204 protein-coding genes, 1 tRNA gene and 3 pseudogenes (2 of these 208 only partly in view) are annotated in these 230,686 nt (G+C 68.8%); 111 read left to right on the top strand and 97 right to left on the bottom strand.

Annotated elements, in window-relative coordinates; genetic code table 11:
* A protein-coding gene (locus tag ACFVMC_RS10175; RefSeq protein WP_379208734.1) for an SOS response-associated peptidase crosses the window boundary here: on the bottom strand, positions 1-503 show its 5' portion. It extends 259 nt beyond the left edge of the window; only the first 503 of its 762 coding nucleotides appear in the window; it begins with the start codon at positions 501-503; its stop codon lies off the left edge, out of view.
* A gap of 170 nt (positions 504-673) precedes the next feature.
* Here ACFVMC_RS10175 and ACFVMC_RS10170 point away from each other — a divergent pair, with 170 nt between their 5' ends.
* From ACFVMC_RS10170 to ACFVMC_RS10155, 4 genes are all read left to right on the top strand, one after another.
* Entirely contained in the window at positions 674-2,173 is a 1,500-nt protein-coding gene (locus tag ACFVMC_RS10170) for an aldehyde dehydrogenase family protein (RefSeq protein ID WP_379208733.1), read from the top strand.
* Positions 2,174-2,227: 54 nt separating this feature from the next.
* A complete protein-coding gene (aroA, locus tag ACFVMC_RS10165) occupies positions 2,228-3,523 on the top strand; it encodes a 3-phosphoshikimate 1-carboxyvinyltransferase (protein ID WP_379208731.1) in 1,296 nt (431 codons plus the stop codon).
* On the top strand, positions 3,487-4,518 hold the full coding sequence (gene rsgA / locus ACFVMC_RS10160) for a ribosome small subunit-dependent GTPase A (protein WP_379208729.1): 1,032 nt from the start codon (positions 3,487-3,489) through the stop codon (positions 4,516-4,518). The genes aroA and rsgA overlap by 37 nt, the downstream gene beginning before the upstream one ends.
* Positions 4,519-4,651: 133 nt before the next feature.
* Positions 4,652-5,401, top strand: a complete 750-nt coding sequence (locus ACFVMC_RS10155) for a helix-turn-helix transcriptional regulator (RefSeq protein ID WP_379208728.1) — start codon at positions 4,652-4,654, stop codon at positions 5,399-5,401.
* A gap of 283 nt (positions 5,402-5,684) precedes the next feature.
* On the opposite strand, the gene ACFVMC_RS10150 is transcribed toward ACFVMC_RS10155, so the two are convergent.
* The 7 genes from ACFVMC_RS10150 to ACFVMC_RS10120 form a co-directional block, all read right to left on the bottom strand.
* Complete coding sequence (locus ACFVMC_RS10150) at positions 5,685-5,951, bottom strand: DUF2283 domain-containing protein (protein ID WP_379208726.1); 267 nt, start codon at positions 5,949-5,951, stop codon at positions 5,685-5,687.
* A 187-nt stretch (positions 5,952-6,138) separates the two neighbouring features.
* Positions 6,139-6,768 (bottom strand): 5,6-dimethylbenzimidazole synthase, encoded by a 630-nt coding sequence (gene bluB, locus ACFVMC_RS10145; protein WP_379208724.1) that lies wholly within the window; start codon positions 6,766-6,768, stop codon positions 6,139-6,141.
* 100 nt (positions 6,769-6,868) lie between these two features.
* Positions 6,869-8,116: a fatty acid desaturase family protein gene (locus tag ACFVMC_RS10140; protein ID WP_379208722.1), complete on the bottom strand. Its 1,248-nt coding sequence runs from the start codon at positions 8,114-8,116 to the stop codon at positions 6,869-6,871.
* A gap of 94 nt (positions 8,117-8,210) precedes the next feature.
* Complete coding sequence (locus ACFVMC_RS10135; protein WP_379208721.1) at positions 8,211-9,593, bottom strand: fatty acid desaturase family protein; 1,383 nt, start codon at positions 9,591-9,593, stop codon at positions 8,211-8,213.
* Positions 9,594-9,699: 106 nt separating this feature from the next.
* A complete protein-coding gene (locus ACFVMC_RS10130; protein WP_379208719.1) occupies positions 9,700-10,836 on the bottom strand; it encodes a ferredoxin reductase in 1,137 nt (378 codons plus the stop codon).
* 91 nt (positions 10,837-10,927) lie between these two features.
* Positions 10,928-11,464 (bottom strand): DUF6912 family protein, encoded by a 537-nt coding sequence (locus ACFVMC_RS10125; protein ID WP_379209503.1) that lies wholly within the window; start codon positions 11,462-11,464, stop codon positions 10,928-10,930.
* Positions 11,465-11,471: 7 nt separating this feature from the next.
* Positions 11,472-11,708: a WS/DGAT domain-containing protein gene (locus ACFVMC_RS10120; RefSeq protein ID WP_379209551.1), complete on the bottom strand. Its 237-nt coding sequence runs from the start codon at positions 11,706-11,708 to the stop codon at positions 11,472-11,474.
* On the opposite strand from ACFVMC_RS10120, the gene ACFVMC_RS10115 reads away from it, so the two are divergent.
* A tRNA-Met gene (locus ACFVMC_RS10115) sits at positions 11,678-11,797 on the top strand. The two genes, ACFVMC_RS10120 and ACFVMC_RS10115, sit on opposite strands and share 31 nt — an antisense overlap.
* Before the next feature lie 322 nt (positions 11,798-12,119).
* Here ACFVMC_RS10115 and ACFVMC_RS10110 read toward each other — a convergent pair.
* Positions 12,120-12,986 (bottom strand): annotated as a pseudogene (locus tag ACFVMC_RS10110) (wax ester/triacylglycerol synthase domain-containing protein); the annotation flags it as partial.
* A 208-nt stretch (positions 12,987-13,194) separates the two neighbouring features.
* Here ACFVMC_RS10110 and secA point away from each other — a divergent pair.
* On the top strand, positions 13,195-16,035 hold the full coding sequence (secA, locus tag ACFVMC_RS10105) for a preprotein translocase subunit SecA (RefSeq protein WP_379208717.1): 2,841 nt from the start codon (positions 13,195-13,197) through the stop codon (positions 16,033-16,035).
* A gap of 112 nt (positions 16,036-16,147) precedes the next feature.
* Here secA and ACFVMC_RS10100 read toward each other — a convergent pair whose 3' ends face one another.
* Complete coding sequence (locus ACFVMC_RS10100; protein ID WP_379208716.1) at positions 16,148-17,482, bottom strand: acetyl-CoA C-acyltransferase; 1,335 nt, start codon at positions 17,480-17,482, stop codon at positions 16,148-16,150.
* Between the two features lie 362 nt (positions 17,483-17,844).
* Between ACFVMC_RS10100 and ACFVMC_RS10095 the strand changes: the two genes are divergently transcribed.
* Genes ACFVMC_RS10095 through ACFVMC_RS10085 form a run of 3 tightly spaced genes read left to right on the top strand, consistent with a single transcriptional unit; the run spans position 17,845 to position 19,531 of the window.
* Positions 17,845-18,528 carry a helix-turn-helix domain-containing protein gene (locus ACFVMC_RS10095; protein ID WP_379208714.1) on the top strand — a complete coding sequence of 228 codons (684 nt, stop codon included), beginning with the start codon at positions 17,845-17,847 and terminating at the stop codon, positions 18,526-18,528.
* Between the two features lie 6 nt (positions 18,529-18,534).
* Entirely contained in the window at positions 18,535-18,963 is a 429-nt protein-coding gene (locus ACFVMC_RS10090) for a hypothetical protein (protein ID WP_379208712.1), read from the top strand.
* Positions 18,964-19,018: 55 nt separating this feature from the next.
* A complete protein-coding gene (locus ACFVMC_RS10085; protein WP_379208710.1) occupies positions 19,019-19,531 on the top strand; it encodes a hypothetical protein in 513 nt (170 codons plus the stop codon).
* 60 nt (positions 19,532-19,591) lie between these two features.
* Here the strand turns inward: ACFVMC_RS10085 and hpf are convergent, their stop codons facing one another.
* From hpf to ACFVMC_RS10055, 6 genes are all read right to left on the bottom strand, one after another.
* On the bottom strand, positions 19,592-20,278 hold the full coding sequence (gene hpf / locus ACFVMC_RS10080; protein WP_379209501.1) for a ribosome hibernation-promoting factor, HPF/YfiA family: 687 nt from the start codon (positions 20,276-20,278) through the stop codon (positions 19,592-19,594).
* Between the two features lie 281 nt (positions 20,279-20,559).
* A complete protein-coding gene (locus ACFVMC_RS10075) occupies positions 20,560-21,201 on the bottom strand; it encodes a ComF family protein (RefSeq protein ID WP_379208708.1) in 642 nt (213 codons plus the stop codon).
* A 73-nt stretch (positions 21,202-21,274) separates the two neighbouring features.
* A complete protein-coding gene (gene lpqB, locus ACFVMC_RS10070) occupies positions 21,275-23,083 on the bottom strand; it encodes an MtrAB system accessory lipoprotein LpqB (RefSeq protein WP_379208706.1) in 1,809 nt (602 codons plus the stop codon).
* Positions 23,080-24,822 carry an MtrAB system histidine kinase MtrB gene (gene mtrB, locus ACFVMC_RS10065; RefSeq protein WP_379209499.1) on the bottom strand — a complete coding sequence of 581 codons (1,743 nt, stop codon included), beginning with the start codon at positions 24,820-24,822 and terminating at the stop codon, positions 23,080-23,082. Before mtrB ends, lpqB begins: the two co-directional genes overlap by 4 nt.
* 86 nt (positions 24,823-24,908) lie before the next feature.
* Positions 24,909-25,586 carry an MtrAB system response regulator MtrA gene (mtrA, locus tag ACFVMC_RS10060; RefSeq protein WP_379208704.1) on the bottom strand — a complete coding sequence of 226 codons (678 nt, stop codon included), beginning with the start codon at positions 25,584-25,586 and terminating at the stop codon, positions 24,909-24,911.
* Between the two features lie 78 nt (positions 25,587-25,664).
* Positions 25,665-26,312, bottom strand: coding sequence for a dTMP kinase (locus tag ACFVMC_RS10055; protein ID WP_379208702.1), 648 nt, complete (start codon positions 26,310-26,312; stop codon positions 25,665-25,667).
* A gap of 69 nt (positions 26,313-26,381) precedes the next feature.
* On the opposite strand from ACFVMC_RS10055, the gene ACFVMC_RS10050 reads away from it, so the two are divergent.
* Positions 26,382-26,627 (top strand): hypothetical protein, encoded by a 246-nt coding sequence (locus ACFVMC_RS10050; RefSeq protein WP_379208700.1) that lies wholly within the window; start codon positions 26,382-26,384, stop codon positions 26,625-26,627.
* Between the two features lie 386 nt (positions 26,628-27,013).
* Here the strand turns inward: ACFVMC_RS10050 and ahcY are convergent, their stop codons facing one another.
* The 5 genes from ahcY to cofD form a co-directional block, all read right to left on the bottom strand.
* Positions 27,014-28,480, bottom strand: a complete 1,467-nt coding sequence (gene ahcY, locus ACFVMC_RS10045; RefSeq protein WP_379208699.1) for an adenosylhomocysteinase — start codon at positions 28,478-28,480, stop codon at positions 27,014-27,016.
* Positions 28,481-28,538: 58 nt separating this feature from the next.
* Complete coding sequence (locus ACFVMC_RS10040; RefSeq protein WP_379208697.1) at positions 28,539-29,594, bottom strand: alkane 1-monooxygenase; 1,056 nt, start codon at positions 29,592-29,594, stop codon at positions 28,539-28,541.
* Positions 29,595-30,126: 532 nt separating this feature from the next.
* Positions 30,127-30,645, bottom strand: coding sequence for an NUDIX hydrolase (locus ACFVMC_RS10035; RefSeq protein WP_379208695.1), 519 nt, complete (start codon positions 30,643-30,645; stop codon positions 30,127-30,129).
* A gap of 286 nt (positions 30,646-30,931) precedes the next feature.
* Positions 30,932-32,278 carry a coenzyme F420-0:L-glutamate ligase gene (locus tag ACFVMC_RS10030; protein ID WP_379208694.1) on the bottom strand — a complete coding sequence of 449 codons (1,347 nt, stop codon included), beginning with the start codon at positions 32,276-32,278 and terminating at the stop codon, positions 30,932-30,934.
* The gene (gene cofD, locus ACFVMC_RS10025; protein WP_379208692.1) at positions 32,275-33,414 is read right to left on the bottom strand and encodes a 2-phospho-L-lactate transferase; all 1,140 of its coding nucleotides are present in this window, start codon (positions 33,412-33,414) and stop codon (positions 32,275-32,277) included. The genes ACFVMC_RS10030 and cofD overlap by 4 nt, the downstream gene beginning before the upstream one ends.
* A 381-nt stretch (positions 33,415-33,795) precedes the next feature.
* Here cofD and ACFVMC_RS10020 point away from each other — a divergent pair, with 381 nt between their 5' ends.
* The 8 genes from ACFVMC_RS10020 (at position 33,796) to ACFVMC_RS09985 (ending at position 40,992) form a co-directional block, all read left to right on the top strand.
* A complete protein-coding gene (locus tag ACFVMC_RS10020) occupies positions 33,796-34,029 on the top strand; it encodes a WhiB family transcriptional regulator (protein WP_357320309.1) in 234 nt (77 codons plus the stop codon).
* Between the two features lie 94 nt (positions 34,030-34,123).
* Entirely contained in the window at positions 34,124-34,597 is a 474-nt protein-coding gene (locus ACFVMC_RS10015) for a metallopeptidase family protein (protein WP_379208691.1), read from the top strand.
* Between the two features lie 74 nt (positions 34,598-34,671).
* Complete coding sequence (locus ACFVMC_RS10010) at positions 34,672-35,058, top strand: DUF3499 domain-containing protein (RefSeq protein WP_379209497.1); 387 nt, start codon at positions 34,672-34,674, stop codon at positions 35,056-35,058.
* A gap of 69 nt (positions 35,059-35,127) precedes the next feature.
* The gene (locus tag ACFVMC_RS10005; RefSeq protein WP_379208689.1) at positions 35,128-36,504 is read left to right on the top strand and encodes a phosphomannomutase/phosphoglucomutase; all 1,377 of its coding nucleotides are present in this window, start codon (positions 35,128-35,130) and stop codon (positions 36,502-36,504) included.
* 80 nt (positions 36,505-36,584) lie between these two features.
* Positions 36,585-37,802: a tobH protein gene (locus ACFVMC_RS10000; RefSeq protein ID WP_379208687.1), complete on the top strand. Its 1,218-nt coding sequence runs from the start codon at positions 36,585-36,587 to the stop codon at positions 37,800-37,802.
* Positions 37,802-39,028 (top strand): mannose-6-phosphate isomerase, class I, encoded by a 1,227-nt coding sequence (gene manA, locus ACFVMC_RS09995; protein WP_379208685.1) that lies wholly within the window; start codon positions 37,802-37,804, stop codon positions 39,026-39,028. Before ACFVMC_RS10000 ends, manA begins: the two co-directional genes overlap by 1 nt.
* 74 nt (positions 39,029-39,102) lie before the next feature.
* Positions 39,103-40,023: a cation diffusion facilitator family transporter gene (locus tag ACFVMC_RS09990; protein WP_379208684.1), complete on the top strand. Its 921-nt coding sequence runs from the start codon at positions 39,103-39,105 to the stop codon at positions 40,021-40,023.
* 51 nt (positions 40,024-40,074) lie between these two features.
* Positions 40,075-40,992, top strand: coding sequence for a cation diffusion facilitator family transporter (locus tag ACFVMC_RS09985; protein WP_379208683.1), 918 nt, complete (start codon positions 40,075-40,077; stop codon positions 40,990-40,992).
* On the opposite strand, the gene ACFVMC_RS09980 is transcribed toward ACFVMC_RS09985, so the two are convergent.
* Positions 40,971-42,443, bottom strand: a complete 1,473-nt coding sequence (locus ACFVMC_RS09980; protein WP_379208681.1) for a phytoene desaturase family protein — start codon at positions 42,441-42,443, stop codon at positions 40,971-40,973. The genes ACFVMC_RS09985 and ACFVMC_RS09980 overlap by 22 nt on opposite strands.
* Before the next feature lie 141 nt (positions 42,444-42,584).
* The gene (locus ACFVMC_RS09975) at positions 42,585-43,172 is read right to left on the bottom strand and encodes a TetR/AcrR family transcriptional regulator (RefSeq protein ID WP_379208680.1); all 588 of its coding nucleotides are present in this window, start codon (positions 43,170-43,172) and stop codon (positions 42,585-42,587) included.
* Between the two features lie 118 nt (positions 43,173-43,290).
* Between ACFVMC_RS09975 and ACFVMC_RS09970 the strand changes: the two genes are divergently transcribed.
* Together ACFVMC_RS09970 and ACFVMC_RS09965 are read left to right on the top strand one after the other, a co-directional pair.
* Positions 43,291-43,698 carry a DUF4267 domain-containing protein gene (locus ACFVMC_RS09970; protein WP_379208679.1) on the top strand — a complete coding sequence of 136 codons (408 nt, stop codon included), beginning with the start codon at positions 43,291-43,293 and terminating at the stop codon, positions 43,696-43,698.
* 139 nt (positions 43,699-43,837) lie between these two features.
* Entirely contained in the window at positions 43,838-44,056 is a 219-nt protein-coding gene (locus tag ACFVMC_RS09965; protein WP_379208678.1) for a DUF4287 domain-containing protein, read from the top strand.
* 145 nt (positions 44,057-44,201) lie between these two features.
* Here ACFVMC_RS09965 and ACFVMC_RS09960 read toward each other — a convergent pair whose 3' ends face one another.
* Complete coding sequence (locus ACFVMC_RS09960) at positions 44,202-45,578, bottom strand: cation:dicarboxylate symporter family transporter (protein WP_379208676.1); 1,377 nt, start codon at positions 45,576-45,578, stop codon at positions 44,202-44,204.
* Positions 45,579-45,710: 132 nt separating this feature from the next.
* Between ACFVMC_RS09960 and ACFVMC_RS09955 the strand changes: the two genes are divergently transcribed.
* Positions 45,711-47,306 carry an ATP-binding protein gene (locus ACFVMC_RS09955; protein ID WP_379208674.1) on the top strand — a complete coding sequence of 532 codons (1,596 nt, stop codon included), beginning with the start codon at positions 45,711-45,713 and terminating at the stop codon, positions 47,304-47,306.
* Entirely contained in the window at positions 47,303-47,995 is a 693-nt protein-coding gene (locus ACFVMC_RS09950; protein WP_379208673.1) for a response regulator, read from the top strand. Before ACFVMC_RS09955 ends, ACFVMC_RS09950 begins: the two co-directional genes overlap by 4 nt.
* A gap of 14 nt (positions 47,996-48,009) precedes the next feature.
* Here ACFVMC_RS09950 and ACFVMC_RS09945 read toward each other — a convergent pair whose 3' ends face one another.
* The 3 genes from ACFVMC_RS09945 to rfbD form a co-directional block, all read right to left on the bottom strand.
* A complete protein-coding gene (locus ACFVMC_RS09945; RefSeq protein WP_379208671.1) occupies positions 48,010-49,089 on the bottom strand; it encodes a sugar phosphate nucleotidyltransferase in 1,080 nt (359 codons plus the stop codon).
* 17 nt (positions 49,090-49,106) lie between these two features.
* Positions 49,107-50,006 (bottom strand): glycosyltransferase family 2 protein, encoded by a 900-nt coding sequence (locus tag ACFVMC_RS09940; RefSeq protein WP_379208670.1) that lies wholly within the window; start codon positions 50,004-50,006, stop codon positions 49,107-49,109.
* A gap of 98 nt (positions 50,007-50,104) precedes the next feature.
* Positions 50,105-50,941 (bottom strand): dTDP-4-dehydrorhamnose reductase, encoded by an 837-nt coding sequence (gene rfbD, locus ACFVMC_RS09935; protein WP_379208668.1) that lies wholly within the window; start codon positions 50,939-50,941, stop codon positions 50,105-50,107.
* Between the two features lie 155 nt (positions 50,942-51,096).
* Between rfbD and ACFVMC_RS09930 the strand changes: the two genes are divergently transcribed.
* Positions 51,097-52,548: an LCP family protein gene (locus ACFVMC_RS09930; RefSeq protein ID WP_379208666.1), complete on the top strand. Its 1,452-nt coding sequence runs from the start codon at positions 51,097-51,099 to the stop codon at positions 52,546-52,548.
* Positions 52,549-52,561: 13 nt separating this feature from the next.
* Here the strand turns inward: ACFVMC_RS09930 and ACFVMC_RS09925 are convergent, their stop codons facing one another.
* Complete coding sequence (locus ACFVMC_RS09925) at positions 52,562-52,945, bottom strand: winged helix-turn-helix transcriptional regulator (RefSeq protein ID WP_379208665.1); 384 nt, start codon at positions 52,943-52,945, stop codon at positions 52,562-52,564.
* 70 nt (positions 52,946-53,015) lie between these two features.
* On the opposite strand from ACFVMC_RS09925, the gene ACFVMC_RS09920 reads away from it, so the two are divergent.
* The 4 genes from ACFVMC_RS09920 (at position 53,016) to ACFVMC_RS09905 (ending at position 55,963) form a co-directional block, all read left to right on the top strand.
* Positions 53,016-53,420 carry a hypothetical protein gene (locus ACFVMC_RS09920; protein WP_379208663.1) on the top strand — a complete coding sequence of 135 codons (405 nt, stop codon included), beginning with the start codon at positions 53,016-53,018 and terminating at the stop codon, positions 53,418-53,420.
* A gap of 136 nt (positions 53,421-53,556) precedes the next feature.
* Positions 53,557-54,267, top strand: a complete 711-nt coding sequence (locus ACFVMC_RS09915) for a TIGR03089 family protein (RefSeq protein ID WP_379208662.1) — start codon at positions 53,557-53,559, stop codon at positions 54,265-54,267.
* Between the two features lie 104 nt (positions 54,268-54,371).
* Entirely contained in the window at positions 54,372-55,673 is a 1,302-nt protein-coding gene (locus ACFVMC_RS09910; RefSeq protein WP_379208660.1) for a cytochrome P450, read from the top strand.
* Positions 55,674-55,687: 14 nt separating this feature from the next.
* A complete protein-coding gene (locus ACFVMC_RS09905) occupies positions 55,688-55,963 on the top strand; it encodes a SelT/SelW/SelH family protein (RefSeq protein ID WP_379208658.1) in 276 nt (91 codons plus the stop codon).
* Here ACFVMC_RS09905 and ACFVMC_RS09900 read toward each other — a convergent pair.
* On the bottom strand, positions 55,960-56,361 hold the full coding sequence (locus ACFVMC_RS09900; protein ID WP_379208657.1) for a MerR family transcriptional regulator: 402 nt from the start codon (positions 56,359-56,361) through the stop codon (positions 55,960-55,962). The two genes, ACFVMC_RS09905 and ACFVMC_RS09900, sit on opposite strands and share 4 nt — an antisense overlap.
* Positions 56,362-56,411: 50 nt before the next feature.
* On the opposite strand from ACFVMC_RS09900, the gene ACFVMC_RS09895 reads away from it, so the two are divergent.
* On the top strand, positions 56,412-57,284 hold the full coding sequence (locus ACFVMC_RS09895) for an NAD(P)-dependent oxidoreductase (protein ID WP_379208655.1): 873 nt from the start codon (positions 56,412-56,414) through the stop codon (positions 57,282-57,284).
* On the opposite strand, the gene ACFVMC_RS09890 is transcribed toward ACFVMC_RS09895, so the two are convergent.
* Entirely contained in the window at positions 57,281-57,499 is a 219-nt protein-coding gene (locus tag ACFVMC_RS09890; RefSeq protein ID WP_379208654.1) for an FmdB family zinc ribbon protein, read from the bottom strand. The two genes, ACFVMC_RS09895 and ACFVMC_RS09890, sit on opposite strands and share 4 nt — an antisense overlap.
* Positions 57,500-57,672: 173 nt before the next feature.
* On the opposite strand from ACFVMC_RS09890, the gene ACFVMC_RS09885 reads away from it, so the two are divergent.
* On the top strand, positions 57,673-59,253 hold the full coding sequence (locus ACFVMC_RS09885) for a carboxylesterase/lipase family protein (RefSeq protein WP_379208652.1): 1,581 nt from the start codon (positions 57,673-57,675) through the stop codon (positions 59,251-59,253).
* Between the two features lie 335 nt (positions 59,254-59,588).
* On the opposite strand, the gene ACFVMC_RS09880 is transcribed toward ACFVMC_RS09885, so the two are convergent.
* From ACFVMC_RS09880 to ACFVMC_RS09870, 3 genes are read right to left on the bottom strand one after another with little or no spacing between them, the layout of a single operon-like run.
* Positions 59,589-59,975, bottom strand: a complete 387-nt coding sequence (locus tag ACFVMC_RS09880) for a YchJ family protein (protein ID WP_379208651.1) — start codon at positions 59,973-59,975, stop codon at positions 59,589-59,591.
* Positions 59,976-60,009: 34 nt separating this feature from the next.
* Entirely contained in the window at positions 60,010-60,453 is a 444-nt protein-coding gene (locus ACFVMC_RS09875; protein ID WP_379208649.1) for a hypothetical protein, read from the bottom strand.
* Positions 60,438-62,846 (bottom strand): AAA family ATPase, encoded by a 2,409-nt coding sequence (locus ACFVMC_RS09870; RefSeq protein WP_379208647.1) that lies wholly within the window; start codon positions 62,844-62,846, stop codon positions 60,438-60,440. Before ACFVMC_RS09870 ends, ACFVMC_RS09875 begins: the two co-directional genes overlap by 16 nt.
* Before the next feature lie 395 nt (positions 62,847-63,241).
* Between ACFVMC_RS09870 and ACFVMC_RS09865 the strand changes: the two genes are divergently transcribed.
* From ACFVMC_RS09865 to ACFVMC_RS09845, 5 genes are all read left to right on the top strand, one after another.
* Positions 63,242-65,797, top strand: a complete 2,556-nt coding sequence (locus ACFVMC_RS09865; protein ID WP_379208646.1) for a DUF5691 domain-containing protein — start codon at positions 63,242-63,244, stop codon at positions 65,795-65,797.
* Complete coding sequence (locus ACFVMC_RS09860; RefSeq protein ID WP_379208645.1) at positions 65,794-66,891, top strand: AAA family ATPase; 1,098 nt, start codon at positions 65,794-65,796, stop codon at positions 66,889-66,891. Before ACFVMC_RS09865 ends, ACFVMC_RS09860 begins: the two co-directional genes overlap by 4 nt.
* Positions 66,892-66,950: 59 nt before the next feature.
* Entirely contained in the window at positions 66,951-69,290 is a 2,340-nt protein-coding gene (locus ACFVMC_RS09855; protein ID WP_379209495.1) for a DUF5682 family protein, read from the top strand.
* 190 nt (positions 69,291-69,480) lie between these two features.
* Positions 69,481-70,623 (top strand): VWA domain-containing protein, encoded by a 1,143-nt coding sequence (locus ACFVMC_RS09850; protein ID WP_379208643.1) that lies wholly within the window; start codon positions 69,481-69,483, stop codon positions 70,621-70,623.
* 266 nt (positions 70,624-70,889) lie between these two features.
* Positions 70,890-72,920: an ADP-ribosylglycohydrolase family protein gene (locus ACFVMC_RS09845; RefSeq protein WP_379208641.1), complete on the top strand. Its 2,031-nt coding sequence runs from the start codon at positions 70,890-70,892 to the stop codon at positions 72,918-72,920.
* 40 nt (positions 72,921-72,960) lie between these two features.
* On the opposite strand, the gene ACFVMC_RS09840 is transcribed toward ACFVMC_RS09845, so the two are convergent.
* Together ACFVMC_RS09840 and ACFVMC_RS09835 are read right to left on the bottom strand one after the other, a co-directional pair.
* Positions 72,961-75,519 carry an ABC transporter permease gene (locus ACFVMC_RS09840; RefSeq protein ID WP_379209493.1) on the bottom strand — a complete coding sequence of 853 codons (2,559 nt, stop codon included), beginning with the start codon at positions 75,517-75,519 and terminating at the stop codon, positions 72,961-72,963.
* A gap of 65 nt (positions 75,520-75,584) precedes the next feature.
* Positions 75,585-76,361, bottom strand: coding sequence for an ABC transporter ATP-binding protein (locus ACFVMC_RS09835; protein ID WP_379208639.1), 777 nt, complete (start codon positions 76,359-76,361; stop codon positions 75,585-75,587).
* 126 nt (positions 76,362-76,487) lie between these two features.
* Here ACFVMC_RS09835 and ACFVMC_RS09830 point away from each other — a divergent pair, with 126 nt between their 5' ends.
* Positions 76,488-76,973 (top strand): glutathione peroxidase, encoded by a 486-nt coding sequence (locus tag ACFVMC_RS09830; RefSeq protein ID WP_379208637.1) that lies wholly within the window; start codon positions 76,488-76,490, stop codon positions 76,971-76,973.
* 3 nt (positions 76,974-76,976) lie between these two features.
* Here ACFVMC_RS09830 and ACFVMC_RS09825 read toward each other — a convergent pair whose 3' ends face one another.
* Both ACFVMC_RS09825 and ACFVMC_RS09820 read right to left on the bottom strand, forming a co-directional pair.
* Positions 76,977-78,746: a protein kinase gene (locus ACFVMC_RS09825; RefSeq protein WP_379208636.1), complete on the bottom strand. Its 1,770-nt coding sequence runs from the start codon at positions 78,744-78,746 to the stop codon at positions 76,977-76,979.
* A 195-nt stretch (positions 78,747-78,941) separates the two neighbouring features.
* Positions 78,942-80,432, bottom strand: coding sequence for a protein kinase (locus ACFVMC_RS09820; RefSeq protein WP_379208634.1), 1,491 nt, complete (start codon positions 80,430-80,432; stop codon positions 78,942-78,944).
* 133 nt (positions 80,433-80,565) lie between these two features.
* Between ACFVMC_RS09820 and ACFVMC_RS09815 the strand changes: the two genes are divergently transcribed.
* The 4 genes from ACFVMC_RS09815 (at position 80,566) to ACFVMC_RS09800 (ending at position 84,860) form a co-directional block, all read left to right on the top strand.
* Positions 80,566-81,336, top strand: a complete 771-nt coding sequence (locus tag ACFVMC_RS09815) for a deoxyribonuclease IV (protein ID WP_379208632.1) — start codon at positions 80,566-80,568, stop codon at positions 81,334-81,336.
* Positions 81,337-81,430: 94 nt separating this feature from the next.
* Positions 81,431-82,354, top strand: a complete 924-nt coding sequence (locus ACFVMC_RS09810) for a TauD/TfdA dioxygenase family protein (protein WP_379208630.1) — start codon at positions 81,431-81,433, stop codon at positions 82,352-82,354.
* Positions 82,355-82,517: 163 nt separating this feature from the next.
* Entirely contained in the window at positions 82,518-83,738 is a 1,221-nt protein-coding gene (locus ACFVMC_RS09805) for a CaiB/BaiF CoA transferase family protein (RefSeq protein ID WP_379208628.1), read from the top strand.
* A gap of 210 nt (positions 83,739-83,948) precedes the next feature.
* Positions 83,949-84,860, top strand: a complete 912-nt coding sequence (locus ACFVMC_RS09800) for a hydroxymethylglutaryl-CoA lyase (protein WP_379208627.1) — start codon at positions 83,949-83,951, stop codon at positions 84,858-84,860.
* Here ACFVMC_RS09800 and ACFVMC_RS09795 read toward each other — a convergent pair.
* Positions 84,857-85,708 (bottom strand): GNAT family N-acetyltransferase, encoded by an 852-nt coding sequence (locus ACFVMC_RS09795; protein ID WP_379208625.1) that lies wholly within the window; start codon positions 85,706-85,708, stop codon positions 84,857-84,859. The two genes, ACFVMC_RS09800 and ACFVMC_RS09795, sit on opposite strands and share 4 nt — an antisense overlap.
* Positions 85,709-85,766: 58 nt before the next feature.
* Positions 85,767-86,057: a hypothetical protein gene (locus tag ACFVMC_RS09790; RefSeq protein ID WP_379208624.1), complete on the bottom strand. Its 291-nt coding sequence runs from the start codon at positions 86,055-86,057 to the stop codon at positions 85,767-85,769.
* Positions 86,058-86,357: 300 nt separating this feature from the next.
* On the opposite strand from ACFVMC_RS09790, the gene ACFVMC_RS09785 reads away from it, so the two are divergent.
* Complete coding sequence (locus ACFVMC_RS09785) at positions 86,358-87,017, top strand: hypothetical protein (RefSeq protein ID WP_379208622.1); 660 nt, start codon at positions 86,358-86,360, stop codon at positions 87,015-87,017.
* Between the two features lie 49 nt (positions 87,018-87,066).
* On the opposite strand, the gene ACFVMC_RS09780 is transcribed toward ACFVMC_RS09785, so the two are convergent.
* The gene (locus ACFVMC_RS09780; protein ID WP_379208621.1) at positions 87,067-88,185 is read right to left on the bottom strand and encodes an acyl-CoA dehydrogenase family protein; all 1,119 of its coding nucleotides are present in this window, start codon (positions 88,183-88,185) and stop codon (positions 87,067-87,069) included.
* Between the two features lie 9 nt (positions 88,186-88,194).
* Positions 88,195-89,367 carry an acyl-CoA dehydrogenase family protein gene (locus ACFVMC_RS09775; protein ID WP_379208619.1) on the bottom strand — a complete coding sequence of 391 codons (1,173 nt, stop codon included), beginning with the start codon at positions 89,365-89,367 and terminating at the stop codon, positions 88,195-88,197.
* A 164-nt stretch (positions 89,368-89,531) separates the two neighbouring features.
* On the opposite strand from ACFVMC_RS09775, the gene ACFVMC_RS09770 reads away from it, so the two are divergent.
* A complete protein-coding gene (locus ACFVMC_RS09770) occupies positions 89,532-90,224 on the top strand; it encodes a hypothetical protein (protein ID WP_379208618.1) in 693 nt (230 codons plus the stop codon).
* Here ACFVMC_RS09770 and ACFVMC_RS09765 read toward each other — a convergent pair.
* Entirely contained in the window at positions 90,221-91,345 is a 1,125-nt protein-coding gene (locus ACFVMC_RS09765) for an epoxide hydrolase family protein (protein WP_379208616.1), read from the bottom strand. The genes ACFVMC_RS09770 and ACFVMC_RS09765 overlap by 4 nt on opposite strands.
* Before the next feature lie 63 nt (positions 91,346-91,408).
* On the opposite strand from ACFVMC_RS09765, the gene ACFVMC_RS09760 reads away from it, so the two are divergent.
* A complete protein-coding gene (locus ACFVMC_RS09760) occupies positions 91,409-92,365 on the top strand; it encodes a helix-turn-helix transcriptional regulator (RefSeq protein ID WP_379208615.1) in 957 nt (318 codons plus the stop codon).
* Here the strand turns inward: ACFVMC_RS09760 and ACFVMC_RS09755 are convergent.
* From ACFVMC_RS09755 to ACFVMC_RS09745, 3 genes are all read right to left on the bottom strand, one after another.
* Positions 92,356-93,336 (bottom strand): Rpn family recombination-promoting nuclease/putative transposase, encoded by a 981-nt coding sequence (locus ACFVMC_RS09755; RefSeq protein ID WP_379208613.1) that lies wholly within the window; start codon positions 93,334-93,336, stop codon positions 92,356-92,358. The genes ACFVMC_RS09760 and ACFVMC_RS09755 overlap by 10 nt on opposite strands.
* A gap of 62 nt (positions 93,337-93,398) precedes the next feature.
* A complete protein-coding gene (locus tag ACFVMC_RS09750) occupies positions 93,399-93,962 on the bottom strand; it encodes a transglycosylase SLT domain-containing protein (protein WP_379208612.1) in 564 nt (187 codons plus the stop codon).
* Positions 93,963-94,138: 176 nt separating this feature from the next.
* Positions 94,139-95,029: an SMP-30/gluconolactonase/LRE family protein gene (locus ACFVMC_RS09745; protein ID WP_379208610.1), complete on the bottom strand. Its 891-nt coding sequence runs from the start codon at positions 95,027-95,029 to the stop codon at positions 94,139-94,141.
* A 98-nt stretch (positions 95,030-95,127) separates the two neighbouring features.
* On the opposite strand from ACFVMC_RS09745, the gene ACFVMC_RS09740 reads away from it, so the two are divergent.
* The 5 genes from ACFVMC_RS09740 (at position 95,128) to ACFVMC_RS09720 (ending at position 99,481) form a co-directional block, all read left to right on the top strand.
* Positions 95,128-95,829, top strand: a complete 702-nt coding sequence (locus tag ACFVMC_RS09740; protein ID WP_379208608.1) for an alpha/beta hydrolase — start codon at positions 95,128-95,130, stop codon at positions 95,827-95,829.
* Positions 95,830-95,962: 133 nt separating this feature from the next.
* Positions 95,963-96,340, top strand: a complete 378-nt coding sequence (locus ACFVMC_RS09735; protein WP_379208606.1) for a hypothetical protein — start codon at positions 95,963-95,965, stop codon at positions 96,338-96,340.
* On the top strand, positions 96,333-97,604 hold the full coding sequence (locus ACFVMC_RS09730; protein WP_379208604.1) for a hypothetical protein: 1,272 nt from the start codon (positions 96,333-96,335) through the stop codon (positions 97,602-97,604). The genes ACFVMC_RS09735 and ACFVMC_RS09730 overlap by 8 nt, the downstream gene beginning before the upstream one ends.
* A 29-nt stretch (positions 97,605-97,633) precedes the next feature.
* Complete coding sequence (locus ACFVMC_RS09725) at positions 97,634-98,488, top strand: ESX secretion-associated protein EspG (protein ID WP_379208603.1); 855 nt, start codon at positions 97,634-97,636, stop codon at positions 98,486-98,488.
* A 96-nt stretch (positions 98,489-98,584) separates the two neighbouring features.
* On the top strand, positions 98,585-99,481 hold the full coding sequence (locus tag ACFVMC_RS09720; RefSeq protein WP_379208601.1) for an RNA polymerase sigma-70 factor: 897 nt from the start codon (positions 98,585-98,587) through the stop codon (positions 99,479-99,481).
* An 11-nt stretch (positions 99,482-99,492) separates the two neighbouring features.
* Here the strand turns inward: ACFVMC_RS09720 and ACFVMC_RS09715 are convergent, their stop codons facing one another.
* Both ACFVMC_RS09715 and ACFVMC_RS09710 read right to left on the bottom strand, forming a co-directional pair.
* Positions 99,493-102,831 (bottom strand): AAA domain-containing protein, encoded by a 3,339-nt coding sequence (locus ACFVMC_RS09715; protein ID WP_379208599.1) that lies wholly within the window; start codon positions 102,829-102,831, stop codon positions 99,493-99,495.
* Positions 102,832-102,961: 130 nt separating this feature from the next.
* The gene (locus ACFVMC_RS09710) at positions 102,962-104,758 is read right to left on the bottom strand and encodes a DEAD/DEAH box helicase (protein ID WP_379208598.1); all 1,797 of its coding nucleotides are present in this window, start codon (positions 104,756-104,758) and stop codon (positions 102,962-102,964) included.
* 62 nt (positions 104,759-104,820) lie between these two features.
* Here ACFVMC_RS09710 and ACFVMC_RS09705 point away from each other — a divergent pair, with 62 nt between their 5' ends.
* Positions 104,821-105,672: a carbon-nitrogen hydrolase family protein gene (locus tag ACFVMC_RS09705; RefSeq protein WP_379208596.1), complete on the top strand. Its 852-nt coding sequence runs from the start codon at positions 104,821-104,823 to the stop codon at positions 105,670-105,672.
* Positions 105,673-105,727: 55 nt separating this feature from the next.
* Complete coding sequence (locus tag ACFVMC_RS09700) at positions 105,728-106,351, top strand: phosphoribosyltransferase (protein ID WP_379208594.1); 624 nt, start codon at positions 105,728-105,730, stop codon at positions 106,349-106,351.
* Positions 106,352-106,453: 102 nt separating this feature from the next.
* On the opposite strand, the gene ACFVMC_RS09695 is transcribed toward ACFVMC_RS09700, so the two are convergent.
* A complete protein-coding gene (locus ACFVMC_RS09695) occupies positions 106,454-108,028 on the bottom strand; it encodes an ABC transporter permease (protein ID WP_379208592.1) in 1,575 nt (524 codons plus the stop codon).
* Between the two features lie 71 nt (positions 108,029-108,099).
* Positions 108,100-108,750 (bottom strand): annotated as a pseudogene (locus tag ACFVMC_RS09690) (ABC transporter ATP-binding protein); the annotation flags it as partial.
* A gap of 90 nt (positions 108,751-108,840) precedes the next feature.
* Between ACFVMC_RS09690 and ACFVMC_RS09685 the strand changes: the two are divergent.
* Positions 108,841-109,563 (top strand): annotated as a pseudogene (locus ACFVMC_RS09685) (helix-turn-helix domain-containing protein); the annotation flags it as partial.
* A 57-nt stretch (positions 109,564-109,620) separates the two neighbouring features.
* On the opposite strand, the gene ACFVMC_RS09680 reads toward ACFVMC_RS09685, so the two are convergent.
* Positions 109,621-110,799 carry an amino acid deaminase/aldolase gene (locus ACFVMC_RS09680; RefSeq protein ID WP_379208590.1) on the bottom strand — a complete coding sequence of 393 codons (1,179 nt, stop codon included), beginning with the start codon at positions 110,797-110,799 and terminating at the stop codon, positions 109,621-109,623.
* A gap of 39 nt (positions 110,800-110,838) precedes the next feature.
* Entirely contained in the window at positions 110,839-111,318 is a 480-nt protein-coding gene (locus tag ACFVMC_RS09675) for a TetR family transcriptional regulator (RefSeq protein WP_379208589.1), read from the bottom strand.
* A 370-nt stretch (positions 111,319-111,688) separates the two neighbouring features.
* Here ACFVMC_RS09675 and ACFVMC_RS09670 point away from each other — a divergent pair, with 370 nt between their 5' ends.
* Positions 111,689-112,432, top strand: coding sequence for a tyrosine-protein phosphatase (locus ACFVMC_RS09670; RefSeq protein WP_379208587.1), 744 nt, complete (start codon positions 111,689-111,691; stop codon positions 112,430-112,432).
* A 46-nt stretch (positions 112,433-112,478) separates the two neighbouring features.
* On the opposite strand, the gene ACFVMC_RS09665 is transcribed toward ACFVMC_RS09670, so the two are convergent.
* On the bottom strand, positions 112,479-113,681 hold the full coding sequence (locus tag ACFVMC_RS09665) for a class I adenylate-forming enzyme family protein (RefSeq protein ID WP_379208585.1): 1,203 nt from the start codon (positions 113,679-113,681) through the stop codon (positions 112,479-112,481).
* 75 nt (positions 113,682-113,756) lie between these two features.
* On the bottom strand, positions 113,757-114,551 hold the full coding sequence (locus ACFVMC_RS09660; protein ID WP_379208583.1) for an enoyl-CoA hydratase/isomerase family protein: 795 nt from the start codon (positions 114,549-114,551) through the stop codon (positions 113,757-113,759).
* 38 nt (positions 114,552-114,589) lie between these two features.
* Here ACFVMC_RS09660 and ACFVMC_RS09655 point away from each other — a divergent pair, with 38 nt between their 5' ends.
* The 14 genes from ACFVMC_RS09655 to ACFVMC_RS09590 all read left to right on the top strand — a co-directional run bounded on the left by ACFVMC_RS09655 (position 114,590) and on the right by ACFVMC_RS09590 (position 143,371).
* Positions 114,590-115,612, top strand: coding sequence for a glutathione S-transferase family protein (locus tag ACFVMC_RS09655; RefSeq protein WP_379208582.1), 1,023 nt, complete (start codon positions 114,590-114,592; stop codon positions 115,610-115,612).
* A gap of 109 nt (positions 115,613-115,721) precedes the next feature.
* The gene (locus ACFVMC_RS09650; protein WP_379208581.1) at positions 115,722-116,447 is read left to right on the top strand and encodes a hypothetical protein; all 726 of its coding nucleotides are present in this window, start codon (positions 115,722-115,724) and stop codon (positions 116,445-116,447) included.
* Positions 116,444-117,451, top strand: coding sequence for an ATP-binding cassette domain-containing protein (locus ACFVMC_RS09645; protein WP_379208579.1), 1,008 nt, complete (start codon positions 116,444-116,446; stop codon positions 117,449-117,451). Before ACFVMC_RS09650 ends, ACFVMC_RS09645 begins: the two co-directional genes overlap by 4 nt.
* Positions 117,448-118,230 (top strand): ABC transporter permease, encoded by a 783-nt coding sequence (locus ACFVMC_RS09640; protein ID WP_379208578.1) that lies wholly within the window; start codon positions 117,448-117,450, stop codon positions 118,228-118,230. The genes ACFVMC_RS09645 and ACFVMC_RS09640 overlap by 4 nt, the downstream gene beginning before the upstream one ends.
* A 301-nt stretch (positions 118,231-118,531) precedes the next feature.
* Positions 118,532-122,284: a multifunctional oxoglutarate decarboxylase/oxoglutarate dehydrogenase thiamine pyrophosphate-binding subunit/dihydrolipoyllysine-residue succinyltransferase subunit gene (locus ACFVMC_RS09635; RefSeq protein WP_379208576.1), complete on the top strand. Its 3,753-nt coding sequence runs from the start codon at positions 118,532-118,534 to the stop codon at positions 122,282-122,284.
* A 180-nt stretch (positions 122,285-122,464) separates the two neighbouring features.
* Positions 122,465-123,004 (top strand): TerD family protein, encoded by a 540-nt coding sequence (locus ACFVMC_RS09630; RefSeq protein ID WP_379208574.1) that lies wholly within the window; start codon positions 122,465-122,467, stop codon positions 123,002-123,004.
* A 104-nt stretch (positions 123,005-123,108) separates the two neighbouring features.
* A complete protein-coding gene (locus tag ACFVMC_RS09625) occupies positions 123,109-123,408 on the top strand; it encodes an acyl carrier protein (RefSeq protein ID WP_379208572.1) in 300 nt (99 codons plus the stop codon).
* A complete protein-coding gene (locus tag ACFVMC_RS09620) occupies positions 123,405-124,487 on the top strand; it encodes an acyl-CoA dehydrogenase family protein (protein ID WP_379208570.1) in 1,083 nt (360 codons plus the stop codon). Before ACFVMC_RS09625 ends, ACFVMC_RS09620 begins: the two co-directional genes overlap by 4 nt.
* 5 nt (positions 124,488-124,492) lie before the next feature.
* Positions 124,493-125,494 (top strand): 3-oxoacyl-ACP synthase, encoded by a 1,002-nt coding sequence (locus ACFVMC_RS09615; protein ID WP_379208569.1) that lies wholly within the window; start codon positions 124,493-124,495, stop codon positions 125,492-125,494.
* Positions 125,491-128,535 (top strand): HAD-IIIC family phosphatase, encoded by a 3,045-nt coding sequence (locus tag ACFVMC_RS09610; protein ID WP_379208567.1) that lies wholly within the window; start codon positions 125,491-125,493, stop codon positions 128,533-128,535. Before ACFVMC_RS09615 ends, ACFVMC_RS09610 begins: the two co-directional genes overlap by 4 nt.
* 35 nt (positions 128,536-128,570) lie before the next feature.
* The gene (locus ACFVMC_RS09605; RefSeq protein ID WP_379208565.1) at positions 128,571-133,112 is read left to right on the top strand and encodes a condensation domain-containing protein; all 4,542 of its coding nucleotides are present in this window, start codon (positions 128,571-128,573) and stop codon (positions 133,110-133,112) included.
* A complete protein-coding gene (locus ACFVMC_RS09600) occupies positions 133,109-133,963 on the top strand; it encodes a 3-hydroxyacyl-CoA dehydrogenase family protein (RefSeq protein ID WP_379208564.1) in 855 nt (284 codons plus the stop codon). The genes ACFVMC_RS09605 and ACFVMC_RS09600 overlap by 4 nt, the downstream gene beginning before the upstream one ends.
* The gene (locus ACFVMC_RS09595) at positions 133,950-139,019 is read left to right on the top strand and encodes an amino acid adenylation domain-containing protein (RefSeq protein ID WP_379208562.1); all 5,070 of its coding nucleotides are present in this window, start codon (positions 133,950-133,952) and stop codon (positions 139,017-139,019) included. The genes ACFVMC_RS09600 and ACFVMC_RS09595 overlap by 14 nt, the downstream gene beginning before the upstream one ends.
* Positions 139,019-143,371, top strand: coding sequence for an amino acid adenylation domain-containing protein (locus ACFVMC_RS09590; RefSeq protein ID WP_379209491.1), 4,353 nt, complete (start codon positions 139,019-139,021; stop codon positions 143,369-143,371). The genes ACFVMC_RS09595 and ACFVMC_RS09590 overlap by 1 nt, the downstream gene beginning before the upstream one ends.
* Here the strand turns inward: ACFVMC_RS09590 and ACFVMC_RS09585 are convergent.
* The gene (locus ACFVMC_RS09585) at positions 143,330-143,959 is read right to left on the bottom strand and encodes a TetR/AcrR family transcriptional regulator (protein ID WP_379208560.1); all 630 of its coding nucleotides are present in this window, start codon (positions 143,957-143,959) and stop codon (positions 143,330-143,332) included. The genes ACFVMC_RS09590 and ACFVMC_RS09585 overlap by 42 nt on opposite strands.
* 71 nt (positions 143,960-144,030) lie before the next feature.
* Between ACFVMC_RS09585 and ACFVMC_RS09580 the strand changes: the two genes are divergently transcribed.
* From ACFVMC_RS09580 to ACFVMC_RS09555, 6 genes are all read left to right on the top strand, one after another.
* A complete protein-coding gene (locus ACFVMC_RS09580; RefSeq protein WP_379208558.1) occupies positions 144,031-145,557 on the top strand; it encodes a flavin-containing monooxygenase in 1,527 nt (508 codons plus the stop codon).
* Positions 145,558-145,560: 3 nt separating this feature from the next.
* Positions 145,561-146,391 (top strand): SDR family NAD(P)-dependent oxidoreductase, encoded by an 831-nt coding sequence (locus ACFVMC_RS09575; protein ID WP_379208556.1) that lies wholly within the window; start codon positions 145,561-145,563, stop codon positions 146,389-146,391.
* Positions 146,392-146,399: 8 nt separating this feature from the next.
* Positions 146,400-147,317 carry an alpha/beta hydrolase gene (locus ACFVMC_RS09570; RefSeq protein ID WP_379208555.1) on the top strand — a complete coding sequence of 306 codons (918 nt, stop codon included), beginning with the start codon at positions 146,400-146,402 and terminating at the stop codon, positions 147,315-147,317.
* 121 nt (positions 147,318-147,438) lie between these two features.
* Positions 147,439-149,238: an AMP-dependent synthetase/ligase gene (locus tag ACFVMC_RS09565; RefSeq protein WP_379208553.1), complete on the top strand. Its 1,800-nt coding sequence runs from the start codon at positions 147,439-147,441 to the stop codon at positions 149,236-149,238.
* 111 nt (positions 149,239-149,349) lie between these two features.
* Positions 149,350-151,002 carry a molybdopterin-dependent oxidoreductase gene (locus tag ACFVMC_RS09560; protein ID WP_379208551.1) on the top strand — a complete coding sequence of 551 codons (1,653 nt, stop codon included), beginning with the start codon at positions 149,350-149,352 and terminating at the stop codon, positions 151,000-151,002.
* A gap of 70 nt (positions 151,003-151,072) precedes the next feature.
* Positions 151,073-151,699 (top strand): Uma2 family endonuclease, encoded by a 627-nt coding sequence (locus ACFVMC_RS09555; protein WP_379208549.1) that lies wholly within the window; start codon positions 151,073-151,075, stop codon positions 151,697-151,699.
* 35 nt (positions 151,700-151,734) lie between these two features.
* Here the strand turns inward: ACFVMC_RS09555 and ACFVMC_RS09550 are convergent, their stop codons facing one another.
* The 3 genes from ACFVMC_RS09550 to ACFVMC_RS09540 form a co-directional block, all read right to left on the bottom strand.
* Positions 151,735-153,210 (bottom strand): DHA2 family efflux MFS transporter permease subunit, encoded by a 1,476-nt coding sequence (locus ACFVMC_RS09550; protein WP_379208547.1) that lies wholly within the window; start codon positions 153,208-153,210, stop codon positions 151,735-151,737.
* A 14-nt stretch (positions 153,211-153,224) separates the two neighbouring features.
* Entirely contained in the window at positions 153,225-153,923 is a 699-nt protein-coding gene (locus ACFVMC_RS09545) for a PadR family transcriptional regulator (RefSeq protein ID WP_379208546.1), read from the bottom strand.
* Positions 153,924-154,047: 124 nt separating this feature from the next.
* A complete protein-coding gene (locus ACFVMC_RS09540; protein WP_379208544.1) occupies positions 154,048-154,971 on the bottom strand; it encodes a glycine betaine ABC transporter substrate-binding protein in 924 nt (307 codons plus the stop codon).
* Between the two features lie 174 nt (positions 154,972-155,145).
* Here ACFVMC_RS09540 and ACFVMC_RS09535 point away from each other — a divergent pair, with 174 nt between their 5' ends.
* From ACFVMC_RS09535 to ACFVMC_RS09520, 4 genes are read left to right on the top strand one after another with little or no spacing between them, the layout of a single operon-like run.
* Entirely contained in the window at positions 155,146-156,048 is a 903-nt protein-coding gene (locus tag ACFVMC_RS09535) for an ABC transporter substrate-binding protein (protein ID WP_379209489.1), read from the top strand.
* 8 nt (positions 156,049-156,056) lie between these two features.
* Positions 156,057-157,217, top strand: a complete 1,161-nt coding sequence (locus tag ACFVMC_RS09530; RefSeq protein ID WP_379208542.1) for an ABC transporter ATP-binding protein — start codon at positions 156,057-156,059, stop codon at positions 157,215-157,217.
* The gene (locus ACFVMC_RS09525) at positions 157,214-157,921 is read left to right on the top strand and encodes an ABC transporter permease (RefSeq protein ID WP_379208540.1); all 708 of its coding nucleotides are present in this window, start codon (positions 157,214-157,216) and stop codon (positions 157,919-157,921) included. Before ACFVMC_RS09530 ends, ACFVMC_RS09525 begins: the two co-directional genes overlap by 4 nt.
* Positions 157,918-158,625, top strand: a complete 708-nt coding sequence (locus ACFVMC_RS09520; protein ID WP_379208538.1) for an ABC transporter permease — start codon at positions 157,918-157,920, stop codon at positions 158,623-158,625. The genes ACFVMC_RS09525 and ACFVMC_RS09520 overlap by 4 nt, the downstream gene beginning before the upstream one ends.
* A gap of 66 nt (positions 158,626-158,691) precedes the next feature.
* Here the strand turns inward: ACFVMC_RS09520 and ACFVMC_RS09515 are convergent, their stop codons facing one another.
* The 4 genes from ACFVMC_RS09515 to ACFVMC_RS09500 form a co-directional block, all read right to left on the bottom strand.
* The gene (locus tag ACFVMC_RS09515) at positions 158,692-159,888 is read right to left on the bottom strand and encodes an NADP-dependent malic enzyme (protein WP_379208536.1); all 1,197 of its coding nucleotides are present in this window, start codon (positions 159,886-159,888) and stop codon (positions 158,692-158,694) included.
* Between the two features lie 542 nt (positions 159,889-160,430).
* On the bottom strand, positions 160,431-162,221 hold the full coding sequence (locus ACFVMC_RS09510) for an FAD-binding protein (protein ID WP_379208534.1): 1,791 nt from the start codon (positions 162,219-162,221) through the stop codon (positions 160,431-160,433).
* A gap of 63 nt (positions 162,222-162,284) precedes the next feature.
* The gene (locus tag ACFVMC_RS09505) at positions 162,285-162,551 is read right to left on the bottom strand and encodes a hypothetical protein (RefSeq protein ID WP_379208533.1); all 267 of its coding nucleotides are present in this window, start codon (positions 162,549-162,551) and stop codon (positions 162,285-162,287) included.
* Positions 162,548-163,402 carry a PHP domain-containing protein gene (locus ACFVMC_RS09500; protein WP_379208531.1) on the bottom strand — a complete coding sequence of 285 codons (855 nt, stop codon included), beginning with the start codon at positions 163,400-163,402 and terminating at the stop codon, positions 162,548-162,550. Before ACFVMC_RS09500 ends, ACFVMC_RS09505 begins: the two co-directional genes overlap by 4 nt.
* Before the next feature lie 74 nt (positions 163,403-163,476).
* Here ACFVMC_RS09500 and ACFVMC_RS09495 point away from each other — a divergent pair, with 74 nt between their 5' ends.
* A complete protein-coding gene (locus tag ACFVMC_RS09495; RefSeq protein WP_379208530.1) occupies positions 163,477-164,553 on the top strand; it encodes a magnesium and cobalt transport protein CorA in 1,077 nt (358 codons plus the stop codon).
* A 3-nt stretch (positions 164,554-164,556) separates the two neighbouring features.
* Here the strand turns inward: ACFVMC_RS09495 and ACFVMC_RS09490 are convergent, their stop codons facing one another.
* The 3 genes from ACFVMC_RS09490 to ACFVMC_RS09480 are packed head-to-tail and all read right to left on the bottom strand — an operon-like array spanning position 164,557 to position 166,594.
* Positions 164,557-165,138: a suppressor of fused domain protein gene (locus tag ACFVMC_RS09490; RefSeq protein ID WP_379208528.1), complete on the bottom strand. Its 582-nt coding sequence runs from the start codon at positions 165,136-165,138 to the stop codon at positions 164,557-164,559.
* A gap of 2 nt (positions 165,139-165,140) precedes the next feature.
* Positions 165,141-165,638: a general stress protein gene (locus ACFVMC_RS09485; RefSeq protein WP_379208526.1), complete on the bottom strand. Its 498-nt coding sequence runs from the start codon at positions 165,636-165,638 to the stop codon at positions 165,141-165,143.
* 29 nt (positions 165,639-165,667) lie between these two features.
* Positions 165,668-166,594, bottom strand: coding sequence for an HpcH/HpaI aldolase/citrate lyase family protein (locus ACFVMC_RS09480; RefSeq protein ID WP_379208524.1), 927 nt, complete (start codon positions 166,592-166,594; stop codon positions 165,668-165,670).
* A gap of 65 nt (positions 166,595-166,659) precedes the next feature.
* Here ACFVMC_RS09480 and ACFVMC_RS09475 point away from each other — a divergent pair, with 65 nt between their 5' ends.
* From ACFVMC_RS09475 to ACFVMC_RS09435, 9 genes are all read left to right on the top strand, one after another.
* On the top strand, positions 166,660-167,946 hold the full coding sequence (locus ACFVMC_RS09475) for a magnesium transporter MgtE N-terminal domain-containing protein (RefSeq protein WP_379208522.1): 1,287 nt from the start codon (positions 166,660-166,662) through the stop codon (positions 167,944-167,946).
* Positions 167,939-168,535 carry a DUF1003 domain-containing protein gene (locus ACFVMC_RS09470; protein WP_379208520.1) on the top strand — a complete coding sequence of 199 codons (597 nt, stop codon included), beginning with the start codon at positions 167,939-167,941 and terminating at the stop codon, positions 168,533-168,535. The genes ACFVMC_RS09475 and ACFVMC_RS09470 overlap by 8 nt, the downstream gene beginning before the upstream one ends.
* Positions 168,536-168,656: 121 nt before the next feature.
* A complete protein-coding gene (locus ACFVMC_RS09465; protein ID WP_379208518.1) occupies positions 168,657-170,027 on the top strand; it encodes a lytic transglycosylase domain-containing protein in 1,371 nt (456 codons plus the stop codon).
* Between the two features lie 104 nt (positions 170,028-170,131).
* Positions 170,132-170,974: a lytic transglycosylase domain-containing protein gene (locus ACFVMC_RS09460; protein WP_379208516.1), complete on the top strand. Its 843-nt coding sequence runs from the start codon at positions 170,132-170,134 to the stop codon at positions 170,972-170,974.
* A gap of 20 nt (positions 170,975-170,994) precedes the next feature.
* Entirely contained in the window at positions 170,995-172,131 is a 1,137-nt protein-coding gene (locus ACFVMC_RS09455; protein WP_379208514.1) for an Mrp/NBP35 family ATP-binding protein, read from the top strand.
* 128 nt (positions 172,132-172,259) lie between these two features.
* A complete protein-coding gene (locus ACFVMC_RS09450) occupies positions 172,260-172,670 on the top strand; it encodes a DivIVA domain-containing protein (RefSeq protein WP_379208512.1) in 411 nt (136 codons plus the stop codon).
* A complete protein-coding gene (locus ACFVMC_RS09445; RefSeq protein ID WP_379208510.1) occupies positions 172,667-173,293 on the top strand; it encodes a DNA-3-methyladenine glycosylase I in 627 nt (208 codons plus the stop codon). The genes ACFVMC_RS09450 and ACFVMC_RS09445 overlap by 4 nt, the downstream gene beginning before the upstream one ends.
* 103 nt (positions 173,294-173,396) lie before the next feature.
* Positions 173,397-173,564: a DUF3117 domain-containing protein gene (locus tag ACFVMC_RS09440; protein ID WP_011211259.1), complete on the top strand. Its 168-nt coding sequence runs from the start codon at positions 173,397-173,399 to the stop codon at positions 173,562-173,564.
* Positions 173,551-174,378, top strand: coding sequence for a putative RNA methyltransferase (locus ACFVMC_RS09435; protein WP_379208508.1), 828 nt, complete (start codon positions 173,551-173,553; stop codon positions 174,376-174,378). The genes ACFVMC_RS09440 and ACFVMC_RS09435 overlap by 14 nt, the downstream gene beginning before the upstream one ends.
* Here the strand turns inward: ACFVMC_RS09435 and glgA are convergent, their stop codons facing one another.
* Positions 174,379-175,536, bottom strand: a complete 1,158-nt coding sequence (gene glgA / locus ACFVMC_RS09430; protein WP_379209487.1) for a glycogen synthase — start codon at positions 175,534-175,536, stop codon at positions 174,379-174,381.
* A 141-nt stretch (positions 175,537-175,677) separates the two neighbouring features.
* Between glgA and glgC the strand changes: the two genes are divergently transcribed.
* Positions 175,678-176,892: a glucose-1-phosphate adenylyltransferase gene (glgC, locus tag ACFVMC_RS09425; RefSeq protein WP_379208506.1), complete on the top strand. Its 1,215-nt coding sequence runs from the start codon at positions 175,678-175,680 to the stop codon at positions 176,890-176,892.
* On the opposite strand, the gene ACFVMC_RS09420 is transcribed toward glgC, so the two are convergent.
* From ACFVMC_RS09420 to ACFVMC_RS09410, 3 genes are read right to left on the bottom strand one after another with little or no spacing between them, the layout of a single operon-like run.
* Complete coding sequence (locus ACFVMC_RS09420) at positions 176,889-177,149, bottom strand: hypothetical protein (protein ID WP_379208504.1); 261 nt, start codon at positions 177,147-177,149, stop codon at positions 176,889-176,891. The two genes, glgC and ACFVMC_RS09420, sit on opposite strands and share 4 nt — an antisense overlap.
* 35 nt (positions 177,150-177,184) lie before the next feature.
* Positions 177,185-177,433 (bottom strand): hypothetical protein, encoded by a 249-nt coding sequence (locus ACFVMC_RS09415; protein ID WP_379208502.1) that lies wholly within the window; start codon positions 177,431-177,433, stop codon positions 177,185-177,187.
* A gap of 59 nt (positions 177,434-177,492) precedes the next feature.
* Positions 177,493-178,125 carry an O-methyltransferase gene (locus ACFVMC_RS09410; RefSeq protein WP_379208500.1) on the bottom strand — a complete coding sequence of 211 codons (633 nt, stop codon included), beginning with the start codon at positions 178,123-178,125 and terminating at the stop codon, positions 177,493-177,495.
* 267 nt (positions 178,126-178,392) lie between these two features.
* On the opposite strand from ACFVMC_RS09410, the gene sigE reads away from it, so the two are divergent.
* From sigE to ACFVMC_RS09385, 5 genes are all read left to right on the top strand, one after another.
* Entirely contained in the window at positions 178,393-179,055 is a 663-nt protein-coding gene (gene sigE / locus ACFVMC_RS09405; RefSeq protein ID WP_379209485.1) for an RNA polymerase sigma factor SigE, read from the top strand.
* Positions 179,056-179,140: 85 nt separating this feature from the next.
* Complete coding sequence (locus ACFVMC_RS09400; RefSeq protein WP_379208498.1) at positions 179,141-179,521, top strand: zf-HC2 domain-containing protein; 381 nt, start codon at positions 179,141-179,143, stop codon at positions 179,519-179,521.
* A gap of 10 nt (positions 179,522-179,531) precedes the next feature.
* Positions 179,532-181,112, top strand: a complete 1,581-nt coding sequence (locus tag ACFVMC_RS09395) for a trypsin-like peptidase domain-containing protein (protein ID WP_379208496.1) — start codon at positions 179,532-179,534, stop codon at positions 181,110-181,112.
* A 93-nt stretch (positions 181,113-181,205) separates the two neighbouring features.
* Complete coding sequence (gene tatB, locus ACFVMC_RS09390; protein ID WP_379208494.1) at positions 181,206-181,610, top strand: Sec-independent protein translocase protein TatB; 405 nt, start codon at positions 181,206-181,208, stop codon at positions 181,608-181,610.
* 68 nt (positions 181,611-181,678) lie between these two features.
* Positions 181,679-182,539 carry a hypothetical protein gene (locus tag ACFVMC_RS09385; protein WP_379208492.1) on the top strand — a complete coding sequence of 287 codons (861 nt, stop codon included), beginning with the start codon at positions 181,679-181,681 and terminating at the stop codon, positions 182,537-182,539.
* Between the two features lie 62 nt (positions 182,540-182,601).
* Here the strand turns inward: ACFVMC_RS09385 and ACFVMC_RS09380 are convergent, their stop codons facing one another.
* The 7 genes from ACFVMC_RS09380 to ACFVMC_RS09350 form a co-directional block, all read right to left on the bottom strand.
* Positions 182,602-183,510 carry a glucosyl-3-phosphoglycerate synthase gene (locus ACFVMC_RS09380; RefSeq protein WP_379208491.1) on the bottom strand — a complete coding sequence of 303 codons (909 nt, stop codon included), beginning with the start codon at positions 183,508-183,510 and terminating at the stop codon, positions 182,602-182,604.
* Positions 183,507-184,391 carry a dihydropteroate synthase gene (gene folP / locus ACFVMC_RS09375; protein ID WP_379208489.1) on the bottom strand — a complete coding sequence of 295 codons (885 nt, stop codon included), beginning with the start codon at positions 184,389-184,391 and terminating at the stop codon, positions 183,507-183,509. The genes ACFVMC_RS09380 and folP overlap by 4 nt, the downstream gene beginning before the upstream one ends.
* 55 nt (positions 184,392-184,446) lie before the next feature.
* Positions 184,447-184,992 carry a TIGR00730 family Rossman fold protein gene (locus tag ACFVMC_RS09370; RefSeq protein ID WP_379208487.1) on the bottom strand — a complete coding sequence of 182 codons (546 nt, stop codon included), beginning with the start codon at positions 184,990-184,992 and terminating at the stop codon, positions 184,447-184,449.
* Positions 184,986-185,738, bottom strand: a complete 753-nt coding sequence (locus tag ACFVMC_RS09365) for a TIGR00730 family Rossman fold protein (protein WP_379209483.1) — start codon at positions 185,736-185,738, stop codon at positions 184,986-184,988. Before ACFVMC_RS09365 ends, ACFVMC_RS09370 begins: the two co-directional genes overlap by 7 nt.
* Before the next feature lie 211 nt (positions 185,739-185,949).
* Complete coding sequence (gene dapE / locus ACFVMC_RS09360) at positions 185,950-187,047, bottom strand: succinyl-diaminopimelate desuccinylase (protein ID WP_379208485.1); 1,098 nt, start codon at positions 187,045-187,047, stop codon at positions 185,950-185,952.
* Positions 187,048-187,091: 44 nt separating this feature from the next.
* Positions 187,092-187,652 (bottom strand): PadR family transcriptional regulator, encoded by a 561-nt coding sequence (locus tag ACFVMC_RS09355; protein ID WP_379208483.1) that lies wholly within the window; start codon positions 187,650-187,652, stop codon positions 187,092-187,094.
* A gap of 21 nt (positions 187,653-187,673) precedes the next feature.
* Positions 187,674-188,060, bottom strand: coding sequence for a VOC family protein (locus ACFVMC_RS09350; RefSeq protein WP_379208481.1), 387 nt, complete (start codon positions 188,058-188,060; stop codon positions 187,674-187,676).
* Between the two features lie 123 nt (positions 188,061-188,183).
* Here ACFVMC_RS09350 and dapD point away from each other — a divergent pair, with 123 nt between their 5' ends.
* On the top strand, positions 188,184-189,131 hold the full coding sequence (gene dapD, locus ACFVMC_RS09345; protein ID WP_379208479.1) for a 2,3,4,5-tetrahydropyridine-2,6-dicarboxylate N-succinyltransferase: 948 nt from the start codon (positions 188,184-188,186) through the stop codon (positions 189,129-189,131).
* 43 nt (positions 189,132-189,174) lie between these two features.
* Here the strand turns inward: dapD and ACFVMC_RS09340 are convergent, their stop codons facing one another.
* Together ACFVMC_RS09340 and ACFVMC_RS09335 are read right to left on the bottom strand one after the other, a co-directional pair.
* Entirely contained in the window at positions 189,175-189,546 is a 372-nt protein-coding gene (locus ACFVMC_RS09340; RefSeq protein ID WP_379208477.1) for a PPOX class F420-dependent oxidoreductase, read from the bottom strand.
* Between the two features lie 44 nt (positions 189,547-189,590).
* On the bottom strand, positions 189,591-191,000 hold the full coding sequence (locus tag ACFVMC_RS09335) for an acyl-CoA synthetase (RefSeq protein ID WP_379209481.1): 1,410 nt from the start codon (positions 190,998-191,000) through the stop codon (positions 189,591-189,593).
* Between the two features lie 119 nt (positions 191,001-191,119).
* Between ACFVMC_RS09335 and ACFVMC_RS09330 the strand changes: the two genes are divergently transcribed.
* A complete protein-coding gene (locus ACFVMC_RS09330) occupies positions 191,120-191,971 on the top strand; it encodes an oxygenase MpaB family protein (protein WP_379208475.1) in 852 nt (283 codons plus the stop codon).
* Here ACFVMC_RS09330 and ACFVMC_RS09325 read toward each other — a convergent pair.
* Positions 191,968-192,603, bottom strand: a complete 636-nt coding sequence (locus tag ACFVMC_RS09325; protein WP_379208473.1) for a TetR/AcrR family transcriptional regulator — start codon at positions 192,601-192,603, stop codon at positions 191,968-191,970. The genes ACFVMC_RS09330 and ACFVMC_RS09325 overlap by 4 nt on opposite strands.
* A 94-nt stretch (positions 192,604-192,697) precedes the next feature.
* Between ACFVMC_RS09325 and ACFVMC_RS09320 the strand changes: the two genes are divergently transcribed.
* Positions 192,698-193,561, top strand: a complete 864-nt coding sequence (locus ACFVMC_RS09320) for an oxygenase MpaB family protein (protein WP_379208471.1) — start codon at positions 192,698-192,700, stop codon at positions 193,559-193,561.
* On the opposite strand, the gene ACFVMC_RS09315 is transcribed toward ACFVMC_RS09320, so the two are convergent.
* Together ACFVMC_RS09315 and pruA are read right to left on the bottom strand one after the other, a co-directional pair.
* A complete protein-coding gene (locus ACFVMC_RS09315) occupies positions 193,562-194,512 on the bottom strand; it encodes a proline dehydrogenase family protein (protein WP_379209479.1) in 951 nt (316 codons plus the stop codon).
* A 22-nt stretch (positions 194,513-194,534) separates the two neighbouring features.
* Complete coding sequence (pruA, locus tag ACFVMC_RS09310) at positions 194,535-196,175, bottom strand: L-glutamate gamma-semialdehyde dehydrogenase (RefSeq protein WP_379208469.1); 1,641 nt, start codon at positions 196,173-196,175, stop codon at positions 194,535-194,537.
* A 99-nt stretch (positions 196,176-196,274) separates the two neighbouring features.
* Between pruA and ACFVMC_RS09305 the strand changes: the two genes are divergently transcribed.
* Together ACFVMC_RS09305 and ACFVMC_RS09300 are read left to right on the top strand one after the other, a co-directional pair.
* Positions 196,275-196,679: a hypothetical protein gene (locus ACFVMC_RS09305; RefSeq protein WP_379208467.1), complete on the top strand. Its 405-nt coding sequence runs from the start codon at positions 196,275-196,277 to the stop codon at positions 196,677-196,679.
* A 19-nt stretch (positions 196,680-196,698) separates the two neighbouring features.
* Entirely contained in the window at positions 196,699-196,854 is a 156-nt protein-coding gene (locus ACFVMC_RS09300; protein ID WP_379208465.1) for a hypothetical protein, read from the top strand.
* A 1-nt stretch (position 196,855) separates the two neighbouring features.
* Here ACFVMC_RS09300 and dapC read toward each other — a convergent pair whose 3' ends face one another.
* The 3 genes from dapC to ACFVMC_RS09285 all read right to left on the bottom strand — a co-directional run bounded on the left by dapC (position 196,856) and on the right by ACFVMC_RS09285 (position 201,077).
* Positions 196,856-197,965, bottom strand: coding sequence for a succinyldiaminopimelate transaminase (gene dapC, locus ACFVMC_RS09295; RefSeq protein WP_379208463.1), 1,110 nt, complete (start codon positions 197,963-197,965; stop codon positions 196,856-196,858).
* Between the two features lie 7 nt (positions 197,966-197,972).
* Positions 197,973-198,293 carry a ferredoxin gene (gene fdxA / locus ACFVMC_RS09290; RefSeq protein ID WP_194815326.1) on the bottom strand — a complete coding sequence of 107 codons (321 nt, stop codon included), beginning with the start codon at positions 198,291-198,293 and terminating at the stop codon, positions 197,973-197,975.
* Between the two features lie 204 nt (positions 198,294-198,497).
* Positions 198,498-201,077 carry a bifunctional FO biosynthesis protein CofGH gene (locus ACFVMC_RS09285; protein ID WP_379208461.1) on the bottom strand — a complete coding sequence of 860 codons (2,580 nt, stop codon included), beginning with the start codon at positions 201,075-201,077 and terminating at the stop codon, positions 198,498-198,500.
* Between the two features lie 275 nt (positions 201,078-201,352).
* Here ACFVMC_RS09285 and ACFVMC_RS09280 point away from each other — a divergent pair, with 275 nt between their 5' ends.
* The 3 genes from ACFVMC_RS09280 to ACFVMC_RS09270 all read left to right on the top strand — a co-directional run bounded on the left by ACFVMC_RS09280 (position 201,353) and on the right by ACFVMC_RS09270 (position 206,385).
* Positions 201,353-201,850: a PH domain-containing protein gene (locus ACFVMC_RS09280; RefSeq protein WP_379208459.1), complete on the top strand. Its 498-nt coding sequence runs from the start codon at positions 201,353-201,355 to the stop codon at positions 201,848-201,850.
* Between the two features lie 22 nt (positions 201,851-201,872).
* Positions 201,873-203,936, top strand: coding sequence for a PH domain-containing protein (locus ACFVMC_RS09275; protein WP_379208457.1), 2,064 nt, complete (start codon positions 201,873-201,875; stop codon positions 203,934-203,936).
* A 613-nt stretch (positions 203,937-204,549) separates the two neighbouring features.
* Positions 204,550-206,385: an APC family permease gene (locus ACFVMC_RS09270; protein ID WP_379209477.1), complete on the top strand. Its 1,836-nt coding sequence runs from the start codon at positions 204,550-204,552 to the stop codon at positions 206,383-206,385.
* 73 nt (positions 206,386-206,458) lie between these two features.
* On the opposite strand, the gene ACFVMC_RS09265 is transcribed toward ACFVMC_RS09270, so the two are convergent.
* From ACFVMC_RS09265 to mshB, 4 genes are all read right to left on the bottom strand, one after another.
* The gene (locus ACFVMC_RS09265) at positions 206,459-206,932 is read right to left on the bottom strand and encodes a hypothetical protein (protein ID WP_379208455.1); all 474 of its coding nucleotides are present in this window, start codon (positions 206,930-206,932) and stop codon (positions 206,459-206,461) included.
* Positions 206,929-207,087: a hypothetical protein gene (locus tag ACFVMC_RS09260; RefSeq protein WP_379208454.1), complete on the bottom strand. Its 159-nt coding sequence runs from the start codon at positions 207,085-207,087 to the stop codon at positions 206,929-206,931. The genes ACFVMC_RS09265 and ACFVMC_RS09260 overlap by 4 nt, the downstream gene beginning before the upstream one ends.
* 17 nt (positions 207,088-207,104) lie before the next feature.
* Positions 207,105-208,583 (bottom strand): amino acid permease, encoded by a 1,479-nt coding sequence (locus tag ACFVMC_RS09255; protein WP_379208452.1) that lies wholly within the window; start codon positions 208,581-208,583, stop codon positions 207,105-207,107.
* Between the two features lie 92 nt (positions 208,584-208,675).
* Complete coding sequence (gene mshB / locus ACFVMC_RS09250; RefSeq protein WP_379208450.1) at positions 208,676-209,599, bottom strand: N-acetyl-1-D-myo-inositol-2-amino-2-deoxy-alpha-D-glucopyranoside deacetylase; 924 nt, start codon at positions 209,597-209,599, stop codon at positions 208,676-208,678.
* A gap of 184 nt (positions 209,600-209,783) precedes the next feature.
* Here mshB and ACFVMC_RS09245 point away from each other — a divergent pair, with 184 nt between their 5' ends.
* Positions 209,784-209,999 (top strand): hypothetical protein, encoded by a 216-nt coding sequence (locus ACFVMC_RS09245; protein WP_379208448.1) that lies wholly within the window; start codon positions 209,784-209,786, stop codon positions 209,997-209,999.
* A 95-nt stretch (positions 210,000-210,094) separates the two neighbouring features.
* On the opposite strand, the gene ACFVMC_RS09240 is transcribed toward ACFVMC_RS09245, so the two are convergent.
* Both ACFVMC_RS09240 and typA read right to left on the bottom strand, forming a co-directional pair.
* Entirely contained in the window at positions 210,095-211,840 is a 1,746-nt protein-coding gene (locus ACFVMC_RS09240; RefSeq protein ID WP_379209476.1) for an ABC transporter family substrate-binding protein, read from the bottom strand.
* A gap of 70 nt (positions 211,841-211,910) precedes the next feature.
* Complete coding sequence (gene typA, locus ACFVMC_RS09235) at positions 211,911-213,812, bottom strand: translational GTPase TypA (protein ID WP_379208446.1); 1,902 nt, start codon at positions 213,810-213,812, stop codon at positions 211,911-211,913.
* A gap of 149 nt (positions 213,813-213,961) precedes the next feature.
* Here typA and ACFVMC_RS09230 point away from each other — a divergent pair, with 149 nt between their 5' ends.
* Both ACFVMC_RS09230 and ACFVMC_RS09225 read left to right on the top strand, forming a co-directional pair.
* Entirely contained in the window at positions 213,962-214,138 is a 177-nt protein-coding gene (locus ACFVMC_RS09230) for a hypothetical protein (protein ID WP_194815335.1), read from the top strand.
* A gap of 21 nt (positions 214,139-214,159) precedes the next feature.
* The gene (locus tag ACFVMC_RS09225; RefSeq protein WP_379208444.1) at positions 214,160-214,465 is read left to right on the top strand and encodes a 4a-hydroxytetrahydrobiopterin dehydratase; all 306 of its coding nucleotides are present in this window, start codon (positions 214,160-214,162) and stop codon (positions 214,463-214,465) included.
* Here the strand turns inward: ACFVMC_RS09225 and ACFVMC_RS09220 are convergent.
* Positions 214,395-215,654: a mannosyltransferase gene (locus ACFVMC_RS09220; RefSeq protein ID WP_379208442.1), complete on the bottom strand. Its 1,260-nt coding sequence runs from the start codon at positions 215,652-215,654 to the stop codon at positions 214,395-214,397. The genes ACFVMC_RS09225 and ACFVMC_RS09220 overlap by 71 nt on opposite strands.
* 387 nt (positions 215,655-216,041) lie before the next feature.
* Here ACFVMC_RS09220 and ACFVMC_RS09215 point away from each other — a divergent pair, with 387 nt between their 5' ends.
* Both ACFVMC_RS09215 and ACFVMC_RS09210 read left to right on the top strand, forming a co-directional pair.
* A complete protein-coding gene (locus ACFVMC_RS09215; protein ID WP_379208441.1) occupies positions 216,042-216,830 on the top strand; it encodes a hypothetical protein in 789 nt (262 codons plus the stop codon).
* 117 nt (positions 216,831-216,947) lie between these two features.
* Positions 216,948-217,304 carry a hypothetical protein gene (locus tag ACFVMC_RS09210; protein ID WP_379208439.1) on the top strand — a complete coding sequence of 119 codons (357 nt, stop codon included), beginning with the start codon at positions 216,948-216,950 and terminating at the stop codon, positions 217,302-217,304.
* Between the two features lie 61 nt (positions 217,305-217,365).
* Here the strand turns inward: ACFVMC_RS09210 and ACFVMC_RS09205 are convergent, their stop codons facing one another.
* The 3 genes from ACFVMC_RS09205 to ACFVMC_RS09195 form a co-directional block, all read right to left on the bottom strand.
* Positions 217,366-217,605 (bottom strand): hypothetical protein, encoded by a 240-nt coding sequence (locus ACFVMC_RS09205; RefSeq protein WP_379208438.1) that lies wholly within the window; start codon positions 217,603-217,605, stop codon positions 217,366-217,368.
* A gap of 107 nt (positions 217,606-217,712) precedes the next feature.
* Positions 217,713-218,039 (bottom strand): hypothetical protein, encoded by a 327-nt coding sequence (locus ACFVMC_RS09200; RefSeq protein ID WP_379208436.1) that lies wholly within the window; start codon positions 218,037-218,039, stop codon positions 217,713-217,715.
* A 71-nt stretch (positions 218,040-218,110) separates the two neighbouring features.
* On the bottom strand, positions 218,111-218,566 hold the full coding sequence (locus tag ACFVMC_RS09195; RefSeq protein WP_379209475.1) for a MarR family winged helix-turn-helix transcriptional regulator: 456 nt from the start codon (positions 218,564-218,566) through the stop codon (positions 218,111-218,113).
* A 74-nt stretch (positions 218,567-218,640) separates the two neighbouring features.
* Between ACFVMC_RS09195 and ACFVMC_RS09190 the strand changes: the two genes are divergently transcribed.
* The 4 genes from ACFVMC_RS09190 (at position 218,641) to ACFVMC_RS09175 (ending at position 222,945) form a co-directional block, all read left to right on the top strand.
* Positions 218,641-220,071, top strand: coding sequence for an MFS transporter (locus ACFVMC_RS09190; RefSeq protein ID WP_379208434.1), 1,431 nt, complete (start codon positions 218,641-218,643; stop codon positions 220,069-220,071).
* Positions 220,072-220,119: 48 nt separating this feature from the next.
* Positions 220,120-220,716, top strand: a complete 597-nt coding sequence (locus ACFVMC_RS09185; protein WP_379208432.1) for a CHAP domain-containing protein — start codon at positions 220,120-220,122, stop codon at positions 220,714-220,716.
* Positions 220,717-220,907: 191 nt separating this feature from the next.
* Complete coding sequence (locus ACFVMC_RS09180) at positions 220,908-222,047, top strand: hypothetical protein (protein WP_379208430.1); 1,140 nt, start codon at positions 220,908-220,910, stop codon at positions 222,045-222,047.
* A gap of 202 nt (positions 222,048-222,249) precedes the next feature.
* On the top strand, positions 222,250-222,945 hold the full coding sequence (locus ACFVMC_RS09175; protein ID WP_379208428.1) for a DUF1906 domain-containing protein: 696 nt from the start codon (positions 222,250-222,252) through the stop codon (positions 222,943-222,945).
* 1 nt (position 222,946) lies between these two features.
* On the opposite strand, the gene kstD is transcribed toward ACFVMC_RS09175, so the two are convergent.
* Complete coding sequence (gene kstD / locus ACFVMC_RS09170) at positions 222,947-224,629, bottom strand: 3-oxosteroid 1-dehydrogenase (RefSeq protein ID WP_379208426.1); 1,683 nt, start codon at positions 224,627-224,629, stop codon at positions 222,947-222,949.
* Between the two features lie 23 nt (positions 224,630-224,652).
* The gene (locus tag ACFVMC_RS09165; protein ID WP_379208424.1) at positions 224,653-225,252 is read right to left on the bottom strand and encodes a TetR/AcrR family transcriptional regulator; all 600 of its coding nucleotides are present in this window, start codon (positions 225,250-225,252) and stop codon (positions 224,653-224,655) included.
* A 100-nt stretch (positions 225,253-225,352) separates the two neighbouring features.
* Here ACFVMC_RS09165 and ACFVMC_RS09160 point away from each other — a divergent pair, with 100 nt between their 5' ends.
* Both ACFVMC_RS09160 and ACFVMC_RS09155 read left to right on the top strand, forming a co-directional pair.
* Positions 225,353-227,218, top strand: coding sequence for a protein kinase (locus ACFVMC_RS09160; RefSeq protein WP_379208422.1), 1,866 nt, complete (start codon positions 225,353-225,355; stop codon positions 227,216-227,218).
* Positions 227,219-227,265: 47 nt separating this feature from the next.
* Complete coding sequence (locus ACFVMC_RS09155) at positions 227,266-227,688, top strand: hypothetical protein (protein ID WP_379208420.1); 423 nt, start codon at positions 227,266-227,268, stop codon at positions 227,686-227,688.
* A 2-nt stretch (positions 227,689-227,690) separates the two neighbouring features.
* Here the strand turns inward: ACFVMC_RS09155 and ACFVMC_RS09150 are convergent, their stop codons facing one another.
* Positions 227,691-228,695: an alpha/beta hydrolase gene (locus tag ACFVMC_RS09150; protein ID WP_379208418.1), complete on the bottom strand. Its 1,005-nt coding sequence runs from the start codon at positions 228,693-228,695 to the stop codon at positions 227,691-227,693.
* Positions 228,696-228,766: 71 nt separating this feature from the next.
* On the bottom strand, positions 228,767-230,227 hold the full coding sequence (locus ACFVMC_RS09145; RefSeq protein ID WP_379208417.1) for a flavin-containing monooxygenase: 1,461 nt from the start codon (positions 230,225-230,227) through the stop codon (positions 228,767-228,769).
* A gap of 199 nt (positions 230,228-230,426) precedes the next feature.
* Between ACFVMC_RS09145 and ACFVMC_RS09140 the strand changes: the two genes are divergently transcribed.
* A protein-coding gene (locus ACFVMC_RS09140; protein ID WP_379208415.1) for a lipase family protein crosses the window boundary here: on the top strand, positions 230,427-230,686 show its start. Its footprint extends 1,072 nt past the window's final position; the window shows 260 of its 1,332 coding nt (coding positions 1-260); the start codon lies at positions 230,427-230,429; its stop codon lies off the right edge, out of view.

Raw genomic sequence — 230,686 nt, 5'->3', positions numbered from 1 at the left:
TTTTCCAGGGATTTGTCCCGCCACACCGACCACAGCCCGGCCATGTAGAGCCGGGAACCATCGGCATTGGCCATGAAATAGGGCTGCTTGGCCACTTTGCCCTTCTTGGTGGCATCCGGCTCGACCAGCCACTCGTACCAGCCGTCCATCGGGACCAGGCAGCGCCGGTACTTCACCGCGTCGCGGAAGGACGGTGCGGTGGCGGCCCGGTCGGCGCGGGCGTTGAACAGTGGTTTGCCCTTTTCCGGGATGCCCGGCTCGGCCGCCTTCGTCCAGACGGGGATCAGGCCCCAGCGCATGCGGCGCAGGCGCAGCTTCGGATCGTCGTCGGGGTGGCCATGCTCGTGCCGCTCCACGACCGTCAGCACGCGGTTGGTCGGGGCGACGTTGTAATTCGCGAAACCGGTATCGCTGGAATCGTTTTCGCTGCCCGTCTCGTCGACGGCGTCCAGCTCGACCGCCAGCTTGCCGGGGTTCGTCGTGGTCGCATATCGTCCGCACATATCTCGATCGTGCCACTGCTGGCCGACAAGTTCGGGGAAAATGGGGGTCAGCGGGGTGACCTGGTGAGAGTTTTGCCTTAACATTCTCTCACCGGATGGGGTGGATCACACTTCGTCCGCTCCGGTGCGCGCACCGACCGGGCCACCGCAGAGGTAGAGGAGAGTTCCACGTGACCACCACCGAGACCACCCCCGAAACGGCATTGCAGTCGGTCGATCCAGCCACCGGGGAGGTCATCGCCACCTACACCATCGACGACGAGGACGCGGTGCGCGCGGCCGTCGCCAAGGCACGCACCGCCGCCGCCACCTGGGGCGCGCTCGGCTACGGCGAACGCCGAAAGTACTTGCAGCGCTGGGAATCCCAGCTGGTCGCGGACTCCGAGGAATTCTGCGCGCTGATCCACCGGGAGAACGGCAAACCGCTCGACGACGCCTTCCTCGAACTCATGCTGGCGCTCGAGCACATCGCCTGGGCGGCCAAGAACGCCAAGAAGATCCTCGGACCCAAGAAGGTCTTCCCCGGCCCGCTCATGTCCAACTTCTCCGCGCGCCTGGAACACCGCCCGCTCGGCGTGGTCGGCGTCATCGGGCCCTGGAACTACCCGGTCTACACCCCGAACGGCTCCATCGGCTACGCGCTCGCGGCCGGTAACACCGTGGTGTTCAAGCCCAGCGAATTCTCCACGGGCATCGGCAATTTCCTGGCCGCCGCGTTCAAGAAGGCCAACCCGGACCTGCCCGCGGGCATCTTCGAAACCATCAACGGTTACGGCGCGACCGGCGCCGCGCTGGTCCGCTCCGGCGTCGACAAGATCGCCTTCACCGGCTCCACCGCGACCGGCAAGCGGATCATGGCGGCCGCGGCCGACACGCTCACCCCCGTGCTGCTCGAATGCGGCGGCAAGGACGCGGTCATCGTCGCCGGCGATGCCGATGTGAAGGCCGCCGCCGACGCCGTGGCCTGGGGCGCCACCGCCAACAGCGGCCAGACCTGCGCGGGCGTGGAACGGGTGTACGTCGACCGGTCGGTGCGCGAGGAATTCGTCGCCGAGGTCAAGCGGATCCTGAGTGAGATCAAGCCCGGCTCCGGCGACACGGCACACTACGGCCCGATGACCATGCCGAGTCAGATCGAGATCGTGCGCCGCCACATCGACGACGCGCTGAAGAACGGCGGCACCGCGGTGCTCGGCGGCCCCGAATCCGTCAAGGGCCCCTTCATCGAACCGGTCGTCCTGGTCGACGTGGACGAGGATTCCGAGGCGGTCGCCGAGGAGACCTTCGGCCCCACCGTCACCATCAAGACCGTCGACGGCGTCGACGAAGCCGTCGACCTGGCCAACAAATCCAAGTACGGCCTCTCCTCGGCGGTGTACTCCAAGCGCAACGGCCTGGCCATCGCCCGTCGGCTGCGAGTCGGCGCCACCTCGGTCAACTCGGTGCTGGCCTTCGCCGCCATCCCCGGCCTGCCCTTCGGTGGCGTCGGCGACTCCGGCATCGGCCGTATCCACGGCGAACCCGGCCTCCGGGAATTCGCGCGCCCCCACTCGATCGCGGTTCAGCGCTTCACCATCCCCGGCATGGCGCTACTGTCCTATTCGCGCACCGACTCCACGATGAACCTGCTCCGCAAGCTGGTGCCGTTCCTGCACGGCCGTCACCGGTAGCCCATCCGGCCGGGACCAGCCGCGATCGAGTGCGACTGGTCCCGACTCGATGTGATGGGCGAAGATGGACCTGTGACTTATTGGCCAGCGCCCCACGTCGATGTTCCTGTCCGAGCCACCGTTACCCTCCCCGGATCCAAATCGATCACCAATCGTGCCTTGATTCTGGCGGCGTTGGCGGACGGGCCCTCGACGATCACCGGGGCGCTTCGCAGTCGCGACACCAATCTGATGATCGGGGCACTGCGCGCGCTCGGTGCGCACATCGAGGGTGACGGGGACACCCTCACCGTCACCCCCGGACCGCTCGGCGGCGGCACCGTCGACTGCGGGCTCGCGGGGACCGTCATGCGGTTCCTGCCGCCCGCCGCCACCCTGGCCTCCGGGGCGGTCGCCTTCGACGGCGACGCGCAGGCCCGGGTGCGGCCGCTGCGCACCATTCTCGACGCGCTGCGCGGGCTCGGCGCCCGGATCGACGGCGACGCCCTGCCCTTCACCGTGCACGGCGCCGGCACGCTGCGCGGCGGCACGGTCACCATCGACGCGTCCGGGTCCTCCCAGTTCGTGTCCGGGCTACTGCTCTCCGGTGCGCGCTTCGAGCAGGGGCTGACCGTGCACCACGACGGCAAGGCGCTGCCGTCGATGCCGCACATCGAGATGACCGTGGAGATGCTGCGGCGCGCCGACGTCACGGTGGAGGAGCCCGCCGACAGCCGCAAGGCGCAGACTTGGACCGTGCACCCGGGCCCGATCCGCGCGGTCGACTGGGACGTCGAACCCGACCTGTCCAACGCGACGCCGTTCCTGGCGGCCGCGGCCATCACCGGCGGCGAGGTCAGCATTCCGCACTGGCCGCGGCTCACTACGCAGCCGGGCGATGTCATCCGGGAGATCCTCGTGCGCATGGGCGCGGAAGCGCGGCGCTTCGACGGCGTGCTGACCGTGAAGGGGCCGGACCGGCTCGCGGGTATCGATATCGACCTGCACGATGTCGGCGAACTCACCCCGACCGTGGCCGCGCTCGCCGCGCTCGCGGATTCGCCGTCGATCCTGCGCGGCATCGCGCATCTGCGCGGGCACGAGACCGACCGGCTGGCGGCGCTGTCCACCGAGATCAACCGGCTCGGCGGCAAGGTCACCGAGACCGAGGACGGGCTCGAGATCGTTCCCACCGAATTGCACGGTGGCCGTTGGCATTCCTACGCCGATCACCGGATGGCGACCGCGGGTGCGATCCTCGGGCTCGCGGTGCCCGGCATCGAGATCGAGGACATCGGCACCACCGCCAAGACGCTGCCCGACTTCGTCGACCTGTGGGCTGCGATGCTGAATCCGGCGGCGGCACACTGAGCCGGGGGCGCAAGTCTTCCAGCTACGACGAATCCGATGTGCGGGTTCGGCCGGGGAAGAGTTCGCGTCCGCGGACGAAGACCCGGCCGCAGCACAGTGACGCGGTATCGGCGATGGTGGTGTCGGTGGATCGCGGGCGCTGGGGCTGTGTACTGGACGGGGATCCGGAGCGGCCGATCGTGGCGATGCGGGCCCGGGAGCTGGGCCGCACGCCGATCGTGGTCGGCGATCAGGTCGATGTGGTCGGCGATCTGTCCGGGAAGCCGGACACGCTGGCTCGGATCGTGCGCGTTGCCGAACGGCGAACGGTGTTGCGGCGCACCGCCGATGACACCGATCCGTTCGAACGTGTCGTAGTCGGCAACGCCGAGCAGTTGTTCATCGTGGTGGCGCTGGCCGATCCGCCGCCGCGCACCGGGTTCGTAGAACGGGCCATGGTCGCCGCGTATGCCGGTGGGCTGCAACCGATTCTGTGCCTGACCAAGCACGATCTGGCCGCCGATTCCGATTTCGCCGCCGCCTTCGACGATCTCGATCTCACCATCGTCTACGGCGGTGTGGACGACCCGCTCGCACCGGTCAACACCCTGCTCGACGACAAGCTCACCGCGCTGATCGGGCATTCCGGTGTCGGCAAGTCCACGTTGGTGAATCGTCTTGTGCCCGAAGCGGATCGGGCGGTCGGCATCGTCTCCGGTGTCGGCAAGGGCCGGCACACCTCCACCCAGTCCGTCGCCCTGCCCCTACCTGCGGGCGGCTGGGTCATCGACACCCCGGGGGTCCGCTCCTTCGGCCTGGCCCACATCACCCCCGACGACGTCATCGCCGCCTTCACCGACCTCGCCGCCGCCATCGAGGACTGTCCCCGCGGCTGCACCCATCTCGGCCCGCCCGCCGACCCCGAATGCGCCCTCGACCTGCTCCCCGGAAAGGAGCGCCGGGTCGCCGCCATCCGCATGCTGCTCAACGCCCTCAACGCCAACGACGCCTGGTAGCGCCCGGCGATCCGAAATCTCTTGCCGGACCATGGAACCGATCGCGTGGCTGTTGCGTCAATGCAAGTAGCAAGGATGTTCAGTCTCGAGCGCCGGTACCCGGCGGTCAGGGCGAAAGGACGGGGAGTTGACCGTGATCGACATACGCAAGGGGAGCACTGCGACGGCGGTACGGCCACTCGGCCCGGATACCCGGCCGATCATTTTCGCGCACAAGAGCTTTCACGACTGTATGGGCAGCGCCGACGGCGCCTGGCTGACGCGGTTCGCGCGTTCGTTCCAGCTCGAGTTCGCCGACACCGACGAGCTCGCCGCCCACACCGACCTGGGCGGCGCGCCCATCCTGCTGCCGGTCAACGCCGAGTACCAGGCCGAGGAGCTGCGCGCGATCCGCGCCCGCCACGCGGTCGGCCTGCTCGTCGCGGTCACCAACGACGTGACCGGGCACTGCACCTATTTCGCGATCCGATCCGGCGCCAACTTCGTGATCAACGTCGCCATCCCCGGCGAACGGCAAGCCGAGATGATCTGCGCCCAGCTGCGTCAGCACGCCCACCCTGCCTCCGTTCGCTCCAGGCCGACCACGCTCACCTCGGCCCCCACCGTGCGCTCCCGCGAACCTGCCCACGCACCGAAACCCGTACATCACCGAAAGCCACTGAACGACAACGACATTCGCCTCCTGGAATTGCTGCGCAGCTCCCGGACCATCGCCGAGATCGCCCGCCAGAACTACATGTCGGAACGCTCCATGTACCGCCGTGTCCGCGAACTGTACGACGCCCTGGGCGTAGTCAGCCGCTCCCAACTGATGCGCTCCGGGCTCGGCGAGTTCCCGCACCAGCCATCCGCTCCGGTCCATCTGGCCGGAGTGCCCAGGTAATGCCGAATCCGGGCACCCGATCGGGCGGCGGAACTTCCTACGCCTGGCCGGAACCCTGGCCCCGGCGGCAGTTCCGGCCGCCGGAACGCCGGCCACACGCCACGGCGCGGGGCTCGACCGCACCGGAATCGACCAGCCGGTATCCAGTGCGATCCCGCAACAACGGCCGCTGGCAGCCCGACCACCAGACCTGGGAGGTCTGCTGGAACAAGATCTGCGTCGCGATCGACGACAACGCCTACATCGTCACGGTGTACTGAACGCGGTAGATATTTCGCGGCCGCTATTCGGCGGTAGCGCCGGTGATATCCGTTGCGGCCGATTTCATTTCAGCCGTCAGCTGGGTATCGGCATCGAGCAATTCCACCCCGAGCAGCGTGCCGTCCGCCCCGAAGTCGAGGGCGGCTACGACGGCTCCGTCCTCCGCCCGGGCCACCAGCGTCCGCGCCGCACGCCGCGGTTCCGATCGCTCGCCGCGCATCGCGAGATAGGCGGCATTGGCCTGCCGATCCCAGGTGAGCTTCTCGATGTAAGTATTCGATGTCGCCATCAGCACGTCCCCACTCGTCGCCGCGTTCCCACGGTCCCGTTCCGAGGACGACACTACTTGCCGATCGCACGCACCACATCGGGCCACGCTGTGGCGATCGGCCGGCCCGGCGCGGATCGGCTCGATTCGCCCGAGACCAGGCGGTACGAGACGCGATCCGGGGCAATGCGGCGGAGTTGAACGAGGCTCAGGCACCGAAGGTTTCGTGATGGATGGCGTCCGTGAGCGGGCGGCCGGTGCGCCAGCCGAAACGTTCCAGATCGGGAGTGTCTTGGAAGGCGTGGACCGGGCCGACGCAGAGCCAGGCGACGAGCTGGACGTCGGCGGGGAGGGCGACGAGGTCGGCCAGGAAGTCGGGGTCGTAGAAGGAGACCCAGCCGACGCCGATGTGCTCGGCGGTGGCGGCGAGCCAGAGATTCTGGATGGCGAGCACGGCGGAGTAGACCCCGGTTTCGGGGACGGTGGCGCGGCCGAGGACGTGCGGGCCGCCGCGGTCGTGGCGGTAGGTGACGACGATGCCGGTGCCGCTCTCGGTAATGCCCTCGATCTTGATCGGATCGAAGGTGGCGGCGCGGTCCGGCGGCAGCGCGGCATGGAAGTCGCCGCGCCGCTGCGCGACATGGTCAGCGAAAGCGCGCAGCGTGGCCGGATCCCGGACCACGATGAAATCCCAGGGCTGGGAATTGCCGACACTCGGCGCGCGATGCGCCGCATCCAGGATCCGCAGCAGCGTCGCGTCGTCGACCGGGTCGCCGGTGAACTCCGCGCGCACGTCTCGCCGCCGCCGGATCACCTCGTACAACTGCTCAGCACTCACCGGCCCAGTCAACCAGTGCCGAGCCGGTAGCCCGCGCCGGGTCCGCGCACAACGAAACCGGGAGCCCAGCTCGGCTGGACTCCCGGTCGATGGTTTCGGATCAGACCGATACCGGCTCGCGACGCCCGAGGCGCTTGCGGCCCTGCTGCAGCTTGGTCCGCAGGCCGGTGCGCTTGCCGGTGGCCGCGTCGATCAGCGCGGCCCCGCCGAACGCCTTCTCCGACTTGGTTTCCGGCGCGTCGTCGGTGCCACGGCGCAGGTACTTGTTGGGCAGCGACAGCTTCATGATGGTGCGCCACGACTTGAAGTACTGCACCGGCAGCGAGCCGGTGGTGTAGGGCAGGTCGTACTTGTCGCACATCGCCCGCACCCGGACCGCGATCGAGGCCAGGTGGTTGGACGGCAGATCGGGGAACAGGTGGTGCTCGATCTGGTGGCTCAGGTTGCCGGTCATGAAGTGCATGACCTTGCCGCCGGAGATGTTGGCGCTGCCCAGCATCTGGCGCAGGTACCACTCGCCCTGGGTCTCCGTGGCGACATCACCCTTGGTGAATTTCTCGGCGCCGTCGGGGAAGTGACCGCAGAAGATGACCGCGTTGGTCCACACATTGCGGATCACGTTGGCCGCGAAGTTGGCGCTGAGCGTGCCGAGGAAGGAGGGACCGGTGAGCAGCGGGAAGATCAGGTAGTCCTTGGCGGCCTGCTTGCCGATCTTCTTGAGCACCAGCTTGCGGTCTTCCTCGAACTGGATGCGCTCGGGGCTGCCCGCGGGCCACTTCTTCTTGGCGACCTTGCCGAGCTCGAGATGCTGGATGGCGACACCATATTCGAAGAACATCTGTAGCAGCAGGTTGTACACCGGCTGCCCCAGGTAGAACGGCGACCATCGCTGGTCGCGGGTGACGCGCAGCAGGCCGTAGCCGATGTCGTCGTCCATGCCGAGCACATTGGTGTACTTGTGGTGCAGGAAGTTGTGGGTGATCTTCCAGTGTTCGGAGGGCCCGGCGTTGTCCCATTCCCAGTTGGTGGAGTGGATTTCCGGATCGTTCATCCAATCCCACTGGCCGTGCATGACATTGTGGCCGATCTCCATGTTCTCGATGATTTTCGCCGTGCCCAGCAGCGCGGTACCCGCGAGCCAGGCCGGGGGGAAGAGACTGAAGAACAGGACCCCGCGGCCGCTGATTTCCAACGCGCGCTGCAGCCGGATCACATTGCGGATGTAGCGGGCATCGCTCTCACCTCGCGCGGACTCGACTTCACGGCGAATGGCATCGAGTTCGGCCCCGATAGCTTCGACATCCTCCGGGGTGAGGTGTGCGTATTCCTTGACATCCGAGATCGCCATGCGGGTTACAGTACCGTAAGTTACGACACCGTAGGTTGTGAGTTCTCCTAGGAAAGTGTGGCAAATCCCGTATTGCCAACGCAGTTAGGAGATGCTAAGCCCGCGCTTTGGTCTTCAAGGCTCGCTTGGCCTCGCGCAGCACTTCTTTCTCGTGCCTGGCCTTCTCCTTGAGCACTACTTTCGCCTCCCGCAACGCCGACCGCAACCCGTAGCGCCGACCGGTCGCCGGATCGATCGGAATGATGTGGGTTTCGGCCCAGGTTTCGTGTAGGTGCGCGGCAGTCGGCAAGGAGGGCATTCGCGGGTGGAAGCCGGCGGAGCCGGCGGGGCGGGCAAATCCGGTAATCCCGGCGAACTTGCGTTCGGAGGACGTCTCCGGGGCGTCATCGGCGGTGCGCTTTAGCCACCGGTCCGGCAGCGCCAGCTTGTGGATGGTGCGGAACGCGAGCAGGTACTGCTTGCCCAGCGAGCCGGTGGTGTAGGGCAGGTCGTACTTGTCGCACAGCTCGCGCACCTTCACCGCGACCTCGGCATAGCGATTGCTCGGCAGATCCGGGAACAGGTGGTGTTCGATCTGGTAGCAGAGATTGCCGCTCATGAACGCCATCGCCGGACCAGCCTTGAAATTGGCGCTGCCCAGCATCTGACGCAGATACCACTCACCGCTGGTCTCGCCGTCGAGCTGCTCGATGGTGAACTTCTCCGCACCATCGGGGAAGTGACCGCAGAAGATGACCGCGTAGGCCCACAGATTGCGCATCAGGTTGGCGGTGGCGTTGGCCTTGAGCGTGGACTTCCAGGCCCGACCGGTCAACGCCGGGAAGAACACGAAATCCTTACCGACCTGGCGGGCGATCTTGCGGCCGAACTCCTTGTTGGGCTCGGAATTCCACTGGGTGCGCGGGACACCGGACAGTTCCTTCTCGATGCTCCAGTCGTGCAGGGCGATACCCCACTCGAAGGTCGCGGCCAGGATCAGATTGGCCACCGGCTGCACCAGGTGCAGCGGACGCCAGGCCTCGTCCCGGGTCATCCGCAGAATGCCGAAACCGAGGTCCTCGTCCTTGCCGAGCACATTGGTGTAGGTGTGATGGGAGTAGTTGTGCGCACGCCGCCACTGCGACGACGGGCCGGTCTGGTCCCACTCCCAGGTGCTGGAGTGGATCTCGGGATCGTTCATCCAGTCCCACTGACCGTGGCTGATGTTGTGCCCGAGCTCCATGTTCTCGACGATCTTGGCGACCGAGAGCAGCGCGGTGCCGGTGAACCAGGCCCACCGGTTGCGGCTGCCGAAAAGGATTGCGCGCGCGGCCAGCTCCAGGCCACGCTGAGCGGCGATGGTCCGCCGGATATAGCGGGCATCGCGCTCGCCGCGCGACAGCTCCACCGAGCGCCGGATGGCATCGAGTTCCTGGCCGAGCATATCGATGTCTGCTTCGGTCAGGTGCGCGAACGCCTTGATGTCGGTGATGGCCACCCGGGTCCCTTCGTCGGCTCGAATTCTCTTCGAGCGTACCTGTCGCCCCACCCCGTCATGGCGTCACCGCCGGTCCCCCGTGCCGCTCCTACCAGCGAAGATCAACTCAGATGTCGAGTGTGCAGTCTCCGGCGGCGGCGGAGATGCAAGTTTGCACTTTGTCACCCTCGCGCTTCTCGTCACCGTTGCGCAGATCCCGCGCGTGCCCGGAACTCAATGTCAGCACACAGGTCTGGCAGATGCCCATCCGGCAGCCGAACGGCATCTGAACCCCGGCCGACTCGCCCGCCTCGAGCAGACTGGTCGCCCCGTCGACTTCGATCGTGCGATCCGATTTGGCGAAGCTGACGGTGCCGCCCTCGCCGATCGCCGACCGCTCCACCTCGAACCGTTCGACATGCAATCTGTCCGACAGACCCGCCTCACGCCAGTGCTGCTCGATCTCGTCGAGCATGGCCGCCGGGCCACAGGCCCAGGTCTCCCGATCGCGCCAGTCCGGGAAGCGTTCATCCAGATCGGTCAGCTTGAACTTGCCGTTCTCGCCGGTCAGATGCAGATGCGTGCTGAAACTCGGGTGCCGGTCGTGCAGCGCCCGCAGTTCGCTGCCGAACATCACATCGGCCGCGGTCCGGGCGGAATGCAGGTGCACCACGTCGGTGACGCGCTCACGCCGGTCCATCGCCCGCAGCATCGACATCACCGGGGTGATTCCGCTGCCCGCGGTGAGGAACAGCACCCGCTCCGGCGGCGGGAACGACATGACGAAACCGCCCTGCGGTGCCTGCAAGCGGATGACGGCACCCGCTTTGACGCCGTTGACCAGGTGGCTGGACAGGAAGCCCTCCGGCATCGCCTTCACCGCGATCGAGATGACGCGCTTGCCGCCGTGCCCCGGCTCGGACCAGTTCGGCGGGCAGGTCAGCGAGTAGGAGCGCCAGTGCCAGCGCCCGTCCACCAGAATGCCGATACCGATGTACTGGCCCGGCTGGTACTTGAAGTCGAAGCCCCAGCCCGGCTTGATCACCAGGGTGGCCGAATCCGCGGTCTCCTGGCGCACCTCGACGATCCGGCCGCGCAGTTCCCGGGCCGACCACAGCGGATTGGCCAGATGCAGGTAGTCGTCGGGCAGCAGCGGCGTGGTCACCCGGGCGACAGCACCCCGCAACACATTCAGCCGTCCACCGCGCTCGGCAACACTCGCGGCCGGGGCCTCCAGCCACTCCCGCACATTCTTGAAGACCATCGCTGCCGTACTTCTCCCATGTCTGTGGCGGTCGTTGGAACCACCTCGCCCGCCAGGTTACGGCATCGTAAGTTAGCACGCCCTACTCGGCCTAGAGCAGATCGAGCAAGAAGGGCAGTTCCTGCGCGGCGTACCAGGCGAGCTGGTGATCCTCGGCGTCGCCGAGCACGAATTCGGCATCGGCGTCGCCCAGGTCGGCGGCATCGATCACATCCACGGCCTTGGCCACCTCGGCCTCGGCGTCGGCCAGATCGACATGCACCGACGCGATCTGGTTGTAGGTCACCGGGCCGGCCAGTTTCACCACGGCGTCATCCAGATCCGGCCGCTGCTTGGCCCCCGCCACATCGGCGGCGATCACCGCGCGGCGATAGATCGGGCGACTCGGCGGCTCCCCCTCCGCGCCGGAGGCAGCAGCCGCGTCCTCGCTCGCGGCCGCCAACAGCCGCAGCGAAGCGCGCGCGGCCTCCAGCATCGCGACCTCGGCCAGCTCCTCGTCGTCACCGGAGGCATAGGCCTCGCGCAGCGCCGGGGTGACCGCGAACGCGGTCGCGCCGACCGGGAAGATCTCGCGGTCGGTGACCAGCGCGCGCAGCATCGGCACCGTGGCGGGAATGTAGACGCGCATCTTTTCGTCAGACACAGGCACCGAGCATCTCCTCCATGGATTCGTGTACCGCCGCGGCCAGCACCCCGATATCGGCCATCGCGTCGCGATCGGCGTTGAGTCCGTAGTAGACCCGCCCGTCGTAGGACGTGATCCCGATACTCGAGGCCTGATTGCGCAGCAGCGGCGACACCGGAAACATCTCCAGCATCCGCGCGCCGCCGATGTACATCGGCGTCTGCGGACCCGGCGCGTTGGTGATCACCAAATTGAACGTGTGCTCTGCGAACGTACTCGCCGCGCGCACGCTCATGGCGTGCAGGCTCGCCGGTGCGAATCCGGCCAGATGCACCAGGGTGCGCGCCCGGACGCCACGCCGGTGCCTGCCATTGGCCTCGGTGGCGTGCGCGATATGCGACAGCCGCATCACCGGATTCGGTTCTCCCACCGGAAGATCGATGAGGAACGACGAAACCTCACTGGTAGGGCGCACCTCGTCACCCCCCTCCACGTACACCGACATCGGCACCACCGCGCGCACCGTCGAGGACTCGGTCAGCGCCTCACCACGCGACAGCAGCCAATTGCGCAAAGCCCCCGTGACAACCGCGAGGATGGCGTCGTTGATCGAACAGTCGAAACGCTTTCGGATGGTGCGGTAGTCGGCCAGATCGCTGCGCACCACATCGAAGCGGCGATTGCGGGAGGTTTTGACGTTCAGCGGACTCTGCGGCGCGCCGACGGTCACCGACCGCACCGCCGAGACCACCGAGTCCACCGCGCGGCCCGCCGCCGCGACCAGCGCGAAGGCCTCCGCGCTGGCATCGCGGGCCACCTGCAGCGCCTCCCGCGGCTGCGCGGCCAGCCGGGCCAGCGCACCCAGCAGCAATTCGCTGTCGGTGGGTTCGCGCGGCGCGACCCAGGCGTCGTGGGCCAGCTCGCGCGGCGCGGGGCCGGCGTCCAGGATGACGTGCCCGATCTCCAGCGCACCGTCCCCGTCGACCAGGGCGGAATGGGTCTTGGTGAAGATCGCGCAGCGGCCGTCGGCCAGCCCCTCGATCAGATACATCTCCCACAGCGGACGGTTCTGATCCAGCGGGCGCGAGGCCAGGCGCGCCACCAGCTCGTGCAACTGCGCGTCGGTACCCGGATGCGGCAGCGCCGAGCGCCGGATGTGGAAGGTGATGTCGAAACCGCTGTCCTGCACCCAGACCGGCCGGCCCAGCGCGAACGGGATCTCGCGCACCCTGCGGCGATAGCGCGGCACCAGCGACAGCCGGCTCTCGACGAGATCGACCAGGCGCTCGTAGTCCATCGCGGGCCGTTCATCGGTGTCGCGGAGAACGGCGAGCGAGCCGATGTGGATCGGATTGCTACTGGATTCCAGGCGGAAGAAGGACGCGTCCTGCGGCGTCAACCTCGTGATCACGCTGCCCGCTGCTCCTTGGATCGGACCTGGTCGAACGAGGGGCGTCTCCGCTACGGAGACAGGCCCGCGAGCTGCGCTGCCCCGGCCGCCGTCGACACGGCGGACGGGTTCCATCGTAAGCGACGCCGGTCCTCCGGCTCGGCTACGGTGAGAGAGGAAAGCCGCCGCATTCGCGACAGACCCGGGGCGAGGCGTTCGCCGCTGGTCACCGGCGCCTACCATGGCGTCGGCAATTACCATGGAGCGTGCTGCGGACCCGCCAGGTAACCGGCGGGTGTGGGGGCCGACATTTGACACACCGACCAGAGGACTGACGAGACTCGTGCCTGCGCTGACACTGACGAGGTTGCTACGGATTGGTGAGGGCCGCACGGTCAAGCGACTGGCCCATCTGGCCGACGAGGTGATCGCACTCGGGGAGGACATCGAGACGCTCACCGACGCCGAGCTGCGCGCCAAGACCGACGAGTTCAAGGAACGCTACGCCGACGGCGAATCCCTGGACGAGCTACTGCTCGAGGCCTTCGCGGTGGCCCGCGAGGCATCCTGGCGCGTACTGAACCAGAAGCACTACAAGGTGCAGATCATGGGCGGCGCCGCGCTGCACCTCGGCAATATCGCCGAGATGAAGACCGGTGAGGGCAAGACCCTGACCTGTGTGCTCCCGGCCTATCTCAACGCGCTGTCCGGCGAGGGCGTGCACGTGGTCACGGTCAACGACTACCTGGCCAAGCGCGACGCCGAGTGGATGGGCCGCGTGCACCGCTTCCTCGGGCTCGAGGTCGGCGTCATCCTCGGCGGCATGAACCCGGCTCAGCGCCGCACCGCGTACCACGCCGACATCACCTACGGCACGAACAACGAGTTCGGCTTCGATTACCTGCGCGACAACATGACCCACTCGCTGGATGATCTGGTGCAGCGCGGGCACAACTTCGCCGTGGTCGACGAGGTGGACTCCATCCTCATCGACGAGGCGCGCACCCCGCTGATCATCTCGGGCCCGGCCGACGCCTCGTCCAAGTGGTACGCCGAATTCGCGCGCATCGCACCGCTGTTGAAGAAGGACCTGCACTACGAGGTCGACATCAAGAAGCGCACGATCGGCGTGCACGAGGCCGGCGTGGAGTTCGTCGAGGACCAGCTCGGCATCGACAACCTCTACGAGGCCGCGAACTCGCCGCTGGTCAGCTACCTGAACAACTCCATCAAGGCCAAGGAGCTGTACCAGAAGGACAAGGACTACATCGTCCGCGACGGCGAGGTCATCATCGTCGACGAGTTCACCGGGCGCATCCTGGTCGGCCGCCGCTACAACGAGGGCATGCACCAGGCGATCGAGGCCAAGGAGAAGGTCGAGATCCAGCCGGAGAACCAGACGCTGGCCACCATCACGCTGCAGAACTACTTCCGTCTCTACGACAAGCTCTCCGGCATGACCGGTACCGCCGAGACCGAAGCCGCCGAGCTGCACCAGATCTACAGTCTCGGTGTCGTCCCGATCCCCACCAACAAGCCGATGGTCCGCCAGGACCAGTCCGACCTGATCTACAAGACCGAAGAGTCGAAGTTCAACGCCGTCGTCGACGATGTCACCGAACGGCACGAGAACGGCCAGCCGGTGCTGATCGGTACCACCAGCGTGGAGCGCTCGGAGTATCTGTCCAAGCAGTTCACCAAGCGCGGTATCCCGCACAACGTGCTGAACGCGAAGTTCCACGAGAACGAGGCGGCGATCATCGCCGAGGCAGGGCGGCCCGGCGCGGTCACCGTCGCCACCAATATGGCCGGTCGCGGTACCGACATCGTGCTCGGCGGCAACCCCGACATCATCGCCGACATCCTGCTGCGCAAGCAGGGCCTGGACCCGGTGGACACCCCGGACGAGTACGAGGCCGCCTGGCATTCGGCACTCGAGCAGGTCAAGCAGCAGACCGAGGAGGACGCCGAGGCGGTGCGCGACGCGGGCGGTCTCTACGTGCTCGGCACCGAGCGGCACGAGTCCCGCCGTATCGACAACCAGCTGCGCGGCCGCTCCGGCCGACAGGGCGATCCCGGCGAGTCCCGGTTCTACCTGTCGCTGGGTGACGAACTGATGCGGCGCTTCAACGGCGCGGCGCTGGAGTCGATCATGACCCGGCTCAACCTGCCCGACGACGTGCCGATCGAGGCGAAGATGGTGTCCAAGGCGATCAAGAGCGCCCAGACCCAGGTCGAGCAGCAGAACTTCGAGATCCGCAAGAACGTGCTCAAGTACGACGAGGTGATGAACCAGCAGCGCACCGTCATCTACGGCGAGCGCAATCGGATCCTGCGCGGCGAGGACATGGAGGGCCAGGTCCAGGAGATGATCACCGACGTGATCACCGCCTACGTGGACGGCGCCACCGCCGAAGGCTACGTCGAGGACTGGGATCTGGAGAAGCTGTGGACGGCGCTCAAGACGCTGTACCCGGTCGGCCACGACTACAAGGAGCTCACCGGTGAGTCGGGCGTCGGCGAAGCCGGCGACCTGACCCGCGAGGAGCTCACCGACACGCTGCTCGACGACGCGCACACCGCCTACGAGAAGCGCGAGCAGGAGATCGACGGCCTGGCCGGCGAGGGTTCGATGCGCAATCTCGAACGCCAGGTGCTGCTTTCGGTGCTGGACCGCAAGTGGCGCGAGCACCTCTACGAGATGGACTACCTCAAGGAGGGCATCGGCCTGCGCGCCATGGCGCAGCGCGATCCGCTGGTCGAGTACCAGCGCGAGGGCTTCGACATGTTCTCGGCGATGCTCGACGGTTTGAAGGAGGAGTCGGTCGGCTTCCTGTTCAACCTTCAGGTCGAGGTGCAGCAGCCGCAGCCCGAGGGCGTCTCCGTCGATCCGGGCCTGCGTTCCCCGGTCGGTGCGTCCGCGCCGCGCCCGCTGCCCACCGACCAGACCCCGCCCCCGGCGGGCACCGCGGCCCCGGCGGCGTTGCGCGCCAAGGGGATCGATGAGCGCAGCCAGCAGGGCCTGAGCTACTACGGCCCCGCCGAGGACGGTAATGCCACCGTCCACAGCGATGCCGAGGAGTACGGCAGCGAGGGCGATCACTCCACCCGTCGCGAGCGTCGTGAGGCGGCGCGCAACGAGAGCCGGGGCAAGCGAGCCCCGAAGTCCCGCCGCAAGCACTAGGCAGCAGACGACGAAGGCGCCCATGGAAACCCCTGGGCGCCTTTATCGTCGTCGACCGCGCCCCACGGCGACCCGAGCAGCCGCGCCTCGGCGGCAGCCCATCATCGGTCGCTCAAACTCGTTCCAGCACAGCCGATGCGCCGATGCCGCCCGCGGCGCAGATTCCGAGCAGCGCGGTGCTCTTACCCGTCCGGGCGAGCTCGTTGGCCATGGTCGTGACCATCCGCGCTCCCGTGGCGCCGAACGGGTGACCGAGCGCGACGGATCCGCCGTGCACGTTCAGCTTGTCGATATCGATTTCGCCGACCGCGGTGTCGCGATCCAGGCGAGTCTTGGCCCATTCGGTGCTGCCGAGTGCGCGCACCACCGACAGGGTCTGGGCGGCGAATGCTTCGTGGATGTCGACGAGATCGACGTCGGCCAGCGACATTCCGGCTTTGTCCAGGGCGCGCGGCATGGAGATGGCCGGGCCGATCAGGACCTGGTCGGCGGGGTCGACGCTGACATAACTCCAGGATTTGAACGCGGCCAGCGGGTGGTAGCCGAGTTCGCGGGCTTTCTCCTCGCTCATCAGCAGTACCGCCGACGCGCCGTCGGTGAGCGGGCTGGCGTTGCCTGCGGTGACCGTGCCCTGCGCGGCGAACACCGGCTTCAGTTCGGCCAGTTTCGCCGCGCTGGTGTCGGCGCGGACCAGGCCGTCGCGATCGATCTCGAGGCCCTCAGGGGTGCGCACGCGCAGCACCTCGTCGGCGAAGCGGCCGGAATCGATGGCGTCGGCGGCGCGACGATGCGAGCGGGCGGCGAATTCGTCCTGTTCGACGCGGGTGACGCCGTGGATCCGGGCCATCTTCTCCGCCGATTCGCCCATGACCTCGCCGGTGGTGCGTTCGGCGATCTTGGGCCGGGTCGGCAGCAGGTCGGTGAACGGCGCCAATTGCGCGGCGGCCGAGAGGTAGTCCTTGACCTTCGGCTTGCCCAGGGCCAGCGGCGCCCCGGCGTGCACCAGCTTCTGCGGGAGTTTGACCTCGGCATTGCTGGTGGAGTCGCTGCCGCCCGCGATCATGATGTCGTATTCGCCGCGTTCGATGGCGGCCGCGGCGGAGGTGATCGCCTGGAGACCCGATGCGCAGGCCCGGGTGACGGTGTACCCCTCGCAGCCCGCGTCGAGCTTCAGATCCAAGGCGATCTCGCGTGCGATATTCGGTGCGGCGCTGGGCAAGACGACGCCACCCCAGACGATGGCCTGCACCTGCGCGCCGGACAGTGCTGTAATTACCCGCCCCTGCGGCTCCGCCGCCGACCATCCCCCAGTGCGCTCGAGCAACCCGCGCACGGCGGCACCGGCGAGGGCGATGGAGTCCATGCGGGTGTAGTCGGTGAACGCGCGCAGGAACGGCGTGCGCGCACCGGAGACGATCACCGCACGGCGAGCAGCGTTGGTTGCCATTCGGAATTCCCTTCGAGAGACCTACCCCGACCAACTTACTCCGAAGTAAGTTGCAGGTCTACGTCATGGGAGCGGGCCTCCCCACACCCCACCGGGCAGGGAGGCCGTCCGCGCGACAAAGGGCTCAGCGATCCCCTCCAGAATCCGCTGAGCCCCGAGTCCGCCCGTGCGCCGTTGCACGAGCAGACCTGGACACCGATCCGGCAACGCCCCTGCTCGCCCCGGATCGACTCCTGGAGAACCACTTAGGCCGACGTCGCGCACTCGGCGCGTACAGACAGTAGCAATGTTTCTACAATCTTTTCAAACACTTTCTATAAACTTGTCTTGAAATGATGGGGGACCCTACGATGAAGACCACTATGCAAAGCACTTCGGAGCTGTCGCGGCAGAAGCGCTTCGGCCGGATCATCAGGGAACGCCGAGACGAACTCGGCCTCACCCAGATGCAGATCGGCGACCTGGGGGGCCCATCCGCACCGACCATTCGCAAGATCGAGGAGGGCACCGACTCGATCAGCGTCCACACCCTCAACAAGCTGGACGTGCCGCTGCGCTGGCTGCCCGGCAGCGCGGCCCGCACCTACGCGGGCGGCACACCGACCGCCCGCGAGGACACCTCGGAGGGCGGGGACGAATCGGTCGTCGCCGGACCCGACTCCATCCGCTTCGACATCGCCGACCTGACCGGTTTACTGGCCTCGACCGGCCGGCTCAACGATGCGGTCGAGGACACCGGAGTGACCGAATCCGCCGTGCTGTCGGCCGTCGCCGAAATGAACAGGGTGGTATCCCGGCTGTCCGCGCGCTATGCGACGGTCATGCTGGAACGCAACGGCGGGCCCGGACGTGACCTGCATCCCCTTGTCGCCATGGCGTTCTCGCACCTGCTGGAGATACCCGCAGAGGTCAACGACCCCGACGAAGTGCGCGAACGGCGCTATCGGCGCTGGCTGGCCGGACGCTCCGCCGACGTGGACGCGGCGACCGAAGCACGTTTCCACGCCCGCTGGGTAGCGGCGAACGCCCGCGGGATGGAAAGGTAGGCGGCGATGACCGAAGACCGCGCGCGACTACCGCTGAGCCGCAAGATCAACCGCCTGTTCGAGACCATGCATCCGCGTTCGGCGCCCGAACGCAGCACCACCTCGGTGGCCGAGCAGATCAGCGGTTCGCTACTGCGCACCATCCCCGCCGAGCACCTGGATCGACTGCGCCACGGCATGTTCGACGACTACGACGCCGAAGCGGTCGGCACCGATGTGCTCACCGCGCTCGCGCACTGCTTCGGCGTCAAACCCGACTATCTGACCACCACCGGCGCCATCGCCGGTGCGATCGACCGCGAACTCGAACTACTCGCCACCATGCGCGACGCCCACGTCGCCAGCATCGCCCTGCGCGGCTCGGATGTGGATCCGGCCCGGGTCAGCGCCGTAATCCAGCACACCGAACGGGTGTCCGGGTCGAAAACTCGGTAGCATCTGTTCCTGTCACGGGGCGGGATCGCAGAACTGCTGTAGGAGAACGCATCGCATGGCGGGTTTGGACGACCGGTTCCGGGAGGTCTCCCGAGACGTACCGATACCCCACCCCTGGAGCTTGCACACCTATCTCGACGCCGTCGCCGACTATCGCGGACGAGAGATCACCCTGCATCCGGTCGACACCGCCGTTCTGGCGGGCAGCGGCTGCGGTACGGGCAGCGGACTGTGGATCGCCAAGCGCGACAGCGACGTCATCGTCTACGGCGCGGACACCACGCAGTGGCACGCCGAGCACATCATCGCCCACGAACTCGGGCACATGCTGCTGGGCCATGGCCCGGAAGGCAACGGCCCCGAGACACCCCAGCATTCCCTGGCCGCGCTCACCGAACTGCTGCCGTCGATCTCGGCGGAATCCATCACCCATGTGCTGGGCCGCACCGACTACGGCACGGCGCGCGAACGCGACGCCGAATCGTTCGCGGACCTGGTGATGCTGGAGGCCATGCGGCCGCCGCGGCGCGAATCACTGCTGCACCGTACGTTCTTTCGCGGCCGCTGAGACCTGGAAATCCAGAAGCACCCGGCCGGATCCGATCCGGCCGGGTGAGCGGAAGGGCGACTACGCGAGCCGGATGAGGCCGTAGTCGAAGGCGTGACGACGGTAGACCACCGACGGCCGGTCGGTCTCCCGGTCTTGGAACAGGAAGAAATCGTGTCCGACGAGTTCCATCTGGTAGAGGGCATCGTCGACGGTCATCGGAGTCGCGCTGTGCACCTTGGTGCGCACTACCTGGCCGGGGCCGGTGGGCTCGTAGTCCGGTAACTGCGGCGACTGCTCGGTGCGGTCGGCCGGATGGTCGTGGGCGGTGGACCCGTTGGACCGAGCGAACAGCGACTCGTCGATCAGGTCGGCCGTGGCCTCGGCGACGGACAGCGGTGTCTTCTCGCCGTAGTGCACCTTGCGCCGGTCCTTGGTGCGGCGCAGACGACTCTCCAGTTTGTCGGTGACCGACTCCAGCGCGGCGTAGAAGCTGTCGGCGCAGGCCTCGGCTCGCACGATGGGGCCCTTGCCGCGCGCGGTGATCTCGACACGCTGGCATGCCTTGCGCTGCCGCCGGTTTCGTTCGTGGAACAACTCGACGTCGAAGATGAAGATCGACGGATCGAAGCGTTCGAGTCGGGAGAGTTTATCCGCGACATAGATTCGGAAATGGTCTGGCACCTCGACGTTGCGGCCCTTGACCACGACGTCCGCGCGGGGAGCCCGTGCGTCCTCCGCGTCGGGGCCGCCTTCCGCGGTGTCCAATACGGCGCCGTTACGCACCGAAAGTTCAGCATCTCGCACTGAAGGTCGTGAAGAAGTCGTCACGCGTACCTCCCGGATCTGGCCGCACCTGTTGAATCAGGTACGGCGGGTTTGAGCCGTGCCGAGCAGTCTCTGATTCCGAGTTCGCGGGGCGATCGCGCGGAATCGCGCGGCACGAGGATTGTCCGAGGCGTCACCTCCAAACTCCCGGATCGGGTGTGTGTCCGCGACGCTAGTACGACATCTGCGAGTGCGCCACTGTTCACGCAAATTTCCGGGCGTCAAGCAGTACATGTCACCAAAACCGCCCGCACCGGCACTCCCGCCGCGGCCAGCGCACGCACCGACTCGCGCGCCGTCGCGCCGGTGGTCAGCACATCGTCGACCAGGATGACCTGGACTTTTGTCCGGAATGCCACAGCATCGACGCGCCCCGGCGGCACTGTGATCCGGCCGCGCAGATTGTGCTCACGCTCATAGCGTGTCAACCCCACCGAATCCCGTACCCCGCACCACACCCGCAACAGGGGCGCCACCCGGCAATCCGGCAGCCACCGCGCGGCCGCCCGCGCGGTCCGCGTGACCGGGTCGCCACCGCGTTGCCGGGCGGCCCGCGCCCGAGTCGGCGCGGGCACCAGCAGTAGCCCGGCGCCGGGCGCGCGCAGCCGCGCCAGCGCGGTCGCCATGGCGTATCCGAGCGGCTCGGCAAGCTCACGCCGACCCCGTTCCTTCGCGGCCAGCACGGCGCGCCGAGCCGGGCCGGAATACGGGCTCAGCGCCCAGCACGGCACCCCGGGATCGGCTCGCGGGCGGACGCGCAGCGGCGGGCCCAGGGTGGCGGCGCAGGCCGCGCACCAACTCGTGCCCGGCCGATCGCAACCGGCGCAGGCACCGGGCAGAACCAGATCCAGCAGCGTCCCCATCCCGCGAGTCTGCGCCCGGGCACCGACACTCAACCGCTCCGCGTCGCCCGAGAGTCAGCCGGGTTCGGCACCGCTAGCCGGGCAGGACCGGCACCGCGCTCGATCCCAGGCCGGGTACCTCGCGCCAGTACGGCTCGCCGCCGTCGGGATTGCTGGTCAGCTCCAGCACCGCGCGGGAATCGGCCACGTACTGGTACTGCGGCGAGGCGCTCACCGAACGCACCGGCGGCGTCAAGTTCTGGCTGATCTGCGAGGTCAGCTGCGAACCGTCGATCGAGACGGTGCTCACCGGATCGATATTGCCCTCGCGGGCGATCATGATCGTGTCCGCGGTCAGCCAGCTCAGTGACACCGCGCGGGTACTGAGCCCGACCGCGATCGCCAGCGGCGACGTCAGCGCGTAGGTGCCGTTCGGACGCCGCTCGACCACCGCCACATAGACCTTGCCGTCAGCGATCAGCGCCGCCCGCACACCCGTCCGCGACACCCGCAACTCGGTGATCGGGCCGCGCAGCATCGGATCGGCCTGTGCCGCGAGCAATGCCGAGATGTCGACCTCCTGGGGCGACACGGTGCCGGTGGCACGGTCGTTGACCGCCCGGATCACCTTCTCCCCGTCGACCACCACCCAGGCGGCGCTGCCGTCGGCATTCCAGGACGGACGACTGATGCTGGCGCCCTCGGCGATCGGGAAGGCGCTGCCGCCGTAACTGCCGACCATCAGCGTGCGCTGTGGCTCCGGGGCGGGACGGCCGGAATCGGCTACCGCCGCGACGAATTGGCCGTCCGGCGAGATCGCGGCCGCTTGCAGGTTGTTCACCGTCCCGAAATAGCCGGGGGCGTTGAGCACACCGGTCTCGGTGACCTGCGCCAGCGCACCGCCCCGCAGCGCGTGCAGGCCGATTCGATTCTGGCTCTGCACCGCCGGACTGAGCTGCTGCACATCCGCGACCGACCAGCCGGTGGCGGCGAAACGTTCATCGAGCGGTTTACCGTCGGCCAGCAGCATGTACGGGCCCAGCACCTCCGCGCCCGCCAGCGTCAGCACCACCTGCCCCGCCAGCAGCTCGCGATCGCGTGGCGTCATCCCGCCGATGCCCGCGAAATCTATTCGGACACCGCCCAATCCGACCCCGACCTCGTCCGGATCGCCGTTGGCCTTGGTGATCGGGCCGCGCAGCGTCACCGGCGCGGTGAGCTCGTTGCGGACCACCGACGCCAGTGCGGGCTGCGCGCCCGCGCCGATCAACGACAGCAGCCGCGCCGCCAGCTCGTGCTTGGGCGTGGCGATCCAGCGCAGATCCGGGACCAGCGAACTACCGGACGGATCCACGAAATACAGCGCGTAACGCCGATAGGACTTGGCGAATGCCGCCTTGTCCATCACCACACCGTCGGGCAGCTCGTCGATGCGCCACTGGCCGTCGACCTTGCTCATCTCGATCTTGTTCTCGAGCATCTGGCCCTCGATGGCCCGGTAGGAGCCGTCGGCCGAGAGCTCGGCCACCTTGCGCGCGCGAATCACGTAGGTGGCCTTGTCCCCCGAGCGCGACTCGCGCAGCGTGTCCGGACGCTCCACCACGGTGATGCTGGTCGCGTCGTCCCAGGCGGTCGAGGCCGCCGGAGTCATGTACTGACGCGCAGCCGCGTGCCGGTCGGCCGGAAGCGCGGTGGCGGTGAGGAAATCGCGGAGCAGCAGATCGGGGTCACGGTTGTCCATGGGCGGCGGCGGCCCGTCCGGAGTCGGCTCGCGGTTGATCGTGCCCAGGGCCTGCGGCGAGGAATTCTCCGGCAGGCTGGCACAGCCGGAGACGCCGAGCGCCGCCGCCAACGCGAGCACGATCAGGGCCGAGCGCCGAGACTTCCTCCGTGACACCGTCATGACTGTTTGTCTCCCGGTTCGGTCAGCACCCCGGGGTCCGGCGGTTGCGCGCCGTCCGGCGGTTCGGGCTCGGTGGCTGTGCCGTTCTCCGACGGTTCCAGCAGCGGCAACGGCGACGACGGCGCGTCGGTGTCCTCCGCACCGTCCAGCTCCACCGGCACCGGAGGCTTGCGCTGCATCGGCTCCAGTGCCAGCGGGCTCGGACCCATCTTGCGGCCGCGCACCAGCGGCAAGGTCAGCCGGAAGCTCGCGCCGACACCGGCCTCACCCCAGGCCTCCAGCCGCCCCTCGTGCAGGTTGGCGTCCTCGACGCTGATCGACAAACCCAGACCGGTGCCGCCGGAACGCCGCATCCGCGACGGATCCGAACGCCAGAACCGATTGAAGACCAGCTTCTCCTCGCCGGGCCGCAGCCCCACACCCTGATCGCGCACCACCACCGCGACCGCGTTCGCGTCGGCGTCACCGCGCATCCGGATCAGCACCGGTTTGCCCTCGCTGTGATCGATGGCGTTGGCGAGCAGATTGCGCAGCACCCGCTCCACCCGGCGCGGGTCGACCTCGGCGACCAGCGGCTCCTCCGGCAGATCGATGACGACCTCCACGCCGGCGTCCTTGGCCAGATGCCGGACGGTGGAGATGGCGGCCCGCGCGCACATGCGCAGATCCAGCGACTCCACCTGGAGTTCGGCCACACCCGCGTCGTGCCGGCTGATCTCGAGCAGGTCGTTGAGCAGGCCCTCGAACCGGTCCAGCTCGGTGACCAGGAGCTCGGCACTGCGCGCCAGCGCGGGATCGAGTTCGTCGCTGCTGCCGTGGATCAGGTCGGCGGCCATGCGCACCGTGGTCAGCGGGGTGCGCAACTCGTGGCTGACATCGGAGGTGAAGCGGCGCTGCAGATTGCCGAACTCCTCGAGCTGGGTGATCTGGTTGGACAGGCTCTCGGCCATCTCGTTGAACGCCTGGGCCAGCCGGGCCATATCGTCCTCGCCGCGCACCAGCATGCGTTCTTTGAGCCGCCCGTCGGCGAACCGGCTGGCGATCCGCGCCGCGGACCGGATCGGCAGCACCACCTGACGGGTGACCAGCGCGGTGATCGCGGCCAGCAGCACCAGCAGTACCAGGCCGCCGATCATCATGGTGCCGCGCATCAGCGACAGGCTGCGTTCCTCGTTGGACAGCGTGAAGATCAGATAGATCTCCAGCGTCGGCACCTCGCCGCTCGGGCTGCCGATGATCAGGGCGCGACCGTGATAGCCGTCCGGATCCGACACCATCGCGAACTGGTAGCTGACCTGGTTGCGCTGCACGAACCGGCGCAGTTCCTCGGGGACCTCCTCGATCGGCCCCTTGAACATCTGCTGCTGCGGCGTGCCGCCGACCATGGTCAGCGCGGAGTCGAAACTGCCTGCCGCGCCGGAGGATCCGGAGCCACCCGCCCGGTTGGACAGTGCGTTGCGGGCGTCGGCGAGCCGTTGATCCGCGGTACCGGCATCGTGCACACCGACCAGCTGCGCCTCGACGGTATTGCGCGCGCGATCCATCTCCTCGACGGCCGCGTTGATCTTCGCGTCCAGCAGGCGGTCGGTGATCTGACTGGTCAGCACCACGCCCAGAATGGTGATGACGATCAGCGACAGCGTCAGCGTGGACACGATGACGCGCAGCTGCAGCGAACGTCGCCAGACATGACCGAGTCCGGTGCCGACCTCTTTGAGCCAGGCGAGGGCGGGTTCCAGCGCGGCTTCGGCGCGCGCGACAAATCCCGGCGCCTCAGGCGACCGTTCCTCTCCCCCCTGGTCGCCCGGGCGCTCCGGGTCATCTATCACGGAGGTCCGGCCTTGTAGCCCACACCCCGGACGGTGAGCACGATCTCCGGGTTCTCGGGATCCTTCTCGACCTTCGCGCGCAACCGCTGCACGTGCACATTCACCAGACGGGTATCGGCGGCGTGCCGGTAGCCCCAGACCTGCTCCAGCAGGACCTCACGGGTGAATACCTGGCGCGGTTTGCGGGCCAGCGCGACCAGCAGGTCGAATTCCAGTGGCGTGAGCGAGATCTGCGCGCCGGCGCGGGTCACCTTGTGCGCGGGCACGTCGATGACGATGTCGGCGATCGAGAGCAGCTCGGCGGGCTCCTCCTCGGTGCGCCGCAACCGGGCACGCACGCGGGCGACGAGCTCCTTGGGCTTGAACGGTTTGACGATGTAGTCGTCGGCACCGGACTCCAGGCCGAGCACCACGTCGACCGTGTCGGTCTTGGCGGTGAGCATCACGATCGGAACGCCGGAATCGGCCCGCAGCACCCGGCATACATCGATGCCGTTCATGCCGGGCAGCATCAGGTCCAGCAACACGAGATCGGGGCGGATCTCACGAACCGCCGCCAGGGCCTGTGTGCCGTCGCCGACCACGTGCGGGTCGAACCCTTCCCCGCGCAGGACGATCGTCAGCATCTCGGCGAGTGCCATATCGTCGTCGACGACCAGAATCTTGGGCTTCATAATTACTATGTTGTCATCTCCCAGGCCAGGAACGGGGCGGCACGCCAACACTGGTGCGAACCCGCCGCACATCCAACCTTATCCGGCAACCAATTCCGCCAACCGCACGGCCAGCGATGCCGGATCGTCATCGGATCGTATTCTCCACCAGGGACTGTGCCAATTGCTTTCGGCCAGCTCACGATAGACCGCGAGCGTGCGCTGCTGGAGCCCGCCGTCCCGCTCGTAGGCGTCCAGGGCGCGGTTCGCGTCGAGTTCGCCGCGCGCGCGGGCGCGTTCGGCGGCGAGTTCGGTATCGACGTTCAGCAACAGCTGCAGATCCGGGACAGGCAGCTCGAACCGGCCGAACTCCAGATCGGCGACCCAGCGGGTGACCGGGCCGTCGGCGGGCTGTTCCAGCCGAGCCGCGTTGTAGGCGGCGTTGGAGGCGACGTAGCGGTCCAGGATGACGATGTCGTTGTCCAGCAACAGCTTCGTCAGTTCGGGGCCCGCGTCGGCTCGATCGAGCGCGAACAGCAACGCCATCGCATTGACCGAATCGGCGAGATCGCCGTGTCGGCCGCGCAGTGCCTCGGCCGCCAGATCCGCGTGCACCGACCGCTCGTAGCGCGGGAACGCCAGTGTCGCGACCCGCAATCCGCTCGCCCGCAAGTGTGTGGCCACGGCCTCGATCAGCGTGCGTTTACCCGCACCGTCGAGCCCTTCCACCGCGATGAGGACACCCATACCCGGCAGGTTACAGGCGCACTCGCCCCCGCAATTCGGGGCCTCACCACGCGCCGCCACCCTGATTCAATGCTGAAGGTGAACGCTCCCGAAGCCCGAGCCGCCCTGACCATCACCGCCCTCGCCGCGGCACTCACCGCCCTCGCCCCCACCGCGACCGCCGACCCCGCCCCCATCGGCTGGCTCACCGGCTCCGCCTACCCCGGCTCCGGCCCCGCCACCAGCTTCCACCTCTGCAACCTCGCCCGCTTCTTCACCCAGGGCACCCCCTGCCTCCCGCCGCAGCCCTTCCGGCCGCTCCCCACCGAGAAGTAGTCCGAAGCGGTTGACCCGCAAAGAGATTCATGCGGAATTCCTATTTTCCGAGTTCAATCGGGGCGGAGCCGCATAAGGTGAGTGCACCTCCTACCGAGGGGCGGTGGACCTAGTCCAGACACTGCGCCCAGGTAGGAGGTGACGGAGATGGCGAAACATCGCCGGAGGAAAAGCAATGCCCCGGTCGATTACGGCATCATCTTGACAACCGCTGCCGTAATCGCCGGGGCGCTGGTGCTAGTCCGCCGAGTGTGGTGGATTAGGTAGCTCCATCAGGAGGGGATCGCCTGTGACGAGGCGGTCCCTTCCGCACTTGGCATCACTTGCGTGACGTACTCGATGTTAGTTGACACAGAGATTCCTCGGTAGAGAACCGACGAACCGTGTCAGTACCGGTAGTGCTCCGGCTTGTACGGCCCCTCCACGTCCACGCCGATGTATTCGGCCTGGTCCTTGGTGAGCTTGGTCAAGGTGCCGCCGAGGGCTTCGACGTGGATCTTGGCGACCTTCTCGTCGAGGGCCTTGGGCAGGCGGTAGACCTCGTTGTCGTACTGCTCCGGCTTGGTCCACAGCTCGATCTGGGCAATGACCTGGTTGGAGAAGCTGTTGGACATGACGAACGACGGGTGGCCGGTGGCGTTGCCCAGGTTCAGCAGGCGGCCCTCGGACAGGACGATGATCGCCTTGCCGGACTCGGGGAAGGTCCACTCGTCGACCTGCGGCTTGATCACGATCCGGGACGCGCCGGAACGCTCCAGGGCCGCCATATCGATCTCGTTGTCGAAGTGGCCGATATTGCCCAGGATCGCGTGATCCTTCATCGCCTTCATGTGATCGAGGGTGATGATGTCCTTGTTGCCGGTCGAGGTGATGACGATGTCGGCGTCGCCGATCGCCTGCTCGACGGTGACCACGTCGAAGCCGTCCATCAGCGCCTGCAGCGCGTTGATCGGGTCGATCTCGGTGACCTGCACCCGCGCGCCCTGCCCGGCAAGCGATTCCGCGCAGCCCTTGCCGACATCGCCGTAACCGCAGATCAGCACCTTCTTGCCGCCGATGAGCACATCGGTGCCGCGGTTGATGCCGTCGATCAGCGAGTGGCGGGTGCCGTACTTGTTGTCGAACTTGGACTTGGTGACCGAGTCGTTGACGTTGATGGCCGGGAACACCAGCTCACCCGCGGCGGCGAACTGGTAGAGCCGCAGCACGCCGGTGGTGGTCTCCTCGGTGACGCCCTTGACGCTCTCGGCGATCTTGGTCCATTTGGACTTGTCGGCTTCGAGGCTGGCGCGCAACAGGTTCAGGAAGACCTTGTACTCGGTGGAGTGGTCCTCGTCTTCCGGGGGCACCACGCCGGCCTGCTCGAACTGCGCGCCGCGCAGCACCAGCATGGTGGCGTCGCCGCCGTCGTCCAGGATCATGTTGGCCGGCTCCTCCGGCCAGGTGAGCATCTGCTCGGCCGCCCACCAGTACTCCTCCAGGGTCTCGCCCTTCCAGGCGAAGACCGGGGTGCCCTTGGGCTCGTCGACGGTGCCGTGCGGACCGACGACGATGGCCGCGGCGGCGTGGTCCTGGGTGGAGAAGATGTTGCAGGAGGCCCACCGCACCTGCGCGCCGAGCGCGACCAGGGTTTCGATCAGCACCGCGGTCTGCACCGTCATGTGCAGCGAACCGGAGATGCGCGCGCCCTTGAGCGGCTGGACGTCGTGGTATTCGCGACGCAGCGCCATCAGTCCGGGCATCTCGTGTTCGGCGAGCCGGATCTCCTTGCGGCCGAACTCGGCCAAGGACAGATCGGCCACTTTGTAATCGATGCCATTGCGGACATCGGCGGTAAGTTCTGAGGTCGTCATCAGCCTCTCCTGGTCGACAGTTCCGCGACCAAGGCTAGTCGGCGACGGCGTGCGTGGCTTACGCGGTCGCCTCGTTCGCCGACAGGATCCGGCGGCGCTTGCGCGGCTGGATGTTCGCGCGGCTCAGGTCGCCGTCGTAGTGCGCGAGGACCCGCTGGTCCATGATCGCGCGCCACAGCGGCGGGATGGCCGCGATCACGATCATCGAGGCGTATCCGGCGGGCAGCTGCGGCGCCTGCATGGAGCTGCGCAGGGTCTGGTAGCGGCGGCCGGGGTTGGCGTGGTGGTCGCTGTGCCGCTGCAGGTGGAACAGGAAGATGTTGGTGACGAGCCGGTCGCTGTTCCAGCTGTCGCGCGGTGAGCAGCGCGCGTAGAGACCGTTGGGGCGGCGCTCCCGGAGCAGGCCGTAATGCTCGATGTAGTTGACGGTTTCGAGCAGTGCCGCGCCGATCACCGCCTGTAACAGCAGGAACGGCAGCGCACCGAGGCCGAATACCGCGAGCAGGCCCGCGAACAGCACCAGCGACATCGACCAGGCTTGCAGAATGTGGTTGTGCGGGCTCAGCCAGCGCATGCGCCGTCGGGCGAGACGCTCGCGTTCGAGCGTGATGGCCGACCGGAAACCGCCGATCACGCTGCGCGGCAGGAATTCCCAGAGCGATTCGCCGAGCCGGCCGCTGGCCGGGTCCTCGGGCGTGGCGACCCGGACGTGGTGGCCGCGATTGTGTTCGACGAAGAAGTGCCCGTAGCAGGACTGCGCGAGCGCGATCTTGGCGAGCCACCGTTCCAGGTGCTCGACCCGGTGCCCGAGTTCGTGTGCGGCGTTGATGCCGATTCCACTGACGAAGCCGAGGGTGGTCGCGAGTCCGAGCTTGTCGAGGAGGGTGAGGTCATTGCCAGCCCACATGAAACAGGCGATGCCGAGGCCGGTCAGTTGGATGGGTAGGAAAAGGTAAGTGCACCAACGGTAGTAGCGGTCGTTGGTGAGTCTCTCGTAGTCCTCGTCGCGCGGGTTGCTGCCGTCGTCGCCGACGATGATGTCCAGGATCGGGATCACGACCAGCACGATGATCGGGCCGATCCACCAGAACACCGGCTGCCCGGTGTGAAGCACCAGCTGAGAGGGCAGGAGTGCGCATGCCGGGGCGATCAGGCCGAGAACCCATAGGAGGCGCTTGGGGTCCGCGGACCCCCCAAGTTTGCCAGCCGATTGCACGTTTGCCCCGCTAAATAAGAACCCTAACTCCGACGCATGAGAATACTTACAGACTTTACGTCTGTTACAAGGGCCCTGGACGAGGAACAGTGGCCACGATTACAAGAACGCTGGTCGGTTTTTCCGGGAACTCACATGTGACAGGAGTCACGGCACACGATCGGCAAATTAAGGGTGCCCTGACTTCGAATCCGTTGCGGCAACGGCGAGGACCTGCGCAGATCGGCCCGCCGAGCGGTTGCCACAGATCAGCCGCAGGCCGCGACACCCCCGCCGCGACGATGCCCGCCGCGTCCGCCGCCTAGCACTTCTCGGGTGCGCGCCCGACCCGCGGGGCGGCGCGAAACCCCGAGCAACAGACCGGCATCGGGGCAAATACGGTCTGCAACGATTTGGTATCAACCGCTCTGGGGAGCACCGCTCCCCATGCTCAACGCAGCAGTACCTCGGCATTCGCGGGCAGCGCGTCGACCGGCCACCAGCGCAGATCGGTCGACTCGTGACTGCGCACGGGAATCGCGCCCGCCGGGGCCGTCACCCGGAACAGCAGATCCAGATGCCGGGTCGGCACACCCAGTGAGCAGGTGATCGGATGGGCCTGCGCGCCATACAGTTCCGGATCCAGCACCAGACCATCGATGCCGGACTCCTCGGTCGCCTCGCGCAGCGCCGCGTCGGTGACGGTCTCGTCGCCGGGCTCGCAGTGCCCGCCGAGCTGGATCCAGCGACCGACCCGCGGATGCAGGGTGAGCAGCACCTCGCGGCCGTCGTGCGAGAACACCACCGCGGAAGCGGTGATGTGACCCGGCGCGTGCTCGCGCAGGCAGCCGCGCGGCGCCGAGCCGAGGAACGCCAGCATGGCCTCGCGCAGGGACGCCTCCGGCGCGGTCGCCGGACTCCAGGTCTCGAGCAGCTTCGTCGCGGAAGCGTGCAGCGACTCGGCGGTCATCGCGCCCCTCCGGTTCGTGTGCGCGACCGGGACCCCAGCGGTTCATGCGCTCGGCCCGGGCGCGCAGCCCGACCGACCGTCAGCGGGCTGTGCGGCCCAGTCGGACGCACAGCCCGACCGGCTGTCATCGGACCCCGCGGCTGGCCCGGCAGCACAGCCCGACCGGCTGTCATCGGACCTCGCGGCCGACTCGACCGCACAGCCCGACCGGCTGTCATCGGACCTCGCGGCCGACTCGACCGCACGGCTCGACCGTGCCTCCGCGCGTCCTGCGCTCGATGCGGCTTCACAGCTCGACCAGACCCGGGCCGGGTGTGCGGGCCGGGCGCGGGGTGAGCTCCTCGAGCGGGTGACCGATGGCGATGGCGCCCAGGGGGTTCCAGTCGGCTTCCAGGCCCAGCACCTCGCGGGTGACCTCGGGCGCGAAGATGGTCGATCCGATCCAGCAGCTGCCGATGCCCTCGACGGCCAGCGCGACCAGCAGGCCCTGCACGGCCGCGCCGACCGCCACGGTGAACATGGTCCGCTCCGCGGCCCGGCGGCGCTCGTCGGGATAGTCGTGCGCGCCGTCGGGCACGCAGAACGGGATGATCACCTCGGGTGCGTCGAAAAGGATGCGGCCGCGGGCGATCCGGCGTTCCACACTTTCGGGCGTGCGACCGTCACCGCTGAGATCGGCCCGCCAGCGGTCGGCCATCGCCTCCAGCAGCGCGGTGCGCCGGGCCCGATCGCGCAGCCAGACGAAACGCACCGGGCGGGTGTGATGCGGTGCGGGCGCGGTCAGCGCCGCTCCCACCGCCGCGCGGATCCGCTCGGGATCGACCGCGGTATCGGCGAACCGACGGACCGAGCGACGCAGCAGTAGCGCCTCGCCCCGGCCCTGCTCGATCGCCTCGGCGGTGCCCAGCCAGAACAGATCGTCGGTGCCGCCGCGCAACAGATCGCGCGCGCTGGAGCCGTCGTCGCTGATCGGCAGGCCGCGCACCACCGCGACCGGCAGCCCCCCGAGCTTGCCCTTCACCAGGTCGGCGGCGGCGGCCAGCTCGTCGGCCAGCGCGATCTGGGTGACATGGAGTTCGTTGCCCTGCGCGTCCACCGCGCCGGCGTAGTCGTGCAGCACCCGCAGCCCCGACGCGCCGATGGCCGCGTCGGTCTGGCCGTTGCGCCAGGCTCGCCCCATGGTGTCGGTGATGACGACGGCGACGCGCACCCCGAGCCGTTCGGCGAGCGCGGTGCGTAAGGCTTTGGCGCTGGCGTCGGGATCGGCGGGCAGCAGCACCAATTCGCCCTGCTCGACATTGGATCCGTCGACTCCGGACGCGGCCTGCACGATGCCGAGCTTGTTCTCGGTGATCAGCGTGCGGCCCTTGCGGGCGAGCACGCGCACCGCCTCCTGATCGACCAGGGCACGACGCGCGGTGTCACGTTCCTCGGGATCGGTGGGCGCGGCGACGATTCGGCCTTCGACCTTGGCGACGATCTTGCTGGTGACCACGAGGATGTCGCCGTCGGCCAGCCACGGCGCGCGGGCCGCGAGTTCCTCGGCCAGATCGTCTCCGGGCCGGAATTCGGGCAGTCCGGTGATCGGCAGGATGGTCAGCTCGGCGGCGGCGTGATCGGTGATCGGGCTCAACACTTCACCTCCGCGAGATCCAAAGCCTCCCGGACGATTTCGGCGGTGGTCGGCGGGTCGGTCATGAGCAGCGGTACGCTGCGGACCGCGACGCCGGGCACGTCGGCGGTATCGGTGGTGTGGATCAGCCAGCCGTCCAGGATGCCGGTGGCCGAGCGGGCGCCGTAGTGGCGGCCGATCGCCTCGGCGGTCGTCTCCACGCCGATCACGGACAGGCATTCGTCGGCCATTCCGCGCAGCGGCTTACCGTCGATCACTCCCGACACGCCGATCACCCTCGCCTCGGTGGTGCGCAACGCGCCTCGGATGCCGGGTACCGCGAGGATGGAACCGATGCTGACGACCGGGTTCGACGGTGCCAGCAGGACCACGTCTGCCTCGGATATGATTTCCGTCACATTTGGTGCCGGTTTGGCTTCCTCTGCCCCGATTGTGGCAAATCCGTGTGTCTCGAGGCTCGCGCGATAGCGCACCCACCACTCTTGGAAATGGATCGCGCGGCGTTCGCCAGCGTTCTCCGGATCGCTCACAACGACATGCGTTTCACAACGGTCGTCGGTTGCCGGGATGAGTTTGACGCCCGGCTGCCAGCGATTGCAGAGCGCTTCGGTGACCGCCGAAAGCGGGTATCCGGCACGCAGCATTTCGGTGCGAATCAAGTGCGTGGCGATATCGCGATCACCGAGGCCGAACCAATCCGGCTGCGCGTTGTATTTCGCCAGCTCCTCCTTGGCATGCCAGGTTTCGCCGACCCGGCCCCAGCCGCGCTCGGTATCGATACCGCCCCCCAGGGTGTACATGCAGGTATCGAGGTCGGGGCAGATGCGGAGCCCGTGCATCCAGACGTCGTCGCCGACATTCACGATCGCGGAAACATCGGCCTCGGGCAGCAGTTCCCGGACGCCCTGGAGGAAGCGCGCGCCGCCTACCCCGCCGACCAGGACGGCGATCTTGGGCGCGCGCGCCGAGGCGCTGTCCGCTTGTTGTGCAGTCACATCCGCACAGCCTAGGCGTAACCGACGCGCCCGACCGCAACAACCTATTTGCTGCCCATTTGCTATGGCAGACACCAAGATCGGCGAGGAAAACGGCGGCGGATAGTAACGGAATAGCGTCGGCGGCTTGACCATCGACACGTCCGGCGTGTCTAATCACAGTCATGTCATTCCGGGTTCGCGCGAGACCTCAAGGCGCGGACAGCTTTTCGAACGCATGTTCGCACTGGGGTGACGAGCTCGGGGATGTCCGCGGGACAACGTCGCGGGGTACGGCCGTCGGTAGGCGTGTTGGTCCGACGGAAAGAATCATTCTGCGCTAACACACAGTGAGGAGGCGGAGCGATGGCCGACGATATGGTCACGCCAACCGATTCCACAGCAGGCGCAGCACGTGGCGTCTGCGCAGACATCGGCCGGATCGACGGTCACATCGAACAGCGCGAGGCGGGTGAGGAGCGCTCGCAATCCGAGACCGCGCCGGCACCCCGGTTGAGCCTGATCGTCACAGGCTTCGACGAGATGTTCGAGACGATCGAAGAACAGTGGCAGGAGCGTGCCCTGTGCGCGCAGACCGATCCGGAGGCGTTCTTCCCCGAGAAGGGCGGCTCGACCCGAGAGGCGAAACGGATCTGCATGGGCTGCGAGGTTCGTGACGAGTGCTTGGAATACGCACTCGCGCACGACGAACGCTTCGGTATCTGGGGCGGCCTCTCCGAACGGGAGCGCCGCCGGTTGAAACGCGGCATCAGCTAGTCCCGCGGTACCGGTTTCATCGACAGCGACGACTCGCGCCGATCTCATCGAGGTCGGCGCGAGTTCGCGTCCGGGCCCCAGTAAGTTTCTCTGTATGGCACGTTCCCGCAACCGACGCCCCCCGACCGCCCGGTCGGTGATCCGCCGCGGCCGTGGCGTGCGCGGGCCCATGCTGCCCCCGACCGTGCCGGCCTGGCGCACCCGCGGCCAGCAATTCGACCGGCTGGTGCTCGAGGCGTTCGCGCCGCTGGACAGCCGCTGGCACGACCGGCTCACCAAACTCGACATCGCCGTCGACGATGTGCCGAAAATCCGTCCGCTGCACCCGGATTCGGTGACCTGGCCGGACGAGGTGGTGGCAGACGGCCCGGTGCCGCTGTCCCGGCTGATCCCCGCGGGGCTGGACCGGCACGGCGCCGCGACCCGCGCCCGGGTGGTGCTGTTCCGCAAGCCGCTGGAACTGCGCGCGGGCGATCCGGACGATCTGGTCGATCTGCTCCGCGAGGTGCTGGTGCAGCAGATCGCCACCTATCTCGGCGTCGACCCGGAGATCATCGATCCGGAATAGCCCCGTCGGGTGATCTAGAGCGTGTCTGAGCCCGCGAAAGCGGCAGGGGGGTTACTCTTCTGGGCGTGATCCCCATGCGTCGTTGTTGCCGACCAGGCTGCAAGAATCCGGCCGTCGCGACGCTCACCTATGTGTACTCCGACTCCACGGCCGTCGTCGGGCCGCTGGCCACCGTCGCCGAGCCGCACTCCTGGGACCTGTGTGAAACCCATGGGTCTCGAATTACCGCGCCCAAGGGGTGGGAGCTGGTCCGGCACGAAGGCGGATTCTCCTCCAGCACACCGGATGACGACGATCTGACCGCGCTGGCCGAGGCCGTGCGCGAAGCGGGATTACGCCGCCGCCCGGCCGAACCCGCCGCCGAGCGCGGCTACCGGGATTACGCGCCGCCCGCCGCGCCGCGGACCACCCGCACCGGCCGCCGCGGGCACCTACGTGTGCTGCCCGACCCGCCCAGCTGACCACACGACGCCGGGTCCAACTCCGCCCAGCTGAGTTCCGGTGCGGCTGTGCACACTAGGGTGGTGCGCATGACAGTCGCCCGCTCTGCCGAGTTCGTGAACGCGGTCATCAAGGCCTATGACGTCCGCGGTGTTGTCGGTGAACAGATCGACGCGCAATTCGTCGGCGACGTCGGCGCGTCGTTCGCGCGCCTGATGCGCGCCGAGGGCTCGAGCCGGGTGGTGATCGGCCACGATATGCGCGATTCCTCCCCCGGCCTGGCCGCCGCGTTCGCCGACGGCGTCCTCGGTCAGGGCCTGGATGTGGTGCACATCGGCCTGGCCTCCACCGATCAGCTGTACTTCGCCTCCGGCCATCTCGGCTGCCCCGGCGCCATGTTCACCGCCAGCCACAACCCGGCCAAGTACAACGGCATCAAACTGTGCCGCGCCAACGCGCTGCCGGTCGGCCAGGACACCGGACTGGCCACCATCGCGGCCGAGGTGACCACCGGGGTCCCCGGCCACGACGGCCCCCGCGGCACCGCCACCGAGGTGGACCTGCTCGCCGACTACGCGGGCTATCTGCGCGGCCTGGTCGAACTCGACGGCATCCGCCCGCTCACCATCGCGGTCGACGCGGGTAACGGCATGGGCGGGCACACCGTGCCCGCGGTGCTGGGCACGCTCGAACAGCTGAAGATCGTGCCGCTGTACTTCGAGCTCGACGGCTCGTTCCCCAATCACGAGGCCAATCCGCTCGATCCGAAGAACCTGGTCGACCTGCAAGCCCTGGTGCGGGAGTCCGGCGCCGACATCGGGCTGGCCTTCGACGGTGACGCCGACCGCTGCTTCGTCGTCGACGAGAAGGGCGAGCCGGTATCGCCCTCGGCGATCACGGCCCTGGTGGCCGAGCGGGAGCTGGCCAAGGAGCCCGGCGCGGTCATCATCCACAACCTGATCACCTCGCACGCGGTGCCCGAACTGGTCACCAGCCTGGGCGGCACCCCGGTGCGCACCCGGGTCGGCCATTCGTTCATCAAGCAGGAAATGGCCGCTACCGGAGCGGTTTTCGGTGGCGAGCACTCCGCGCACTACTACTTCCGCGACTTCTGGGGCGCCGACTCCGGCATGCTCGCCGCGCTGCATGTGCTGGCGGCGCTCGGCGAGTCCGACCGGCCCATCTCCGAGGTCATGGCCGCCTACGAGACCTACGCTGCCTCCGGCGAGATCAACTCGACGGTCGCCGACGCCAAGGACCGGACCATGGCGGTCCTGGAGGCCTTCGGCGACCGGGCCAAGTCGGTGGACCGCCTCGACGGGGTGACCGTACAGCTCGCCGACGACGCCTGGTTCAATCTGCGCGCGTCGAACACCGAACCGTTGCTCCGGCTCAATGTCGAGGCCCGGTCACCGGAGGAAGTAGACGCACTTGTGACTGAGATCCTGAGCATCGTCCGACGCTGACTGGAATAGTGGAATGACACAGGAGTGATGCCTGGAATAGTGGAATCACAGCAGCGCGATGAGGGGAGGTGGGACGCCCGATGATCGCTGGAACACCGGTGCTCGACCTCGACGATGCCGCTTCGCTCCAGGCTGCCGATACCGGCGGCGCCCTGCGTTCGGCCGCCTCCGGCGGCGCGCAGGTTCGTGCGACCGCGGCGGCCGTCGATGAGGATGTGCTCGCTCGCCTCACCGGCTTGCGCCCCCGCAGTGTGGTGCTGGTCTGTGGTTCCGGCCGCGCCACCCGCGCGGCCGGCCTGCTGATCGCCGCGCTCGGCGAGCGGGCCAGCCTGCCCATCGTGTCCGCGTCCATGTTGCCGCCCTGGGTCGGGCCGCTCGATGTGGTGCTGGTCGCCGGTGACGATGCCGGTGATCCGCGACTGATCGATTCGGTGGACCGGGCGGTGCGCCGGGGCGCCGAGGTGGTGGTCGCCGCTCCGCTGGAGGGGCCGCTGCGCGCGGCCGCCGCGGGCCGGGCCGCCAGCCTGGAGCCCCGGGTTCCGGTGCTCGCCTACAACCGCCTGCTGCGTTTCCTGGCGGCCGGCATCGCCGTGCTGCGCGCGGTCGATCCGATTCGCACCGCCGAGGCCGTCCCCGATCTGACCGCGCTCGCCGACCTGCTCGATGCCGAGGCGCTGCGCGACGGGCCGCAGAGCGATGTCTTCCACAATCCGGCCAAGACCCTCGCCGCCCGCATGCACCAGCGCGGGATCGTGCTGGTCGGCGATTCCCCCGCCGCGACCGTACTGGCCGCGCACGCCGCCGAGGTGCTGGTGCAGTCGGCGGGCCGGGTGTCCACCGCCGCGGGCCTGGCCGAGATCGTCGCCGCGCTGCCCCGCATCACCGAGACCGCCGGGCGGGCCACGCCCGATTTCGATCCGCTGTTCCACGACGAGGAACTCGACGGTCCCGCGCCGGTGGAGCGGATCGGGGTGTTCGTGCTCAGCGCCGATCCCGACACCTCCGCGGCGCGGCGCAGAATCGCGGTGTTCGGCAGCGGTTCCGGCCTGGTCGACGCCGATCTGGTCGGCGCCGATGTCGATCTGCTACAGACTGCCCTGGCCGATCCGAGCGTGCCCGCCGCCGCCAAGATCGACGATCCGGCGGCGCCGCGGCCCAGTTCGGGGCACGGTACCGAACTCGAACAACTCGCCGTGCTCGCCGTGCGCCTGGAGATGGCCGCGGCCTATCTGCGGCTGCTCGGCAGTGGCACCTCCGCGAGCACCGGTGGCGACCACTTCGACGGGGGACGCTACTAGTGCACGAACTCGTTGGTGCACTTCGTCCCTACGCCTGGGGCTCACGCACCGCACTGGCCCAACTGTGCGGCCGGCCGGTCCCGTCGGCGCACCCGGAGGCCGAGCTGTGGTTCGGCGCGCACCCCGCCGATCCCGCGCATCTGCGACTGCCGCACGCCACCCGCTCCCTGCTGGAGCATCTGTCCGCCGATCCGGATCGTGAACTCGGTTCCGCCGCGACGGAATTCGGCGGCAAACTGCCCTTTCTGCTGAAGATCCTGGCCGCCGAGGAACCGCTGTCGCTCCAGGCGCATCCGAGCCTGGAACAGGCCCGGGCGGGCTGGGAGCGCGAGAACCGCGCGCGGGTCCCGCTGGATTCGCCGATGCGCAACTACCGCGACGACAACCACAAACCGGAACTGGTGGTGGCGCTGGATCGGTTCGAGGCACTGGCCGGGTTCCGCGATCCGCGCCGCACTGTCGCGCTGCTGCGCGCCCTCGATGTGCCCGCGCTCGTCCCCTATGCCGACCTGCTTGCCGCGCAACCGGATTCGGCTGGGCTGCGGACCCTGTTCACCACCTGGATCACGCTGCCGCAGCACGTGCTGGAATCGCTGCTGCCCGCGGTGCTCGACGGCTGCGTGCGCTACCTGCACGGTCGCGGCGACCGGCCCTTCCTGCCCGAGGTGCGCACCGCGCTGGAACTCGCCGAGGCCTACCCCGGCGACGCCGGCGTGCTCGCCGCGCTGCTGCTGAACCGGCTCACCCTGGAACCGGGGCAGGGCCTGTTCCTCGCCGCGGGCAACCTGCACGCCTACCTGCGCGGGCTCGGCGTGGAGATCATGGCCAACTCCGACAACGTGCTGCGCGGCGGACTCACCCCGAAGCACGTCGACGTGCCGGAACTGTTGCGGGTCCTGGATTTCGAGCCGATCGACCTGCCGGTCGTGCTGCCCGAATACGCCGCGGACGGCTCCCTGCGCTACCACACCCCCGCCCCCGAATTCGCGCTGCGCCGGGTCGATCTGCGCGCGGGCGACGAGCTGCCGCTCACGGCGGCCGGGCCGGGCATCGTGCTGTGCACGGCCGGCACCGTGCTGCTGTGCCAGGACGACGACGAACTGCTGCTCGAACGCGGCGCGGCGGCCTGGATCTCCGCCTCGGACACCGAGATTCGAGCCCGGGCGATCGACGGCGCGGCCCAGGTGTTCTGTGCCTGCGTCGGCGCCGACCCGGCGACGAGCTGACTCGCCTCGGACCCGCACGCGCCGGACACGCTAAGTTAAGCGAGATCGGGTGAGACGAGAGGGGCATTCCAGACATGTCTGCTGGCGGTGGTAAGAAGGCGATCCTCGCCGCGTTGACGGCGAACGCGGGTATCGCGGTCGCGAAATTCGTGGGTGCGGCGATCACCGGTTCGGCGTCGATGCTGGCCGAGGCGGTGCACTCGGTGGCCGACACCTCCAACCAGGGCCTGCTGCTGCTCGGTCAGCGCAAAGCCGAGCAGGAAGCCGACGAACTGCACCAGTTCGGTTACGGCCGCAGCCGGTACTTCTACTCGTTCGTGGTCGCCCTGGTGCTGTTCACCATCGGCTCGATCTACGCCATCTACGAGGGCATCCACAAGATCCAGCATCCGCAGTCGCTGGAATCGCCGATCGTCGCCATCGTGATCCTGGCGATCGCCATCGGTCTGGAGACCTACAGCTTCACCACCGCCATCAAGGAGTCGCGGCCGCTCAAGGGCGGCGCGAGCTGGTGGCGGTTCATTCGCAACTCCCGCAGCCCCGAACTGCCGGTCGTGCTGCTCGAGGACACCGGCGCGCTGGTGGGTCTGATCTTCGCCTTCGCCGGCGTCGGTCTGACCATGGTCACCGACGACCCGATCTGGGACGGTATCGGCACGCTGGCCATCGGCCTGCTGCTCGGCGTCATCGCGGTTATCCTGATCGTCGAGATGCACAGCCTGCTCATCGGTGAGGGTGCGACCGCCGACGAGGATCGGCTGATCAAGGCCAACCTGGTCGACGGGGAGCGGATCACCCGGCTCATCCACGTGAAGACCCAGTACATCGGCCCGGAGGAGATCCTGGTCGCGGCCAAGGTGGCGATCGCGCCCGGACTGGGAATCGACGAGATCGCGGCGGCCATCGATGCCGCCGAGGTGCGGGTGCGCGAGGCCGTGCCGGCCGCGCGGATGATCTACCTGGAACCGGACCTGTACCGCTCGGAAAAGGTCTGACGCAGGTGTGTCGGCGGCCGGTGCGCATCCGGCCGCCGGTAGTTTGACGGCATGTCAGCCAGCGGCAGCAAGGCAGCGATCTTCGCGGCGCTGGGTGCGAACGCCGGGATCACCGTCGCGAAATTCGTGGGCGCCGTCATCACCGGTTCGTCGTCGATGATGGCCGAAGCCATCCATTCGGTCGCCGACACCGGCAATCAGGGACTGCTGCTGATCGGCCAGAAACGATCCGAGCACGAGCCGGACGCGAAGCATCCGTTCGGGTACGGGCGCAATCGCTATTTCTACGCGTTCGTGGTGGCGCTGGTGCTGTTCACGCTCGGCTCGCTGGTGGCGATTCACGACGGCATCAACAAGATTCGCGATCCCGAACATCTGGAGCAGCCGTTCGTGGCGATCGCGATTCTGCTCGTCGCGCTGTGCCTGGAGAGCTACAGCCTGCGGACCGGTATGCGGGAATCGCGGGCACTCAAGGGGCGCGGCAGCTGGTGGGCGTTCATTCGTGACTCCCGCAATCCGGAGCTGCCGGTCGTGCTGCTGGAGGACAGCGGCGCGCTGATCGGCCTGAGTTTCGCCTTCGCCGGAGTCGGATTGACCGCCCTGACCGGCAATCCGGTCTGGGACGGGGTCGGCACGCTGGCCATCGGCGTTCTGCTGGGCTGCATCGCGGTCGTGCTGATCGTGGAGATGAAGAGCCTGCTCATCGGGGAGGGCGCGACACCCGACGAGGAAGCGGCGATCCTGGCGAATCTGCGCGGCGGCGGAATCGATCAGGTGCTGGGGCTGCGCACCGAATACCTCGCACCCGACCAGCTCATGGTGGCCGCCAAGATCATCGTGGCGCCGCCGATGACCGCCGGCGAGATCGGGGACGCGATCAACCAGGCCGAGGCGCGCGTGCGGGCGGTTGTTCCGGCGGTGGATGTGGTGTACCTCGAACCGGATATCTACCGGCCCGAGCGCCGCTGACCGGATTCGAGCAACTCGAGCGGGTCCCTGCGAATCCCGAACTCCCGGCGCAGGACATGACGCGCGGCGTGCAAGCCGTTCATCCCGTGTACGCCCGGCCCGGGGGGCGTCGATGACGAGCACAGGTACACCCCGGAAACCGGTGTCGCGTACGGATTCCACCGCGCGACCGGTCGTAATGCCGTCTGGCGCAGGTTCATCGCGCCGCCGGAGATATCGCCGCCGAAGTAGTTGGCATTGTGTGCGGGCAGCTCGGCGGCGGTCCAGACGTGTTTCGCGACGATGAGGTCGCAGAAGCCGGGTGCGAACCGTTGCACCTGGGCAACAACCTGATCGGAGATATCGCGGGTGGATCCGTTGGGCACGTGCGCGTAGGTGTAGAAGGTGTGCCCGCCCGCCGGCGCGCGGGAGTCGTCCACCACCCCCGGTTGGATCGCCAGCACATACGGCCGGTCGGCGTGCCGTCCCGCGGCTACGGTGCGTTCGGCGGCAACGGCTTCCGCGCGCGTGCCGACCAGGTGCAGGGTGCCCGCCCGCGCACAGTCCCGGACTCGCCACGGCACCGGGCCGGACAATGCGAAATCCACCTTGCAGACTGCACCGCCGTAGTGGACCCGCCCGAGTTGACGCGCGTAGCGGTGCGGCAGCCGATCGCCGCCGATTCGCAACAACTCGGCGGGCGAGGTGTCCAGGACAACCGCACGGGCGGAAGCGAATTCGGCGAGCGAGTCGACGCGGTGCCCGGTGTAGACCTTGCCGCCGAGCCGTTCGAGCTCGGCGATCAGCGCGTTCGGGATGGCCTGGCTACCACCGCGCGGCAGCACCCAGCCGCCCGCGTGCGCGAGTGTGCCGAGCAGCAGACCAGCGCCCATCGCGGGCAGTGCGCGGGGCGGGGTGATCGCGTGCGCGGCCACTCCGGTCAGCAGCGCCGGCGCCACCTCGTCTTCGAAGCGCTTGTCCCACAGTGGCGATCCCTGCTCGAGCAGGCGCAGGCCGAAGCGGACCGCGGTGGCGAGGTCGGCGGGCGGGCGGCGCAGATCCGACATGGCCAGATCGACGACCGCCGGCCAATTCCGCACCAGCGGTTCGAACAACCCCCGCCACGCGGCCCCGTCACGGCCCAGCCCCGCCACCGTCCGGTCCAGATCGCGCCAGGCCAGACCGGCCCGTCCGCCGTCGAGCGGATGGGCGTAGGACACCTCGGGGGTCAGCACTTCGACGCCGTGCGCCGCGAGATCGAACGCGCGAAAGAACGGCGACGCCAATGCCATCGGATGCGCGCCGGCACAGAGGTCGTGCCGATACCCGGGCAGCGTCAGCTCACCGGTGCGGCATCCGCCGCCCGCCGTCGGCTGGGCCTCGTAGACCTCTACCGCGAGCCCCGCCCGCGCCAGGATCACAGCCGCCGCGAGCCCGTTGGGCCCCGACCCGACCACCGCGACATCAGCCATCCCCCCACGCTACCGGTGGCCCATCGCCGACCATGTCGACGAGTTCACAGAGCCTGAAGCGACAGCACACCCCATCCCCACTGCGGTGTCACCAACCAGCGTGTGATGTGGCACCCGGTGCTGGTGGAGCGCTGGTCGATGTCAGCTGGGCTGGCCTATGGCGGTGCGCCATTCGTCGATCAAGACGGCGAGGCGCTGGTCGCGCAGGGCGGGGACGAGCCGACCGGCGCGATCGAGGGTGGCGATGCCGTGCACGCAGCACCAGGCCAGTTCGGTGCGGGCGGCGAGTTCGGCGCCGGTGAAAGCGTCGCGGAACAGCGCCTCGAATTCGCCGAAGGCGTCCCGGAGCGCCTGGGGGGCGTCGGGGCCGAAGGCCAGGTCGGTCTTCATGACGAACATGGCGTCGTAGCGGGCCGGATTGTCCACCGCGAAGGCCAGATACGCGCGGGCGAGGTTGCCGCAGGCCGCCGCCGGTGTCGCGGCCGACTCGCGTGCCGCGCGCAGTGTCTCCGCGAGCACCGCGCATCCCTGTTCCGCGACCGCCGAGACGATCGCCTGCTTTCCGGCGAAGTGGCTGTAGAGCACCGGCTGGCTGTATTCGATGCGCTCGGCGAGCTTGCGCACGGTCACCGCTTCCCAACCGGAGCATTCGGCGAGTTCTCGAGCGGTATCGATGATGCGCTGATGCCGTTCGGCCCGTTCGCGTTCCTTACGCGCTTGCGTGCTCATGCCATCATCCTAGCAGCGCTAGACAATCTAACGAAGCTCGTTTACGGTGGTATCGAATCTAGCGCCGCTAGAAAACAGAGCACCGGGGCAATTGCGGTGCGACACACCAGGAGTCACCATGAACCTCGCACGCATCGCCACCATCTGCACCCTGATCTGGGCGGCCTTCATCATCTACGTCGGAGTCGGCTTCCTCATCGCGCCGGAGTCCGTCGCGCCGGGCTTCGGCCTGCCCGCCTGGCCCGAGGGCGAGGCGGTCGCATTCTCGAACCTCAAGGGCGCGCGCGACATCACCTTCGGACTGGCGGGCCTGGCGCTGCTCGCCGCCGGTCAGCGCTACGCGCTCGGCATCGCCACCCTGGTGTTCGCCGTGGCCCCGATCGGCGACATGATCACCGTCCTGCGCTGGGACGGTTCCACCGTGACGGCGCTGAGCGTGCACGGCCTCGCCGCCGCCTTCGTAGCACTCAGCGGCGCATTGTTGATCCGGGAGCACCGGACGACGGCAGCGCCGATCTCCGCCTGACCGCCCGCTCCTCGCGCGACGCCGATCCCCGGATCGCGCCGAGCAGTGTGCTCCGCGTCACAAATCCATCGGACGCGATGAGTTCGCACCGATCACCCCGTCGAGATCGGTAACACCACATGAGCTGAGGAGAACCGCCATGGCCGCCACCAAGCCGCACGGACCCGCGTCCTACTTCCCGTCCATCGAGGCGAAGTACGGCCGCACCATCGACGAATGGAAGTCCGCCCTGGGCGAATCCGGCCTGACCTCCTTCAAGGAACTCGTCACCTGGCTCAAATCCGAACACGGCTTCGGTCACGGTCACGCGACCGCTCTCGTCCAGGTCCACCTCAATCCCGAGAAGTGGGCTGCCTGAACACCTTCCGCCCAGCCCGCGAAAACGACGAAGGGCCCGCGTGATTCGCGGGCCCTTCGTGGTTGGTGCGCCGAACGGTGGTAGAGCGGCCGACCGTCGGCACTGCCGCCGCGGCCCCGCTTATGGCGGGGACGCCGCGGCCGAATCAAGCCGGTTGCAGCGACTTCTCGGGTTCGTCCGGCTTGGCGTCCTCGACCGAACCGTGGTCGTCGACCATGGTCTGTTCGTCGAACGGCAGCTCCTTGTTCAGGACCGCGCGCACCCGTTCGGGATCGATGGTCTTGGTCCAGGTGCCGACCAGCACCGTGGCGACCGCGTTGCCGGAGAAGTTGGTGAGGGCGCGGGCCTCGGACATGAACCGGTCGATGCCGACGATCAGGCCGACACCGTCGAGCAGTTCCGGACGGTGACTCTGCAAGCCGCCCGCCAGGGTCGCCAGGCCGGCACCGGTGACGCCCGCCGCGCCCTTGGACGCCACGATCATGAATACCAGCAGGCCCACCTGCTCGCCGATGCTCAAGGGCTTGCCCATCGCGTCGGCGATGAAGATCGAGGCCATGGTCAGGTAGATCGCGGTGCCGTCGAGGTTGAACGAATACCCGGTCGGCACGACGACACCCACCGTGGTCTTCTCCACGCCGAGATGCTCCATCTTCGCGATCAGGCGCGGCAGCGCCGACTCCGAGGAGGAGGTGCCGACGATCAGCATGTACTCGCGCGCCAGGTAGCGCACCAGCTTGAAGATCGAGACCTTGGAGACCACCCGGATCAGCACGCCGAGCACACCGAAAACGAAGACCACACAGGTGAGATAGAACGCGATCATCAGGGTGGCCAGCTGGACGACCGCCGACCAGCCGGTCTTGCCGACCACGGTCGCGATCGCGCCGAATGCGCCGATCGGCGCCAGCCACAGGATCATCACCAGGACCCGGAAGACCAGCTTCTGGATCGACGCGATGCCGCGCAGGATCGGATCCCCCGCCTTGCCCATGGCTTGCAGCGCAAAGCCGACAAGCAGGGCGACGAACAGCGCTTGGAGCACGCTACCGTCGGTCAACGAGGACACCAGCGTTTTCGGGACGATGTTCTGGATGAATTCCCAGGTGCCGCCCGCTGCGTGGGCCTGATCGGCGTATTTGGCACCCTGACTCGCCGCGCTCTTGGAGATGTCCATACCGTCACCGGGCTGGAGCAGATTGCCGACCACCAGGCCGATTCCGAGCGCGGCGGTGGACATGACCAGGAAATAGCCGAAGGCCAGGCCACCGACCTTGCCGACCGTGGCGGCGGCGCGCACCGAGCCGATGCCGAGCACGATGGTGCAGAAAATGACCGGTGCGATCATCATCTTTATCAAGGCAACGAAAATTTTTCCGAGCGGTTCCAGCGAGACCGCGAAGTCCGGCGAGACCAGACCGACGATCACGCCGGCGACGACAGCCGCCAAAACGCCCAGATAGAGCCAGTGTGTGCGGTCGCGCTTGGGCGCGCGCGTCTCCTGTTGAGTTGTATCGCTCATGGCGAAGAATGCCTTCCGAAACGAACCGGCGTGAACGGGCCTGTGGACCGCTGTGCAAAATAATGGGGGCTCACGTGATGTGGGTCACGGTTTATTGCATTACGTTCAGCTCGTGCGTTCGGAGGTCGGCTGATGAAAAAAGGCCGATTGACTCTGGCCGGGCAAGCATTCGTGCTGCAACTGTTCGTCGTCGTGCTGGTCATCGCCATCGGCGCGGTCCTGGCGGTGTTCGACGCCCGACGCACCAGCGATCGGACCACCGAGCAGGAGGTCATCGATGTCGCGGCGACCATGGCTCTGGTGCCCTCCACCCTGGAGGCGGTGCGATCCGCGGACCCCACCGCTCGGTTGCAAGCGGTGACCGAGGCCATCCGCGCCCAGACCGGCATGGACTTCATCGTGGTGATGGCGCCGGACCGCACCCGCTACACCCACACCAATCCCCACCAGATCGGCCTGCATTTCAGCGGCACCATCGATCGCGCGCTGGCGGGCGAGACCTTCACCGAGACGTTCACCGGCACCCTCGGACCGTCCATTCGCGCGGTGACGCCCGTGCGCGACGAGTCCGGGCGGATCGTCGCGCTGGTATCGGCGGGAGTGACCCGGGCCCGGATCAGCGACGAACTCGGCAATCAGCTGCCGAAGATCGTCGGCGCGGCGCTGGCCGGGCTGCTCTTCGCGGCCGCCGGATCGTTCCTGCTGAGCCGTCGGCTACGCCGCCAGACCCACGGACTGGCACCCGACGAACTCCGGGTGATGTACGAGCAGCACGACGCCGTGCTGCACTCGATTCACGAGGGCCTGGTCGTATTCGGCGCGAACGAGGCCGCCGAGGTGGTCAACGATCAGGCCCGCCGCCTGCTCGACCTGTCCGACGGTCCGGTGTGCCGGGGCGATCTGCCGGTGTCCATGCAGCGGCTCGGCGGCGCGGTGGTGCGCGACGAAATGCATGTCACCGGGGACCGCATCCTGCTGGTCAACCAGGACATCGTCCGGTCCGGCCGACACCTGCTCGGCACCGTGATGACCATCCGCGACCACACCGAATTGCGCACGGTCATGGGCGAACTCGACTCGGTGCGCGGCCTGGCCGACTCGCTGCGCGCCCAGGCGCACGAGTCGGCGAACCGGCTGCACACCGTGATCACCATGGTCGAGCTCGGCAAGCCCGAGGCGGCGGTGCAGTTCGCCACCGCCGAGCTGGAGCTCTCCCAGAATCTGATCGACCGGCTGCTGGCCGCCGTCGGCGATCCGGCGCTGGCCGCCCTGCTGCTCGGCAAGGTCAACCAGGCGGCCGAGCGCGGCGTCGAACTCTCCATCTCCGAGGACACCGCGCTGGATTCGACCGCGCCGCTGTCCGCGCACGAGGCGGTCACCCTGGTCGGCAATCTCATCGACAACGCCATCGACGCCGCCGCCGATCGGGGCGGCGGCTGGGTGGAAGTGATGGTGCGACACCAGGATCCGATGCCGCCGCGGCGCTCCACCCTGCTGGTGCGGGTCGCCGACAGCGGGCCGGGCATGTCCGCGGAGGTCTTCGCCCGCGCCGCCGAACGCGGCTACACCACTAAATCCGACCATCACGGGCTCGGCCTGGCGCTGGTGCACCGGCTGGTCGCCCGGCACGACGGTGTCATCGGCACCGAACGGGCCCCGGAAAGCGCGGTGACCGTGGAGATTCCCCGGGACACCGCGAATATCGAAGTGAGACAGGAACAGTCGTGATCCGAGTGCTGATCGTCGAGGACGAACCCCTGATCGCCGAGGCGCACCGCGCCTATGTCGCCCGGATCGAAGGTTTCACCGCCGTCGCCGTCGCGCACACCGGCCGCGACGCCATGCGCGCGGCCGCGGAGGCCGCGGCCGAGGGCGCGCCGATCGATCTGGTGCTCATGGATATCGGCCTGCCCGACACCAGCGGACTCGAGGTCGCGGCCGCGCTGTCCGGGCTCGCGCCGCGCCCGGACGTCATCGCCATCACCTCCGCGCGCGATCTGACCATGGTGCGTACCGCGGTCTCGCACGGCGTGGTGCTGTATCTGCTCAAGCCGTTCACCTTCGCCGCGTTCCGGGAGAAACTGGAGCGCTATCGCGAATTCCGGTCCGCGCTCCCGGCCGGAGAATCGGCCATCACCCAGCAGGACATCGACCGCGCGCTCGCCGCGCTGCGCACCACCGATCAGCGGGCCACCGCGCCGAAAGGGGTGGCGCCGCAGACGCTGGAAGAGATCTCACGCGTGGTGCGGGCGGCCACCGAGGGGATGACCGCGGCCGATACCGCCTCCTCGATCGGGGTCTCGCGGATCACCGCGTGGCGCTATCTGGAGAAGCTGGCCGACGACGGACTCGTGCAGCGCCGCAGCGATTACGGGCGGGCGGGGAGACCGAAGACGCGCTACCTGTGGAAGGCGTGAGACACCGCGCCGGGTCAGACGTCGGTGGAGAAGCGAATGCCGCCGTCCGGGATCTCCACGCCGGGCCAGACCCGCGCACCCCGCAGCAGTTCGCAGCGGGCGCCGACATTGGCGCCATCGCCGATGACACCGTCGCGCACCAGAGCCCGCGGGCCGATCCGGGCGCCGAAACCGATGATCGAGCGTTCGACGGTGGCTCCGGCCTCGATGACCGCGCCGTCGAAGACGACCGCGCCGTCCAGCCGCGCACCCGCGCCGACCTCCGCGCCGCGCCCGACGACGGTGCCGCCGATCAGCAGCGCGCCCGGCGCGACACCCGCGCCCGCGTGGACCAGCGATTCACCGCGCTGCCCCGGCAGCGCCGGCGAGGGCGCGATACCGCGCACCAGATCGGCGGACCCGCGCACGAAATCCTCGGGCGTACCCATATCGCGCCAGTACGAGGTATCGACGTGGCCCTGCACCCGCGCGCCCTCGGCGAGCAGCGCCGGGAAGACCTCTCGCTCCACCGAGACCGGACGCCCGGGCGGGATCTTCTCGATGTACTCGCGGCGGAAGACGTAGCAGCCCGCGTTGATCTGATCGGTCGGCGGATCCTGGGTCTTCTCCAGGAACGCGGTGACCCGGCCGTTCTCGTCGGTCGGCACGCAGCCGAAGGCGCGCGGATCGCTGACCCGGACCAGATGCAGGGTGACGTCGGCGTTGGTCTTCTCGTGGGTGTCGAGCACCGCGCCGAGGTCGGTGCCGCCGAGCACGTCACCGTTGAAGACCATCACATTGTCGGCGCGCAGCTTGGGCAGCACATTGCGGATGCCGCCGCCGGTGCCGAGCGGTTCGGTCTCGGTGACGTATTCGAGTTCGAGGCCGAGTTCGGAGCCGTCACCGAAATGTTCCTCGAAGACCTCGGCCTTGAACGAGGTACCGAGCACGACGTGGGTGATCCCGGCCGCCGCGATGCGGGCCAGCAGATGGGTGAGGAACGGCAGGCCGGCGGTCGGCAACATCGGCTTGGGCGCCGAGAGGGTGAGCGGACGCAGCCGGGTGCCCTGGCCTCCGACCAGGACCACCGCGTCGGTGCTGCCTGCGTTTCCCATTGACTTCCCCTGTTCGGCTACTGAGCTGCTTCGCGCGCCTGCTGGCGCAGCGCCGATCGAACCGCAATCCGCTCGCGAATCGCAAGTCCGGCGCGCAGCGCCAGCCGCAGCGGGGCCTGCCACCAGTGCGGATGCCGGTCGGCCTGGAAACGGTAGGCGCTGGCGTGATGCGCCGGCAGCATGAGTTCGGGGTGCTTGCCGGCGGCGTGGCCCTTGGCGTGGGTGACCTCGGCGGTGGGCACGAAGACGTTGTGCCAGCCCGCTTTGCCCATGCGGTCGCCGAAGTCGACGTCTTCCATGTACATGAAGTAGCGGGAGTCGAAGCCGTCGATCGAGTCGAAGGCCGCGCGGCGCACCAGCAGACAGGAGCCGGACAGCCAGCCCACGGTCCGCTCGGCGATCTGCTCGTTGTCGCGGCGGTAGCGCTGGGTCCACGGGTTGCCCGGCCAGACCGAGCCGAGAATGGCGTGCCCGGCGCCGTCGAGCAGGCCCGGCACCGAGCGAGCGGACGGGTAGACGCTGCCGTCGGGTTCGCGGACCAGCGGGCCCAGGGCGCCCGCGCGCGGCCAGCGCTTGGCGGCGGTCAGCAGCTGGTCGATCGAGTCGGTGCTCCAGCGGATGTCCGGGTTGGCGATGACCACGAATTCGATGTTCGGGTCGATCTCGGCGACCGCGCGGTTGATCGCGCCGCCGTAGCCGATATTGCCGCCGGTGCGCAGCAGGCGCACATGGGCGTTGGCCTCGGCGGCCAGTTCGGGTGTCCCGTCGGTCGAGCCGTTGTCGGCCAGGATCACCTGCGGTTTCTCGCTGGTGGCGGTGGCCAGGGTGGCGATGAAGTGCTCGAGGTGCTCGCCCGGTGAGTAGGTCACCGTGACGACGGCCAGGCCACCGGGGGCCAACTGATCGGAATCACTCACGGCACCGAAGCCTAGTCGGCGGGCGACGACCGCGCGTCCCCGAGTCCAGGGGGATGATCGGGTGCGCGGCGAAAAGCGTTCGTGCCCTGCGGATCAGGTCAGCTCAGGGCCGCGTGCAGCGCCGCCCGCCAGGGACGCAGCGGGGTCAATCCGGCCTGGTTCCAGGCCCGGTCGGACAGCACCGAATAGGCCGGGCGCGGTGCGGGTCTCGGGAAGGCGGACGAGTCGCACGGGTGCACCCGGTGCGGGTCGGCGCCGAGCTCGTCGAATACCGCGCGCGCGAGGTCGAACCAGGTACAGGCGCCGGCATTGGTGGCGTGCAGGACCCGCGGGGCGTCCGGGCGGCGCACCAGTTCCAGCAGGCCCGCGGCCAGGTCGGGGGCGTAGGTGGGCGAGCCGAGCTGGTCGTCGACCACGTCGACGGTGTCGCGTTCGCGTTCCAGCCGCCGCATGGTGCCGACGAAATCGCCTGTGCCGCCGGTGTATACCCATGCGGTGCGCACGATGTGGGCGTGGGCGCCGGATTCCAGGACGGCCTGCTCCCCCGCCAGTTTGCTGCGCCCGTAGACGGTCGCGGGCCCGGTCGCGTCGTGCGTGTCGTAGGGCCGATTGTGGGTACCCGCGAAGACATAGTCGGTGGATACGTGAATGAGGCGGGCACCGGTCCGGGCGCAGGCGGCGGCGAGGACGGCCGGCCCGGTGGCATTGACGGCGAAGGCGCTTTCCGGATCGGATTCGGCGTGATCGACCGCGGTGTAGGCCGCGCAGTTGAGCACGACGGTGGCCGGGGCCAGCGCCGCGGCGACGGCGGCCGGGTCGGTGATGTCGAGGTCGGCGCGTCCGTAGCCGTGCGCGCCGGGCGCCAGGCGCAGCAGCGCACGCCCGAGTTGGCCGTGCGCGCCGGTCACGGCGAGATGGGCGGTGGGTTCGGACACGCTGTGCAGTCTGGCACGCCGGGACACCCGCGGATGCGCTCCGGTGTGGTAACCGCCGGTTAGCCTGGAGCCTCGCGAGTTCTGGGGAACAGGCGTCGGATGGGTTGCGGGGCAGCGGAAGGCGGGGGCATCGGTTCGTCGGAAGGACGCTGAGAGTGACTGGAGAAAGATCGGTGAGCCGGGGTCGCGTCTTCCTCGCGGCCGGGGCGGTGCTGGTGCTCGTGCTCACCGGATTCGCCTGGCGCAGTATCGATTCGCTGGTCTCGGGGATCGAGCGGATCAGCGACCTGGGCCTGGGCGGGGAGCGCGACGGCGCCACCGACATTCTGCTGGTCGGCGTGGACAGCCGCACCGACGCGCACGGCAATCCACTCAGTGACCGGGAGCGCGCCCTGCTGCACGCCGGTGACGAGGTGGGCATGAATACCGACACCATCATGCTGGTGCGGGTACCCAACGACGGCCGGTCCGCGACCGCGATCTCCATTCCCCGCGACAGCTACGTGCAGGTGCCCGGCATCGGGCAGAGCAAGATCAACTCGGCCTACGGCGCCACCAAGGTCGCCACCAAGGAAAAACTGCTGGCCCAGGGCGAATCGGAAACCCAGGCCGAGGCACAGTCCGTGCAGGCCGGGCGGCAGGCCCTGATCAAATCCGTCGGCTCGCTCACCGGCCTCACCGTCGACCACTACGCGGAAGTCAGCTTCCTGGGATTCGTGCTGCTCACCGATGCGGTCGGCGGCGTAGAGGTATGCCTGAACGAGGCGGTCGACGAGTGGATGTCCGGCGCCGACTTCCCCGCCGGGCGCCAGCGCCTCAACGGCCCGGAGGCCCTGAGCTTCGTGCGCCAGCGCCACAACCTGCCCCGCGGCGACATCGACCGCATCGTGCGTCAGCAGGTCTTCCTGGCCCAGCTCACCAACCAGATGCTCAGCGCGAAAACGCTCAGCAACCCGATCCGGTTGCAGCAGCTCAGCGACGCGGTCGGCCGCACGGTGGTGCTGGACGGCAGCTGGGATGTCCTCTCGTTCCTCAAACAGCTCAAAGATCTGTCCAGCGGGCAGGTCTCCTTCGAGACCATCCCCGTGGCCGATCTCAACGGCATGACCAACGACGGTGAATCCGTCGTGCGGGTGGAACCACGCCTGGTGCAGGCGTTCGTGTCCTCGCTGGTGGACGAGCAGGGCGCGGAGATCGAGGACATCGGCTTCGATCCGGCCACGGTGACGGTGAACGTGCTCAACGCGGGCGGCGTCGGCGGGCTGGCCGCCAAGGTGTCACAGGCACTGGCCGCCAAGGGTTTCCAGCCCGGCCAGATCGGGAACTACAACGGCGGCACGGTGTCGGGCACACGAGTGCTGGCGGCGAGTTCGGACAACCCGAAGGCCGAGGCGATCGCCACGGCCCTGGGCGGGCTCACCGTGGTCGCCGACCCCATGATGTCGCCGGACGCGATCAGCGTCGTGCTGGCCGGCGACTACTCCGGTCCGGGCTCGAGCGCCAACTCCATGTTCGACTTCACGGGTTCGTCGTCCGGTTCGGCGACCCCGGTGCCGCCCGCGCCGCCGATCTCGGCCGGGGGTAGCGGGCCGAAATGCGTGAACTAGCGTCCTGAGTAGTTCATCCGCTCGCCGTAGCAGCAGGCGTCTCGGAGTGATCCGGATCCACGACGCCTGCCAGGACGCCGAAGTCGCGACCCCAGACGGCCAATGCGGCGATGACAGGTTCGAGTGTGCGGCCGGAGTCGGTGAGGGTGTATTCGACCCGGGGAGGCACCTCGGCGAAGGTCTCCCGTGTGACGAACCCGCGGGTCTCCAGCGCGCGAAGCCGATCCGTCAGCGTCTTCGGACTGATCCCGGTCAACGATCGGCGCAGCTCGGCAAAGCGTTTGGTTCCCGCGAGCAGGTCACGGACGATCAGAATCGTCCACTTTCCCTCCAGTACGTCCAGGGTCGCCTCCACCGGACAGAGTGCTTCGCCGCAGTAGACATCCGAGCTGCTCACAGCCAATAGTTTAGTTCGGGAACTTGATTCGGATTGACAACCGATCCAGCTCGCGACCTACCGTCCGGACATGAGATCGCTGCGGGTAATCCTGATGGTCATCGCTGTGTCCCAACTTGTTCTGGGTGTCCTGTTCCTGGCCGCTCCCACACTGGTGCGCAACATCTTTCAGTTCGAAACCGCCGAACCGGGATGGACCGACTGGCTGATGGTCATGATGGGCGGCCGATTCCTCGGTTTCGCCTACGGTATGTACCTCGCGGCGCGGGATCCATCTCGTCACGTCGCGTGGATCAACGCGATGATCGTTGTACAGGCCGTCGACTGGATCGCTACCGTGATCCATCTGGCTACCGGCGACGTTCGCCTGACGCAGGTACCGACAACCGTCGTCATGCCGGTCGTAGCCGTCGTCGTTTTGATGTGGCTGCATCCCGGACGGACCACTGCCGACACCTTCGCGCGGGACAGATGAACGGCGCGCGAACACTGTTGGCGCGATCGGCGGAAGTGGACAGTGGCGAATCGCGAGCGACTATCCTGGTCCGGGCTCGAGCGCGACCGCCCACCACCTCCGCAGCCAGAACGGACCGAAATGCGTGAATCAAGCAATGCGTGAGCAGACGACACTGACCGAGTTGGTGCTCGATCCGATCCTCGCGCGCGAACCCGCCGCCCCCCGGGTGACCTACTACGACGACGCTACCGGCGCACGTATCGAACTGTCCGGGCTGACGCTGGCGAACTGGGCGGCCAAGACCGCCAACCTGATTCGCGACGAGTTCGGTCTGACGCCCGGCGCCCGGGTCGCCGTGCTGCTGCCCGCGCACTGGCAGACGGCGGCGGTGCTGCTCGGGTGCTGGTGGGCGGGGGCCGAGGTGGTGCTGCATCCGGATCCGGACGCCGAACTCGCGCTGGTCACCGCGGCCCGGCTGGCCGAGACCGACGATATCGCCGAGGTCGCCGCGCTGTCGCTGGATCCGCTGGGGGCGCCGGTGCGCGATCTGCCGCTCGGCGTCACCGATTTCGCGACCCACGTGCGGGTGCACGGCGACCAGTTCCTGCCGCGCGGTGCGGGCGTGGCCTTGGACGGTCAGCCGGTGGCCGAGGTGTTCGCCGAGGCCAAGCGGTCGGCCATGCGTCAGGGTTTCGGTGAGGGGGATCGGGTGCTGTCCAGCACGCCGTGGGACACACCGGCCGAACTCGTCGACGGATTCGTGGCCGTCCTGACCGCCGGCGCGTCGCTGGTTCAGGTGGTGAATCCGGACCCGGCCGCGCAGGACCGCCGGATCGAAGCGGAGCGAGTCACCGCGCGACGTTAAGGCTCCTACTCAGGTATCGGTCAACCGTCCGACCGGAGAACGTTCTCAGCCGCCCCGACGATCCGTACGGTGGAGATATCCACAACGACGAGGTTGGTGAGCGGATGAAGCCGCAGTATTGGTTCCGGTGGTTTTCGGTACAGGGCCTGCCTCGGATGGTCCTGCGCGCCCAGGCCCGGCGCGGACACCCGTTCGCCCAGTTGATGGGCGGTCCACAGGGTTTCACCGACCCCTACCCGCTGATCGAGCAGGTGCGCGCTCAGGGACGTCTGGTCAAGACGCCGATCGCGTGGGCCAGCGCCGATCACGAACTGGTCCGGATGATCCTGCGGGACAACCGGTTCGGCGTGCGCGCGAACAAGAGCCTGGACCTGCCGGCGCCGCTGCTGCGGATCGCCGAGCGCTACCCGTTGCCACCCAACCCGGTCGAGCCGCCGTCCATGCTGGTCATCGACCCGCCCGAGCACACGACCATGCGACGTGCGGTCGCGGCGGCGTTCACGCCCCGCGCCATTCGGCGGCTGCGCGACCGCGTGGAATCGGTGACCGAGGAACTACTGGCCGATCTGCCCTCCGGCGGATCCGCCGACCTGATCGCCTCGTTCGCCGCCCAGGTGCCGATCGCGATCATCTCCGAGATGCTCGGTTTCCCGCGCGAGGACCGGGACATGTTCCTGGCCTGGGGCGATGCCGCGACCCCGCTGTTGGACATCGGCATCTCCCGCCGTGCGCACCGCACCGCGCTCGACGCCATGGAGGTGATGAACGACTACTTCGAGACACATATCGAGCGCCTGCGCCGCGAGCCCGGCGAGGACATCCTCTCCAGTCTCGTCACCGCCGGAGAACTCGACACCTACGCGTTGAAGGCCACCGCCAGCCTGCTCATGGGCGCCGGATTCGAGACCACCGTCAATCTGATCGGCAACGGTGTCGTGCAATTGCTCTCGCATCCCGATCAGCTCGAGCGGCTGCGCGCCGAACCGGAGCTGTGGCCCAACGCCGTGGAGGAGGTGCTGCGAATCGACGCCCCCGTGCAGACCACCGCCCGCTCCGCCCTGGAGGACGTGGAGATCGCGGGCGTCCCACTGCGCAAAGGCAATACGGTGGTGGTCTCGCTGGCGGGCGCCAACCGCGACCCCGCGGTCTTCGAGGATCCGACCCGCTTCGACGTGGCCCGCGCCAATGCCAAGGACCACCTGACCTTCAGCAGCGGCGTGCACGTCTGCCTGGGCGCCAGCCTGGCCCGGATGGAGGCCACCTACGCGTTGCAGGCGCTGTTCGAGCGGTTCCCGGACCTGGCGCCGGCGGGCCCGCCGCGCCGCCGCGAACTGTTCACCCTGCATGGCTACGAACGGCTCCCGGTCACCCTCGGCACCGCCGCCCACGCCACCACGATGCGGTGAACTAGCGTGGCCGCATGGCACGCGTCGCGATCGAGTACTGCACCCAATGCCGCTGGCTGCTGCGCGCGAGCTGGATGGCCCAGGAACTGCTGAGTACCTTCGGCACCGAGCTCGGTGAGGTCGCGCTGATCCCCGGCGAGGGGGGCGTCTTCCGGATCACCGTGGACGACGAGCAGGTGTGGGAGCGCAAGGCCGACGGCGGCTTTCCCGAGATCGCCGTGCTCAAGCAGCGGGTGCGCGACCGGGTGTCACCGGAACGCGACCTCGGCCACACCGACCGGAAAGGCTAGGCGGGCACGGACTCCCGGCCCTCCAGCGGCGGGTAGCTGTCCTCGCCGCTGCGTTCGGCGGCCTCGATGTATCCGACCAGCGCGTCCCTGGAACGGGTGAGCTTGTCCATCTGCTCCTCCAGCCGGGCCAGCCGGGACCGCATCGCGGTCAGCAGTTCGTGACAGCCCGGCAGATCCGGTGTGACGCCCACCGCGCACGGCAGCAGATAGGCGATGTCCTCGGAGGACAGGCCGGCGCCGAGCAGGTGCCGGATCTGGCGCACCCGCAGCACCGCGGTCTCGTCGTAGTCGCGGTAGCCGTTGGCGCCGCGCTCGGCGACGAGCAGCCCCTGGGATTCGTAGTACCGCAGCTGGTGCGCGTTGACGCCGGTCCGGCGACTCAGTTCCCCGATCAGCATCGAACTTCTCCCTTGACCTTCACACCGGTATCAACGTTGACGATGGTGCCATGACCAACGAAACAGCGTCCGCCGTCACCGTCGTGGGCCTCGGACTGATGGGCCGAGCCCTGGCCGCGGCCTTCTTGCGCGCCGGGCATCGCATCACCGTCTTCAACCGTACTGCGGCCAGGGCCGACGACCTGATCGCCCAGGGCGCGCACCTGGCCGACACCGTCGACGACGCGGTGCGGGCCAGCCGCCTGACCGTCGTCTGTCTCACCGACTACGCCGCCGTCTACGACCTGCTCGACGGCGCCGATCTCGCGGGCGGCACGCTGCTCAACCTCACCTCGGGTTCCTCCGCGCAGGCGCGGGCCGCCGCGGAGTGGGCCGCGCGGCGCGGCGGCACATACCTGGACGGCGCGATCATGGCCATTCCCAGCGGGATCGGCACCCCGGAGGCGGTGATTCTGCACAGCGGCGCCGAAGCCGATTTCACCGCGCACGAGCCTGTGCTGGCCGCGCTCGGCACCGTCAGCTATCTGGGCGCGGACCACGGCCTGGCATCGCTCTACGACGTGGCCGGGCTGGCCATGATGTGGAGCGTGCTCAACGCCTGGTTGCAGGGCACCGCCATGCTGCGCACGGCCGGCGTGGACGCGCGCACCTACGCGCCGTTCGCCCAGCAGATCGCGGTCGGGGTGGCCGAATGGCTACCCGGCTACGCCGAGCAGATCGACCAGGGCGCGTACCCGGCCGAGGTGTCGGCGCTGGCGACCGACGCCCGCGCGATGACCCATCTCGTCGAGGAGGCCGAGGCCGTCGGCGTCGACGCGGAGTTGCCGAAGCTGATCCGCGCGATGGCGCAGCGGGCGATCGCGGCCGGGCACGGCGGCGAGCAATACCCGGTACTGATCGAGGAATTCAGTACGCCGCGCTAGCAGCAACCGCCGCCACCGCAGCATCCGCCACCGGCCGGGCGGGGCGCCGGGGCCGGGGCGACCGCACCGCGGCTCACCGTGCCGAAGGTGGTCAGCAGTTTGACGGTGTCGGCATGCCCGCTCGGGCAGCTCGCGGGATTCGACGATTCCGCCATCGGCCGGGTGACCTCGAAGGTGTCCTCGCAGGTCCGGCACCGGAAGTTGTAGCTCGGCATCGCGTCAGCGTATCTCTCCGTGCGGCTCCCGCCTGCCGTCACGGTCTGGAAGTACCCTCGACACAGGGATCACGTGGTGTCGACCCGGCTTTTCGCAAACTTTCAGCGCATTCGCGGGGTCGCGGGCAGGAGGTGCGGACCATGAGCAGGCACTGGTCGAACGGGGTACGGCGATGACGACGGAATTCGAGACCGAATTCGACGCCGCCGTCGACGGGCCCGTCGTCCCCACCACCTACGGCCGGGTCCGCGGGCACTGGGACGGGCCGGTCGCGGTCTGGCGGTCCATCCCGTACGCGGCGCCGGTCACCGGCGCCAAACGCTTCCGTCCGCCGACCCCACCCGAACGCTGGGACGAGATCCGCGACTGCGCGCGGTTCGGCGAGATCGCGCCGCAGACCATGGGCAATATGGTGCCGGTCGACTCGGTGCTCACGATGGGTGAGGACTGTCTGTGGCTCAATGTGTGGGCGCCGCCGAACAGCGTGGGCGAGACGGCCTCCGGTGAGCCGCGTCCGGTCATGGTGTGGTTGCACGGCGGCGCGTACTGCCTCGGCACCGCCGCCCAGGCCATCTACGACGGGCGCAAACTCGCCGAGACCGGTGATGTGGTGGTGGTCGGTGTCAACTACCGGATCGGCGCGCTCGGTTTCCTCGACCTGTCCTCGCTGTTCCACGGATTCACCCCGAACCTGGGGCTGCACGACCAGATCGCCGCACTGGAATGGGTGCGCGACAATATCGCCGCGTTCGGGGGCGATCCCGGCAATGTGACGCTGTTCGGGGAATCCTCCGGCGGCGGCTGTGTGACGGCCCTGCTGACCTCGCCTCGCACCAGCGGCCTGTTCCACAAGGCCATCGCGCAGAGCCCGCCGGCCACCACGGTGCTCAGCCAGGAACGGGCCGCGGGGATCGCACAGCGCTATCTGGAATTGCTCGAGCTCACGCCCGGCCAGGCGATGGATCTGATCGATCTGCCGGTCGACCGGCTGGTGCAGGCCGCCGGCGTGCTCATGGACGAAGTACCGCTCAAAGAGCCGGGCCGGTTGGCGGCGGCGCCGGTAGTGGACGGAGATCTGTTGCCGGAGTACCCGATTCACCGTTTCCAGCTCGGGCGCTCGCACCGGATGCCGCTGATGATCGGGACCAATCGAGACGAGGCGTCGCTGTTCCGATTATTCCGGTCACCGATCATGCCGGTGACCCCGGACGCGGTGAACATCATGCTGCGCGATGTGGCGGCCAACCATCCGAACATGTCGGCCGAGCGGATCGCCGAGATCACCTCCGCCTACCCGGATCTCACGAAAACCCGTGGCGCTCTGGCCATGTCGACCGATGCGGCGTTCCGGATGCCCGCGCACTGGGTGGCCGACGCGCACGCACAGCACTCACCCACTTGGACCTACCGTTTCGACTACGCCACCCCGATGCTGCGGGCGGCGCGGGTCGGTGCCGGGCACGCCACCGAATTACCGTTCGTCTTCGGCAATTTCGGCACGCTCAACCACGATCCCACCTTCTGGCTGGGCGGGCGCAAGGTCGCCGGCGAAGTCTCCGGCCGGATGATGCGACGCTGGCTGGCCTTCGCCGCGCACAGCGTGCCCGCGGCCCTGGACGGCTCCAAACACTGGCCGCCCTACAAACCGGCGTCACGCACCACCCTCCTGATCGACACCGTCGATCGCGTGGTGGACAACCCCGACCGGGAACTGCACGCGGCGTGGGGCGATCAGGCCGTCGGCTTCAGCTAGTTCACGCATTTCGATCCACAATCCTCCAGGTGCCGACCCCGGCGGAAACCTTGCGAATCAAGGCATTTCTCGTGGTTCGGCGCAATCAGACACGAGACTATTTGGATGTGGCGGCACTCTCCGAGCGGATGGGAGTTCCAGCCGCAGCCGCGGTCCTCGACGACATCGACCACTACTACGCCGACCAGCGGATCGACGGTGGCACCATTGGCGTCGCGTGCCCGAGCAGTGCCGGAACCTCGCGGTCGCCATGGCAGGAGATGATGGCGATGCCATCAAGCACCGCGCGGATCAAAGATCGAGGTGCCGGACGACTGCGGATCGAACAAGCGGCTTCAGTCGACCTCGCCGTCCACGTACACCCAGGCACCGTTCTCGCGAGTGAAGCGGCTGACCTCGTGTAACTGGGCGCGGTGGCCCGAGGCGCGGTAGTGGGCGATGAATTCGACCAGGCCGGTGTCGTCGAAGGGGCCGCCGCGTTCGGTGCGCACGATCTCCAGGAACAGCCAGCGCTGGTCGGGGTCGAGGTCGAGATCGCGGGGGCGGTGGGCGGAGTGCCAGGAGCGCAGCAGGTAGTCGGTGTCGCCGACGACGAAAGCCGTGTAGCGCGAACGCATCAGCGCCTCGGCGGTGGGCGCGGGGCGCTGTCCGGCGAGGACTGGGCCGCAGCAGTCCGCGAACGTTTCGCCCCGACGGCACGGGCAGATCTGCGAGTCGGCCATGACGGCGATTGTTCCAGCGCGCCCCCGGGACGATCTAGCCGACCCGGGCCAATACCGCCGCCACCGCTTCGGTCTGCTCGCGCCAGCGCCGCAGCTCGGTGACGCTCGGGGCGAGTTCGTAATCGTGGTGGTGGGCTGCCCGGGAGAGCGCGGCCCACACCGTCGCCACCTGCGCGGCCGTCTCCGGACCGGCGTACGCGCGCAGCGCCAGCAGCTGGGCGCGCATCGGACAGCGCGCCAATTCCGGTGCGGTGCGCAGCCACAACTGATCCACGGACTGTTCGAGGGCCAGCCGCAGAATCCACGCGGTCGCACGCGACCAGACGCCGCCCGCGTCGGTCACCTCACCGTCCAGCAGCCGATCCACGGCCTCGAAACGCTCGGCGACCGATGGTCGCGGCGGACGACGGCGGCGCGGCCGGCGACGCGACCCGTTCGCACCGCCGCGGCGGCGCGGCCCGTTCACTTGCTCAGCCACGCGATCAGCCGTTCGGTGCTCGCGATCAACTCGCGCATGGTGCGATCGATCGGCACGTGCGCGGCGGCCGTGACATCCCGCAGCGCCGGGACCAGCCATTTCGCCTCCGCCGCCAAGTGCTGGTTCAGGTCGTCGACGTTGTAGTCCACACCCATCACCGCGAGCGCCACCATGGCCCGGGTGGTGAAGGCGGACTCCAGATGTCGCTCCACTTCTCGGTGATGCATGCCCGCCGCGAGCAGGGTGCGCCGCGCCCGCGCCTGGCTGGCCGCCTCCACCGCCGACCGGCAGCAGGTCGCGACCAGTTCGTCGGCGATGGCGGGCGGCAGTTGCGGGGTGCGCACCAGCGATCGGGCGTCGTCGAGATAGCGGCGCACCGGATCGCTGGAGACCCGCACCTCCACCACCGATCGTTCGCGCCGCTGCACCTCCACCACCCGGGCCGCCAGCTGCATCCGCCGCACCGCCTCGGCCAGGCGCTCGTCGTGGGTGAACACGATCACCTGCCGGGTGGCGGCGACCGCGGCCAGCACCCGGGCCAGGCCGTCCACCTTCGCCGGATCCATGGCCTGCACCGGGTCGTCGATCATGACGAACCGGAACGGGCTGTGCTCGACGGTGGCGCGCGGCAGGAACAGTGCGAGACCGAGTGCGTGCAGTTCCCCCTGGCTCATCACCCCCAGGGCGGCGCTCTCCACCTCGTCCACGGTGACATCCAGCAGTACCCGGCGCGCGGTTCCGGCATTACCCTGTAGGCGAATTCCGCCGAGTTCGATATTGCTCTGCTGGCGCAGGGTGCGCCACACCCAGCGGGCGGTGGTCTCCAACGGCGACATGCGTTCGTCGCGCAGACCGGAGGTGGCCGCCTTCAACCAGTCCTCGGCGCGTTTGACCGTGCGCAGTTCCCCGGCACGGACCGCCACTTGGCGCGCGCTGTCGAGCCAGCTCGCGATGCGCGGTACCAGCGGGGCCCACACTTCGTCCAGCCGGTCCAGTTCCTTGCGGGTGCCCTGCTGGAGCAGCGTCAGTTCGTCGACCAGCCGGGAATGCGCGCCGCGCAAGCGTTCTGGAAGATCAGGGGTGTAGTCGGCCGCGGACAGGGCCGCCCACTCCGACCACGCCCGCTGCACGGCTGCGGTGTCGACGGTCGGCGGGTGGCGCGGGTCGAAATCGAGTTCCGGCGGCACCTGGTCGGGCAGGGCGCGAGCTGCGCGAGTCGCCTCGCGTAGTCGGTCGCGGGCAGTGGTGAGCGCGTCCACCCGCGCCGCCAGCTGGGCGATCTCGGCGTCGGCGGCGCGCGCCCACTCCGCGTCCAGGGTGCCGCGTCCGCACACCGGGCACGGGCATTCGCCGCTCGCCTCGGCGTGAATTCGGGCGCGGCGCAACAACTCCAGCACCCGCAGATCGGCTTCGGCGTCGGCGGTGGCGTCACGGGCCAGGGCGGCGCCGCAGGCGGCCAGCCGGTCGGCGGTCTCCGCCACCTGATCGGCGGTGGGCAGTGCCAGCCGGACGATGGCACGCAACCCGTCCGGGCCGTCGGCGCGACCGGTCATGTGCCGGCTCACCGCGGTCAGGTCGGGCTGGGCGGGGCGCAGCAGTTTCGCCATACGGGTGGCGCGGTCGTCGGCGAGCGCGTCCAGCGCGTCGACCAGCGCCACCCGCTCCGCCCGGGAGTCGCGCGCCGCGCGCTCCAGGGCCAAACGGCGCGAACGGATTCGCTCCTGCGCGACGGTCAGCTCGTCCAGGCCGAGCAGCTGGTGCAGTGCGTCGAACAGGTCACTGGGTTTGCCGTCGACCAGTGCGCCGAGTTCGCTGTAGGACAGGAACGGGCGATACAGCTCGAGCACCGGCGACCAGCGAGCCGGGTCGAAGCGCGTATGCGCCCGCGCGGCACGGCTTTCGGTCCACTGCGCCTCGGACAGCTGAGCCTCGGGATGCCATTCCTTGAGAATGGTGATCTCGGGATCGCTTCCGGCGGTGAGCAATTCCACCTCGATGCGGGTGGTGTCGTCCGCGTGCAGATTGCGCCAGCCCTCCCGCCAGGCCGCGGATCGCCCGTCCCAGCGGCGATTTCCGCCCGTGAGCGCCAATTCGGCGGCTTCGGCGAAACTCGATTTGCCGCTGCCGTTGCGTCCCACCACCAGCGTGAGTCCCGGGCCCGGCGGCAGTTCCAAGCTGGTCTCCGGGCCGATGCCGCGGAAACCACGCACCCGGATCGCCTTGAGGAAGATGCCGGTGTCCGCGAAACCGGTAGTGCGATCCTCGGTTTCGGCGTTGCCCAGCGCACGCAACACGGCGTGCGCGACATCGGGGGTGACGGTGGGATCCTCGGCCAGGCGGCGCGCCACCACCTCGGTCAGCCGTGGTACTGCCTCGGTGGCCGCGTCGGCCATACGCAAAACCTCCACCACGATCGGCAAATTCGAGCGAAACGCTACCCGACAGCGGGAATTTCGCCCACCGCCGCCGGGGACCGTCGTAGAGATTCCGAATCTGCCCGCGAGGATGGCATGGCCATCGAGTGAGCCCCCCACACTCGATGTCCACCCCTCGCCCACCCACGCGGGCAGCTCGAAGTGCGGCACCCGAATTGGGTGGCTCGGACAGAGCCGAACAGAACAGCATGCCAGATATCGGACATTCCGCGCAAGGGTGCCGATCTGGCCGAATCCGGCAGGTGCGCAGGGTGGTTGGCGCGGGGGTGCTGTCGCTTGTCGGTGGGCTGGGGTAGGAATTCGGGCAGTAGACGAGATGGGGGCCGGATGAACCACAATCGAAACGAGGCCGGATGACCACCGGCGCGGCAGCGCAGCGCGAGGTCCGCGTCACCGCCGGGCTCGGCGAACTCGACCGCTGGCTCGGCGATCAGGTGCGCACCGGGCTCGCCCATTCCGACCGCTCCGACGGGGCCTTCGCGGCGATGGCGGCCCGCATGGTGGACGCGCAGGCGCCCGGCGTGGCGCGGGTGCTGCGCCGGCTACCGGACCTGGTCGCGGCCCGGGCGGACTGGCCCGACGCGCTGCTGCGCGAGTACGCCCGCCTGCATCTGCTCGTCACCGCCCACCAGCGTCTCGACGAACTTCCGCCCGCGTTGCGCGCGAGCGTCCGCACCCACATCGGCTATCCGACGCGCACCGCGAGCGTCCGCGCGGAACCCGCCGTCCGTGACCAGTGGATGGCCCTCGGCGTCCGCACCACCGAAGACGACCGCCTCCACACCCGCCGCATCTGGTTACGCGGCCGGCGCACCGGTCGCTTCGCCGTCCTGGTCGACCACAGTTTCGGCGCCGCCGACTTCCCGAAAGACGTGCCCGCCCCGGGCCGGATGGCCGAAGCCGACCTGCACTACTACCCCGCCGCCGCGCCACTGCGCGCGGTGTGGGGCGAGCGTTATTCACCCGACGAACCTTTCACCACGATCCCCCGCGTATCCGCAGACCGGCACCCCGGTGGTGAAACCGCTGACACCGCGCCACATACCGCAGGATCGGTAACCGGCTGCCTCACCGAGCAAGCGGAGGCGCTGGCCGCCGATCCCTGGTTGCGGGCATGGCCGGTGTTGCTCTCGGAGGTCGTGCCGGTCGTCGGCGACGACGGCTGGCTCATCGCCGAATCCAGCGGCGCCGCACTCCCATTCGCGGCGGATCAAGGTCCGTGGCATCTGCTCGGTATCTCCGGCGGTCACCCGGTGACGGTGTTCGGCGAGTGGACATCCGCTGGGCTCGTGCCCATTTCGGTATTCACCGCGGGCGAGGTGATCGATCTCGAGACCGAATCGGCGCAGCAGGCAGACGCTGCCACGACCGTCGGCGAATACCTGGCCTCGGTCGCGCTGCTCGGCACGGCCCGCCGCACGGTCGATATCGCCCGGTTGGACCCTGCTGTCGGCGCGGTCGTCGCTCGCTCGACGAGCGACCCGGCCGTGCTCCTGCTCGAATCCGCCGCCCTGCACAGCGCGTTCACGCGCGCGGGCGCGCGGTCCACCAGCGCTGTGCTTCCGATATCCGCCCCGGACGACCCCCGCCGGCCCCTGCCCGCCGCGGCGGCCCGGCGCCTGGCCGCCATGCTGCGCGATCGTTCACCCTTTCTGCCGGAATGGTTCGAGGCCGCCGCACCGTACGATTTCCGTGCGCCCGATGCGCTGTGCGCCCTGCTGCTCGAACAAGCCGCCGCCCACGCGGGTTTGCGCGCACTCCTGCTCCGGCTGGCCGGAGCGCGCGGCCGCTGGCTGGCCGCGCAGCGCGCGCAGTGGCGAGAGCTGGAGTGGCCCAGCGCTTCCGGAGTCGCCGGGACCGCCTGGCAATCCGGCAAGCCCGCCGAGCGGGTCGCCTGGCTTGCCGGACTGCGCGACCGGGATCCCGCGCTGGCACGCTACACCCTCGCACGCGCCTGGCCGGACGAATCCGGAGCAGTGAAAGCCGAACTGCTGGCGACCTGCTCGACCGGCCTGTCCCTCGAAGACGAGCCGCTGCTCGAATCCGCGCTGGACGATCGCCGTTCCGATGTCCGCCGCACCGCCGCCGCCCTGCTCGCCCGACTCCCGAATTCGGCCTTCGCCCAGCGCATGACGGCTCGCGCCGATGACTGGCTCACGATCCATCCCGGCCCGGCCCTGCACGTAACTCTGCCCGATCCCCTGGACCCGGCTGCCCGGCGCGACGGAATCTTCGACCGCCCGGTCGAATTCACCTACCGCTGGAACGGAACCCCCGACCCCACCGCGGGCCGCCTGCGCCAGCTCGTCGCCGCCACTCCCCTGTCCTACTGGCGCACCCGGCTCACCCGATCGAACGGGCAGTCCGGCGAAACCGCTGGGCCGGCGGAGGTGCTGCGGGCCGGCGTCGAGGAGCGGTTTCGGCAGCCGATCTTCGACGGATGGGTGGATGCGGCGCTGGCGCAGCGGGATTCGGCGTGGGCGAAGGCGTTGTTCGAGGCCGGTGTTCCCTCCGATGTGGCGCTGCTGCGTCGGCGCGAGTTGTTCGCGCTGCTGCCCGAGGCGGATCGGGTGCGGCAGCTGTTGCGGCTGGACGGGTCGTGGTTCTCCGAGATCGAGGCACTGCTGCCGGCGATGGGGCATCCGTGGCCGGAACCCGTCGCGCACCATCTGCTGCTGTTGCTGTTCGAACGATCGCGGGTCGCGGCGCAGCGGGCCGGGGCGCACGGCGCCGGGCCCGCCGCGCACCGGTCGCTGCTGGTGGCGGCCGCCGCGCATCTGCCGGTCGAGTCGGCGGGTACGGCCGCCGTGCTGGCCCGGCGCTGCGAGGACCCCGGCTGGCAGCATGCTTTCGATCGACTCGCCCGCGACCTCACCCACCGCTCGATGATGCTCGAGGAGTTGCATTGATCCCCACCGATACCGCGCCGGAACTGCTGCGGCCACACGCCGAACAGGCCTACGCCGACGAACTCGCCGCCCTCGCGGCGGCCGACGAACGACCGCGGCCACCGGGCTGGCGGTTGTCGCCGTGGGCGGTGGTCACCTATCTGCTGGGCGGCGTCCTCGCGGACGGCACTGTGATCAGCCCGAAGTACGTGGGGCCGCGCCGGCTCATGGAGGTCGCGGTCGCGACCTTGGCCACCGACCGCGCGCTGCTGCTGCTCGGGGTGCCCGGCACCGCCAAAACCTGGGTCGCGGAGCATCTCTCGGCCGCGATCAGCGGTGCGTCCACCCTGCTGGTGCAGGGCACCTCCGGCACCGCGGAGGAGTCCATCCGCTACGGCTGGAACTACGCGCGGCTGCTCGCCGAGGGGCCGAGCGAGGGCGCGCTGGTCGCCTCGCCGGTGCTGACCGCCATGCGCACCGGGGCGATCGCCCGCATCGAGGAGCTCACCCGCATGCCCTCCGATGTGCAGGATGCCCTGATCACGGTGCTCTCGGAGAAGACACTGCCGGTACCCGAACTCGGCATCCAGGTGCAGGCGGCGAAGGGCTTCAACCTGATCGCCACCGCCAACGACCGTGACCGTGGCGTCAACGAACTCTCCTCGGCGCTGCGCCGCCGCTTCAACACGGTCGTCCTGCCGCTGCCCGCCAGCGAGGACGACGAGGTCGCGATCGTCACCCGCCGGGTCGAACAGCTCGGCGCCGCACTGGAATTGCCGCCGGTCACGGCCGCGGAGGAGATCCGCCGGGTGGTGCGGATCTTCCGCGAACTGCGCTCCGGCAGCACCGCCGACGGCCGCACCGCCCTCAAATCCCCCTCCGGGACCTTGTCCACCGCCGAGGCCATCTCCGTCATCACCAACGGCATCGCCCTGTCCGCCCACTTCGGCGACGGCACCCTCCGCTCCGCCGACATCGCAGGCTCCGTCCTCGGCGCGATCGTCAAGGACCCGGTCTCCGACACCGTCATCTGGACCGAATACCTGGAGGCGGTGGTCCGCGACCGCCCCGATTGGTCCGATTTCTACCGCGCCTGCCGCGAAATCACCACCTGATGCCCGCTTCGCCGCACGCCACCGCCGCGCCCGGTCGCCACCCCGCGGCACGGGTCGACATGCCGGTCACCCGGGTGTTCGGCATCCGGCACCACGGTCCCGGCTCCGCGCGGTCCCTGCTGAGGGCCCTCGACGACTTCCGCCCCGACACGATCCTCATCGAAGGTCCCGCGGACGCGGATCCACTGGTCGGTTTCGTCACCGCGGCGGGGATGGCGCCGCCGGTCGCGCTGCTCGCCTACGTCCCGGATCAGCCGTCCCGCGCCGCCTTCTGGCCGTTCGCCGCCTTCTCCCCCGAATGGCAGGCCATGCGCTACGCGGCGGAACACGCTGTCCCCGTCCGCTTCTGCGATCTCCCCGCCACCGCGGTGCTCGCCACCCGCGAGACTCCCGGCGACGCCTTCGACCCCGTGGCCGAACTCGCCGCCGCCGCGGGCCACGACGACACCGAACGCTGGTGGGACACCGTCCTCGAATCCACCCCCGACCACAATGCCTTCGACGCCATCACCGAAGCCATGTCCGCCCTCCGCCGACCGTCCCAGCGCCCGGGTTCGACAGGCGGGATGACGACTCCGGTGCCGAATCCTGTGGCACCCCCGGCAGCGGCCGACCACGCACCTACCCGGCCGCGTGGGCTGCAAACAGACGAACCGCGGTCGGCAGGCGCGCAAGCAGAGGATTCGCCAGGAGAAGCCGCGCGAGCGGATGACGCGCGGGTCGATCGGCACACGCTGGTGCGTGAGGCGTATATGCGGCAGGTATTGCGGAAAGCGCTCAAGGGTGGGGCGCGGCGGGTGGCGGTGGTGTGCGGGGCGTGGCATGCGCCGGCGCTGGCCGGGGAGTTGGGGCCGGCTGCGGCGGATCAGCGGCTGTTGAAAGGGTTGTCGAAGGTCAAGGCGACGGTGACGTGGGTGCCGTGGACACATTCGCGACTGGCGACAGCATCGGGTTACGGGGCCGGGATCGATGCGCCGGGGTGGTATCACCATCTGTTCCACGAGACCGAGCAGCCGGTGGCGCGGTGGTTGACGAAAGTGGCGGGCGTGCTGCGGGCGCATGATCTGCCGGTATCGAGTGCGCATGTGATCGAATCGGTACGGCTGGCCGAGACTTTGGCGGTACTGCGTGGACGTCCACTGGCGGGCTTGGCGGAGGTGACCGAAGCGGTGCGGGCCGTTATGTGCGGCGGTGAGGAAGCCCTGGTGCGGGCGGTGGGAGCCGAACTGGTTGTCGGCGAGGCCCTCGGTTCGGTGCCCGTGGGCGCGCCGACCGTACCGCTGGACGCGGATCTGCGGGCCCGCATCCGCACCCTGCGAATGAAACCGGAGCCCCAGGCCAAGGTACTCGACCTGGATCTGCGCAAAGACCGTGACCGGCAGCGCTCACAGCTGCTGCATCGGCTGGACCTGCTCGAAATCCCCTGGGGCGTGGTCGTTCCCAGCGATATCCAGGGTACGGGCACGTTTCGCGAGAGCTGGTCGCTGCGCTGGCGTCCGGAATTCGCCGTGGCGGTCGTGGAGGCCTCCCGCTGGGGCACCACCCTGGCCGACGCGGCCACCGCCAAGGTGCTCGACGCCGCCGAACACGCCGGTGTCGGCCTCGCGGAGCTCACCGCTGCCCTGGAGTCGGCGCTGCTCGCCGATCTCGCTCCCGCCCTCGTGGGCCTGGTCGCGCGCGTGGAAACCGCTGCGGCACTGGATCATGACGTCACCCACCTGCTGGCCGCGCTGCCCGGCCTGGTCGACACCCTCCGCTACGGCGATGTCCGCGGCACCGATACCGCGGCTCTCGCCCAGGTCGCGGACAGTCTGCTGGTCCGCATCTGCGCGGGTTTGCCGGGCGCGGTCACCGGTCTGGACTACACCGCGGCCGAACACCTGCGCACTCAGCTGGACGCGGCCCACACCGCCATCCACACCCGCGACAACCCGTGGGCCACTACCGAATGGCTGGCCGCCCTGCGCCGCCTGGCCGACCGCGAGGATGTCCATGGCACCCTCGTCGGCCGCGCCGTCCGCCTACTCGCGGATGCGGGCCAGCTCGACGAATCCGAGTCCGCCCGCAGGCTTTCCGCAGCCCTTTCGATCGGCCACACCCCATCCGCCAAGGCTGCCTGGATCGATGGATTCCTGGGCGGGCGCGGTCTGTTGCTCGTTCACGACCGCGCCCTGCTGCACCTGGTCGACACGTGGCTGCACACCCTGTCCGATCCGCAGTTCACCGACACCCTGCCCCTGCTTCGCCGCACCTTCGCCACCTTCGAACCCGGTGAACGCCGCGCCATCGCCCAGGCGTTGAGCAGCTCCGAAACCTCCGCGTCGATGCCGACCACGGACCCGGAGCGGGGCACCATCGCCATGACCACAGTCGCCGAGATCCTCGGAGTAGCACCATGATTCAGCCCGAGCCGATACCGGCCGCCGCGCTCGTCCGCGACCGGCCTGCGCTGATCGCGACAACGTCGGCGCACCGATTCGAGAAGCCCGCAGGCTACCGATCACCACCTGATCCACCCGCGAGCGGCGGGCCCGAGGTCGCACCCCGCGGCAGGAGTGGGCCCGTGCGGCGCGGGCGTGGTGATCGGCGATGACGCTGGACGACCGGCGGGCGCGACGCTGGCGGCTGGTGCTGGGCGCGGCCGCGGAGGCGGAGACCGGCGCTCTGGCGGCCGAGGACGCGGGAATCGATCAGGCGCTGGGCAGTCTGTACGACAGCGGTAAGAGCGAGTCCGGGAAACGGACCGGCGGCCTGGGGGCATCGGCACCGAAGGTGGCGCGCTGGCTGGGCGATATCCGCCGGTATTTCCCGTCGTCGGTGGTGGAGGTGCTGCAACGCGACGCGGTGGAGCGACTGGATCTGACGCAGTTGCTGCTCGAGCCCGAACTGCTCGAAGCAGTGCAGCCGGATGTCCATCTGGTCGGGACCCTGCTCGGCCTGAACTCGGTGCTACCCGAAACCACCCGGGCGACGGCGCGCATGGTGGTGACGCGGGTGGTGCGCGAGATCGAGGAGCGGATCGCGGCGCACACCCGCTCGGCGGTGACGGGCGCGCTCAACCGCGCGGCCCGTACCACCCGTCCGAAACCCCGGGATATCGACTGGGACCGCACGATTCGCCGCAATCTCGCACATTATCTGCCCGAGCACCGCACGGTGGTGCCGCAACGTCTGGTCGGGTACGGCCGCACCGCCCAGGCGGTCCGCCGGGACGTGGTGCTGGCCATCGATCAGTCGGGCTCGATGGCCGCCAGCGTGGTGTACGCGTCGGTGTTCGGCGCGGTGCTGGCTTCGATGCGCACGCTGCGCACGTCCCTGGTCGTGTTCGACACCGAGGTCGCCGATCTGACCGACCGGCTCGCCGACCCGGTGGACGTCCTGTTCGGCACGCAACTGGGTGGCGGCACCGATATCAATCAGGCGCTGGCCTACTGCCAGTCGCTGATCACCCGCCCGGCCGAGACGCTGTTCGTGCTGATCTCGGACCTGTACGAGGGCGGTATCCGCGCGGAGATGCTGCGGCGGATCAACGCGTTACGCGAGTCCGGGGTGCAGGTGCTGGTGCTGCTGGCCCTCTCCGATGACGGCGCCCCGGCCTTCGACCGCGACAATGCCGCGGCGCTCGCCGCACTCGGCGTCCCGGCTTTCGCCTGTACTCCCGACGCGTTTCCCGAGCTGCTCGCCGTCGCTATCGATCGAGGCGATGTCCACGCCTGGGCGGCGCGGCGTTAGCGACGGCGAGCGCGCGGTCAGGATCCGAAGCTGGTCAGCTGGCCCGCGAGGTCGAGGACGGAGGTGACGAGGGTTAGGACGGTCTCCAGAATTTGCATGCGTGGCGCTCCTTATCGAGGAATGGCTAACACTCAGCTAACAGATGGTAGGGCCGGGAACCGCGCTGACGTGGGATTTTGGTACTCGATTCGATACTGCGCCCCGTCGCCCACACCGGAGTTGGCTAGGCTGCCATCCATTGGGCTCGCTGAAATGGGGGGGCACGGATGCTGCGCCGTGGTGATGTCTTCGCCGACTTCGTGATCGAACGCGAGCTGGGCCGGGGCGGTATGGGCGCGGTCTACGCAGCGCGCCACCCCCGGTTGCCGAAGCTGCTCGCGCTCAAACTCCTGCATCGAGAACTGTTCGGCGACAACGAAACCCGCACCCGCTTCGAGCGCGAGGCCGACCTGGTCGCCCAGCTGGACCATCCGAACATCATCACCGTCTTCGATCGCGGTGTGCAGGACCGGCACCTGTGGATCTCGATGCAGTACGTCGACGGCGTCGACTCGGCGGCCGTCCCGGTCAACGCCATGCCGGTCGCGCGCGCGATGCAGATCCTGCACCAGACGGCGGGCGCGCTGGACTACGCGCACAGCCAGGGCGTGCTGCATCGGGACGTGAAACCGGCCAATATCCTGCTGTCCCGTTCGGCCGGCGTCGGCCCGGGTTTCACCGAGCGGGTGCTGCTCACCGATTTCGGGATCGCCAAGCTGCTCGGCGACACCGGCGGTCTGACCCGCACCGGCACCCTGGTCGCGACCCTGGCCTACGCCTCGCCGGAGCAGTTGATCTCGGCGCCGGTGGATCACCGCGCCGACCAGTACTCGCTGGCCTGCACCATGTTCCGCATCCTGACCGGCACCGGCCCGTTCGACGCGCCGAATATCGCGGCGGTGGTGTGGGGGCACGTGCAGACGCCGCCGCCGTCGCTGCGGGCGATCCGCCCCGATCTGCCCGCCGCCCTGGATCCGGTGCTCGCCAAGGCCATGGCCAAGGACCCGGACCAGCGCTTCCAGACCTGCTGTGAGTTCGCCGAGGCCGCGCTGGAGGCGTGGCGCAAGCCGCGGCCGCCGGAACGATCGGCACCGAAACCGCCTGCCCCGGAACCGGTTCGGTCGACCTCGTTACGCGCCGTCACGGATCGGGTACACGGCTGTCTGCTCGGCGGCGCGGTGGGCGACGCGCTCGGCGCTCCGGTGGAGAACATGCTGCTGGCCGATATCCGGCAGCGACACGGTCCGAACGGGGTGACCGGTGATCCGTTCGACGGGGCCATCTCCGAGGAGACCCAGCTCGCGCTGTTCACGGTGGAGGCGCTGATCAAAGGCTCGGTGCGAGCCCGGGCCAAGGGCATCGGCGGCGCGACTCTGGGCATGATGCAGCAGGGATTCCTGGTGTGGCTGCGCGGCCAGGGCATCGAGATCCCCGAGCAGCCGCTGCACAGCCGGCTCGCTGCGCATCCGGAGCTGATCGCCCCGCGCGGCACCGGGCACGCGGCCCTGTCGGCGCTCCAGCGGGCGGCGGCGCGCGGAAAACCGTACTCCCCGATGGGTACTCGCACCGAGCCGATCAACGATTCCAAGGGCTGCGCCGCGGTGGCCCGCGCCGCGCCCTGCGGTTTCGGCTATCTACTCGACCGCACCGGCCTGGCCGTGGAGTTCGTCTTCGAGCTGGGCTGCGACGCGGCGGCCCTCACCCACGGTCACCCGAGCGGCTGGCTGCCCGCCGGCGCGCTCGCGGTCATCGTCTACGAGCTGGTGCGCGGCGCCGACCTGCGCACCGCCGTCCAGCGGGCCCGCACCGAGCTCCGCAAGTACGCGCGGCACGAGGAGACCGTGGCTGCCCTGGACTCCGCGATGCGCTTGGCCGATCGCGCGGGCGGGCGTCCGCCCCGCGCGGAGGACATCGAAACCTTGGGCCCGGGCTGGATCGGCCCGGAGGCGCTGGCCATCGGCGTCTACGTGGCGCTGGCCGCCCAGGCGGCGGGCGGCAGCGCCGAACAGATCGTCCGCACCGGAATCCTGCTCGCGGTCAACCACTCCGGCGACAGCGACGCCACCGGCGCGATCTGCGGTGCCATCCTGGGCGCCCGCTACGGCGCGGCCGGGATTCCGCGCCCGTGGCACGCGGTCGACGTGCGCCCGATCATCGAGGAGCTGGCCGCCGACTACTGCAGCGAGTTCGGCCCGAACCCGCCGAGCACCGAATACGGCGGGCCGAGCGAGAAGTGGCTGCATCGCCACCTGGCCTGACGTGACGAGCGCCGGAACCGGCGCTCGTCACGCCGTTGCGCTACAGGTCGGCGATGGCCGCCAGCGGCGGCGTCCGCGCCGCCCGGATGCCCGGCCACAGCGCGGCGAGCACTCCGACCACCGCCGAGGAGATCAGCACCAGCACCAGCTGCGTCCACGGGATGGCAATCTGGTCCAGCCCCAGTTCGCTGAGCGTGCGCAGGAACCCGTAGCCCAGGCCGATCCCCAGGATCACGCCGACGATCGCACCGAAGACAGCGATCAGCGCCGACTCCAGGTAGATGGTGCGCCGCACCTGCGCCCGCTCGGTACCGACCGCGCGGAGCATGCCGATCTCGCGCCGCCGCTCCACCACCGACAAGGCCAGCGTGTTCATGATGCCCAGGATCGCGATCACCACGGCCAGCGCCAGCAGCCCGTACAGGATGGCGAGCATCGTATTGATCTGCTGCCCTTGCGAACCCTTGAACTGTTCCCGGTCCTGCACCTGTACCAGGGCGAAGTCGTCGGTGGCCCGCTCCAGGTCGGTCCGCAGCTTCGCCTGATCTGCGCCGGGGTCGCCGGTGACCAGCACGAAAAAATTGTTCTTGAACTGCGGCGGGGTCACCTGGTCGAACAGCTTGGGCGACAGGACGAAATCGCTGAACAGCGGCGTGTCCTCGAAGACACCGGTGACCGTGGCGGGCACCTTCAGCACCTTGGACGGATCGGCCGGATCATTGCCGTAGGTAGTGAGCTCGATCCGCTGCCCGGCCCGCCACCCGTGCTCGTCCGCCTCGTCCTTGGCCACCATGATGCCGTCGTCGCCGAGTTCGTCGTCGCCCGCGAGCATGGTGTAGTTCAGGACGCCGCGCATCGGCGCGTCCGGCGAGACACCGCTGGAGTCGTCGTCACCGAAACGCACCGCGGTGCCCCGGAATCCGACCACGTCCGCGGCCTCCGGCACGGCAGTCCGGACCTTGTCCGGGACGCCGAGCGGCAGCCCGATCAACTGGCTCTGCGAGGGGCCGGTCAGCACATAGTCGGCCTTGACCCCCTTGTCGACCAGTACCCCGATGCTGGCTTTGGCCGAAGCGCCGAGCATGCCGATCGCCGAGACCAGCATGAGCCCGAGGGTCAGCGCGAACGCCGTCGCCGCCGTCCGGCGCGGGTTGCGGACGGCGTTGTTGCGGGCCATCCGCCCGATCGGACCGAACGGGCGGACCAGCACGCCGAGCGCGCCGACCACCGGCCGCGACAGCGCGGGCGCGGCCAGCAGGACCGCGAGAATCAGGGCCAGCGCACCGATTCCGACCACCAGCGCGGCATTGCCGCCGGTGCCCTGCGCACCGAGCGCGACGAGCACGATTCCGGCTACCGCCAGCACCGCGCCGACGAGGGTACGCACGCGCAGCGATTCGCCGATCGACTTGAACTCCTCCCGCATCGCCTCCACCGGCGGGATCTGCGCGGCGCGGCGGGCCGGCGCGTAGGCGCTGACCACCGTCACCAGCAGGCCCACCGCGAGACCGACCAGGATGGTGCGCGGCAGGATCGCCATCGAACCGGTCGGCAGCCCGAGGTCGAAGGCATTGAGCAGCGAGGACAATCCGAACGCCAAGCCGACGCCCGCCGCCAAACCGACAGCGCTGCCGATCAATCCGATGACCAGCGCTTCCAGCACCACGGTGCGCCCCACCTGCTGGCGGCTCGCGCCGACCGCGCGCAACAGGGCCAATTCGCGCAGCCGCTGGGCCACGATCATCGAGAAGGTGTTGTAGATGATGAAGGTGCCGACGATCAACGCGATCGCGCCGAAGGCGAGAAGGAAGTAGTTGATGAAGTTCAGCGCCTCGGAGACCTGCGCTTTGATGTCGGCGCGCACCTGTTCGCCGTTCTGCACCTTGAAACCGGGCAGCTCCTTGGCGATCCGGTCCCGCAGCGCGTCCGCGTCGACGCCGGGCGCGGCCGCGATATCGACGTAGCCGACGTGCGTTCCGGTGGTGAACAGGTCCCGCGCCTGGCTCTTCTCGAACAGCACGCCGATGAATCCACCGGTCGCACTGGGGATCTCGTACAGGCCGGTCACCGTGACCTCGATGGAGGGCACCTTGTCGGTGCTGCGCGCGGGGATCAGCACCCGGGTTCGGTCGCCCAGTTTCAACCCCGCGCGTTCGGCGCCGCCGGTATTGAGCGCGATCTCACCGGGTTTACTCGGCGGAGTGCCCGCGACGAACGTATTCGGTTCGGCGACAGCCTGATCCGGCGGCGTGTACGACTCGCCGATGCTGGGCGCGCCACCCGTCTGCACCGGTTTGCCCTTGGCGTCGAGCACCACCAGCGGTCCGGACACGCTCGGCTCCACCGCGCGCACGCCCTCGGTCTTGCTGATCTTGTCCACCACGCCGAGCGGAACGCCGAAGGAGCGCATCTCCTCCGGGCTGACCCGCACGTCAACGCCCTTGGCCTCGTTGGCGAAGATGCCGTCGAAGGTGCGCTGCAAGGTATCGGTGAACACGAACGATCCGGCGATGAAGGCGGTGCCGAGCACCACCGACAGCAGCGTCAGCGCCAGGCGCACCTTGTGCGCGGCCAAATTGCGCAGAGCCACCGTGCGCATCGGATTCGCCAGCCCACCCGTCACCCGACCGCCACCCCTCACGGAATCGCGACGCGATGCTGAATTCATTTGGTCTCCAGAGCCTTCATCCGATCGAGCACGGAATCGGCGGTGGGACCCCGCAATTCGTCCACGATCCGGCCATCGGCCAGGAACACCACCCGATCGGCATAGGCGGCGGCATGCGGCTCGTGGGTGACGATGACGACCGTCTGCCCGAATTCGTCCACGGCGGCGCGCAGGATCGACAGCACCTCACCGGAGGAGCGGGAATCCAGATTGCCGGTCGGCTCGTCGCCGAAGATGATCTCGGGCTTACCCGCCAGCGCCCGCGCACAGGCCACGCGCTGCTGCTGCCCGCCGGAGAGCTCGCTGGGCCGATGGGCCAGCCGATCGGTCAGGCCGAGCCGCTTGAGGACGGTGTCGAGCCATTCCTGATCCGCCTTGCGCCCCGCGATATCCAGCGGCAGCGTGATGTTCTCCAGCGCGGTGAGCGTCGGCACCAGGTTGAACGCCTGGAATACGAAGCCGATTCGATCGCGGCGCAGGGCCGTCATCTGCTTGTCGGACAGGTTGGTCAGGTCGGTGTCGCCGATCCGGACCACCCCCGAGGTGGCACTGTCCAATCCGGCCAGGCAGTGCATCAGGGTCGACTTGCCGGACCCCGACGGACCCATGATCGCGGTGAATTCGCCCTTGGCGAATTCGGCCGAAACCCCATCTAGGGCCTTGACCTGCGTATCTCCGGAACCGTAAAGCTTGGACACGTCGATGGCGCGGGCCGCGACATCGGTCGGAACCGCCGTGTCGGCGGTGTCGGAACCCACTGCGTGCGAAGTCATGCCCTCCAGTCTGTCCGGCCCGCGCCGCGCGCGCCATCCGGGTTTCCCCTGACTCCCCAGGTAGCAGCTCCGGCCGGTACCGTGGCGACCGGATCACCCGAATCCGGAATGGGTAGGTAGACACAAGTGGCTGTTCGGAACATCGCACTGCGCACCCTGGCGGGCGAGCCCACCACGCTGGCCGAACTGGCGGGCGACAAGGCGGTGCTGCTGGTCAATGTGGCATCGAAATGCGGTCTGACACCGCAGTATTCGGGCCTGGTGGAATTGCAGCAGACCTACGGGCCGAAGGGCTTCACCGTCATCGGCGTCCCCTGCAACCAGTTCATGGGCCAGGAGCCCGGCAGCGCGGAGGAGATCGCGCAGTTCTGCGCCACCACCTACGGTGTCGATTTCCCGCTGCTGGAGAAGACCGACGTCAACGGCGAGAACCGGCACCCGCTCTACGCCGAGCTGGTGGGCACGCCCGACGCCGAGGGCGCCGCGGGCGATATCCAGTGGAACTTCGAGAAGTTCCTGATCGACCGCGACGGTACCGTGGCCGGACGTTTCCGTCCGACCGTCACCCCCGAGGATGCCGCGCTGCGCGGTGCCGTGGAATCTGTGCTGTAGCGCTCACAGCGGCGCCGAGCGCCACCAGCGCACCACCTCGTCGATGGTGCCCGAGATCCCGTCGGTGTACATCAGGAACTGACCGCGGTCACCGGTGAACTCGGTGACCATCTTCGGGCCGCTGTTGCTGAATTTGTAGTTGGTGTAGGACTTTCCGCCGTTGGTCTCGGTGCCCTTGGTGGCGTCCCCGGGCAGGTTGCCCAGGGCCGCCTGGGCATCGGCGGCCGAGTTGTACATGTAGATGGTGAAGAACGGGTCGTCGTTGTCGCCGCCGCCGAAGCAGTCCCAGGCGAAGGCCCACTTGCCGAAATCCGGTGAGCCGTCGGTGGGATTCGGCGGATTGCTGGTGGCGTGCGAACTACAGGTGGCGCCGTTGTATCCGGAGTCGCCCTCGGCTCCGGCCGGGACCATGCTGGTGAACTCGCGACTGATCGCCTCCACGCTGGCGGGTGTGTTGCTGCCCGTATTGCTCACCGCCGCGGACGTGCTGGTGCGGGTGGTGGTCGTCTCGGAGTCGTCACCGACGATCGCGCCGACGACCATCAACAACACCAGCACGACCACCACCGCGCCGACCACCACGCCGACGATCAGACCGGCATTGGAGCGGCGCGGCGGACCGATCGGCCGCTGCGGCGGCGCGCTGTAGCCGCCCTGCGGCCCGAAGGTGTTCTGCTGCTGGTAGTTGTGCTGCTGCGGAGCCGACGGGGCGGACCGCGGACCGGTCGCCATGGTGTGCTGCATCATTCGCGGCGCCGGCGTCACCGCCGTCGGCCCGCCGGTCAGCGGATTCGGGCCGCTGGCCTGCCCCACCGGATAGGCCGGTGTCGACAGCGGACCCGCGGTGGGCAACTGCGGCGCCGAGGTGTGCGCGGTCGGGAACTGCGGACCGGTGACCGGGCGCGGAACCCCGCCGGCCACGGGCACGGCGGGCTGCGAGCGATCGGTGAGCGCCTGCCGCGCCGCCGCGGCGAATTCCGTACACGTGGCGAACCGGTCGTCGGGACGCTTCGCCATCGCCTTGGCCAGCACACCGTCCAGCGCGTACGGCAGACCTCCGCGCACGGTGCTCAGCGCGGGCGGCGGGCTCTGCAGATGCCCCTGGATGACCTGTGCCGGGTTGGTCGCGGCGAACGGGCCGGTGCCGGTGAACAGCCAGAACAACGTGCAGGCCAGCGAATACTGATCGGAGCGGTGGTCCAGTGCCGAGCCGGTCAGCTGTTCCGGCGAGGCGTAGGCCAGGGTCGCGGTGAAGGTGCCCGTCTGGGTGAGATGGCCGGTGTCGTCGCGCAGGCGGGCGATGCCGAAGTCGGTCAGGTAGACCCGTTCGCCGCGTCCGCTACCGGAGCGGGCCAACAGGATGTTCGCCGGTTTCACGTCGCGATGCAGCACGCCCATGCCGTGCGCGTAGTCCAGCGCCTCGGCGGTTGCCGTGATGATCTGCACCGCACGCGCCGGGGGCAGCGACTGCGGTTCCGCCGACGCGGCATCGATGCCGTCGATGTACTGCATGGAGATCCACAGCTGCTCGTCCTCGAGGCCGCGGTCGTAGACGGTGACGATATTGGGGTGGTCGAGCCGGGCGACCAGATCCGCCTCCCGTTCGAACCGCGCCCGCACCTCCTCGTCGTGGAACATCTCCCGGTTCAACAACTTCAGCGCGGTCAGCCGCGGCAGGCGCGGATGTTTCGCCAGATAGACCGAGCCCATACCACCGCGACCCAGTTGCCGTTCGATGACATATCCGGCGAACACATCACCGCTGGCCAGCATGACTTGCTCCACTTCTCGCCGTCACCGGGACCCACCGGTGACAGGCGTACAGCACAGATACGCGATCAGGGCGTGCCCCGACCACGGAATACGGAAACCCTAGCAGTTGTCCCCCGCCTCAAATGCCCGACGAAGAGGTATCGCATGGGGAGCCCGCGACGTTCCAGCACGCTCCACCATAGCGAATCACTATGGTTATCGGTCCGATTCGCCGATCGGCGGACGCGGCCGGCGGATCGGAGCGTCCGGCAGCGCGATCGTGATCGGCCGGGCGGTGCGGCGTGTGCCGGACGGCGGACGTTGCGGCGCAGCGCTTCCCGGCGCCGCGCCGGGTGCCGCCGAGCCCGGTGGCTGGGCACCCGCCGGTCGGGCCTGATCCACCGGTCGCGGTGAATCCGACTGCCGCTCTCGGCCGGGCGGCCGGGCCGGATCGCCATGGCGGGCCAGATCGACCGGACGGGCAGGACCGACCGGACGGGCGGGCTCGACCGGGTGCGGTGAATCGCCCGGGCGAGCCGCGTCAGTTCCTCTGGGCGGCAACGAGTTCGGTCCCGAGGCCGGCCGCTGCCCGGGGCCGCCGGGGGCACCGCCACGCGGCGGCACGGCCCCGGGTGGGATCCCGGCCGTGCGCGGAATGCCCGAGGTGTAGCCGGTGGCCGGTGGATATCCCTGGGGCGCAGGCTGATTCGGATAAGCCGGCGGCCGGTAGCCCGGACGTGGCCCGTGCCGGCGCGGTGGGTACGCACCCGGCTGCGGCGTCGCCTGGGTCGGGTGCGGAACATATCCGGTGTAGGACCGGGTGCCCTGCGGCGGATACCCGGCCGGGCCGACCGGCGGCGGAGGTTGTTGCGGCGCAGCGGAAGTCAAGGCCCGGCGGGCAGCGGCGGCGAACTCGGCACAGCTGGCGAACCGGTCCTCCGGGCGCTTGGCCAGCGCGCGGGCCAGCACCGCGTCCAAGACGGGCGGCAGGCCGGGGCGCGCGTCGCGCAGCGACGGCACCGGCCCGAACAGATGCCCGTTGAGTATCACGGCCGGGGTGCCGCTGAACGGCGGTGTGCCGGTGAGCATCCAGTACAGCGTGCAGGCCAGCGAATACTGATCGGCCCGATGATCCAGCGACGTGCCGCTGAGCTGTTCGGGCGCCGCGTAGGCGAGCGTGGCGGTGATCTGCCCCGCCGAGGACAGAGTGGTGTCGGCATTGCGTGGTGCCGCGATCCCGAAATCGGTGAGCAGCACCCGTTCCGGCTGCCCGATCGGGGCCTTGGCCAGCAGGATGTTGGCCGGTTTCACATCCCGGTGCAGCACACCGTTGGCGTGCGCGAAGTCCAGCGCCGCCGCCGTGTCGGCGATGATGTGCACCGCCCGCGCCGGGATCATCGTGTTCACGTCGGCGCCGGCCGCGTCCGAGCCCGCCACGAACTGCATGGAGATCCAGAGCTGGTCGCCCTCGGCGCCGCGGTCGTAGACGGTGACGATATTCGGGTGGTCGAGCCGGGCGACCAGATCGGCCTCGCGTTCGAACCGCCCGCGGATCTCGTCGTCGGCGTAGAGCTCGCGATCGAGCAGCTTGAGCGCGGTCAGGCGCGGCAGGCGCGGATGCTGGGCCAGGTAGACGGTGCCCATTCCGCCCTGTCCGAGCACACGTTTGACGACATAACCGGCAAAGACCTCGCCAGCTTGCAACACAGTGGGTACACCCCCTCCTCGGGCCGAGCACGCGGGATCCTACCGGGATATCTCACCCGTCCGTGATCCCGCAACATCTCGATTATCGCCTGCCCGCGCAGGTTTGTCGGTGCCCCGGCCTAAGCTCGGATCCATGAAACTCGGCGCACACGTACGTCAGGACAGCGACCCGATCGGCCTGGGCGAGAAGCTCGGCGCCGAGGTCGTCCAGTTCTTCGTCGTAGATCCGCAGAGCTGGGACAAACCGCAGCCGCACCCACTGGCGGAGCAGATCCGGGCCAGCGAGATCGACGTGGTGATCCACTCCACGTATCAGATCAATGTGGCGAGCACGAACAATCGGTTGCGCATGCCCTCACGCCAGGCCGTCGCGCTACAGGCCGCCGCGGCGGCCGAGCTGGGCGCGTTCGGGCTGGTGGTGCACGGCGGGCATGTCCGCTCCGACGCCGAACTCGAGGCAGGGGTGGTCAATTGGCGCAAGCTGTTCGAACGCCAGCAGGACAAGGGCGGTTTCGCCGTCCCGATCCTGATCGAGAACACCGCGGGCGGCAATCACGCCATGGCCCGCCATTTCGATTCGATCGCCCGGCTGTGGGACGCGGTCGGTGAGTTCGGGGCCGGTTTCTGCCTGGACACCTGCCATGCGTGGGCGGGCGGCGAGGAACTGGTCGGCGTGGTGGACCGGATCAAGGCCATTACCGGCCGGATCGATCTGGTGCATCTGAACTCCTCGCGCGACGAGTTCGATTCCGGCGCCGACCGGCACGCCAACCTGTCCGAGGGCACCATCGATCCGGAACTGCTGGCCGAGGTGTGCCGCACCGCGGGCGCACCGGTGATCTTGGAGACGCCGGCCGAGGGCGTCGCGGAGGATCTCGCGTATCTGCGTGAGCAGGTCGGGTAAACGCCTTTCGATCCCGCTGAAGCTAACCCTGGCCGGTCGGCGGCCCCGCTGGTGTGCTCGAACGCAGCAACGATGTTCGAGCGAAAGGCACAGCATGTCCGTCGATTACGCAACCGCCACCGTAGTAAAGCTGGGTAGCCGAATCGGCGCACGCATCGATGGTGTCCGCTTGAGCGGCGACCTCGACGCCGCGACCGTCGAGCTGATCCAGGGTGCGCTGCATGAGCACAAGGTGATCTTCTTCCGCGGGCAGGAGCATCTGACCGAAGACGGCCAGCACGAGTTCGCGCAGCTGCTGGGCACACCCACCACACCACATCCCACGGTCACCTCCAAGGGCGTCAAGTCGCTGCCCATCGATTCCGAGTACGGCCGGGCCAACAGCTGGCACACCGATGTCACCTTCGTGGACCGGATTCCGAAATCCTCGATCCTGCGCGCGGTACACCTGCCCGAATACGGCGGATCCACCACCTGGGCATCCACGGTCGCGGCCTACGAGTCGCTGCCCGATCCGCTGAAGGCGCTGGTGGAGAACCTGCGGGCCCGGCACACCAATGCCTACGACTACGCCGCCGACCGCACCGACCGCGAGATCGGTGCGCAGGGCAGGGCCTACCGCGAGGAGTTCGAGTCGACCTACTACGAGACCGAGCATCCCGTGGTGCGCGTCCATCCGGTCACCGGTGAGCGCGCGCTGCTGCTCGGACATTTCGTGAAGAACTTCGTCGGTCTCAACGCCGCGGAATCGCAGGCGCTGTTCCAGCTGCTACAGAATCGGGTGATCAAGCTGGAGCACACGACGCGCTGGAACTGGCAGCTCGGCGATGTCGCGATCTGGGACAACCGCGCCACCCAGCACTACGCCGTCGACGACTACGACGGCCAGGGCCGCCGTCTGACCCGGATCACACTCGCGGGCGATATCCCGGTCGGCGTGGATGGTCGGGCCAGCACCATCATTCAGGGCAACGCCGAGCACTACTCGATCGTCGAGCAGGTCGCGCGGGCAGCCTGACCCGACCCCGGGTGCGGTCTCGTCACTGCCGCACCCGATCCCCGGAGCCGGCGGTGCGCCGTCCGCCGCCTCCGGTCCAGTGGGCCGCTCGCCCGGACGCCTCTCCCGGGCGTGCGGCCCACTACGCTCCGCACCGGGTAGGCCGCCACCTATCGTGGGGGCTGTGACGACGGATATTCGCCCGCTGGACGGGGTGCGGGTTCTGGAACTGGGCAACTACGTGGCCGCTCCGACGGCCGGGCGCATCCTCGGCGACTTCGGCGCCGAGGTGATCAAGGTGGAACGCCCCAAAACCGGCGACGAACTGCGTAATTGGCGGCTCTACGGCGGCGACACCTCGATGCTGTACCGCACCATCAACCGCAACAAGAAGTCCATCACCCTGGACCTGCGCACCGAGGCCGGGCGGCGGATCGTGCTGGATCTGATCCGGCAGTGCGATGTGCTGCTGGAGAACTTCCGGCCCGGCATCCTGGAGAAGTGGGGCCTGGGTCCGGAGGTGCTGTCGGAGGCCAACCCGAAGCTGGTGATCACCCGCATCTCCGCCTACGGCCAGACCGGGCCGCTGGCCCAGCGCCCCGGTTTCGCGGCGGTCGCCGAGGCGGTCGGCGGCCTGCGCGAACTGGTCGGCGATCCGGATCGCCCGCCGGTGCGCGTCGGCGTGTCCATCGGCGATTCCATCGCGGGCATCTACGCGGCATTCGGCACCGTGATGGCGCTGTTCCAGCGCGAGCGGGTCGAGCAGGTTCCGTTGGCGCAGCGCGTCATCGATGTCGCGCTGAACGAGTCCATCCTGTCGGTAATGGAATCGCTGGTCCCCGACTATCTGGCCTACGGCATCGAACGTCAGCGGGTCGGCGGCCGGATGGAGGGCATCGCCCCGAGCAACGCCTACCCGTGTTCGGACGGTTTCAGCATCATCATCGGCGGCAACGGCGATGCCATCTTCCAGCGCTACATGCAGGTCATAGACCGGCCCGACCTGGCCGCCGACCCGGAACTCCAGGACAATTGGGGCCGCTGGACCAATCGGGAACGCCTGGATGCCGCGATCGGTGAGTGGACGATCCAGCGCACCCGAGCCGAGGCCCTGAAGATCCTGGAGGAGGCCGCCATCCCCTGCGGCCCGATCTACACCGCCGCCGATCTCGTCGCGGACGAGCAGTTGAAGGCGCGCAATATGATTCAGTCCTTCCCGGTCGAGGTGGGTGAACCGGAACCGAAATCGGTCGGATTCACCGGCATCGTCCCGGTCATCGGCGGCGCGTCGCTGCCGATCCGCTCGGTGGGTCCGGATCTGGGCGAGCACACCCGCGAAGTGCTCGCCGGCCTGCTCGGACTCGGCGACGCCGAGATCGACGCACTGCACCAGGACGGAGCGTGACGGGCCCCGGGGGTCGCGCCACGGCCCGCCCGCCGATAGGGTGCCCCGCATGAGTAGGCGGCGTGGACGCAGACGCCCGGCGGGTCGCAGCAGGGGTGAGCTCCGTGCGCCGATGCCGAGCAGACCGACGGTGCACCCCAACCCGGCGGGCACGAATCGGAGGTCCTGGGCGGGCGTGATGTGTGTGCCCGCGCGGTCCCGGGACGACAAGTGACCGCGGCCCTGCGCGATGTGACCCTGCGGGACGGCTTGCAGCTCACCGGCAAGGTGCTTCCGACCGAACGCAAGGCCGAGATCGTGCGGGCCCTGCTGGCGCTCGGCGTGCCGGAGCTCGAGATCGGCTCGCTGGCCCGTCCTGATCTGGTGCCGCCGATGGCCAACACGATGGAGCTCGTCGCCGCGCTGACGCCGCAGGAGCTGCGGCACTGCTGGCTCTGGGTAGCGACGCCGCGGCACGTCGAGAAGGCCGCGGCCGCGGGTGTGCGCAATTTCCAGTACTGCCTGTCGGTGTCCGATGCCCACAATCGGGCCAATATCGGCCGCACCGCCGAGGACAGCGTGGCGGCGATGCCGGATGCGGTGCGCATCGCCGCTGAGGTCGGCGGGTCCATCCAGCTCTGCCTGGCCACGAGTTTCACCTGCCCGTTCGATGGGCCGGTGGACCCGGAGCGGGTGCTGGCCATCGCGAACGATCCGCGTACCGACGGCGCGGCCGATATCGTGCTCGCCGATACGCTCGGGCAGGCGCACCCGGCCCAGGTCGGCGCGCTCGTCTCGGCTGTCCGTGCGCGAAGCCCGCGGCGGCGCATCGTCTTCCACGGACACGACACCTGGGGAATGGGCGTGGCCAATACCTTGGCGGCGATCGCGGCCGGCGCGGAACTGGTCGACGGTTCGCTCGGTGGACTCGGCGGCTGCCCGTTCGCGCCGGGCGCCAGCGGCAATACCGCCAGCGAGGACATCCTGTTCGCCACGCGCCCCGGCTGGTTCACGCCCGCCACTCTGGCCGCACTGGTCGGGCTGACCGAGGATCTGCTGGCCGAACTCGGCGAACCCAATCGCTCCCGCACCGCCGAGGGCGCCCGTTCGAAAGCGGACGCCTTCGAATGGGTGCTCGGCTAACCGAACTGGTAGTGCACGTATTCGCGGACGGGTTCGAATCCGATTCCGCGGTAGATCTTGTTCGAGGTGGGATTGTCGGTATCGGCGAACAGGCAGATGTCGAGGCCCTGGGCGCGTAGCTCCCGGGCGACGTGCGCGGAGAGCGCGGCGGCGTAGCCACGGCCCCGGTCTTCCGGTGGTGTGTAGACCGGCCCGATCCGGGACCAGCCGTAGGCGGGTATCTGATGCGCGGCCAGGCAGACCGGGCGGGTGTCGCGCTCCCACAGCCACCACCAGCCTGCTTCGATCCGGCGCCGCAGCGTCTCGACCGGCAGCCCCGGGCCGGTCGATCCGATCTCGGTCTGCATCGCTTCGCTCCAGGCCAGGCAGGTGGCGAGATCGGCCTCGGTGGCCCGCCGGGGCGTCCCCGGCACCGCCGGAATGTGCAGCGCGGCGAGCCGGTACAGCCGTACCGCGTAGTCCTGCTTGTAGCCGATCCGCCGCAGCGCGCACCAGCGTTCGGCGAAGGGCCACACCACTTCCGAGGGGCCTTCCACGCCGCCGGCGTGGGTGATCGCTCCGGCGAAGGCGTCGGCGACCTCGCGGGCGCGTTCGACCGGGATGTCGCCGAGGTAGATGTCGTTGCGGCCGGAGCGCGCGGCCACGCCGACGACCTCGCCCGCGTCGTCCAATACCGAGACGAACCAGGACGGCTCGCCGGGTGTCGTCTTCGCACCGAGCAGATTGCCGACGGCGGTCGCGATCACCGTATTGCGTAGTGCGTGCTGCCGTAGGTAGGGCTCGGCACGCCGCAGGAATTCGGTGACATCACTGGTGATCGCCGTCTGCCTACGATCACATCCAGCCATCTGCCAATCCTGCACGGCGGCAGCGCCTTCGGCAACCAGGTCCGGGTTCGCCCGTGGCTCAGTCGGTTTCGGCCCGCGCTTCGCGATCGTGCCGCAGCTTGAGCAGGACCAGACCGGCGGTGCAGGCCAGAATCAGCCCGGCCACGGTGATTTCGACGTGTAGGCCGGCGATGCCGAGTACCGCGCCGACGATGCCGCCGACGAAGAACAGCCAGGCGAAGGCCCGCGACAGTGTCGTGGTCAGGCTCCGCGCTGGTTTCGACACCCGGGGCTGCGATGGCGCGGTAGCCGCCGAATCGGCGGCCGCGGACTCGGCTCGCAGCGGAGTTGTCGAGTAAGCTCCCATCATTCACTCCCTCGCCCCGACTTCGATCAGAGCTGTGGTCGCAACAGGGTTTCTCGAGCCCTCGGCGGATCTCTCATCTGGGTACAGGCGTCGCACACGTAACTTCGCTCACACGCTACGACCACACCGGTCGGTTCGAGCGCGACACGTGCCCACGACACGCACTTAGTGACCATTTCGATATCTGAATTACGAGATTTTTAAATCCGAGTGTGCAAGGTCGAAACACTCGTGCCGAGCTAGCCGCCGTGCCTGGCCTCGATTAAGGTGAGGCCCACTCGATTACACAGCAGGAGTGTCCCGATGGTGAGCAACAGGACCAGGATCACCGGTCCGGCGATCGCAGCGGGAGCGGTTTCCGTCGGGCTCGTCCTCATCGGCGCCTGCGGAGTAGGTAAGAAAGACACCTACGTCCCGCCCCCACCGCTGAAATCCGGGCCTTCCGCCGCGATGGCCGTACAGAACGGCACCACGGTGACGGCTCAGAAGGTCGTCATCCCGCCGTCACCCAGCTGGCAGGTGGCGCCCGCCGGCCCGCCGCGCCGCCCCGCCGGCTACACCCCGATGACCACCCCACCGGACAGCGAGATCGATCTGCCGTCCGAGGGCGAGACGACCCGGCCCACCCGGCCGCGCACCACCGAATCCGAGGAACCGATCACCACCCGGCCGCGGCCGACCCGGCCCACCAACACCGAGGACGGAGAACCGACCACCACCCGGCGCCCGACCGTCCCGACCACCACGGCCGCCGCGGAGCCGCCGCCGGTCGAGCAGACCACGCCGCCCGTCGAACCGGCTCCGACGGCGCAACAGTCCCCGCTCGTCGAACCGACCTCGCCGGTCGAGCAAACCCCGCTTCTCGAACCGACCTCGCCGCTGCCCGAACCCACCGCGATCAGCAGCCCGGTGGAAATCGTCACCCCCACGGCGACCAGCACGCCCGCACCACCGACCGAATGACACAGAAAGGCCGCCCTGTACGAACAAGGCGGCCTTCTGGTTTCGGGGCCTACAGCTCCGGCTGGTCGTACGCGCCGACCTGCGCGCTCAGCACCTGAAGGTGCTCGAGCGACCCGCCGAGCGTGCGCTCGATCGCGGTCAACCGCGCGACATAGTGACTCACCGGGTACTCGGCGGTGACGCCGATACCGCCGTGCATCTGGATCGCCTCCTGCCCGACGTGCCGTGCCGCCCGGCCGACCTGCAACCGCGCCCGCGAGGCGATGATCGGATCGGCGTCGCCGTCGACCAGTGCCGCATTGGCGTACAGGCTCATGCTGCGCGCCAATTCCAGCGAGACGTACATGTTGGCGGCCCGCTGAGTCAGCGTCTGGAACTTCGACAGCGTGACGCCGAACTGCTTGCGTGTCTTCAGGTAGTCGGTGGTCAGCCGCAGCGCCTCGTCCATCGCGCCGATCGACTCGGCGCACAGCAGCGCCTGCGCGCGCACGATCGCCTGCGCTACCGCCTCGGTACCCGAACCCAGCAGTTCGGCGGGCGCTGCCGCGAATTCCACCTGCGCGCCGCGCTGCCCGTCCACCGTGCGGTACGGCGTCCGGCTGACGCCCGACGCGTCGGCGGCGACCAGGAACAGCCCGAGACCGCCGTCCGGCAGGGTCGCGCTGACCACGAACTCGTCGGCGCAGTCGCCGTGGCCGACCGGGTTCTTGGTTCCGGTCACCGCATACGAATCCCCCTGCGCCACGGCAGTGGTGGACACCTCGGCCGACGGCCAGCGCACGCCCGGCTCGCCGTGCGCGAACGCCAGCAGCCGGCCACCGCCCGCGACCTCGGGCAGGATCCGCTGCCGCTGTTCGGCGCTGCCGAGTGCGGCCACCAGACCACCGGGCACCAGCACGGCGTCCAGCAGCGGTTCCGGCGCGAGGCGGCGGCCGATCTCCTCCAGCACGACCATGGTCTCCACCGGCCCGGCGCCCATACCGCCGTCGTCCTCGCTGAAGCTCAGGCCGAGCACACCGAGTTCGGCGAGCTGACGCCAGACCTCGCGGCTCCAGCCGAGTTCGGTATCGGTGACCTCGAGCCGGGTCTCCGGGGTGTATGCCTTGGCCAGCAGGTCACGGACGGTGTCCCGCAGCATGACCTGTTCGTCGGTGAGTTCGAAATCCATGGTGTCGCCTCACAATCCCAGGATCGTGGAGGAAATGATGGAGCGCTGCACTTCGCTCGAACCTCCGTAGATGGTCGTCTTGCGGTAGTTCAGGTAGCCGGGGCCGGTGTGCTGGGCCCATTCCGGGGACGCGATGTCCGCGGCGTCGACCGGCAGGGCATCCGGGCCGGCGATGTCGAGCAGCAGTTCGGTCGCGGCCTGCTGCAATTCCGAGCCGCGCAGCTTCAGCACCGAGGAGGCCGGATTGGGCTTGCCTTCTTCGGAATTGGAGACCACGCGAAGCTGCGTGAGCTCCAGGGCCAGCAGTTCGTTCTCGAGTTCGGCGACCCGGGCCGCGAACAGCGGGTCCTCGAGCAGCGTGCCCGCGCCCGCCTTGGTCGTGCGGGCGTACTCCTTGGCGACGCCGATCTTGACCTTGGTGCGGCCGACGCCGGTGATGCCGGTGCGCTCGTTGCCGAGCAGGAACTTGGCGTAGGTCCAGCCCATGTTCTCCTGGCCGACCAGCTGATCGGCGGGGACTCGGACGTTCTCGAAGAAGACCTCGTTGACCTCGAAACCGCCGTCGATCAGCTTGATCGGGCGCATGGTGACGCCCGGGCTCTTGACGTCGAAGAGCAGGAACGAGATGCCGGCCTGCTTCTTCGGGGCGTTCGGGTCGGTGCGCACCAGGCAGAAGATCCAGTCGGCGTACTGCCCCAGGGTGGTCCAGATCTTCTGGCCGTTGACGATGTAGGAGTCGCCGTCGCGTACCGCGGTGGTGCGCAGCGAGGCCAGGTCCGATCCGGCGTCCGGTTCGGAGAAGCCCTGGCACCACCAGATGTCCAGCGCCGCGGTGGGCGGCAGGAAGCGTTCCTTGATCTCCTGCGAGCCGAAGTGCGCGATCACCGGGCCGACCATCTGGGCGTTGAACGTCAGCGGCTCGGGCACCGAGGCCAGCTGCATCTCGTCCTGCCAGATGTGGCGCTGCATCGGGGTCCAGTCCTTGCCGCCCCACTCCACCGGCCAGTTCGGCACGGCGAGTCCGTGGTCGTTGAGGATCTTGTGCGCGGTGACGATGTGTTCTTTGGACAATTCGCGGCCGTAGCGGACGCGTTCGCGGATCTCAGCGGGGATCTCGGTCCGATAGAACTGTCGCAGTTCGTCGCGGAAGGCGATCTCGTCGGGGGACAGGGATATTTTCATACAGGACTCCGTCCATGTCTCGTACGTCCGAGCCGAACTTACCCTTTGGTAATCGTGCGCTGTCAGGGGGATCACATCCGGGCAACACGCTGACGGGCCGGAACTGGTACGTTGCTGGACGGACGGGGTATGGGGACCCGGGTTTTCTTTCGAGGAGCGATTGAGTGAACGGCAGAACCCTCGCGCGAGTCGCGGCGGCAGTGACAACTCTCGGCATCGGCGCGGCGATGACCCTGTCCGGCCCGGCCTCCGCCGAACCGGCCGCTCCCGACCTCGAGGGCGCGCTCACCCAGCTCACCGCCCAGGCCGGGACGGACCTGGCCGCACAGGCCGGCGTCGGCGCGCTGGCCCAGTACACCAAGGTCGTCGACGTCGCGCAGCTGCGCGCGATCAACGGCAACTGGGCGCCGTTCGCCTACGCCGCGCCCACCTTCGGCTGCGGCAGCCACGGGCCGATCACCACGATCGTGGCCGCGGCCAACGCCGAAGCGGTCGCCCTCCCTGACGCTCCGGCCCCCAACCCCGGTTCGCTGCGGTTCAGCGCCACCCCCGCGCACACCGGCATTCCATTGAACTCCGGCCTGGTCGTCTCCTGGCTCAATGTCAACAATGGCCGCAGCGGGCTCGACCTGCTCGACGACCGCACCAGCACCGGACTGCCCTCGCTGTCCAGGACCGTGGACACCGGCCCCGGCGCTGTCATCGCCTCCATGTGGGGCGCCATCAACTACCCGTATGCGAACTGCGTGATGACGCCGACCGTCGGCCTGTTCTTCGTGCCGGACGTTCCGCCGCCGCCCGCGGCGCCGCAGGCCCCGGCCTCGATCGACCAGGACCTGCAAAAGCCCAGCCGCTAGCGCATTTTCGCGAAACAGGCGCCGATATCGGCGGCATGGGCGCGCGGTACCTCCATGGCCAGGAAATGGTTGCCGGTATTGCCCTGCGGCCAGTGCACGATGTCGTTGTCGCGCTCGGCGAGCCGGCGCATCAGCGCGGATCCGCCGCCGTAGGTGCCGGTCGGCACCAGCTTCTGACCCGTCGGCCACGCGAAACCACCGGACTTGCCCAGCCCCTCGTACATCGGCCACGACGACGAGGCCGCCGTATTGGTGAACCAGTACAGGCTGACGTTGGTCAGCAGGTGATCGCGATCCATGACATCCTCCGCGCGGTCGGCCAGCGGGGTGAACTCGTCGAACTTCTGGGTGAGCCAAGCCAACAGGCCGACCGGGGAATCGGTCCAGGCGTGGGCGAAGGTCTGCGGCGCCGCGCGCAACAGGGTGTGATGGTCGACGCCGCCGGTCATCCACTGCTGCATCATGTCCCACTCCGCGCGTTCGTCCGGCGTCATGGACGGAACATCGGCGGCGGTCGGCATGCCGATGCCGCCGTCGAGGTGGACGCCGACCACCCGATCCGGTGCGGCGAGCGCCATCTCCGGGGCGACGTAGGCGCCGAGATCACCGCCCTGGACGCCGTAGCGGTCGTAACCGAGCCGGGCCATCAGCTCGACCCACATGCCAGCCACCCGCTGTACCGTCATCTCCGGCGCCCCCGCGGAGAACGTGAATCCGGGCACCGAGGGGATCACCACATGGAAGGCGTGTGCCGGATCCAGTCCGTGCTCGCGTGGATTCGTCAGCGGCCCGATCGTTTTCGTGAACTCCACGAACGAATTCGGCCAGCCGTGAGTCAGCAGCAGCGGCAGCGCGCCCGGTTCCGGGGACCGAACGTGCACGAAATGCACGTCCAGGCCGTCGATTCCGGTGATGAACTGCGGTAGCCGGTTGAGCTCCGCCTCCTGTGCGCGCCAATCGAATTCGGTGCGCCAGTACTCGGCAAGTTCCTTCAGGTAGCCGACCGGGACGCCGCGGTCCGCGCCCGGCAGCTGCGCCGCCCAGCGGGTTCGGGCGAGACGGTCGTGCAGGTCGTCGAGATCGGCCTGCGGGATGGCGATGGCGAAGGGGCGAAATGTCATGTTTCTCAAGGTAGGAGGCAACTAGGACTGGTTATGTCCTAGTTCTCTGGAACTCTGGAAGACATGACCGACACCCCGGCCCGGCTGCTGCGGCTGCTCTCTCTGCTCCAAACGCCCCGTGAATGGCCGGGCAGCGAACTGGCCGACCGTCTCGGCGTCACCGACCGCACCGTGCGCCGTGATATCGACCGGCTGCGCGACCTCGGCTATCCGGTGACCGCCACGTTGGGCGCGACGGGCGGCTACCGGCTGGTCGCCGGAAAAGCCTTGCCGCCGTTACTACTCGACGACGACGAGGCGGTCGCCATCGCGGTCGGCCTGCGCACCGCGGCCGCCACCGCCATCACCGGCATCGAGGAAGCCGCGGTCCGAGCCCTGACCAAGCTCGACCAGGTGCTGCCCGCTCGCCTCCGCCGCCGAGTCCAGGTGCTCGGCACCGCCGTCACCGCACCGGCCGTCGACGGGCCGACCGTCGACCCCGAAGTCCTGACCGCTTTGGCCGCGGCCGTAACCAACTCCGAGCGTGTGCGTTTCAGTTACAGCGGCGGTACGGACCCGCGCCGGCACGTCGAGCCGGCGGGAGTGGTCAGCCACCGCCGCCGCTGGTATCTCGTCGCCTACGACGTGGACCGTGCCGCGTGGCGCACCTTCCGCGTCGACCGGATCACCGGCCCGCACCCCACCGCCGCCCGCTTCACCCCGCACCAACTCCCCGCCGCCGACCCGGCCGCCTACGTCGCCGGACAGCGAACCGATTGGGCCACACCGGAATTCCGAGTCCAAGTCACCATCCAAGCCCCCGCCACCCAAGTCTCCGGTCGGCTCGGCGACAACCCCGGCGACCTCATCCCCCTCTCCCCCACCACCTGCCGCCTCGACGCCACCCGCGACGACTCCCCCGAATGGCTGGCCCACCGCCTCCTGGCCCTCGACGTCGAATTCGAAGTCCACCAGCCCCCGGCACTGATCACGCACCTACAAGCCATCGCCAGCCGAATAGCCACCGCCACTCAGTCGTAGAACACCTCATCCAAACGGTTAGCAGTCAGCACCCGCTCAATCCACTGCGCCACTTGCTCGAAGTCGGCACCACGAACTCGGCCGTCGACCTCAGCCGACACCGGCCCGAACTTCACAGCCAACTGCCGAAGCAGCATCTCAGCACGGCCACGCGCTTCACCACGCGCTTCACCACGCGCTTCGAGGCGTTCAGCGGTAGTCATGAGGACCTCCTTGGCGGTGGGGCCGATCCGGTCGGCGAGGGGGTTGAGGGCGGCGGGGTCGGTTTCGCTTGTCTTGAAAATGTACGTCACGAAGCACTCCCAGTCAGCCATGCCGCCGGGAGCGGAGATGATGGCGCGGATGTCGTCGATTAGCGGAGCCAGGACGGCTTCGAGGTGACGGTTGCCGGGCGCTGTTTTCAGCAGGATCAGCAGCAGGCGGGCGACAGGGCTGACATCGCGCGCGCTGATCTCTGCAACCCGCTGCGCGGTGAGGTCGTCGAGGTGGAAACGAAAAGTGGGCAGGTATTCGGCGAGGGCAGCGCGAGTGCCGGGCTCGAGGTCGAAAAGGTCGGCCATCTGCGTAGGGGTGACCCACCGGTTGCCACGGGGGCCGGCGTAGATGACGAACGGGATGATCGCGGGCAAGACCTTCGTATTACGGTGCTTATCCGCGTAATCCCGCCAGATGGCGGACATGTACTCCAGCAGGCGCAACGGCATGAGCGCGTCAGGGCTGCTCTGATGCTCGGTCAGGACATAGATGAGCGTCTCGGTGCCGTCGAGGCGGGCGCTGAAGAGGAGGTCGGACTGGCGAGATCTCAGGTGGCGGGTCACGAAGCTGCACGGCAACTGCTTCAGCGAACTCCAGTCCACGCGCGCGGATATATCCTTCGGTAATTGCGAGCGCAACTCTCCAGCCATGTCGGCTGGACGGGCAAGGAAGTGCCGAAAGGTGGCGTCGTGCGGGTTCGTCGGAGTTTCAGGCACGGTTGAGCAAACTACGCCCGACGCTGGTGCGACACACCGAGTTTCAGCGGTCGAACCGCGGGTCAGTAGGCGCCGTAGACGTTGTCGATGGAGCCGTAGCGGGCGGCGGCGTAGTTGCAGGCGGCGGCGATGTTGGCGACCGGGTCGTAGATGTCCCAGGAGGTGCCTTCGACGTGGTATCGCTCGAAGGTGGGGTCGATGACCTGGAGCAGGCCCTTGGAGGGGATGCCGGCGGCCGCGTTGGAGTCCCAGAGGTTGATGGCGTCCGGGTTGCCGCCCGATTCACGGATGATGTTGCGGTGGATGCCCTCGTAGCTGCCGGGGATTCTGAATTTGGCCAGCACGAAGCGGGCTTCGTTGATCCAGCCGTCCAGGTCGTCGGTGAAGTTCGGCGTAGGCGGAGGCACGATGCCCGCGAACGGAGCCGGTAGCTGCCCGACCAGCCCTTGGATCTGATTCTGCTGATCGACGGGCAGCCCCTGCTGGGCTTGCTGCGCCTGCTGCTGCAATTGCTGGGCGGGCTGCTGCAACTGCTCGGGCACGCCCGGGATATCGGCGGCCGCGTAGGCGGGGGCCGCCGCCAGGGTGGCGATCGCGGCGAGGGGGATCAGTTTGCGAAGCGACATGGGACGCGGATTCCTGACTGGTCTATCCGCGGCCATAACCGAACGCGCGGTCTGATTTGGAAGGTCACAGACTGATCGCGGTAGGTTAACTCCACCTGAACAGAAAATGAACAAATAAACCGCTGGATATAGACGCCCGCTCAGAGCGGGATTCTCCATTCGAAATGAGACCCGCATCACAATCGGATGCGCAGCACGCTCCCGCGTTCGGTACTCGCCAGCAACTCGTCGGATCGGCCGAGCACCGGTACCACCGCGGTCAACGGCTCGGTACTCAGCACCGAGCACGCCCCACCGGACCGGGTATCGATCCGCACCAGCGACCCGGACAACGTGGTGACATAAACCACGCCCTCCGCGTCCACGTGCAGGTCATCGGCGAAATCCGGGACACCCGAACCGGTGGAGAGATCGGCCAGCACCGTGCGCGACTCCGGCGCCTCGATGGGGAAACTCAGCACCCGGCCCAGCGGATTCGCGTTCGTCGTCAGATAGGCCGTGTCACCACGCACCGCGATGCCATTCGCTCCGGCGCCGACGGCCCGGTCCGTCCAGCCGCGATCCACCGCACCGTCGCGCCCGATCCGGATGACACCCGAACCGGTCGCGGCCACATAGAGATTGCCCGCGTCGTCGAAGGCCGCGCCGTTGGGCATGGTGAATCCAGCGGCGAACACCTCCGGGTGCGGGTGCACGGCATCCGGGTCGAATCGCACCACACCGCCGGGGATGATCGCGCTGCTCGGCGCGTCACCGTATACGACATAGAGCAAACCGTCCGGCCCGAGCCGGACCGCGCCGGGGAACGCCACGGGGACGGTAGCGGTGAGCTTGCCGGTGTTGTCGTAGCGCTGCACCTCGTTGCGGTACAGCCGTGACACCCACAGGTTTCCGCGCCGGTCGTAGCCCACGTTCTCCGACCAATCCAGCATCGGGGTCGCGGCGGGCAGCGCGGTCGTCACCCGGGCGGCGGCGCACGCGGCCACCGGCTCGGCGCTCGCCGGAGCCATCCCGGCCACCGCCGCACACCCGAACGCGACTACCGCAGCGAGCCTGCGCACTACCATCGGAATCCTCCTCGTGCCGCGATCACGCCGGAGTCTAGACCGGTCGGTAGTCCCCAGTGAACTCGTCTGACCCGCAGCCGGTTTGACACTATCGGGGCATGCCTTTCTTCGACGGACCGCGTGGCCGGATGCACTATCGGCGCTGGCCCGCGGAGAACCACCGCGCCGCACTGGTGCTGCTGCCCGGCATCGGACAGCACACCGGTCACTACCACCGTTTCGCCACCGCCGTGCGCTCCGCCGGCATCGAGCCGTGGGCATTGGACACCGCCGGTCACGGCCTCAGCGAAGGCGATCCCGCCCACCCCGGCACCCTCGCCGAACTCGTCGCCGACGCGCTGTGCCTGATCGAGCTGGTGCGCACCGCACTTCCCGATGCGCCACTGCTGCTCATGGGCCATTCGCTGGGCGCGGTCACCACGCTCGGCCTGCTCGGCGCCGCGATCCCCGATACCCGTTCCGCCGCCGATCTGTCCGCCGTGGAAGCGAACTGCCCGCTGACTCCCAGCCTCGAACCCACCGCACTGGCCGGGCTCGTTCTCTCGGGTGTCCCTCGCCGTGCCCTCGGCGCCGGCACACCCGACGCCCCGGGCACCCCTCTCCCCCATACCCTCCCGATCCTCGCCGTACACGGTCGCGAAGATCGCCGCGCACCGATCGACGCGGTCCGCGACTGGACCACCCGCCACAACTGGGTGAGTTTGATCGAGTACGACGACAGCGGCCACGACCTGCTCCATGAACCGCACTACCGGACCGTGACGACCGACATCTGCGAGTGGATGCTCAAAGTCCTTTAGGCACCGCGGTGCCCGGGCTCTGATCACAAAAGGCCATGCCAGAGCAGGTTTCACGCGCCGAATCCGGCATCGGGGGGAGCTAGCGGGGACCTTTCTGCTTAGACTTGGTCGGGAACGACGTAAGGGGGAAGTGGTGCAGCCGAATACGACAACCTTGAACCGGGCCGTTCACGATGGGCAGCTCTGGATCGACGGTGTGCTGGTCACCGAGGGGGCGCACGAAAAGTGCGCACAGCGCTACGAACTGCTCGCCGAACAGGTCGAAGGCCAGATCGAGGTGTTGCGCGCGGCGACCACGCTGCCCGGCTTCGGCGGCTTCGATTCCGGTGCCGCCCTGCGCACGGGGTTCGAGAACAAGGCCACCGAGGCACTGACCCGGCTGACGGAGTACGCGACGGCCGCACGCGAACTCGCACAGACCTTCCGCGCGGCGGCCGCCGCCTACCGGCGCGGTGACGACGACCTCGCGGTCGCGGTCGGCCGCATGAACCTCGGAGCCGGCGATGCGTGAAATCAAGGTGACCGCCGAACGCTGGCCGCACACCCGCACCGACCCCGACTACGCGCCCAGCGTCGAGATCTTCGACAGCATCACGCACAAGGAAATCCACGATCGGGTCCAGCTGATGGATCCGACCGTGCTCAATACCGGCCAGGTCGCCTGGCAGCAGACCGCCACCGGTCTCGCCGACGCGGTGACCGCGGCGCACACCGAGATTCGCGCCAGCATCGCCGACGGCTGGCGGGGCAGCGCCGCACAGACCGCCGCGGACGCGGTGCTGGCGTTCGAGCAGCAGGGCAGTCAGCTCGCCGATGTGATGTCCACGGTGGCGCAGCGGCTCGGCCAGGCCGGTGACGCCGCCGAGGCGCTGCGTTCGGCGATCGGCATCCCCTCCGACGAGCAGCCGGATCTGGCGGCGGCTCTGCTGGACCCGAACCAGGCCACCGGCAATACCGCCACCCAGAAGGCCACCGAGAACGACCGCCAGGATGTGGTGGCCGCGATGGAGAGCATCTACACCAACGCGTTCATCCAGAGCGGCGCCGGTGTGCCCGCTTTCCCCGATGCCGCCACGGCCGACATTCCGGTGGCCGCCGCAAATCCGAGCGCACCGGGCGTCTCGCTCCAGCTGCCCGTATCCAGCCCGGAAAGCCCGGCGGCGCAACCGGTTTCGACTGTCCCCGCCGCCGCTCAGCCGGAGTCCGCCGCACCGGCGCCGACCCCCGAGTCCGAACCCGCCGCGACCACGCCGGCCTCGGCGCTGCCGGTCGCGAGCCTGCCGAATGCCGCCGTGCCGGGCGAGACCGTCCCCGCGGCGGCCACGGCCCCGGCCGGTGCGACCGTATCGGCCGCTCCGGTGGCGGCGCCGGTCCCGGATCGGCCGGTCCCCGCGTCCGCGGGCGCGCCGGTCAGCCCGGCCGCGGCCACCACGCCCGCGTCCTTCGTGACCACCTCCCCCGCCACCGACGATGAGCGCAAACGGGAGGAACGCCGCCGCGAGAGCAACTCGGAGGCCGTCTCCGGCGCGGGCGCTGGTGCGGTGGGTGGTCTGATGGGCGGCGCGTTCGCCGCCGGAGCCGGCGACTCGCCACGCGGCGGTTCCGGCCTGTCCCGCCCGGCTCCGGCCGCGCTGGAGGACGACGAGGACGACGAATTGCATTGGAGTGACGACGAACTCACCTTCCTCGAACCCGCCGATGAACCCCGGGAACTGATCGGCTCGATGGATCCGACCACGCCCCCGGTGGTCGGCGAATGGACCGAGCTGGAGTGAACGCGCCCGTCCCCTCCGGGAGTTCGCCGATGAATTGGACATTGACTCCCGACCAGTTCGCTATGGCCTGGTCGCGCACCGACGGCGATCGGATCCCCTATCCGCTCGCCGTTCGGCTCTCCGCCCGCGATACCGCCGAGCGGGCGGCTCAGCTGCCCGCCCTGGAAACCTGGTGTGAGCGGGTGCTCGATGCCGAACTGGCGGCGGCGATGCGCGCGCTGGCCGATCCGTCGGTCCGGGTGGAGGTCTTCGGTGAACGGCAGTTCGGCGAGCCGGCCCCGCGCACCCGACCGGCCCCGGCGGAGCCACTACCCGGGACGGTCGGCGCCGCGCTGCCGCTGGACGGACCGGCCCTCGCGGACGAATCCGCGCGACCCGTCCGGATTCTCGGTGCCATCTCCGGCAATATCGCGGTGGTCGCGGCGCAGCGCCCAGGTGCGACCCCGGATCGCGGCGGCGAACTGCGACTGTTCGTCACCACGCCGAAAAACCTGCCGTCGCGGCTGGTCTCGATGCTTCCGAAGAATTCCCCGGGCGGTCTGGCCCGATTGACCGCGCCGGTCTCGAAGGTCACCGAGGACAGCCGTGACCTGGTCACCATGCCGGTCTCGGGGCCGAGCACGCCGACCCGAATCCGCAAGCTGCTCAACCATCCCCGCGACGGCATCGGCCAGATCGTGGTCTCGGTTCGCCGCCCGGACGGTGACCTGCGCCCGTTCGGGGTGCTGTGCTGGATCGACGTGCGCGGCGACGGCCGCTACACGGTCCGCACCGGCACCGATGTCGATATCACCCCGGTGGACGCGGAGGGTTTCCGTGATGCCCTGCGCCCGATGCTCACCGCCGCGGAGAAGAAGACCACCGCCTACGCCCAGACCTGGTAACCCATCGGTGACCTGAGTCACTGGATGTCACAACACCGTGTGGCGCGGTGTCATGATGTCGACCCCCGGAATACGCGACGGAGAAGGATCGACACCATGGGCGAGCACGCCACCGATCGGGCGACCGAGAGCTTCGTCGCACACCGCAATCTGCTCTTCACCGTCGCCTACGAGATGCTGGGCTCGGCCGCCGACGCAGAGGACGTGCTCCAGGAGACCTGGCTGCGCTGGGCGGAGGTCGATCTGGCGCAGGTGCTCGACGAACGCGCCTACCTGGTCCGCATCACGTCCCGGCAGGCGCTGAACCGGCTGCGAACCATGAGCCGCCGCAAGGAATCCTATGTCGGCCCGTGGCTGCCGGAGCCGTTGCTCACCACGCCGGACGTGGCCGAGAACGTCGAGCTCGCCGAGAATCTGTCCACCGCGCTGATGCTGGTGCTGGAGACGCTGTCGCCGACCGAGCGCGCGGTGTTCGTGCTGCGTGAGGTGTTCGATGTGAGCTACGACGAGATCGCCGCCGCGGTCGAGAAGACGCCCGCCGCGGTTCGCCAGATCGCCCATCGCGCTCGCGGGCATGTCGATGCCCGGCGGCCGAGGTCGGTGGTCACCCCGAGCCAGACCCGCGCGGCCCTGGACTCGTTCCAGCGAGCCCTGGAAACCGGCGATCCGCAGGTCCTGCTCGACATCCTCGCGCCGGAAGTGGTGCTGCTGGCCGACGGCGGCGGCGTCAAACAGGCTGTGCGCCGCCCGATCCTGGGCGCGGACAAGGTGGCCCGCTTCGTCATGGGCGGCCTCGGCAAGCTCCAGCAGGTGTTCAGCACCCGCCCCGCCACCGTCAACGGCCACCCGGCCCTCGCGTGGTATCTGGACGGCGAGTTCGACGGCATGATGACGCTGCGCATCGAAGACGACCGCATCACCGGCCTCTACTTCGTCCGCAACCCCGAGAAACTCACCCGCGTCGACTCCGAGCACGTCCTGACTTTCCGCTGACCGGATCCGCCTCAGCTCAGGCGGAGGAAACCGGCGAGGTCCGGAAGGTCTTCGGCAGTGGTGGGAAGGTATTCGGTCAGCAGCGGAGAGCGGATGATCACGGCTTTCCACATGGCGCGGCCGAGCGCGGCGTGGATCAGGCTGCGGGACAGCAGGAACCGCATGCCGAAGGGGGCGTCGGCCGGATTGGAGGTCGTCATCGACAGCAGGACGACGGCGGCTTCGCGGCCGCGGAAGCGGTCGGGGGTGCCGACGAGGACATCGTCGATCTTGGCGCGCGCCAGCAGGGTTCGGATCCGCCCGACCTGGGCGCTGTAGGGGGCGACGACGAAGATGTCGTGCGGGTGCAGGCGGCGGGTGACCGCGCCGACGGTCCAGGAGGTGCCGAGCAGCGCGCGGATCCGGCGCACCACCTCCTTCGCCTCGGCCACCGATTCGGTGGTGTTGCCGTAGTGCTCGACCAGCACGGTTTCCATCCCGGGCGGTACCCCGTCGAGTTGCCGTGCCAGCGTGACGGTCTCGTTGGATCGCAGCCGGTTGTCGTAGCAGACCCGCGAGATCGGCTCGCAGACCCGCGGATGCAGCCGCCAGGTCCGGTCCAGGAAATAGCCGCGTTCGGCGGGCAGCACCGCCCGTCCTTCAGCCAGCCAGCCGAGCACGGACTCCCCGACCGGCTCCGGATGCGCGCCCTGGCTGGCGGTGGGCCCGGGATCGCCGAGCAGCAACAGATTGCGCGCGCTCAACCCGACGGCGACGGTATCGGCGAGCGCGAAATCGCCCGCGTCGGCGATCACCAGCAGATCGAGGCCGTCGTGCGGAATCAGCTGCTCGTCGGCGAAATCGGCCGGCGTGCCCCCGATCACACAGCCGTTGACCGCATTGTCGAGGAACCGGCGATACTTGGCCGCGTCGATCACGGCCCATTCCGGCTTGACCGCCTCGACATCCTTCTTGGCCACCAGTTCCGGCAGCACCCCGATCTCCACCACCGCGTCGAGCATGTTCTCCACGGTCGAATGCGCGTGCGCGACAACACCGATCCGCCACTTCTGCCGGGTCACCAGGCTTTCGATGACGCGGGCGGCGGTGGAGGTCTTGCCCGTACCGGACGGCCCCTGCACGGCGAGGTAGGAGTGGTCCAGATAGCGCATGGCCGTGGTGATGGCGGCCGCGTGATCGCCGTGCACCTCCGGCAGCGGGCCACCGCCGCGCAGCCGCGGCGCGCGCCGGGCCAGGATGTCGAACACCGCCTCACACGGGATCTCGGGCAGGGTGACCAGCATTTGCTGGGCGGCGAGTTCGACGGTGCGCTCGATGTTCTCGTCCCAGTCGGGTAGGCCGGGCGCGATGGCGGTGGGCAGGTCGTCGTAGGGCTCACAGCCCTCGGGCAGATCCTCCTCCAGCCGGACCGTGTCGTCGAAATCGGCGTCCACGGAGCAGCCGAGCACGGTCGCGGTCGCGATGGCGCGCTTACCGGCGGCGGCGATCATGCCGGTGGCCATCGGCCGCTCGTAGATCGTGTAGACGGTGGTGCCGGGTGTCAGCGCGACGCCACGGGACCAGCCGGTGCCGATCCGGCCGGTGAGGGTGAGATAGCGGCGCATGGTCGGCCGGTTCAGGCTGTGATGCCATTTGGTGTCGACGGTGCCCCACTCGGCGACGAGTACACCGGGCGCGTCGGCCCATTCGTCCACCGGATGGTCGAGCCGATCGGCGTGGGCCAGGCGCAGCGGCTGCCGCTCGCGCCGGTGATAGCCGAGCACGGCCGCCATGAGCGCGGCCGGATGCGGTGTGCCCTCGTCGCGGCGCTCACCGCGCACGGTGGGCCGCACTTCGCGGTGGGTCACGGCGAATTCGGTGAGCGCCGCCTCCAGTGAGGACGGGTGGGTCGCCGTGACCTCGGCGGGCAGCGCGCCCGCCGGTGTCATCGGGGAGTCGGCCCGCACCTCGGCGGCGCGGTCCAACAGCCAATCCCGCAGCCGCAGCACGATCGCGCCGTCGCGGTCCTCGGGCGCGCCGGGCAACAGCTCGCGCAACGCCTCCAGCGTGTAGGACCGCACGCCGACGGCTACCGCGCTGCGCACGATCGGGTACAGGTCGATCAGGACGCCCGCGTTCAGCAGATTCTCGACGAGTTCGCCACCCGCGCCGAGACTTCCGGCGCCGCGCAGCAGCGCGTCGCGCACGGTGCGCCGATAGTGGTAGACCCGCATCGCCGGATACTGCTGCCGCTGCCGGGTCAGGCGATCGGCCACCTCCGCCAGCACCCGGCGCTGTTCGGCCGCCGCGTCCGGCCCGGGCGGTACGCGCGCGGACAGATGCGTCGTCGCGGGTCCGGCTATGTCGACGACGAAGTCCCGGCCCGGCGTGTCCTGGATGGTCAGCGCCAGATCACCGGGTGAAACCGGAGGTAGCGCGCCGAGCGCGAGCGCGTCGAGCAGCGTGTGCGCGGGATGGCCGGAGGCGGCGGACCGCAACTGGATTCGCGCCTGCCGGCGCAGGGTGGCGAAGGTCCGCGGCGGCACGCCGCTCACCGTCGTTTCCGCGCCCGCGAGCCGGTCGAGCGTGGCGATACCGGCTTCGCGCAGCCGCGCCCGGACCGGACTCGGCATGCCCGCCACCAGCATCAGGTCGCGGGCGGCGGTGAGCGCGGCGGCACAGGTCGGGCAGGTGCCGCAGGCGAGATAGCGGGGATCGCCCCACTGCACGGGCAGCAGTTCGCTCAGCTTCTCGTCCAGGATGCGGGCCAGTCTGCGCCGTCGGGCCTGATAGACCGGCACGAGGTCGGCGAGTGGGAGATCGGTTGCGGCCGTGTCCAGATACAGCCGGACGGTGGGCGCGGTGAGCCCGCCGCCGTGTTCGAGCGCATCGGCGCAGGCGGCGAGTTCGAGTGCGGCGCCGACCAACTCGAGCTGGCCCGGCGCGGTGCCCTGCACGGTGTAGCGCACGCGATGCCCGGCCCGCACCAGGAAGTCGCAGGAGCAGGCGAAGATCCCGTCGAAGAAGGTCGCCCCCGCGATGACGTGCACGCCGGACCGCAGCGCCGCAATGGTTTCCGCGTGCGCGGCGCGCAGCGCCGCGACCCGGACCGCCGGATCGCCGGATTCGGTGCGCACCGAGGGCACCTCGACCATGGTGGCGCCGAACCGGTCTCGGAAATCGGCGAGCCGCAGCACCGCGGCCTCGTCGAAATCGGCGGCGACGCCCTGCCGGACCGGGATGTCGGAGTCCGCTGCCGCCGTATCGTTCAGGTAGCCGAGTTCGGCGTCGAGCCGACGCAGCAGCTCGAACTCACACCGTGCCGCGCGGACCAGGTCCACCGCAGTACAGACGACACGATCACCGAACACGAACAAACGCGGTCCTCCTGTGTCTTCACCGACCCCCGACCGGAGGTCCGAGGGGCGCCAGAGGAACCCCCACAGAACTCGGACGGCATCACCTTAGCCAGTCGCTTCGATCCGGTGACGCGCAGCGTCCTCAGGAGCGCGGTTTGCGCCGTTCGGTGCGCTTGCCGGGGCCGCGGTCCGGGCGCGGACCGCGGCTGAACTGGCGGTGCGCGGGGCCACCCTCGTCGAGTTGCAGCTGGATCAGCTGACCGCTGATCCTGGTGCGGCGCAATGCCTCCAGGGTCTCCGGGGGCAGGTTGGCGGGCAGTTCGACCAGGCTGTGATCCGGGCGGATGCTGATGTGCCCGAAATCGCTGCGGCGCAGGCCACCCTCGTTGGCGATGGCGCCGACGATGGCGCCGGGCACCACGCGATGCCGCTTGCCGACACTGATCCGGTAGGTGGCGAGTTCGGCGCCGGTGCCGCGGTGGAAGCCGGTTCCGCGCTCTTCGTCGAAGCGGCGCGGACGCTCGGGCCGGTCCCGATCCCGGCGCGGGCGCTCGATCGGCTCCGGTTCCGGCTCCATCAGGAACTTCTTGCCGTCGTAGGCGCCGACCGCGAGCGCCGCCGCGATATCGACCAGCGGCGTGTTGTGCTCGCTCTCGTAATCCTCGATCAAGCGGCGGAACAGCGCGACATTGTCCGAGGACAGGTTCTCGGTGATGGCGTCGCCGAACTTGGCCACCCGCTGCGCGTTCACATCGTCGACGCTGGGCAGCTGCATTTCGGCCAGCGGATGCCGGGTGGCGCGCTCGATCGCCTTGAGCAGGTGGCGTTCGCGCGGCGCGACGAACAGCAGCGCCTCGCCGCTGCGGCCCGCGCGACCGGTGCGGCCGATGCGGTGCACGTAGGACTCGGTGTCGTGCGGAATGTCGTAGTTGACCACGTGCGAGATGCGTTCGACGTCCAGGCCGCGCGCGGCCACGTCGGTGGCGACCAGGATGTCCAGCGCGCCGGACTTCAGGTGGCCGATGGTCCGTTCGCGCTGGTTCTGCGCGATATCGCCATTGATCGCGGCGGCGGAGAAACCGCGGGCGCGCAGCTTCTCGGCGAGCTCCTCGGTGCCCTGCTTGGTGCGCGCGAAGATGATCATCGCCTCGAAGGTCTCGACCTCGAGAATGCGGGTCAGCGCGTCCAGCTTGCGCTGATGCGAGACCTGCACCCAGCGCTGGTTGATGTTGGTGTTGGTCGTCGTCTTGGTCTTGACGGTGATCTCGACCGGTTCGTTGAGGTACTGCTTGGAGATCTTGCGGATCGCCGAGGGCATGGTCGCCGAGAACAGCGCGACCTGCTTGGAACGCGGAGTGTCGGCCAGGATGCGTTCGACGTCCTCCTGAAAGCCCATCTTGAGCATCTCGTCGGCCTCGTCGAGCACCAGATACTGCAGCTCGGACAGGTCGAGCGTGCCCTTCTCCAGGTGATCGATCACACGGCCGGGCGTACCGACCACCACGTGCGCACCGCGCCGCAGGCCGGACAGCTGCACGCCGTAGGCCTGGCCGCCGTAGATCGGCAGCACGTTGAGTCCGGAAATGTGCGAGGCGTAGCGGCCGAAGGCCTCGGCCACCTGAATCGCGAGCTCCCGGGTCGGCGCGAGGACCAGCGCCTTCGGGGATTTGCCGGTCGTGTCCAGACCCATCAGGATCGGGATGGCGAACGCCGCGGTCTTGCCGGTACCGGTCTGCGCGAGGCCGACGACGTCGGAACCTTCGAGCAGCGGCGGGATCGTCGCGGCCTGGATGGGCGAGGGCGACTCGTAGCCGACATCGGCGATGGCCGCGAGCAGGCGGTCATCGATGCCGAGATCGGCGAAGGTCGGGCCGTCGTTGCTGTTCCTGTCGTCGCCAGGACCATCATCCAGCACGCTGTCGACCTCATTGGTACTCATTGACCAGGAGTTTACTGCCTGCGGGTAGATGTCTCGGCCACCGGCCCAATACGGTGTGACCTATGGCTCCCAATGCTTCGCCAGCACATCAGGAATCGGCCGAAGCGGACACCCCGGTGGTGGTCGCGGTGGTGCAGTTCGCGCCCGGCACGGATCCGACCGCCAATCTCGCGGCGCTGCGCGAGCACGTCGAGGTGGCCGCCGGACGCGGCGCGCGCGTGGTCGTCGCGCCGGAGTACTCGATGTTTGCCGTCTCCCGGTTGGACGCACGGGTGGTCGCCGCCGCCGAACCGCTGACCGGACCGTTCGTCACCGGTCTCGGGGCGATCGCGGTGGAGTTCGGCGTCCACCTGGTGGCGGGCATGGTCGAGCGGGACGAGGCCGACGCCGCACGGATCCGCAATACGCTGGTGGTGCTGGATCCGTCCGGCAAGCTCGTCGCCCGGTATCGCAAGGTGCACCTCTACGACGCGTTCGGGCACCTGGAATCGGAAATCGTGCACGCGGGAGAGATCACCGAGCCGGCGCTGTTCGCCGTGGACGGGGTCACCTTCGGCCTGCAGACCTGTTTCGATCTGCGCTTCCCGGAGGGCTTCCGGCGCGTCGCCGCCGCCGGGGCGCAGGTGCTGCTGCTGCCCGCGCAGTGGATCCCCGGACCGGGCAAGGTCGATCAGTGGACGACGCTGCTGCGGGCCCGCGCCATCGAGAACACCGTGTACGTGCTCGGCGCCGATCAGTGCGGCCACCGGGGCGCGGGCTCCTCGATGATCATCGATCCGACCGGCAAGGTGCTCGCCGAGCTCGGTGACGAGGCGGGCGTGCTGACCGCCGAGGTGAATCTGGCCCACCTGAGCGGGGTGCGCGCCACCAATCCCAGCCTGGCGCTGCGCCGATTCGCGATCTCCGAGCGCTGACCCGCCGGTCGCGGGGGTGGCGGCCGGGTCACGAGCGGGCGTAGCGTTTTCATCGATGATCTACGTCGATCGGGCTGCCGCCGGTCGCGCGCTGGGTGCGGATTTGGCGCACCTGCGGGCGTCGCACCCGCTGGTGCTCGGTCTGCCGCGTGGCGGGGTCCCGGTGGCGGCGGCCGTACACGAGATCATCGGCGGCGATCTGGATATTCTGCTGGTCCGTAAGCTCGGCGTGCCCTGGCAGCCGGAGCTGGCGATGGGCGCGCTCGGCGAGGGCGGCGCCCGGGTCCTGAATCGTGATGTGCTCGAGCACATCACGGTGGCCCCGCAGCTGTTCGCGGAGCTCGAGCACCGGGAGCGGACCGAGCTGGAACGCCGTCGGCGGCTCTGGCGCGGCGAGCGGGCCCCGATTCCAATGGCGGACCGGGTCGTAGTCCTGGTCGATGACGGAATGGCCACCGGTGCGACGGTTGTCGTCGCCTGTCGGGTAGCGCGCTCGTGCGGGCCCGCCGGTCTGGTGGTCGCGGTCCCGGTCTCCTCCGGTGAGGCGATGGACCGGGTCGTTCCCGAATGCGACGAGCTCGTCTGCCCGTGGGTGCCGGAGTCCCTCGGCGGGGTCGGCACCGCCTACCGGGACTTCCACCAGCTGACCGACGACGAGGTCACCGCCCTGCTCGGCTAGTCCTTACCGACCCCGGCCCTCCCGCGCCGGGCGGACACTTCCAGAGCTCCGCGTGCCGGGGATCGGTCGGCCTGCGGACAGGATCGCGTGGAGTGAGCTCGGTCAGGCGAGGTCGCGGCGGGTGAAGGCGAAAACGCCAACACCCGTTGCGGCGATACCCGCGAGGGAAAGCACCGTCAGCGGAACGGGATTCACGGCGACGCCTGGCAGGTGCGGAACATGGTGGAACAGCGACAGATTCATGATCGGCGTCGGCAGCCGCATGGACGGGCCGAGGATCGAAACCACCGCCGACTCGGCGAGCAGGATCCACACCAGCCAGGTCAGCGCCGGGCGCACCCCGATCAGCAGGACGGCACAACCGAGCAGGAACAGGATCGCCGGCAGCTGCGCGAGAGCGGCGACCCCGACCCGTCCGGCCTGCGCGAGATCACCGGTCCGCACCCCGTGCGTCGAACCGATCGCGCAGCCGATAATCCCCAGCAGCACAACCGAAGCGGCAACCGCGGTGACGATATGGGTGGCGGCCAGCCGCCATCGCGGCAGCCGTCCGGCCAGCAGCAGATCGGCGCGGCCGGCGACCTCTTCCTGGCGGATCCGCAGCACCGTCGAGACCGCCGCGCCCGCCGTCGCCATCGCGAACAACAGCGTCACCATGGCCAGGAAGCCGTCGACCACGTTGACGTTGAAACCGGTGAGCAGCTTCAGCATGCCCTGGGTGCCCGCGGAGATCTGGGTGACATCGGCGCCGGCCGCCCCGAAGCCCGCACCGAGGGACAGCAGCGCCCCAGCCCAACCGGCGAGCGCACCGCGATGAATCCGGACGGTCAGTCCGAGTGGTGTTCTCGTGAACGCGCCGGCGGTGGCGGCGCCGGGACGCGGCGCGGACAGGCCCGCATCGTGATCACGCACCGATTCCAGCCGCAGCGCGAGCCCGGTCAGCACCGCCACACCCGCGGCGCAGAGCCCGACCGGCCACCACTGGGTGCTGCCGAACGGGTGCATCTGCTGCGCCCAGCCCAGCGGCGAGGCCAGCCGTAATGCGGTGCTTTCGGCGCTGTCGCCCATGGCGCGCAACAGATATGCCGCGCCGAAGACCCCGTACGCGATGCCGTACGCGCCGCGCGGCTGCGCGGTGATCTGCGCCGCGAACAGCGCGATGGCCGCGAAAACCATTCCGGTGCAGCCCATCGCGATGCCGAAGGCCACTGCGCCACTGGCGCCGGTCCCGGCGAGCACCAGCGCCGCCGCGGCCCCCGCTCCGAGCACAGTGTTGGTGGCGGCCGCCATCAGCAGCACCGCGACCGAGTTCGCGTGTACCCCGAATCGGCCCGCGCGCAGCAGCTCCAACCTGCCGAATGCCTCCTGCGCCCGGGTATTGCGGACGACCACGACGATATTGACGAGCGCGACCGCGAGCGTCAGATACCAGCCCAGCTCGAAGACCGCGATCCCGCCGAGAGTGGTCAGGGCATCGGGCGGGCCCTGCAGGGCGGCCTGGGCGGTCAGCCGACCGGCGATCGAGGCGTAGGTCATCCGTTCCAGACCCGCTGGATACAACCCGTCGACCCCGAGGGTGCCGAGGTACATGCAGGCGATCACCGCGAGCACGGCCGCGGCCAGCCCACGCCAGTTGGTCCCGATCGAAAGACGCAGCGCAACAGCCAGATTGGTCATCGCCCGGCCTCGATCGCGTAGTGGCTGAGGAACAGCTCCTCGAGTTCCATCGCACCGGCACCGACCGGGGCACGCAGCTCGTCCGCGGCCAGGGTCCGCACCGCCCTGCCCTGCCGCACGATGGTCGCACGGTCACAGAGCTTTTCGACCTCGCTGAGTATGTGGCTGGACAGCAGCACGGTGCGCCCCTGCGCGCGCACCTCCTCGACGCAGTGCGTGAACTGGCGTTCCATCAACGGGTCCAGACCGCTGGTCGGCTCGTCCAGGATGAACAGCTCGACCTCGGCGGCGAACGCCGCGATGAGAACCACCTTCTGGCGGTTGCCTTTCGAGTAGGTGCCGCACTTGCGCGACGGGTCGAGCTCGAACCGCTCGATCAGTTCGGCGCGCCGTCCCGGATCGGCCCCGCCGCGCAGATCGGTGAGAATATCGATCACCTCGCCGCCGGTCAGCGACGGCCACAGGTTGACATCGCCCGGCACATAGGACATCCGGCCGTGGATGTCCATCGCGTCGCGATAGGGATCTTTGCCGAACACCGTCACCCGGCCCGCGCGCACCCGCAGCAGTCCGAGCAGTATCCGGATCGTTGTGGTCTTTCCCGCGCCGTTGGGCCCGAGGAACCCGTGCACCTCCCCCGCCCGCACCTCGAGATCCAATCCCCGCAGGGCATGAACCTTTCCGTAACTCTTGACCAGCGATTCCGCCTCGATCACGTTCATCACCGAAGTATCGGCAGGCGGCCCCGCGCGAGGCTTGTACAGATCGGTCGCATTCCCCACACCCAGGCGAAATAAGGCTAGCCTCAGGACATGCACGGATGGTTACGGGTGCACGACTGGAACATTCAAGCGGACCGGCTCGTTTTCGACGCGGAATTCGGCGGCGTCTGCGCGCAACCGCACGCGCATCCGATACTGCAGATCACCATGGTCACCCGCGGCGAATTCGAAGTAGGCGACGGCAGCGGCGAGTGGTTGCGCTGCCGGGCCGCCGTCATTCCGCCCGGCGCGCACCACACGGCGCGCGGCGGCGCGGGCACCCGGGTGCTGTCCATCCACCTGTTCCCCGGCAGCCGGGTGGGCCGCGCGATCACCGCACGCCATCGGCTCCGCGACGACCCCGCGACCTGGGTGGCGGCCGCCGACGGCATCCAGGAACCGCTCGCCGGCGACGACCGGCCGCTCCGGGTACGCGCCGACGCGATCGTCGAATCACTGTGCGACACGGGTTTTTCCGAACCTGCCCACCCGCAGCTATGGGACGCCATGCGCCTGCTGAGCGCCCGACTGCCCGGACGGGTGCGCCTGCCGGACCTGGCAGCGGCGGTGTTCCTCTCGCCCGGCCGGCTCGGCAAACTGTTCCGCGCGCAGACCGGCGGCACCTTCCCGGCCGTTGTGCGCTGGACCCGGCTGCTCTACTGGGCCGGAGCGGTACTGAACGGCCGTTCGCTCACCGACGGCGCGCACGTAGCCGGATTCACCGACCTGGCGCACGCCAACCGGGTGTGCCGGGAGATGACCGGCCTCGGCCCGAGCGCACTGCTGGATGCCGCCGCCACGATGCTGTGGGCGGCGGAACCGGAATCCGGTTCAGCCGAAGCAGTTTCCTTCGCCACGATAGGTCGGGACCGTGCTGCGAGCGTCGCCGTCGACGAGATGGATCTGGTCGAAGCGCTCGCACAGTTCGCCCGCCTTGGCGTGCCGGAACCAGACGCGGTCGCCGATCTCCAGCCCGGCACCAGCCTGCAGCGGCGTCTGCACCTCGCCGGCGCCTTCGGTACCGATCAGTCGTAATCCGCTGGGCCACACCGGCTTCGGGACCCGGGTCGGACCGGCGGGCCCGGAGGCGATGTAGCCGCCCGCGAACACCGTCGCGATCGAGGGCGTCGGCTTGCGCAGCACCGGCGTGGCGAAGTACAGGGCCGGGCGCGGGGTGAAGGACCGATAGTTGTCGAACAGCGTGGGCACGTAGAGACCGGAGCCCGCGGTGACCTCGGTGACGTCCGGGTCGGCGACGCTGACCTCGATCGAACCGGTGCCGCCGCTGTTCACGATCTCGAGCTTGCCGACCTCGGAGCGGACCGCGTCCAGAACCAGCCTGCGGCGCTTGGTGATTTCGACCGCAGATGCCCGTTTCACCAGGCGCACGGCCGGATTCGAGTCGGGCAGCCCGGCGATCTGCGCCTCGTAGGTCATCACGCCGACCACCCGGAAGCCGCGTTCGCGGGCTCGACGGGCCAGTGCCGCAGCCTGTTCCGGGGTGCGGATGGGCGAGCGGCGCACGCCCAGATGCAGCGGGCCGATCCGCAGCGAAGCATCGACATCCAGGCAGATGCGCGGTCGCACGGCGGAACTGCCGACGGCGGCCCGGATCAGGTCGAGCTGAGCGGTGTCGTCGATCATGAGGGTGATCGAGTCGAGCAGAGTGGCGTCGGCGGCGAGTTCGGCCAGCGCGGCCCGGTCCACGGTCGGGTAGCCGAGCAGGATGTCGCGGGCGCCCAGGCGGGCCAGCCACAGCGCCTCGCGCAGCGAGTAGCCCATGATGCCGGCGAAACCGCCGTCGGCGGTCAGGCCGGAGCCGAGGACTTCTTCGAGGATCGCGCGGCAACGCACGGACTTGCTGGCCACGCGAACAGGAGTTCCGTCGGCCCGGCGCACCAGGTCGGCGACGTTGGCCCGCAGGACGGCCAGATCGAGGGCGGCCAGCGGCGGGTCGAGCTCGGCGGTGGCGGCGTGCAGTCCGGCTACAGGCGATGTCACGCCATCCATGCAACCACCAAACTGGTCACACGTCCAGAAAATCGGGGATCAGGCTTCGGCGGCCCGGGTGGTCAGGCCACTGACCAGGTCGTCGAGCACGACGAGCGTCGTCTCGTCATTGCAGTCGGCAAGCCAGCGCAGCACCGTGCCGTGCAGCACCGAGACCACATAGCAGGCGATGGACTCGGTCGGCTCCAGCCACTGGGTACCCGAGCGCTGCGCGCACAGCTCCAGAAAAACGGAGACCTCGCTGTCCATCTCCCGGAAGCGCGCCGAGGTGGCCGGTTCCGGCACGCATTCGGTCTGCACCTCCCAGCGCTGCCGCAGCGTCTGCACGGTCGACTCGTAGGCCCGAATCTGTTTGGCCGGAGCGGCTTTCACCAGCGGCCAGTAAGCGCTCACCCCCGCATGCAGCAGCACCCGCAGCGCGCGCACCCCGGTGAAATCGAGCGAAGCGGCCGCTTTCTCCACGGCATCGCAGATGGTCGGCCGAACCCGACTCTCCGCTATATCTCCACGTGCGCTCAACGATGGCTCCCTCAGCGAAAGATCTCGCGCACCCTCGTCGGCCGCGACCCGATCGAACTGCTGAACCATCCGTACTGGATCCTCGTGACGATCCCGGACTGCCCGGCCCAACATGCGTCAATGGTAGAGGCTTTTCCGGTTTCAAGAATGGATTCGATGGGTAATTACGTACCGGAAGAATGTTTTGTAACCTAAATGGGATGTTGTTGCGACCAGTTGGTATGTAATTCACCCCCCGGTCAGCGCCCAAATCCAGGGCTCTAAACGCATCATTCGAAACTTTAAACCTCAACCAGAACATCCAGCCCTGATGTGATGGACGCCACATCGTCGCGCCGCCAAGGGCGTGTCGGACCGATAGTGTGAATCGGTGACATCCACGCCCGCTGATCAGTCCCTCATTCCAGGCACCTTCAACCTCCGCGACGTCGCCGGACTTCGCACCGTCGACGGCGCCAAGGTCCGCCCGGGCGTGCTGCTGCGCTCGGCTCAGCTCAGCCGCCTCGACGCCGACGGCCACACCGGACTGCGCCAGCTCGGCGTCAGCGACGTGCACGATCTGCGCGGACTCCGCGAGATCGACCACATGGGCCACGACAACCTGCCCGAGGGCGTCCGCCTGCACGTCACTCCGTTCGATTCCCGGATGGGTGAGGCGCCGCCGCACGACGCCCAGACCACCTCGGCCTTCGAGCACATGCTCGACGTCTATCGCGAATTCCCCGCCCTGCCCGAAGCGGGCGCGGCGATTCGCGCCCTGTCCGAATCCATCTTGCGCGACCAGGGCGCGGCCCTGGTGCACTGCGCGGCCGGCAAGGACCGCACCGGCTGGGCGGTGGCGGCACTGCTGCACGCGATCCAGGTGACCGAGGCCGACATCCTCGGCGACTACCTGCTCAGCAATGGTGCCGTCCCCCTGCTGCGCGCCATGCTGACCCCGAAACTCGCCGCAGGCGAAGAACTCTCCGACGACCTGCTCGGCGTGCGACCCGAGTACCTCACGGCGGCGACCGAAACGGTCCGGACCCGCCACGGCGGCTTCGATCAGTATCTGAGCACGATCGGCATCACGCCCGCGGTGCGCGCGCGGCTGCGGCGACGCATGCTGGAGTGATCCGGGTTCCCGGCCGAAATCGGGCCGGGACACCAGCATTCGATGCTCAGTCGCGGCGGACCAGTCCGTCCGCGTCGATGCTGACCTGATCTCCGGTGTGGAACCAGGTGCCGGTGAAGCGGGCCGCCGTGGCGTTCGGGTCGCGCCAGTAGCGGCGCGTGACATTCGGCCCGCGACAGAGCAACTCGCCGTGTCCACTGCTCGCGTGCGGTCCGTAGAGCGCCAATTCGGTTCCGCCGAACGGAAATCCGAGCACCGTGCGGGAATCGGCGGTGGCCTCCACGGCCAGGCCGATCCCGCTGGTCTCGGTCGCGCCCCAGACCGACCAGTGCCGGGCGCCCGGGAACAGCTCACGCAGCGTCGCGGCCTGGCCGACCGGGGTGGCCGCGGCACGTTCGGCCCGGTGGCCCGCACTGCATATCCGCGAAACCCCCTCGGAGCCACGGCTTTCCCGCACCCGCGCGAGCTCCGGCAGCAGCCGCGCGAAGATTCGCGGGGTGGCCGAGACCATGTCGATCCCCTCGGCCGCAACGGTTTCCGCGAGCCGAGCCGAATCCGGGACCAGCACCACGGTGCCGCCGACGGCGAAGGTCGGCAGCACCTGGTCCACGCACCCGCTGGCGTGCGCGAGCGGCAGCAGCACCAGATTGCGCAGACCGTCGGTGGGCAGATCCAGCGCGCCGACCACCGAGCGCACGGCCGAGAGCAGGTTCTCGTTGGTCAGCTCGACACCGCGCGGATGCGCGGTGCCGGTGGTGTAGCACAGCAGCGCCAGATCGCTCAGCGCCGCACCGTCATCGATGAACGCGGCGCCATCGGGCAGATCGGCCCCGAGCACGAAATCCGCGCAGCTGTCCTCGATGACGCGCCGCGCCGCGGCCGGGGACAGGCCGTCGGGTACCAGCACCGGAACCGCACCGCTGAGCAGCGCGCCCAGGAACGCCTGCACCCAGCGGGCGCCGGCGGGCAGGTGGATGGCGACCCGGTCGCCGTAGCCGATGCCGTGCTCCTGCAAACCGCCCGCCACCCGGGACGCCGAATGCCACAGTTCGCGATAGGTCAGGCGGGGCCCGCCGATCTCGACCACCGCCTCCCGGCTCGAGAAGGCGTGCACCTGCAGATCCAGCAGCTCGGTGAGCGCCGGGGTGAGGTTCCCGTAGCGCAGGACGCCGTCGGCGCCGCGCGCTAGCGGGTTGTCACTGGCAGCAGGCGGTTTCAATGGATACTCGATCAACAACTGCTGCGACATGTCATCCTCCGCGTGCCTCGGTTCTACAGGCACTGCGACTATATGACGCCCATCACAGTTGTGCGGGGATTTAGGTCAGCGCCCCGTGTAAGTCGCTTTGCCGGGACCGACTTCGAGGAAGCTGCGCACCGCACCCCGCAGGTCCGAGGTCTCGAACAGCGCACCGGAAATCTCCGGCGTCACCGAATCCGCGTGTGCCACACCGCCGGAACGCCACGCCTCGATGATCGCCTTGGTGGCCGCGTGTGCCTTGGTCGGTCCCTGCGCCAGCCGATGGGTGAGCTCGCGGGCGGCGGTCTCGACGTCCTCGTGCACCGCGTTGACCACGCCCCACTCCGCCATGGTCGCGGCGTCGTACAGATCGCCGGTCATCACGAATTCGCGCGCCCGCCCGGAACCGGCGCGCTCAGCCAGCCGCTGCGGGCCGCCCATCGACGGGGTCAGGCCGACCACGGTCTCCACCAGACCGAACTTCGCCTTCGGCGCGGCCAGAATGATGTCGCAGGCCACCGCCATCTCGAAGGCGGCGGTCAGCGTCAGCCCGTGCGCGGCGAAGACCACCGGGCACGGCAGCGCCTCCAGCGGGTGGATGATCTGGGCGAACAGCGTGCGCCACAGCTCGGCGCCCTGCTCGACGCCGAGCCCGTCGAACACATGCACGTCCACACCGCCGGAGACGACCTTGCCCTCGGCCCGCACCAGCAGCGCGCGCGGCGGGCGCGCGGTCAACTCGGCCAGATCCGCGACGAGCGCGTCGAGCATCGCCTGGTCGAACAGATTCAGTGGCGGATTGGCCAGTGTCAGCACGGCGATCTCGGCGCCGCTGTCGGTGGTCTCGCGCTCCAGCCGGGTGGCCTTCATATCACTCATTCGGCCAGACTAGAGCCTTCGTCTGCCAGACTGGCCGGGTGACCGAGACAGCCCCGGGCAACGGTTCCTACGTCGAACCCGGCGAATTCCGACGCGACACCAACTACATCACCACCCGCGTCACGGCCGACGGGCGTGACGGCTACCCGGTGCAGCCCGGCCGCTACCGCCTGGTCGCCGCCCGGGCCTGCCCGTGGGCCAACCGCACGCTGATCGTGCGTCGCCTGCTCGGCCTGGAAGACGTACTCTCCCTTGGCCTTTGCGGACCCACCCACGACAAGCTGAGCTGGACCTTCGATCTCGATCCCGGCGGAGTCGACCCGGTGCTCGGCATCGCCCGGCTGCGGGATGCCTACCTGGCCCGCTTCCCGGACTACCCGCGCGGCATCACGGTGCCCGCACTGGTGGACGTGCCGACCGGGCAGGTCGTCACCAACGACTACGCGCAGATGACGCTGGACTTCTCCACCGAGTGGACCGCCTACCAGCGCCCGGGTGCGCCGCGGCTGTACCCCGAGGAGCTGCGTGCCGAGATCGACGAGGTGAACCTGGCGGTGTTCGCAGACGTCAACAACGGCGTCTACCGCTGCGGTTTCGCGGGCAGCCAGCAGGGTTACGACGCCGCCTACGACCGCCTCTTCGCCCGCCTGGACTGGCTCTCCGAGCGGCTGGCGCGGCAGCGCTACCTGGTCGGCGACACCATCACCGAGGCCGATGTGCGGTTGTTCACCACCCTGGCCCGTTTCGATCCGGTCTATCACGGTCATTTCAAGTGCAACCGGAGCAAGCTCACCGAACTGCCGGTGCTGTGGGCCTACGCGCGAGATCTGTTCCAGACACCGGGCTTCGGCGACACCATCGACTTCGGGCAGATCAAGACGCACTACTACGTGGTGCACACCGACATCAATCCGACCCGGGTGGTGCCGAAAGGCCCGGATCTGTCGAACTGGTGGACACCGCACGGCCGGGAAGCGCTGGGCGGCAAACCGTTCGGCGACGGCACCGCGCCGCCACCGCCGAAACCGGCCGAACGGGTGCCCGCGATCGACCTCGCGTAGCGGGGAACCGTTCCGCCGCCGCGGTTCGTTGTCGTGTTGGGCCGGTTCGGCGCCGGTGCCATAGAGTTCTGCCAGCGGATAGGTGGCCGATAGCTAAGGGGTGTTGCCGATGAGAGGCGCCGCGTTCGAGAAAACCGTGGTGACACTGCTCGAGAACGGGTCGAAGCTGCAGGCGCCCGCGGTGGCCAAGTACGTCGACCGGATCCGGCGCGCCCATCCCGGCGAGACACCGGCCCAGGTGATCGAGCGGCTGGAGAAGCAGTACCTGCTGGCGGTCACCGGCAGCGGCACCGCGGCCGGTGCGACGGCGGCGATGCCCGGCGTGGGCACCATCGCCTCGCTGGCCACCATCACCGCGGAGACGGCGTTCTTCCTGGAGGCCTCGGCGCTGTACACGCTGGCCATCGCCGCGGTGCACGGCGTCGCGCCCGAGGCCAAGGAGCAGCGCCGCGCGCTGGTGCTGGCGGTGGTGCTCGGCGGCGAGGGCATGGACATCGTGGAGCGCACGGTGGGCCATTCGGCCAAGAACTGGGGCTCGCTGCTGGCCAACAAGATCCCGGGCCTGTCCACCATGAACGACTCGCTGATGAAACGCTTCATCATCCGCTTCCTGACCAAGCGCATGGCGCTGATGGCGGGCAAGATCCTGCCGATGGGCATCGGCGCGGCCATCGGCGGCGTCGGCAACCGGGCACTCGGCAAGACCACGATCAAGAACGCGCACGAGGCCTTCGGTCCGGCGCCCACGACCTGGCCGCCGGACCGGCACCTGGTCATCGACGCCGATCCGCTGACCGCGCTGGACGCGGGCCAGACCACCGCGAAGCCGGAATGACAGCGGCCGCACCCGCATTCGCCGTGCGTGGGCTGAGCAAACGGTTCAACCCGGGCGCGATCGGCGAACTCGCCGCGGTCGACGACGTCAGCTTCACCGTCGCTTCGGGTAGCACCGCGGCGCTGGTCGGCCCCGCGGGCGCGGGCAAGTCCACGATTCTGCGCATCCTGCTCGGCCTGCTGCCCCCGACCGCGGGCACGGCCTCGGTCGGGCGGCCCGGTATGACCGCCGGGCTCGGTGGCGGGTCGCCGGTCGGCGGCGTGCTGGTTCCGCGCGGGCTGCATCCGGCCCGCCGGGCCCGCGACCACCTGCGGGTGTACGCGGCCGCCGCCGGTGTCTCCGACGACCGCGCCGACGATGTGCTCGACACCGTCGGCCTGAGCGATTTCGCGAACACCAGGGCGGAATCGCTGACGCCGGGACAGCAGACCCGGCTGGCGCTGGCGACGGCCCTGCTCGCCGATCCCCCGCTGCTGATCCTCGACGACCCGGTCGAGGGCCTCGATCCGGCCGAACGCGGCTGGCTACAGGATTTCCTGCGCCGGCACACCGGGCGCGGCGGCACCGTGCTGCTGTCGAGCCGCAGCCTGGCCGCGGTGGTATCGATGACCGACGCGGTGATCGTGCTGAATCAGGGTGCGATCGTCTATCAGGGGACGCCCGCGAAACTGCGGCGCGGTCACCCGGATCGGCTGGTGGTCGCCGCCTCGACACCGGTCGCGCTGGCCACCGTGCTCGCCGCGCGCGGGCACACCGACGCGGTGATGCGCCCCGACGGCAAGCTCGCGGTGGCCGAGACCACCGAGGCCCAGATCCGGGCGGCGGCGCAGGTGGCCAAGGTGCGCATCGACGGCATCACCGCCGATCTGATCCATCCGGATCGGGTGCTCGCCTCGCTGACCCGCCCGCCCCGGCCCGCCGTCTCGACCATGTACGTACCACCGCCGAACCGCGTCATGCCGCCTCCGTCCGCGCCCCACCAGCCTCACGGGATTCCACGATGATCACCGTTCTGCCCGCCGAGCTCGTCGGACCGCTGCATTCCGAGCTCCGCAAGGTCACCACGCTGCGCCCGAATCGGGTGCTGCCGGTCGCGTTGCTCGGCTTCGCGCTGGTCGCCACGGCGGTGACCGCGCTGCTGGCCGGGCGGGCGAACCCCAAGGGGAATCCGGTGACCGGCGGCGCGTCGGTCGGGCTCTACCTCGCCCTGATCGCCGCGATCGCGGCGGCCGCGTACTTCGGCGCGACGGTGGCCGGCTCGGAATACCGCTATCGGACCATGCCGACGACGGCACTGTTCACGCTCGACCGCGATCGCCTGGTGGCCGCGAAATACCTGATCGTCGCGGGCTGCGCGCTGGCCGCGGCGCTGGCGGTGGAGGCGGTGAGCCTGGCCGCGCTGTTCGGATTCGGCCGCGGGAAGACCGAATTCGGGCTGCGGCTGGTCACCGTGCTGGGCGGCGGGCTGCTGGCCACGGTGTGCTGGGCGCTGATCGGGGCGGGTCTGGCGCTGGTACTACGCCGGTCGCTGCCTGCCTTCGCGGCCCTGGCGGGCGCGCTGCTGGTGGTCGAACCGCTGGTCTGGCTGAGCACGGCCGTGCTCGATCTGCGGGGTTTCGTCGCCCTGCTGCCCGGGTCGGCGACCATCTCCACTGTCGCCGCCGGCTCGTTCGCCGACAGCGATTTCCTCGCCCCGGCTCCGGCCGCGATGATCGTGCTGCTGCTGTGGGCGGTGGGCGTCGCGGGCGCGGGCTGGTGGGCCGTGCGCACCCGCGAGATCTAGGTCCGCGACCTCACTCCGGCGCGCGCGAAGCGGCCAGCTTAATCAAGATGTGGCAAATTTCGGGCATCCAATCCCAGGTCGGGCCGGTGACCCATGGGTAAAGGTGGCGCTGGGCGGCGCTGCGGTAACAGAGAGGCATAAAGTCGGTATCAGACGAGTTCGACACTCGAGTTTGGGGTTGTCCGGTGGTGGGTAGCATCGCCGATTTGCCGCTGGGCATATCCTCGGATAGGGCACATCGGAGCACATCAGCCGATTCCCGTGCCGGGCACGTCACAAACGTCGCAGCGCGAAGAACGAAATGAGGCGAACACCTGCTGTGAGCAGCTCAACTTCCCAGTTCGGCCAGAACCAGTGGCTAGTCGACGAGATGTATCAGAAGTACAAACAGGATCCCTCTTCGGTCGACGAGAGTTGGCACGAGTTCCTCGCCGACTACACGCCGGAGGCGACCGCGGACGGTCAGCCTGCCGCGCAGGAGTCCACCCCGGCTCCCGCACCGAAGCCGGTTCCCGCGCCGACCAAGCCCGCGCCCGCACCGGCCGCGCCCGCCGCCCCGGCCGCGGCGCAGCCGAAGGCGCCCGTGCCCGCTCCGGCCGCCGCCCGCAAGCCGCAGACCACCCCGGCCCCCGCCTCCAACGCCGCGCCCACCTCCGGCGCGCCGGCGGCCCCGGCCCAGGACGAGACCAAGGTGCTGCGCGGTGCCGCCGCCGCGGTCGCCAAGAACATGAACGCCTCGCTGAGCCTCCCCACCGCCACCAGCGTGCGCGCCATCCCGGCCAAGCTGATGATCGACAATCGCCTCGTCATCAACAACCACCTGGCCCGGACCCGCGGTGGCAAGATCTCCTTCACCCACCTGCTCGGCTACGCCATCGTGCAGGCGGTCAAGAAGTTCCCGAACATGAACCGGCACTTCGCCGAGATCGACGGCAAGCCCAATGCCGTCACCCCGGCCCACACCAATCTGGGCCTGGCCATCGACCTGGCGGGCAAGGACGGCAATCGCGCACTGGTCGTCGCCGCCATCAAGGGCACCGAGTCCATGACCTTCGGGCAGTTCCACACCGCCTACGAGGACATCGTGCGCCGCGCCCGCGACGGCAAGCTGACCACCGAGGACTTCACCGGCGTCACCATCTCGCTGACCAACCCCGGCACCATCGGTACCGTGCACTCGGTACCCCGCCTCATGCCGGGCCAGGGCGCGATCATCGGTGCGGGCGCGATGGAGTACCCGGCCGAGTTCCAGGGCATGAGCGACGAGCGCATCGCCGATATCGGCGTGGGCAAGCTGATGACGCTGACCTCCACCTACGACCACCGCATCATCCAGGGCGCGGAGTCCGGTGATTTCCTGCGCACCATCCACACCCTGCTGATCTCCGATGATTTCTACGACGAGATCTTCCACGGCCTGGGCGTGCCGTACGAGCCGGTGCGCTGGCGCAAGGACATTCGCGAACGCGGCGTCGACAAGAGCTCGCGGGTCATGGAGCTGATCCAGGCCTACCGCGACCGCGGTCACCTGATGGCGGACACCGATCCGCTGCGCCTGGTCAAGGACAAGTTCCGCAGCCACCCGGACCTCGATGTCACCCAGCACGGCCTGACCCTGTGGGACCTGGACCGCGAATTCAATGTCGCGGGCTTCCACGGCCAGGAGCGCATGAAGCTGCGCGACGTGCTGTCCATCCTGCGTGATGCCTACTGCCGCCACATCGGCGTCGAGTACACCCATATCCTCGATCCCGAACAGCGCCAGTGGATTCAGGAGCGGGTCGAGCAGAAGCACGTCAAAGCGACTGTCGCGCAGCAGAAGTACATCCTGAACCGGCTGAACGCGGCCGAGGCCTTCGAGACCTTCCTGCAGACCAAGTACGTCGGCCAGAAGCGTTTCTCGCTGGAGGGCGCCGAGACCGTCATCCCGATGATGGACGCGGTGATCGACCAGTGCGCCGAGTTCAGCCTCGACGAGGTCGTCATCGGCATGCCGCACCGCGGCCGGCTGAACGTGCTGGCCAATATCGTCGGCAAGCCCTACTCGCGGATCTTCACCGAGTTCGAGGGCAATATGAACCCGGCGGCCACGCACGGCTCCGGCGACGTGAAGTACCATCTCGGCGCGCGCGGCACCTACCTGCAGATGTTCGGCGAGAACGAGATCGAGGTCTCGCTGACCGCCAACCCGTCGCACCTGGAAGCGGTCGACCCGGTGCTCGAGGGTCTGGTCCGCGCCAAGCAGGACCTGCTGGACAAGGGCGACGGCCCGGAGGGCTTCTCCGTCGTGCCGCTGATGCTGCACGGTGACGCCGCGTTCGCGGGTCAGGGTGTGGTCGCGGAGACGCTGAACCTGTCCGAGCTGCGCGGTTACCGGGTCGGCGGCACCATCCACATCGTGGTGAACAACCAGATCGGCTTCACCACGGCGCCGGAGAACAGCCGCTCCACCGAATACTCCACCGACATCGCGAAGTTCATCGGTTCGCCGATCTTCCATGTCAACGGTGACGATCCGGAAGCCTGCGACTGGGTGGCCCGGCTCGCGGTCGACTTCCGGCAGAAGTTCCGCAAGGACGTCGTCATCGACATGATCTGCTACCGCCGTCGCGGTCACAACGAGGGCGACGACCCGTCGATGACGCAGCCGTACATGTACGACGTCATCGACACCAAGCGTTCGGTCCGCAAGGCCTACACCGAATCGCTGATCGGCCGTGGCGACATCTCCATGAAGGAGGCCGAGGACGCGCTGCGCGACTACCAGGGTCAGCTGGAGCGCGTGTTCAACGAGGTCCGCGAACTGGAGAAGTACCCGCCGGAGCCGTCGGAGTCGGTCGAGGACGAGCAGCAGGTGCCCGCCACGGTGCAGACCGCGGTGGACAAGTCGGTGTTGCAGCGCATCGGCGACGCCTTCCTGAACGTCCCCGAGGGCTTCAATGTGCACCCGCGGGTCAAGCCGGTGCTGGAGAAGCGCCGCGAAATGGCCTACGAGGGCAAGGTCGACTGGGCCTTCGCCGAACTGCTGGCCTTCGGCACCCTGATCGACCAGGGCACCGCGGTGCGCCTGACCGGTCAGGATTCCCGGCGCGGTACCTTCACCCAGCGGCATTCGGTGATCATCGACCGCAAGACCGGTGGCGAGTACACCCCGCTGCACAACATCGGCAGCGCCAGCCCCGGCTGGTTCGCGGTGCACGACTCGATGCTGTCGGAGTACGCCGCCGTCGGTTTCGAATACGGCTACTCGCTGGGCAACCCGGACGCACTCGTGCTGTGGGAAGCGCAGTTCGGTGACTTCGTCAACGGCGCGCAGACCATCATCGACGAGTTCATCTCCTCCGGTGAGGCCAAGTGGGGCCAGCTCTCCGATGTGGTGCTGCTGCTGCCGCACGGTCACGAGGGCCAGGGCCCGGACCACACCTCCGGCCGGATCGAACGGTTCCTGCAGCTGTGCGCCGAGGGCTCGATGACGGTGGCCGTGCCCTCCACCCCGGCGAACTACTTCCACCTGCTGCGCCGCCATTCGATGGACGGCATCCGCCGCCCGCTGATCGTCTTCACCCCGAAGTCGATGCTGCGCAACAAGGCCGTGGTCTCGGATCTGAAGGACTTCACCGAGTCGAAGTTCCGCTCGGTGTTCGACGAGCCGACCTACGAGCAGGGCGTGGGCGATCGCGCCAAGGTCAAGCGGGTGCTGCTGACCTCCGGCAAGCTCTACTACGAACTCGCCGCGGAGAAGGCCAAGCAGAAGCGGGACGACATCGCCATCGTGCGGATCGAGCAGCTCTACCCGCTGCCGACCTACCGGCTCAACGAGGCGCTGAACGGCTACCCGAACGCCACCGATATCGCCTGGGTCCAGGAGGAGCCGGCGAACCAGGGTGCCTGGCCGTTCTTCGGTTTGAACCTGCCGGAGTTGCTGCCGGAGCGTTTGGGCCGGCTGCGCCGGATCTCGCGCCGTGCCATGTCGGCCCCGTCCTCGGGTTCGTCGAAGGTGCACCAGGTCGAGCAGGCCGAGATCATCGCGGAGGCCTTCGCGGCCACCAGCTAGCCGAAACCCCGTGCGCCGGGCGCGAATTCGCTCGTGATGCGAGCGGGATCGCACCCGGCGTTCGTGTTTTCCCAGGTGCCCGTGGCTGTTTCGACCTGCCTCGATCCGGTTGGCCCTAGGGTGGGAGGGACGGCGTGCGCACGGTCACGCCGGTCGCGTCCCGGAAAGAGGTGCCCCACAGTGTCCACAGCCGAAGCCGATCGAGGACTCGCGTTCGTCACGATGGCGCTGGGGTGGGATCCCGCTCGCGGCCGGTGGCTGGTCGGGGGCAAACCGGATATCGATCTGAACGCGGCGGCGCTGTTGTTCGCCGGGGACGCGATCGCGGATGTGGTGTATCACGAGCAGTTGATGTCCCAGGACGGGTCGGTGCGGCTGCTCGGCGACAACACCACCGGGGAGGGCGAGGGCGATCTGGAGGTGATCACCGTCGACCTGACCCGACTGCCCGAGCGGGTGTCGGCGGTCTTCTTCATCGTCACCTCCTACACGGGGCAGGCGTTCGGGCAGATCGACAACGCGTACTGCCGGTTGGTCGACGGCATCGCCGATCAGGAGTTCGCCCGCTACGAACTCGACGGCGGGCGTGGCGCGACCGGTTTCGTGCTCGGCAAGCTGCTCCGGACGACACAGGGCTGGGTGTATCACGAGATCGGCGTGACCTTGGCGGCCAAGCATCCGGTGGAGGCGGTGCCGCAGCTCGCCCAATTCCTGGGCTGACCACCGGTTTTCCCGAGGCAATCGAATTGGGGGCATTCGCCGATGCGCGCGGCCCGGTAACTTCCGAAGGGGGACTGTGTTTTTCGGCTAGGGACGGCAGGTAGATGAGCGAAGCGGCGCAGACAGCGTTGGTACAGCGGTTGCTACGGGATTTCAGTGTGCTCACCGGTGCCGAATTCGGGCCCGACGACGACTATTTCGCCATGGGCCTGGTGAACTCGCTGCGGGCGCTGGAACTGGTCGCCTATCTGGAGCGCACCTTCGAATTCGAGGTCGAGATCGAGGATCTCGACCTGGACAACTTCCGGACCGTGCACCGCGCCGCCGCGTTCGTCACCCGCAAGGCCGGGGCCCGAGCCGACGGTGTGGGCGAACCCGCGGTGGGGACGGGCACCGCGGGGTGAGCGATCGCGAAACGGTCCTGGCCGAAGCCGCCGCGGCGGCGAGCGGGTGGGACCGCTCCGGGCTCCCCCGCTCGGCCGCCACCGCGCTGGCGCGCGCGGGCCTGCTCGGCATGGACCGATCCCAGCGATACGGCGGGCAGGACGCCGATGCGTTCCAACTCGGCACGGCGGCAAGCGAATTGGGGGCGGTGTGCACCTCGCTGCGCTCGCTGCTCACGGTGCAGGGCATGGTGGCCGCCACCGTCGACCGGTGGGGCAACGCCGCGCAGCGCGCGAACTGGTTGCCCGCGTTGACCTCCGGCGAACTCATCGCCGGATTGGCGGCGACCGAGGCCGAGGCCGGCAGTGACCTGTCCGGTATGCGCACACACTTCGGCCCGACGACGGTGACCGGACACAAGCTCTGGGTGACATTCGGGGCGCTGGCGGATGTGCTGCTGGTGGCCGGACAGTCCGAGAGCGGCCCGGTGGCCGCGCTGGTGCCGGTCGACCAGCCCGGCGTGCAGATCGAACCGGTCACCGACCAGCTCGGGATGCGGGGGGCGCGGCTGGCGCACGTCCGCTTCGACGAGGCGCACGTGCCCGCCGAGAATGTGCTGGCGCGCGCCGGATTCGGACTCACGCACGTCATCGGGACGGCGCTGGACCACGGCCGCTACACCATCGCCTGGGGCTGCGCCGGAATGGCGCGCGCCTGCCTGGACGATGCCGCCGCGCACGCGCGCGATCGGGTCCAGGGCGCGACCCGGCTGGGTGATCATCAAGCGGTTCGCGCGATGCTCGGGCGCGGCTGGATCGAGGTGGAAAGCGCGCGGGCGCTGTGCGACCGGGCGGCCGCCCTGCGCGCCGACCGGGATCCGGGCGCGCTGGTGGGCACGATCGCCGCGAAGTACGCCGCCGCCGCGGCCGCCGGATCGATGAGCGAGCGCGCCGTGCAGATACTCGGCGCCGCGGGATGCGCGCCGGACAGCCGGGCCGGGCGCTTCTTCCGGGACGCCAAGATCATGCAGATCATCGAGGGGGCACGTGAAGTCGCCGAGCTGGACCTCGGCGATTTCGTGCTGCGGACGGGGCGGTGACGCCGATGATCACACTCGGACCGGTATCGGCCGAATTCCCCGAAACCCGGCTCACGGTAAGCGAACTCACCGAACTGGCGGAGTTGCCCGAGCATCGGCGGGTGCACGCCCTGGGCCTGGGCATCACGACCGTGCACGGCGCGGCCGAGGACGCCGACCACGAACTGGCCGCCGCGGCCGCCGAGAAGGCACTGGCGCGTGCGGGTCTCGCGGCCGAAGAGCTGGACGCGATGCTGCTGGTGGGTGGTAGGGCGCCGCGCTATCTGATGAGCTCCGAGGCGACCCGGTTGCAGCATCGGCTGGGTGCGGAGCGCGCGTTCGTCGCGGGCGTGAGCGAGCTGGGATGCGCCTCGATCTCGGCGGCGTTCACGCTGGCGGCCGGGCTGCTGCGCGGTGATTCCCGGTGCGGCACAGTGCTCGTCGTAGCTGCGGCCAGCGCACCCACTCGCCTGCGCTATCGCGCGCCGATGACGGTACTGGGTGACGGGGCCGCCGCGGTGCTGCTCAGTACGGCCGAGACCGGGCGCTACCAATTGGTGGACCACATGGTGCGCAGCGACGGCAAATACGCCGACCTGTTCCGGATCGACTATCGCGATGTACCGCAGCGGGATTGGCGCGAGGAATGCGCCGACGAGGCCACCTACAGCTTCCGGCTGGCTGTGGAGAGCCGCAAGCGGCTCGCGACCATGAACGCGGAACTGCTGGAGCGCAACGGTTTAGGACAGTCCGACGTCGGGCCGATGCTGATGCAGAACCTGTCGGTAGGGGCGTTCTCCTTCTGGGAAGAGGCCCTGGAGACCACGATCGACCGGGTCTGCCACGCCAACCTCGCCGAATTCGGGCATCTCGGGTCGATGGACGTGCTGGTCAATCTGGAGGCCGCGGCCCGGCACCGCGCACCCGGCGACCACGTCCTGCTGCTCAACAGCAGCCCGGTCGCGGCCTGGAGTTCCACACTGCTGCGGCGTCTGCCGGACCGGCGCACGGAAGGGATCGAGCTGTGAGCGCCACCATCAAATGCCTGGTCTGGGATCTCGACGACACCCTGTGGGGCGGCGTGGTGCTCGAGCACGACGCCTCCGCGCCGCATCCGGACGCCGAGCGGGTGCTGCGCCAGCTCGACGAGCGCGGGATCGTGCACGCGATCGCCAGTCGCAGCGAGCCGGAGCTCGCGACCGCGCATCTGGACCGATACCAGCTGTCGGAGCTGTTCTGCTCCGTGCAGATCGGGTGGGGTGCGAAATCCGCCGCGGTACGCCGGATCGCGGACGACCTGAATATCGGGTTGGCGGCCATCGCGTTCGTGGACAACGATCCGGTGGAACGGGCCGAGGTCGCCGCCGCGCTGCCCGAGGTGCGCTGCTACAGCGCCGAACAGCTGGCACTGCTGCCCGAACTGCCCGAGTTCAGTCCGGCCGTGGTCACCGCCGATGCCCGCGAGCGCCGGAAACGCTATCGGGCCGAACAGGTTCGGCGGCACAGCGCCGCCGAGTTCGAAGGGTCCGACGCCGAGTTCCTGGCCGGGCTCGGGCTGGTCATGACCGTGCGCCGCGCCGGTCCGGAGGATCTGGCGCGCGCACACGAGCTCACGGTGCGCACCAATCAGCTCAACACCACGGGCCGCACCTTCGACGTCGACGAGCTTCGAACGCTGAGCATGTCGCCGGACCACGAGGTGCTGATCGCCTCACTTCGGGATCGTTTCGGGGATTACGGCGTGATCGGCTTGGCGGTCACCGAGATTCGTGCGGCCGACTGCTCGATACTGCTGATGCTCATGTCGTGCCGGGTGATGTCGCGCGGGGTCGGGGGCGCATTCCTGGCACATCTGATCGACCGCGCGCGGGCGCGGGGGCAGCGGACGGTCGCGGAATTCGTTCCGACGCCGGTGAACCGGGTCATGCTGGTGACCTTGCGGTTCGCCGGATTCGAGGTGCTGGAGCAGGCCGCGGACCGAGTCCGGCTCGCCCACAACGGAACCGCGGTCCCCAACACCTCCCACGTCCACCTTCGAGCCCCCGACGCCCCGGTACCGCCGGGCGACCTGATCTCAGGCCTACTACGGCAAGCCAGCCGCGTCCCGGACCGCACGGCCCTGATCGCCGGCGAACGCCACCTCACCTACCGCGAACTCGACACCGTCACCGCCGAACTCGCCCACCGCGTGATCGTCGCGGGCGTACGCCCCGGCGACGTGGTGCTGTGCTACCTGCGTCAGAACGCCGATGCGCTGATCGCCATGCTCGCCACGCTGCGCGCGGGAGCCGCCTGGTGCCTGGTCGACCCCGGCCACCCCACCACGCACCTGCCGACGCTGTTGACCCAGATCGACTGCACCGCGGTCATCTATGACCCCGCCTCCGAACTCCCGGCTTCGATCCACACAGCAGCACAGCGCGCCGTACTCCTCCCCCTTGGCGACAAGCTCGGCCCGAGCGCACCAGGCATTCCCGAGCATTCGGCTCCGAGCCGCTCAACGGAACACTGCCACGCACTCCGTCCGCCCGGCTACGAGACCGACCCGGCAACACCGGACATATTCGCTCCTGCCGCTTCGGTCGAGCCGGCAAAACCCCGCACCGCCCCACCTCCCGGCATGGTGGCTCCCCGCAGCTACGAGTCAGCCCCGGGTGCCCGGGCCATGGTACCGCCGTCCAGCACACCCGCCTATGTGATCACCACTTCCGGGTCCACCGGTGTGCCCAAGGCCGTGGTGGTGAGCCGGGGAAACTTCGCGGCGATGATCGCCGGGCGTAAGTACGCCTACAGCGATGGGGAATTGGTGACTTTGGCGACGTGTCCGCTCACCGCCGACGCGTCGCTGCTGTTCGCGCCCTGGGCGTTGACGGTGGGCGGGACCGTCGTAGTGCCGACGTACGAGGAGTTGCCCGATGCCGGTGCGGTAGCCGAGCTGGTCCGGCGGCATCGGGTCACGCACCTGGTCGCGACGCCCTCCTACTACCGGCTGCTGCTCGACATCTCCTCCGTGCCGAGGATTGTCGCGTTGGCCGGGGAGCAGGTGCCGACCGGGCTGGCGGTGCGGCACCACGAGATTCGACCGGATACCGTGCTGCTCAACGAGTACGGGCCCACCGAAGCCACGGTGACCTGTGTGTGGCACGCGATCGAAGCGGGCTCGGCACCGGAGATCATTCCCATCGGTACTGCGATGCCTGGCAATTCGGCGGTCGTGCTCGGCTCGGATCTGCGGCCTGTCGCCGGTGGTGCGGTCGGCGAGCTCTATCTCGGCGGTGACCAGATCACACTCGGGTACTCCGGCCGTCCCGGCCTGACCGCTACCCGGTTCATAGCCGACCCCTACGCGTCCGAGCCCGGCACGCGCCTCTATCACACCGGAGATCTGGCGCGCCACAACGACTCCGGTGTGATCGAGTTCCTCGGACGTAGTGACGGGCAGGTCCAGATTCGCGGTGCGCGAGTCGAACGCCATGCGGTCGAAGCAGTGCTCGAGAACCATCCCGCCGTGGCGCACGCGGTAGCGCTGCCGGTCGAGAACCGCGATGGCGTCGTGGAATTGATGGCCTTCGTCGTCCCCACGAACCCTTCCGCACCTCCGGCGCGTCGAGTGTTGGCGCGGCACTGCGCGGAACACCTGCGAGCCATGGAGGTGCCGAGCCGCTTCGTGCGGATCGACGCCGTCCCGATCGCGGCGGCGGGCAAACTCGACGAGGCCGCGCTGCGCGCCGCCACCGACGCACCGTCCCTGCCGGGTCCGGACCGGCACGGTTGGACCGAACGTGAGCTCGAGCTGGCCGAACTCTGGTCCACCGCCCTCGAACACGAGGATTTCGACCTCGAGGACTCCTTCTTCGAAGTCGGCGGCAATTCCCACCGCGTCGTCTTCCTGCACCTGCACATGGAGCAGCGCTGGCCCGGCGCGCTGCGTGTCGGTCAACTCTTCGACCTGCGCACCATCCCCGCCCATGCCGCCGCGCTGGAAGCCGCGCTCGCCACAGCCGAAACCACTCCGGAACTCGACGGCGAGCAACCCGGAGCACCCCGGACCATGGCGTTCGAGCTATGACGGCGCGACGCCCCAACCCTTCGCAGGAGCAGATCTTGCCAGAGCTGGACACTCGGCCGGCCGATATCGCGATCGTCGGTATCGGAGCGCGCTTTCCGCACGCCGCCGACCTCGCGGAGTTCCGGCGGAATCTGGCGGAGGGGCGGAATTCGGTGGGTCCGATGCCGCCCGGGCGGATCGCGGCCACCGGACTGGATCCGGCGGTCACCTACTTGCCGATGGGGCATCTCAGCGATATCGAACAGTTCGACTATCGGTTCTTCGGACTGTCGCGCCGGGAGGCTTCGGTGATGGATCCGCAGCAGCGGCTCGCACTGCTGCTGGCGCAGCGGGCGATCGAGGACGGCGGATACACCAAAGCCGGTTTGGCGCAGGCGGTTACGGCGGTGGCGCTGAGCGCGGCACAATCCAGCTATCACTCGGTGGCGGTGGATCCCGGCCCGCTGAGCCTGCTCGGCAATGCCGCGTTCGCCGGGCCCGCCCGGGTCGCGCACCGATTCGGGTTCACCGGCGCGTGCTTCGGTGTGGACAGCGGCTGCAACAGCGCGCTGGTCGCCGTGCATCAGGCATGCCGTGAATTGGCCTCCGGGGACGCGGATTACGCGCTGGCGGGCGGCGTCGCGGTGCGCGTGCACGGCACACCCTCGTGGGGTGGCGGCGGATTCACCGAGATCATGTCGCCCTCCGGGATCTGCCGCCCGTTCGACGCCGACGCGGACGGCACCGTCAATGGTGAGGGCGGCGCGGTGCTGCTGCTGACGACCGTCGCGCGGGCGCAGGCCGACCGCGCGCCGATCTACGCGGTGATCCGGGGCAGCGCGACCCGGCACAATGGGGCCGCCGCCGCCACGATCAGCACGCCGAGCGCCGCCGGGCAGGCGGCCGTGATCGAAAATGCCTGGGCCAAAGCGGGACTCGATCCGACGGTCGCGGGATATCTGGAGACACACGGCTCCGGCACCCGGCTGGGTGACGCGGTAGAGCTGGAGGGAATCGGCGCGGTCTTCGCCCGGGGCGGGCAGCCGCTGCCGATCGGCTCGGTGAAATCCAATATCGGCCATCTCGATCACGCCTCGGCCATCGCCGGACTGGTCAAAGCCGTGCTGAGCGTGTCGACCGGCGAGCTGTACCCATCGCTGCACTTCACCAGGGCCACCGGCGGATTCGATCTCGCGGCCACCGGCCTCGAGATTCTGGACGCCGCCCGGCCGTGGACCGACCCGGTACGCGTCGCCGGCGTCAGTTCCTTCAGTCTCGGTGGCAGCATCGCGCACTGCGTGGTGGCCTCCCCCGCACCGATGCCCCCCGCTGCGGCGACGACCCGCCCACTGCTGATTCCCGTCTCCGCCCACAGCCCGCAGGCGCTGACCGCGTTGTGCACACGCCTTGCAAGCGCCCTGCGCGACAGCCCGGCGACGATCGACGCGGTCGCTGCCACACTCGCACTCGGACGCACCCACTACGAGTATCGCTTGGCTGTAACAGCGTCGGACACCACACAACTCGCCGACCTCCTGGAGAAGTCGGCCGCGGCCATACGCCAGGAACCGCCCAAGCCGCGAGTCGTCCTACTCCTGTCACCGAACGCGCTCCCGTTCGGCTCTGTTCCGGAATCCACACCGCCACGGGGATTTCCCGCAGCGACGGCCCCCGATTCCACAGCACAGAGTTCAGCATCGGATTCCACACCGCCCGCGCAGCTCCGCCCGGCACCCGGCCTCGGGTCCACACCGGAACACCCACTACCGCAGCAACTTCCGGCAACCGGTGAAACCGCGCGTGTGCTGAGCGCGCAGATCGCGCTGCATGGGAAACTGCGGGCGTGCGGCGTCGAGATCGCCGCCCTGCTCAGCGCGGGATCGTCGCGGTTCGCGGCGCGATATCTGCTCGGTTCACGGGATCAGGTCACCGCGTCGGAGATCGCGGACGCCGCGCCGACGATCGATGCCGACCGGCTGGTGGCCGCGGTGCAGGCGCTGATGGCGGATGGGCCGGTGGTGTTCGTCGAGCCCGGCCCGAGCGGGCGGCTCGGGGCGTTGCTCGCGGAGTCGGTGCCCGATGCCGAGATCATCACCGGTACCGATGATTCCGATGCGCTGCTGGCTCGGCTCTACGAGTACGGCGTCGATCTGAACTGGGCCGCGCTCGTGCCGGGTGACGCACAGCGAGTGCGGCTGCCAGGGCACCCCATGCAGGACGAGCGGTGCTGGGTCGACCTGCCCAAGGTCGAGCACGCGCCGACCCTGCGCCGCACCGAGCCCGTTCGCGATATCGCCGATCCGCGCCTGTGGCTGCGTGAAACGCTGGCCGAATTGCTCGGCGCGGACACCGTATTGGATGAGGACGCCGACTACTTCGCGCTCGGCGGCAATTCACTGATCGCCGTGCAGCTGGTCGACCGGGTCGAGGAAGCGTTCGGGTTCCGCCCGAAACTCCTCGACATCTACGAGCGGCCCGTACTCGCGGATTTCGCCGCGCTGCTGGACGTGCCGGTGGCGAAATCGGAACGGCGTGCATCTATTCCGGTGCTGTCGTCGCAGGACGAGCCGGTGATGTCCGCCGGTCAGGAACGCATGTGGTTCCACCATCAGCTCGACCCGGACACCACCCTCTACAACTACCCGGTGGTCCAGCTGTTGCGCGGCCCGATCGATCTCGACGCCCTGCACGGCACATTCGACGACCTGGTCCAGCGGCACGAGACCCTGCGCTACAACCTCGCCGAAGCCGATGGTGCGCCGGTGCTGCGGATCCGCGACCGCCTCGACGGCTACTTCCGCGTGGTCGATGTCTCGGGCGAACCCGACCCCACCGCCGCCGCGCGAGCGCTGGTGCACGCGGCCGCGCAGACGCCGTTCGATCTCGGCGCGGACCCGCTGCTGCGCGTGCTGGTGGTGACGCTGGAGCCCGAAGCCCATGTGCTGCAATTGGTTTGCCACCATGCGGTGACCGACGGCGCGACGCCGGTGATCCTGGCGCGGGAACTACCGGAACTGTACGCGGCCCGCGCGCAGGACCGCCCGCACCGGCTGGAGCCGCTGCCGGTGCGCTACCGCGACTACGCGGCCTGGCATCGCACCCTGCTGAAGAGTTCGGCGCTCGATCACGAACTCGACTATTGGCGCGCCGAATTGGCGGACGCGCCCGTGCTCGAGCTGCCGACCGACTATCCACGCCCGCCGCGCAAAACCTATGTCGGCGACCTGTACCCGTTCACCATTCCCGCCGAGCTGATCACCGAGCTACGCGCGGTGGCACACCGCGAATCGGTTTCCCTGTTCGTCGTGCTGCTCAGCGCGTTCTATCTGACGCTGGCGCGGCGCAGCGGCCAACGCGATATCGTCGTCGGCACGCCGACCACGGGCCGAGGCAGACGCGAATTCCAGGACCTGATCGGCTATTTCAACAGCACCGTCGCTCTGCGCACCGATTTCGGCGGCGATCGCACACTGCCGGAGCTGCTGGCCCGGGTGCGCGCCAAGGTGTTCGGCGCGCTCGAACATCAGGAGATTCCGTTCGACCGCGTGGTGCACGACCTGGTCGATCAGCGCGACCTGTCCCGCACACCCCTGTTCGACGTGCTCTACATCCACCAGATCACACCGCGCGTCGAACACGTGGATCGCGCGGGCGCGGAACTGTTCGACCTGGACCATTCGGCCGGCAACGAGTTCGGCGGACTCCCCACCGGCACAGCCAAATTCGATCTCACCCTGGTCACCTTCGAATACACCGACGAGGTGGCTCGCGATATCAGCGCCTGCGTCGAATTCAGCACCGAACTGTTCACCCGGGCCACCGTCGCCGCACTCACCGAGGACCTGCTGGACATCCTCACCACGCTCACCGCCCCCACACCCCCCACCCTCGACACACTGATCGCGGGAAACCTCGCCGCCCCGTTCCGCATACCCACCGACCACCCCCGCACCGACAACACCTTCTACCACCACGCCCACATCACCCACCCGATCCACCGGGGCGCCCTCCTCCACCCCGGCACATCCACTCCGGCGAGTCATCCGTCCGGTTCCACCCAACCGAACCGCCCCGGCACACCCCTGACGCTGGTCCCGCTCATCGGAACAGCCGCCGAACCCGGGCCTTCCGAGGCGCTTTCGGCCGAGATCCATAGCCCAGCCGAGGATCCGACGTTCGACACCGCCCTCTGGCGTGCGTACACCGTCCTACTGTCCTGGTATTCCGGCCAAGCGCACATCACCATCCGGCTTCCGAATTCCGTTGCGGGCCGGCCGCGGTACGGCACCCTCGCGCTCCCGTCCGACGCCACCTGGCGCACCGTGCCCGACCCGACGGTCACCGAATCCGGGGACTCTCCTGTGTATTTCCTCGGCGCGGCGACCGAGACCGTCCCGCCCACAACGGAACTCGCGCTTGCCTGGACCGCCGATCCACCCGAACTGCACCTCACCTACGCCGCGGACCTCTTCGACCGCGCCTCGGCCGCGGACCTGCTCACCGACCTGTCCCGCTTGCTGATCGCCGCCCGCGTCACCCCGGACGAGCCGGTGTTCGACACCGCGAGCGCGGACCACGAACCGGAGGTACTTCCATGACCGGCGAACACCATGTCGGCATTCTCGGCGCCGGTGTGATGGGCACGGGCATCACGCAGTGCATCGCCCAGGCCGGTATCCCGGTGACCATCGTGGACACCGACCGGGCCGCGCTCGAGCGCGCCCGGCGCGACCTGCGCTCGGCGTTGCGGTTGAGTGTGCTGCTGGGTCGTGGCCCGAAAGCGGCCGATGTCGCCGACATCGTCGCGCGGGTGCACTGGTCGGACCGGATCGAGGATCTCGGCGCGGTCAGCTTCGTCATCGAATCGGTCACCGAGCGCCTCGAACTCAAGCGCGCGCTGTTCGCCGAGCTGGACCGGGTGTGCGCGCCGGCCGCGGTCTTCGCGACCGGGACCTCCGCCATTCCGGTCGCCGATCTGGCCGCCCGGACCAGCCGTGGGGACCGTGTCCTCGGCCTGCATTTCATGAACCCGGCGCCGCTGACCGAGACAGTGGAGGTGATCACGTCCGCGCAGACCGCCCCGGCCGCGCTGAATCGGGCCTTGGCGCTGCTCGATGCCCTGGGCAAGAAGGGCATCGTGGTCGGTGACGGTCCCGGCTTCGTGATCAATCGGGTGCTCATGTTGAGCATCGCGGAGGCCGCCGCGATCACCGCGGACGGTACCGATGCCGCCACCATCGACGACCTGTTCGAGGGCTGCCTCGGCCACCGGATGGGCCCGCTGCGCACCGCCGATCTGATCGGCCTGGACAACGTGGCCGACACCCTGGTGGTGCTGCGCGAGACGACCGGCGACAGTCGCTATCGGGTGCCGGAGGCGTTGGCGGAGCTGGTGGCGGCCGGTCATCTGGGCCGCAAGACGGGCAGGGGTTTCCATGCGTATCCGTGAGGCGAGCGCGGGGCTGGAGCACACGGCCGGGCTGGGCCGGCTGGCCCGCCGCAGTGGTGGCGGCGCGGCGGCGGTCGTGCTGGCGGGGCTGGCGGTGTACACGGCTCGGCGGTCCGGGATCGCGGCGGTCACGGTGGCGCGGCGAATCGATGGAATTTCCACGGTGATTCACCTCGAGGTGCGCCCGGATCAGGACTTCCGGTCGATCACCACGCGGGTCGGAGGGCTGCTGCGGCAGGCTCGGCCCGGCACGCCGCCGGCGGGTACGCCGACCGCCGCGCAGGGTGCGGATGGCTGGCGAGTCGGCCTGCCGGAAGCCGAATTATCGGTCTTCACCGGATTTTTCGCCGAGCTGACGAGTAACCCCGATCGTGCGATCGGACGTTTCGATCTGACCTGCGATGCCGCCAGCAAGCAGATCTACCGGTCCGGGACCGTGCGGGCGCTCGACCCCGGGGCGACCACGCTGACCGGCTTCGATGCCGCCGTGCGGCGCGCGCCCGAGGCGATCGCGCTGACCTGCGGTGCCGAGTCCGTCAGCTACGGAGCGCTCGACGACCGCGTGCATCGGCTGGCCCACTGGCTGATCGGCCGCGGTGTCGGCCCGGACACGGTGGTCGGTGTGGCGATTCCGCGCTCGATCGAGGCGATCGTCGCGGTGTACGCGGTGCTGCGCGCCGGTGGCGCGTTTCTGCCGCTGGATCCCACGCATCCCGCCGAACGGCTCGAACGCATCCTGCGTATCGCACGACCGCTGCTCGTACTGTCCACGTGCGCTGTGGAATTCGAGCACGAGCTGGTTCGGCACCTCGAGCACGTGCCCATGGACCCGCCGTCCGCGGCGTACCGGCCGCCCCTCGTGCGCCGCGACCAGCTCGCCTACCTGATGTTCACCTCCGGCTCGACCGGCCTGCCCAAAGGCGTCGCGGTGCCGCACGCGGCCGTGGTGAACCACCTGCTCTGGATGACCGCCCATCTCGGACTCGACGCCACCGATACCGTCTTGCAGAAGACGCCGGTCACCTTCGACGTGTCGATCTGGGAACTGCTGTGGCCCTTGCATATCGGTGCGCGACTGGCGATCGCCGCGCCGGGCGCGGAGCACGATCCGGCCGAATTGTCCCGTGCGCTGGCCGATTACGCCGTCACCACGGTGCAGTTCGTGCCGTCCACGCTCACCGGGCAGCTCAATGTCGCACCCGACTTTCCCGGCTGCCTGCGCCGGGTCCTGCTGATCGGTGAAACGCTCACCCCCGCCCTCGCACAGCGCTTCGCGGCGGCGAGCCCGGCTCGACTGCACAATCTGTACGGACCGACCGAAGCGACCGGTGCGGCCACCGGCTACCCGGTCAGCACGGCCGACGCCGCCATCCCGATCGGCGGGCCCGCCTGGAACACCGGCGCGTACGTGCTGGACGCCTGCCTGCGCCCGGTACCGGACGACGCCTACGGCGAGCTCTATCTGTCCGGCATCCAGCTGGCGCGCGGCTATTTCGGTGATCCGGCGCGCACCGCCGACCGCTTCGTCGCGAGCCCGTTCGAGCCGGGGCGCCGACTGTATCGGACCGGCGATATCGTCCGCTGGAACGGCGCGAGCGGGCTGCTCGACTATCAGGGCCGGGCCGATCTCCAGGTCAAGCGACACGGCGTCCGGATCGAACTCGGTGAGATCGAGGCCGCGCTGGCCGCGTGCACGACGGTAGTGCAGGCCGCCGCGATCCTGCGCGCCGACGGGCGGCTGATCGGCTACGTGGTTCCGGTCGCTGCCGCGGTCTGCACCGAAGACCTACTGCTCGAACAACTTTCGTCGACCCTGCCGATCGCGATGATCCCCGACGAGATCCTGGTACTGGACAGCTTTCCGCGCAACCCGGCGGGCAAGCTGGACCGGGCGGCGCTGCCCGCCCCGGCGCTCCAGGCGGCGGCGTACCGCGCGCCGCGGACCGACACCGAGCAGGCATTGGCCGAGGTCTTCGCCCAGATCCTGGGCCGGGACCGGATCGGCGTCGACGAATCCTTCTTCACCCTCGGCGGTGACAGCGTGATGTCGATCCTGCTCGTGTCCCGGGCCAAGGCGCGCGGACTCCACTTCACCGCCCAGCAGGTATTCGAGGCGCGCACCGTCGCCGGTCTCGCCGCGATCGCCGGCACCGGTCCGGTCGCGCCGGATCTGCTCGCCGAGCTGCCAGGCGGCGGTGTCGGCGAAATACCGCTCACCCCAGCGATTCTGGCTCTACTCGAGCAGGCCGAAGCCGGTGCGGTCGCGATCGACCGCTACGCCCAGCATCTGGTGCTCGACCTGCCACCCGGCATTACCGAGGCCCAGCTCCGGACCGTTCTCGGAGCCGTCATCGCTCGGCACGACATGCTCCGCGCCCGCTTCTATCGCGACGCCAGCGGCCGGTGGCGGCTGTTCGCCGATCCGGTCGGTCCTGACCTGGATGCCGTCCTCACGCAGGCGGCGCAGCTGCCCGGCGCATCCCCGGCCCAGGCGGCCGCGACCATCGAGGCGGCGACCGAGGACGCGATCAGCCGCCTGGATCCGGCCGCAGGCCGAGTGCTGCACTGCGTCCAGGTGCGCCGCACGGGTCCGGCCGACCGGCTGATCGTGGTGGTGCACCACCTCGCCATCGACGGCGTGTCCTGGCGGATCCTGATTCCGGATCTGCTTACCGCGTGGGCCGGGGTCAGCGCCGGTGCGCAACCGGAACTCCCCGCCGGTGGCACATCCCTGCGCCGCTGGGCACACAGCCTGCGCGAGGCCGCACGGCAGCCCGACCGCATTGCCGAACTCGAACGCTGGCAGGCGTTGAGCGCGGACGTAGCGCCGCTGACGGACCGCCCCGTGGACCCGCGCATCGATACCGCCGCCACGCTCGAGCGCGTCGCGGTCGAACTGGACGCGGCGACCACCACGACCGTTCTGAGCACGCTGGCCGATCGGTACCGGACGGATGCCAATACCGTCCTGCTCACCGCCGTCGCGTTGGCCGTGGCCGTCTGGCGCGATCGGCGCGGAGTGGCGCAGGCGGCGACGACCGTCGAGTTGGAGAGCCACGGCCGCGACCCCGATCTCGCGCCCGGCGCGGACCTGTCGCACACCATCGGCTGGTTCACGGCGGCCTTCCCGGCCCGCCTGGACCTCGCCGACATCGATATCGACCATGCTTTCGCCGACGGCCCGGCTCTGGCGACGGCCTTGAAAACTGTGAAGGAGCAACTACTTTCGGTCCCCGGCTCCGGGATCGGCTACGGTCTGCTGCGCTACCTCAACCCTGAAACCGCCCGGCACCTGCCGGCCGAGACCGGTCACCTCTCGTTCACCTACCTGGGCACCGTCTCCGACACCACAGCCACCGGCGGTGCCTGGCTGCCCACCGACTTCGCGACACCGGGACCGTTGCGCGAACCGGTCGGTACCGAGGCCATCCGACAGCACGAAGCGGCGGCTCCAGGCGCTGCATTCGATGCCGCCGAGCCGCCGGCCGATTCGGCACTTGCCGACCACGAGCCGACATCTGCCGCAGCACAACGGAATTCAGGGCTTCCCGCCCGTAGTGCGATCTCCGTCGACGCGCTGGTCAGCGGCGGGCAGCTGCGGGCCGGCTTCACCTTCCCGCGGACGCTGTTGCGATCCGAGCAGGTCCGGGAGCTGGCCGACCTATGGGTGCGCGCGCTGACCGCCCTCGCGCGGCATGCCGGCGAACCGGGGTCGGGCGGGCGGACACCCTCGGATTTCGCTGTGCCGCTGCGGCAGCCGGAGATCGAGGCGTGGGAGCAGCGCTACCCCGGCTTGCAGGACATCTGGGGGCTGACGCCGATCCAGGCGAAGTTCGCCGAGCTCGCGCCGTCCGATCCCGGCGGGACCGAGGTGCACACCCTCCAGGTGATCCTCACCTGCACCGGCACACCCGATGTCGTCCGATTGCGGTCGGCCGCACAGCGGCTCGTCGACCGGCACGCCGCACTGCGGGCGGCATTCCGCCGCGACGGCGACGGCGCCTGGCGACAGCTCGTCACCGCCAGCGCACCGCTCTCGGTCCGGGAGGTCGATCTGCGCTCGAATCCGGACGGAGCCGGCGAGCTACTCACCGCCGAGCAGTTCCGACCGTTCGATCTCGCGGTGCCGCCACTATTGCGGCTGCTGCTGATCCGCACCGCCGATCACCGGTGGACGCTGGCACTGACCAATCATCGACTGCTGCTGGATGGGTGGTCCGCCCCGATTCTGCTGCGCGAACTGCTGGCCGGGTATGCGGCCGACGATCTCGGCGCCACCGAAATCGAGGACGGCTTCGGCACTTTCCTACGCTGGCGGGCCACGCGCGATCAGGCCGCCGCGGATGCCGCGTGGCATACCGCCCTGCACGATCTGGACGGCCCCACGCTGGTCGCCACGCCGGGGGCGGCACCTGCCGAACCCGTGCGCTCGGCCGCCGAACAGGTGGTGACCCTGAGCGCGGCCCAGACCCGGGGCCTGTCACGGCTGGCCACCGCGGCCGGTGTCACACTCAATACCGTCTTCCAGTACGTGTGGGCGCAGACACTCGCCGAGCTGACCGGACGCGACGACATCCTGTTCGGCACCGTGGTTTCCGGGCGTCCCCCGGCACTGGCCGGGATCGACGAGATGGTCGGATCGTTCATCAATACGGTCCCGGTGCGGGTGCGCCCGCAGCCGGGCGAGCTGGCCGATCGCCTGCGGGCGGTGCAGGCGGCACAGGCGGAGGTGCTCGAGCACCACCATCTCGGTCTCGCCGATATCGAGTCGGCCGCCCAGCGCCCGATCCGCGAATTCTTCGACACGCTCCTGGTTTTCGAGTCCTACCCGGCGCACGGCACGATGCTGCCGCTCACCCTCGGCGAGCTGACGCTGGCGGAGTTGGCCTCGCGGGAGATCACGCTGTTCCCGCTCACCGCGACCGTGTGGCCGCGTGCGGAGCTACGCATCGCACTGAACTGGCACCGGGATCTGATCGACGACGAACGCATGGCGCGCCTGGTCGGCCACCTCACCGGGCTGCTCGATGCCCTCTCGAACCGGAACGGACTGTGATGGACAACCCCGGCTGGCCGCTGACCGTCGCCCAACAGGAGATCTGGGCCTACACCACCCTGCACGGGACCGGCCGCCGCTACCTGATCAGCGGCTATGTCCACCTGCGCGGCCGGATCGACCGGGTGCGGTTCGAACAGGCATTGCGCAGTGTGACGGCGAGCAGCGAGACGCTGCGGGTCCGGCTGGACAACTCCGGGCCCGAACCGCGGCAGGTGGTCGAGGAATGCCGTGATTTTCCCTTGCACCAGGCAGATTTCAGCGGTGATCCCGATCCGCACGCGGCCGCGCTGGCATACCTGGAACCGGAATTCGCCCGGCCCTATGACCTCGCGGTCGCACCCCTGTTCGATCACTACCTGCTCGATCTCGGCGCGGCCGGATACCTGTGGGGTATCAAGGCGCACCATCTGATCTTCGACGGCGGTACCTCGCTCGCCCTGATCCGCAAGGTCGCGCAGGTCTACACCGGCCTGCTCGAGGGCGGCGCGGCTCCGGACGAAATCGCCGATCCGATCGCCGATTTCGTCCGGGCCGACCAGCGCTATCGCGCCTCGCGCCGCTTCGCCGACGACCGCGCGTTCTGGGCCGAACGCCTCGCCGGTCTGCCGGACGCGCCGATGTTCGCCCATCCGCCGGTACCGCCCGGCGGCGCGGGCGCGGTCCGCCACAGTGCGCGCCCGGATGCCGCGGCGTGGCGTGAATTCGAGCGCACGGCACAAGCATTCGATGTCGACTGGCCCGCCTTGCTGGCCGCGACCATCGCGGTCGAACTGCACGCCGATTCCGGCGCCCGCACGGTGGTACTCGGTGTCTCGGTGCCCGCCAAACGGTCCTGGCGGGCGCTCGGGATGACCTCGAACGTGGTGGGCTTGCGCTTGAGCGTCGATCCCGCCACCACGATCGGCGACCTGGCCCGGCAGGCGCAATCGGAGTTCCGGAAGCTGCTGCGGCACCAGCACTATCGCCGTTTCGACCTGCTCGCCGACGGCACCTCCCCCGGCGGCGAGCACCGGATCACCGGCCCGCTGCTCAATATCCTGCCGATTCCGCCGGAGCTCGCCTTCGGCTCCGTGCCCGCCACACTGACTCCGGTATCGACCGGCGGCACCGAAACCTTCGGGATCGGCGTGTACGCCGACGGCGGCCCGCCCCGGATCGATCTCGACACCTCGGCCGATCGCTGTACCCCGGAAGCGCTGTCCAGCTTGCACTCCCGGCTGCTGGCCGCGGCCGGCGAGGTGTCGGCGGCCACCGATTCGACGCCGATCGCTCGGCTGACCCGGCATCCGGCGGTTACCGGCCGAGCACCCTACGACGACCCCGAGCAGCGCACGAATCGCGGTGTGGCGCAGGCATTCGCCGAGATCGTCCGGGCCTGCCCCGACCGCGACGCCCTCTGGTACGAGGGCACGCACCTCAGCTATCGCGAACTCGACACCCGGGCCGAGGATTTCGCGGACCACCTGGCGCACCGGCACGCGGTGCGGCTCGGCACCCCGGTGGCGGTACGGCTGCCGCGCTCACCCGAAATGGTCATCACCCTGCTCGCGCTCATGAAACTGGGTGCGATCTGCGTGCCACTGCACGAGCAGGATCCGCCGGAGCGCGTCGACTGGATGATGCGCCACACCGGAACCGACCTGCTGCTCGACGACATCGAGACGATTCGGTCGGTGGCTCCCGGCCAGCGGCGGTCCGGGATCCCGCGGGACGCTGTACCGGCGGAGGCGGTGGCGTGGCTGATGTTCACCTCGGGCTCGACCGGGGCGCCGAAGGGCGTGCAGGTCACGCATCGGGCCGTGATCACGCGGGCGATCGATACGATCGCGGCCGGGCCGAAGTATCGGCGGATGCTGATGCACTCACCGTATGCCTGGGACATGGTGGTGTGGGAATTGTGGATGCCGCTGTTGCAAGGGCATACCGTGGTGCTCGCCGCGCCGCCGCGGCTCAGCGCCGCGGATTTCAGCAACGTGCTGGCGGCGGGTGAGGTGACCGCCATGCTGTGCCCGGCGGGCCTGTTCCAGGTGCTGGTCGAGGACATTCCGGAGAGCCTGGCCGCGCTGGAGACCATTTCCAGCGCGGGCGATGTGCTGGCGCCGGATACCGTGCGCGCGCTGCGGGCGCTCGCGCCGGACTGCGAGGTCGTCAATATCTACGGTCCGGTCGAGGCGACGGCCTACGCCACCTCCTATCGGATTCCGCCGGGCCCGATCGCCGGGGCGTTCCCGGTCGGGCGCGCCGTCGACCACACCCGGGTGCTGGTGCTGGACGCGCTGCTGCGGCCCGTCCCGCCGGGCATGGTCGGCGGAATCCATCTGGCCGGAGCGGGTTTGGCGCAGGGCTATCTCGATCTCCCGGGTCGCACCGCGAGCTGGTTCACCGCCGACCCGTTCGGTGCGCCGGGCTCGCGGATGTACCGCACCGGCGACTACGGCAGCTGGGGCGCCGACGGTGAGCTCCGATTCCTGGGCCGCGGCGACCGGCAGGTCAAGGTGAACGGAATCCGGGTCGAACCGGGCGAGATCGAGCACGCGCTGCGCGCCCAGCCCGGCATCAGCGCCGCCGTGGTCACCGCGCACCAGATGGCCGCGGGCAAGACGCTGCTCGCCCATATCGTCGCCGACCACGAGATCGACACCGCCGCACTGCGTGAGCGACTGACCACCCGGCTGCCCAGCTACCTGCTGCCCGCCGTCATCGTCCAGATTCCCGAGTTGCCGCTGACGGTCAACGGCAAGATCGACCGCAAGGCGCTGACCCTGCCCGCGGCCGCCGCCGTCCGCCCGCCGCGCACCCCGCGCCAGCAGGTGCTGGCGGCGCTGTTCGCCGACGCGGTCGGCGCGCCCCGGGTCGGCCTGGACGACGACTTCTTCGGATTGGGCGGGAACTCCCTGGCCGCGATCCGTTTGGCGGCGGCCGCTACCCGCGCGCTCGACCGCCCGGTCACCCTGCGGGATCTGCTCGACGCACCGACCGTCGCCCTGCTCGATCACCTTCTGTCCGACCGCGCCGCGGGCTCGGCCCCGGCACCGGCACCGCGCGGCGACGGCCCGATCCCGCTCAGCCCGATCCAGCAGCGGCTGTGGACGGTCAATTATCTGGGCGAGGGCAGCGCCGACTACCTCATGCCGACGGCCGTCGACCTGCACGGCCCGCTGGACCCGGCCGCGCTCCGCACCGCCGTCGCCGACATCGTGCGCAGGCACGAGATTCTGCGCACCATCCTGCCGTTCACCCCGCAGGGCCCGGCGCAGCGGATCCAGGACTTCCGGCCCGAGGACATCGACTATCTCGAAATATCGGCGCGCCCAGCCGATCTGGACCGGATGCTGGCGGCGGAGACAGCCCGCGGCTTCCGGCTGATGAACGAGATGCCCTGGCGGGTCCGGCTTTTCCGCATCGCGCCGGAGCACCACGTGCTACTCGTGATCCTGCACCACTGCGCCGGTGACGCCGAATCGCTGAGTACCCTGCTGGCCGAACTCCAGTTCGCCTACCTCGCCCGGGCCGCGCACCACGAACCCGACTGGGCCACAGCGGCTTTCCAGTACGCCGACTACGCGCTCCGATTCCGCGACGGCACCGCGGCGGCCGAGTACTGGCGGCGGAACCTGGCCGGTCTCCCCCTGGAACCCCCACTTCCGGTGGACAATCCGCGCACCGGCCCCGCCCCGGCGGCCATCCTGTCCTGCGATATCGACGCCGTGACCCACTCCGACATGCTCGCCACCGCCCGGCGCTGCGGCGCGACCACCTACGCCGTCCTGCACGCCGCGCTGGTCCGCGCGCTCGCCGCGCACGCGAGCGGTCCGGACCTGGTGATCGGCACCGCCCTGAGCGGGCGCGACCGCACCGAACTCGACACCATGCTCGGCTGCGCCGTCGACATCGCCCTGATCCGCACCGATGCGCGAACGGCCACGCACCGGAATCTGATCCGCGGGATCCGCGATCGAATCCTGGAAGCCTACGAACACCGCGAGTACCCCTACGAGGAGCTGATCCCGCCCGGCGCGGTCGCGCTTCCGCAGATCGTCACCACCTTCTTCCGCGATATCGGCACCGCGGGCAGCGCCGGTGACCTGAGCTTCGAGGTACGTGAGCTGCCCGCCCAGCGCGCGGAATTCGAGCTGCTGGTCCAGGCCCGGGAGTGTCTCGGCCCGGCCGGACGGCCCGAGGGCATACGCGTCGAATTCCGTTACGCGGCAACGCTCTGGACGCCGGAGACGATGGCGGAGCTGGCCGCGAACCTGCACGCGGCCCTCACGGCGATCTGCGCGGACCCGGAGGCCACCGCCCCGGGCCTAGGCGCGCAGGGCCGCGCCGAGAGCGGGGTTCAGCGCTAGCGACAGCGTCAGCAGCGATTCGACCAGCAGATCGACCAGTTGCTCCCGGGTGATCGTCTCGGCCCGCAGCCAGCTGAGCGTGATCTCCTCGACGAAGGCGATCCAGCCACGCACCGCGAGCACCAGCCGGGGCCGGTCGTCGTCCTGTGCCGGGATCGGCATCTGGGCCAGGATCATCTCCACGATCGCCAGCCTGGTCTGATCCACCAGCTGCATCAGGTCGGGGCTGGCGCTGGCGGGGCCGCGCAGCAGCGCCAGATAGGACTGGCGGTTCTCGCTGACGTAGTCGATGTAGCGCTCGATCGAGTCCCGGAGCTGATCGAAGAGTTCCAATGAGTCGTCGGGCCGGACCCGGTGCAGCAGTTGGGCATTCGCGTGCGCGACGACCGCGAGCTGGAAGTCCTGCATGGTCGGGAAGTAGTGGAACAGCAGGCCGCGCGAGATCCCGGCCTGCTCGGCGATATCGCTGACCGAGATCTCCTCCAGCGCTCGCTCGCCCAGCAGCCGGACGCCCAGGGTGATCAGCTGCTGCCGGCGCTCGTCCGGACTCAGCCGGATCCGCTTGGTCTCCCCGTTCGCTTTAGCCACATCCACCACCCTACTGAACGCCGGTCAGTAACCTGTTGACTCGTGCTCAATAAGACCGTACGCTCAATTACATGAGTCGCAAGGTTACAGACAAAGCTGTCGGCAACCGCCCCGCCCGCCACGTCAAGACGATCATCATCGGCAGTGGTTTCGCGGGGCTCGGACTGGCCATCCGGCTGAGCCAGCAGGGCCGCACCGACTATCTGGTCCTGGAGCGCGGCAGCGATGTCGGCGGCACCTGGCGAGACAACACCTACCCGGGCGCCGCCTGCGACGTGCCGTCGCACCTGTACTCCTACTCCTTCGCGCTCAACCCGAACTGGACGCGCTCGTTCTCCAAGCAGGGCGAGATCCAGCGCTACATCCGCGGCGTCGCCGAGCGCTACAACGTGCTGGACAACCACCTGTTCGACTGCGATGTCACCAGCGCCCGCTGGAACAACGACACCTCGCAGTGGGAGATCGAATCCAGTAAGGGCCGGTTCACCGCCGACACCGTCGTCTCCGCCGTCGGCGCGCTCTGCGAGCCCGCACTGCCCGACATCAAGGGCATCAACGAGTTCGAAGGCGAGATCTTCCACTCCGCCCGCTGGAACCACGACGCCGACCTCAGCGGCAAGCGCGTCGCCATCATCGGCACCGGCGCCTCGGCCATCCAGATCGTGCCCGCCATCGCGGACAAGGTCGGCCACCTCGACGTCTACCAGCGCACCGCGCCCTGGCTACTGCCCCGTATGGACCGCCCGTACCTGGCGCCGGAACGCTTCGCGTTCAAGCACATTCCCGGCGTACAGCGCCTGTCCCGCGCCGCCATCTACGCCGCCCGCGAAACCCAGGTCGTCGGCCTGGCCAAGCTCCCGGCCATCATGCAGGGCTTCGAACTACTGGCCAAGGCCAAGCTGCAGCTCGAGATCCGCGATCCGGAGCTGCGCAAGAAGGTCACCCCGAACTTCCGGATCGGCTGCAAGCGCATGCTGATCTCCAACGAGTACTACCCGGCCCTGAGCCGCGACAATGTCGACGTGGTCACCGAAGGCATCAAGGAGGTCCGGGCCGGCTCGATCGTCACCCAGGACGGCACCGAGCGCGAGATCGACGCCCTGATCGTGGCGACCGGCTTCCACGTCACCGACTCGCCCATCTTCGAGACCATCGCGGGCAAGGACGGCCGCACGCTCTCGGAGGTGTTCGACGAGATCGGCCAGCAGGGCTACAAGGGCTCGGCCATCGCCAACTTCCCGAACATGTTCTTCCTGCTCGGCCCGAACGTCGGCCTGGGCCACACCTCGATGGTGTTCATGATCGAATCGCAGATCAACTACATCGCCGACGCGCTGTCCACCGTGGACCGGCTCGGCCTGCGCACCGTCGAGGTGCGCCGCGAGGTGCAGGACACCTACAACCGCGAGCTCCAGCGCAAGCTGTCCAAGAGCGTGTGGAACACCGGCGGCTGCGCCAGCTGGTACCTCGACAAACACGGCAACAATACGACTTTGTGGCCGGACTTCACCTTCGAATTCCGTAGGCTCACCAAGAAGTTCGACGTATCCGCATACGAGACGACGTCGTCGGCAGGCGACCGGAAAGTGGTGGCATAAACCGTGGGCAACGATGCTTACTTCAAGGGCAAGGTCTGTGTGATCACCGGCGCCGGGTCCGGAATCGGCCGCGCCCTGGCGGAGAACCTGGCCAAGCGCGGCGCCGAACTGGCGCTGTCCGATATCGACACCGAAGGGCTCGCCGAAACCGTGCGACGCTGCGAAGCCCTTGGCGCACGGGTGAAATCGGATCGGCTCAATGTGGCCGAGCGCGAAGCGGTACTGCTCTACGCCGATGCCGTGAAGGCGCATTTCGGTGTGGTGCACCAGATCTACAACAACGCGGGTATCGCCTACCACGGTGATGTGATCAAGTCCGAGTTCAAGGACATCGAACGCATCATGGACGTGGACTTCTGGGGTGTCGTCAACGGCACCAAGGCATTCCTGCCCATGCTGATGGAATCCGGCGCAGGTCACGTCATCAATGTCTCCAGCCTGTTCGGCCTGATCGCGGTGCCCGGCCAGAGCGCCTACAACTCGGCGAAGTTCGCGGTCCGCGGATTCACCGAATCGCTGCGCCAGGAGATGATCGGCGGCAAGCACCCGGTCGAGGTCACCTGCGTGCATCCCGGCGGTATCAAGACCGCGGTGGCGCGCAACGCCACCTACTCGGAGTCGATCGACGGCAAGAAGGCCGCCGCCATGTTCGACGCCAAACTGGCCATCCACACCCCGGAAATGGCCGCGCAGACCATTACCGAGGGCGTGCGCAAGAAGCAGGGCCGGGTGCTGATCGGCTGGGAAGCCAAGCTGCTCGACGCCTTCGTCCGCGTCACCGCCTCCGGATACCAGCGGATCGCCGCCGTGGTGAACCGCTCCTTCATGCCCTGAGGAATCCCTTGCGCGACATCGCCATTCCGCTGCCGATAGCCAGAGCCGTACTCGGCCGGATGTTTCCGGTCATGCTCAACGCCCGACTGTCGTTCCCCGTCCAGCGCAAGCTGATGGATCTGGGCGCCACCATGCAGTGGCTGCCCGACGACACCGAGTTGCGGCGGCTCCGGCTGGGCGGGCGCACCGCCGAAAAGCTCACCGCCCGAGGCAGTTCCGGTACCGGAGCGGTGCTGTACCTGCACGGCGGCGGCTACGCGGTCGGCTCGCTGGTCACCCACCGCTCGCTGGCCGCCCGGCTGGCGCACGAGACCGGCTGCGCCGTCTACCTGCTCGACTACCGGCTGGCGCCGGAACACCCGTTTCCGGCGGGGCTCGACGACGCCGTCGCGGCCTTCCGTCAGCTGGTCGAGGATCTGGGCCACCCCGCCGAGCGGATCGCCCTCGCGGGCGACTCCGCCGGCGGCGGCCTGAGCCTGGCCACCGCGCAGCGGCTGATCGCCGAGCACGGCCTGACCCCGGCCGCGCTCGGGTTGATCGCGCCCTGGACCGACCCCAACGTGGTCCCCGAACGCGAGCGCGACCTGGTGATCAACCGGCCGTGGTCACGCGCCTGCGCCGCCGCCTACCTGGGCGACGGCGACCGCGACGACCCCGGCTACGCGCCGCTGCGCGGCGAGCTGACCGGGCTGCCGCCCACCTACGTCCAGGTCGACGTGAGTGAGCTGCTGCACCCGCAGTGCACGGAGTTGGTCACGGCACTGCGCGCCGCCGGTGTGCATGTCCGGTTCACCGAGAGCCAGGGGCTCTGGCATGTCGCGCAGGCGCAGGCGGCGTTCGTGGCGGCCGCCGCGGCGGCAGTCAAGGAACTGGGCGAATTTCTGAAAGAAGCTGTACAGCCAGTATCGACACCCGACCTAGGATGAATTCGATCCAGGGGTTCACGGCCCGTCAGCGGCGCGTGGGAGACAATTCCGGTGGTCGATATGACTACCGGCCGTTAGGTGTCGTAGATTACTGGCGAGTAAACCACGTGGAAGGGCACTGATGCGCGAGTTCGAAGTTCCGGCTTCTTACACAATCCCGGCGGGCGCGAACAATTCCGACAACGTCTTCCGGCATGCCGAACAGTCGCCCGACGCGGTTCTGTTCAACGTGTCCAACGGAAACGGCGGCTTCACCGATGTGACCGCGGCGGAATTCGCCAAGGCCGTCACCGGCGTCGCCAAGGGCATCATCGCCTCCGGCATCGGCTTCGGCGACCGGGTCGCCATCATGGCCGCCACCCGCTACGAGTGGGCGCTCATCGACTTCGCGATCTGGGCCGCCGGCGGCTGCACCGTCGCGATCTACGACAGCTCCGCCGCCGAGCAGGCCAAATGGATCCTGCAGGACTCGGCCACCAAGCTGCTCATCGTCGAGAACGACAAGCACCGCGCCACCATCGCCGAGATCGAGCCCGGCACACTGCCCGAGCTGGCCGAGACCCTCCAGATCGACCAGGGCGCGGTCGACCAGCTGATCGAGCGCGGCGCGCACCTGGACGACAGCGTCGTCCACGAGCGTCGCAAGCAGGTCGGCGCCGAATCGCCCGCCACCCTGATCTACACCTCGGGCACCACCGGCCGCCCCAAGGGCGTCGTGCTCACCCACGCCAACCTCTACGGTCAGTCCAAGTCCGACCGCCTGGCTTTGCGCAAGTACATCGTCGAGGGCAAGAAGACCCTGATGTTCCTGCCGATGGCGCACGTGTTCGCCCGCGCGGTGAACCTGGCCGCCTTCGACGCCAAGGTCATCGTCACCTACACCTCCGACTGGTCCACCCTGGTCGACCAGTTCGGCAGCTACCGCCCGCACTTCATCCTGGCGGTGCCGCGCGTCTTCGAGAAGGTGTTCAACGGCGCCAAGCAGAAGGCGCACGACGGCGGCACGAGCAAGGGCAAGATCTTCGACGCCGCCGCCGAGACCGCCATCGCCTACAGCGAAGCGCTGGACAACGGCGGCGCGGGCCTGGTGCTCAAGCTCAAGCACGCGCTGTTCGACAAGCTGGTCTACAGCAAGCTGCGGGTCGCCCTGGGCGGTCAGTGTGAGGCCGCCGTGTCCGGCGGCGGGCCGCTGGGCGCGCGCCTGGGCCACTTCTTCCGTGGCGTCGGCGTCACCATCTACGAGGGCTACGGCCTGACCGAGACCACCGCCGCGGTCACCGTGAACACCCCCGAGAGCATCCGGGTCGGCTCCGTCGGCAAGCCCACCGAAGGCCATGCGGTCAAGATCGCCGACGACGGCGAACTGCTGCTGCGCGGCTTCTCGGTATTCGGCGGCTACTGGCACAACGAGGAGGCGACCGCCGACGCGTTCGCCGACGGCTGGTTCAAGACCGGCGACCTCGGCGCCATCGACGGCGACGGCTACGTCACCATCACCGGCCGCAAGAAGGAAATCATCGTCACCGCGGGCGGCAAGAACGTCTCCCCCGCCGTGCTCGAGGACTCGCTGCGCGCACACCCGCTGATCAGCCAGGTCATGGTGGTCGGCGACGGTCAGCCGTTCATCGGCGCGCTGATCACCCTGGATCCGGAAGCCCTGCCCGGGTGGAAGGAGCGCAACGGCCTGGCCGCCGACACGCCGATCGAGCAGCTGATCGCCAACGCGACCCTGGTCGCCGAGGTGGAGGCCGCCGTCGCGGAGACCAACAAGAAGGTCTCCAAGGCCGAGGGCATCAAGAAGATCCGCATCCTCACGGTCGACTGGACCCAGGAGACCGGTGAGCTCACCCCGAAGATGTCGCTCAAGCGCAATGTGGTGATGAAGCAGTACGCCGCGGATGTGGACGCCATCTACAGCTGAGTTCGAACCCGCAAAGCGCCGCTCGCGAAACACCTTCGCGAGCGGCGCTTTTGCGTGGGCCGGGCGGCAGCTCGGCTGTGCTCGGACAGGCGCGGCAGTAGGCTCGGGCTCATGGCTGAGCTGCGAATCCGGGTGGTGGCGGGCATCCTGGCCGCCGGGCTTGCGCTCGGCGTGGCCGAACTGGTCGCGGCGTTCGCGGGCGCGACCACCGCACCGCTGGTCGCGCTCGGGTCGACCGTCATCGATCGCACGCCGGATGACTTGCGGGAGTGGGCGATCCAGACCTTCGGCACCAACGACAAAGCCGTGCTCTATCTGTGCATGAGCCTGGTGGCGGCGATCGTGGCCGGTATCGCGGGCGCGATCGAACGCGGCGACCGTGCGGCGGGATCGCTCCTGCTCGCGGTGGTCGGCCTGCTCGCCGCCGGTATCGCGGTGGGCCGCACCGGCCTCGCGGGTGCGCTGCCGACCGCGCTCGGTGTCGCCACCGGTATCTACGCGCTGCGGGTACTGACCGCGATGATCGACGATGTGGCCAGCGCGCGAGCCCGTGGCAGGACGACCGATGAGGCAACCCCGGCGACGGTGGACCAGAGCGCGGCTACCAGTGGTCGGGCGACATGGGTGGGCGACCCGACCGGCCGAAGCGGCAGCGTGGCAGCGCGGGCTGCGGGCCCGCTCGTTACGGCTGCGGCGACTGAGCGGCGAACTCTCTTGCGGGGCTTGGCGATTACCGGTGGGCTGGCCATCGTCGCCGGAGTGGGCGGGCGGTTGCTCGGTGTGCGACGCGGGGATGTGTCGGCGGAGCGGGCAGCGGTCGAGCTGCCGCAGCCGAGCGGGCCACCGGTTTCGCTCGCACCGGAAGCAGATCTGCGGATTCCGGGCCTGACGCCCTATCTGACCTCCAACGCGGACTTCTACCGGATCGATACCGCACTGATCGTTCCGCAGGTGTCGATCGAGGACTGGTCGCTTCGGATCCACGGGATGGTGGAGCGTGAAATCCGGCTCAGCTGGGCCGATCTCGCGCGGCGCGGCGCGGTGGAGCGGTTGGTCACCCTGGCGTGCGTCTCGAATCCGGTGGGCGGCGACCTGATCGGCAACGCGCTGTGGCGCGGGTACCGGCTCGACGAATTGCTCGCCGAGGCCGGGCCACATCCCGACGCCGATATGGTGCTGTCCACCTCGCAGGACGGATGGACCTGCGGCACACCGCTGTCCACGCTCACCGACGGGCGCGACGCGCTGCTCGCCGTCGGCATGAACGGGGAACCGCTGCCGGTCGAGCACGGCTACCCGGTGCGATTGGTCGTGCCCGGGCTGTACGGCTATGTGTCGGCCACCAAGTGGGTCGTCGACCTCGAGGTCACCCGCTTCGACCGTGCCACCGCCTATTGGACCGACCGCGGCTGGTCCGCGCGGGGGCCGATCAAAACCGCCTCCCGGATCGACACTCCCCGCGCCCGCGCCCGCCTCACCGCGGGCCGCGTCCCGATCGCGGGCGTCGCCTGGGCCCAGCATCGCGGCATCACCGCCGTCGAGGTCCAAATCGACGGCGGCCCATGGCAACCCGCCCGCCTATCGGCCGACCAGTCCATCGACACCTGGCGCCAATGGGTCTACGACTGGGACGCCACACCCGGCCCGCACACCCCGCGCGCCCGCGCCATCGACGCCACCGGCCAACCCCAGATCGCCGAATTCCAGGACGTCGTCCCCGACGGCGCCACCGGCCTCCCCTCGGTCACCGTCCAGGTGAGCTGACTTGACGGTAGTATCGGTCCAGGTCAACGGCGTCGAACGGGATGACTGTAGCCAATTCCAAGGAGTCCGAGTGTCCGCAATCTTCGATTGGGCAAGATCAGAGAACCTGCAACCCGAGCCCATCACACTCGACATCTGGCGCGACCTACCCGAAGACTTCTGCCGCCAGGTCGAGGTGGTGAACGGTGAGGCGATTCGCGCCGAATCCGCGACCAGGCCCCATCAGAAGGCCGCACGCCGGCTCGCCAACTTGCTCGAGGCCGCAGCCGAAACGCACATGCGGCAGCATCAGGATGGCTGCCTCGACGTGGATACCGACTTCGATGTCCTGCTCTGGGAGCTGCCGCGAGTCAGCATCCGCCGTCCGGACGTCGCCCTGTTCGACTGCGCCCCCGAAGACCTGCGCCCACTGCCCGCATCGATGATCAAGCTGACGGTGGAGATCGTGTCGCCCGGTAGCGAGAAGACCGACACCGCGGTGAAGAAGGCCGAATACGCCATGGCGGGGATTCCGTGGTACTGGATCGTCTGGGTGTCGGACAACCGGGTCACCTCGATCGAAACCTACGTCCTGGATCACGTACTCGGCCAGTATCGGTCACACGTCGTCTTCGAACCCGCGGATACGGAGAGCGTGGTGGAGCTTCCGGTGCGGATGCGTATCGACTGGAGTCGTCTCGCGAATCTGGTGCGCTGACGGCCGGGCCCGTGGGAGCGGGCCCGGCCGGGCAGTCAGTGGCTGACGGATTCCGGCTTCGCCAGTTTGTCCATCGGCGGCCCGGCGCTGCGGCTGTGGCTGACGAACAGGGCGGCGGCGACCACGCCGATCAGCAGGATGCAGGCCGGGAGCAGCATGGATTCGCCCAGGGCGGTGCTGAATTCGTCACGGATCTGGTCCGGGATGGACTGGCCGGAGCCCTCGCCGATGGGCGCGCCGCCGCTCAGTCCGTTGGCGCTGAGCCGGGCCGCGATGAGCGCGCTGATCGCGGCGCTGCCGAGCACCGAACCCACCTGGCGGGTGGTGTTGTAGATGCCCGCGCCCGCACCGGCCTGATGCACCGGCAGATTGTGGGTGGCAGTGGCGGCCAGTGGGCCCCAGACGCACGCGTTGGCGATACCGGCGAGCAGGGCCGCCGCGAGGAACCACAGGATCGAGGAATCCGGCGCCATCAGCACGGCCCACCAGAACACCGCCACCGCGAACAGCGCGAAGCCGAGGGTCGGGAGCACGCGCGGTGCGATCTTGTCGGAGAACTTGCCGACGAACGGCGACAGCACCCCGGTTACGATCGCCATCGGCGCGAAGACCAGCGCCGATTTGGTCGGCGACATGTCCCGCACCGCCTGCAGATAGAAGTAGGCGGGCACCATCAGCGATGTGACGGCCGCGCCCATGGCCGCGATGGCCAGCGACGACAGCGCGAAATTGCGGTCTTTGAACAGCCCGAGCGGCATCAGCGGCTCGTCGGTATTGCGCGCCTGGTTCACCACGAACAGGACCAGGAAGGCCAGGCCCGCGGCGATCATCAGCCAGATCCGTGCCGACCAGTCGTGGGTATTGCCCTCCTGCAAACCGAAGACCAGCAGGAACAGGCCGACACCGCTGAGCACGATGCCCGGGATGTCGTAGCGGTGCTCGTGCGTCTCCAGTGTCGGCACCAGCCACACCACCAGCACGAACGCGAGCACACCGACCGGCACATTGACGATGAAGATCCATTCCCAGCCGAGCGAATCGATCAGCACGCCACCGAGGATCGGGCCGACCAGCGTCGCCAGCCCCGCCACGCCGCCCCACAGGCCCATGGCCGCGCCGCGTTTGTCCGGCGCGAAGGTGCGGGTGATCACCGCCATGGTCTGCGGCGTCATCATGGCGGCGCCCAGTCCCTGCACGGCCCGCCAGGCGATCAGCTGGGCGATGGTCCCCGACAGACCGCATCCCAGCGAGGCGGCGGTGAAGACCACCAGGCCGATCAGGTAGATGTTCTTGGGGCCGAAGCGATCACCGAGCCGCCCGGTGACCAGCAGCGGCACGGCGTAGGTGAGCAGGTAGGCACTGGTCACCCAGATCACCTGGGAGACATCGGCGTGCAGGCCCTGCATGATCGCCGGGTTGGCCACCGCGACGATCGTCATATCGAGCAGGATCATGAAGAACCCGACAACCAGCGCGCCCAGCGCTAGCCACGGATTACGTTGTGTCGGCATAGGTTTCGCTCCAATCAGCGGGAAAGTTTGAGCCGTCGGGCGGCGGCGGCCGAGCGGCGGGGCACCGGGGGCAATTCGTCGTAGGCGACTTCGCTTCCGGGCCAGGCTTGTTCGGGTTCGGTGCGGCGTTCCCCGGTCAGGTCGTCGAATTGCTCCCATTCGAGTTCGCCGCTCTCCAGATCGGCAGCGAAGGCGTTGATCCAGGCGACCTCGGCGCCGAGCGTGGTCTGCAGGTACTGCAAGGTCAGCCAGTACCGGCGCGGTACACCGCGCTCCTGGGCCCACGCGGCCATCTGGGCCAGGTCGGCCAGGTCGGCTTCCAGATGGTCGAGGCGTTCGCGCAGCAAGCCGAGCAGGCAGTCGGCGGGCAGATTGTGCGCTTCGGCCAGCGCTACCGGGAAGGCCGGGTACTCCGCGCCGGGCGTTCGGATGATTTCGGAGATCCTGGCGCGCATGGCTTTTCGGCCGCGGTCGGTGATCCGGTAGATCGTGCGTTCCGGGCGGTTGCCCGCCCGGTCGACTCCCTCGGCCCGCACCAGTTCCTGCTCGGCCAGCCGCGCCACCGTGTGATAGAGCGAGCCGGGCCGCAGTTTCACCAGCACATCCTCGCCGCGGGCCAGCATGAGTTGATACATCTCGTAGGGATGCATCGGCCGCTCCTCCAGCAGGGCCAGCACGGCGATCGCCAAGGCCGTCAATGTGGGGCGCGCCATCGGCGCCACCTCCCCTCCTCCGAGCAGCCGGATCACGGCATGCTCCACACTGAATACTCCACACGGAATATACGGCGCGGAAGATAGCGGCGGCAAGGGCCGCCGCGCCCGACTGTGAGCGGACTTACAGCGCGTGCGCGTCCAGCCAGGCGCGAGCCGCGTCGGCCGAGCTCACCTCACCCGCGGTGATCCGCCGAACCAGCTCCACGAACTCCTCGGTGGTCAACTCGCCCCCGACATAGTTCAGCTTCTTCACGCGCACCTCGTTCAAGCTGCCCTTACGGAAAACCGGCAGGACATTTCGGGCACGCACCGCGTACTCGTCATCGGTGAGCACGGTGACGCCGCGCAGCGCATCGGCCGCCAGCCCGATCGGCGGCCCGCTCAGCACGCCGACCTGAATCCTCCCGTCCCGCAACGCTTCCAGCAACGGACCCGGCCGCATCGGCTCGACCGCCGCGAAATCTAAATCGCAGGCCGCCACCCGCACCGGACCGGCCGGAGCCAGCCACACCGGCACCGGCGCCACCGCGACGGTCCCCGCGCACCGCTCGCCCAGCTGGGCCACCGACCGCACCCCCGCCGCCGTCGAAATCAGCACGCGCGGACGCAGATCCGTTCCGTCGGCGGCATCGGCGACTACCAGCCCCTCCGGCAGGGATCCGTACAGTGCCTCTTTCACGTCATCGGGCTTGCGCGCCGTCGCACCGCTGTCGAAGAACTCGAGCAGATCGCCATTGTGCTCACCGAGCAGCGACACCGTGCCCGCGTCCAGCGCGGCCAGCGCGGCCGCGCGATCACCCAGCCCGGTCTCGACCGACACACGCAACCCGGTCCGCGCGAGCGCGCCCGCGTAGATCTGCGCAAGCAGATCCGATTCCACCGAATCACCCGCCCCGACCACATAATCCGGCCCGGGCGCGGACTCGTCCGCGCAGGACACAGCCACCGCGGCCACCGCGACCACCAGGAACCGGGCAACCATTCGCCTCGACGCGGCCAGCACCATCCGGTGACCCCAACTCTCCGTAGTGAACAGGAACATCATGCAACGGGCAGTATGGACATCCAGAATGTACCGGTGGCCTCGAGGCCGACCGTCGGCCACATGCTCGAGCACGCCTTGCCCGGAAGGACTCCCGTGAAGACCACGATCATTCCCGCCCCTCGGCGCACGTCGTCGCGGCTGGCGTTACGCGCCGCCAGACTCGTCGCCGCCGCGATGGCGCTCGCCGTCGCCATGGTCCTGTCCGCCTGCGGCAATTCCGACCCGCTCGCCAGCACGGGAAGTTGCGAGGGCGACGGACTCGTCGTCGGCTCGGCCGACTTCCAGGAATCGGAGACCGTCGCCCATATCTACGCCGAAGCGCTGCGAATCAACGGCTTCGGGGTCGACACCCGCCTGCGGATCGGCAGCCGCGAAGCCTACGTGCCCGCCCTGCGCGGCTGCTCGATCTCGGTGATCCCCGAGTACACCGGCAATCTCCTGCAATACCTGGACAAGACCGCCACCGCCGCCACTACGGCGGAGGTGAACCAGGCGCTGGCCAGCGCGCTCGGCGCGGACCTGGCCATCGCCGCGCCCGCACCGGCCGAGGATTCCGACGCGGTGGTCGTCACCAAGGCGACCGCCGAGAAGTGGAATCTGACCACCATCGCCGATCTGGCCCCGCATTCGGCCGAGGTGAAATTCGGCGCTCCCGCGGAATTCGCGGAACGCACCGGTGGACTGCCGGGCTTGAAAAAGAACTACGGCCTGGACATTCCGCGCGACAACTTCGTCCCGATCGCCGACGGCGGCGGCCCCGCCACCGTGCGCGCGCTGGTCGAAGGCCAGGTGACCGCGGCCGATATCTTCACCACCTCGCAGGCCATCCTGGAAAACAATCTGGTCGTGCTCGCCGACCCCAAGCACAACTTCCCGGCGCAGAATGTGGTGCCGCTGTTCAACGCCAAGAAGAAGTCCGACAAGGCCACCAAGGTGCTCGACGCCGTCTCGGCCAAGCTGACCACCGAGGGGCTGCTGAAGCTCAACGAGGCGGTCTCCGGCAAGACCAAGACCGAACCCAAGGCCGCCGCACTCGACTGGCTCCGCGCCCAGGGGCTGGACCGGCCGATCAGTTAGGAGTTCCGGTGTCCGATATCGAATTCCGCGGGATCGGCAAGGTCTATCCCGACGGCACGCACGCCGTCACCGACCTGGATCTGCTGATCCCGACCAGGTCGTTCACCGTGTTCGTCGGCCCGTCCGGGTGTGGCAAGACCACCTCGATGCGGATGATCAACCGGATGATCCAGCCCACCAGCGGCACGATCACGATCGACGGACAGGACATCTCGACCATCGACCCGGTGAAACTGCGGCTCGGTATCGGATACGTCATCCAGAGCGGCGGCCTGCTGCCGCACCGCACCGTACTCGACAATGTCGCGACCGTGCCGGTGCTACGCGGTGATTCGCGCAGGTCGGCCCGGGCCGCCGCGCTGGAAGTGCTCGACCGGGTCGGCCTGGACCGTGAGCTCGCGAAGCGCTATCCGGCACAGCTCTCCGGCGGTCAGCAGCAACGCGTCGGGGTGGCGCGGGCGCTGGCCGCCGATCCGCCGATCCTGCTCATGGACGAACCGTTCAGCGCCGTCGACCCGGTGGTGCGCGCCGAGCTGCAAGCCGAAATGCAAAGGCTCCAGGCGGAATTGCACAAGACCATCGTGTTCGTCACACACGACATCGACGAGGCGATCACCCTCGGCGACAAGGTCGCGGTGTTCGCCCGCGGCGGCGTCCTCCAGCAGTACGACCCGCCCCAGGAGGTATTGGCCCAGCCCGCAACGGATTTCGTCGCCGACTTCGTCGGTCATGACCGCGGCTACCGCGGGCTGTCCTTCCGTAGGGCCGACGGTGTTCCGCTGCACGAGATCCGGACCGCCACCGCCGAGCAGGTGGCGGCGCTGCGACTGGAACTCGGCGACTGGGTACTCGTGGTCGACGCCGGCGGCACACCGGTCGGCTGGGTCGACGTGACCGGCGTGGAGCGGATCCGCGCCGGCTACGACCTGGCATCCAGCATGTCGGCGGGCGGCTCGCTGTTCGCCCCGGACGGCGACCTGCGCCAGGCCATGGACGCGGCGATCTCCTCTCCCTCCGGAATCGGTGTGGCGGTGGACGACTCGGGCGCGGTACGCGGCGGCGTACTGGCCACCGAGGTGCTGGCGCTCCTGGCCGAACAGCGCGCCGCCGAGGACGCGGCCCGCAATCGGGACGCCTACGAGCACGGCCTGGCCGGGGATCCGGCGTGAAATACCTGATCGACAATTTCGGCGACATCATGGCGCTTACCCGCACCCATGTGAAGCTGGCCCTGATACCGCTGCTGATCGGGCTGGTCATCGCGATTCCGGTGGGCGCGCTGATCCGCCGCGTGCCGTGGCTGCGGAAAACCACCACGGCGATATCCAGCCTCGCCTACACCATTCCGTCGCTGGCCCTGTTCGTCATCATTCCGCCGCTGGTCGGAATATCGACGATCGATCCGCTCAATGTCATTATCGCGCTCGCGATCTATTCCACGGCCCTGTTGCTGATCGCGGTGCCCGCCGCCCTGGATTCGGTACCCGCGAGCGTGCTCGATGCGGCCGACGCCGTGGGATTCGGTCCGCTGCGCCGCACCCTGACCGTCGACATGCCGCTGGCGATTCCGGTGTTCCTGTCCAGCCTGCGAGTCATCGCGGTCACCAATATCGCCATGGTGTCGGTAGGCGCGCTGATCGGCAGCGGCGGGCTCGGTGTCCTGTTCACCCAGGGCTATCAGCGCGATTACACCGACGAGATCGTCGCGGGCATCATCGTCACGCTGGCGCTCGCGCTGCTCGTCGACCGCGTGCTGTACGCGCTCGGACGCTGGGGCACGCCGTGGGCGCGCGAGGTCAGGCCCGGCGGCTCGCGTGTCCAGCGATCGCGCCGCATGGACAGCGCGCCGACCGCGAAAGGGGCTCGCGCATGAACCTTTTCGTCGACGCCTGGCAGTACCTCACCGACGGCGCGAACTGGTCCGGGCCGACCGGCATCACCCAGCGCATCCTGGAACACCTCTGGTACAGCGTGCTCGCGATCGCCGCGTCCGCGCTCCTCGCCGTCCCGCTGGGCCTGCTCATCGGGCACACCCGGCGCGGGTCGGCACTGCTGGTCGGCTTCGCCAACGCCATGCGCGCGCTGCCCACCCTGGGCCTGCTCACCTTCCTGGTCCTGCTGCTCGGCCTGGGCCTGATCCCGCCGCTGCTGGCACTGATCACGGTCGGGGTGCCGCCGCTGCTGGCCGGGGCGTACGCCGGGATCGCCAATGTGCCCGCCGACGTCGTCGACGCCTCGCGTGCCATGGGGATGAAGGAGCGGCAGATCCTGTTCCGGGTCGAGGTGCCCAATGCGCTGCCGATCATCCTGACCGGGCTGCGCGGTGCAACCCTTCAGGTGGTCGCGACCGCGACCATCGCCGCCTACGTCAATCTCGGCGGGCTCGGCCGCTACATCTTCGACGGTATCGGGCTCTACCGGTACGACCGGGTGCTGGTCGGCGCGCTGCTGGTGGCGGTGCTGGCCATGGCGCTGGACGGGGTGCTGGCCTTCGCGGTGTGGGCCAGTGCGCCCGGCACGGGACGGCTGCGCCGCCTGCCGCTCACCGCGCCGGGTATCCTCCAGCCCGCGAACTAGATCGGCCGGGATCCAGACCGGATTCCGGTCTGGATCCCGGCCGAAAGAGTGCCGGGGAGAGTCGGCTCAGGCGACGCCCTCCGCGCGGGCGGCGGCGGCCACGGCCTCGGCGACGGCCGGGGCGACCCGCGGATCCAGCGGGCTGGGCACGATCTTCTCCGGGCCGAGCTCATCGGCGACCACGGCGGCGATCGCGTTGGCGGCGGCGATCTTCATGCCCTCGGTGATCCGGCGGGCCCCGGCGTCCAGCGCGCCCTTGAACACGCCGGGGAAGGCGAGCACATTGTTGATCTGGTTCGGGAAGTCGCTGCGCCCGGTGGCCACGATCGAGACGTACTTGCGGGCCACCTCGGGGTGGATCTCCGGATTCGGGTTGGACATGGCGAACACGATCGCCTCGGGCGCCATGGACGCGATGAGCTCCTCGGCGATCTTGCCCGCCGACAAACCCAGGAACACATCCGCGCCGGCCAGCGCCTCGGCCGGGCCGCCGGTCAGACCGCGCGGGTTGGTGCGCTGGGCGAGTTCGGCCTTCACACCGTTGAGGTCGGTGCGCTCCCGGGCCACGATGCCCTTGGAATCGAGCACGGTGACGTCCTTGACGCCCGCGGCCAGCAAGATGTTGGTGCACGCCACACCGGCGGCGCCCGCGCCGGACACCACGACCTTCAGATCGTCGATCGCCCGGCCCTGCACCTTGGCGGCATTGTTGAGCGCGGCCAGCACCACGATGGCGGTGCCGTGCTGATCGTCGTGGAAGACGGGGCAGTCCAGCGCCTCGATCAGCCGCTGCTCGATCTCGAAGCAGCGCGGTGCCGAGATGTCCTCGAGGTTGACCGCGCCGAAGGAGGGCCGCAACCGGATGACCGTCTCCACGATCTCGTCGACATCCTTGGTGTCGAGCACGATCGGGATCGAGTTGAGGTCGGCGAACTTCTTGAACAGCGCCGCCTTGCCCTCCATGACGGGCAGCGAGCCACGCGGGCCGATATCGCCCAGACCGAGCACGGCGGTGCCATCGCTGACCACGACCACCAGGCGGTCGGTCCAGGTGTACTGCTTGGCCATCGCGGCGTCCTTCGCGATCGCGAGGCTCACCTGGGCGACGCCCGGGGTGTAGGCGATCGAAAGATCGCGCTGGGTGTCCAGCGGGGCCGCGAGTTCGACCGAGAGCTTGCCGCCGAGATGGCCTGCGAAAATCTCTTCCTGGGTGATTTCGGAAAGGGCCGCAGTGGCATTCGGTGCGTCAGTCACAGATGACACGATTTCACTCCTGCTCGGGTCGGGCAATCCGGGGGGACGGTTACCGCCGGGTAATTGGTATTAGGTGCTGCATCCCGCACATCGAGTGCGCGCACCGGTACGTTTCGATCTGCCGGATATTCTTGCTTATTACCCGGCGGTATCGAAATGTGTTGTGGCGCTGATGACTCTCGGCGGTGTCCGCGGTGGCATGCGTGGTTACGCAGGCTGCCGCCTCCAGGCGCATCGCTCCCCATAAGAGGGAGCCGGAGGGTGGTCCGGACAGAACATGCTCCGGTGACTCTCGGGGTGCGACGGTGCGTCGCGCGGCGGAGATCACCGTTATTCCCGAACCCGGCGGTGGCGGAGCGGGGAATCCGCAATATTCTGCCAGCCGGTGTCACGACATGCCAAACCGGCCTGGGGTATTGCCGATGCCGCGCCATCGTTCGAGGGTAGGACGGCGGAATTACCCCTACGTAAGCGGAAACTCGCAGCCTGTCGGCCCGGTCGTGTGAGAGAACCGACGGCCGGTCGGCGGCCGCTGTGCGGACCGGCCGACCTCAGCTGGCCACGGCGGCTCCGGGATCCGCGGGCCGATCCGCCGGCTCGGCCGCGAGCTCACCGCGGACCACCGCCGACTCCTGTCCCGGCGTACGCCGGAAGCCGGTGAGCTCGGTCACCTCGCGGTCCGAGCGGACGGTGGCCAGCCCCGACAGCTGCCCCGCGCCGCGCCGAATGTCCGGGGAGACGTCGTGATCCTCGCTGTCCGGCCGGCGTCCGCGCGGGACAGGCAACCGGGCGGCCCGCACGGGTTGCACACGACTGTCCGCACCGGTGCGCACCCAGATCCGATCCAGCCCGCCCGAGGTCAGGCGTACCCGCCAATCCTGGGCCGCCCCAGGATGATCGGTCCGCCGGTGCATACCGCGGCTCTCGGTGCGGGCCAGCGCGCTGTATTTCGTCCACCGGGCGACCGCCAGCAGCGCGGCCGCCTGCCGGGCTTGCAGCCGGACCGGTCCGGCGCCACCGAGTTCCAATACCGCGCCGGGCCACAGGGCGTCGAGCTCGGCGATGCTGTCGCGCAAGCTGCCCGCGCTACGCCAGTAGCTGCGGCGCAGCGGCAGGGTGTGCTCCTGCACCAGGCCGACGACCGCCCGCGGATCGATACGCGACCGGCTGTTCAGGCCGGCGCCGGGCACCGGATGCGCCGTCGTCGGCACGCCGCGCTCCAGCGCGCACCGCGCCGCGCCCGCACCCGCCCACACCCCCGACGCGATCGCCCAGGCGCCGCCCTGCCCGCCGGCCGCATGGGCCGCACCCAGGATCGACTCCCGCGCCGCGGCATCGCCCGCCGCGTACAGCCCGTCCACCGTGGTGGCGCCGTCCGCACCGGTCAGCAGCCCGCCCGCGCCGCCGACGGTGCCGCGCAGGACCGGCCGCAGCGGCACCCGGCCGACCGAACCGGCCGCCTCCCCCGCCGACACACGACCAGCCGGAGCTGCCGCGCCCATTCGCCCGGTCGAAACCGCCGCGCCCGCACCTGACACTCGCTCAGCCGAACCGGCCGTTGCCGCCGTGGGCCCCCACCCGAACGAATCGACTGCGCCCGCCGGGCCGCCGAGATCGCCGAGCGCGCCGTAGACCCGATGGCCCAGCGCGATCACGTCGAGTGCGGCCGCGTGGTCGGTGAGCTCCGTGCCCGCGTCGTCGTAGTACTTCTCGAAGGTCACCGGTGTGCCCACCGCCGACACCAGGTCGTAGGCGCTGGAGAACTCCATGCCCGACAGCTGGGCGCCGGCTTCGGCCGCGCACAGCAGCCCGTCGCCGGTGTGGATATCGGAGCCACCGGCCAGGAAGTCGCAGCCTCCGGTCGCGAGCACGACAGCGCCCGCGCGCACGGTCCACTGCTGGTGGTCCGCCCGCAGACCGGTCGCGCCCGCGACGACTCCGTCGCGATCGACCAGCAGTTGCAGGACCGGATGGTATTCCAGGACGCGGACTCCCGCGCCGTGCAGTCGCCGACGCAGCGCGTGGAAGTAGTTCGCCCTGCCCCCGTGCCGCCCCCACGCGGCCAGTTGCCCGAGGCGGTGGCAGGTCTCGTCCAGGATCCGATGCATCTCGTCCGGGTCGCCGAGCTCGCCGCCCGAGCGATGAGCCTGCCGAATCGCCGCGTCCCGGGCGGCACCCGGCGGCACCTGCCAGGGGCGGTGTCCCCAGGCGGCCGACGCGATACCGACGCGCTGCTTGTCCACCAGCACGACGCGGACGCCCAGCGCGGCGGCCGAGACGGCGGCCCAGGCTCCGGCGGGGCCTCCGCCGAGAACCAGTACGTCCGTCTCGATCGCACTCACAGATCAAATATTCGGGCACAATTCACCGGCCCGCAACCCGACCGGATAACTATTCCGCGTTTATCAGGACCACCACTGAGTCCACAGCAATAAACCGCAGACGATAAAAACAACCATCGATCCGGATATCGCGGCAAAACCCCGACGCCGGTCCGCGAAAAGCTGTGCGGAAATAGCGACGACCGAACTACCCAGATGCCAGACGACGGATTCCCCACCCGGACCGGGAAATCCGCGCCGGGCGCCGATGAACGCGGTCGCGAGCACCACCAGGGTCAGCACCACGGTGCCCGCGGCCACCATGCCGCTCAGCCCGCGCAGCGGCTTCATCGAGATATCACCGGTACGCCGCCGGCCTTGCCGACGAGGAGTTCCAATTGCGCCGGATCGGTGCCGAACTCGCCGAGCCGGATCGTCTTGTTGCTGCCGTGGTAGTCCGAGGAGCCCGTGGTGAGCAGATCGAGTTCGGCCGCGAGATCGCTCAGGATCGCCCGGTCGGCCGCGCTGTGGTCGGGATGATCGACCTCGAGCCCGCCCAGACCATGCCCGGCCAGGTCGCGAATCTCGTCGATGGCCAGCATGCGGCCACGCTTGCGGGCGCGGGCGTGCGCGAGGACGCTCACGCCCCCCGCGGCGGCGATCATCTCCACCGCGCGACGCAGTGGCGTGTCCGCCTTCTCCGCGTAGTAGCGACCGTGCGGTGCGAGCAGATCGGTGAACGCGGCGTCCACGGTCGGAACCACACCGGCCGCCACCAGAGCGCGAGCCAGATGCGGGCGCCCGGCCGACGGGCCGGCCGAGGCCAGTACCGCGTCCGGGTCGACGGGCAGACCGTCGGCCGCCATCCGCTCGGCCATGGCACGCAACCGCTCCACCCGCTCGGCGCGCAGCCGTTCGCGCTCCTCGGCGAAACTGCTGTCGGTCGGGTCGAACAGGTAGGCCAGCAGGTGCACGGGCACCGGCCAGCCGTCCTCGCCGAGACCGACGCACGACATCTCCATACCGCGCACCAGGGTCAGGCCCGCGGGCAGCGCCTCGACGGCCTCGGCCCAGCCGGCGGTGGTGTCGTGGTCGGTCAGCGCCACGACGTCGAGACCGGCCGCCGCGGCATTGCGCACGAGTTCGGCGGGGGTGTCGGTGCCGTCGGAGGCGGTCGAGTGGGTGTGGAGGTCGATGCGCACTCTTCAGTCATACAGTGCGGTGGGTACTTCCATGATCATCGGTATCCGGCTGTTACCTGCGTAGCATCGGGCGCGTGCCGTCGATCCCGCCGCTGCCCTCGTTCCGGAATCAGTCGCGTACCGCGGTGCCGCGGCCGCGCATTCCGGTGCCGACGGCCCGCGCGGTGGTCGACTGCGGCGTCTACATCGACGGGCAACGCCTGCCGGGCCGGTTCACCCATCAGGCGGCGCTGGCCGAAGTGCGCTCCCGCGCAGCGGGATTCGTCTGGATCGGCCTGCACCATCCGGACCAGGCCCAGATGGCCGATATCGCCGAGACCTTCGGCCTGCACCCGCTGGCCGTCGAGGACGCGGTGCACGCGCGGCAGCGACCCAAACTGGAACGCTACGACGACACCCTGTTCCTGGTGCTGCGCACCGTGCGCTACGTACCGCACGAGATCGACGCGGTCAGCGAGATCGTGGAGACCGGCGAGATCATGGTGTTCACCGGACCAGATTTCGTGGTCACCGTGCGCCATGGCGAACACGGCGGACTGACCGGCGTTCGAAGCGCGTTGGAGGCCGAGCCCGACCTGCTGAGGCTCGGGCCGGGCTCGGTGCTGCACACCATCGCCGACCACATCGTGGATTCCTACATCGAGGTCGCCGACTCGGTCGAAAACGATATCGACGAGATGGAGGAACACGTCTTCACACCGCGCAACCTGATCACCATCGAGGCGATCTACCAGCTCAAGCGCGAGGTCGTGGAACTGCGGCGCGCGGTGGCCCCGCTCCAGACACCTTTGCAGCAGCTCAGCCAGAACCCGGACCTGCCGCTGCCCAAGGAGATCCGGCGCTACATGCGCGATGTCGCCGACCATCACACCGCGGTCTTCGAGCGCATCGCCGACTTCGACGAATCACTGAGCGAACTGGTCAGCGCGGCGCTCGCCAAGATCGGCGTGCAGCAGAACACCGATATGCGCAAGATCTCGGCCTGGGTGGCGATCGCCGCCTGGCCCACCATGATCGCGGGCATCTACGGCATGAACTTCGATCTGATGCCGGAACTGAAGCAGCCGTGGGGTTATCCGGCGGTCTGGAGCGTCATCGTGCTCGGATGCACGGCCATCTACGTCAACTTCCGCCGGCACAACTGGCTCTGAGAACTACAGGGACGCCGCGCCCCGCGCCGGATCGCGTGTATCGATACCCGCCTCGGACCACGCCTCCCGCAGCGCCTGCGCCCCGCGCACCCGCACCCAGGCCGCCTCGGTCGCGGTGACCGGGGTGACCGTCAGATAACGCACCGGTTCGGCGGGCTCGGGCAGCGCCACCTCGGGAATCTCGCTGGCGCCCAGCAGCACCGCGGTGAACGGGGCATTCGCCCACAGCGACTCGCCCAGGTCCAGCAGCGCATCCGGTTGCAGGACCACGCCTTCCACGGCGGGCGTCGCAGCCAGCACGCCGAGCGCGCGAGCCAGCCCCGACGCCGCACCGGCACCCGCACGCAAGGTCAGTATGAGTTCGGCGCGCGGACCGCGCACCGGATCGGCCAGTACATCGCCGGGATCACCCATGGGCGTGCGGGATCCGCCCAGCGTCGCGTAATGGACCAGATCACCGTCGACGATCCGCAGGATCTCGATCGGCTCCACGCCGAGAAAAGTCACCGAGGCCGAATCCACACCGGCCGCGTCCACCCCGAAATGCCCGAGCACCCCCGCCCGGACCTGCTGCACCACGTCCATGCTCAGATAGCCAACCGCGCCAGCATGTCCCGCGCCTGCTCGGCCGACTTCGGATCGCACAGCACGTCGTAGCGCCCGGCCACCAACTGCATGGTGGAGGCGAAATCGCGCTGGCCCTTGGTCGCGGCGTACGGGATCGCCGTGGTGATCAGACCGAAGATGATGCCGCCGATCAGGCCGACCGCCAGCGGCGCCAGCGAACTCTTGTCCTCAGGAGTGAACAGGCTCAGCAGCAGGCCGATGAACAGACCGAGCCACGCGCCCGAGGCGATACCGCCGCCGATCACCTTGCCCCAGGTGAGCCGGTAGAGCACCCGCTCGACCTGCATCAGATCGACGCCGACGATGGTCACGTCACCCACCGAGAAGTTGTTGTCGGCCAGGTAGTCGACGGCCTTCTGCGCCTCGGCGTAGGTCGGATAGGAGCCGACCGGCCAGCCCGACGGCGGCGTCGGCAGGCCCTGAGCGCGGCGGTTCGCGTTCCCCAAGGGATTCGTCATATGTCCATTCTGCGCGAAACGCGGCGCTGCTAGGTGGACCGGGTCATCCCGGCCGCGCGCCCCTTCTCCGCGATCACCTGTGCCATCTTCGCGCTGGCCTCATCGATCATCTCGTCGCCGAGCATGACCGCGCCGCGCGCACCGCCCTCGGCCGAGGTGTGGAAGGCGTACGCTGCCAGGATCTCCTCGGCCCGGTCGTAGTCGGCCTGGCGCGGGCTGAAGATCTCGTTGCAGGCCTCGACCTGTCCGGGATGCAGCACCCATTTGCCGTCGAAACCGAGCGCGGCGGTGCGCGCCGCGGCCCGCCGGAAACCGTCCACATCGCGAATTTGCAGGTACGGGCCGTCGATGGCCTGCAAGCCGTGTGCGCGGGCGGTGAGCAGGATGGTCATCAGGATGTGGTGGTAGGCGTCGCCGGTGTCGTACCCCTCGGGCTGCTCCCCGACCACCAGGGTGCGCATATTGATACTGGCCATGAAATCCGCCGGGCCGAACACCAGCGCCCGCACCCGCGGACTGGCCGTGGCGATCGCGTCGATGGCGCGCAGCCCCTGGGCGTTCTCGATCTGCGGTTCGATGCCGATCCGGCCGAGCTCCAGGCCCTGTGCCAGCTCCAGCTGGGTGAGCAGCAGATCCAATGCCCGGACCTGTCCGGCGTCGGTCACCTTCGGCAGCAGGATCGCGTCCAGCCGCGCGCCCGCGCCCTCCACGACGGTGATCACATCGGCGTAGGTCCACTGCGTGGTCCAGTCGTTGACCCGGACCACCCGCAGCTGGGACCCCCAGCCCGAATCCTGAAGCGCCGCCACGATATTGGCCCGGGCCTGGGCTTTGGCGACCGGCGCGACCGCGTCCTCCAGGTCCAGGAACACCTCGTCGACCGGCAGCTCCTTGGCCTTCTCGATCATCTTCGGATTGCTTCCCGGCACGGCGAGCACGGAACGGCGGGGCTTCATCAGATCTCCTCTCGGGGCTCGTGGCGTGATACGGGACGGGGCCGCGAACCCTTAGCCTGGCAAGCATGGCAGCAACCAGGGTGTACGTCGCCAGGCTCTCCGGCCTGGTGGTGCTGGGACCGGACGGGGAGTCTATCGGCCGGATCCGCGACGTGGTCGTGGCCATCCGCTACGACCGGCAACAGCCCAGGGTGCACGGCCTGGTCGTCGAATTGCCCACCCGCCGCCGCATTTTCGTGCCGATGCTGCGGGTGACCGGTGTCGAACCGGGCGTGGTGACACTCAATACCGGCACGGTCAGCCTGCGCCGGTTCGCGCAACGGGCCGGCGAACTGCTGGCCCTGGCCCAGATCGTGGACTCGGCGGTCCGGGTGGACGACCCCGACCTGCCGGACCTGGCCGACGTGGACGTCTTCGTCGTCGACCTGGCCATCGAGCAGTCCAGAACCCGTGACTGGCTGGTGGCGCGGATCGCGGTGCGCGGGCACCGCCGGATCGGCCGCCGCCGCACCGTGCACGTGGTCGACTGGTCCCGGGTCAGCGGGCTGACGCCGTACGAGGTGGGCCGCCCGGGGCAGGACGTCACCCAGCTGCTGGCCCAGTTCGAGGGCATGCGCGCCCCCGACGTCGCGCATCTGCTGCGCGAGCTACCCGAGAAGCGCCGCATCGAGGTCGCCGAGGCACTCGACGACGAGCGCCTCGCCGATGTGGTGCAGGAGCTACCCGACGACGACCAGGTCGACCTGCTCGGCCATCTCGAGGTCGGCCGCGCCGCCGACGTGCTCGAGGCCATGGACCCCGACGACGCCGCCGACCTGCTGGGCGAACTGTCCACCGGCGAACGCGAATCGCTGCTCGCGCTGATGGACCCGGAGGAATCCGAACCGGTCCGCCGGCTGCTCGAGCACTCCCCCGACACCGCGGGCGGTCTGATGACCCCGAAGCCGGTGGTCCTGACCCCGGCCACCACCGTCGCCGAAGCCCTTGCCCGCGTGCGCAACCCGGACCTGACGCCCGCGCTGGCCTCGATGGTGTTCGTGGTGCGTCCGCCGACCGCCACCCCGACCGGCCGCTATCTGGGCTGTGTACACATCCAGCAGTTATTGCGCGAACCTCCGGCACACCTGGTCGGCGGCATCGTGGACTCGGATCTGTCCCCGCTGCGGCCGGAGCTGCCGCTGGCCGCGGTCACCCGCTATTTCGCCACCTACAACCTGGTGTGCGGTCCGGTGGTGGACGCGGAGAATCATCTGCTCGGCGCGGTCAGCGTCGACGACGTGCTCGATCATCTGCTGCCCGAGGACTGGCGCGACGAGGAGCAGCCGCACGCGGAGGTCCGCATCGATGACTGAGAAGCGCCCCGCCGAGAAGATCTCGGCCCGGCAGCGTTTGGAAACCCCCCTGGAGTCGCGGTTCCGGTTCGACTGGGACGCGGAGGCTTTGGCGCGCAGCAGCGAGCGGGTCGCCCGATTCCTGGGCACCGGACGGTATCTGGCGTTGCAGACGATCGTGGTCATCGTCTGGATCGTGCTGAATATCTTCGTGGTGGCGCTGCGCTGGGATCCCTATCCGTTCATCCTGCTGAACCTGGCGTTCTCCACTCAGGCCGCCTATGCCGCGCCGCTGATCCTGCTGGCCCAGAACCGCCAGGACAATCGGGACCGAGTCGCGTTGGAGGAGGACCGGACTCGGGCCGCGCAGACCAAGGCCGATACCGAGTTCCTGGCGCGGGAGCTGGCGGCGCTGCGGATCGCGGTGGGCGAGGTCGCCACCCGCGACTATCTGCGCCGCGAGCTCGAGGAGATGCGCGAGGTGCTGGATCGGATCGAGTCGGCCGCGGGAACGGCCGATTCCGAACCGCCGGGTAAGACACGCCGCAAGAAATCATCCGGCAAAAAGCAGGCCCAGGGCCCGATTTCAACGCCTGTTGCTGACGATTGACCGGAAATGTGCACTGGATCACCTGACCGGTGGGTAACCTTGAGACCGTTGTCCCGAGGGGCGGGCGGGCAGGGGATGGCCCGGCCTCGCTCCCACCGACGTAGAGGATTGGTGTGGCCGAATGCGCAGATCTGCCCCAATAACCGTGTCGGCCCTGGTCGCCGCGGGTCTCGTCGCCACCGGCTCGACTGTTCACACCACCACCGATACCGCTCCGCCCACCGCGCCCGAAGCACTACTGGCCACATCCAAGGGCTTGGGCAACACCGCGGCCACCGACGCTGCGGCACAACTGTCCCGGACGGTTGGCCTGCTTCCGGTGGCCCCGGAAACTCCTCGCAAACTGACAGCAATGACTCCGCCCGGCGACGGCAACGCGTCCTACCCGGGTCTGGTCCCACTGCGCGACATCTCCCTACCCGCGACCGGGGGCGCCCTGGGCATTCCCGAGATCGTGCTCGCCGCGTACCGCAATGCCGAACTGGCGCTGGAATCCTCGACACCGGGCTGCGGCCTGCCCTGGAACCTGCTCGCCGGGATCGGCCGGATCGAATCAGGGCACGCCAGCAGCGGCCGCACCGACGCCGCGGGCACCACCGTCACCCCGATCTTCGGGCCCGCCCTGGACGGCACCCTGCCGGGCAACGAGATCATCAAGGCCGCCGACGGCGGCTACGTGCGCGCACTCGGCCCGATGCAGTTCCTGCCCGGCACCTGGACCAACTACGCCGCCGACGGCAACGGTGACGGCGTCTCCGATCCGCACAATGTCTTCGACGCCGCGCTGGCCGCAGGCAAATACCTGTGCTCGGGCGGCCTGAATCTGCGCGACCCACAACAGGAATTGCGCGCGGTGCTGCGCTACAACAACTCGATGTCCTACGCCGCCAATGTGCTGAGCTGGTCCACGGCCTACCGCACCGGCGGATCGCCGAGCCAGGTGCCGATCTCGCCCGGGCTGATCGCGCCCGGCAGTCCGCGCCCCGCACCCGACATGATGGCCGTCAACCGGCCACCGTCGAGCACCGAGCAGCAGCCCACCGAGGCTCCCACCGCGCCGCCCGCGCCCCGCCCGACCGAGGTGATGATCCAACTGCCCGGCCTGCCGCCGATCCCGTGCGGCATCTTCTGTCCGCCGCCGCCTCCGGATCCCTGTGTGGTGCAGGCGGTTCCGGCGCCGATGGCACGGCCGGTCGAGGAAGCGGTGAACCCGAACCCGCCGAAGACCTACGGCGCGGCCGCACCCGAGGCCGCCGAGCCGGGCGCCGCCGAACCCGTCGACACCGCGCCGAAACCGCCGGTGTGCGCGCCCGCGAATCCCGATATCCAGGCCGCGCCCGCCGCGCCGGAGCCGCCGGCGCAACCGCCGCAGCCGGAGGTCGCCACCACTCCGGAACCGGAGGCACCGCCCGCCGCGGACGCGCCCGCGCCGGTACCGCCGCCCGCGATCACGCTGCCGTTCAACATCGTTATCCCGTTGCCACCGGCCTGATTCCAAACATAAACACAGGTCACGAAGCAGTAACAAAAAGGTCTCGAATGCGGTAACCTCAAGGGGTCCACAACAGCTCGCCGCTGCCAGGAGGATCACCGCACGTGGGGCGTCACCGTAAGCAATCGCCTGCGACCGTCAGGCGCAGCTCCGTACTCGCACTAACCGGCTTGGTTCCGGCCGGATTCATGGCAGTCGGAGCCGCCTCCGATCTGGACACCGGGGAAATCGCAGCCATCCAGCAGTTCAACGAGGGTGAGCTGAACCCGTTCACCGCCAAACCGGCCGAAGATCCAGCCGATCAGGTGCACGCCGTGGCCAAGCAGGGTCACAAGTCGCCGCCGGTGGTGAAAACCGTTGCGCTGCCCGAGAACCGGGAGAAGTCGACACTGCCCGCGCAGAGCGGCGTCCCCGGCGTGGCCATCGCGGCCTACCAGAACGCCGAGGAGATCCTGCACACGGAGAATCCGACCTGCAATATGGGCTGGTCCATGCTGGCCGGCATCGGGCGCGTCGAATCGACGCACGCGTTCGGCGGCAAGGCCGACGCCGAGGGCAACGCGCTCAGCCCCGTCTACGGGCCGGTGCTCGACGGCAGCCTCTACGGCAACAACGTCATCTACGACAGCGACGGCGGTGAACTCGACGGGCTCGGCGGCTACGACCGCGCCATCGGCCCGATGCAGTTCCTCCCCGAGACCTGGAAGCGCTACGCCGCCGACGGCAACAACGACGGCATCGCCGATCCGCAGAACCTCTACGACGCCGCGCTCACCGCGGGCAAGTACCTGTGCTCGGGCGGCCTGAACATGCGCGACCTGGGACAGCAGACCCGCGCCATCCTCCGCTACAACAACTCCATGGCCTATGTGGCCAATGTCATGGCCTGGGCCAACTCCTACAACACGGGCATCGCGCCGAAGCCCGCGGAGCTGCCGAAAATCTAGGCCGCCTAAAATTCACTGTTATGCCAGTGTTTACGGAAGCGGATGTGCGGGGTGCGCTCGCGAAGGTCGACGACCCGGAGATCCGCAAGCCGATCACCGAACTGGGCATGGTGAAGAGCATCGCGATCGATGCCGACAGCAATGTCCATATCGAGGTCTACCTGACCACCGCGGGTTGCCCGCTGCGCACCGAGATCACCCAGCGGGTGAGCAAAGCCGTCGCGGACGTGCCCGGCGTCGGCGCGGTCACGGTCGAACTCGACGTCATGGACGACGAGCAGCGCACCGCCCTGCGCAAACAGCTGCGCGGCGACTCCGCCGACCCGGTCATCCCCTTCGCCCAGCCCGGTTCGCTCACCCGCGTGTACGCGGTCGCCTCCGGTAAGGGCGGCGTCGGCAAGTCCAGCGTCACCGTCAATCTCGCGGCGGCCATGGCCGCGCGCGGGCTCTCGGTCGGCGTGCTCGACGCCGATATCTACGGCCACTCGGTGCCCCGCATGCTCGGCACCGACCAGCGCCCGACCCAGGTCGAGCGCATGATCATGCCGCCGATCGCGCACGAGGTGAAGGTCATCTCGATCGCCATGTTCACCCAGGGCAACACCCCCGTGGTGTGGCGCGGGCCGATGCTGCACCGCGCGTTGCAGCAGTTCCTGGCCGATGTCTTCTGGGGCGACCTGGACATCCTGCTGCTCGACCTGCCGCCGGGCACCGGTGACGTGGCCATCTCGATCGCCCAGCTGATCCCCAATGCGGAGATCCTGGTCGTCACCACGCCGCAGGCCGCGGCCGCGGAGGTGGCCGAGCGCGCGGGTTCGATCGCGTTGCAGACCCGGCAGCGGATCGCGGGCGTCGTGGAGAACATGTCCTGGATGGACCTGCCCGACGGTTCCCGGATGGAGCTCTACGGCTCCGGCGGCGGTCAGACTGTTGCCGACAATCTCACCCGCGCGGTCGGCGCACAGGTGCCCCTGCTCGGACAGATCCCGATCGAGCAGGAGCTGCGCGAAGCCGGCGACGAGGGCACACCCATCGTGCTGCGCGATCCGGAGAGCCCCGCGGCCAAGGCGCTGCTCGAGGTCGCCGACAAACTGGCGGTCCGCCGACGCGGTCTGGCCGGCATGTCGCTCGGCATCGACACCACTCGCCACCTGTAGGCCGAGCGCGAGGTCTGTTTTCCGCCGGGGCGAGCTATGACAGCTGTCCCACCCACCCGATAACCGCCCACCCGTCGCCCGACCGCCACCCCTCACGGAGACGCTGACGCGCCGCTAATCTCATTTGCATGCTCACCCTGCTTCTCTACGTGCTGATCGTCGGCCTGGTGGCCGCCGTCCTGTTCCTATTGGCGAGCGCGGTGTTCGGGCGCGGGGAGGAACTCGGGCCGCTCCCGGAGGGCACCACCGCCACGGTGCTGCCCGCCGAGGGGATCACCGGGACCGATGTGCGGGCGCTACGGTTCCAGCAGGTGGTGCGCGGATACAAGGCCGGTGAGGTGGATTGGGCGCTGGCCCGGCTGGCCGCGCGGATCGATGAATTACAGACGGAGCTGGCGCGTGCACGGGGCCAGCAGCCGATACCGGGCGAACTGTCCCCGCAGCCCGGCGCCACGCCTCCGGTGCCGGTGCCGTTTCCCGAAGTCGGCGCCTACGGCTACCAGCCCGCGTCCCCGGACCAGCCCCGCGACCCCCGGTGACCGCCACCGACGAGCTGATCCGCTGCGGCTGGTCGGAGGGCTCGCAGCTGTATCGCGACTACCACGATCAGGAGTGGGGCAAGCCGGTACACGGCGACGACGCCCTGTTCGAGCGGATGTGCCTGGAGGCATTCCAGTCGGGACTGTCCTGGATCACCATCCTGCGTAAGCGGCCCGCCTTCCGCGCCGCCTTCGCCGGTTTCGAGATCGCCCGGGTGGCCGAGTTCACCGATGCGGACACCACCCGATTGCTCGCCGACGCGGGCATTGTGCGCAACCGGCTCAAGATCGACGCGGTGATCGCCAACGCCAGGGTTGCCGGCGATCTCGACATCGGCCTGGACGAGTTGCTCTGGTCCTTTGCACCGCCGCCGCGGCCCCGCCCGCGCACGCTCGCCGACGTGCCCGCCACCACACCCGAATCCGTCGCTCTGGCAAAAGAATTGAAGCGCCGCGGCTTCCGTTTCGTCGGCCCGACCACCGCCTACGCGCTGATGCAGGCGACCGGAATGGTCGACGACCATCTCACCGATTGCTGGGTGAAACGTGACGTGCCCGACAGTGCTCCGGGGGTCACATTTCGAACTCAGGTATCCGTCCACAACGGCGATAGGGAAGAATAGGTGCGGTGTAGCTCGCCAAATGCCGGCGGGCTACCTGGTTGGTGACAACTGGAGTTCCAAGAAAGTGCGCAGGAATACCGCGCAGATCTGGAGGGAGCAGAGGATGGCGGCCATGAAGCCCCGCACCGGGGACGGTCCCCTCGAGGCAACCAAAGAAGGGCGTGGAATCGTGATGCGGGTTCCACTCGAGGGTGGCGGGCGGCTGGTCGTCGAACTCACGCCGGATGAGGCGGCGGCGCTCGGCGACGAATTGAAGAGTGTCACCAGCTAACGGCGTACTCGCTGCACTGGCAGCCCTCCTGGCCTGCCCGAATTGCGGTCGCGGCCTGGAGCCGTCCGATCGGTCCCTGCGCTGCGGGCAGGGCCACAGCTTCGACCTGGCCAAGCAGGGCTATGTCAGTCTGCTAACCGGCGCCTCCACCAAGATGACCGGCGATACCCCGGCCATGCTGGACGCCCGTGCCGCCTTTCAGGGCGGCGGTCATTTCGCGCCGATAGCCGACGCGGTCGCCGAGGCTACCGCACCGGATGGCGTGGTGCTGGAAATCGGCGCGGGCACCGGCTACTACCTGGCCCGGCTGCTCGACGCCGCGCCCGCGGCGCACGGTATCGCCCTGGATGTGGCCAAGGCCGCTGCCCGGCGCTGTGCGCGCGCTCATCCCCGCGCGGCGGCGGTACTGGCCGATGCCTGGCGTGGCCTGCCGCTGCGCGACGATACCGCGCACCGCGCGGTGTCGGTGTTCGCCCCGCGCAATCCGGCCGAGGTGGCGCGGGTGCTGCGCGCCGACGGCCGCTTCGTCGTGGCCACGCCGACGTCTCGTCACCTGGCCGAGCTGGTCGGCCCGCTGGGCATGGTGACGGTGGACCCGGACAAGGACCGGCGGCTCGCCGAGTCGATGGCCGGGTATTTCGAGGTGCGCGACCGCACCGTGGTCGACTATTCGATGAAGCTCACCCGCGCCGATATCGGCCACGTGATCGGCATGGGCCCCTCGGCGTTCCACGACGCCGAACGAGATCTGGGCGCATTGCCCGAACGGCTCGCGGTGACCGCCTCGGTCACGGTGACAACCTACGGCAGGTGATCAAAGCTTGCGGACCAGGTCGTAGACGGCGACGGTCTGCTCGGCGATCCGGGCCCAGTCGAATTCCGCTACGGCTCGCGCCCGCCCGGCGGCACCATATCCGGCCGCCAGCGCCGCGTCACCGGCGATCTCGTTGACCGCTGCGGCCAGCCCCCGCTCGTAGGCTTCGGGCGCCTGCGGGTCGTAGTGCACCAGCCGTCCGGTGACCCCGTCGGCGACCACCTCCGGAATGCCGCCGACATCGGAGGCGACGACCGCGGTCGCGCACGCCATGGCCTCCAGGTTCACGATGCCAAGCGGCTCGTACACCGACGGGCACACGAAAACGGCCGCCGCCGCGAGAATCTGCCTGATCTGCTCGGCGGGCAGCATCTCCCGGACCCAGCAGACGGTGTCGCGGTGCCGCCGCAGTTCCTCGACGGCGGCCGCGGTCTCCAGCTCGAGTTCCCGCGTGTCCGGCGCGCCCGCGCACAGCACCAGCTGGATCTCGGGATCGAAGTGCCGGGCGGCGGCCAGCAGATGGCCGACACCTTTCTGCCGGGTGATCCGCCCGACGAAGGCCACGATCGGCCGGTCCGAGCGCACGCCCAATTCGGCCAGGATCGGCCGCGCGCCGGGCACCGGCAGTCCTGGATGCCACAGCCGGGCGTCGATGCCGTTGCGCACCACGTGCACCCGATCGGGATCGACGCCCGGGTAGGCGTCGAGCACGTCGCCGCGCATGCCATCGCTCACTGCGATGATGGCACCGGCGTTCTCGACGGCATTGCGTTCCGACCAGGACGAGAGCCGGTAGCCGCCGCCCAGCTGCTCGGCCTTCCACGGGCGGCGCGGCTCCAGCGAGTGCGCGGTGAGCACGTGCGGTATGCCGTACAGCGTGGCGGCCAGATGACCGGCCAGGCCGGTGTACCAGGTGTGCGAGTGGACCACGTCGACCTGTCCGGCGGCGTCGGCCATGCGCAGCTGCGCCGACATCATCGCCAGTGCCGGATTGGCCTGCCGCAACAGCGGATCGGGTTGGTGCACAACGGCATCGGTGCGCGAGACACCCATGCAGTGCACGGTGACATCGCACAGTCGCCGCAACCGGGCGGTGAGCTCGGTGACGTGGACACCGGCGCCGCCGTAGATCTCCGGCGGATATTCCCGGGTCAGCATCGCGACCCGAAGCCGGTCCCGATCCGCCGCGGGATAGCCCGCATCCGGTGCGGGATCCGTGCCCAAACTCACCTGAACGAAACTAGACGCTCGGCTCGGCTCGGGCCACTTGCCCCGATACTTCACGGTAGTTTGGCACCTGTGAGGAGCCAGCCGCACGTACTCGGAATCGTGCTCGCCGGCGGCGAGGGCAAGCGACTGTTCCCCCTCACCGCCGACCGTGCCAAACCCGCCGTGCCGTTCGGCGGCGCGTATCGGCTCATCGATTTCGTGCTCAGCAATCTGGTCAATGCCGGATATCTGCGGCTGTGCGTGCTCACCCAGTACAAATCACATTCGCTGGACCGCCATATCTCCCAGACCTGGCGGCTGTCCGGATTCGCGGGTGAATACATCACCCCGGTACCCGCACAGCAGCGGCTGGGGCCGCGCTGGTACACCGGCAGCGCCGATGCGATCATGCAGTCGCTGAACCTGATCCAGGACGAGGACCCCGACTACATCGTGGTCTTCGGCGCCGACCACGTGTACCGAATGGATCCCGAGCAGATGGTCTCGCACCACATCCGCTCGGGCGCGGGCGTCACCGTCGCGGGCATCCGGGTGCCGCGCAGCGAGGCGAGCGCGTTCGGCTGCATCGATTCCGACGAGTCCGGACGGATCACCCAGTTCCTGGAGAAACCGGCGCATCCGCCGGGCACCCCGGACGACCCCAATGTCACTTTCGCCTCCATGGGCAATTACGTGTTCACCACCAAGGTGCTGGTGGATTCGATCCGGGCCGACGCCGAGAACGGCGATTCCGACCACGATATGGGCGGCGACATCATTCCGACGCTGGTCGCCGCGGGTGAGGCCGCGGTCTACGACTTCGCCGACAACGAGGTGCCCGGCGCCATGGACCGCGACCGCGGCTACTGGCGCGATGTCGGCACCATCGACGCCTTCTACGACGCGCATATGGACCTGGTATCGGTGCACCCGGTGTTCAACCTCTACAACCGGCACTGGCCGATCCGCGGGGCCGCCGAGAATCTGCCGCCGGCGAAGTTCGCGCAGGGCGGGCTGGCGCAGGAGTCGATCGTCGGCGCGGGCAGCATCCTGTCCGCCGCCACCGTGCGCAATTCGGTGCTCAGCGCCAATGTCATGGTCGACGACGGCGCGACCGTCGAGGGCAGTGTGCTGATGCCGGGTGTGCGGATCGGGCGCGGCGCGGTGGTGCGCCGGGCGATCCTGGACAAGAACGTGGTCGTCGGCGAGGGCGAGATCATCGGCGTGGACATCGACCGCGATCGGGACCGGTTCGCCGTCAGCAACGGCGGCGTCGTCACCGTCGGCAAGGGTGTCTGGGTCTAGGGCGTCGGAACCGGGCAGAACGGCGCGCAGGATCCGGGCGTGCGCGGGACCGTGCTCGGGTCACGGTCACCGAAATCGGCGGTGCTGACCAGCACCAGCAGCACGACCGCCACGACCAGCAGCAGCGCGAACACGATGATGGTGCCCGCCCAGTCGGTGCGACCACCACCTCGGTCGTCGTCGTAGCCCGGGTCGTCGTAGTCGTCGCGGCGGCGACGTCGCGCTTGCATCTCCTCGTCCCAGCCCTCCCACATCACTGGTCCTCCGTAGACCGGGCCGGGCGTCCTGCGGGTCAGCCGGGTGGGGGTGGCTGCGCGGGTTCGGTGCAGAACGGCGCACAGGTGCCCGGTGGCGGTGGTGCTTTGGTCGGCCCGGTGTCGAAATCGGCATTACTGACCAACACAAGCACAATCACCGCCGCCGCGACCATCAAACCGACCACCGCCAGCACCACCATGAGCCAGTAGGGCACCGATCGCTCGGTGGCGATGTGCCCGACATGCACACCCTCGACGAATTCCGAACCGCGCTGCCACGTCATGTTGAAAACCTCGTTGCGACTTCGTGTGCCTGCCGGATACCCGCTGGGGCGAAAAGGAATCAGCCGCGGGAGGCGCAGAGCAGGCCGTCGCCCACCGGGATGAGCACGCTGGTCAATTCCGGGTCCTCGGCGATGGCCCGGGTGGCGGCGCGGACCGCGAGCGTGGCCGGATCACGGTGTGCCGCATCGGGAACCCGGCCGCCGAGCAGCGCGTTGTGCAGCAGGATGGCACCGCCCTGGCGCAGTAGCCGCACCGCCTGGGCCACGTATTGCGGATGCTCCATGGGCGCCGCGTCGATGAAGACCAGATCGTAGGCGCCGTCGGCGAGCCGTGGCAGCACGTCCAGGGCGCGGCCGTTGATCAGCCGGGTGCGGGCGGGTGGAATGTCGGCGGTGCGGAACGCCTCCTTGGCGGCACGCTGATGCTCCGGCTCGGAATCGATCGTGGTGAGCGTGCCGTCCTCGCGCATGCCGTCGAGCAGCCACAGGCCGCTGATCCCCGCCCCGGTGCCCACCTCGACCACCGCTCGCGCGCCGAGCAGCTGGGAGTACATGCTCAGCAGCGCACCCACCGACGGCGGCACCGGTGCGGCGCCGAGCTCGGTGGCCCGCTCGCGCGCGCTGACGAGTACCTCGTCCTCCACCACGGATTCCTCCACGTAGGCGAGATTTTGCTCCAGATTCGATGCCACGCCTAAGAGGCTAATGCGGAGAACGTGTTATCGGCGCTGTGACGACGCGGTTTTTGACCCGGCGTAGTTTCTCAGCTGACCCTCAGGATCTCCATATCCCCGGCATACAAGCACAGGAAAGAGTGGGTGCAACGCAAGACCAGTCGACCGTTCACACCGGACACGGGAACAACGACATACAGGTTGTCGGTTGTATTCGCTGCCACGAGTTTACGGTCCTGAGTAGGAGGTAGCCCCATCCACATGGTCAAGGGTTCGTTTGCGGCGCTGTCGGGGCACTCCACCACCGGTCCCGACCAGGGCATTCTGCCCGAGCCGGCCGAGGTAGACGCCGTCGAGCTCCCCGACGAGGAGCTGACCGGTACCGCGGCCTTCGATGCCACCGGTGACCGCTCGGTCATGCCCTCCTGGGATGAACTGGTCCGCGAGCACGCCGATCGCGTCTACCGGCTGGCCTACCGCCTCTCCGGTGACGCGCAGGACGCCGAGGATCTCACCCAGGAGACGTTCATCCGGGTGTTCCGGTCGCTGTCCAACTATCAGCCGGGCACCTTCGAGGGCTGGCTGCATCGCATCACCACCAACCTGTTCCTGGACATGGTCCGCCGCCGCAACCGCATCCGGATGGAGGCGCTGCCGGAGGACTACGACCGGGTGCCCGCCGAGGGCCCCACACCCGAGGACGCCTATCACGACGCCCGCCTGGATCCGGAGCTGCAAACGGCGCTCGACGCGCTGGCGCCGGAATTCCGCGCGGCGGTCGTGCTCTGCGATATCGAGGGTCTGTCCTACGAGGAGATCGGCGCGACCCTGGGCGTGAAGCTGGGCACCGTGCGCAGCCGAATCCACCGCGGCCGTCAGGCGTTGCGCGATCACCTTGCGCATAATGGAGCTGGGCAGCGGGTCACCGCCGCCACCAGCCTTGGGTGAGCCGGGCACCGAACCGACTGTCGGGTTCGGCGACCGGTTTCACGGTCAGCGGATCGATAGTGCGGGTCGGAAGGGTGAGCACCGAATGAGTGGCGAAGCTAGGCCGCGTTTCCGTCCTACCGAGCATTTGGCGAGCGAGGCGGTCGCCGCCTATGTCGACGGCGAATTGCGGATGAACGCCTATTTGCGCGCCGCCCAGCATCTTGCCCAGTGCCCCGAATGCGCGGCCGAAGTCGACGCGCAGCAGCAGGCGCGGATCGCGCTGCGCCAGTCCGGCCCGATCCGAATTCCGCACGGGCTGCACGACACTCTGAGCCGGATACCGCTCGGCGAATTGCCGAGCAGCGGCCCGCCGGCCGATCGGCCGACACATCCGACACCGGGAAACTCCCGTACCGAGGCAGTTTTCGGATTTCTGCCCGATTCGTTCACCGCGACCCGGTGGGCACAGTGGTGGCGCAAGTAGAGTTTCACGCGTGACCACCGAATCGCAGCACACCGGATCGGCCGACAACAACGATTCGGCGGCCTACAGGGGGAAGCAGGGTTCACCCAGCCCGTCGGCTTCGCCGGCAGCCGCCCCCTTGCGGCCGTCAGACGCGCCGGTTCTCGGCCCCAGACCGGTTTCTCGCCCACCCGTCGATCCGCAGACCGAAGCGACCTTCCGTCGGCCCGATGGCCAGGCCGGTTCCTTCGCCGCGTATTCGCCGAACCCGGCCGGGAATTCGGTGCCGCCGCTCGGTCCCGAATTGCAGAATCGCCCACCGGATTCGGTGCTGGCCGAGGCTTTCGGTCGTCCCGAGGGTTCCGATGAACTGCTGCAACGGGATCCCGATGCGGAAAACGCGGCCCCGCCGGTTGCCGGGCCGGCCGATCCGTGGCGTGATCCGAACGCGCCCGCACGGCTCGGTGCGCCCGCGATCGACACGCCCGAACCGGAGGAGCTGCCGGATTCGCGCAAGCTGGCCGCGCGCGAGGTGCTGTTCGGTTCCCGGGTCGCTCCCAAAGCGCTGGCGGTGCTGGCCACGATCGCGCTCGGCATCGGCCTGGTCGGCGGCCTGATCGGCCGGTTCACGGCCGAGACCACCCAGAGCCTGACCGCGCGCGGTGTCACGCTGGAGCAGGACGACGCGCCCGAGCAGCCGCACGGTCAGATCTCCAAGGTCGCCAATGCCGTGCTGCCGTCGGTGGTTTCGATCCGCGTCACGGTCGGCGACAACGGCGCCACCGGTTCCGGCGTGGTGGTCGACGGCGGCGGTTTCATCGTCACCAACAATCACGTGATCTCGATGGCCGCGCAGGACAAGAGCGATCGCGCGGTCATCCAGGTGACGTTCTCCGATGGCACCCGGGTGCCCGCGCAGCTGGTCGGTCGGGATCAGAAGACCGATCTCGCGGTGCTGCGTGTCGATGTGAAGAACCTCACAGTGGCGGCGATCGGCAAGTCCGCGGACGTGCAGGTCGGCGACGACGTGCTGGCCGTGGGTTCGCCGCTGGGCCTGAGCAAGACGGTCACCTCCGGCATCGTCAGCGCGCTGCACCGGCCGGTGAAGCTGGCCGGCGAGGGCAGCGACACCAACGCCGTGATCGACGCCGTGCAGACCGACGCCTCGATCAACCCGGGTAACTCCGGTGGCGCGCTGGTGGACATGCAGGGCCGGCTGGTCGGCATCAATACCGCCATCCGCAGCGAGTCCGGCGGTTCGGTCGGTCTCGGCTTCGCCATTCCGGCCGACATGGTGACCACGGTGGCGCAGACGCTGATTCGCGAGGGCCAGATGCATCACGCCACGATGGGGCTCAGCACCCGGTCGAAGTCAGTCGCCAACGAGGTCATGAGCGGCGCCCAGGTGGCGGATGTGAAACCGGACGGTCCCGCCGCGCGCGCCGGGATCGTCGAGGGGGACGTCATCGTGCGGGTCGGCGACCGCGAGGTCACCAGCTCCGAGGAGTTCACCGTGGCCGAGCAGCGCAACCCGATCGGCTCCACCGTCACCGTGCAGCTCATTCGCGACGGCCGGCAGGTCGACCTGCCGGTGACGCTGGTCTCCGACTAGCGGGCTGGCCTGCGCACACTCGCACTGCCCCGTGCGTCGGGCCGGGTCCTCCGGCCGGATTCGCGGGGCGGTGTGCTGCGGTAGCCTGGTCCCGTGTTCAGCAATATCGGCTGGAGTGAGATGGTGATCTTGCTCGTCGCCGCCCTCGTGATCCTCGGCCCGGAGCGTCTGCCCGGCGCGGTTCGCTGGACCACGCGCAGCCTGCGTCAGGTGCGCGACTACGCCAGTGGCGCGACCACTCAGCTCAAGCAGGAACTCGGTCCGGAGTTCGATGATCTGCGCAAGCCGCTGGCCGAGCTGAACGAGCTGCGCGGGATGACACCGCGCGCCGTGGTCACCAAACATCTGCTGGGCGGTGACGATTCGGTGCTGAAGGAAATCGACGGCGCGGTCGGCGAGCTGAAGGACAGCACGAAAATGCCGGACTATCCCATGCCGAAGCTGCAGAAACCGCTGGATCGCAACGAGACTCCACCGATCGACAGCGACGCCACCTAGTCGTTTCAAGGTCACCCACGTCAAGCGAACTAGACACCTGACGCTGTCCAGCTGTCTAGACTTCGCACATGTCGGCCGATGACGTGGCACGGGTCTTCGCTATCGAAGACAAGGTCGAGCGGCTCAAAGCGGCGACCGACGGGGTAGCGGCAGCCCAGCAGACCATCAACGAACTCACCCGCATCCGCAGAGCGGTGATCCGGGAACTACATGCCGAGGGCTGGACCTTCGCCAGAATCGGTGCGGCCGCCGGACTTTCCCGCGCCCGCATCCACCAGGTGAGCACCCAGGGCCCGGCGCCGGAGGGGTTGTTCTTCGGGCACGGGCCGATCACCGTGATCGCGCCCGAGGTGCGCGCGGGCCGGGTGCTGGGTGCGCCCGATGCCACCGCGGCCGCCCGCTTGGCCGAACTCCTGCACGAGCTCGGCTTCGGCGCGACCATCGAGCACTTCCTGCCCGGCCGCCCGATCGATCTGAATCGCGAGGGGCTGATCATCGTCGGCGGGCCCGAACTCTCCCCCAGCCTGCGCCAGCTCATCGCCGCCGATCCCCGCCTGCGCCGCGCCGTCGCCCGCGCCGGGGATGCCCGCCGGGGCATCGAGGACCGCGCCGCCCGCCGGGTCTATCGGCCCGGCGGCCCCGAACCGCACGACATCGCCTATCTGGCCCGCCTGCCCCGCCCCGACGGCCGCGGCACCTGCCTGATCATCGACGGCCTGCACCCGCCCGGCTCGCTGGGCGCGATCCGACTGCTGGCCACCCGCCTGGCGACGCTGCACGAGCGGGCCGCGAACCATTTGTTCTCGGTGCTGATCGCGGTGCGCTACGACCGCGCCACCGGCGAGCCGGTGGACGCCGATCTGCTCACGCCGGTCTACCGGCACGATCCTTCCGACTCGCGCGTCATGGCTCCGCGCACCCGGCGCTGAGTCGCCCGCACCCGGGCCCACCGGCGGTCGCCACCATGATGCCGCGCACCAGGTGCTGAGATTCAGGCGGCGACGCGGCTGGGGCGCAGGGTGTTCATCGGGGGACGGTCGGTGAGCGAGACCTCGGTGCTGTGCGCGGTGAAAGCGTCACCGATCATGGGGAATTGGGTGAGCGCGGCGCCGGAGTCCTGAACGCCGCTGCGGCCCAGCACCGTTCCGAGGATTTGGCGCGACATGACGCCGAGGTCGGCCAGCGGGCGATTGCGGTGGGTACGCACGCCGAGGTTGACCTGACCGATGGCTTCGAGACCGAGCCGGTCGTAAGTGTCGAGCAGCAAACCGATTTCGACGCCGTAGCCGGGTGCGAACGGTACCGAGGTGAGCAGTTCCCGGCTGCCCGCGTATTCGCCGCCGAGCGGTTGCAGTACCTGCGACAGCTCCGGGCGCAGCGCGGCCAGCAGCGGACGGGCGACGAGCTCGGTGACACGGCCGCCGCCGTGTGCCTCGACCTCGGCGCCCTGGCGTAGCGGGCGGCGGTAGTAGGCCTTCACCAGTTGCAGATCATCGACGGTGAGCAAGGGACCCAGGAGCTTCGGAACGAAGGCCGGGTCGGGGTCGATCAGGTCGGAGTCGACGAAGGCGATCAGATCGCCGCCGGCCACGGCCAGCGAGCGCCACAGCACCTCGCCCTTGCCGGGCGCCGGATCCAGTTCGGGCACAGCCTGTTCGCGGGTGATCACCTCCGCGCCGGCGGCGCGGGCACGGGCGGCGGTGGCGTCGGTGGAACCGGAATCCAGCACGATCAGTTCGTCTACCAGCGTGCCGAGCAGCGGCCGGATGCTGGCCACCACGGCGGCGACGGTGGCTTCCTCGTTCAGCGCGGGCAGCACGACCGAGACGGTGCGCCCGGCCTTGGCGGCGACCAGTTCCTCGACCGGCCAGCCGGGGTTGTCCCAGGTGTTGATCGTCATACCAGACCTCGCAGGGTGTGCGCGGGGGGCCGCAGCCCCTGGATCGCGGCGATCATGTCGACGACGCGGCGGGTCGCGGCGACCTCGTGCACCCGGAAGACGCGGGCGCCCGCCGCCGCGGACCATGCGGTTGCTGCCAATGTGCCCTCCAATCGCTCGGATAGCCCGACTCCTAGAGTCTCCCCGATGAAATCCTTATTGCTCAGCGCCATCAAGACTGGCCATCCGGTTTTTACGAGAACGTCGACTGCCCGCAACAACTCGAGCCCGTGATAGGTGTTCTTGCCGAAATCGTGGGTCGGATCGATCAGGATCGAATCCCGCCGCACCCCCGCGGCGGCCGCCCGGTCGGCGGCCGCCACCACGGTCGCGGTCACCTCTTCGACCACATTCGCGTAGCGAACGCGATGCGGCCGGGTCCGCGGCACCGCGCCCCCGGTGTGGCTGCACACGATCCCGGCCCCGGTCTCGGCCGCCACGCGCACCAGGTCCGGATCGGCGCCCGCCCAGGTGTCGTTGATCAGGTCCGCGCCCTCGGCCACCGCCGCGCGCGCCACCTCGGACCGCCAGGTATCGATGCTGATCAATAGCTGCGGATACTTGCCCCGGATCGCCGCGACGAAGGGGACCACCCGCTCGGCCTCCTCGGCGGCGTCCACCACCGTGCCCGGCCCGGCTTTCACGCCGCCGATATCGACCAGGTCGGCGCCCTCGGCCACCGCCCGCGCGACCGCGTCCATGGCCGCCGCATCGCTGAAGGTGGCGCCCCGGTCGTAGAACGAATCGGGGGTGCGGTTCACGATCGCCATCACCAGGGCGCTGTCCACCCGCACCGGCCTGCCGCACAGCGTGGGAAGCGGCGGCACGGCGGGGCTGAACATGACCTTGACTGTACCGAGCGCGATACCGGCCCGAGATCGACGGTACGGACCGCCGCTAGGGCGCCAGCGCGGCGAACGCGTCGTCCAGCGTGGTGGCCACGGTGATCCGGTCCAGCGCCGGTTGCGGCACGAACTTGCGCTGATACAGCTCGTCGATCCAGTCGAACAGGCCGCGATAGAAGCCGTCGGTGTCCAGCAGCACCACCGGTTTCTCGTGCTGGCCCAGATAGCCGCCGGTCCAGGTCTCGAAGAACTCCTCGAGCGTTCCGATCCCGCCGGGCAGGGTGAGGAAGGCGTCGGCGCGGTCCTCCATGATCTGCTTGCGCTGCCGCATGGTGTCGGTGACCACCAGTTCGTCGGCGTCGGTATCGGCGACCTCCTTGTGCACCAGGTGCTTCGGGATGACGCCGACGGTCTGCGCGCCACCGGCCCGGGCCGCCGTGGCGACCGCGCCCATCATGGACACGTTGCCGCCGCCGGACACCAACTGCCAGCCGCGGCGGGCGATCTCGGTGCCGACCTGAGCGGCGAGCGCCAGATATGCGGTGTCGGCGGTGCTCGCCGAGCAGTACACACACACCGAGTAGGGAGCGCTCACCACAGGTCCTCCGTTCCGATCGCGTCGGGGGCGGCCCCCGACGCGGCATTGCCGGTAATGATCGACACCACGTCCTCGACGCTGTCGGTGACGTGCAGCAGGGCCAGATCGGCGGGCGCGATCTTGCCGGAGCCGCAGAGCGAATCCCGCAGCCAATCCATCAGTCCCGACCAGTATCTGGTGCCGAACAGGATGATCGGGAAACGGGTGATCTTGCGGGTCTGCACCAGGGTGAGCGCCTCGAAGAGTTCGTCCAGGGTGCCGAATCCGCCTGGGAGGCAGACGAATGCCTGCGAGTACTTCACGAACATGGTCTTGCGGGCGAAGAAGTATCGGAAGTTGATCCCCAGATCGACCCACTCGTTGAGGCTCTGCTCGAAGGGCAGCTCGATGCCGAGGCCGATCGAGTACCCGCCGGCTTCGGAGGCGCCCCGGTTCACGGCCTCCATCGCGCCCGGGCCGCCGCCGGTGATCACCGCGTAGCCAGCGTCGGCCAGCGCGGCCCCGATCGCCCGGCCCGCCTGGTATTCGGGATGGTCGACCGGCGTGCGCGCGGACCCGAAGACGGCCACCGCGGGCGGCACCTCGGCCAGCGCGCCGAAGCCCTCCACGAATTCGGACTGGATCCGCAGCACGCGCCACGGATCGGTGTGCACCCAGTCGCTGGGGCCGTGATCGTCGAGCAGGTTCTGGTCGGCGGTGCGCAGGCCGGGTTTGCGGTCGCGCCGAAACATGACCGGGCCGCGCATCTTCGGCGTCGATCTCGGTAGCCCCGGCACCGCGCCGCTGGTGACCGGCGCGCTCGCAACCGGCGTGCCGAGCACGGGCGGGCGGGCGGGGGTGTCGGTTCCCGCTGGACGGGCAACCTCGGGTTCGGCGGCGTCGCTGGACATGCGCCCCACGCTACCTGCGGGCGACATACCCGCACCCTCGCTGTCTGTCCCGAACGCCCGGAACGGATCAGGCCCCGGTGAGGTAGCTGCGCAACATCGCGGTGACGGCGGTGATCTGGGCGGTCGGGCAGTGCTCGTCGCGTTTGTGCGCCAGGTTGGGATCACCGGGGCCGAAGTTCACGGCGGGGATGCCGCGCGCGGCGAACCGGGAGACATCGGTCCAGCCGTATTTGGCCCGAATACCGCCGCCGCCATGGCTGTTCACCGAATCGATCAGGCTCTTGGCGGCGGGGGCGGTGAGGCCGGGCAGTGCGCCCGGGGCGGAGTCGGTGAGTTCGAAATCCAGCTCGAGCCCCTCGAAGACCTCCCGCACGTGCGCGACGGCCTGGTCGACGGACCGGTCCGGCGCGAACCGGAAATTCACGTCGACCTCGGCGGCATCGGGGATGACATTGCCCGCGACCCCGCCGGATACCCGCACCGCCGACAGTCCCTCCCGATAGACGCAGCCGTCGATGTCGACCTCGCGGGCGCGGTACTCGGCCAGCCGCCCGAGGATCGGGGCCAGCCGGTGAATCGCGTTGTCGCCCTTCCAGGATCGGGCCGAATGCGCCCGCACGCCTGCCGTGCGCAGCCGGGCCCGCAGGGTGCCCTGGCATCCGGCCTCGATCCAGCCGCCGGATGGCTCGCCGAGAATCGCGAGGTCGCCGGCGAGCCAGTCCGGCAGGTCGCGTTCGATGTGGCCGAGGCCGTTGTGTTTCGCGGCGATTTCCTCGCCGTCGTAGAAGATCAGCGTCAGATCGTGCACCGGGTCGGCGATGGTGGCGGCCAGGTGCAGGAACACCGCGTCACCGGATTTCATGTCGACGGTGCCGCAGCCGTGCAGCACCGGCTCACCTGCCGCGTCCACGCCGAACCGGCTCGGCACATTGTCGGCGATCGGCACGGTATCCAGATGCCCGGCCAGGATCACGCGGGTCGGCAGGTCCCGATTCGTCCGGGCCAGCACCACATTCCCGTGCCGCAGCACCTCGAACCCCGAGGTCTGCTCCCGCAGCGCCGCCTCCACCTGATCGGCGATCTCCTGCTCGTCCAGCGACACGCTGGGGATATCGACGAGGGCGGCGGTGAGCGCGATGGGGTCGGCAGACAGGTCGAGTTTCACCCGCCCAGCCTACGACTCGACCACCGGGACGGGCCGCACCTCGTTCAATCGTCGGCCATCGTGAACGCGCCACGCTCGAGCCGGCTGATCAGGCGTTCGGTCCACGCGGCACGGCTGTCGGCGGTGTCGAGCCACAGTCCGAGCACCTCACCGACCGGCCCCCAGGTGTCGAGGTCGGTATCGGGCGGCATGTCCGCGGTGATCGCGGCGCGCCAGTCGCGTAATTCCCGGGCCCGGTCCCGCAGGAGCGCGACGGCGTCGGCGCGGGGCAGATCGTCGATGAACCCGACGGCGGCGGCGAGCAGGTCCAGGCGTGGATCACGCCGGGCCAGCGCCGAGCGCAGCAGTTGCAGGTAGGCCCGATCCCCTTCCGGAGTGAGTTCGTATTCCATGCGCGGCGGTCCGCCCGCTTCGCTCGGTGTGGTCTCGTGCACCCGCAGCAGCGCGTCCTTGGTCAGCGACTTCAGCGCGTGATAGACCGATCCCGAAGTGGCTCGGGCCCATTCGTGCGCCCCCCAGGACTCCAGGTCGGCGCGCACCTGATAGCCGTGTACGCGGCCGTGGCGCCGGATCGCGCCGAGCACGAGCAGTCGAACCGCCGTCACGTGGTACCTCCCGGTCGGATGTCAGGCGGGTGCGCAGACCCACCACAGTGTGCCGAACGGGTCGACGAAGCCACCCATCCGGCTGCCGTCGTCCTGCACGGTGACCGGTGCCGCCGAGTGCGCGCCGGCGGCGAGGGCCCGCCGATGCGCGGCCTCGGGTTCGGGCACCACGGTCCACAGCTGGACGTGCACGGGTTCGGCAGGCGAGCGCAGGCACCGACCGCCGTCGGGCCCGGAGTCGGCGAAGAACAGCGAGCCGTCGCCGATGCGTGCCTCGGCGTGGATCGTGCGGGCCGGGTCGGTGTGCAGTGGCACCCGAACGGGCACCTCGGCGTGGAAGACCTGTTCGAGGAAGGCGCGGAAGCGGGTGGCGTCGTCGACCATCACATAGGGCGTTACAGCGGACATTCCGATCTCCTGTCTAACCAAATTTGGCTAATGATTCAACCGTAGCTCGAGTAGCCAAATTTGGCTAGACCGCCGCGAGGTAGCCGCACCACCGCCCGGCCCGAGTGGGTAACCTCTTGCGACGTGAGCATTCAGGGAGCAGCAGCAGTCGGTATCGCCAATGTGACCGCGGACGGGACCGTCCTGGACACCTGGTACCCGAACCCGGAGCTCGGCGAGTTCGCCGAGACCGGCACCAAGCGCCTGGAGGCGGCGCCCGCGGAGTACGCGGCGCTGCTCGGTCTCGACGACGCCCGCGGTGTCGAGGTGATCGCGGTGCGCACCACCATCGCGGATCTGTCCGCCGCGCCGGTCGACGCGCACGATGTGTACCTGCGCCTGCACCTGCTCTCGCATCGGCTGGTCAAGCCGCACGAGGTGAGCCTGGACGGACAGTTCGGCCTGCTCAGCAATGTGGTGTGGACCAATCACGGTCCCGCCGCCGTGGACGGTTTCGAGGCGGTGCGCGCCAAACTGCGGGCCCGCGGCCCGGTCACCGTCTACAGCATCGATAAGTTCCCGCGCATGGTCGACTACGTGGTGCCCTCCGGTGTGCGCATCGGCGACGCCGACCGGGTCCGCCTGGGCGCGCACCTGGCGTCGGGCACCACCGTCATGCACGAGGGCTTCGTGAACTTCAACGCGGGCACCCTCGGCAACTCCATGGTCGAGGGCCGGATCTCGGCCGGTGTCGTCGTGGGCGCGGGCTCCGATATCGGTGGCGGCGCGTCCACCATGGGCACCCTGTCCGGCGGCGGCACCACGATCATCTCGATCGGTGAGCGTTCGCTGCTGGGCGCCAACTCCGGCCTCGGTATCCCGCTCGGCGACGACTGCGTCCTCGAGGCCGGTCTCTACCTCACCGCGGGCACCAAGGTCACCACGCCCGACGGCACCGTGGTCAAGGCCGCGTCGCTGTCCGGCCGCGACAACCTGCTGTTCCGCCGCAATTCGCAGACCGGCGCCGTCGAGGTCGTGTCCCGTACCGGCACCGGCATCGAGCTCAACGCCGCACTGCACGCCAACGACTGACCCGAACCTGCGAAACGCCCGCCACCGGTGGGCGTTTCGCGTTTCAGTCGATGTTGTAGGCGATGACCCGCTCGGGCCGGATCCGAATGATCTCGCGCGAGAAACCCGCCTGCGGCGGCTCGACATCACGCAACGCGACCGCCGTCCCGCGAATCTCGAGGCACCTGGGCGTGAACGGATCGGTGGACACCAGATCGTCCACCACCAGCGCCACCCGCTCGTTGTCGGCCAGATTTCGGAACTTGCGCGTGCTGCCCATCCGATACCCGCCGATATCGATCGTCCCCAGCTCGGCATTGTAGAACACCCCGACCGGATTGTTCTGCGGTGATCCATCCGACCGCACCGTCGCCAACCGTCCCAGGAACTGACTGTTGAGGTACTCGATGTGCGCGGGCGTCAAAGTCTCGGACATGAACCGACCGTAGAACCTCGAGTCGGCTCGAGGTCAAGCTTCGGTCAGTGCAGCAGCTTCTTCTGGACCTTGCCCATGGCGTTGCGCGGCAGTGCGTCCACGACGCGGATTTCGCGGGGGCGTTTGTGGACCGAGAGTTGGTCGGCCACATGGGCGATGAGTCGCTCCTCGACGGGTTCGGCCGGGGTTTCGCGCAGCACGACGTAGGCGACGATGCGCTGGCCCAGGTCGGCGTCCGGGAGGCCGACGACGGCGGCCTCGGCGACCGCCGGGTGGCCGAGCAGGGCGGTTTCGATCTCGCCCGCGCCGACGCGGTAGCCGCCGGACTTGATCAGGTCGACGGATTCGCGGCCGACGATGCGGTGCCAACCGGCGGGGTCGATGACGGCGACGTCACCGGTGCGGAACCAGCCGTCGTCGGTCCAGCTCGCGGCGGTGGCGTCCGGGCGGTCGAGGTAGCCGTCGAACAGCATGGGGCCCGAAACCTGGAGGCCGCCGATGCTTTCACCGTCGTGCGGCACGTCCGCGCCCACTTCGTCGCGCAGGCGCGTGCGCACCCCGGCAACCGGAGTGCCGACCCAGCCGGGTCGGCGTTCACCATCGGCGCGAGTGGACAGGGTGATCATGGTTTCGCTCATGCCGTAGCGCTCGACCGGCGCGTGGCCGGTGAGTTCACGTAGCCGTTCGAAGACCGGTACGGGCAGCGGCGCGCTGCCCGAGACCAGCAGCCGCGCGTGCGCCAATCGCTTTGCGGCGTCGGGGTCTTCGGTGATCCGCGACCACACGGTGGGCACCCCGAAGTAGAGCGTGCCACGCGCCGCCGCGTACGCCTGCGGCGTGGGTTTGCCGGTATGCACGAGCGGGCTGCCCACCCGCAGGGGGCCGAGTACGCCCAGGATCAGGCCGTGCACGTGGAACAGCGGAAGTCCGTGCACGAGAACATCACCCGGCGTCCAGGACCAGGCGTCGGCGAGCGCGTCCAGCCCGGCCGCGATCGCACCGCGCGACAGCACCACACCTTTCGGCGGACCGGTGGTGCCGGAGGTGTAGAGGATGAAAGCCGTTGTGGCCGGGTCGGGTTCGGGATAGGTGTGCCAGGACCGGGCGTGCACCCGTACCGGCACCACCGGCAGGTCGGTGCCGTCCGGGGCCGCACCCAGCCAGGCCTGCGCGCCGGAATCCCGCAGGATGTGGGCGAGTTCGGCGCTGCCGGAGTCCGGCGGCACCGGCACCACGGTCACGCCCGCGAGCAGGCAGCCGAGGACCGCGAGCACCGTGGTCACGGTCGGCCGGGCCAGCACCGCGACCCGTTCCGCACGGGCGATCCGCTCGGCCACAGAGGTGGCCGCACCCAGCAGATCGCTGCGCGAGAGCGTGACGCCGTCGATCGTGACGGCGTCGGGGATATCCGCCCCGGCGGCGACGGCGAGCGGGTTCAGCGAGCGAAGCAGCAGCGGCGGGCCATAGGACACGCGCCCACGCTACTGCACGCCACAGTGTGACCGTTGACACCATTTCGAGGCAATGAGAAAGTTAATGGACAACCTTCTCAACGACGAGAACGGGGTCGATCATGACCAGTCCGCTTCGCGCAGCGCGGAATTCGAAGCCCGCCGAAGATTTCGACATCGCCCGCTATCTGGACGGCGCGACCGCCTTCTTCGGTGCCGCCGCCAATGTCATCATGCAGCTCGCCGAACCACCTGTCGGCTACGGCGTGCTGGAGAGCACCGTGGACAGCGGCAAGGTCACGCTGCACCCGATCAAACGGTTGCGCACCACCGTCACCTACCTGTCGGTGGCCATGCTCGGTGACGACGACGAGCGCGCGGCCTATCGGGCGGCGGTGAATCGGTCACATCGCGCGGTGCGCTCCACGGCGTCGAGTCCGGTGAGGTACAACGCCTTCGACCCGAAACTGCAATTGTGGGTGGCGGCCTGCCTGTATTGGGGCGCGCGCGACATGTACGAGCGCCTGCACGGCCCGATGGACGACTCGGACGCGGACGCCTTCTACTATTTCGCCGCCCGCCTCGGCACCACCTTGCAGATGCGCCCGGAGCTGTGGCCCGCCGACCGCGCCGCCTTCGACGCGTACTGGGCCGAGAATCTGGCGCGCACCCGGATCGACCCGCCGGTCCGGGCCTATTTCGACGATCTGATCGACCTGAAGATGTTGCCGCTACCACTGCGCCTGCCCTTCGCGCCACTGCACCGCTGGGTCGTGGCCGGCATGTTGCCACCGCACCTGCGCGCCCAGATGGGCATGCGCTGGAGCGCTTTCGACGATCAGGTGCTCGCGGCCTTGCTGCGCACGCTCGGCGCCGTATCCGGGCACATGCCCGCGCCGGTCCGCATGTTCCCGGTCAACGCCTATATGGCGGACTTCCGCCTCCGCCGCCGGCTGGGGTTGCGCCTGGTCTAGTGCGGCACCCGGAACGACACCACCACGTGGTCGCGGGCGAACTGCCGGATAGCGGCGTCGTCGCCGAGGGGAATCACCGTCTGCGGTGTGAGCGCGAGCGAAACGGCCGTGCGCGCGATCATTTCGGCCAGCGGTTCTGGATCGTATTCCGGCAGTTTGCCTTCCGCCTGCAAGCGGGTGACGAATTCGGCGAGGTAGTCGCGCCCCAGTTCGATGATGGGCGCGCCCTGCGTGGTGAGGAACGGCAGCACGAATTCCGGTTCGGTGGCCAGCAAGCGGTGCACCAGTTTGTTCTCGCGCAGCCCGGTGAGAAAGGCGGCGAACAGTTCGACGATCTGGTCTTCGGCGCTGGCGTCGCGGTCGACCTGTCCTTGCAGCACCGCGTCCACCTCGTCGATGAATTCGCGGGTCTGCCGCAGCGCGACGGCCTGGATCAGGTCGGACTTGCTGGCGAAGCGCCGGTACAGCGTCGCGAGCGAGAGCCCGCAGCGCCGGGCCACCTCGACCATGCTGGTGCGTTTGATGCCGAAGTCGAGGAACGCCAGCAGCGCCGCGTCCAGCACGCGCGCCTGATTGCGATCCTCCGGGCCGGTGCTGCGCACCAGCGACAGCAACTTGGTCAGCCTCGCCATGGGTCCACCCTATCGAGTCACGGCTCGGCGTTGACACTCCACCGAGACGATGAGAAGGTTAGATATAAATCGTCTCACAGCTCAATGGAGAGCCATGACAGCCGCATCTCGCGCCCACGATCCCGACCCTGTCGACTACGTCCCGTTCACCCCGGAGACCGTGCGGCCGCACCTGGACGGCGTGGCCGCCTTCCTCGGCGGTGCCGCGAACGTGATCATGCAGCTCAGCCTGCGCCCGGTGGGGCGCGGCGTACTGGAGAGCACGGTCGACAGCGGCAAGGTCACGCTGCACCCGATCAAGCGGCTGCGCACCACCCTCACCTATCTCGCGGTCGCGCTCATGGGCACCGACGACGAACGCGCGGCCTACCGCGACGCCGTCAACGAATCGCATCGGCCGGTACGCTCCAGCGCGGCCAGCCCGGTCAAATACAACGCCTTCGACCCGAATCTCCAGCTGTGGGTGGCGGCTTGCCTGTACTGGGGCATCGATGACCTGCACACCCGTATGCACGGGCCGATGCAACCGCGCACCGCCGAAGCGTTCTACCAGTACTGCGCCCGGCTGGGCACCACCTTGCAGATGCGGCCGGAGAGCTGGCCCGTCGATCGCGCCGCATTCCAGCAGTACTGGGACGAGAACCTGGCCACCAAATCGATCGAGCCCGAGCTGCGTCGCTACTTCGACGCCATGATCGACCTGAAGATGATGCCGCGGCCGATCCAGCTGGTCTTCGCCCGGCTACAGCGCTTCATCGTCACCGGCCTGCTCCCCCAGCATCTACGTGACGAGATGGGCATGCGCTGGACCGCACGCGACGAGGTCCGCTTCACCCGGCTCTGGCGCGGGATCTCGGCGGTGCAGACCCGGCTGCCCCAGCCGCTGCGAATGTTCCCGGTCAACGCCTACCTGCTCGATATGCGGATCCGCCGCCGGCTGGGCCGGCCGCTGGTCTGATCAGGACCCGACCAGCGCCCGCAGGAAGAAGGTCAGATTCGCCGGGCGCTCGGCCAGGCGGCGGGTCAGATAGCCGTACCACTGACTGCCGTAGGGCACGTAGACCCGCATCGTCAGCCCGGCGCCCGCCAGCCGCAGCTGCTCGGCGTCGCGGATACCGTAGAGCATCTGATGCTCGAAAGTATCGGTGGCACGGCCGGTTTCGGCGACCAGCTGTTCGGCGGCGAGCACCAGTACGGGATCGTGCGTGGCCACCATGGGATACCCGTCACCGCGCATGAGCACGTCCAGACAGCGCAGGTAGGAGTCGGTGACCTCGTTCCCCCGCTGGAAGGCCACCTCCCGCGGCTCCCGATAGGCGCCCTTGCACAGCCGAATCCGGGAACCGGGCCCGGCCAGCTCGGCGCAGTCGGACTCGGTGCGATGCAGGTAAGCCTGCAATACCGCACCCAGCCAAGGGAATTCGGGCCGTAGCGCGCGCACGGTCGCCAGGGTGGCGGCGGTGGTGGTGTGATCCTCGGCGTCGACGGTGACCCACACTCCGGCCTCGGCCGCCGCGCGGCACAGGGTGCGCAGATTGTCGGTGGCGATGGCGGGGCCGTCGACGGACAGCGCCTGCCCGAGCGCCGACAATTTCACCGACACCTCCATCGGAATCGCGCCACCGGTCCTCGATTCCGGCCCGGCCGCCGCCAAATCCGTGATCAGCGCCCGGTATTCGGCCACGGTGGCGTCGGCCTGCGCGCGATCGGTGGTGTTCTCGCCCAGGAAGTCGACGCTGACCATGCGCCCACTGGTCCGCAGTTCGGCTGCCACTGGCAGCAATTCGGCGCGATCATCGCCGGCGACGAACCGCCGCACGATCTCGGCGGTGACCTTCGTGCCGGTCAGTGCCCGCTTCATCCGCGACGAGTCGGCGGCCGCGAGGATCACCGGGCGCAGCGGGTTCACGCCCACCGCGCGCGCTCCCCCGTCACGAATCCGATCCCATGTGCGGATAGCGATAGTCGGTGGGCGGATCGAAGGTTTCCTTGATCACCCGGGGTGCGGTCCAGCGCAGCAGATTCAGCGGCGAACCTGCCTTGTCGTCGGTGCCGGAGGCGCGGGCGCCGCCGAAGGGCTGCTGCCCGACCACCGCGCCGGTGGGCTTGTCGTTGATGTAGAAGTTGCCCGCGGCGAATCGCAGTGCGGCGCCTGCCTGTTCGACCGCGGCCCGATCCTGGGCGAAGATCGCGCCGGTCAGCGCGTACGGGGCGGCCCGGTCCACCTCGGCGAGGATGGCCGGGAACGCCTCGGGTGTGTCGTCGTCGTAGACGTGCACCGACAGGACCGGCCCGAAATACTCGGTGGCGAAGGACTCGTCGTGTGGATCGTCGGAGAGTAGGACCGTGGGGCGGACGAACCAGCCCTCGGTGTCGTCGTAGGTGCCACCGACCGGGATCTCGAGCCCGGCGGCCCGGGCGCGTTCGATGGCCGCCACGTTCTTCTCGTAGGCCCGCCGATCGATCACCGCCCCACCGAAATTCGTCAGATCCGCCACATCGCCGTAGGTCAGCTCCGCCGCCTCGGCCAGGAAGTCCTCCCCCATCCGCCGCCACAGCGAACGCGGCAGATACGCGCGCGACGCCGCCGAGCACTTCTGCCCCTGATACTCGTAGGCGCCACGGATCAGCCCCGTGCGCACCGCGTCCGGATCGGCCGAACTGTGCGCCACGATGAAATCCTTGCCGCCGGTCTCCCCGACCAGGCGCGGATACCCGTGGTAGCGGCCGATATTCGCGCCCACCTCACGCCACAGGTACTGAAAGGTCTTGGTGGAACCGGTGAAATGGATTCCGGCCAGCCGTGGATCGGCCAGCGCCACCTCCGACAGCGCTATCCCGTCACCGGTCACCAGATTGATCACGCCCGGCGGCAGACCCGCCGCCTCCAGCAGCCGCATCGTGTGGAACGCCGAAAGCGTCTGCGTCGGTGACGGTTTCCAGACCACGGTATTGCCCATCAGCGCGGGCGCAGTAGGCAGATTGCCCGCGATCGCGGTGAAGTTGAACGGGGTGATCGCGTAGACGAAACCTTCCAGCGGCCGGAAATCCATCCGGTTCCACACCCCGTCGCTCGAGCGTGGCTGCTGCGCCAGCAGATCCCGCGCGAAGGCCACATTGAAGCGCCAGAAGTCGACCAGCTCGCAGGGCGCGTCGATCTCGGCCTGCTGCGCCGTCTTCGACTGGCCGAGCATCGTTGCGGCGGCGATGGTTTCCCGCCACGGCCCGGCCAGCAGATCGGCGGCGCGCAGCAGCACCGCGGCACGGTCGTCGAACGACATGGCCCGCCAGGCGGGTGCCGCCGCGACCGCCGCGTCGACCGCCGCGCGGGCCTCGGAATGAGTGGTATCGGTGTAGGTCCCCAGGATGTGGCGATGCCGGTGCGGTGCGACGATCTCGTGCCCCTGCCCGGTCCCCGAGCGGTGCTTTCCGGCGATCACCAGTGGCACATCGACGGATTCGGCGGAGAGTTCGGCCAGTTTCGCGACCAGCAGCGCCCGCTCCCGGCTACCCGGTGCATAGGAGTGCACCGGTTCGTTGGCGGGGGCAGGGACAACCGTGACAGCGTCCATACCCCAGGTTAGCGCCGCGGGCGGCGCGCCAGGCGACGGTTCGCGCACTCGCGTGTCGCGGGCTGGCTTTGTCGATCAGGAAAGACCTAGGCTCATCCCATGACCACCGCGCGAATTCTCGCCACCGCACTCGCCGCCGGATCCCTGCTGCTGGCCACCCCCGCGCTCGCCCAGGCCGACTGGGGCTCCACCCAGGTCGTCGCGGGTCGCGAACGGATCAAAGTCACCGTCACCGGCACCGAATACCCGGCCGGACACTGCCTCATCGACCCCAGCTTCGGCACCCCCGACACCCAGAGCATCGGGATGGAGCCGGACGGCACGATCGTCATCGAGAACCTGAAGCCGGGAACGCATCGCGTGTCGGTGTGGTGCCCGCAGGGCGGTGTCATCGGTGAGAGTGTGGTCGAGGTGCAGCCCGGCAACCCGCTGCTCGATCTGCAGGACCGCGCCTACGCCGCCGGCGGCAGCAGCGAGAAGGTCAGCGACCCGGCCCTGCGCTGAGCGCGGCTAGGCTGGGGCCATGGGTGTCATCGGTGAACTGTTCAACGGCGGGAAACTGACCGACGAGGGCAGCGAGGACAGCAACGGCCAGCAGCATCCCGGCGTCGACCTCGATCTCGACGCCGGGGTGGTCCGGCTCGCGCCGGCCCGCCCGGCCGAACCGGACGACGAATAACTCAGTTCGACGAAAGCCGTTGCGCGGCAGCGGCGATCCGCTCGTCACCGGCGGTCAGCGCGAGCCGGACGTGCTCGGTACCGGCCGGCCCGTAGAAATCGCCCGGCGCGGCCAGAATGCCCCGCTCGGCCAGCCAGTCCAGGGTGGCCCGGCAGTTCTCGCCCCGAGTCGACCACAGGTACAGCCCCGCCTCGGAATGATCGATCCGGAAACCGGCCGCCCGCAGGGCCTCTCGCAGGATTTCGCGGCGCGCGCGATAGCGCTCCCGCTGCGCGTCCTCGTGCGCGTCGTCGCTCAGCGCGGCCGTCATCGCGGCCTGGATGGGCAGCGGCAGCATCATCCCGGAATGCTTGCGCACCTCGAGCAGCTCGGCTACCAGCTCCGGATCGCCGGTCACGAAACCGGCGCGGTAGCTGGCCAGATTCGAGGTCTTGGACAGCGAGTGGATGGCGAGCAGGTTCGTGTGATCGCCGTCGCAGACCTCGGGATCCAGGATCGAGACGGCCCGCCCCTCCCAGGTCAATCCGAGGTAGCACTCGTCGGAGGCGACGATCGCGCCGCGTTCGCGGGCAAAGGCCACCACCTTGCGCAGATGTTCGACCGGCAGCACCTTGCCGGTCGGATTGGACGGCGAATTCAGGTAGATCAGGCCCGGCGTCCGCGGGCCCGACTTGGTCAGTCCGTCCGCACGCAAGATCTGGGCGCCCGCCAGCAGTGCGCCGACCTCGTAGGTCGGGTAGGCGACCTCGGGGATGACCACCAGATCACCCGCGCCGAGACCGAGCAGCCGGGGTAGCCCGGCGATCAGTTCCTTGGTGCCGATCACCGGCAGCACCGCCGCCGGATCGATACCGGTGATGCCGAAGCGCCGCTTGAGCGCCTCGACGGCCGCCGCGCGAAGCTCCGGCGTGCCGTGCGTAGTCGGGTAGCCGGGCACCTCCGCCACCGCGTTCAAGGCGGTGCGGATCAGCGGCGCCACCGGATCGACGGGTGTACCGACCGACAGATCGACCAGCCCGCCGGGATGCGCCGCCGCGCGCGCTTTGACCGCGGCAATGGTGTCCCAGGGAAAATCCGGAAGCAGACTGCTGACCCGGCTACGCGATGTCACGGGTTACTCACTCCGCCATCGGAGGTAGTTCCTTGATGAACGGCGGGTCGTAGTCGACCGCGCCGACCTTGGTCGCGCCGCCCGGGGAACCCAGCTCGTGGAAGAAGTCGACATTGGCGTTCACGTAGCCGCTCCACTGATCCGGGGTGTCGTCCTCGTAGAAGATCGCCTCCACCGGGCACACGGGTTCACATGCACCACAGTCCACGCACTCGTCGGGTTGGATGTACAGCATGCGACCACCCTCGTAGATGCAGTCCACGGGGCATTCCTCGATGCATGCCTTGTCCTTCACGTCAACGCACGGTTCAGCGATGATGTACGGCACTGCCGTTCTCCTAGTCTGTCCTCACCTGCGGGGATGGTCCGCCTGCGAAACCCTATCGGGACACCCCACGTTACTACCGGTCAGCCTGCCCTAACTCGCCTGCTCGGGGCCCGGTCGCGACGCCGGATGGTCCCGTCCACACCGACGTCGGCACCCTCGATCCTAGTGCCACGCACCGGGCCCGTCGTCCCCCCAGTCGCCCGGCTAACCGATAGACAGCGGCAGCGGCGCGGCGCGGCGCTCGACCGGGCCGTACACCGTGGTGCGTTCCCGGACCGGCCGCCCGATCCCGGCGGCGATCTCGACGAGTTCGGCGACCGTCTTCGCCGACCCGTGCTGCGAACCCGCCATCCGGGAGATGGTCTCCTCCATCAGCGTCCCGCCCAGATCGTTGGCGCCGCCCTCGAGCATCATGCGGGTACCCGCGGTGCCCAGTTTGACCCAGCTGGTCTGGATATTGTCGATCCGGCCGTGCAGCATGATCCGGGCCAGCGCGTGCGCGGCCCGGTTGTCCCGGATGGTCGGACCCGGCCGGGACGCGCCCGCCAGATACAGCGGAGAACTCTGGTGCACGAACGGCAGCAGCACGAACTCGGTGAAACCCCCGGTCTCGTCCTGGATTCCGCGCAGCACCCGCAGATGCCCGACCCAGTGCTTCGGATTGTCGACGTGGCCGTACATCATGGTCGAACTCGAGCGCAGGCCGATCCGATGCGCGGTGGTGATCACCTCGATCCAGGCCGAGGCGGGCAGCTTGCCCTTGGTCAGCACCCAGCGCACCTCGTCGTCCAGGATCTCCGCGGCCGTACCCGGAATCGTGTCCAGCCCCGCCTCTTTCAGCGCCACCAGCCAGTCCCGGATGCTCTGGCCGCCACGTGAGGCGCCGTTCACGATCTCCATCGGGCTGAAGGCGTGCACGTGCATGGACGGCACCCGTCGCTTCACCGCGCGCACCAGATCCGCGTAACCGGTGACCGGCAGCTCCGGATCGATACCGCCCTGCATGCAGACCTCGGTGGCGCCGTCGACATGGGCCTCCCAGGCCCGGTCGGCGACCTCGTCGGTACTCAGGGTGAACGCGTCGGCGTCGCCCTTGCGCTGCGCGAAGGCGCAGAATCGGCAGCCGGTGTAGCAGATGTTGGTGAAGTTGATGTTCCGGTTCACCACGTAGGTGACATCGTCGCCGACCACGTCGCGACGCAGCTGATCGGCAAGGGCCGCAACGGCTTCCAGGTTCGCGCCGTCCGCGGTGGCCAGCGCGAGGTACTGGTCGTCGGTGAGCCCGGCCGGATCCTGCTCGGCGGCGCGCAACGCCGCGAGCACCTCGGAGTCCAGCCGCTCCGGCGCGGTCACCGCGAGATCGCGGGCCTGTTCGCGAATCGTCTCCCAGTCGCCGAACGCGCCCGTGATCTCCTCACCCAGCCCGGAATCGCTGCGGGACTCGGTATTTCGGCCCTCGGTGTCGATCGAGGTGTTCAGATCGACGCGCCCCGCCGACTCCCAGGACTCGTCCGGCTCCTGCCAGGGCAGGCCCTTGGGCATGGCGTCCGGATTCGCCAGGCCCGTCGCCGGATCGGTGAGCGCGGCGACGTGCGCGCCGATCCGCGGATCGGTCCAGGGGTTGCCCGCGCGCACATACTTCGGATGCGCGGAGGTCCGCTCGACCAGCTCGTAGCCGGCCGCCGCGGTGATCGCGCGCAGCGTGTCCAGATTCGGCCAGGGGCGTTCGGGATTCACATGATCCGGGGTCACCGGGGAGACGCCGCCCCAATCGTCGATCCCGGCGTCGATCAGCGCGCGACACTCCTGCTCCGACACCAGATTCGGCGGGGCCTGCACCGGTACGTCGGGACCGAGCACCAGCCGGGTGACCGCGATGGTGGCCCGGAACTCGTCCATGCCCGCGTCGGGCACATCGCGCATCGCAGTGTCGTCCTTGGCCCGGAAGTTCTGGATGATGACTTCCTGGATGTGCCCGAAAGCCTTGTGCTGCTTGCGGATAGCCATGATCGACTCGGCACGCTCGAGCAGCGTCTCGCCGATGCCGACCAGAATGCCCGTGGTGTAGGGCACCGACAGGCGGCCCGCGTCGGTGATGGCGCGCAACCGGACCGCCGGATCCTTGTCCGGGCTGCCGTAATGGCAGTTGCCCTTCTCGGTGAACAGCCGGGTGGAGGTGGTCTCCAACATCATGCCCATGGACTGGGCCACCGGCTTGAGCCGCGAGATCTCCGCCCAGCTCATCACACCCGGATTCAGATGCGGCAGCAGACCGGTTTCCTCCAGCACCATGATCGACACGGCGCGCAGGTAGTCCAAGGTCGAGTCGTAGCCGCGTTCATCGAGCCACTGCGCCGCCTCCGGCCAGCGGTCCTCGGGCCGGTCACCGAGGGTGAACAGCGCTTCCTTGCAACCCAGTTCGGCGCCGCGGCGCGCGATCTCGAGCACCTCGTCCGGCTCCAGGAACATGCCCTTGCCCTCGGCGCGCAGCTTGCCCGGCACCGTCACGAAAGTGCAGTAGTGACACTTGTCGCGGCACAACCGGGTCAAAGGGATGAAGACATTGCGCGAATAGCTGATCGTCTTCGGCCGACCGGCCGACTCCAGCCCCGCGTCCCGCACGCGCGCGGCGCTGCGGCACAGATCGATGAGATCGTCGCCGCTCGCGTGCAGCAGCACGGCCGCCTCGTCCACATTCAGCGTCACACCGTCACGCGCGCGGCGCAGCGCGCGCCGCATCGCCGACGATGTGGGGGGAACACTCGGTGTCGCCAGCCCGGTCAACGCTGGACCTCGCTGACGCTCGGCTCCGCCGTGACAGGCTGTGCCGTGCCCTCGGTTCGTTCGCTGCGCTCACTCACGCCCTCGATCATGCGCTACCCATCCGGAACTGTCTCCCTCGCCTGCTCGTCAGTCACCGGACCGCCGCGTGGCACCGGCCATGAGCGGGACAACTCCGCCGCCGCGCGGCCTTATTCCCGGATTCGGACCGGGCCTGGTGAGCCTGCGATTCCACCGGGTCCGCGCCGTGCCCGCCGGAATTCGGGCAAGATGGCAAGATGTCGCAGCCGCGCACGATCCTGGCCGATCCCGCTTGGCGGCCGAGCGCGAGGGCGCGGCTGCTGTGGGCGCTCCAGGTGGGCGCGGGGTGGGTGATTCCGGTGGTGGCGCTGGCGGTCTGGGCCGTGCTCGATTCGGGACGCCGGGGTTCGGCGCTGCTGTCGCTGGTGATCGCGGTGGCGCTGGCCGCGGTGACGGTGGTCGTGGTGCCGCTGTGGCGATACGCGGTGCACCGCTGGGAGGTCACCGACGAGGCCGTGTACACCCGGGCCGGCTGGTTGACCCAGGAGAGCCGAGTCGCGCCGATCTCGCGGATCCAGACCGTCGATACCCAGCGGGGGCCGCTGGAGCGGATGCTCGGCTTGGCGACGGTCACCGTGACGACCGCGTCGTCGGCGGGGGCGGTACATATCTCCGCCCTGGATCTGCCGGTCGCCGAACAGACTGTGCGGCGTTTGACCGAGATCGCCGCACAGCATCGCGGGGACGCGACGTGAGAGCGCGCGGGCCGGAGCGGTCATGACCGGGGTCGCGGAGTCCGAGGGCTGGCTACGGCTGGACAAGCGGATGCTGCTGGTGCATCCGATCACCGAGCTGGTGAAGTTCATTCCGGTCCTGATCGGCACCGTGCTACTGGGCACCAGCAGCGGCAATCACCTGTGGAGTCTGGTGCCGCTGACCCTGATCGTGCTCTTCGCGCTCACCCGCTGGTTCACCACCAGCTACCGGGTCGGGCCGACGCACGTCGAGTTGCGCACCGGCCTGTTCCAGCGCAAGAAACTGTCGGTGCCGCGGTCGCGGATCCGATCGGTGGACATCGAGGCGGATCCACTGCGGCGGGTGCTCGGATTGGCGGTGGTGGTGATCGGCACCGGCCGAGCCACCGAGCGCGAGGACACCTGCAAACTCGATGCGCTCGACGCACGGGTGGTGCCCGGGCTACGTGCACAACTGCTCGCGCACACCTCGCAAAGCGCTGTGGCGGGACATAATTCGGCGGAATCGACGCGGACCGCCCGGGAGATCGGGCACTGGCGAGCCGCCTGGGCCCGCTACGCGCCGCTGTCACTGACGGGGTTCGCAGTCGTCGCGCCGGTCGTGGGTTTCGGTTTCCAGTACGGGCTGGGCGAGCTGCTGTTCGAATCCGAAGCGGCACAGCACCTCGGCGAGGGCGGCGTCGCGGTCCTGCTGCTCGCCGCGCTGGCGCTGCTCGTCGCGATCGTGCTGGTGGTCAGCCTCGCCGCCTGGACCCGCTACCTCATCACCTATCACGGGCTCCAGATCCTCGACAACGGCCACACCCTGCACGTACGCCACGGCCTGTTCACCACCCGCCAGATCACCATGGACCTGGCCCGCTTCCGCGGCGCCACCGTGCGCGAACCCCTTCTCCTGCGCCTGGCCGGCGCCGCCGAACTCGAAGCCGTCATGGTCGGCGAGAAACCCAAACTGAAACTGCTCCCCCAAGCACCCCGAGCCGCCGTCGAGCGCACGCTCGCCGAACTGCTGGAACCCCGCCGCAGATCAACCGATACTGTTGCAGTACAGCATGATTCGTTCGCCATAGGACACAGTGGCCGCATCGATGCGGCATCGACACCACCGAACCGCCCCGGTTCGCCGAGCACGGCACCTGCCGAAGTCGTTGTCCAACAAGAACATTCATATCCACAGCCGGCCTCAGGAGACCCGACAGCCCCGTCAGCAGCTGCGCGGCCAGCCAGACCGGAAACCACAACCTCACCGGCAACGGCTGAACAACAGGCCAGGCCAGACAACACAGCCCCAGCGACAACAGCTGCGCGGCAGGCCGGACTGGGCACCACAATCTCACCCGCAACGGCTGGGCGGCAGGTCGGACCCGACACAACGGACCCCGCGACAACAACCACACAGCAAGCCGGACCAGACAACTCAGCCCCAACGGCTGCGGCAGCACGACGGGCAGGACCCGATACAACAGCCTCGGCACCAGCGGCGGCGCGGCAGGCCGGGCAGGACGCGACAGCGCGATCCGCCGACGGCACCCTGACGGCGGTCGACCCTGGACAGCGCGCGTCGCCGCTCGGAGCGGGAATCCCCCGGACCACCGCGCAGACCAGTGCACCGCTGACTCCCCATGGCCCCGTCGCCCGAAGACGGCGCTACACCCGCGCACTGATCCCGGCAGTCCTGCTGGTTCTCGCCTGGCTGGTGCTCGGTCTGATCGACGCGCCGCTCTCGCCCTGGTGGCTGGCAGTACCTGCGCTCATGGCACTCGCCGCCCTCCCGCTTGCCGAGGATCGGTATCGCGGACTCGGGCACACCGTCATCCCGGCGACCACCACCGCCCCGGCCTGGCTGATCACCCGCTCCGGTTCCCTGGACCGCACCCGCGACTGCCTGGAGGCCCCCGGCATCATCGGCTGGACTGTGCGCCAATCCTTCTGGCAGCGCAGGGCCGGCGTCGCCACCGTCGTCGCCGCCACCGCCGCAGGCCGAAAACGCTACTCGATCATCGACCTCCCCCTCGACCAGGCCCACCCCCTGATCGAATCGATGACACCTGGGCAACTCGGTGCTCGACACACCGTAGACGGCTGACTTCACACGCCTTTTCGTCACTGCACACACGCATCTGCATGTGCACAGTGACGAATAGGCGTGTGGAGTGCTCGAGCAGTTGCTTCCGGGGCGGCCTAAATGCCCCCTCCTGGAAGGGAACAGGATGTGCTGGGCACGTCGAGTGACCTACCGGACTTACCTCCACGGCACCATCGTCCCCTGGAAAATCTCGAGGGGCCCCGCCGTGGTCCGGTTCAGAACCTCCAAGAACACTGTCCGAACACGATCTCAACGCGCCCGCCGCAATGACACACAGCTGTCCTAGCGACATCACCCATGCAAATTTGTGTGTACTGAGGTGGAATCGGGTGTGGGATGGCGAGAACGGCACGAGGCCACGCTGCCCTGCGACGAGAACTGCGCAAAGTCACGCTGTCCTCCGACGAAGAACCGCGAGATCCCGACACCGCGCAACAAGAACCACTCGGCGTCGCGGCCCCCTGCGACAAACGGCGCGAGGTCGCACAGCCCTCCGGTGAGAACCGCGCGAGATCCCGGAGCCCGGCAGCGAGAACGGCGCGCGGTTGCGGTGGAATCGCCGGTGCGGGTGTCGCTGAGTGATTGCTGCGGGCTGGCCGCGTTCAATTGGTTCGTGGTCGACATGGTGGAGTCGCGGGGGAAAGAGGTGACGGTCGCTGATCCGCGGGTGCGGCGGATGCAGCGAGGAGATAAGTATCGGCTGACGGCGGTGGGCGGGTTGGCGGCGTTGTCGCTGGATGCGCTGTCGAGTGTGGCCTATGGCCCCGAGGCGATCGTCTTGGTGCTGGTGGTGGCCGGGGCGGGGGCGGTGTCGTGGGCCCTGCCGGTAGCCGGTGTGATCGCTCTGCTGTTGCTCGTACTGGTGCTGTCGTACCGGCAGGTTATCGCGGTGCATCCGGATGGGGGCGGGTCGTATGCGGTGGCCAAGCGGCATCTGGGGCGGTTCCCGGCGCTGCTGGCGGCGGCGAGCCTGGTGGTCGACTACGTGCTGACCGTCGCGGTGAGTTTGGCGGCCGGCGCGGCGAGCCTGGTCAGCGCGTTCCCGGCGCTCGACGGTCACCTGCTGACGCTCACGCTGATCGGTTTGGCGCTGCTGACCGTGCTCAATCTGATCGGTGTCGCGGAATCGGCGAAAGTGCTGATGGCGCCGGCGTTCCTGTTCATCGCCCTGATGGTCGCCGTCATCGTCACCGGCCTGCTCCGCAGTGCGCCGGTGGCCGTCGTCGGCACCGACCGGGCACCGTTCCCGATCCTGGAGGCGGTCGGAATCCTGTTGCTGCTCAAGGCTTTCGCCGCGGGCTGCTCGGCACTCACCGGTGTCGAGGCGATCGCCAACGCGGTGCCGTCGTTCCGCAGTCCGGCGGTACGGCGCGCACAGCACACCGAGGTGGCGCTCGGGGTGCTGCTCGGTGTCCTGCTGCTCGGACTGGCCTGGCTGATCCGCCGTCACGAGGTGGTCCCGCGCGGCGGCGTCACCGTTCTGGCCCAGCTCGCGGCGGCCGCGTTCGGCACCGGCTGGTTGTACTACCTCACCAATCTGGTGGTCACCGTGGTCCTGGTGCTGGCCGCCAACACCAGTTTCGGCGGGCTGCCGGTGCTGCTGTCGCTGCTCGCGAAGGACCGCCGTCTGCCCTCGCTGTTCGCCATGCGTTCCGAACGCCCGGTCTACCGTTACGGTGTCGCGGCGCTGGCGGTGACGGCAGGATCGATCCTGGTGATCGTCGACGCCGACACGCACCGCCTGCTGCCCCTGTACGCGATCGGTGTCTTCATCGGATTCACCATCAGCCAAACGGGTTTGGTGCGGCACTGGTACCGGGAACGCGGCCGCGGCTGGGTTACCCGCTCGGCGCTCAACGGTTTCGGCGCGACACTCACCTGTGTCGCGGGCGTCGTGCTGCTGGCCGAGAAGTTCCATGAGGGTGCCTGGCTGCTGCTGATCATCGTGCCCGCCTTGATCATGCTGTTCGCCCGCACCGAGAACTACTATCGCGCGGTGGCGCGCACCCTGCGCCTGGGCAGTGTGCCGCCGCCGCTTCGGCTCACACCGGATTCCGATCCGCTGGTACTCGTCCCGGTCGTCGCGATGAGCGAGGTCACCGTCCGCGCGCTGGAAACCGCGCTGCGTATGCACGGTGAGATCCGCGCGGTCGCCGCCGAGATCGAGCGGTCGAAGACCGAACACCTCAGCGCCCTCTGGCAGGAATGGCATCCCGGGATTCCACTCGTGGTGCTCCCCTGCCCGCACCGCAACCTGGTGGCCACCCTCACCGCCTATGTCCGCAAGGAAACCGCGACCGGCCGCCCGGTCACTGTGCTCCTCGCCCAGGTGGAACCCACCCATTGGCGCCACCGCGTCTTCCACAATCCGCGCGGCCCGGTCCTGGCCACCGCCCTGCGCGTACGGACCGACGCGGTCGTAGCCACCATGGCGATCCGCGTCGACTGACAGCCATGGCCACGACGGCCGTCGGCATCGGCTGACGGCAGTCCGCGTCCACCGTCAGGACCACCCACGTCCGCTAACGGGCAGGGTTCCAGCGCAGCAGCGCGTAGAGCAGTGGCGGTATCACGCCGCCGAGGAACAGCAGCAGGGTCGACCAGTTGCTCAGCAGCATGAGGTCACCGCCGGGGCCGGGGATCGTGCAGACGAAGAACCCGAATGCCCACGCGAGCAAGGGCAGCAGCATGATCCGGATGCTGTCGGTCAGGGTGGCCATCGCGGCGACCAGGAGCACGTTCAGTACGGCGGCCAGCGCGGCGGTCAGCGGGAATGGGGTGGCACCGCCGGTGCCGGCGATGGCGAAGTCGGCGGCCACGACGGCCGCTTCCGGGGCGGGCAAACCGGAGCGCCCCAGATAGAACGGCAGATACAGCACCTCGACCGCGAGCGTGAACAACCCGCTCACGACCAGCAGCGTCATGAGCACCCGGCGGGGCGCGCGCTCGGCAGGGTCCGCGTCGGGCGCGACGCGGGTTCCGACGGTGGCCGTCACTGGACCGGCGGGAAGCCGAGCAGGGTCAGCAGATGACTCTGCATCTCCGCGAAGGTGTGCAGCGCGGACATGTACAGCTCGTGTTGAGCGGGCCAATTCGGGCGCATGCTCTCCACGAAGGCCGCGATGGCGTTCTGCAAGTCCCAGTTGTACACAGTGCGAGTCTACGGGGCTAGCGCGGTTCGCCGTCCATGGGGAGATTGGCGACCACGGGGAACCGGCCGGTGTGGCCGTCGCGTCGCGCGGCGATGGCAAGGACGCGTTTGCGGGCCGCGAACCAGCCGATGATCAGGGCCGGGACGATGAAGACCAGGGCGGCGACGGTCCAGGTGCCGATCGGGCGGTCGAAGGCCATCAGCACCACCACGAATCCCAGGAAGATCAGTGTGAGCACGCCGGTGTAGGGCGCGCCGATCATCCGGAACGCGGGCCGCTCGGCCCGGCCCTGCTTCCACCACCGGTACAGCTGCAACTGGCACAGCACGATGGTGGCCCAGGAGGAGACGATGCCCAGCGAGGCCAGGTTCAGCACGATCTCGAAGGCCTGGTCGGGGACGATGCCGTTGAGCGCGATACCGAACAGTGCGATCAGGCTGGTGAGCAGGATGCCGCCGTAGGGCACACCGTTACGGCCCATGACGCCGGTGAACTTCGGTGCGCTGCCGTTCATCGACATCGAGCGCAGGATGCGCCCGGTCGAGTAGAGGCCGGCGTTGAGGCTGGAGAACGCGGCGGTGAGCACCACCAGGTTCATCACGCTGCCGATCCCGGGGACACCGAGCGCGCTGAAAAAGGTGACGAACGGGCTCTCGCTGCCCTTGTAGGCGGTGTAGGGCAGCAGCAGCCCGAGCAGCACCACCGAGCCGACGTAGAAGATCGCGATGCGGAAGATCACGGAGTTGATCGCGCGCGGCATGATCTGCTCGGGATTCTCGGTCTCCCCGGCGGCGGTGCCGACGAGTTCGACTGCCGCGTAAGCGAATACGACGCCGGAGGTGACCAGGACGAGGGGCAGCAGGCCGGTCGGGAAAAGGCCGCCGTGTTCGGCGACCACCGTCGGCCCGGTCGCCTCGCCCTGCACGGTGAATCGGCCGAGCAGGAAGATGGTGCCGACGATGAGGAAAGCGCTGAGCGCGAATACCTTCACCAGCGCGGCCCAGAACTCCATCTCACCGAACCACTTCACCGACATGAGGTTGATGCCGAGCACGATGACGAGCGCCACCAGCGCCAGTACCCACTGCGGTATGGCCGAGAACCCGGCCCAGTAGTGGAAGTACTTCGCGATGGCGGTGGTGTCGGCGATACCGGTCATGGACCAGTTCAGGAAGTACATCCAGCCGGCCACGAAAGCGGCCTTCTCGCCGAAGAATTCGCGCGCGTAGGAGACGAACGACCCGGACGACGGCCGGTGCAGCACCAATTCGCCCAGGGCCCGCAGGATCAGGAAGGCGAAGACGCCGCATACCGCGTAGACCAGGAACAGGCCCGGTCCGGCGCTGGCGAGCCGTCCGCCCGCGCCCAGGAACAGGCCGGTGCCGATGGCGCCGCCGATCGCGATCATCTGCAGCTGTCGCGGCTTGAGGCTCTTGTGATAGCCGTGATCCTCGACGCCGAGGTAGTTCGTCTCGCTGTCGTCGACTGCCGTCATGAACGGTGCTTTCCTCCGCGTCGAACGGGTGTGAACGAAGGAACCCTACCCGAGCCGCGAACGATTCAGCACACACCTAGCTATCGGATTGATCAGCGAATTTCAGCAAATCGCGCAATACCGGCAAACAGATCGTGCTCGCGGCCGTCGGCCCCGGTCGGGCCGCGCTCACCACGCACCAGCACAAAGTGCTCCTCGGGCAGCACCGGCTGGGCGACATTGTTCGACAGCGCGAATTCGCGTCCGGCGGCCGCCACCGTGACCTGGGTCGCGTGCGCGCGCAGCGCGGCCCGCTTGGCGGCCAGCGCATCCGAGACATCGACGGTCGTGGTGACCGTCGAGCTGGGCACGCAGGCAAGTTCGTTCTCGGCGGGCAGGCGCCAGCCCCGCGGCAGCGCCCCGGGCAGGCCGTCGACGGTGCGCCGGGCCAGCGCCGTGGTGTGCAAGCGCAGGATGTCGGCGTCGGTCACGGTCCAATAGAACTTCGGTGTGTCCCAGCCCTTTTCGGCCGCCGCACGCACGGCCGCAGTTGTGATCTCATGTGCGCGAATGTGATCCGGATGGCCGTAACCACCCTTCGGGTCGTAGCCGACCACCACATCGGGCCGCAGCTCCAGCACGATCTCGGTGAGCGCGTCCACGGCAGCAGCGCCGGAATTGACGAAGGCCCGCGGATGCGCTGCCGACGGCGTACCCGCCATCCCGGAATCCCGCCAGCGCCCCGCGCCACCGAGGAACCTGGGCGCGTCCACATCCAAAGCCGCCAGCGCGGCGGTCAATTCGGCGATCCGGTAGCCGCCGAGCTGGTCGGCCTCCTCGGCGACCAGCCGCGCCCACCGCTCGCCGATCACCTCCCCCTCCTCGCCCAGCGTGCAGGTGACCACCGTGACCGGAACGCCCAGGCGACGATAGTGCGCGATGGTGCCGCCGGTGGTGATGGATTCGTCATCCGGGTGCGCGTGCACCAGTAGCAACCCGCCGGTGCGGCCGACAGCAGATTCCGTGCGCGCCTTCACGCTGCGGAACTCTACCGCAATCGGCCGACAGCCCGCGCAAGCAAAGCCGCAAATCCAATATTCGATTCTGGCGCAGCATATCGTCGGCAACCGAACCGGCCTTGTTTCGCCAATTTCGACCTGTTAATGTCCGAAACAGGTGAGCGGGCAACAAAGTTCGCTCATGTGGAGGGAGAACAACCGTATGCGCATCCTTGCGTCGCTATCGGCACCACTGATCATCGCCGGAGGAGTACTGGCCGCCGCCGGCCCCGCTTCAGCGGATGATTTCACCAGCACCTGCTACTACACGGATTCGGCGTGCCAAAGCGCCGCCAAGGCAAAGTGCCCGGACACCTACAAAATCGTCCTCCGGAACGATGGATCCAATCTCGAAGACTGGTTCTGCGTCAGGTTGTGATATCCGACCCCGATTATTCCGGTTTCGGCAAGATAATTGGGAATAGTCGAACAGGGAACGAGTAGATAGCCAGAGCTATTTACTCGTTTCCATGTTCAGTCACGAACCCTGCGCCACATCGCCGCGCTTCCGAAGATGCCGACCTGAATGGCGCCACTCAACGACGCGCCGTCCACCCTGGGCCCGGACGCGGCCACGAGATTGTCCTGCGCGATCGGCAGCACCGAGGACAGCGCCCACAGCCTCGGCTCGGCCTCGGCCAAGGTCCGGCCGACATCGATACCGCGCAGTGCCGCATCGATACTCGGCTGCAAACCCGGATCGCAGATGCCGGACAGATTGCTCGGCGCCCGCTTGTCCGATTCGACGATGGTCTGCGAATCCGCTTGGCTCCCGGTGTCCACCGGCGCACAGCCGTATCGAGACGCGAGCACCGTCGCCGGATCCGCGCCCACCGCCTCCCAGCCGACGATCGCGTCCACGCCGCTGTCCGCGATCTCCTTGCCGTACAACGCATCCGCGGTGAGGCTGCGCACGCTGGCATCGATTCCGGCACTACGCAATTGATCCGCGGCGGTATTGGCGACCGCGAGCGCGGTCAGGTCGCTGACGACCGCGCCGATCCGAATGACCAGTGCCTTACCATTTTTCGCGACCGACCGGGGTTGCGGCGCGGGCGAGGTCGGCGAGTCGACCGGAGGCAGCTCCGGAGCGCGGACATAGCCTGCCTCACCGAGCAGCGCGAAGGCCTCGTCCATGGACGGCCGGGGCGGCGAGGTCGGGACATACCCGGGCTCGGACGGGGCGAGTACCTGCGCACGAGCCGGTTCCACCCAGCCGCCGGTCTGGCCGGCGACCGTGGCCAGCAAGGCCGGATCCAGCAGCGCCAGCACACCGCGCCGAACCCGCGGATCGCCGAGATCGCCACTGCGACCGTTGATCACGTACTGCAATTCCCTCGACTGCGGTGTGATCGCCGAACGTACCGAGGGGATGGCGGCCAGCTGTGCCTGCGTCGCGACGCCGCCATGCACCAGCGCGATCTGGGCATCACCGGTACGCAGCGAATCGGCGACCTGCGCGGGTGTTCCACCCCGGCGCAGCAGAATCTGATCCGGCGCGGCCGGTGTACCCCAGTAGCGATCGTTGCGCACGAGCTGGATCTCGTCACGACCCTCGTCGATGTTCTTGATCGCGAACTGACCGCCGGACACCCGGGTCCGCATCCCCCACCCGTCCTGGAAACCACCCGGGGAGTCCTTCATCAGATGCGACGGCAACAAGTCCGTGAACAGCTCGCGCCAGGCGAGGTACTCCCCGCGCATCGTGACGGTGACGACTTTGCCACCGGCGGAGGAGTTCACATCCGAGATCAGCCGGTAGCCCGCCGGATCGACGACACCGGGCTGGGTGATCATCTGCTGCCAGAGGAACCGGAAATCCTCGGCGGCGATCGGCGCACCGTCGGACCAGTTGGCCTCGTTGCGCAGCGTGTAGGTGATGGTGAACGGCTCTTGCAGCGTGACCTCGGCCGAGACCAGCAGCGCGGTGTCGGCCACCCACGCGGTGGCGCCGGGCACCGCCGGATCGGGCATCGGCCGGAACGGGCTCGGTAACACCGTCGAACTGACCGCCGAGGTGGCCGGTGACTGATCGGACCGCAGATGCGGATTGAATCCGATGCCGATGTCATCGATGGCCACCACGACGGTGTTCTTATCCGGTTTGGCCGGTGTCGTTTTCGGGCTGTCGGTGCTCTCGATCGGTGGTGGCGGATTCGCGGTGCACCCGGCGGCGAGCACCGAGACCGATGCCGCCACCAGGACCGCTATCGCGCGCATCGTGGCGCGCCGTACCCCCGTGCTCACACGCCGCACTCTACCTCGCTCGCTTTCGCGGAGCCGCCGGGTATTACTGGGCGGCGGCGCGGTCGCGAGCCTTGCGCCGGGACAGTTCCCGGCCGCGTTCGGTGGCCCCCAGGGTGACCTTGCGCACACGCACGATCTCCGGGGTCACCTCGACGCACTCGTCGTCGGCGCAGAACTCCATGGCGCCTTCGAGATCGAGCTGCAGCGGCTTGGCCAGGGTCTCCATCACGTCGGCGGTCGAGCTGCGCATATTGGTCAGCTTCTTCTCGCGGGTGACGTTGATGTCGAGATCCTCGGCGCGCGGGTTGATTCCGACGACGTGACCCTCGTAGGTCTCCGCGCCGGGCTCGACGAAGAACTGCCCGCGGTCGGCCAGCTGGATCATGGCGAACGGGGTCACCGATCCGGCACGGTCGGAGACCAGCGCGCCGGTGTGGCGGGCCCGGATCTCACCGGCCCACGGCGCATAGCCGTGGAATACGGCGTTGGCAATGCCGGTGCCGCGGGTCTCGGTGAGGAACAGCGTGCGGAAACCGATCAGGCCGCGCGAGGGGACGATGAACTCCATCCGCACCCAACCGGCGGCGTGGTTGTTCATCTGCACCATCTTGCCCTTGCGGGCGGCCATCAGCTGGGTGATGCCGCCGAGGTGCTCCTCCGGGCAGTCGATGGTCAGCTCTTCGAACGGCTCGTGCACCTTGCCGTCGACCTGCTTGGTCACCACCTGCGGCTTGCCGACGGTGAGCTCGAAGCCCTCGCGGCGCATCTGCTCGACCAGGATGGCCAGCGCCAGCTCACCGCGGCCCTGCACCTCCCAGGCGTCGGGGCGGCCGATGTCGAGCACACGCAGCGAGACGTTGCCGACCAGTTCCTGATCCAGGCGCGACTTCACCATGCGGGCGGTCAGCTTGTGGCCCTGCACCCGGCCGACCAGCGGCGAGGTGTTGGTGCCGATGGTGACCGAGATGGCCGGCTCGTCGACCGTGATCCGGGGCAGTGCCACCGGGTTCTCCACATCGGCGAGGGTGTCGCCGATCATGATGTCCTCGATGCCCGCGACCGCGACGATGTCACCGGCCACGGCGACCTCGCCGGGCTGACGCTCGACGCCGATGGTCTGCAGCAGTTCGGTGATCTTGACGGTCTTGACGCCGTCACCGTGCATCCAGGCCACGTTCTGGCCCTTGCGCAGTTCGCCGTTGTGGATGCGGACCAGGCCGAGGCGGCCGAGGAAGGGCGAGGCGTCGAGGTTGGTGACGTGCGCCTGCAGCGGCTTGGAGGCATCGCCCTTGGGGGCCGGGATGTTGTTGAGCAGGACGTCGAACAGCGCGTCGAGGTTCTCGGCGTCGGGCGCGGAGCCGTTCTCCGGGCGCTCCTTGGAGGCCTTGCCCTCGCGGCCCGAGGCGTAGAGGACCGGCAGGTCCAGCGCCAGTTCCGCGGCTTCGGCGGCCTCGTCGTCGAGATCGGAGGCGAGATCGAGCAGCAGGTCGTGGCTCTCCTCGACGACCTCTTCGATCCGCGCGTCGGGGCGGTCGGTCTTGTTCACGACCAGGATGACCGGCAGCTTCGCCGAGAGCGCCTTGCGCAGCACGAAGCGGGTCTGCGGCAGCGGCCCCTCGGAGGCGTCGACCAGCAGCACGACACCGTCGACCATGGACAGGCCGCGCTCGACCTCACCACCGAAGTCGGCGTGGCCGGGGGTGTCGATCACGTTGATGACGGTGACGGAGCCGTCGCCGTGGTGGCGGTGCACCGCGGTGTTCTTGGCGAGAATGGTGATGCCCTTCTCGCGCTCCAGGTCACCGGAGTCCATGACCCGGTCGACCAGCTCGGCCCGTTCGGCGAATGCCCCGGACTGCCGCAGCATGGCGTCGACCAGCGTCGTCTTGCCGTGGTCGACGTGGGCCACGATGGCGACGTTGCGAAAATCGCGCGCAGACGACACGCTGAATCCTCCTGCTGTTGGTATGGGTGACCGGGCCCTGCAAACAGGTGGCGAAGAAACTCACCTGGGGTCGCGGCCAGGTGATACCTTACCGGCTATCCCGTGTCCCCATCGCGTCCGGCTCCCACACTTAGGGTATGCTAACCAATGTGGGCAAGGTGAAAGCCAAGAAGGTTTCCAAGCTGAAACCCAAGAAGAAATGCTGCCGTAAGAAGACGCGCTGCATCAAATGCCCTGTTGTCATCATGCGGATGAAGAAGGCCGAAGCGGCCGGCTGCTGTGGCAAAGACCTCAAGAAAGCTCTGAAACTAGCGCGCGCCGCGTAGCGAATTGGGTACAACCGGGTCATGAGCACCCCACTGCTTTCCGACACCGAACTCACCGAGGCGCTGGCGAGCCTGGACGGCTGGTCCCGCTCCGGCGACAGCATCACCCGCACCCTTCGGGCCACCTCGTTCCCGGCCGGAATCGAGCTGGTCGGTCAGATCGCCGAGATCGCCGAGACGATGAATCACCACCCCGATATCGACATCCGCTGGCGCTCGCTCACCTTCACGCTGTCCACCCACGATTCGGGCGGCCTCACGAAGCTGGATATCGCGCTGGCTCGGGAGATCGATCGGCTGGCGGAGCAATCCGGCGCGACCGACTGACCCATATCACCCAGACGAAGAGCACCAGCACACCGAACAGGTCCACCGCGCCGAGCCAGGCCAGCCAGCCCGGCCGGGACACATCCCAGATCGAGGGCTGCGCGAACGACAGCACCCACGGCACGCCGACCAGCATGGTGACCAACCAGAAGCCGGCCAGCCAGCGTGCGCCCGGCGCGCGGCGCAGCGGGCCGTACACCAGCCACAGCACCGTCGGCAGCAGCCAGACGAAATGGTGCGACCAGGAAATAGGCGAGATCATCAGGCCGAACAACTGCACGATGATCAGCGTGCCCAGCCGGTCGTCGGGGCCGAGCGTGCGCCAGGCGCAGATCCCGAGCGCCGCGACCACCAGCACACCGGCGAGATACCAGGGACCGGTCTGCACGTCGTAGCCGACGATCCGGCTCAGCGCGCCGCGCATCGACTGATTCCACACCGAGCCCACGGGACCGATCCGGTCCGCGTCGCCGAGCAGCGTGCCGAAGTAGCGCTGGGCTTCCCGGCGGTTGATCAGGAAGCTCACCCCGACCGTCAGGCCGAACGCGACCGCCGAGAACACCGCGGCCCCCCAGCGCCGCCGGGCGAGGAAATACAGACCGGTGATCGCCGGGGTCAGCTTGATCCCGGCGATGATGCCGACCAGTCCGCCCGACACCCACCAGCGCGAGCTGCGCGCGGCGAGCATGGCGCCCAGCACAAGGAAGACATTGACCTGTCCGTAGTCGATGGTGGTACGCACCGGCTCCAGCCACACCCCGACCGCGGTCCAGCCGACCGCGGCTGCCCGCCAGGCGGTTTCGCGCAGCCGCTCGCGGCCGAGCAACAACTCCAGGCTGATTCGCACGATGCCGTAGAGCGCGGCCACCGTGGCCAGCAGCCAGCCGATCGCGATCACCGTGAACGGCAGGAAATGCAGCGGATAGAACACCAGCGCCGCGAACGGCGGATAGGTGAACGGCAGCGGAAAGTCCGGCGTCTTCTCCGAATAGGTGTAGTCGTAGAGCCGATCGGTGAGCAAGGAGGCCGACCCGTCCACGTAGACGTGCAGGTCGACGAGGTTCATCCCGTTCTCCGACAACAGCATCCACAGCATGCGCGCCAGCACGGACAGGCCGAGGGCCAGCACCGCCCAGCGCAGACGGGCGGCGGCCGGACGGTCGGGCGGCCGAACGCTGTCTGGGGTCACGTCGCAGGCTTTCGAGTCGGTGCGGGAGGCAAGGGATTTCCCGCGAGGTGTTCGGGCGTTCGTCGGCAGGGTCGGAAAACTCCGACTACATTAACCGCAGCGCGAAGGCCCACAAGGCGGACGCCCCGGTAGGACCACCCATCAGGGCCCTATAGTGATGCCCGGCGTAGACCCCCGGCGCCGTGAAATAGCTGATAACATCCGCATCACACTTCACTCCAGTAACACCGCATCGCGCACGGTTCCGCCCACACGATTCGTCCCGAGCGCACGACTCGGACACCGCAGCTGTACAACTCGGTGACCTTGTCTTTAGAGTGACCCCGAAACGATGGGTTTTCACCCCCGTCGCTCCAGATGTACCCGAAGGTAAGGACGGCTAGACCAGTGCTTCGCAACCGAGGATCGCGGATCGCATTGACCGCTCTCGCCCTGGCCGCGAGTGCTTCACTCGCTGCGCCCACCGCTATTGCGGCCCCGGCGCCCGCGTCCACCGCGGTTTCGAACGAGATTCCCATCGTGCCCGAGGGCGTTCCGGTGGACGCGCTCGCCGCGCTGGCGCCGGCCATCGTCGGCACGATCGCCAGCCCGGCCAAGGACATCGCCGAAGGCGGCGCCCAGAACGCGATTCTGGCGCAGGCGAAGGCACTGCTGGCCACGCTGAATCTGCCCCCGCAGATCAAGGCCACACTGGAACGCGTCATCAAGTTCCTCGACGGCAGCGGCGGCGGCGGCCCGGAGCTGCCCGAGGACGGCCCGGTGATCGCGCAGTTCCTGTACCCGAGCATCGGCAAGGGCTGCATCAGCGCCAGCGCCGACTCGGTCGGCACCACGCTCGCGGTGCCCGGCCCGGCCCAGCTGCCCCCGCCCGGCCCGCAGGCCGGTCAGACCGGTTTCGTGTTCACCGCCCTCGGCACCAAGTCGCCGACCGCGGTGCAGAAGGCCCCGATGACGGTCCAGTGGGTCAACCTGAACACCGGCAAGACCGGCGTGCAGAACCTGACCGACGACGCCAAGATCAACCCGGACGGCCCGGCCACTCTCTCGGCCATCGCCGACACCGGTTCCGGCCGTATCGTCGCCGTGGTCGGTGGTTCGCTGACCACCCAGGCCGCCGACGCCGAACCGCGCACCTGCACCTTCCTGCCGATGCTCGGATTCTTCAACGTCGCCTGATTTCCGACCGAAGCCCGGTGGCCCGACGGCCGCCGGGCTTCGTCGTGTCTTGGCCCCTTTGCACCGGAACCCCTGTCATGCGGGGTGGATTCACCCGCCCTGTGGTAGACCCGAGTCATGGCGACTGACGAAATGCCGCGTCCCGGCCACTGCATCCGGAGCCATCGATCGCACCGATCGATTCTGTCGTTCCGGTCCGAAGGCTCCATCCTGTCCATCGGCTCCGCCTACTCGATCCTGTCCATCGGCAGCGTGGGTTCCGTGTTGTCCGTCGGCTCCGTCGGCTCGTTCGGCGCGCTGATCTCCTCGGGGTCCTTCGCCAGCATCGGCTCGGTCTTCTCGGGCCTGTCCCGCTGGTCGATGTTCTCCTGGCGGGCCGATCATGCCGCGCCCGACTCCCGGCCCACCCTGCGCGTAGTCCCCGACGACGAACCCGATCTGCGGGTCACGCCGCTGAGCCACAGCCAGACCTAGGCTGGGGCCAGGCGCACAGCGAAGAGGGCCCCACCCACCGGCGAGGCCCTCCGGAGGTCGGCTACCGACCGGCGAGCCGCTGGATGCGTTCGCGCACCCGAGCCTCGTCCACACCCAGGCGCGCACAGGCGCCGGCCAGGTCGATCGCCGGAAGTGCCTGTGGCGCACGGCCACACGCGTCCAGCACGGCGACCGGACGGCCCTCGCTGGTCAGGATGACGCGCTGCTGTCTGCTGCGTTCGACGAGCCAGTCGATCCCGTTCAGGGCTGCGGTGGAGACCGGAATTCGTAATGGGCCCATGGTGTTCAGTGAACCCGACGAACGTCCGCGGCACACGTCGAACCCCGGATTAGGTGCTGATGGGACTGACGGTGCGCGAGTTCAATCCCCCTGGGGCACTACAGGACTCAGTGCCAGGTAGTGAACCGGCGACGTTTCGCCCAGCGACGGGCCCGGCGGCTGACGAGCAGGGCGGGCAGCAGCAGGACACCGGCCAGCAACATCGCGACCAGAAGCAGGCCCGCGAGAAGTTCGCCGAGCGCTTGCACAGCGGCCGGTACGACACAGGCCGCGGCCACGACGGCGAGTACGACGGCGGCGGCGGTGTGCCCCGAATCGGCAAGGATGGCGGACGAGGTGCCCAGGCCCGCCGCAAGTACCAGCCCCAGCACGCCGAGGAGGTAGTTGTCCCAGGATAGCCAGGTAGAGGGTTCGGTACTGCGGTGCTGTCCCACGGTCGCGAGCCTAGCGGGATCCGGTGCGGACACAACGGGTTCGCACCGGTTGTCCGCATCGATGTCCTCCCCTACGGGCGCGGCCAGGGGTTGCGTTCCTTCTCCTCGATCGACGCATTGAAGCGTGCGACGAGTTTGCTCAGTTGCTCCACATCGGCCGGATCCCAGTCCGCGACCACGGCCCCGATGCCGTCGCGGCTCTGCGCGCGGTCGTGCGCCATGGCTGCCAAACCCGCTGCGCTGGCCCGGATCTTGCGTGCGATCCCCCCGTCGGGGTCCGGAACCCGTTCCACCAGACCCTGTTTCAGCATCGAGCCCACTTGACGGTTGATCGTGGAGATATCGAGCCGGAACGCCTCGGCGAGTTCACGCAGGCTCAGCGGCTGGTCCAGTTCCAGCCGGATCAGCAGCAGATACGCGGAGCGGTCGAGCCGGAAGCCGGGGCGGCGTAGCACCGAGGTGGGGAAGTGCCGGGACAGCAGGGTCATCTCGTAGACCAGGCGCGGCAGCGCGGCAGGCTCGGGCATGCGCACCACTATGTCGGCCGCCGGGAGCCAGAGCAAATTGTGTGCCATACACACGATGTGTAGCGTACACATTCATGACCATCGCCGAGTCCCAAGCGGACCTCACCGACTCGAGTCCCGGGCCCCGCCGCCCCGCCGTGCTCATCGCCACGCTGGGCATGGTCGGCGTCGTCGTCTCGCTCATGCAGACGCTGGTCATCCCGATCATTCCGTCGCTGCCCACCCTGCTGAACACCTCGGCCGCCAACGCCTCCTGGGTGATCACCGCGACGCTGCTCGCGGGCGCGGTATTCACCCCGATCAGCGGCCGCCTCGGCGATATGTTCGGCAAGCGGCGGGTGTTGTTCGCGAACCTGCTGGCCCTGATCGCCGGATCCGTGGTGTGCGCGAGCTTCTCCTCGCTGCTGCCCGAAATCGTCGGCCGCTCGCTCCAGGGCGCGGCGGTCGGCGCGATCCCGCTCGGCATCAGCATCATGCGCGACGAACTACCCGCCGAGAAGGTCGGCTCGGCCATGGCCATCATGAGCGCCACCCTGGGCGTGGGCGGCGCGATCGGCCTGCCCGTCGCCGCGGCCATCGCGCAGAATGCCGACTGGCACATGCTGTTCTGGACCGCGGCCGCCCTGGGCGTGCTGTGCGCGGCGCTGGTCTTCGTCCTGGTGCCCGAATCGCCCGTACGCACCCCCGCCCGCTTCGACTTCGGCGGCGCCGTCGGCCTTTCGATCGCACTGCTGAGCTTGCTGATCGCCATCACCAAGGGTGCGGACTGGGGCTGGGCCAGCGCGTCCATCCTGACGCTGTTCGCGGTCTCGCTGCTCACCTTCCTGATCTGGGGCTACTACGAGCTGCGCCAAGCCGCCCCGCTGGTCGACCTCCGGGTGTCGGCGCGGCCCCGGGTCCTGTTCACCAATGTCGCCTCGATCGCGGTCGGTTTCGCCCTCTACGGGATGTCACTGACCTTCCCGCAGCTGCTCATGGCGCCGGAGCAGACCGGCTACGGCTTCGGTCTGTCCATGGTGAACGCCGGACTGGTGATGGCGCCCACCGGCCTGGTGATGATGCTGCTCTCGCCGGTCTCCGCGCGGCTGTCGGCGGCGCGCGGCCCGAAGGTCACCCTCATGCTGGGCTCGGCCGTGGTCGCCCTGGGCTATCTGCTCGCCGTGCTACTCATGGACAGCGTCTGGCAGATCATGCTGGCGTCGGTGATCTGCGCGGGCGGCGTCGGCCTGGCCTACGCCGCGATGCCCGCACTGATCATGGGCGCGGTGCCGATCACCGAGACCGCCGCCGCCAACGGCCTGAACTCGCTGATGCGCTCGATCGGCACCTCCACCTCGGCGGCGGTGATGAGCGTGGTGCTCGCGCACCTGACCATCCAGCTCGGTTCCCATGTGCTGCCGTCGCGCGAGGCCTTCCACACCACGTTCTTCATCGCGATGGCGGCGGCGGTGGTGGCGATCGGGCTGACCGCGTGTATTCCGATGGGCCGCAAGGCACAATCCTGATCGATTCGTAGACTCGGTCCTACGACCGCGCGAACGACCGGGGGAAATATGGACAAGCGGAGAATCGGCCGCCTGGTGACACTGGCCGTGGCGGTGACCGCACTCGCGGTCGCCGCCGTGCTGGGAGTGCGCCTGTGGCAACAACATTCGCGCGACTCGGCGGTCGTCGGGGACAACCTCACCGAGTTCCCGGCCCTGGACGACACGATGCTCAGCGCCGAGCAGGCCCGCCTGGTGGCGGTGCTGCGGCACGAGTTCGACGAGCCCGGCGGCGGGACGAAATACGCCGAGGGCCAGGTCGAACCGTGGTGCGCCGATTTCGTCAGCTGGACCATGCGGGCGGCCGGTCTGCCGCTGACCAATCCGAACTCCGGCTCCTGGCGCATTCCCGGCGTGTACACGCTGCAGGAGTACTACGAGAGCGCCGGACGTTTCACCGGCCTGAACGGCGCCGTGCCGAGCACCGGTGACGTACTGCTCTACAGCGACGCCAGCCCGTTCACCCAGCACACCAATATCGTGCTGACCTACGCGGACGGCGTGGTCACCACGATCGGCGGCAACGAATTCGACGAGGTGCGGGTCAGCCGGTTCGTGCTCGCCGACATTCCGGGCGTCGTGGGATTGGGCAAGTTACACAGCTGAGACGGAGACCGCGCGCGGGCACCTTACGATGGAGTAGGCAGCGCCCGGCAGCGCTGCCTACTCAGGGGCCCTGTCCTGCTACCCCCTCATCAGCAGGACAGGGACCCGCCTGTTCGAGGCGGCGCAAGTTCCCCGAAACCTCGGTCGCGTAGCGTGTCCGATGTCCGTCTTCAGGTAGGGGTTCCGCAACAGTGCAACCGATCGAAACCATGCCGAGTCTTGATCCGCGCTGGATCGACTACGCCGAATTCGGAGAACGCTTCGTCGCCCAGGCGGTGACCCGGGAGCGGATCGCGGCCGCGGTCGCCGGAATGGCCGGTCGCGGGGTCAGTATCGGCCCGTATTCGCTCGGCCCCGCGGGCCTGGCCGGGTTCGTCGCCGAAGGCAAGGTCGGCGAGCCGGTCGTGTTGCGCCAGGACCCGCACGTCGTGTTCGAGGTCACGGTCCCGCTGTCGTTATCGGTGAAAGTACTGCTCGGTGGGAAGAAGCTGCGGCTGTCGGCCGTGGTCGACGTCGATATGACGCTGCACGCGCGCACCGCGGATCCGGTACTCATCGTCATCGACATCCCGCCGGTCACCACGCGCGATGTCAGCTTCGTGCTGCGTGCCCAGGCCATCGAGTCCTCCTGGGAGTGGGTGCTCGGACCGCTGGCCGGCATGGTGCAGAACGAGGTCGCCAAGCGGGTGAACACGATTCTGGGCGAACCCCAGGCGCGGCGCGGGCGGGTCTTCGACGTCGCGGCGATCATCGACGGCACCCGGTCACCGCACCGGGACCGGACCGTTTTCGACTGGATCGACTACGGCGAGTTCGGTCATCGCTTCTTCGAGCACATCGTCACCCGGAACCGGGTCCACGAGGTGGTGCGCCGGATGGCGGGCCGCCCGATCGAGGTCGGACCGCTGCGCACCGGCCCCGGACGCAAGGCGACGGTCCACGTGCGCGGGTCGATCCTGGAACCGGAGCTGACCGACCGCACGGCCGAGCTGGTCTCCTTCGACCTGCTGCTGCCGGTCGGCCTGGACATCACCGTCGACGTGCTGAAATCCAATCGCTATCGGGCCGATGTGCGGATTCCGCTGGTGCTGACCGCCCGCGCCGCGGACCCGCTGTCCGTCGTCATCGATGTCGACCCGCTCGACGTGGCCGACATCGAGCTGGACTACAGGGCCGAGGGCAGGCGCGCCGCCACTCTGGGCGCGCTGGCCGGGATCAAGAAGCAGGTGGTCGCCCAGGTCGCGAGTGTGGTGCGCAAGGAATTGGCCGATGCGTCCGGCCGGACGATCGATGTCGCCGCGCGGATCGGCGGAACCGCGACTCGTCAGTGACCCTTGGGACTCGTGTGATGAGTGTGTCCGATGGGTCTGGCGGTTCCCCTGTGAATATGGTGAAATGAGTTTACGTTCGAGGCTCCCGGCGCGCGGCTGCCGCAAGACAGCCACCTTGGGGAAGGTGCGCCGGGCACGCTGCCCATAAAGGTGCGCCTTTCTTTCCGGCGCACCCCGCGGTTAGTGCGAAGGAGTCTGCGTAATGGAGTTGTCCCGGCGTTCCCTTTTCACCTGCGCGGCCGCTGTCACGGCACTCGGCCTGACCACGCCCCGCCTGTCCGCCCAACCCATCGGCACCCTGCTCGATTACGCCGGCGGCGTGCCCTCCGTCGACGCCATTCTCGCCGCGGGGCATCTCGGCGCGATTCGCTACGTTTCCGATCGCCGGCCCGGCGCGGAATGGATGGTGGGCAAACCCCTGCTGGCCGGGGAGGCCGACGCGCTGCGGGCGGCGGGCCTACAGATCGTCTCCTGTTACCAATTCGGCAAAGGCCCCACCGCGGATTGGCGCGGTGGATTCGAAGCCGGCCGGGAGCACGCCGAACGCGGGCTGCAATTACACCTGGAGGCGGGCGGCCCCGACAACCGCCCGATCTACACCTCCATCGACGACAATCCCAGCGCCGAGGATTTCGACGCCATGATCCGCCCCTACCTGGAGGGCTGGGAATCGGTCGTCGGACACGAGAACACCGGCGTCTACGCCAACGCGCCGACGATCGACTGGGCCTTGGACGCGAGCCTGGGTTCCTATTTCTGGCAGCACAATTGGGGCACGCCGGCCGGATATGTGCATCCGGCGGCGCATCTGCACCAATTCGAAATCGACAAGCGCGTCGTCGATGGAATCGGTGTCGACCTCAATCACATTCTCGCCGAGTCCTACGGACAGTGGTGACTCAGCCGTCGACCACGACCGCGGCGGCGGCGTGCCGGGCCGCGAGGTAACCGAAGACCAGGGCGGGGCCGATGGTGGCGCCCGGCCCGGCGTAGGTGTGGCCCATGACCGGCGCGCTGGCGTTACCGGCGGCGTACAGGCCATCGACCGGGCCGCCGTCGGGACGTAGCACGCGGCCGTCCACATCGGTGACCAGACCGCCCTTGGTGCCGAGATCGCCGGGCACCATGCGCGCGGCGTAGAACGGACCCTGCTCCAGCGCACCGAGATTCGGGTTCGGCCGCTGGCGCGGATCACCGTAGTAGCGGTCGTAGGCGCTCGCACCGCGACCGAAATCCGCGTCCCGGCCGGTGTGCGCGAAGGTGTTGAAGCGCGCCACGGCGGCGGTGAATCCGGCGGCCGGAACTCCGATCCGCTCGGCGAGCTCGGCCAGCGAATCCGCGCGGACGATCGCGCCGGATTTCAGCCAGCGGCCCGGAATCGCCTGGCGCGGGGCCAGTCCGGCGAACGAGTAGCGGTTGCGGTAGCGCTGATCGAAGATCAGCCAGGCGGGCAGGTTCTCGGCCGGACCCGGCCCCTGCCCGTGCGGGCCACCGTACATCCGGTGCGTGGCCTCCACATAGGGCAGCGATTCGTTCATGAACCGCTCCCCGCGCGCGTTGACGATCAGACTGCCGGGCAGGTTGCGCTCGGCGAGGCAGAACCACGGCACCCGGGGCAGCGGAATCGAGGGGCCCCACCACGCGTCGGCCATGAATTCGACTGCCGCGCCGACCGATTGGCCCGCACGGATGCCGTCGCCGGTATTCGCTCGCGCACCGACGGTCCACTCGGTGCCGATCGGCGCGCGCTGGTACCGCTCACGCATCTCCGCGTTGTGCTCGAAGCCGCCGGCGGCGATCACCACGCCGCGCCGCGCTTCGATCCTCCGGTCGACACCGTCGTGACGCACCACGACACCGGCGATCCGGCCGCCGTCCTCGCGCAGGGCGACCAGCGAAGTATCCAGCCACAGTGGGACATTCGCATCGGCCAGGCCCACCCGGAGCATGGCCATCAGCGCCTGTCCGCGAGCCAGCAGATGCCGGCCGAGCAGGTGCGCCTTCGCCCAGCGGGCGCCGACACCGATCGCACGGGGCAGGAAGCGCGGATTGCGCAGCCCCAGGTGCAGCTGCCGGAAATCGGCCTGGGTGAGCACGAAGTTCTTCGGGCCCGCCGCGTAATCCGGTTCCAGCGTGGCCAGTTCGGAGCCCAGCTGCCGCGCGTCGAACGGCTTCGGTTCCACCGAGCGACCATGCGCCCGACCGCCTGTCGCCTCGGGGTAGTAGTCGGAATAGCCTGGGACCCAGCGCATCTCCAATGGCGAATGCCGTGCGAGGAAGTCGAAGACCTCGGGACCACGGTCGATGTAGGTGTCGATTCGGGCAGCGTCACCGTGCTCGCCGACGATCTCGGTGAGATAGCTCCGGGCAGCTTCGAGGTCGTCGGCGGGGGCATCGCGCCGCAGCGCGGCATTGCCCGGAATCCATACCCCGCCACCGGAACGCGCCGATGAGCCGCCCCAGTGCGCCGCCTTCTCGATGACGACGGCGCTCAGGCCGTGGCGCGCGGCCGTGATGGCCGCGGCCATTCCGGCGGCACCCGACCCGATAACAACCAGGTCGAAAACCTTGGTGTCCTGCATGATTCGATCCTGTTCTCGAAATTTCAACGCCAGCGCCGGTCACGGACGGCGGCGAGGGCTCCTTCGATACACACCGGCAGCGAGGCCGCCGCGTTGTCGGGACTACGCAGCCACTGGAGGTAGCCGAATTCGGCGGCCGCGAGCATGAGATGCACCAGCAGGCCTGGACGACTGTCGGTTTCCGGATCGCCCGACATCCGTTGCGCCACCAGTTCGATCAGGCGGGCCCGATGCTCCGGCGGCACCAGCGCCACCCGGTCGAGCAGGTGCGGCGCGCTGCGGAACGCGGCGCGCCACTGCTCCAGCTCGGCGGCCGCCTGTTCGGTCGTGCGGGTCAGAATCGCCTGCGCGAGTGCGTCATCCGCGGCTTCGGCGGCCGGGCGCTGCTCGAGCAGGGCGGCGATGCCCGCGCCGCCCTCACGCACCGGATCCAGCAGCAGATCCTCCTTGTTGCGCACATGCCGGAAGTAGGTGCTCGGCGAGATCTCGGCGGCGGCGGCGATCTGCTCGGTCGTGACCGCGTCGAAACCCTTGCGCGCGAACAACTCGAACGCGGCCCGCTGAATCTCGGCCCGCACCTGCCTGCGCTGCCGTTCGCGCAACGGCACTGTTCCACCTGCCATGCCTGAGAGTATCTCCACATATGACAGTCTCTGTCAACAAGATGTTCACTCTCATAGCAGCGCTCTCGCGCCGGAGCGGCCGAACCCATAGGCTGACGCCGTGATTTCCGGGCGGACAGTGGTCGACGGGCGTTTCGAGTTGATCGAGCCGCTCGGCAGCGGTGGCATGGGCACGGTGTGGCGCGCCCTGGACGTGATGCTGCACCGCGACGTCGCCCTCAAGGAAGTACGACCGGACGTCTCCCCCGGCGCCAGCTCACCGGCCGTGCAGCGCGAACGCGTGCTGCGCGAGGCGCGGGCGCTGGCCCGCATCGGGCATCCGAATGTGGTTGCGCTGCACCACATCGTCAACTCCGAGTCGGAAACCCATCCGTGGCTGGTGATGGAACTCGTGCGCGGGCAGAGCCTGGCCGATCGGCTGACGGCGGGACCGCTGCCGGTCGCGGTGGCGGCGCGGCTCGGACGCGGCGTCCTCGCGGGCCTGCGGGCCGCACACGCCGTCGGCGTGCTGCATCGCGACGTCAAACCCGCGAATGTGATGCTGCGCGAAGATGGTTCGCCGGTGCTGACCGATTTCGGCATCGCCGCGATCGACGGATTGAACGGACTGACCTCCACCGGACACCTGGTCGGCTCGCTGGAATACGTCGCGCCGGAACGGCTCGGCGGCCAGGAGGGCCTGCCCGCCTCGGATCTGTGGTCGCTGGGCCTGGTGCTCTATGTCGCGGTAGAGGGTTTCCATCCGATGCGGCGCGAGACCACGGTCGCGATCCTGGCCGCCGTACTCGCCGGTGAGGTGCCCCCACCGCGGCGCGCGGGCGCCCTGACGCCGCTGCTCGAGGCGCTCCTGGTACCGGATCCGGCGCGGCGGCCGACCGCCGAGCAGGTGGATCAGCTACTGGCGCAGGCACTTTCCGCGGATGGCCCGACTCCGCCCGCCGCGCCGCGGTACGCCGAACCGGAGGCCACCACGCGCACGTCGGTCACACCCGCCGAGGGATATCGGCCGACACCGCAGCGGCTCGAATCATCGGCCCCGCACCCGCCGGCGAACCAGACCTCAGCTCCGCACCAGCCCGCAGGCCAGCCGCCGGCGTCGCACACTCCCGCAGGCCAGTCACCGGCATCGCACACTCCCGCAGGCCAGTCACCGGCTCAGCACTCCCCCTCGGCTCTGCCCCAATCGCCGGGGCGATACTTTGCCTCGGCAATTGGGGCAGATCATCGATCGGCACCACGTCCACCGCTAGGACGATCTTCCGCACCTCAGCCGTTGGCCGAGCACTCGACGCCCTCGGTCCAGCCGATCGACAAGCCGACCGCCACACCGGCCAGTCGCACGCGCCGCGCGGTTTTCGCGGGTCTCACCCTCGCGGTGGCCATCGCGGGCGGCACGACCATCGCGCTGTGGCGGTCACCGGAGGACACCGTGGGCCAGCCGCCCGCGACCAGTCGGGCGGCGGCCGCGGTTGAACCCGGCAGTCCCTCGGCCGAACCCGACACCGGGACAGACCTTTTCGATCCGGCCGCCCTACGCACCGCCATAGCCGCGATCGAAAAGCTATCCGGCAGTCTGGAATTCACCGAAACCAGGATCTACCCGGATCGCGTGTCGACCGGCGCGCCGCTCGCCGACCGCCCGTCGGTCTACGACCTCTTCGAATACGACCGCGATATCCGGGCAGCCGAACGGACAGGCCCCGGCGGGCAACTCACCGACGCCACCATCCGGCTCGGCACGATCGATTGGGACCTGATCCCCGCCCTGTTCCGAACCGCGGAGCAGACTCTGAACGTCCCGAAACCCACTATCCGCTACATCATGGTGGATCCCACCTGGGCCCACAACGACGACAAGCCGACGCTGCTGTTCTACCTCATCGACGACTACAGCGCCGCGTACCTGGCCGTGAATCTGGACGGCTCGTTCGTTTCGAGCTATCCCGCGTCACCGGGCGGCGGGTAGGCTCGGCGCAGGTCGGGGCGTGCCGGAATCGCAGGAGGTCTCGTGTCATGAAGCTCGTACGCGCGTTCGCCGTCGGCGCGGCCATCGCGGCCGCCGGTGTCACCTCGACCGGGATCGCCGCGGCGGATCCGGTGACCATCCCGTTCCAGATCAATCCGGCCCCGTGGGGCAATCCGAACGGCAGCTTCGACGCGCCCGCGCCGCGGTGCGCGGCGGTGGTCGGTGAGCGGCCCGGCACGGTGTCGATCACCGGGAACAAGCCCGGCCGCTGGGGCTGCATGCTGTCGTCGCCGGTGCGGTGGCTGAACCTGAACACCGGCGCCACCGGTGTCGCTCAACTGTCCGACGGTCTGCACGGGTTCCCGCCCGAGACGGTCATCGAGACCGGTCCCGGGCAGGTCGCGCTCATGCTCACCTCGGTCGGCGGCGGGCCGATCACGCCGGGCCTCGCCACCTTCTACGTGCCCTGATCTCAGGCGGGGATGCCCATGCCCTCGGCCAGCAGCGGCCACGACTTGTGCAGCGCCTCTTCCCAATACGGCCAGTAGTGGGTGCCGACCGGGTTGAACTGGTAGGTCGCGGGGATGTTCAGCGAATCGAGGCGGTTCTTCAGGTTCATCGTGCAGGCGTTGGTGGCGCCCTCGATGAACATGCCGAGGCTCAGGTTGACCGCACCCATCGCGCCGGGCGCCTGGTTCAGGTAGTAGAGCACGTCGGCCGCCACCGGGATACCGCTACCGCTGGAGATGTAGAGCTTGGTGCCGCGCAGCTTCTCGGCGTTGATGACCGGATCGTTGGCGGTCCACAGCGGGCTGTTGTCGGGGCCGTACATGTTCTCGGTGTCACCGCCGGCCCAGGTCTCGACCGAGAACTTGACGGCCTGCTTGCCGACCGGGTCGGCGATCTGCGCGCAACCGCTGTAGGCGGCGACCGTGCTCCACAGGCCCGGCTTGGCCTCGGCCAGTTGCAGCACCGAGGTGCCGGAGGTCGACAGGCCGGCCAGTGAGTTCCGGCCGGTGGAGTTCAGGGTGCGGTCCAGCAGCGGCGGCAGCTCTTCGGTGAAGAAGGTGCGCCACTTGTTGTTGCCGAGCTTCGGGTCCGGCTGCTCCCAGTCGGTGTAGTAACTGCCGCGGCCGCCGATCGGCAGGACCACATTCACCGGCTTGGTAGCCAGGAACTCCAGTGCGTCGGTCTGGGCCTGCCAGCTCGCGCTGCCCTTGCCGCCGTCGAGTCCGCTCAGCAGCCACATGTTCGGGGCCGGGGTCGACTCGTCGACCGGTCGCTGCACGTCGACCTGGATCTCGGTGTCCATCGCCGCCGAGTAGACCTTCAGATGCCAGTTGCGTCCATCCTTGACGATGGCGGTGACGGCCGAAGATTTCTCCGGGGCCGCCGTGGCGGTGCCGCCGAGCGGCGTCAACGAGAGGGCGGCGGCGAGGGCGATCGCGGCGGTGTTACGCAGGGCAGAGAACTTCACCGGATTTAAGTCTTCCACCGAGGCCGAACTGTTACACAACGGTGTTCCTGATCACCGTCGGTCGCGAAGAATCACCGAGCCGACGTCCGCAGCGTGAAATCGTCGTCATCCGGGGCGGCCAGCATCGATTCCATCCGCGCGCGATCGAAGGGCAGCAGATCGATGGCGCCACCCTCGGTGAAATACCAGGAATTGCAGCCGGTATTCCAAACCGTGGGGCCCAGCGCCGCGGTGACCTCTGCTTCGAACCGTTCGGTCGCGGCCGCGGTGACCTCCACGGTGTCGAATTCTCCGGTCTGCCAGCGCGCGATCCAGGCAGCGATGTAGCGCGCGGTGATCTCCGCCGCGTGATGCAGCGGAATCGAGCCGGTCGGTGAATTGGGCCCGAGCACCGTGAACAGATTGGGGAAGCCCGGCAGGGCGGTCATCCGATAGGCGCGCGGACCTTTCGCCCAGGCCTCATCGATCGAAAGCCCGTCGCGGCCGATCAGATTCATCGGCCGCATGTAGTTGTGCGCCTGGAATCCGGTGGCGAACACGATCAGATCGACGGCGTGCTCGCGGCCGTCGGAGGTGCGAACCCCGGTCGGGGTGACGGCCTCGATGCCCTCGGATACCAGTTCGGTATTTCGGGCGTGCAAGGCGCGATAATAGCTGCCGGACAGGACCTGCCGCTTGCACAACGGCTCGTAATCGGGCGTGAGCCGGGCACGCAGTTCCGGATCGCGCACCTGCGCCCGCAGGCTCAGCCGCGCGTATTCCTGCACCGCACGCCGCCGCCAACTGGGCCGGGTGACGATATCGGTGAACAATTTCGCACCGATCATGCCCGCCCGGTAGAGCGCCTTGTTCACATCCGGCAGCCGGTCCAGCACCGCGCCGACGGCGGCGGGCTGCGGCAACCACATGGGCGCCCAGATGACCCACTGCGGGCTGCGCACGAAATGGGTCAACCGCTCGGCCTCGGGCTGCAAGGCCGAAACCACCTGCACGCCGGTCGATCCGGTGCCGATCACCGCGATCCGGCGTCCGGCGGTCCGCACGCTGTCGTCCCAGCGGGCGGTGTGCACGATGTCGCCTTCGAACTGGTCGAGGCCCGGGATATCGGGCTGCGCCGGATGGTGCAGCACGCCGGTGGCCGCGATGACGAAGTCCGCCGCGTACTCCGCGCCGTCCCCGGTCCGTACCCGCCATTCGGATCCGGCGAACCGGGCATCGACCACCTCGGAGTTCAGCCGGATCAGCGGCCGCAGGTGGTATCGATCCACCACGTCGGCGAGGTAGCGCTGGATTTCCGGGCCGGGCGCGAAGACCGCCGACCACTTCGGGTTCGGTGCGAATCCGAACTGATAGAGCTGCGAGGGCACGTCACAGGTCAGGCCGGGATAGCGGTTCCAGTGCCACACCCCGCCCACGTCGGCGCCCTTCTCCAGGATGGTGACATTGCGGAAACCCTTGCGCTGCAAGGTGATCGCGCTTGCGATACCGCTGACGCCCGCGCCGATGACGACGATTCGCGGTTCCCGCCTCATGACCGATCTCCCTCGATGGATACCACCAGTATTCGAATACTGACGGTATTTCGAATGCCACGGTCTGTCAATCGGCACTGCTTGTGCACATGCACAACCCGCGCCGACGAGCCTCGGCCGGATGCCGATAGCGGGCGGCCCGCCCATGCGGTGTGCTGTAGACATCACTGCTGAACAGGAACAACGAGGTTACTGCGACATGGTCAGGAAGAATCTCCGACGGCTGGCGCTGACGCTGACATCGGCGTGCGTGCTGGCGAGCGGCGCGGCGGCGTCCGCACAACCGGGACTCCCGGCCTTTCCGCCGGATCAGAACCAACTGCCGCAATTGCCGGCGGAACCGCAACTCTACGATCTACTGCCGATTCCGACCCCCGCCGAGGATCCTTGGTACGCCGATCCGCCGAATCTGGAATCGTTCGCGCCCGGAGCGGTCGTGCGCTCACGTGAGGTGCAGAC

Source organism: Nocardia sp. NPDC127579 (assembly GCF_042672005.1).
In the GTDB taxonomy this organism is placed as follows: Bacteria; Actinomycetota; Actinomycetes; order Mycobacteriales; family Mycobacteriaceae; genus Nocardia.
Note: the sequence above shows the minus strand (reverse complement) of the source record. Positions and strands in the feature narration are given on the sequence as shown.

Excerpts from the sequence above, each read along its gene's own strand:
- aroA (WP_379208731.1), top strand. The coding sequence starts at position 2,228 with ATGGGCGAAGATGGACCTGTGACTTATTGGCCAGCGCCCCACGTCGAT.
- ACFVMC_RS10150 (WP_379208726.1), bottom strand. The coding sequence starts at position 5,951 with ATGGCGACATCGAATACTTACATCGAGAAGCTCACCTGGGATCGGCAG.
- ACFVMC_RS10140 (WP_379208722.1), bottom strand. The coding sequence starts at position 8,116 with ATGGCGATCTCGGATGTCAAGGAATACGCACACCTCACCCCGGAGGAT.
- ACFVMC_RS10130 (WP_379208719.1), bottom strand. The coding sequence starts at position 10,836 with ATGGTCTTCAAGAATGTGCGGGAGTGGCTGGAGGCCCCGGCCGCGAGT.
- ACFVMC_RS10125 (WP_379209503.1), bottom strand. The coding sequence starts at position 11,464 with ATGCGCGTCTACATTCCCGCCACGGTGCCGATGCTGCGCGCGCTGGTC.
- ACFVMC_RS10100 (WP_379208716.1), bottom strand. The coding sequence starts at position 17,482 with ATGGCAACCAACGCTGCTCGCCGTGCGGTGATCGTCTCCGGTGCGCGC.
- ACFVMC_RS10095 (WP_379208714.1), top strand. The coding sequence starts at position 17,845 with ATGCAAAGCACTTCGGAGCTGTCGCGGCAGAAGCGCTTCGGCCGGATC.
- ACFVMC_RS10090 (WP_379208712.1), top strand. The coding sequence starts at position 18,535 with ATGACCGAAGACCGCGCGCGACTACCGCTGAGCCGCAAGATCAACCGC.
- ACFVMC_RS10085 (WP_379208710.1), top strand. The coding sequence starts at position 19,019 with ATGGCGGGTTTGGACGACCGGTTCCGGGAGGTCTCCCGAGACGTACCG.
- ACFVMC_RS10075 (WP_379208708.1), bottom strand. The coding sequence starts at position 21,201 with ATGGGGACGCTGCTGGATCTGGTTCTGCCCGGTGCCTGCGCCGGTTGC.
- lpqB (WP_379208706.1), bottom strand. The coding sequence starts at position 23,083 with ATGACGGTGTCACGGAGGAAGTCTCGGCGCTCGGCCCTGATCGTGCTC.
- mtrA (WP_379208704.1), bottom strand. The coding sequence starts at position 25,586 with ATGAAGCCCAAGATTCTGGTCGTCGACGACGATATGGCACTCGCCGAG.
- ACFVMC_RS10055 (WP_379208702.1), bottom strand. The coding sequence starts at position 26,312 with ATGGGTGTCCTCATCGCGGTGGAAGGGCTCGACGGTGCGGGTAAACGC.
- ACFVMC_RS10050 (WP_379208700.1), top strand. The coding sequence starts at position 26,382 with ATGCTGAAGGTGAACGCTCCCGAAGCCCGAGCCGCCCTGACCATCACC.
- ahcY (WP_379208699.1), bottom strand. The coding sequence starts at position 28,480 with ATGACGACCTCAGAACTTACCGCCGATGTCCGCAATGGCATCGATTAC.
- ACFVMC_RS10035 (WP_379208695.1), bottom strand. The coding sequence starts at position 30,645 with ATGACCGCCGAGTCGCTGCACGCTTCCGCGACGAAGCTGCTCGAGACC.
- ACFVMC_RS10020 (WP_357320309.1), top strand. The coding sequence starts at position 33,796 with ATGTTCGAGACGATCGAAGAACAGTGGCAGGAGCGTGCCCTGTGCGCG.
- ACFVMC_RS10015 (WP_379208691.1), top strand. The coding sequence starts at position 34,124 with ATGGCACGTTCCCGCAACCGACGCCCCCCGACCGCCCGGTCGGTGATC.
- ACFVMC_RS10010 (WP_379209497.1), top strand. The coding sequence starts at position 34,672 with ATGCGTCGTTGTTGCCGACCAGGCTGCAAGAATCCGGCCGTCGCGACG.
- ACFVMC_RS10005 (WP_379208689.1), top strand. The coding sequence starts at position 35,128 with ATGACAGTCGCCCGCTCTGCCGAGTTCGTGAACGCGGTCATCAAGGCC.
- ACFVMC_RS10000 (WP_379208687.1), top strand. The coding sequence starts at position 36,585 with ATGATCGCTGGAACACCGGTGCTCGACCTCGACGATGCCGCTTCGCTC.
- ACFVMC_RS09990 (WP_379208684.1), top strand. The coding sequence starts at position 39,103 with ATGTCTGCTGGCGGTGGTAAGAAGGCGATCCTCGCCGCGTTGACGGCG.
- ACFVMC_RS09985 (WP_379208683.1), top strand. The coding sequence starts at position 40,075 with ATGTCAGCCAGCGGCAGCAAGGCAGCGATCTTCGCGGCGCTGGGTGCG.
- ACFVMC_RS09980 (WP_379208681.1), bottom strand. The coding sequence starts at position 42,443 with ATGGCTGATGTCGCGGTGGTCGGGTCGGGGCCCAACGGGCTCGCGGCG.
- ACFVMC_RS09975 (WP_379208680.1), bottom strand. The coding sequence starts at position 43,172 with ATGAGCACGCAAGCGCGTAAGGAACGCGAACGGGCCGAACGGCATCAG.
- ACFVMC_RS09970 (WP_379208679.1), top strand. The coding sequence starts at position 43,291 with ATGAACCTCGCACGCATCGCCACCATCTGCACCCTGATCTGGGCGGCC.
- ACFVMC_RS09965 (WP_379208678.1), top strand. The coding sequence starts at position 43,838 with ATGGCCGCCACCAAGCCGCACGGACCCGCGTCCTACTTCCCGTCCATC.
- ACFVMC_RS09960 (WP_379208676.1), bottom strand. The coding sequence starts at position 45,578 with ATGAGCGATACAACTCAACAGGAGACGCGCGCGCCCAAGCGCGACCGC.
- ACFVMC_RS09955 (WP_379208674.1), top strand. The coding sequence starts at position 45,711 with ATGAAAAAAGGCCGATTGACTCTGGCCGGGCAAGCATTCGTGCTGCAA.
- ACFVMC_RS09945 (WP_379208671.1), bottom strand. The coding sequence starts at position 49,089 with ATGGGAAACGCAGGCAGCACCGACGCGGTGGTCCTGGTCGGAGGCCAG.
- ACFVMC_RS09920 (WP_379208663.1), top strand. The coding sequence starts at position 53,016 with ATGAGATCGCTGCGGGTAATCCTGATGGTCATCGCTGTGTCCCAACTT.
- ACFVMC_RS09915 (WP_379208662.1), top strand. The coding sequence starts at position 53,557 with ATGCGTGAGCAGACGACACTGACCGAGTTGGTGCTCGATCCGATCCTC.
- ACFVMC_RS09910 (WP_379208660.1), top strand. The coding sequence starts at position 54,372 with ATGAAGCCGCAGTATTGGTTCCGGTGGTTTTCGGTACAGGGCCTGCCT.
- ACFVMC_RS09905 (WP_379208658.1), top strand. The coding sequence starts at position 55,688 with ATGGCACGCGTCGCGATCGAGTACTGCACCCAATGCCGCTGGCTGCTG.
- ACFVMC_RS09900 (WP_379208657.1), bottom strand. The coding sequence starts at position 56,361 with ATGCTGATCGGGGAACTGAGTCGCCGGACCGGCGTCAACGCGCACCAG.
- ACFVMC_RS09895 (WP_379208655.1), top strand. The coding sequence starts at position 56,412 with ATGACCAACGAAACAGCGTCCGCCGTCACCGTCGTGGGCCTCGGACTG.
- ACFVMC_RS09890 (WP_379208654.1), bottom strand. The coding sequence starts at position 57,499 with ATGCCGAGCTACAACTTCCGGTGCCGGACCTGCGAGGACACCTTCGAG.
- ACFVMC_RS09885 (WP_379208652.1), top strand. The coding sequence starts at position 57,673 with ATGACGACGGAATTCGAGACCGAATTCGACGCCGCCGTCGACGGGCCC.
- ACFVMC_RS09880 (WP_379208651.1), bottom strand. The coding sequence starts at position 59,975 with ATGGCCGACTCGCAGATCTGCCCGTGCCGTCGGGGCGAAACGTTCGCG.
- ACFVMC_RS09870 (WP_379208647.1), bottom strand. The coding sequence starts at position 62,846 with ATGGCCGACGCGGCCACCGAGGCAGTACCACGGCTGACCGAGGTGGTG.
- ACFVMC_RS09865 (WP_379208646.1), top strand. The coding sequence starts at position 63,242 with ATGACCACCGGCGCGGCAGCGCAGCGCGAGGTCCGCGTCACCGCCGGG.
- ACFVMC_RS09855 (WP_379209495.1), top strand. The coding sequence starts at position 66,951 with ATGCCGGTCACCCGGGTGTTCGGCATCCGGCACCACGGTCCCGGCTCC.
- ACFVMC_RS09850 (WP_379208643.1), top strand. The coding sequence starts at position 69,481 with ATGACGCTGGACGACCGGCGGGCGCGACGCTGGCGGCTGGTGCTGGGC.
- ACFVMC_RS09845 (WP_379208641.1), top strand. The coding sequence starts at position 70,890 with ATGCTGCGCCGTGGTGATGTCTTCGCCGACTTCGTGATCGAACGCGAG.
- ACFVMC_RS09840 (WP_379209493.1), bottom strand. The coding sequence starts at position 75,519 with ATGCGCACGGTGGCTCTGCGCAATTTGGCCGCGCACAAGGTGCGCCTG.
- ACFVMC_RS09835 (WP_379208639.1), bottom strand. The coding sequence starts at position 76,361 with ATGACTTCGCACGCAGTGGGTTCCGACACCGCCGACACGGCGGTTCCG.
- ACFVMC_RS09825 (WP_379208636.1), bottom strand. The coding sequence starts at position 78,746 with ATGCTGGCCAGCGGTGATGTGTTCGCCGGATATGTCATCGAACGGCAA.
- ACFVMC_RS09815 (WP_379208632.1), top strand. The coding sequence starts at position 80,566 with ATGAAACTCGGCGCACACGTACGTCAGGACAGCGACCCGATCGGCCTG.
- ACFVMC_RS09810 (WP_379208630.1), top strand. The coding sequence starts at position 81,431 with ATGTCCGTCGATTACGCAACCGCCACCGTAGTAAAGCTGGGTAGCCGA.
- ACFVMC_RS09795 (WP_379208625.1), bottom strand. The coding sequence starts at position 85,708 with ATGGCTGGATGTGATCGTAGGCAGACGGCGATCACCAGTGATGTCACC.
- ACFVMC_RS09790 (WP_379208624.1), bottom strand. The coding sequence starts at position 86,057 with ATGATGGGAGCTTACTCGACAACTCCGCTGCGAGCCGAGTCCGCGGCC.
- ACFVMC_RS09785 (WP_379208622.1), top strand. The coding sequence starts at position 86,358 with ATGGTGAGCAACAGGACCAGGATCACCGGTCCGGCGATCGCAGCGGGA.
- ACFVMC_RS09780 (WP_379208621.1), bottom strand. The coding sequence starts at position 88,185 with ATGGATTTCGAACTCACCGACGAACAGGTCATGCTGCGGGACACCGTC.
- ACFVMC_RS09775 (WP_379208619.1), bottom strand. The coding sequence starts at position 89,367 with ATGAAAATATCCCTGTCCCCCGACGAGATCGCCTTCCGCGACGAACTG.
- ACFVMC_RS09765 (WP_379208616.1), bottom strand. The coding sequence starts at position 91,345 with ATGACATTTCGCCCCTTCGCCATCGCCATCCCGCAGGCCGATCTCGAC.
- ACFVMC_RS09760 (WP_379208615.1), top strand. The coding sequence starts at position 91,409 with ATGACCGACACCCCGGCCCGGCTGCTGCGGCTGCTCTCTCTGCTCCAA.
- ACFVMC_RS09750 (WP_379208612.1), bottom strand. The coding sequence starts at position 93,962 with ATGTCGCTTCGCAAACTGATCCCCCTCGCCGCGATCGCCACCCTGGCG.
- ACFVMC_RS09745 (WP_379208610.1), bottom strand. The coding sequence starts at position 95,029 with ATGGTAGTGCGCAGGCTCGCTGCGGTAGTCGCGTTCGGGTGTGCGGCG.
- ACFVMC_RS09740 (WP_379208608.1), top strand. The coding sequence starts at position 95,128 with ATGCCTTTCTTCGACGGACCGCGTGGCCGGATGCACTATCGGCGCTGG.
- ACFVMC_RS09730 (WP_379208604.1), top strand. The coding sequence starts at position 96,333 with ATGCGTGAAATCAAGGTGACCGCCGAACGCTGGCCGCACACCCGCACC.
- ACFVMC_RS09725 (WP_379208603.1), top strand. The coding sequence starts at position 97,634 with ATGAATTGGACATTGACTCCCGACCAGTTCGCTATGGCCTGGTCGCGC.
- ACFVMC_RS09720 (WP_379208601.1), top strand. The coding sequence starts at position 98,585 with ATGGGCGAGCACGCCACCGATCGGGCGACCGAGAGCTTCGTCGCACAC.
- ACFVMC_RS09710 (WP_379208598.1), bottom strand. The coding sequence starts at position 104,758 with ATGAGTACCAATGAGGTCGACAGCGTGCTGGATGATGGTCCTGGCGAC.
- ACFVMC_RS09705 (WP_379208596.1), top strand. The coding sequence starts at position 104,821 with ATGGCTCCCAATGCTTCGCCAGCACATCAGGAATCGGCCGAAGCGGAC.
- ACFVMC_RS09700 (WP_379208594.1), top strand. The coding sequence starts at position 105,728 with ATGATCTACGTCGATCGGGCTGCCGCCGGTCGCGCGCTGGGTGCGGAT.
- ACFVMC_RS09695 (WP_379208592.1), bottom strand. The coding sequence starts at position 108,028 with ATGACCAATCTGGCTGTTGCGCTGCGTCTTTCGATCGGGACCAACTGG.
- ACFVMC_RS09680 (WP_379208590.1), bottom strand. The coding sequence starts at position 110,799 with ATGGATGGCGTGACATCGCCTGTAGCCGGACTGCACGCCGCCACCGCC.
- ACFVMC_RS09665 (WP_379208585.1), bottom strand. The coding sequence starts at position 113,681 with ATGTCGCAGCAGTTGTTGATCGAGTATCCATTGAAACCGCCTGCTGCC.
- ACFVMC_RS09660 (WP_379208583.1), bottom strand. The coding sequence starts at position 114,551 with ATGAGTGATATGAAGGCCACCCGGCTGGAGCGCGAGACCACCGACAGC.
- ACFVMC_RS09650 (WP_379208581.1), top strand. The coding sequence starts at position 115,722 with ATGAGAGGCGCCGCGTTCGAGAAAACCGTGGTGACACTGCTCGAGAAC.
- ACFVMC_RS09645 (WP_379208579.1), top strand. The coding sequence starts at position 116,444 with ATGACAGCGGCCGCACCCGCATTCGCCGTGCGTGGGCTGAGCAAACGG.
- ACFVMC_RS09640 (WP_379208578.1), top strand. The coding sequence starts at position 117,448 with ATGATCACCGTTCTGCCCGCCGAGCTCGTCGGACCGCTGCATTCCGAG.
- ACFVMC_RS09635 (WP_379208576.1), top strand. The coding sequence starts at position 118,532 with ATGAGGCGAACACCTGCTGTGAGCAGCTCAACTTCCCAGTTCGGCCAG.
- ACFVMC_RS09625 (WP_379208572.1), top strand. The coding sequence starts at position 123,109 with ATGAGCGAAGCGGCGCAGACAGCGTTGGTACAGCGGTTGCTACGGGAT.
- ACFVMC_RS09615 (WP_379208569.1), top strand. The coding sequence starts at position 124,493 with ATGATCACACTCGGACCGGTATCGGCCGAATTCCCCGAAACCCGGCTC.
- ACFVMC_RS09600 (WP_379208564.1), top strand. The coding sequence starts at position 133,109 with ATGACCGGCGAACACCATGTCGGCATTCTCGGCGCCGGTGTGATGGGC.
- ACFVMC_RS09595 (WP_379208562.1), top strand. The coding sequence starts at position 133,950 with ATGCGTATCCGTGAGGCGAGCGCGGGGCTGGAGCACACGGCCGGGCTG.
- ACFVMC_RS09590 (WP_379209491.1), top strand. The coding sequence starts at position 139,019 with ATGGACAACCCCGGCTGGCCGCTGACCGTCGCCCAACAGGAGATCTGG.
- ACFVMC_RS09580 (WP_379208558.1), top strand. The coding sequence starts at position 144,031 with ATGAGTCGCAAGGTTACAGACAAAGCTGTCGGCAACCGCCCCGCCCGC.
- ACFVMC_RS09565 (WP_379208553.1), top strand. The coding sequence starts at position 147,439 with ATGCGCGAGTTCGAAGTTCCGGCTTCTTACACAATCCCGGCGGGCGCG.
- ACFVMC_RS09560 (WP_379208551.1), top strand. The coding sequence starts at position 149,350 with ATGGCTGAGCTGCGAATCCGGGTGGTGGCGGGCATCCTGGCCGCCGGG.
- ACFVMC_RS09550 (WP_379208547.1), bottom strand. The coding sequence starts at position 153,210 with ATGCCGACACAACGTAATCCGTGGCTAGCGCTGGGCGCGCTGGTTGTC.
- ACFVMC_RS09545 (WP_379208546.1), bottom strand. The coding sequence starts at position 153,923 with ATGGCGCGCCCCACATTGACGGCCTTGGCGATCGCCGTGCTGGCCCTG.
- ACFVMC_RS09540 (WP_379208544.1), bottom strand. The coding sequence starts at position 154,971 with ATGATGTTCCTGTTCACTACGGAGAGTTGGGGTCACCGGATGGTGCTG.
- ACFVMC_RS09535 (WP_379209489.1), top strand. The coding sequence starts at position 155,146 with ATGGCGCTCGCCGTCGCCATGGTCCTGTCCGCCTGCGGCAATTCCGAC.
- ACFVMC_RS09520 (WP_379208538.1), top strand. The coding sequence starts at position 157,918 with ATGAACCTTTTCGTCGACGCCTGGCAGTACCTCACCGACGGCGCGAAC.
- ACFVMC_RS09505 (WP_379208533.1), bottom strand. The coding sequence starts at position 162,551 with ATGAAGCCGCTGCGCGGGCTGAGCGGCATGGTGGCCGCGGGCACCGTG.
- ACFVMC_RS09490 (WP_379208528.1), bottom strand. The coding sequence starts at position 165,138 with ATGGACGTGGTGCAGCAGGTCCGGGCGGGGGTGCTCGGGCATTTCGGG.
- ACFVMC_RS09485 (WP_379208526.1), bottom strand. The coding sequence starts at position 165,638 with ATGACGAATCCCTTGGGGAACGCGAACCGCCGCGCTCAGGGCCTGCCG.
- ACFVMC_RS09480 (WP_379208524.1), bottom strand. The coding sequence starts at position 166,594 with ATGAAGCCCCGCCGTTCCGTGCTCGCCGTGCCGGGAAGCAATCCGAAG.
- ACFVMC_RS09475 (WP_379208522.1), top strand. The coding sequence starts at position 166,660 with ATGGCAGCAACCAGGGTGTACGTCGCCAGGCTCTCCGGCCTGGTGGTG.
- ACFVMC_RS09470 (WP_379208520.1), top strand. The coding sequence starts at position 167,939 with ATGACTGAGAAGCGCCCCGCCGAGAAGATCTCGGCCCGGCAGCGTTTG.
- ACFVMC_RS09465 (WP_379208518.1), top strand. The coding sequence starts at position 168,657 with ATGCGCAGATCTGCCCCAATAACCGTGTCGGCCCTGGTCGCCGCGGGT.
- ACFVMC_RS09455 (WP_379208514.1), top strand. The coding sequence starts at position 170,995 with ATGCCAGTGTTTACGGAAGCGGATGTGCGGGGTGCGCTCGCGAAGGTC.
- ACFVMC_RS09450 (WP_379208512.1), top strand. The coding sequence starts at position 172,260 with ATGCTCACCCTGCTTCTCTACGTGCTGATCGTCGGCCTGGTGGCCGCC.
- ACFVMC_RS09440 (WP_011211259.1), top strand. The coding sequence starts at position 173,397 with ATGGCGGCCATGAAGCCCCGCACCGGGGACGGTCCCCTCGAGGCAACC.
- glgA (WP_379209487.1), bottom strand. The coding sequence starts at position 175,536 with ATGCTGACCCGGGAATATCCGCCGGAGATCTACGGCGGCGCCGGTGTC.
- ACFVMC_RS09415 (WP_379208502.1), bottom strand. The coding sequence starts at position 177,433 with ATGACGTGGCAGCGCGGTTCGGAATTCGTCGAGGGTGTGCATGTCGGG.
- ACFVMC_RS09400 (WP_379208498.1), top strand. The coding sequence starts at position 179,141 with ATGAGTGGCGAAGCTAGGCCGCGTTTCCGTCCTACCGAGCATTTGGCG.
- ACFVMC_RS09385 (WP_379208492.1), top strand. The coding sequence starts at position 181,679 with ATGTCGGCCGATGACGTGGCACGGGTCTTCGCTATCGAAGACAAGGTC.
- ACFVMC_RS09380 (WP_379208491.1), bottom strand. The coding sequence starts at position 183,510 with ATGACGATCAACACCTGGGACAACCCCGGCTGGCCGGTCGAGGAACTG.
- folP (WP_379208489.1), bottom strand. The coding sequence starts at position 184,391 with ATGTTCAGCCCCGCCGTGCCGCCGCTTCCCACGCTGTGCGGCAGGCCG.
- ACFVMC_RS09365 (WP_379209483.1), bottom strand. The coding sequence starts at position 185,738 with ATGCGCGGCCCGGTCATGTTTCGGCGCGACCGCAAACCCGGCCTGCGC.
- ACFVMC_RS09350 (WP_379208481.1), bottom strand. The coding sequence starts at position 188,060 with ATGTCCGCTGTAACGCCCTATGTGATGGTCGACGACGCCACCCGCTTC.
- ACFVMC_RS09340 (WP_379208477.1), bottom strand. The coding sequence starts at position 189,546 with ATGTCCGAGACTTTGACGCCCGCGCACATCGAGTACCTCAACAGTCAG.
- ACFVMC_RS09330 (WP_379208475.1), top strand. The coding sequence starts at position 191,120 with ATGACCAGTCCGCTTCGCGCAGCGCGGAATTCGAAGCCCGCCGAAGAT.
- ACFVMC_RS09325 (WP_379208473.1), bottom strand. The coding sequence starts at position 192,603 with ATGGCGAGGCTGACCAAGTTGCTGTCGCTGGTGCGCAGCACCGGCCCG.
- ACFVMC_RS09320 (WP_379208471.1), top strand. The coding sequence starts at position 192,698 with ATGACAGCCGCATCTCGCGCCCACGATCCCGACCCTGTCGACTACGTC.
- pruA (WP_379208469.1), bottom strand. The coding sequence starts at position 196,175 with ATGGACGCTGTCACGGTTGTCCCTGCCCCCGCCAACGAACCGGTGCAC.
- ACFVMC_RS09305 (WP_379208467.1), top strand. The coding sequence starts at position 196,275 with ATGACCACCGCGCGAATTCTCGCCACCGCACTCGCCGCCGGATCCCTG.
- ACFVMC_RS09300 (WP_379208465.1), top strand. The coding sequence starts at position 196,699 with ATGGGTGTCATCGGTGAACTGTTCAACGGCGGGAAACTGACCGACGAG.
- ACFVMC_RS09280 (WP_379208459.1), top strand. The coding sequence starts at position 201,353 with ATGTCGCAGCCGCGCACGATCCTGGCCGATCCCGCTTGGCGGCCGAGC.
- ACFVMC_RS09275 (WP_379208457.1), top strand. The coding sequence starts at position 201,873 with ATGACCGGGGTCGCGGAGTCCGAGGGCTGGCTACGGCTGGACAAGCGG.
- ACFVMC_RS09255 (WP_379208452.1), bottom strand. The coding sequence starts at position 208,583 with ATGACGGCAGTCGACGACAGCGAGACGAACTACCTCGGCGTCGAGGAT.
- ACFVMC_RS09245 (WP_379208448.1), top strand. The coding sequence starts at position 209,784 with ATGCGCATCCTTGCGTCGCTATCGGCACCACTGATCATCGCCGGAGGA.
- ACFVMC_RS09240 (WP_379209476.1), bottom strand. The coding sequence starts at position 211,840 with ATGCGCGCGATAGCGGTCCTGGTGGCGGCATCGGTCTCGGTGCTCGCC.
- ACFVMC_RS09225 (WP_379208444.1), top strand. The coding sequence starts at position 214,160 with ATGAGCACCCCACTGCTTTCCGACACCGAACTCACCGAGGCGCTGGCG.
- ACFVMC_RS09210 (WP_379208439.1), top strand. The coding sequence starts at position 216,948 with ATGGCGACTGACGAAATGCCGCGTCCCGGCCACTGCATCCGGAGCCAT.
- ACFVMC_RS09205 (WP_379208438.1), bottom strand. The coding sequence starts at position 217,605 with ATGGGCCCATTACGAATTCCGGTCTCCACCGCAGCCCTGAACGGGATC.
- ACFVMC_RS09195 (WP_379209475.1), bottom strand. The coding sequence starts at position 218,566 with ATGCCCGAGCCTGCCGCGCTGCCGCGCCTGGTCTACGAGATGACCCTG.
- ACFVMC_RS09190 (WP_379208434.1), top strand. The coding sequence starts at position 218,641 with ATGACCATCGCCGAGTCCCAAGCGGACCTCACCGACTCGAGTCCCGGG.
- ACFVMC_RS09185 (WP_379208432.1), top strand. The coding sequence starts at position 220,120 with ATGGACAAGCGGAGAATCGGCCGCCTGGTGACACTGGCCGTGGCGGTG.
- ACFVMC_RS09175 (WP_379208428.1), top strand. The coding sequence starts at position 222,250 with ATGGAGTTGTCCCGGCGTTCCCTTTTCACCTGCGCGGCCGCTGTCACG.
- kstD (WP_379208426.1), bottom strand. The coding sequence starts at position 224,629 with ATGCAGGACACCAAGGTTTTCGACCTGGTTGTTATCGGGTCGGGTGCC.
- ACFVMC_RS09165 (WP_379208424.1), bottom strand. The coding sequence starts at position 225,252 with ATGGCAGGTGGAACAGTGCCGTTGCGCGAACGGCAGCGCAGGCAGGTG.
- ACFVMC_RS09155 (WP_379208420.1), top strand. The coding sequence starts at position 227,266 with ATGAAGCTCGTACGCGCGTTCGCCGTCGGCGCGGCCATCGCGGCCGCC.
- ACFVMC_RS09145 (WP_379208417.1), bottom strand. The coding sequence starts at position 230,227 with ATGAGGCGGGAACCGCGAATCGTCGTCATCGGCGCGGGCGTCAGCGGT.